We start from the raw sequence: 216180 nt of genomic DNA on the forward strand, positions 1-216180 counted from the left end.
CGGCCGACGAGTCCGATGCGGTCACCCGCCTGCACACGCAGGGCTGGACCGGGCGCGGTGAGGAGGGTCCGCACACCGGCACGAACTTCGAGGTCGGTGGCGGTAATCACGACGGGCCAGTTTACCGGAGTTTCCGGGCGCCGAACGCCACGCAGCGGGTGACTCCGCTAACCTTCGGACGCATGAGCGTAATCAGGGATCTCGAGGGACGTACTGCGCTGGTCACGGGCGCGAGTCGAGGCATCGGCAAGGCCATCGCCGCCGAGTTCCTGGCCCGCGGCGCCAAGGTCGCGATCACCGCCCGCAAGCCGGAGCCGCTCGAGGCCGCCGCCGCCGAACTGCGCGCCGGCGTCGACGGCGCGCGGGTGCTGCCGATCCCGGGCAACGCCGGAGACGACGACTCCCGCGCCGAGACCGTCGCCCGGACCGTGGCCGAGTTCGGTTCGCTCGACATTCTCGTCAACAACACCGGCATCAACCCGGTGTTCGGTTCGCTGATGGAGGCGGACCTCGGCGCGGTCCGCAAGATCTTCGACGTCAATGTCGTGGCCGCGCTTGGCTACATCCAGCAGGCACACAAGGCGTGGATGGGCGAGCACGGCGGCGCCGTCGTCAACCTCGCCAGCGTCGCCGGACTGCGGTCGACCGGCGTCATCGCCGCGTACGGCGCCTCCAAGGCGGCACTGATCAGGCTCACCGAGGAGCTCGCCTGGCAGCTCGGCCCGACGATCCGCGTCAACGCCGTCGCCCCCGGGGTGGTCAAGACCAAGTTCGCCGAGGCGCTCGTCGCCGGCGGCGAGGACCAGGCCTCCGCGATCTACCCGATGAAGCGCCTCGGCAGCCCCGAGGACGTGGCCGGACTGGTCGGCTTCCTGGTATCGGACGCGGCCGCCTGGATCACGGGCGAGACGGTCCGCGTGGACGGCGGACTGCTGTCGACCGGTTCGCTCTGACACAGGGACACCGGTGACCGGTCCCCACCGGATCGCCGACTTGGTCGTGGTCGGCCTTGGCCCCGCCGGCCGGGCGCTGGCCCACCGGGCGGCGGCGGCGGGTCTCGACGTCGTGGGGGTCGACCCCCGTCCCCAACGCCGCTGGTCGCCGACCTACGCCGCGTGGCTCGACGAACTACCGGACTGGCTGGAACCCACGGTGTTCGGTTCGCGCGTACCGCGCCCCTCGGTGTGGGCACTGCACGAGCGGCGCCTGGACCGGGCGTACGGGATCTTCGACAACGCGGCGCTGCGCGACGCGTTGCACCTCGACGAGGTGCGGGTGGTCCCGGTTCGCGCGGAACGGCTCTCGGCGGGATCGGTGCTGCTCACGGACGGTGCCGAGGTGTGCGCGCGGGTTGTGGTCGACGCCCGCGGCGTGCGCCCGAGCCCCGAACTCGCGGAACAGACCGCCTACGGGATCGTCGTGCCCGGGGCAACAGCCGCACCAGCGCTGGGCGACGCCGGAGCCTGGTTCATGGATTGGCGGCGCGACAACGGGACTGCCGTCGACGATCCGCCCTCCTTTCTCTACGCGGTCCCGCTCGGCGGCGACCGCGTCCTGCTCGAGGAGACCTGCCTGGTGGGTCGGCCCGGACTGTCGCAGCGCGTGCTGAAGCAGCGCCTCGCGCACCGACTGCGAGTACGCGGCGTCACGGTCCCCGCCGACGCCGACCGTGAGCGGGTGAGCTTCCCGGTGCAGGCTCCGCGGTCTGGTTCGGGTTCGGTGACACCGCGATTCGGCGCCGCTGCCGGACTCGGCCACCCCGGCACCGGGTACAGCGTCGCCGCGTCGCTGTCGGCCGCGGACTCCGTCGTACGCGCGGTCGTCGACCGCACCGACCCGGGGGCGGCGTTGTGGCCGGCCCGAGCCCGGGTGGTCGGTGCACTACGGGACGTCGGTCTGCGCGCCCTGCTGCGCCTCGAACCGCGGTACGTACCAACATTCTTCGAGTCCTTCTTCGCGCTGCCCGAGCACCGCCAACGCGACTACCTGTCCACCCGCGACGACCCGTTCGCGGTGAGTTCGACCATGTGGACGCTGTTTCGCCGCGCGCCTGCACCCGTCCGGCGCACACTGGCGCTCGCCGCGCTGCCCGCGCGCCGAGAAACGACGAGGGGACGTGCGTGAAGGTCGAGATCCAGTTGGACGCCGCTCCGGTCGACGCCGCCGCGCGGGCCGTCGAGCTCGCCGCCACCGGCGCCGCCGGCCTGTTCACCTTCGAGGGCCCGCACGACGTCTTCTTCCCGCTCGTCGCGGCCGCGCCTGCGGTGGACCTGGACCTGACCACGAACGTCGCGATCGCCCTGCCCCGCAGTCCGATGCACCTCGCCCACGCCGCGCACGACCTGCAGGTCCTCTCCGGGGGCAGGTTCCGCCTCGGCCTCGGTTCGCAGATTCGACCGCACATCGAGAAGCGCTACGGGGCCACCTGGTCACGCCCCGCCGCCCGGATGCGCGAGGTGGTGCAGGCGGTCCGCGCGATCTTCGACACGTGGGAAGGTAAGGGCCGTCTCGACTTTCGCGGCGAGTTCTACACCCACACGCTGATGGCGCCGACCTTCGACCCCGGTCCCAACCCGTTCGGGCCGCCGCCCATCCTGCTCGGCGCGCTCGGTCCGGTGATGACGAGGACCGCCGCGGAGGTGGCGGACGGCCTGCTGGTGATGCCGTTCAACAGCGAACGTCACTTCCACGAGCGCACCCTGCCTGCCGTCGACCGCGGGCTGGCGTCCGCCGGTCGTGACCGGTCCGACTTCGAGATCGTCCCGCAGGTGATCGTCGCGACCGGGCGCAGCGAGGAGCAGTTGGCCGCGGCGACCGAGGGGGTGCGCCGCCTGCTGGCGTTCTACGGGTCCACCCCGGCCTACCGGCCCGTGCTCGAGGTGGAGGGGTGGGCGCACCTGCAGGACCCGCTCAACGCGCTCTCCAAGCGGGGCGCGCTTGCGGAGATGGTCGAGCACGTCGACGACGCGATGGTCGACACCCTCGCCGTGCGCGGCACCCCCGAAGACTGCGCCCGGCAGATCCTGGCGCGGTTCGGCGCGCACGCTGACCGTGTCTGCTGCTACTTCCCCGGCTACCACGTCGACCTCGCGCACGTGCGCGACCTGGTGACCGCGCTCGGCTGACCGAAGAACGGGTAGTGCACTACTCGTGTCCGGACTTCGTGGTGGGAGATACGGTCGAAGGGACCGATAGCGGTAGCCGTTGGAGGCGACACCATGCCGAACTCGCAGCCCACTCCCCCAGCCCCAGCCCCCGCATCGAAGCGCATCGTCATCTGCTTCGACGGCACGGGGAATCAGATTCGTGCGACCCGGAACACCAACGTGATCCGACTGTTCCGTGCCCTCGAGAACACCGCCGGGGAACAGATCCTTTTCTACGACCCCGGAGTCGGCACGCTCTCCGCCGCGGGTGCCCGTACCCGGATCGGTCGCTGGTACTCGCGGATGCTCGGTCTCGCGTTCGGGCTGGGCCTCAAGACCAACCTGGCCGACGCCTACACCTTCCTGATGAACCACTGGGAACCCGGCGATCAGATCTACATCTTCGGGTTCAGCCGTGGCGCCTTCACCGCGCGGGCGCTGGCCGGGCTGCTGCACTTGATCGGCATTCCGCGCCAGGCGTCGGACAACCTCGTCGAGTACGCGATCGCGACCTACGCCCGTCGGCACAAGTGGACCAAGGCGGACCACGCCGAGGCCGACGAGTTCTCCAGCACACTGTGTCGTGCGGTCCACGGCAAGTTCTCGATTCCGGTGCACTACCTGGGCATCTGGGACACCGTCAGCGCCCCCGGCATCTTCCGCCCCGATCTCAGCTTCCCGAACACCCACCACCTGGGCAATGTGCTCGCCGGCCGCCACGCAATCTCGATCGACGAGAAGCGTCGGCCGTATCGTCAAGACCCCGTTCGTAATCCCCGCATCGAGGAGGCGTGGTTCGCCGGCGTCCACTCGGATGTCGGCGGCGGCTTCGCCGAGCACCAACTCTCCGACATCTCGCTGATGTGGGTGCTCGAGGGCGCCCACACCCACGGTGTCCTGTTGCGGCGAACCGAGGAGCTGCGTGAGTTGCCGACCCTCGAGGCCGCGGACGCGACGGCGCCGGTACACCCGACGGGTTGGATCTGGGCGCTACTGATCTGGCGGCATCGCCATCCCGCGCCCCGCGTGAACGTACATGCGAGTGTGCGAATGCGTCGTGAACACGACCCGTCGTACGGCCGCCGCCAGCTCGAGGACCCGCGATGGATCGACGAGGGATGGGACCGGCACCCGACCGAACGCTTCAGCGCGGCCGGCCACTGCGATTGCGAGGTCAGCGCCGGAACGCACCGACCGCTTCAGTCACCGCCTCCGGAACGCCGTCGAGCGCCCAGAGCGCCAGTCCCACAAGGGCAATCGTCAGCAGCGGCCCCAGGACCGCACGCTCGAACGCTCCGCCGGCCCTGATCGAAATCGGATCCGGCAGACGCAGTTCACGCCAGCGGCGCCCCCGCCACGCCGCGAAGGGGGCCAGGAACGGCACGCCCTCCTTCGTGATCGCGTCGCCGAGGCAATGCACCGCGCACCCGAGACCCAGCGCCACCCCGAGCGCCCTCGAACCCACCTCGTCGGGATACCAGGTCCAGGTCAGTGCCGCGAGCACGCCCGCGACCGCCGTCACCACGAGCCAGCCGTTGCGCTTGGCCCAGTCCCCGGCGAGCCCGCGCAACGCCAGGCCGAGCGTGACGAACAAAGTCCCGACGATCGCCGGCCTGCCGAACGCGGTCACCAGCGCCGATACCCCGACGCTCAGCAGGATCGCGAACAACGCTGTGTGCGTGAGGGTTCGATGGCCGCCGTTGCGCCGTGGATCCCTGCGCCCGCGTGTCAGCCGGTAGTACCACAGCGAGAGCTCGTCGACGCCACGCGCCACGAGGGTGCTGACCGGGCCGAACGAGCGGGCCACCGTCGACTGTGTGGTGTCCAGGTCGGGCAGCAGGGCTGCACCGGCACAGACCCCCGCGAAGGTGAACAGCTCGGCGGTCGACGTCGGCCCGCCCCAGTGCTCGGGCAGTGCCTGCGCGACGAGAAGTCCGGCGACGGCACCGGAGACAGCATGGGTGGCACCCATCACCATGGCAGAGAAGGCCTTTCGGAACGTGACTGAGGAGCAGTATCCGAAGAGCCGCCCATGACGGTGCCAACCTACCAATCGGTCACGACAACTCCGCCGCCGTGACCTGATCGGGGCCCTTGTCCCGCCGGAGCCCACGCCACACCGGGTGCCGTAGCCGGCCGTCACCGGTCGTTTCCGAATACCGCACCTCGGCAACGAGTTCCGGCCGCGTCCAGTGCGCTCCGGGCACGTCGACCGGGTCCGCGAACGGCGACTGCTCGGTCGCGAGTTCGCGGGTCAGCGAACCGAGCTCGGCGAGAGTCGCGTCGGTGAACCCGCTCCCCACCTTGCCGATGTAGCGCAGCCCCCCTCGCCCGTCCGGCACCCCGAGCAGCAGCGACCCCACGCCCGGCGCCCGGCCGCCCTCGCCCGGCTGCCAGCCACCGATCACCGCCTCGCACTCACGAAAGTGCTTGAGCTTGACCCACGACGACGAACGGCCCGACCGGTAGGCGGAGTCCCAGCGCTTGGCCACCAGCCCTTCCATCCGGTCGGCCCGGCTGCGGTCGAGCGCCACCGGAAAGTCGGACGGCGCCAACGCAGGCACCCGCCAGGTGTCCGCGGGGTCGAGTGGAATCGCTTCGAGCACCGTGCGTCGGGACCGGTACGGCTTGGCGGTGAGTGTCGTGCCGTCGAGCTCGAGCACGTCGAACAGCAGCAGCACCGCCGTCGGCCCCGGTGCGCCGCGGCGCCCGATTCGCTGCTGCAGCAGCGCGAAACTCGGTGCCCCGGCATCGTCGACGACCACGATCTCGCCGTCCAGGACACCCGCGTGTCCGCGCAGCCCGGCCGGGATCTCGCCCAGCTCCGGAAAGGTCGCGGTCAGGTCCTGCCCGTTGCGACTGAGCAATCGCAGCGTTCCCGCCTCGGTCGCCCGATTCTGGTCGAAGTACACCAGGGCCCGGTACCCGTCGAGCTTGTACTCGAACGCCCACACCGCCGGATCCGCCCGCGGCGCAAACTCTTCCACTGTGGATCGAGACGCCAGCATCGGCCGCAGGTCCGCGGTCGTGCGCACGGGGCCGCTCGCGGGGGCCGGTTTCGCCGCCGGGGCCGGGATCAGGGCGGGCGCGACCCCCGAGTCGAGGCGGTCGAGCACCTCGCCGAAGTCCAACTGCCGCAGTCCCGATTCGGCAAGCTCGGCCCAGGTCCGGGGCGCCGCGACCGTCGGTGTCGCGGTTCCGCGCAGCGAGTACGGCGACACCGTGGTCTTCGACGCCGAGTTCTGACTCCAGTCGACGAACACCTTTCCCGCACGTTGGTCGCGAGCCATCCTGGAGACGACCGTCGTCGGTGTCTCCCGCTCGAGATCGACGGCGATCGCCTTCGCGAACTCGACGCAGCGTTGCGCCGTCCACCCCCCGCCCAGGCCCGCGTAGAGGTGAATTCCCTTGCTGCCGCTGGTCACCGGCAGCGCGTCGAGCCCGTGCCGTTGCAGGCGTTCGCGCACCCGGAGCGCGACCTCCGCGCATTGGTCGAGGCCCACTCCCGGCCCCGGGTCGAGATCCACCACCAGCCGGTCCGGGTGGAGCGGTCGCCCGTCGTCCCCGAATCGCCACTGCGGCACGTGGAACTCCAGCGAACCCGCCTGCGCGAAGTACACCAGCGCGGCCAGGTCGTCCACCAGCGGGTACGCGATGGTCTTGGAACCGTGCGTCATGGTTCGGCGCTCCACCCACGCCGGCGTCGCCGCGTCGACGTTCTTCTGGAAGAAGGGCGTCGCCGCGGTCCCGTCCGGCCACCGTTTCCTGGTGACGGGCCTGCCCGCCAGCAGCGGCACCATCACCGCGCCGACCCGCGTGAAGTACTGCAGCACTTCCGCCTTGGTGGTGCCGGTCTCCGGGTAGAGAACCTTGCCCAGATTGGTCAGCGACAGCCGCTTTCCCCCGACCACCACCACGGCGTCGTCAGTCATCTTCCGCCCGCCCACATGTCGGCTCCGACCTGCACCGCTTGCTCGTCACCTGGCCTGATCCCACAGTATGGACCATCATGGATGCATGCGATCGATATGGAAAGGCTCCATCGCGTTCGGTCTGGTGAACGTCCCGGTGAAGGTGTACACCGCGACCGAGGACCACGACATCAAGTTTCACCAGGTCCACGGCACGGACGGCGGACGGATCAAGTACAACCGTGTCTGCTCCGAGTGCGGCAACGTCGTGCAGTTCGCCGACATCGACAAGGCGTACCTGTCCGAGGACGGCACCCAGGTGATCCTCACCGACGAGGACTTCGACAAGCTGCCAGCCGCCGAGAAGCACGAGATCCCCGTGCTCCAGTTCGTGCCGTCGGACCAGATCGACCCGATCCTGTTCGAGAAGAGCTACTTCCTCGAACCGGACTCGGCCTCCCCCAAGGCCTACCAGCTGCTCGCGTCCACGCTCACCGAGAGCGACCGCACCGCGCTGGTGCACTTCACCCTGCGTCAACGGACCCGGCTGGCGGCACTGCGCGTCCGCGACGGCGTCCTCGTCATCCAGACCCTGCTGTGGCCGGACGAGGTACGAGCCGCGGACTTCGACAAGCTCGTGGACGCGGCGGCGCCGTCGGACAAGGAACTGGCGATGGCGAAGATGCTGGTGGAGTCGATGTCCGAGGACTTCCAGCCGGACACCTACACCGACGACTACCAGATCCAGTTGCAGAAGATGCTCGACGAGGCGATCGCCAACGGCGGGCAGAAGGTGAGCGTGCCCGCCCAGGCCGCGCACGCGGCGGACGCCGAGGTCGTGGACCTGGTCGCGGCCCTGCAGCGCAGCGTGGACGCCGCGAAGTCCGGCAAGGACGGCGACGGCGCCGAAGCCGAGAAGCCGTCGAAGGCCGGCAAGCGCGCCCCCGCCCGCAAGACCGGCTGAGAACCCGCCCCGACGGTGTGGCGAGACAAAGTCTGGACAGATAGTCCTCGCGCAGATAGTCTGCATACAGATCATCTACCGAGGAGGACACCATGTGGGAGTACGAGCACAGCGTCGAGACCGCCGCCACCCCCGAGTCGATCTGGGGCCTGTGGGCGGACGTCGAGAACTGGGGCACGTGGAACGCGGACATCGCGCACATCGAGATCCGGGGTGACTTCACCGACGGCACCGAAATCGTCATGACGCCCGCCGGCGCCGAGCCGGTGCACCTTCACCTGGCCGACGTCGCCAAGAACCGCGCGTTCGTGGACGAGGCCGAGATCGAGGGACTCGTGCTGCGCACGACCCACCGGGTCGAGACCGCCGCTGACGGCGTCACCCGCGTCACCTATCGGATGGAGATCACCGGCGCGGGCGCCGACGAGCTGGGACCCGAGATCGGGCCCGCGGTCACGGGCGACTGGCCCGAGACCATGGCGGCACTTGTGGAGAAGGCACACGATCATGCCGCTTCGCCCCGGTGAGAGCCCGGGGTTCCTGCTCTGGCACGCCACCCTGCGCTGGCAGCGCGGTGTCGCCGAGGCACTCGACCCCCTGGACCTCACGCACGTCCAGTTCGTCCTGCTGGCCTGCATCTGGTGGCTCAACACCCACGACGAGCAGCCGAACCAGCTCGCGGTGGCGCGCCAGGCCGGCACCGACGTGAAGATGACCTCGCAGGTGCTGCGCACCCTGGAGAAGAAGGAACTGATCGAACGGCACGTCGACCCCGCGGACACCCGGGCCAGGCTGCTGCGGGTCACCGCTGCCGGTGCGGCGCTGGCGCCGCGGGCGATCGAGGCCGTCGAGGCGGTCGACGTGCGGTTCTTCGAACCGGTGGGCGTCGGCGAGGCCACCTCGTTCCTGCAGCGCCTCGCCACCCGACCCAACGAGTAGGTGCCGGAACCGATCACACGGTTCCGGCACCTACCGGCTGGACGCTGCAGAAATCAGACGGTGAAGCCGAGGGCGCGCAGCTGCTCGCGGCCGTCCTCGGTGATCTTGTCCGGGCCCCACGGCGGCATCCAGACCCAGTTGATCTTCAGGTCCTCGACCAGCCCGCTCTTGACCAGCGCGCCGCGCGCCTGCTCCTCGATCACGTCGGTCAGCGGGCAGGCCGCCGAGGTCAGCGTCATGTCGACCGTGGCGATGGAGCTCTCGTCGACCGAGATCCCGTAGACCAGGCCGAGGTCGACGACGTTGATGCCGAGCTCGGGGTCGACGACGTCACGCATCGCCTCCTCCAGGTCGTCCACCACGGCCTGCTGCTCGGGGGTCAGCTCAACCAAGGCCTGCTGCTCGGCCGGCTGCTGCTCCGGCGTCTGCTCGCTCGCCTGAGTGTCGGTCATGATGAAACTCCTCCGGTCTGAGCCGGCACGCTGGTGCCGCTGCCGTCTCCGTCAACAATTCGAACAACGGCATCCTTGAATGCCATCCAGCCCAGCAGCGCGCACTTCACGCGGGCCGGGTACTTCGACACCCCCGCGAACGCGATGCCGTCACCGATCAGGTCCTCGTCACCCTCGACGGCGCCGCGGCTGGTGATCATCGCGTCGAACGCGTCCACCGCGACCATCGCGTCCTCGACCGCCAGGCCGACCACCTGGTCGGTGAGCACCGACGTCGCGGCCTGGCTGATCGAACAACCCTGGCCGTCGTAGGAGACGTCCGCGACCCGGCCGTCGTCGGTGAGCGCGACGCGCAGGGTGATCTCGTCCCCGCAGGTCGGGTTCACGTGGTGTACCTCGGCGCCGAACGGCTCCCGCAGGCCCCGACCGTGCGGGTGCTTGTAGTGGTCCAGGATCACTTCCTGGTACATCTGCTCCATGCGCACGTCAGGACGCCCCGTCGATCGGTGCGGTCTCCGGCTCGTCGACGACCGGCTCGCTCGCCGCGGTGACCCCGAAGAACTCCTGGGCGCGGCGGATGCCCGCCGCCAGGGCGTGCACCTCGTCGGCGGTGTTGTACACGGCGAACGACGCCCGCGCGGTCGCGGCGATGCCGAAACGCTTGTGCAGCGGCCACGCGCAGTGGTGGCCGACACGGATGGCGATGCCCTCGTCGTCGAGGATCTGGCCGAGGTCGTGCGCGTGGATGCCCTCCACCACGAACGACACCGCGCCACCCCGGTCCTCGGTGGTCAGCGGTCCGACGATCCGGACCCCGTCGATGCCGCCGAGCAGTTCGAGCGCCAGCGCGGTCAGCTCGTGCTCGTGCGCGGCGACGGCGTCCATGCCGATGCCGTCGAGGTAGCGCACCGCGGCGCCGAGCGCGACCACCTGCGAGGTCATCGGGACGCCGGCCTCGAACCGTTGCGGCGGAGCCGCATAGGTGGTGGCCTCCATCGTGACGGTCTCGATCATCGAGCCGCCGGTGATGAAGGGCGGCATCGCCGTGAGCAGCTCCCGCTTGCCGTAGAGCACGCCGACGCCGGACGGTCCGAGCATCTTGTGCCCGGAGAACGCCGCGAAGTCGACGTCGAGGCCGTGGAAGTCCACCGGCATGTGCGGCACGGACTGGCAGGCGTCCAGCACCACCAGCGCGCCGACCGCCCGCGCCCGCCGCACCAGCTCGGCCACCGGCGCGACCGCGCCGGTGACGTTGGACTGGTGCGTGAACGCGACGACCTTGACGGCGTCGGTCAGCTCCAGCGAGTCCAGGTCGATCCGGCCGTCGTCCGTGACCCCGTACCAGCGCAGCGTCGCGCCCGTTCGGCGGGCCAGCTCCTGCCAGGGCACCAGGTTGGCGTGGTGCTCGAGCTCGGTGACCACGATCTCGTCGCCGGTCCGCAGCGCCCGCTCGAACCGCTCGTCGCCGAGCACGTAGGTCACCAAGTTCAGCGACTCGGTGGCGTTCTTGGTGAACGTCAACTCGTCCGGATCAGCGCCGACGAACTCGGCGATGGCCGCCCGCGCACCCTCGTAGGCGTCGGTCGCCTCCTCGGCCAGCTGGTGCGCACCCCGGTGGACCGCCGCGTTGCAGGTGGTGAGGAACTCACGCTCGGCGTCGAGCACCTGGACCGGTCGCTGCGAGGTGGCGCCGGAGTCCAGGTACACCAGAGGCTTCCCGTCCCGCACCGTGCGGGCCAGGATCGGGAAGTCCGCCCGGATGCTGGTGACGTCGAGCGCGGCCGCCGTGCTGGTCATGGAACTAGGCCCCTGCCGCCGCGGCCTGCGTGAACCGGACATAGCCGTTGGTCTCGAGCTCGTCGGCCAGCTCCGGGCCGCCCGACTCGACGACCTGGCCGCCGACGAACACGTGCACGAACTGCGGCTTGATGTAGCGCAGGATGCGGGTGTAGTGGGTGATGAGCAGGACGCCGCCGTGCTCGCGCTCCTGGTACCGGTTGACGCCCTCGGACACGATCCGCAGCGCGTCGACGTCGAGGCCGGAGTCGGTCTCGTCGAGGATCGCGATCTTCGGCTTGAGCAGACCCAGCTGCAGGATCTCGTGCCGCTTCTTCTCGCCGCCGGAGAAGCCCTCGTTGACGCTGCGCTCGGCGAAGGTCGGGTCGATCTCGAGCTCGGTCATCGCCTCCTTCGCCTCCTTCACCCAGTGCCGCAGCTTGGGGGCCTCGCCGCGGACGGCGGTGGCGGCGGTGCGCAGGAAGTTCGACATCGACACGCCGGGCACCTCGACCGGGTACTGCATGGCCAGGAACAGGCCGGCGCGGGCGCGCTCGTCGACGCTCATCTCGAGCACGTTCTCGCCGTTGAGGGTGATGCTGCCCGAGGTGATCTCGTACTTGGGGTGGCCGGCGATCGCGTAGGACAGCGTCGACTTGCCGGAACCGTTGGGGCCCATGATGGCGTGGGTCTCCCCCGAGCGGACCGTGAGGTTCACGCCCTTGAGGATGTTGATCGGCTCGGCGTTCTCGTCGGTCTGGGCGACGCGAACGTGCAGGTCCTTGATCTCCAGAACGGAGGTTTCAGGGGTAGTCATTCAAGAATTCCTTTGAGAAGTGTTGTGTCGGCGACTAATTCGGCGTGACGATCAGACGCCGACCGCGGCGAGCTCGACCTCGATGGCGGCTTCGAGGCGCTCGCGCACCTCCGGTACGGCGATGCGGTTGATGATCTCGTGGAAGAAGCCGCGGACCACCAGACGGCGGGCCTGGTCCTCCGGGATGCCTCGCGAGCGCAGGTAGAACAGCTGCTCGTCGTCGAAACGCCCGGTGGCACTGGCGTGTCCGGCGCCGACGATCTCGCCGGTCTCGATCTCGAGGTTCGGCACCGAGTCGGCGCGCGCCCCGTCGGTGAGCACCAGGTTGCGGTTGAGCTCGAAGGTGTCGGTGCCCTCGGCCTCGGCCCGGATCAGCACGTCGCCGACCCACACGGTGTGCGCGTCGTGCTTGCCGGAATGCGGGTCGCCCTGCAGCGCGCCCTTGTAGACGACGTTCGACTTGCAGTGCGGCTGCGAGTGATCCACCAGCAGACGCTGCTCGAAGAACTGGCCGGCATCGGCGAAGTACAGCCCGAGCAGTTCGGCGTCGCCGCCCGGTCCGTCGTACTTGACGATCGGCGTGAGCCGGACGAGGTCGCCGCCGAGGGACACCGAGGTGTACCGCAGCACCGCGTCACGGCCGAGTCGGGAGTGGTGGGCGGCGACGTGCACGGCGTCGTCGGCCCAGTCCTGCACCGCGACGACGGTCAGCTTGGCGCTGTCACCGAGGACGAACTCGACGTTCTCCGCGTAGGTTCCGCTGCCACGCTGATCCAGCACGACGGTGGCCTTCGCGAAGGCCTCCAGCCGCACCTGCAGGTGACCGTAGGCGACCTTGTCCGCGCCGGGGCCGGTCACCACGATGTTGACCGCGTCAGCGATCTCCCGCTCGGTGCCGACGGTCACGACGGTCGCGGACTCGAAGCTCGAGTACGCCTGCGCCGCGACACGGTCGGCGGGCACACCGGCCTGGCCGAGGCGCGCGTCGTCACGACCGACGGTCTCGACGGTGACGCCGTCGACGGCCTCGACCTCCACGGTGACCGCTCCGGAGGTGACGGCCGAGCCGTCGTGCAGGCCGCGCAGCCGGCGCAGCGGGGTGAAGCGCCAGGCCTCGTCACGGCCGGCGGGAACCTCGAAGGCGTTGACGTCGAACGAGGTGAACACCTCGCCCTTGTTGGTGGCCGGGCGGGCGGTGTTCTCCCCCGCGACCGCGCCGACGACTCCTGTTGTGGGGTTGCTCACTAGCCAACCGCCCCTTCCATCTGCAGTTCGATCAGGCGGTTGAGCTCGAGGGCGTACTCCATCGGTAGCTCCTTGGCGATGGGCTCGACGAACCCGCGCACCACCATGGCCATCGCCTCGTCCTCGGTGAGGCCGCGGCTCATCAGGTAGAACAACTGGTCCTCGGACACCTTGGACACGGTCGCCTCGTGTCCCATCGACACGTCGTCCTCGCGGATGTCGACGTACGGGTAGGTGTCGGAGCGGGAGATCTGGTCGACCAGCAGCGCGTCACACTTGACGGTCGCCTTCGAGCCGTGCGCGCCCTTGTTGACCTGGACCAGGCCGCGGTAGGAGGCACGGCCGCCGCCACGGGCGACGGACTTGCTGACGATGGTCGACGAGGTGTGCGGCGCCAGGTGCAGCATCTTCGCGCCGGTGTCCTGGTGCTGGCCCTCGCCGGCGAACGCGACGGAGAGCACCTCGCCGCGGGCGTGCTCGCCCATCATCCACACGGCCGGGTACTTCATGGTGACCTTGGAGCCGATGTTGCCGTCGATCCACTCCATCGAGCCGCCTGCGTCGACCTTGGTGCGCTTGGTCACCAGGTTGTAGACGTTGTTCGACCAGTTCTGGATCGTCGTGTAGCGGCAGTGACCGCCCTTCTTGACGATGATCTCGACGACCGCGGAGTGCAGCGAGTCGGACTTGTAGATCGGCGCGGTGCAGCCCTCGACGTAGTGCACGGAGGCGTTCTCGTCGACGATGATCAGGGTCCGCTCGAACTGGCCCATGTTCTCGGTGTTGATCCGGAAGTAGGCCTGCAGCGGGATGTCCACGTGCACGCCCGGCGGCACGTAGATGAACGAGCCGCCCGACCACACCGCGGTGTTCAGCGCGGAGAACTTGTTGTCGCCCGCGGGGATCACGGAGCCGAAGTACTCCTTGAACAGTTCCGGATGCTGCTTGAGCCCGGTGTCCGTGTCGAGGAAGATCACGCCCTGCTTCTCGAGATCCTCACGGATCGAGTGGTAGACGACCTCGGACTCGTACTGCGCGGCGACACCAGCGACCAGGCGCTGCTTCTCCGCCTCCGGGATGCCCAGCTTGTCGTAGGTGTTCTTGATGTCCTCGGGCAGGTCCTCCCAGGACTCGGCCTGCTTCTCGCTCGACCGCACGAAGTACTTGATGTTGTCGAAGTCGATGCCCTCGAGGTTCGAGCCCCAGTGCGGCATCGGCTTCTTGTCGAAGGTCTTGAGCGCCTTGAGCCGGATGTCGAGCATCCACTCGGGCTCGTTCTTCTTGGCCGAGATGTCCCGCACGACGGCCTCGGACAGACCGCGCTGCGCGCTGGCGCCTGCGACGTCGGAGTCGGACCAGCCGTAGCCGTAGTGGCCGAGCGAGGCGATGGCCTCGTCCTGCGTCAGGCCTGCTTGCTGTCCGGCTGCCTGGTCTTGGGTGACGGTCATGCGAGCTCCTTCCGGAGTCTTGTTGCGTACCGATGCGGGCTGGGCACCGGCGAGGGGTGTTGCTTCTTCGTTCTGTGTTGCTGATGTGCTGTGTTGCTGACGTGCTCTGCTGCTGAGTGTTCGACGTCGCTGAGGGGTTCAACGGCGCGGTCACGCCGATTCGGTCAGGTCGCTTCCTGATGCGTCGCGGCCGGTGGGACGAGCGGGACGTGTGTCGTGCAGGCGCAGTCCCCGTTCGCGATGGTCGCGAGTCGCTGCACGTGGGTGCCGAGAAGCTCGGCGAAGGCCTGCGTCTCCGCCTCGCACAGCTCCGGGAACTCCGAGGCCACGTGCGAGACCGGGCAGTGGTGCTGGCAGATCTGCACGCCGTTGCCGACCGGCCGGGTGGTTGCGGCAAAGCCGGCACTGGTGAACGCGTCCGCGATGGCGTCGGCGGTCGCCTCGACCTCGCCCTCGCCGTGCCCCGCGACCGGGTCGATGTCCGCGACGATGGTCTGGACGCGGCGCCGGGCGAACTCGACGATCGCGTCCTCGCCGCCGACCTCGCGGAGCTGGCGCATCGCCGCACCGGCGAGGTCGTCGTAGGAGTGCCCGAGCCGCGAGCGACCGGCGGCGGTCAGCTGGAACTGCTTGGCGGGCCTGCCGCGGCCCTTCTGCTGCCAGCTGGCCGACCTGGTGGAGCGCGCCTCACCCGAGTCGATGAGTGCCTCGAGGTGACGACGGACGCCCGCGGCGCTCAGGCCGAGGTTGGTGCCGATCTCGGTGGCGGTGATGGGGCCCTGCTCGAGCAGAAGTTGCACCACCGCCGCCCGGGTATGCCCCTCGTGGCTCATCGCACTGGGTGTGGGCGCAGCACCGCGCGCGGGAAGAACAGGCGCACTACCTGCGACTTCACTTCGCGACTCGGGGGCCGGTGCCGTTTTCACAACACCAGTGTGACGGAATTGTTCGCGCCGGTCCACCAAGGGTGCCCTGCATTACACCGCTACTCTGCACCCTGTGCCGAAGACCGACGACGCACCGGACGCCGGTGACACCCCAGGCGCCGGTCCCGGCTCCCCTCCCCGACACGAGTTCGGCAGCCGCGCGCTGACCCTCGGCCGACGTGCACTCGGCATCGACGGCCGCCACCACGGCTTCGAGGTGTCCAGCCTGCACGGCGACGAGCCCGAGGCCCCCGGCCTCGACCCACGCGAGACCGCCCAGCTGCGCGGAGTCAGGCGGTTCGGCGCGACCGGCGCCCTGCTCATGGCCCTCGGCGCGCTCGGCGCAGGTGCCCAACCCGTGCTGCAGAACCCGGTCCAGGGCCTGCGCATCCTCGGCCTGCCCGCGCGGATGCCGAGCGTCGCCATGACCATCACGCTGACCGGCAGCGCGATGGTCGTGCTCGCGTGGCTGCTGCTGGGCCGGTTCGCCATCGGCAACTTCCGCGAGGGCACCGCGATCCGACGCCTGACCCGCTCCCAGCTGGATCGCACGCTGCTGATGTGGGTGATCCCCCTCGCCGTGGCGCCGCCGATGTTCAGCAAGGACGTCTACTCGTATCTGGCGCAATCGAAGATCGCCGCCCTCGGACTGGACCCCTACGCGATCGGCCCCAGGCAGGCACTCGGCGTCGACCACGTCCTGACCCGGACGGTGCCGACGATCTGGCGGGACACCCCCGCCCCGTACGGCCCGCTGTTCCTGTGGATCGGCAAGGGGATCTCCGCGCTGACCGGTGAGAACATCGTCGCGGGCATCTTCCTGCACCGACTGCTCGCGCTGGTCGGCGTGGCCCTGATCGTGTGGGCACTACCGCGACTGGCGAAGCGATGCGGAGTGGCCAGCGTGACCGCCCTGTGGCTCGGCGCCGCCAACCCGTTGCTGCTGTTCCACCTGGTCGCGGGAATTCACAACGAGGCGCTCATGCTCGGACTGATGCTCGCCGGCATGGAGATCGCGCTGCGGGCGGTCGAGGGGGCAGGCCCGATACGGGGTAGATCGCTGATCTACCTGCTGTCCGGGGTGGCGCTGATCGCGCTGTCCTCCACCGTGAAGATCCCGTCGCTGCTCGCGCTCGGCTTCCTCGGCATGGCGTTGGCCAGGCGCTGGGGTGGCCGGGTGCGGTCGGTGGTCTCGGCGGCGGCCCTGATGCTCGCCGTGACGGCGGTGGTCGTGCTCGCCGTCAGCCTGGCCAGCGGGCTCGGACTCGGCTGGCTCAGTCCCGACACCCTCGGCACCGCGAACGAGGTGCGCAGCTGGATGTCGCTACCGACACTCCTGGGCCTCGGGACCGGACTCGCCGGGGTGCTGCTCGGCCTCGGCGACCACACCACCGCGGTGCTGAGCCTGACCCGTCCGATCGCGGCGCTCGCCGCGGCGTTCGTCGCGCTCCGGATGCTGATCGCGGTCCTGGTCGGCCGGATCCATCCGGTCGGCGCGCTCGGCGTCTCACTCGGCGTGCTGGTCCTGCTGTTCCCGGTCGTGCAGCCCTGGTACCTGTTGTGGGCCGTGATCCCGCTGGCCGCGTGGGCGACGCGGCCAGCCTTCCGCCTCCCCGCGATCGCGTTCTCCTCGGTGGTCAGCCTCATGGTCATGCCGAACGGCGGCGAATACCAGCCGTTCGTGATCGTGCAGGCCGCGATCGTCACCATCCTCGTCTGCGGATCACTGATCTTCGCCACCCGCAACCGGCTGCCGTGGCGCTCCGACCGTGGGGCGTCGAACGACCGGCAAACCGCCGACGCCTAGGCTGGGACCCCGTGAGCTCTTCGGCGTCGAACGCGACGCACCCCGTTCTCAGCCTCGACGGCGTGGTGAAGACCTATGGCGGCGTCATCGCCGTCGACGGCCTGGACCTGTCCCTCGAACGCGGTCAGGTGCTGGCACTTCTCGGACCCAACGGCGCGGGGAAGACGACCACGGTCGAGATGTGCGAGGGCTTCCTGCGCCCCGACGCCGGCACCGTGCGGGTGTTCGGGCTCGACCCCATCGCGGACTCCGGCGAGGTGCGCGCGCGCATCGGCGTGATGCTGCAGGGTGGCGGGGCCTATCCGGGATCGAAGGCCGGCGAGATGCTGGACCTGGTCGCCGCGTACTCGGCCAACCCGCTCGACCCGCAGTGGCTGCTGCGTGAACTCGGACTCTCCGACGCGGTGCGCACCCCGTACCGGCGGTTGTCCGGCGGCCAGCAGCAACGACTGGCCCTGGCCTGCGCGTTGGTCGGCCGCCCCGAACTGGTCTTCCTCGACGAGCCCACCGCCGGGCTCGACGCCCAGGCACGGCTGATGGTGTGGGAGCTGATCGAGGCGCTGCGCCGCGACGGCGTCGCGGTGCTGCTGACCACGCACCTGATGGACGAGGCCGAGGCGCTCGCCGACCGGCTGGTGATCATCGACCACGGCCGGATCGTCGCGGAGGGCACCCCGAGCGAACTGACCCGGCACGGCGCCGACGGCCAGTTGCGGTTCTCCGCGCCCCACCACCTCGATCTGAGCGGGCTCGAGACGGCGCTGCCCGCGGGCTTCGTCCCGCGCGAGCTGTCCCCCGGGAACTACGTCGTCGAGGGCGAGATCAATCCCGGCGTACTGGTCACCGTGACGAGCTGGTGCGCGGAACTGGACGTACTGGCCACCGAACTGCGCGTGGACCAGCGCCGGCTCGAGGACGTCTTCCTCGACCTCACCGGCAAGGAGTTGAGGGGTTGAGCATGACCGACCAGGGCCGCCTCGCGGACAACCGTTTCGCGCCGGGGACCTTCACCGCCGACCCGAAACCCAATGCACCGCTGCCGATGCTCGCCGCGCAGACCAAGCTCGAGCTCACCTTGCTGCTACGCAACGGCGAACAGTTGCTGCTGGCGCTGTTCATCCCCATCACCCTGCTGATCGGGCTCTCGCTCATGCCGCTCGGCGATCTCGGCGACCCCCGGGTGAACCGGGTGCTGCCGGCGGTGATGATGGTCGCGATCATGTCGATCGCCTTCACCGGGCAGGCCATCGCGGTCGGATTCGACCGCCGATACGGTGCGCTGAAACGTCTCGGCGCCACCCCCCTGCCGCGGTGGGGCATCATCGCGGGCAAGAGCGCGGCCGTGGTGATCGTCGTCGCGTTGCAGTCGATCCTGCTCGGCGCCATCGGGTTCGCGCTCGGCTGGCGACCCGACGTGACGGGACTGCTGCTGGGTGCGGTGGTGATCGCACTCGGCACCGCGTCCTTCGCCGCGCTCGGGCTGCTACTCGGCGGGACGCTGCGCGCGGAGATCGTGCTCGCCCTCGCCAACGTGCTGTGGTTCGTGATGGCCGGCATCGGGAGCGTGGTGTTCGCCTCGGCCGACTCGATTCCCGGTCCGCTGCACACCGCGGCGCGGCTCGTCCCGTCCGGCGCTCTCGCGGAGGCGCTCGACCACGCGCTGTCCGGCTCGATCGACGTCTTCGCCGTCGTGGTGCTGGCGCTGTGGGGTTCGGTCGCCGCGTGGCTCGCGACCCGGCTGTTCAAGTTCACCTGATACCGAATCACCCCGAAACGTATTTGTTTTCACACGCGAAAGGGCATCATGCATCGGTACCGAAGAATTCACTGCGCGTAGCCGCCTCGCTGACCGCAACTCTCGCACTCTCACTGGGCGGCGGCCTCGCCGCCACCCAACCGGCCTGGGGGCCGCTGGCGCCACCGAATCCGTTCCTCGGCCCGGTCGGCACCTCCACGATGCACGGCGACGCGGGCTCGTCGGACGCGACACCGCTCGCCGGGCCCGGCGCCGGAAAGCTCGGCGTGCAGTCCTATTCGCTGCTGTCCGCCTGCCCCACGCTGCTGCAGGGATCCGACCGGATGGTCGTGGCGTTGTGCACCTCGGTGCTCGGCCAGGTGCCCACCGTGCACCTGATCGACAAGGCCGGCGGGTCCAAGGCGAAGCTCGAACTGGCCAAGGGCAGCCTGCTCGGCGGCGTGTACGCCTATCTCGACAACCAGAACCGGCTGGTGGCGGTGGACGGTAACCGCAAGCTGCAGCGGATCGGTCACACCGCCGACAGCCTGTCCGTCGATTCGACGGTCGACCTGTCCGGCGCGGTGCCCGACGGCGACGCGGTCACCGGCCTGGTCCCCGACTGGCAGGGCAACGTCTGGTTCGCCACCGGCGGCGGCGTGATCGGCGCGGTGGACTCGGCGGGCGTCGCCCGTACCGTCCGGGTGCCGCAGGGCGAGCAGGTGCAGAACAGCATCTCCAGCTCCCCCGACGGGGTCTCGGTGGCGACCACGCACGCCCTCTACCAGCTCAGCCTGGCCGCGGACGGCACCCCGCAGATCGACTGGCGCCGCGCCTACGACCGCGGGTCGGCCCGCAAGCCCGGCCAGCTCAGCTGGGGCACCGGCTCGACGCCCACCTTCTTCGGCCCCGCCACCGGCCACGAGTACGTGGCGATCGTGGACAACGCCGACAGCCGGGTCAACCTGCTGGTGCACCGCGCCGACAACGGCGACGAGGTGTGCAAGATCCCGGTGCTGGCCTCCGGCGGGCCCGGCAGCGAGAACTCCCCCATCGGAGTCGGCAACTCGGTGTTCGTGGCCGGCACCTACGGCTACCCGTATCCGAAGGTGCCCGAGGGCGCCGGTCCGGCGGTGCCTGCGTCCGCACCCTTCGCCGGCGGCATGACCCGCGTCGACATGGACGCCGACGGCAGCGGCTGCCACCAGGTGTGGGACACGAACGTGCGCAGCTCTGCGGTGCCGCACCTGTCCACCGCCGACGGCAACCTGTACACGGTGCTGCGCGAGGGCACCGGCGGTGCGCTCGACGGGTTCACCTTCGCCGCCATCGACCCGGCCACGGGCGAGGTCCGCGGGCGCACCTCGCTGCCCGGCACCACCGCGAACGACACCCTGCAGATGTCGGCACTGATCAGCGCCGAGGGCGACTACTGGCAGGGCACCATCACCGGCATCCAGCGAGTCGGCCAGGACGCGGGCTCCGGCAGCCTCGGCGGCGGCAGCCTCGACCTGGGCAGCTCCGGCAGCTGACGGCAGCACCCAACGACAGGCTGTAGTTGACCGGGCTCTACCATCGGACCCGTGCTGTATCGCGGGTTTGTGAGCCTGGTCAACCGTCTGCCGCTGCCCTCGCTGGCCGTGCAGAAGTGGATCGCCGTCGCGGTGATCCTGAGCCAGGGCGGGATCGCGGTGACCGGTGCGGTGGTCCGGGTGACCGCCTCCGGCCTCGGCTGCACCACCTGGCCGCAGTGTTATCCCGGCAGCTTCATCCCGACGTCCTCGTCGACCGCGCCGTGGTTCCACCAGACCATCGAGTTCGGCAACCGGATGCTCACGTTCCTCGTGGTGGCCACCGCGGCCGCGATCGTCCTCGCGGTCACCCGCGCGGGACGCCGACGCGAGGTACTCGTCTACGCCTGGCTGATGCCGCTGTCGACGGTGCTGCAGGCAGTGATCGGTGGCATCACCGTGCTCACCGGCCTGCTCTGGTGGACCGTCGCGATCCACCTGGTGTTCTCGATGGCGATGGTGTGGCTGTCGGTGATGCTGTTCCACAAGATCGCCCAGCCCGACGACGGCGTCGAGGAGACCACGGTCCCCAAGCAGCTGCGATGGCTGACCGCGCTCACCGGTGTGGCGCTCGCGGGCACGATCGTCGCCGGAACGATGGTCACCGGCGCGGGGCCGCATGCGGGCGACAAGAGTCCCGAGCGGACGGTCGCACGCCTCGATCTCGACATCACCAACCTGGTCCACCTGCACGCGGAACTGCTGGTCGGGTACCTGGCCCTGCTGGTCGGGCTCGGGTTCGGCCTGTATGCGGTCGGCGCACGGGCGGCCGTGACACTGCGACTGAAGGTCGTGGTGGCCCTCGTCGTGGCGCAGGCGCTCGTCGGCCTGGTCCAGTTCTGGACCCACGTTCCCGCCGCCCTGGTGACGGTGCACGTCGCCCTCGCGGGGGCATGCACGGCGGCGACCGCCGCGCTGTACGCCGCCGGACGGATCCGCACGGTGGAGCCGGCCGTGCGCGAAACCGCCGCCGCGCACTGAGTCGGACACACGAACGCGGGGCGCCCCGGTCGGATCGACCGGGGCGCCCGCGTTGGTGTGGTTCGGCTCAGCCGAGGCCGTTGCGCGCCTTCGGGAAGCGCGTCTGCTTGGCGACCCAGCCGGCCATCTTGCGCCAGTGGCCGACCCGCGGGGTGACGATGCTGGTGATCGAGCGTTCCCACTCCGAGACCGCGAGGTTGTCCACCGCGGCGACCACGGCGTTGGCGGTGGCCAGGTCGTCGACCACCTCGTCACCGAGGACGCCGTCCGCACCCACGAGGGTGATCCGCACGCCGGCGTAGCCGATCGGCTGGATGACGGCGGTCGCCGACCCGCCGTGCTCGGCAACGAACTTCCGTACCGAGGCGACGATGTGCGACGGCAGCGCGGCGGTCGGGGCGGGCGCGCCGGAATCCTGGGTCTCGACAGTCATGGTGCACAGGATACTGGAGGGTAGAAATAGGTCCATGCGCGCAATCACTGTGACCGAATTCGGCGGCCCCGAGGTACTCCGAATGTCCGAGACCCCCGACCCGGCGCCGGGCGACGCGGACCTGCTGGTCCGTACGGACGCGATCGGCGTGAACTACATCGACACCTACTACCGGACCGGCGCCTATGCCGTCGACCTGCCGTATGTCCCCGGACTCGAGGGCAGCGGCGTCGTGGAGGCGATCGGCTCCGACGTCGTTGGCGTCCGAGTCGGCGACCGGGTGGCGTGGTCCTCCGCACCGGGCAGCTACGCGGAGAAGGTCGTGGTGCCCGCCGCCGTGGCGGTACCGGTGCCGGACGGCGTCGGCGCCCCCGAGGCCGCCTCGGTGCTCCTGCAGGGCATGACGGCGCACTACCTGATGAACTCGGTCTACTACGTCGAGCCCGGCGACACCGTGCTGGTCCATGCGGGCGCGGGTGGGGTCGGCCTGGTGCTGACGCAGCTCGCGGTCGCCCGGGGCGCCCGCGTGATCACCACCGTGTCCTCGGACGAGAAGGAACTGCTGTCCCGGGAGGCAGGCGCCGCGGAGGTGTTGCGCTACACCGACGACCTCGCGGAGCGGGTCAGGGCGCTCACCGACGGCGAGGGCGTGGCCGCGGCGTTCGACGGCGTCGGCGCGGCCACCTTCGAGGCCAGCCTCGCGTCGGTCCGGATCCGGGGCACGCTCGCGCTGTTCGGGGCGGCCAGTGGACCGGTGCCGCCGTTCGATCCGCAGCGGCTCAACCCGGCCGGCTCGCTGTTCCTGACCCGCCCGACCCTCGCGCACTACACCCGCGACCGCGACGAACTGCTGTGGCGCTCGGGCGAGGTGTTCGAGGCGATCCGGGACGGCTCCGTGAAGATCCGGGTCGGCGCGCAGTACCCGCTCGACCAGGCCGAGCAGGCGCACCGCGATCTGCAGGGCCGCCGCACCACCGGCTCGATCGTGCTGGTCCCGTAGCCTCAGGCCAGAAAGGCAACGAGGGCTTCGGTCAGCGTTCGACGGGCAACCTCGAGCTCCGAGGTGAAGCCGAGCTCGCGCTCGTTGCTCAGGCCCCGCACGGCCGCCGGGAGCAGACAACGCACCTGGTAGAGCTTGGTCGGGTCGACGTCGAGGCCGTCCATCAGGTAGTCGAAGCCCTGGATCCAGTCGTGCTCGCGGGCGGCGAACGCTGCTGCCGTCCGCGGGTACTCGGCGGCGATGTCCGAGCGTCGCGGGGGCAGCACCGTGCGCAGCGCGGTGAGCGCCCGCCCCTCGGTCGTGTCGAGGTAGGTCCAGACGGAGTCGACGGCTCCCTCGACCCGCTCGCGCAGCGAACCGCTCCTGGCGGGCCACGGACCCGGGAGCTCCGCCCAGCTGCGGGCGTGGATCTCGGAGACGACGGCTACCCACAGGCCGTCCAGGTCCCCGAACTGGTGCTGGACCGTGCCCCAGGTGACGCCGGCCTCCTTGGCGACACGGTTCGCGGAGACCGGCTCGCTGCCACTGTCGGCCAGGCAGGTGATGGCCACATCGAGCAGCCGTGCACGGGTCTCGAGGCCACGCTTGTTGAGCCGCGTTCCGGCAGCCGACAGCGTGACCTGTGACGGAACCGCCACCCGCCACTGCTCCAGTGCACGGGCCGCCTGGGGAGACTCGCTCGTCATGACCAGGTCCGTCCTACGTGTTGGGTGCGCGCGAGACCGGGAGCGACGCCCCCGGTCTCGCGCGCAGTTTACCGGCGGCCGCTCAGGCGAACCGTCCCGCGTTCGCCGAGACGGCCCTTCGCAGCGTCGGTCGATCGGCGCGGTAGGCCGCCACGACCGGCGCGAGCTCCTGGGGGCTCGCCCCGTGCATGATGACCGAGTGCACGCCCAGGTCGAACTGCCGGGCGATGGTCTTCGCGCAGTCCTCGGGCGATCCCGAGGCCGCCGACGCCAGCCACTCGTCAGGCATCAAGGCGTCGAGCTGCTCCAGTGTCTCGACCGATGCACTGGCGTCGATGGGACCCGCGGCGGCCGCGTTCGCGAAGAGCTCGGTCTGGCGGATCCGCTCCCACACGGCGGGGTCCCAGCCGTTGGCGCGGATCAGGACGTCCGCATAGGCCTGCAGGTAGGTCACGAGCCGGCCCGCCCGGCGACGCAGGCGGTCCTCCTCCGCGAGGGTGTCGCTGACCGTCGCCAGGCAGGCCCAGATGCGGACGCTGTCGGGGTCCTTGCCCGCCCGCTCGGCACCGCGACGCACGGCCTCGACCGACGCGATCGTCGCCTCGTCCGAGAAGAAGGTGTGCAGGATGACGTAGTCGCAGATCTCGCCTGCGAGTTCCATCGTCTTGGGACCGACCGCGACCATGCCGATCGGCGGCGCGTCCGCCAAGCCGTTCACGTGGCGCAGCACCGGCCACTTCCCCGCAGGACCGTCGTGATCGAGGATCGTCTCGCCGTCCCACAGCCGACGCAGGATGCCGATGAAGTCGCGCAGCCGGGCCTCGGTCACCACCGGAAGGCCGACGGCCTGCCAGTAGGCGGCCATCCCCCGGCCGAACGCCATGGAGAAGCTCCCCTCGGTCAGCGCGTGCATCGTCGATCCCACGGTCGCGGTGACGGTGGGGTGCCGGGTGTGGTGGTTGGTCGACGGGGCGATGCCGAGGCTGGTCGTGGCACCGGCAAGCGCGCCGGACAGCACCGCGGCGTCCTTCACGGTGAACCGCTCGCCGACATGGCACGAGCCCAGGCCGAGCTCCTCCGCCGCCCGCGCCTCGGGCAGCAGCACCCGCGCGTCCGCCGGGTGCCGGGTCACGGCGTAGTAGCCGAGTTCGTTCAACTGCTCGCTCACGGGGCCACCACCTCGAGACTGTCGAGGAGGCTCTCGAACAGCGGCCGGTGGTGCATCAATTCCTCGATGTCGTCGGGGCGTTCGGCCTCCCCGAAGTGGATGGCTCGCGCGCCGGTCCGCAGGAAGAGGATTCCCCAGTTGACCGCGCTGTGGACGTGGTACCAGAGCAGGTCGCCGACCTCGAGGCCGGTGAGCTCGGTGTACCGGGCCACGACGTCCTCCTCGCGCATGAAGTCCGGCATGCCGGGCATGCCGAAGCGGGTCGTCATCGACTCGAAGACGCGGTGCGCGAAGATCAGCCAGGACAGGTCCAGCTCGCGGGGGCCGATGCTGGCCATCTCCCAGTCGAGGACCCCGACCGGCTCGAAGTCGACGTACATCACGTTGCCGAGGCGGGCGTCACCCCAGGTCAGCACCGCCTCGGCAGTGTCGGGCAGGGTGGACTCGAGCCAGCTCAGGCCGCGCTCGATCAGCGGCGAGCGATCGAGGTCGCGGACGGCGAACTCGTACCAGGCCCGCGTGCGGGCGAGGTTGCGCTGCAACGCGGTGGCGCCGGGGCGTTTCGGGTCGAGGAAGGCGAAGGTCTCGTGCGCGGCCGGGATCGCATGAAGTCCCGCGAGAGCCTTCACGGTGCTGTCCTGCAGGCGCCGCTGGTCCTCCGGCGACGCGTCGAAGAGCCAATTGCCGCCGAAGTTGTACGGCATCACGTCGGGCGGGACGACCCCGGTGAGGCGGTCCATGAGGAAGAACGGCGACCCCAGTACGTCGCCGGTCGGCTCCATGAAACCCACCCGCGGCACGGGGACGTCGCTGAGCTCGCCGATGATCCGCATCGTGTCGTACTGGTGCTGGAGCGCGTAGTTCTCGAGGACCGGGAAGTCCGCGGCCGACGGCACCACCCGGGCCACGTACTCGGCGGTCCGCTCCTCGCCGTCCGTACGCCAGGTCGCGTCGAAGACGAGGGTCTCGGAGGACATCCCGTTGGCGTCGATCCCCGAGTGCAGCGAGACGGTGGGCTCCGCCCCCGCTGGGAGCTTCGTGGCCAGCCATCCGGCCAAGGCGGCCGGAACGACGGTCATGTCCCGGCTCGTTCTCTGCATCTTCATGTCGTCCGGCGGCCCTGCGTGCGTCACATTTCCTCCCGAGTGTTATCTGCGTTACATCGACGACGCCAACACTCGGCCACGCGGACGCCATTGTCAATGAACCCTCTCAATAACTGAGAGGCATGGCGCCCACGACAAACGCCCGGCATCGATGCGGAACTGCATCGATGCCGGGCGTCGAGTCGAGAGGGGTGAGAGGCGAAGCGAGCGCCCCTGCGATCAGCTGAAGAAGGAGCCGATCGTGCTCATGCCGAGCACGGAGTCCACCGCGAGGCCGCAGAAGACCACGGCCAGGTAGTTGTTGGACTGCAGGAACAGTCGCAGGGGCTTCACCGACTCGCCGCGCCGCACCCCCGCGTACAGCTGGTGCGCCATCAGCAGGAACCAGGCGCCGGCGACGAGCGCGATCGCCGCGTACACCACGCCCGCGGCCGGGACCAGCGCCAGCGTCGCGAGGACGGTCAACCAGGTGTAGACGACGATCTGCTTCGTGACGCGTTCCTCGGTCGCGATCACCGGCAGCATCGGCACGCCCGCGGCCTCGTAGTCCTCCTTGTACCGCATGGCGAGGGCCCAGGTGTGCGGCGGCGTCCAGAAGAAGATGACCAGGAACAGCACGATCGGTTCCCAGCCGATGGTCCCGGTGACCGCCGCCCAGCCGACGAGCACGGGCATGCAGCCGGCCGCGCCGCCCCAGATCACGTTCTGCCAGGTCCGCCGCTTGAGCACCATCGTGTACACGAAGACGTAGAAGGCGATCGTCGCCAGCACCAGCAGTCCGGAGAGCAGGTTCGCGGCCCACCACAGCCACGCGAACGAGCCCGCGCCGAGAACCAGACCGAAGATCAGGGCGTGCCGGGTCGGCACGGCCATCCGCGCCAGCGGCCGCCGGGCAGTGCGCTTCATCACCTTGTCGATGTCCGCGTCGACGACGCAGTTGAGCGTGTTCGCGCTGGCGGCGCCCATCCAGCCACCGAACAGGGTGGCCAGGATCAGCGGGAAGTCGATGGTGCCGCGGTCGGCGAGCAACATCGCCGGGATCGTGGCGACCAGCAGCAGTTCGATCACCCGCGGCTTGGTCAACGCGAGGTAGGCCAGAACCTTGGCGACGGCCCGACCCCAGAGCGTGTCAGACCCGCTCGAGGGGGTGGGGCTGGGGGCTCCAGCGAGACCGTGTCCGCCACGCTCCACTATCCGCACCATTTCTCCTGCCCTCAATCTGCACCGAACCGCGCGAACGACAACCAGCTCCGGCAGCCACACACGACGGTCAGACCCGAGCACTACTACACCCGATGGTAGACGGCGAGTCGTCGAGAACCGAACCGCAGGGGTCGGCCGAGGCCGATCGACCTCGATGCACTCGCGCACTACTGTTGTCACGGAACTACGCTGGGGCTTACCGCGCCGCCTTACCCATGTGTCGCCGTTCACCAATGTCAGGAGACTTCTGCTCGTGTCGATCACAGACGAGATCCGCGTCCTCACCCAGCCGGTGCACCCCGCCGACTGGACGGAGCTAGACACCAAGGCCGTCGACACCGTCCGTGTCCTCGCTGCCGACGCGGTGCAGAAGGTGGGCAACGGCCACCCCGGCACCGCGATGAGTCTCGCCCCCCTCGCCTACACCCTCTTCCAGCGCATCCTGCGGCACGACCCGTCGGACGCGAAGTGGGTCGGCCGCGACCGCTTCGTGCTCTCCTGCGGGCACAGCAGCCTCACCCTGTACCTGCAGCTGTACCTGTCGGGCTACGGTCTCGAGCTCGCCGACATCGAGGCGCTGCGCACCTGGGGCTCGCTGACCCCCGGACATCCCGAGTACGGCCACACGGTCGGCGTGGAGATGACCACCGGTCCGCTCGGTCAGGGCCTGGCCTCCGCGGTCGGCATGGCGATGGCGGCCCGTCGTGAGCGCGGCCTGTTCGACCCGGACGCCGCCGCCGGTGCCAGCCCGTTCGACCACGACATCTACGTCATCGCCTCCGACGGCGACCTCCAGGAGGGCGTCACCTCCGAGGCGTCCTCCATCGCCGGCGTGCAGCAGCTGGGCAACCTGATCGTCTTCTACGACGACAACGAGATCTCCATCGAGCACGACACCGCGATCGCGTTCGGCGAGGACGTCGCCAAGCGCTACGAGTCGTACGGCTGGGACGTGCAGCGCGTCGAGGGCGGCGAGAACGTCTCGGCGATCCTCGACGCCGTCGCGCACGCGAAGTCGGTGACCGACAAGCCGTCGATCATCATCCTGCGCACCATCATCGGCTACCCCGCCCCCACCAAGATGAACACCGGCGACGTGCACGGCGCGGCGCTCGGCGCCGACGAGGTCGCGGGCGTGAAGGAGGCGCTCGGCTTCGACCCCGAGAAGTCCTTCGACGTGGACCCGGCCGTGCTGGCGCACGCCCGTCAGGTGCACGAGCGCGGCACCTACGCGCACGCCCAGTGGCGACTCGACTTCGACGCCTGGGCCGCCCGAGAGCCCGAGCGCAAGGCCCTGTTCGACCGCCTGCACGCCGGCGAGTTCCCGGCGGGTTGGACCGACACGCTGCCGACTTGGGAGCCGGACGCCAAGGGCGCCGCGACCCGCAAGGCGTCGGCGAAGGTGCTCAACGCCCTCGGCCCGATCCTGCCCGAGCTGTGGGGCGGTTCGGCCGACCTCGCGGGCAGCAACAACACCACCATCGACGGCTCCGATTCCTTCGGCCCGCCGTCGATCTCGACGAAGGACTGGACGGCTCAGCCGTACGGCCGGACGCTGCACTTCGGCATCCGCGAGCACGCGATGGGCTCGATCCTCAACGGCATCGCGCTGCACGGACCGACGCGTCCGTACGGCGGCACCTTCATGGTGTTCAGCGACTACATGCGCCCGGCCGTCCGCCTGGCCGCGCTGATGCAGACGCCGGCCATCTACGTCTGGACGCACGACTCCATCGGCCTCGGCGAGGACGGCCCGACGCACCAGCCGATCGAGCACCTGGCCGCGCTCCGCGCGATCCCGAACCTCGCGGTGGTCCGTCCGGGCGACGCCAACGAGACGGCGCACGCGTGGAAGAACGCGCTGGAGAACAAGACCGGACCGACCGCCCTCGCGCTGACCCGCCAGGACATCCCGGTCCTCGAGGGCACCAAGGACAAGGCCGTCGACGGCGTCGCCCGCGGCGCGTACGTGCTGGCCGAGGCGTCCACCGGCACCCCGCAGGTGATCCTGCTGGCCAGCGGCTCGGAGCTGTACCTGGCGGTCGAGGCGCGCGAGGCGCTCGAGGCCGCGGGCGTCGGCACCCGGGTCGTCTCCGTGCCCTGCCTGGACTGGTTCGAGCAGCAGGACCAGGCCTACCGCGACGAGGTGCTGCCGCCCGCGGTCCGCGCCCGCGTCTCGGTGGAGGCCGGCATCGCGATGCCGTGGTACCGGATCATCGGCGACGCCGGTGAGGCCGTGTCGATCGAGCACTTCGGCGCGTCCGCCGACCACAAGACCCTGTTCCGCGAGTTCGGCTTCACCGCCGAGGCCGTCACCGCGGCCGCACATCGCACCCTCGCCCGAGTGAACGGATAACGGAGATGGCACAGAATCAGAACCTCGCCGCCCTGTCGGCGGCCGGGGTCTCGGTGTGGCTCGACGACCTCTCACGTGCTCGCCTCGAGACCGGCAACCTCGCCGAACTCGTCCGCGAGAAGAGCGTCGTCGGGGTCACCACCAACCCGTCGATCTTCCAGGCCGCGCTCAAGGGCGCCGAGTACGCCGGTCAGCTGGCCGAGCTCGCCGGCCGCGGCGCGGACGTCCACGACACCGTCCGCGCACTGACCACCGACGACGTCCGCAACGCGTGCGACCTGCTGGCGCCGCAGTACGAGGCCACCGACGGCGTCGACGGCCGCGTCTCGATCGAGGTCGACCCGCGGCTCGCCCACGACACCGACGACACCGTCGCGCAGGCGATCGAACTGTGGAAGATCGTCGACCGGCCGAACCTGCTGATCAAGATCCCGGGCACCCTCGCGGGTCTGCCCGCGATCACCCGGGTGATCGCGGAGGGCATCAGCGTCAACGTCACGCTGATCTTCTCGGTGGAGCGGCACAAGGCCGTCATCGACGCCTACCTCGCCGGCCTCGAGGCCGCGGCCGCCGCCGGGCACGACCTGGCGAACATCCACTCGGTGGCGTCCTTCTTCGTCTCCCGAGTGGACTCGGAGATCGACGCCCGGCTGGAGAAGATCGGTTCGGACGAGGCGCTGGCCCTGCGGGGCAAGGCCGGCCTGGCCAACGCGCGCCTGGCCTACGCCGCGTACCAGGAGGTGTTCGAGGGCGGTGCCCGCTTCGCCGAGCTGGCGAGGTCCGGCGCCCGGGTGCAGCGCCCGCTGTGGGCGTCGACGGGAGTCAAGAACCCCGACTACCCGGACACCCTGTACGTCACCGAACTGGTCGCGCCGAACACGGTCAACACCATGCCGGAGAAGACGATGGACGCGGTCGCCGACCACGGCACCATCACCGGTGACACGATCACCGGGACCGCGGCCGCCTCGCAGCAGGTCTTCGACGCGCTCACCGCGGCCGGGGTGTCGCTGCCCGAGGTGTTCGACAAGCTCGAGACCGAGGGCGTCGACAAGTTCGAGGCGTCCTGGAACGAGCTGCTGGAGGCGATCTCCGGCCAGCTCACGGCCGCCTCCCACCAGGGCTGATCGGTGGCGAGCACGGGCGCCGCACCGCAGTGGGTCAACCCGCTGCGGGACGAGAGGGACAAGAGACTTCCCCGCATCGCGGGCCCGTGCTCGCTGGTGATCTTCGGGGTCACCGGCGACCTGGCGCGCAAGAAGCTGATGCCGGCGGTGTACGACCTCGCCAACCGTGGTCTGCTGCCGCCGGGCTTCGCGCTGGTCGGTTTCGCGCGCCGGGACTGGGCCGCCGAGGACTTCGGCAAGGTGGTGCACGACGCGGTCAAGAAGCACTCCCGCACGCCGTTCCGTGAGGACGTGTGGGACCGGCTCGCCGAGGGACTGCGGTTCGTGCAGGGCAGCTTCGACGACGACGCCGCGTTCGCGGAGCTGACCTCGACGCTGGCCGCGCTCGACGAGGAGCGCGGCACCGGCGGAAACCACGCCTTCTACCTGGCGATCCCACCGGCCGCGTTCCCGACGGTCTGCGAGCAGCTCTCGAAGTCGGGGCTGTCGAAGCAGACCGCCGACCAGTGGCGCCGGGTGGTGATCGAGAAGCCGTTCGGCCACGACCTCGACAGCGCCAAGGAACTCAACGCGGTGGTCAACACCGTCTTCCCCGAGGACGCGGTGTTCCGCATCGACCACTACCTCGGCAAGGAGACGGTGCAGAACATCCTGGCGCTGCGGTTCGCGAACCAGTTGTTCGACCCGATCTGGAACGCGCACTACGTGGACCACGTCCAGATCACCATGGCCGAGGACATCGGCCTGGGCGGCCGGGCCGGGTACTACGACGGCATCGGCGCGGCCCGGGACGTGATCCAGAACCACCTGCTCCAGTTGCTCGCGTTCACCGCTATGGAGGAGCCGGTCAGCTTCGAGCCGTCGGAACTGCAGGCGGAGAAGATCAAGGTCCTCTCCGCGACCCGGTTGGCCGAACCGCTGGACGAGACCACCGCGCGCGGCCAGTACGCGGGCGGCTGGCAGGGCGGCCAGAAGGTGGTCGGCCTGCTCGACGAGGACGGCTTCTCCAAGGACTCGACGACGGAGACGTTCGCCGCCATCACCCTCGAGGTGGACACCCGCCGCTGGGCCGGCGTGCCCTTCTACCTGCGGACCGGAAAACGGTTGGGCCGCAGGGTCACCGAGATCGCGGTGGTGTTCAAGCGCGCCCCGCACCTGCCCTTCGACGCCACCATGACCGAGGAGCTGGGGCAGAACGCCCTGGTGATCCGGGTGCAGCCGGACGAGGGCGTGACGATGCGGTTCGGCTCGAAGGTGCCGGGCTCGTCGATGGAGGTCCGCGACGTCAACATGGACTTCAGCTACGGGCAGGCGTTCACCGAGTCCTCCCCCGAGGCCTACGAACGGCTGATCCTCGACGTGCTGCTCGGCGAGCCGTCCCTGTTCCCGGTGAACGCGGAGGTCGAGCTGTCCTGGAAGATCCTCGACCCGGTGCTCGAGCACTGGGCCGCGGGCGGGAGTCCCGAACCGTACGAGGCGGGCACCTGGGGCCCGCCGTCCGCGCAGGAGATGCTGCGCCGCACCGGACGCGAATGGAGAAGGCCGTGACCACGTTCGAGACCGGCACGGCGGAGGTGCACCGGTGATCATCGACCTGCCCGAGACCACCACCGAGACCGTGAACAAGAAGCTCGTCGAGCTCCGGGAGACCGGCGGGGCCGTCACCCTCGGCCGCGTGCTGACCCTGGTGGTGAGCGCCGACAGCGCGAACTCGGAGGCGGTCATCGAGGCCGCGAACGAGGCGAGTCGCGAACACCCGTGCCGCGTCATCGTGGTCACCCGCGGCGGACGGGACGGCGAGTCCCGCCTCGACGCGCAGATCCGGGTCGGCGGCGATGCCGGTGCCTCCGAGGTCGTGGTGCTGCGACTGTCGGGCGAACTGGCCGGCCACGAGAGCAGCGTGGTGGTTCCCTTCCTGCTGCCGGACACCCCCGTGGTGGCCTGGTGGCCCGGCGACGCGCCGGCCGTGCCGGCGCGTGACCCGTTGGGGCAGTTGGCGATCCGGCGGATCACCGACGCCACGGGGACGACGGATCCGACGGCGACGATCAAGTCCCGGCTCGACTCGTACACCGCGGGCGACACCGACCTCGCGTGGAGCCGGACCACACCGTGGCGGGCGCTGCTCACCTCGGCGATGGACCAGCCGCCGCACGAGAAACTGGTCTCGGCGACCGTGTCGGGTCTCGCCGAGGAACCCGCGATCGACCTGATCGCCGGGTGGCTGGCGAGCCGGATCGACGGTCCGGTGCGGCGACGGGTCGGGATCCCGACGGTGGACCTCGAACGGGAGACCGGCTCGGTGTCGTTGAGCCGGCCGCAGACGGGCAAGACCGCGACGCTCAGCCGCTCGGGCGCGCCGGACGCTCTGGTGTCGTTGGCACGGAGGGAAACCCGCGACTGCCTGGCCGAGGAACTGCGGCGCCTCGACCCCGACGAGATCTACCGCGCCGCACTTGCTGGACTTTCGCGCGTGATCTACGAATGATGTGTGCCCATGACTGATTCCGTGAGTGTGCAGACCTTCGACGACTCCGATGCCCTCACCACTGCGGCAGCCGCCCAGTTCGTCGACGTGATCGTCGGTGCCCAGGCCGAGCGCGGGTCGGCCTCGATCGTGCTCACCGGCGGCGGCAACGGGATCGGCCTGCTGCGCAAGCTCCGGGAGAACTCGGGCGCGATCGACTGGTCGGCGGTGGACGTGTTCTGGGGCGACGAACGGTTCCTGCCCGCCGGACACGCGGACCGCAACGAGGTCCAGGCGCACGAGGCGCTGCTCGACCATGTGCCCGTCGCGCCGGCGCGACTGCATCCGATGCCGTACGGGGACGGCGCGTACGCGGGCGATCCGGATGCGGCCGCGCACGCCTACGAGCACCTGCTCGCGGCGCACGCGACGGGCGGGCCGATCCCCGACTTCGACCTGCACCTGCTCGGCATGGGCGGTGAGGGACACGTCAATTCGCTGTTCCCGGACACCGAAGCGGTGCAGGAGACGAGGCGCTACGTCGTCGGCGTCACCGACTCCCCCAAGCCGCCTGCCGAGCGAGTCACCCTGACACTGCCCGCGGTGCGTCGGGCGCGCCGGGTGTGGCTGCTCGTCGCGGGCGCGGACAAGTCGCAGGCCGTGGCCGCCGCGGTCGCGGGCGCCGACCCCAACGACATCCCTGCCGCCGGGGCCCTGGGCACCGAGTCGACGGTCTGGTTCCTCGACCGGGCCGCCGCCGCGGACCTGCCGACCGGCTGAGGCCTCAGTCGTCCTCCGGCCCGTCGCAGGCGGCGCGTGGGTTCGCGTCCCGCGGCGCCTGCGGTCGGGGGCCCGGCGCCGGCCGGTCCGCGCGTCGGCCGTGCAGCAACGCGTGGGCGCGGGGCGTCGCCCGTGCGTACGCGTACGACCGCACCCCGCCGCGCCAGTCCTGCGCACCCGTGCAGCTCTTCATCGCGGAACCCCCTGGAGACGGTGAGCGTGTCGGTCTGTTGCTGAGTTGGACGCGCCCACCGCCGATCCGGTTCCGCGACAGGCACCGGACGTAGGCTCGACGGCATGTGTGGCCGCACGCTGACCGTCGTCGTCGGGGCGTCGATCGTGATGGACCGCTCGGTCGCACCGCCCGCGGTCGGCGAGATCCTCAGGATGTGGGCCTGCGGGACGTGACGCTGTCGGATCCGCCGGCCCGGCTGCTGTCGCCGCTCGGCCCTCCGATCGGCGTCGCCCTGCCGCCACTGCCGGTCGACGTGGTGGCCGCCTCCGCCGACGGATTCCGGGTGCAACTGCACGATCCGATCGCGCCGCGGGGCTTCCGGATGGTGGCGGTGGCGCTCGACGGAACGGTCACCGCCGCCGGGGCGCGGTGGGCCGGCGCCGCCGGGACGATTCACCAGGTCGACATGAACGCCCTACTCGGACCGGACTTCTGACGACTGCTACCCGCTGTTGCGCAGCGCCGTCGCGAGCCCGTTCATCGTCAGCTGGATGCCGCGACGGACACGATCGCTGTCGTCGCCGGCGCGATACCGGCGCAACAGCTCGACCTGCAGATGGTTGAGCGGTTCGAGGTACGGGAAGCGGTTGTAGACGGAACGCTCCAGCGCCGGGTTGTCGGCGGTGAGCGAGTCGTTGCCGGTGATCGCGGTGTACATCGCGACCGTCCGGGCGTGCTCGGCGGCGATCATGCCGAACACCCGCTCGCGCAGTTCGGTGTCGGGGACGAGTTCGGCGTACCGCGCGGCGAGACCCATGTCGGACTTGGCCATCACCATCGCCATGTTCGAGAGCACGGTGCGGAAGAACGGCCACCGCCGGTAGAGCTCCGACAGCCGCGCGAGCCGGTCCGGGTCCCCGCCCACCCAGGTCTCGAATGCGGTACCGGTGCCGTACCAGCCGGGGAGCATCACCCGGGACTGGCTCCAGGAGAGCACCCAGGGAATCGCGCGCAGGTCGCCGATCGAGCGGGTCGGCTTGCGGGAGGACGGCCGCGAGCCGATGTTGAGGTCGCCGATCTCCGCGACCGGCGTCGAGGTGGTGAAGTACTCCACGAAACCCGGTGTCTCGTGGACGAGTTCGCCGTACGCGACCCGCGCACGCTCGGCGAGGTCGTCGAGCAGGGCGTACGCGGCGTCGGCGTCGGGGCCCAGTCCCTCGACGTCGAGGAGGGTCGATTCGAGGGTCGCGGCGAGCAGCGTCTCGAGGTTGCGGTGTGCGATCCGCGGCTGCGCGTACTTCGCGGCGATCACCTCCCCCTGCTCGGTGATCCGCAGCGACCCGGTCACCGCGCCGGGCGGCTGCGCGAGGATCGCCTCGTAGCTCGGTCCGCCGCCGCGGCCCACGGTGCCGCCGCGACCGTGGAAGAGCCGCAACCGGATTCCGGTGTCGCGCGCGGCGTCGACGAGGTCGAGTTCGGCGCGGTACAGCGCCCAGTTCGCGGCGAGGTAGCCGCCGTCCTTGTTGGAGTCGGAATAGCCGAGCATCACCTCCTGCAGGCCGCCGCGGGCGTCGACGAGCGCCCGGTACTCCGGCACGTCGAGCGCCGCCCGCAGGGTGGCCGCTCCCCCACGCAGGTCCTCGATCGTCTCGAACAGCGGCACGACGTTCGGGGCCGGGCGCTCCGGGTCCCCGGGGACCAGCAACGCGACCTCCTTGAGCAGCACCGCCGCCTCGAGCATGTCACTGACCGAGGTGCACATGCTGATGACGCAGTTCGGGATCGCATCGGGACCGAGCTGGGCGACCGCGTCGGCCGCGGCCGCGAGGATCGCGAGTTCGGAGGTGGTGCGCTCCCCGAAGGTCGCGCCGGGCCGGGTGAGCGGGCGCCGGGTGCGCAGTTCCGCGGCCAGCAGCGACACCCGCTGCGGCTCGTCGAGCGAGGTGTAGTCGGGGTGCACACCCGCCCACGCGAACAACTCGGCGATCACCTCCTCGTGCACCTCGGAGTTCTGCCGCAGGTCGAGGCCGGCGAGGTGGAACCCGAAGGCCTCCACCGATTCCCGTACCACGGCCAACCGGTCGTCGGCGATCGCGTCGTCGCCGTGCCCGCGCAGGGACGCGTCGACCACCGCGAGGTCGGCGAGCAGTTCGGCCGGCCCGCGGTACGGCGCGAGCCCGGAATCGGCGAGCGCGGCCGAGGAGGTGCGGGCGAGGTCGCCGCCGAGGACCGCGACGGCGGTCTCGGTGAGCCGGGCACGCATGCCGCGCAACGCCCGCCGATACGGCTCGTCGGCCCGGGACGGGGCGTCGTCGCCCGAGGCGGCGGCGAGCGCGTCGAGGTCCGCCGACACCGACACCAGCCGGGCCGACATCGCCAGTTCCTGTCCGAGGGTCTCGAGATCGTGCAGGTGCCGGTCGAGCGCGGTCGCGGCGGCGCGCCGGGTGGCCCGCCGGACCACGTCGGCGGTGACGTACGGGTTGCCGTCGCGGTCACCGCCGATCCACGAACCGGTGCGCAGCATCGGCTCGGGTAACAGGTTCGCGTCGGGCCAGCGTCGCCGCAACTGCAGGCGCAGCGCGGCGTTGATCCGCGGGACCACCTCGAAGAGCGCGGCGTCGTAGTACCGCAGTCCGACCTCGATCTCGTCCTGAATCCGCAAGCGAGCCAACCGGATCAGCGCGGTCTGCCACAGCGTGAGAATCTGCCGTCGCAACGCGGCCAGGGTGTCGGCGTCCTCGACGGCGTCGAGTTCGGTGCGTTCCCGGTACCGCATCAGGTCGGTGATGCGGTTCTGCGTCTCGAAGACGGTGCGCCGGCGCGTCTCGGTGGGATGGGCGGTGATCACCGGGACCACCTGCGCGCCGTCGAGGGCGCGGGCCACACCGGTCGAATCCAGATCCGCCGCATCGAGTTTCGCGTAGGTCGCGGCGAGGCTGCTGTCCTGCGGCGGGTCGCCCGCCCGGACGTGGATCGCCCGGCGCCGCTCCCGGTGCAGGTCCTCGGCGAGATTGGCGAGCAGCGCGAAGTGACTGAACGCCCGGATCACCGGGATCGCCACGTCCACCTCGACGCCTGCGAACAGGGCGGCCAGTTCGGAGCGGTCGATCTCCGAGCGGCGGACCCGGAACGACTCGACCCGGGCCCGCTCGACGAGTTCGAACACCTCGGCGCCGGCCTGCTCACGGACGGTCTGTCCGAGGATCCCGCCGAGCAACCGGATGTCCTCCCGCAGCGGCTCGGTGGCCGCGCGCGACCCGTCGTCTGGGTGCTTCGTCATCGCCCCAGTATCGGGGCCGACCGCGGCGGTCGCAGCGCGAACGCGCCCGGTCAGGCCTTGAAGACGACCGCGTCGGGGGTCAGGCGCCCGATGACGCGGGGCGTACCCGGGGCGTCGAACTCCCAGCGCGCGGCGCCCGTGTACTTGGTCGCGAGGGTGTGGATCAGCGAGCCGTCCGGATCCTCGGTGAAGGCGACCGATCCGCGGACCTCGAGGTAGCTGTACGGCCGCGACGCCGGGTAGACCAACAGGGTTGCCCGGGGGTCCCGTTCGAGGTTGGCGGCCTTGCGGCGACCCCGGACGGTCGAGAACAGCACGTCGCCGCCGTCACGCTGCACCCAGATCACCGACAACTGCGGCTGCCCGGACGGTTCGAGCGTCGCGAGCGTGGCGAACTCGGGGGCGTCGATCAGCGCGGCCCCGGCCTCGGGCAGGACCGCCGAGCGGATCAGGTCTGCCACCGTCAGCTGAACTTGATCTCGAGGCCGATACCCAGGATCGCGATCAACCAGACCGCCGCCGTGAACAGGGTCAGGCGGTCGAGGTTCTTCTCGACCACCGTGGAGCCGGACAGGCTCGACTGGACACCGCCGCCGAACAGGCTCGACAGTCCGCCGCCCTTACCGCGGTGCAACAGCACGAACACGATCAGCAGCACGCTGGTGATCACCAGCAGGATGTCCAGGAACAGTTTCATCTCGGCTCTTCTCTGCCCTTCACGCGCGGGGTACGGACACAAGCCGCCCCAGCCTACAGTCACCTACCCGAGGCACCGGCAATCGGACCGAAGAATGTTCGCGAATACCGAATCCTGACCGCTGAGCGGGAGGAACGGGCGCATCTCGAGACCCACCGGGGAACCGTGGCTACGTTCCTCATCCGGAAGCACCCCCTACCCGATCGGAAGGTTCTTCATGTCTCGACACCGTTCCACAATCGCGTGCGCCCTTGTGGTCAGCGGCGCGGCGCTGTTCACCGGCGTCGGCGGCGCCGTTGCGCAGGCCGAGCCCTCGATTCCGCCGGCCATCGCTTCGCTGTTGGACGCCGGATCGTCCGGACTCGGCAGCTCCGCTCCCGCCGCCGACGCACCCCGGCTCGCGAGCATCGACAACTTCCGGGACGTCGCGGGGACCGGCGCCGGCTATGCCGCAGGATTCGGGCACGTGAACAAGGGCGTGTTCTACCGCGCCAACGCGATCGTGCCGAGCGATGCCGACATGGCGACCCTCACCGGACTGAAGCTGTCGACGGTGTACGACCTGCGCAGCGACGACGAGGTCGGCCAGAAGCCCGACAAGCTGCCGGCAGGCGTGACCTACAAGCGCATTCCGATCCTGTCGGGCAACATCAACGAGATGCTCGGCAAGATCCAGGGCCCTGACGACGCCCGCAAGATGATGCAGGACATGAACAAGTCGTTCGTCACCGGCGACGTCGAGCGGTCGAAGTTCAAGGAACTGCTCACCGACATGGCGAACACCGACGGCGGCCAGGTCTTCCACTGCACCGCGGGCAAGGACCGCACCGGCTGGGCCTCCGCACTGCTGCTCAGCATCGCGGGCGTCGACCAGAAGACCATCATGGACGACTACCTGCTCACGAACGAGTACGCCAAGGACTCCATCGCCAAGAACACCGCCGGCCTCAAGGCCGCGTTCGGCGACAAGTACACCAACTACCTGCCGCTGGTGACGGTCGAGTCGAGCTTCCTGCAGGCCGGCCTGGACCAGGTGACCGCCAGCTACGGCTCGATGGACAAGTACCTCACCCAGGGACTGGGTCTCGACGGCGCCACCCTCGGCAAGCTGAAGGCCAAGCTGCTCGGCTAGAGGCAGCTCCGCTGCCCGTGAGTACTTCCGGCCTCGTACAGGGCCGGAAGTACTCACGGGCCGAAGGCCTATCCCAGGTCCCGCGCCAGCGCCCGGCCCGCAGCCCGGCCGGAGAAGATGCAGCCACCGAGGAAGGTGCCCTCGAGCGCGTTGTAGCCGTGCACACCGCCGCCGCCGAAGCCGGCGACCTCGCCGGCCGCGTACAGGCCGTCGAACGCGCTGCCGTCGGAACGGATCACCTGGGAGTCCAGGTTCGTCTCGAGCCCGCCGAGCGTCTTGCGGGTGAGCAGGTTCAGCCGGACCGCGATCATCGGGCCGTGCGCCGGGTCCTGCAGCTTGTGCGGCTTCGCGACCCGGGTGACCTTGTCCGGCAGGTAGCTGCGCGCATTGCGAATCGCCATCACCTGCATGTCCTTGGAGTACGCGTTGTCCATCTCGCGGTCGCGGGCGACGACCTCACGCTCGACCTGCTCGTAGTCCAGCGGCGGACCGGGGTTGATCGCGTTCATCCCGTCGACGAGGTCGCGCAGGTTGTCGCGAACCACGAAGTCCTCGCCGTGCTGCTTGAACGCCTCGACCGGTCCGGTCGCGCCCTTCTTCACCCGACCGAGCAGCAGCTTGAGGTCCTTGCCGGTCATGTCCGGGTTCTGTTCGGAGCCCGACAGCGCGAACTCCTTCTCGATGATCGACTGGGTCAGGATGTACCAGGTGTGGTCGTGCCCGGTGCCGAGGATGTGCTGGAGCGTGGCGAGGGTGTCGAAGCCGGGGAACAGCGGCACCGGCAGTCGCCGGCCGGTCGCGTCGAGCCACAGCGACGACGGACCGGGGATGATCCGGATGGCGTGGTTCGGCCAGATCGGGTCCCAGTTGACGATGCCCTCGGTGTAGTGCCACATCCGGTCGCGGTTGACGATGTTGCCGCCGGCCGACTCGGTGATGCCGAGCATCCGCCCGTCCACGTGCGCGGGCACCCCGGTGATCATCCGCTCGGGGGCCCGGCCGAGCCGTTCGACCGGCCAGTTCGCCTTGACCAGGTCAGGGTTGCCGCCGATGCCGCCGGAGGTGACGATCACCGCCTGCGCGCGCAGTTCGAACTCCCCAGCCGGGGTGCGGTTGGACTTGACGCCGCGAGACTCGGTGGACGGGGCGAGCACGGTGCCGCGCACACCGACCGCGGCCCCGTTCTCGACGATCAGCTCGTCCACCTGGTGCCGGTACTTGAACGTCACCAGTCCGCGGTCGGCGCCCGCGAGGACCGGCTCGCGGAACACCCGGACCACCTCGGGTCCGGTCCCCCAGGTGATGTGGAAGCGCGGCACCGAGTTGCCGTGACCGGTGGCCGATCCCGAACCGCGTTCGGCCCAACCGACGTTCGGCATCACCTTGAGCCCGAGCTCGTGCAGGTAGGCACGCTTCTCCCCGGCGGCGAACTGCACGTAGGCGCGGGCCCACTGCCGGCCCCAGTGGTCCTCACGCTCACGATCGAAGCCGGCGCTGCCCATCCAGTCCTGCATCGCGAGCTCGTAGGAGTCCTTGATGCCCATCCGCCGCTGCTCCGGGCTGTCCACCAGGAACAGTCCGCCCAGCGACCAGAACGCCTGCCCACCAAGGTTTTCCGCGTTCTCCTGGTCGACGAGGAGAACGGAGCGACCCGCCTTGACCAGTTCGTGGGTCGCAACCAGGCCCGCGAGCCCGGCCCCGACGACGATGACATCGGCATCTCGAGACATGTCCACCTCACACGCTTTCGCTGTAGCTGCGGAGCACGCACACGAACAGGTGTGTGCGCGCGCTGACTATCCGTTCGTCGTCCGGTTCCATCAGGACCTGCACGGAGGTCCCGTCGTGGACGGCGACGAGGGCCCGCCCGAGCTCGCCCGGGTCGGTGATTCGACGTCCGGCCCGCGCCAGCGCCGACTCGACGATCGGCAGGATCGCCGCCAGGATCGCCGCCTCGCGGGCCACCATCACCGACCTCAGGGCGGGGTTCCGTAGCGCGTGCGCGGTGAACTCGGCCGTGATCCGATACCAGCGGTCCTCGACCGGGATCGCGGCGAGGATGCCGGCGGCCGCATGGTCGAGGTCGACCGGCCCCGTGGCCGCGGCCTCCTCCGCGGCGGCGACCGCCTCGCGGATCCCGGCGAGCATCGCGGTCGAGTGCTGCTCCCACATCACGAGGAACAGCTCGTCGAGGGACTCGAAGTTCGAGTAGAACGCGCCGCGGGTGAAGCCCGCCCGCTCGCAGACCTGCTCGACCGTGGAACGCCCGAAGCCCTCCTCGGCGAACACGTCGAGGGCCGCGGCGAGCAGACGGTCGCGGGTGCGGGTCCGCCGTACACTCAGCGGGCGGTCCGGCGCGTCGGTCATGCGGATACGCTAACGCATCGGATACACAAATGTATCGAAACTAGCGCGGGGACAGCACCACGATCGGAATCGGACGCGAGGTGTGCCGCTGGTAGCCGCCGTAGCGCCCGCCGTTGTTGGCATCGGCCGCCGCGAACAGCCTGACGTAGCCGTCTTCCTCCGGCCCGAGCATCCGCGCCGTCACCGCAATCCCCTTGGTCCCCACCCGGATTCGCGCGTCGGGCCGCTTGCGCAGATTGAAGTACCAGCCCGGCGACCGCGGCGCGCCACCGTTGGACGCCACCACGACGTAGTCGTCGCCGTCGCGCACGTACGTCAGGCTGTTGACCCGCGCCTGCCCGGTCTTCGCGCCGACGGTGTCGAGGAGCAGGCACGGCACCCCGAGGATCCGGTGCCCGATCCGGCCGTCCGTGCGTTCGTACACCCACTGGTGCGCCTTCAGCACCTGGATCCCGATCTTCTTCACCGCGGGGATCTCCTCGAACTTCACCGATGTCCTCCTGCTGATCGACGGCCCAGGACATCACGCTACCGCCGTCAGTCACCGAGTTCGGGCTCGGAACGATGGTCGGCACATCGGTCCGGGCCCGTCGGACTAGCATTCGTTGCAGTCTCAACACGATCGGAGGACCGCGTGATGGCCGGTGTGGACGTCGAGACCGACATCGTGATCGAGCGGCCGCGGCGCGAGGTCGCCGCCTTCGCATCTGACCCCGACAACGCCACCACGTGGTACACGAACATCAAGACCGTCCACTGGGAGACGCCGAGACCCGCGGCGGTCGGCACGAGAGTTCGCTTCACCGCGCAGTTTCTCGGTCGGACTCTCGGCTACACCTACGAGGTCACCGAGCTCGTGCCGGGCGAGCTGTTCGTGATGCGCACCGCAGAGGGGCCGTTTCCGATGGAGACGACGTACTCGTGGTCGGACACCGACGACGGCCGCACCACGATGACGCTCCGCAATCGCGGTGAGCCGTCGGGCTTCTCGACGGTGGCGGCACCGTTCATGGCGGCGGCGATGCGACGGGCGAACGGCAAGGACCTGGCCCGCCTCAAACGCATCCTCGAAGCTCCCACCCCCGCGTAGACGCCGCACACACCTCGACGCGAAGACGCCGGTGGGCGCGCAGTCCGAAGACCACGCGCCCACCGGCGTTCGTTCTGCGATCCTCAGATCACGGCAGCGGACCGCCGGCCGCGATCGCGGAGAGCGTCGCGAACTCGTCCGCCTTGAGCGAGGCACCGCCGACCAGTCCGCCGTCGACGTCGGGCTGAGCGACAAGCTCGCCGACGTTCTTGGCGTTCATCGAGCCGCCGTAGAGCACTCGGACACCCGCCGCGACCTCCGCGGAGGCCAGCTCGGCGAGGGTGGCGCGCACTGCGGCGCACACCTCCTGAGCGTCGGCGGCCGAGGCCACCTTGCCGGTGCCGATGGCCCACACCGGCTCGTACGCGACGACGATCTTCGAGATCTCGTCCGCCGACAGGCCGGCCAGCGAACCCCGCAGCTGCGCCACGTTGTACGCGACGTGATCGCCCGCCTCGCGGATGTCGAGACCCTCGCCGATGCAGACGATCGGGGTGATCCCGTTCTTCAGCGCCGCCTTGGTCTTGGCCAGCACGATCTCGTCGGTCTCGCCGTGGTACTGGCGACGCTCCGAGTGCCCGACCACGACGAAGGAGCAGCCCAGCTTGGCCAGCATGGCGCCACTGATCTCACCGGTGTACGCGCCCGAGTCCTGCGCCGAGACGTCCTGCGCACCGTAGGTGAGCAGGAGCTTGTCGCCCTCGACCAGCGTCTGCACGCTGCGGATGTCGGTGAACGGCGGGATCACCGTCACGTCGACCTTGTCGAAGTACTTCGCGGGCAACGAGAAGGCGATCTTCTGCACCAGGGCGATGGCCTCGAGGTGGTTGAGGTTCATCTTCCAGTTGCCGGCGATGAGCGGCTTGCGTGCCACGCCTCAGCCCTCCAGCGCCGTGATGCCGGGCAGCTGCTTGCCCTCGAGGTACTCGAGGGACGCGCCGCCGCCGGTGGAGATGTGCGAGAAGCCGTCCTCCGGGAGGCCCAGCAGCCGCACCGCGGCCGCCGAGTCGCCGCCGCCGACGACGCTGAACGCGCCCTTGGCGGTGGCACCGATGATCGCCTCGGCGACGCCCTTGGTGCCTGCCGAGAACTTCGGGAACTCGAACACGCCCATCGGGCCGTTCCAGAACACCGTCTTGGCGCCCCCGAGGATCGCCGCGAAGCGCTCCACCGACTCCGGTCCGATGTCCAGACCCATCCAGCCGTCCGGGATCTCGAGCACCGAGACCGTCTTCGACTCGGCGTCCGCGGAGAACGAGTCGGCGATCACCACGTCCTGCGGGATGTGGATGACGTCCGCGTACTTCTCCAGCAGCTCCTTGCAGGTGGGGATCATCGACTCCTCGCACAGCGAGTTACCGACGGACACCCCCTGCGCGGCGAGGAAGGTGTAGTACATGCCGCCACCGATGACCAGGGTGTCCGCCTTGGTGGCCAGCGCCTCGATCACGGCGAGCTTGTCGGAGACCTTCGAGCCGCCCAGCACGACCGCGTACGGCCGCTCGGACTCCTGCGTCAGCCTCTGCAGCACCTCGACCTCGGCGGCCACCAGGGTGCCCGCGTAGTGCGGCAGCAGGGTCGCGACGTCGTACACCGACGCCTGCTTGCGGTGCACCACACCGAAACCGTCGGAGACGAACGCCCCGTTGAAATCGGTCAGCTCGACCAGAGCCTTCGCCAGCGCCAGGCGCTCGGCGTCGTCCTTGCTGGTCTCGCGCGGGTCGAACCGGATGTTCTCCAGCAGCAGCACGTCGCCGTCGGTGAGGCCCTCGGCCCGCGCCAGCGCGTCCTGGCCGACGACGTCGCCGGCGAGCTGGACGTTGCGCCCGAGCACCTCACCGAGCTTCGCGGCGACCGGGGCCAGCGAGAGCGCCGGATCCGGCGCGCCCTTCGGACGACCCAGATGGGCCATCACGATGACCTTGGCGCCGGCATCGGCCAGCGCGCCGATGGTCGGCGCGCTCGCGATGATCCTGCCCGGATCGGTGATGGTGCCGTTGTCCAGCGGGACGTTGAGGTCCGAGCGCACCAGCACGGCGCGCCCGGCGACCCCCTCGGCCAGCAGGTCCTTCAGAGTCTTGACTGCCACGACGATCAGAGGGACTTCGAGACGAGACCGATGAGGTCCGCGAGACGGTTCGAGTAGCCCCACTCGTTGTCGTACCAGGAGACGATCTTGACCTGGTCGTCGATCACCTTGGTCAGGCCCGCGTCGAAGATCGACGAGTGCGGGTCGGTGACGATGTCCGAGGACACGATCGGCGCCTCGGTGTACTTCAGGATGCCCTTGAGCGGGCCCTCCGCGGCGGCCTTCATCGCGGCGTTGATGTCGGCGACGGACGCCGACTTCGCCAGGTTCGCGGTGAGGTCGGTGACCGAGCCCGTGGGGATCGGCACGCGCAGGGCGTAGCCGTCCAGCTTGCCCAGCAGCTGCGGGAGCACCAGGCCGATGGCCTTGGCGGCGCCGGTGCCGGTCGGGACGACGTTCAGCGCGGCGGCGCGGGCGCGACGCAGGTCGCTGTGCGGGCCGTCCTGCAGGTTCTGGTCCTGGGTGTACGCGTGGACCGTGGTCATCAGGCCCTTGACGATGCCGAACTCGTCGTCGAGCACCTTGGCGATCGGGCCGAGGCAGTTCGTGGTGCACGAGGCGTTGGAGATGATGTTCTGGCTGCCGTCGTACTTGTCGTCGTTGACGCCCATCACGATGGTGATGTCCTCGCCCTTGGCGGGCGCGGAGATGATGACCTTCTTGGCGCCGGCCTCGAGGTGACCCTTCGCCTTCTCGGCGTCGGTGAAGATGCCGGTGGACTCGACGACGACGTCGACGCCGAGCTCGCCCCAGGGCAGCTCGCTGAGCGGGCCGCGGTGCGCGAGCGCCTTGATCTTCTTGTCGCCGACGACGATGGTGTCGTCGCCCTCGAGCGAGACATCGTGCGGGAGACGGCCGAGGATCGAGTCGTACTTGAGCAGGTGAGCGAGGGTCGCGTTGTCGGTCAGGTCGTTGACCGCCACGATCTCGATGTCGGTGGTGCCGAGCGCCTTCTGCGCATCGACGGCCCTGAAGAAGTTACGTCCGATACGACCGAAGCCGTTCACGCCTACCCGGACAGTCACAATTCGCTCCTTTTTGACCAGTTCTCGTGTGCAAAACTCAGATGTGTGCCACAGCCTAGTGCGCCCACCCCGGCACACCTGCAGCTCCCCCGGTGGGAAGGACGTGACTTACGCCTCAGTACAGATGGTCGGCTGCGCTGCGCTACGCCTCAGCGCTGAAGGGTCGGCTCCGCTGCGCTACGCCTCAGCGCTGAAGGGTCGGCTCCGCTGCGCTACGCCTCGTCGAGCAGATCGGCGGTGACCGCGGACTCGGTGTCCGGGATCCCGGTCTCCTTCGCCTTGCGGTCCGCCATCGACAGCAGACGCCGGATGCGGCCCGCGACCGCGTCCTTGGTCATCGGCGGATCGGCCAGCTGACCGAGTTCCTCGAGCGAGGCCTGGCGGTGCTGCACCCGCAGGCTGCCCGCCGCCGCGAGATGGTCGGGCACGTCCTCGCCGAGGATCTCCAGCGCACGCTCGACCCGTGCCGCCGCCGCGACCGCCGCCCGCGCGGACCGTCGCAGGTTCGCGTCGTCGAAGTTCGCCAACCGGTTCGCCGTCGCCCGGACCTCGCGCCGCATCCGGCGTTCCTCCCACACCAGCCGGGTGTCCTGGGCCCCCATCCGCGTCAGCAGCGCGCCGATCGCCTCGCCGTCGCGCACCACCACCCGGTCGCTGCCGCGCACCTCCCGCGCCTTGGCCGAGACACCGAGCCTGCGTGCCGCGCCGACCAGTGCGAGCGCGGCCTCCGGTCCCGGGCAGCTGACCTCGAGCGCCGACGACCTGCCCGGTTCGGTCAGCGACCCGTGCGCCAGGAACGCCCCGCGCCAGGCCGCCTCCGAGTCCACGACGCTGCCGCCGACCACCTGGGCGGGCAGGCCCCGCACGGGCCGGCCGCGCAGGTCGAGCAGTCCGGTCTGCCGGGCGAGCGCCTCGCCCTCCTTGGACACGCGCACGATGTACCGCGCGGTCTTGCGCAACCCGCCCGCACCGAGCACGTGCACGTCCGAGCCGTAGCCGTAGAGATCGAAGATCTCGCCGCGCAGCCGCCGAGCGGTGGAACCGAGGTCGACCTCCGCCTCCACCACCACTCGGCCACCGACGATGTGCAGTCCCCCGGCGAACCGCAGCAACGCTGAAACCTCGGCTTTGCGGGCCGAGACCTGGGTCACGGCGAGCCTGCTCAGCTCGTCCTTGACCTCCGCTGTCATTGCCACGAAGTGGTCTCCCTTCCCGGTGTCACCTGTCGGTCCCGCGCCGCTGCGAGGGACACGATTCGATCGAGTGCCGCGGCCAACTTGCCCGCGTGATGAATGGCGGTACCGCTCTCCGCGACGTCGGCGTAGCCGACCTCGGCCCCCAGCCGCCGAGCCGCGCGGTGCAGGTGCTCGCGTTCTCGCCCCTCCGGCACCGACCCCGAGTCCACGACGACGTCGTGGACCGTCAGCTCCGGCGCGTGCTGCGACAGCACGTGCAGGTGGCGTTCGGCGGAGAATCCTGCCGTCTCCCCCGGCTCCGGGGCCAGGTTGAGGATCAGCGCCTTGCGCGCCGTGGTCTCGGTGAGGCTGGCCAACAGTTCGGGGACGAGCACGTGCGGGATGACGCTGGTGAACCAGGAACCCGGGCCGAGTAGGACGAGGTCGGCGCGCTCGATGGCCTCGACGGCCTCGGCGCACGCCGGCGGGTTCGACGGCAGCAGCCGCACCCGGCGCACCTTGCCGGGCGTCGTCGCGACCGCGACCTGTCCGCGGATGCACCGGCTCACCCGCGGGTCCGCCTCGAGACCCACCACGTCGGCCTCGATCGCCAGCGCGATCGGCGACATCGGCAGCACCCGACCGTCGATGCGCAGCAGTCGGCCCAGCTCGTCGAGCGCGGCGACGGTGTCGCCGAGGACCTCGCTGAGGCCGGCGAGGATCAGGTTGCCCACCGAGTGCCCGGCGAGCGCCCCGGTTCCGCCGAAGCGGTGCTGGATGGTCCTCGTCCAGGTCTGCACGTCCGGACCGGAGTCGACGCCCGCTCCACCGTCGGAGAGGGCGGCGAGCGCCATCCGCAGGTCGCCGGGCGGGATCACGCCGAGTTCGGACCGCAGCCGGCCGGACGAGCCACCGTCGTCGGCGACCGTCACCACCGCGGTCACGTCGGAACTGAGCCTGCGCGCCGCGCTCAGCGTCGCGTACAGGCCGTGCCCGCCGCCGAGCGCGACGATCGACGGCTGCGTCCGCTCGCTCGACGCCCCCTCCGCGGTGACCGGATCGTGCGCCGTCATTCGCGCCCCAGGTCGCGGTGTACGACCTTGACCGTGATGCCCGTGTCGCCTGTGAGCCGAGACGCGAGTGCCTCCGCCATCGCGACGCTCCGATGCTTTCCGCCGGTGCATCCCACCGCAATCGTCATGTACCGCTTGCCCTCTCGACGGTATCCGTTGGTCGTCAACTCGACGACGTGGTGATAGGTGTCGAGGTAGTCCTCGGCACCGTCCTGACCGAGCACGAAGTCCCGCACCGGCGCCTCCTGGCCGGTGTGCTCGCGCAGCTCCGGAACCCAGTGCGGGTTGGGCAGGAACCGGACGTCACACACCAGGTCGGCGTCCATCGGCAGTCCGTACTTGAATCCGAACGACTGTACGGTGACCGCGACCGACGGCGCAGCGCCACCACCGAACGCGGACTCGATCTTCTGGCGCAACTGGTGCACGGACAGCGACGACGTGTCGATCACCAGGTCCGCGTCGGCCTTGACCGGGGCCAGCCGCGCCCGCTCGGCCGCGATGCCCTCCACGAGGGTGCCGTCCACTCCGTCCGCCTGAAGCGGGTGGCTGCGGCGCACGTGCTCGAAGCGCTGCACCAGGACCTGGTCGGTGGCCTCGAGGAACAGCACCCGGGTGCGCGTGGTCTTTGCCGCCACTTCCTTGATCACCGACACCAGTTCGTTGCTGAACAGCCGACTGCGCACGTCCACGACCACCGCGAGCTTCGGGATCCGGGACGCCGGCTCCAGCCCGAGATCGACCATCCGGGAGATCAGTTCGGGCGGCAGGTTGTCGGCGACGTACCAGCCCATGTCCTCGAGCACCTTTGCCGCGGTCCCGCGGCCGGCCCCCGACAACCCCGTGACCAGGGCGACATCGATGCCGGCCTCTCCCACGTCGATTCGGTCGTTCACTCCGCCCCCGCCCTCCTCAATCCGTCACGCTGATGATCGATGTGTCCGGCTTCGCGCTCAGCTCATCATTCCCTACCGCGCGGTCTGCCACAGCGTCATCGGTTCCGCCGACCGGTTTCGTTTCACCGCCGAGCGCGGCGAGCACCGCCCGGGCGGTGGTGACGCCGACCCCCGGGACCGCCGTGATCTCCTCCACGGTCGCCTCCTTGAGCTTGGCGACGGACCCGAAATGCGTGACCAGCGCGGTGCGCCGGGCCTCGCCGAGCCCCCGCACGGAGTCCAGCGCGGACGCGGTCATGCGGCGCGAACGCTTGCTGCGATGGAAGGTGATGGCGAAGCGGTGGGCTTCGTCACGCACCCGCTGCAGCAGGAACAGCGCCTCGCTGGTGCGGGGCAGGATCACCGGGTCAGGCTCGCCCGGCACCCACACCTCCTCGAGACGCTTCGCGAGTCCGACCACCGCGACGTCGGTGATGCCCAACTCGTCGAGCACGGCCGCGGCCGCGGTCACCTGCGGCTGGCCGCCGTCGACCACGAACAGGTTGGGCGGGTAGGCGAATCGGCGTGGGCGCCCGGTCTGCGGGTCGAGCGCTGCCTCCGGCGCCAGGTCACCGCCGCCCGGATCCTGCGCCGGACCGGTGCCGGCCGGCGCCGCGTCGGACGAGTGCCGCAGGAAGCGACGCCGGGTGACCTCCGCGATGCTCGCGACGTCGTCCGAACGCCCCTCCCCCGCAGCCTCTTTGATCGAGTAGTGCCGGTAGTCGGACTTGCGCGGCAGACCGTCCTCGAACACCACCAGCGAGGCCACCACGTCGGTGCCCTGGACGTGACTGATGTCGATGCACTCGATCCGCAGCGGCGCCTGGTCCAGGTCCAGCGCGTCCTGGATTCCCTGCAACGCCGCCGACCGCGTGGTGAGGTCGCCCGCCCGCCGCAGCTTGTGTTGCGCGAGCGCCTCTTTCGCGTTCCGCTCGACCGTCTCGGCGAGGGTCTTCTTGTCGCCGCGCTGGGGAACCCGTAGTGCCACGGAGGATCCGCGCAGGCCGCTGAGCCACTCCTGCAGCTGCCCGGCACCGGGCGGCAGCACCGGCACCAGCACCTCCCGCGGCACGACGGTCGCCTTGTCCGCCTGCAGGTCCGACTGCTCGGTCAGCGCCGCCTGCTCGCCGTAGAACTGGGTCAGGAACTGCTCGACGAGGTCTTCCGTACCCGCGTCACCGGAGCGCTCGACCACCCAGCCGCGCTGCCCGCGCACGCGTCCGCCGCGGACGTGGAACACCTGGACGGCGGCCTCGAGATCGTCCGCGGCGAACGCGACGACGTCCGCGTCGGTGCCGTCGCCGAACACCACCGCCTGCTTCTCCAGCGCCTTGCGCAGCGCGCCCAGGTCGTCGCGCAGCCGGGCGGCCGTCTCGAAGTCGAGATCGTCGGAGGCGCACTGCATCCGCACCTCCAGCTCGCGCACCAGCTTGTCCGTGCGGCCGGCCAGGAAGTCACAGAAGTCCTCGACGATGCGGCGATGCTCCGCGGCGCTGACCCGTCCCACGCACGGTGCCGAGCACTTGTCGATGTAGCCGAGCAGGCAGGGCCGACCGATCTGGTTGTGCCGCTTGAACACTCCGGTCGAGCAGGTGCGCGCCGGGAACACCCGCAGCAGCAGATCGAGGGTCTCGCGGATGGCCCAGGCGTGCGAGTACGGCCCGAAGTACCGAACACCCTTGCGGCGCGGCCCGCGGTAGACGAAGAGCCTCGGGTACTCCTTGTTCAGCGTCACCGCCAGCACCGGGTAGGTCTTGTCGTCGCGGTAGCGGACGTTGAACCGCGGGTCGAACTCCTTGATCCAGTTATACTCGAGCTGCAGCGCCTCGACCTCGGTCGTGACGACGGTCCACTCGACCGAACCCGCCGTGGTGACCATCTGGCGGGTGCGCGGGTGCAGCGAGGCCACGTCCGCGAAGTACGAGTTCAGCCTGCTGCGCAGGCTCTTCGCCTTGCCGACGTAGATGACCCGGCCGTGCGGATCACGAAACTTGTACACGCCCGGCGCGACCGGGATGGTTCCGGTGGCGGGACGGTAGGTGGCTGGATCGGGCACGGTATCCAGGCTAGTCGCCCCCGCCGACACCGCTACGGCCGGCGACTGCGCTCTAGTCCGCCTCGCCGCGGGGCGCGTACTTGGCCTCGAGCGCGCGGAACGAGCGCACCGCCGAGACGGCGTGCTCCCGGTCGTTCGCCTGGATCGCCATCACCGGGATGTACTCGTCGTCGGGCAGGTCGATGCGCGCCCAGGCGGCACCGTCCGGGAACGACAGTCCGCGCACCAGGTCCCAGTCCACGAACCGTTCGCCGAACGCGTTGCGCACAGCGACGCCCGCCGAGTTCGCCCGCAGCCGCGGCCGGGTCAGCAGCAGGGCGCCGCCGGCGAGGATCAGCCCGATACCGACCATCGCGAACTGGTCGGCGGCCCGGAAGTACACGCCGGTGGCGGAGCTGCGCAGCAGCACCGCGAGCACCACGAACACCAGGGTGAAGAAGGCGGCCACGATCATCGCGACCCGAGCCGACTTCTTGGACCGCACGTCCATGTCCCAGCCGGTCATCGGAACGACCGCTCGGTCCACGGCTGGCGCAGGTGCTTGAGCGTGACGGCTGTGTCGATCGCCGCCGCGCACGCCTGCTCGCCCTTGTCCTCGACGGAGCCCGGCAGGCCCGACCGATCGCGCGCCTGCTGCTCGGTGTCGCAGGTGAGCACGCCGTTCCCGACCGGCGTGCTCTCGTCGAGCGAGACCCGCGTCAGGCCGGCGGTGACCGCGTCGCAGACGTACTCGAAGTGCGGGGTGCCGCCGCGGATCACCACGCCGAGCGCGACGACCGCGTCGTGTGTGCGGGCCAGGGCCTGCGCGACGACGGGAAGCTCGATCGCGCCTGCGACGCGGATCAGCGTCACGTCCTCGATCTGCGCCTGCTTGGCGACCCGCCGCGCGCCCGCGATCAGGGCCTCGGAGATCTCCGTGTGCCAGGACCCGGCGACGATCGCGAGCCGGAGATCCTTCGCGTCGCCCAGCTGCAGGCCGGGCAGTCCCTCCCCGCTCACACGGCACCGCCCTTCTCGAAGTCGTCGAGCCCGGCCAGGTCGTGGCCCATCCGGTCCCGCTTGGTGCGCAGGTAGGTCAGGTTCTCGGCGTTGGCGCGCAACGGCATCGGCACCCGCTCGGTGATCTGCAGGCCGTAGCCGTCGAGGCCGACGCGCTTGGCGGGGTTGTTGGTCAGCAGCCGCATCGAGGTGATGCCGAGGTCGACGAGGATCTGCGCACCGATGCCGTAGTCGCGGGCGTCGGCGGGCAGGCCGAGCTCGAGGTTGGCGTCGACGGTGTCCGACCCGGCGTCCTGCAGCTGGTAGGCCTGCAGCTTGTGCATCAGGCCGATGCCGCGACCCTCGTGCCCACGCATGTAGAGCACCACGCCGCGACCCTCGGCCGCGACCATCTCCAGCGCGGCGTCGAGCTGGGGGCCGCAGTCGCAGCGCAGCGACCCGAAGACGTCGCCGGTCAGGCACTCGGAGTGCACCCGCACCAGCACGTCGCCACCGTCGCCGGCGGGGCCCGCGATGTCGCCCTTGACCAGGGCGACGTGCTCGACCTCGTCGTAGATGCTCTGGTAGCCGACGGCCTTGAACTCGCCGTGGGTGGTCGGGATGCGCGCCTCGGCGACCCGGACCACGTGCTTCTCGTGCTTGCGGCGCCAGGAGATCAGGTCGGCGATGGAGATCATCGCCAGGTTGTGGTCGTCGGCGAACACCCGGAGCTCGTCGGTCTGGGCCATGTGGCCCTCGTCCTTCTGGCTGACGATCTCGCAGATCACGCCCGCCGGCCGCAGGTCGGCCATCCGGGCCAGGTCGACCGCGGCCTCGGTGTGGCCGGGCCGGCGCAGCACGCCGCCCTCCTTGGCGCGCAGCGGCACCACGTGTCCGGGGCGGGTGAAGTCGCTGGCGCCGGTGGTCGGGTCGGCCAGCAGTCGCATGGTGGCGGCGCGGTCCGAGGCGGAGATGCCGGTGCCGATGCCCTCCTTGGCGTCCACCGTCACGGTGTACGCGGTGCCGTGCTTGTCCTGGTTGGACGAGTACATCGGCGGCAGGCCGAGGCGGTCACAGTCCTCGCCGTCGAGCGGCACACACAGGTAGCCGGAGGTGTACCGGACCATGAAGGCCACCAGTTCCGGGGTCGCCTTCTCGGCGGCGAAGATGAGGTCGCCCTCGTTCTCGCGGTCCTCGTCGTCCACCACGACGACGGCCTTGCCTGCGGCGATATCGGCAACTGCGCGCTCGATACTGTCGAACCTGGTCACGTGCTGCGCTCCATCAGTCTTGAATGCTCCGTACACCCTGAAAAGGTGCACCTCAACAGTACGACCCCCGGGCACGGGGGCCGAAACGCGACCTACCGACCCGCGTTCTGCAGCCGTTCGACGTACTTGGCGATGACGTCCACCTCGAGGTTCACCGGCGTGCCCGGTGCGGCCGTGCCCAGCACCGTCAGCTCGAGGGTGGTCGGGATCAGCGAGATCTCGAAGTACTCGCCGGACTCGTCGGATCCGAGCGCGGAGACCGTCAACGAGACGCCGTCGACGGTGATCGAACCCTTCTCCACCACGTAACGGGAGATCGAGGCGGGCAGCGAGATGCGCACCACCTCCCAGTTCTCCGAGGGCGAGCGGCTGACGATCTCGCCGGTGGCGTCGACGTGCCCCTGCACCAGGTGGCCGCCGAGCCTGCTGTTCAGCGCCGCCGCCCGCTCGAGGTTCACCCGGCTGCCGACCTCGAGGGCGCCGAGGCTCGACCGGTCGAGGGTCTCGGCCATCACGTCGGCGGTGAAGCTGTTGCCGTCCACGACGTCGACCACGGTCAGGCAGACGCCGTTCACCGCGATCGAGTCCCCGTGCGACGCGTCGGAGGTCACCAGTGGGCCGCGCACGGTGAAACGCGCCGCGTCGGTCAGGTCCTCCTTGGCGACGATCTCACCCAGTTCTTCGACGATCCCGGTGAACACTTCAGTCCGCTCCTCGTGTGTCGTAGGTCATGCAGTGGTGGTACGGATCACGCCCGGGGCGTGAGCGTCAACAACAGGTCCGGGCCGACGGTCTCGACCGATTCCCGGTCGAACCGCAGCGCCTCCGCGATGGTGCCGACCCCAGCATCCTCCACCGCGGCCGCGCCCGCACCGAGTAGTACCGGTGAGAGGAACGCCTGGACGCGGTCGACCAGTCCCGCGGCCAGGAACGCCCCGGCCAGGTGCGGGCCACCCTCGAGCAGGACGTCGGGATGCTCGGACAGCGCGGCCAGCACCTCGTGCGGGTCGCGCGTCCGCAGCACCAGCGTCGGCGCGGCATCGTCGAGGATCCGGGCGGTGGGCGGAATCTCCCTCTCCCCCACCACGACTCGGAGCGGCTGGTGCGCGGCGAGGCCGCCGTCCGGTCGTCGGGCGGTCAGCCACGGGTCGTCGGCGAGGACCGTCCCGGTGCCCACCACGATCGCGTCGAGCCGCGCGCGCTGCTCGTGCACCCGCGCCCGGGCCTCGGGGCCGGTGATCCACTGGCTGGTGCCGTCCGCGGCGGCGCTGCGCCCGTCCAGACCGGCGGCGAACTTCCAGGTGACGTGCGCCCGGCCGGTGCGCTGGCGGTGCAGCCAGGCCCGCAGCGGGCCGCGTTCCACCTCGACCGCCCCCACCCCGGACACCACCTCGACGCCGGACGCGCGCAGGGTCTGCGCCCCGCCGGCTGCCTGCTGGTTGGGGTCCGCGACGGCGAAGACCACCCGCGCGATCCCGGCCTCGATCAGCGCGAGCGCGCAGGGACCGGTCCGGCCCTGGTGATTGCACGGTTCGAGGGTGACCACCGCGGTGCCGCCACGGGCGCGGGCACCCGCGGCGCGCAGCGCCATGACCTCGGCGTGCGGGCCACCCACCGGCGCGGTGGCGCCGACCCCGGCGACCACTCCGTCGGCGTCGAGGATCACCGCGCCGACGGGCGGGTTCGGGCTGGTGGTGCCGCGCACCTGTTCGGATGCGTCGACGGCCACCCGCAGCGCGGTGAGCACCGCGTCCTCGACGGGGCCGGGCACGCTACTGGACGATCGTCAGGTGCGGGGACGCGGCGGCCGCCTGGGCGCGCAGACCGCGGACCGCGGCGGCCGGATCGGCCGCGCCGTACACCGCGGAGCCGGCCACGAAGCAGTCGACGCCTGCCTCGGCGGCGGCCTCGATGGTGTCGACGTTGATGCCGCCGTCGATCTCGACCAGCAGGGTGAGCTCACCGGAGTCCACGAGCTTGCGGACCGCGCGGGCCTTGCTCAGCACCTCGGGCATGAACGACTGCCCGCCGAAGCCGGGCTCGACGCTCATCACGAGGAGCGTGTCGAACTCCTTGAGGATCTCCAGGTAGGGCTCGATCGGGGTGCCCGGCTTGACGGACAGGCCCGCCTTGGCCCCGGCCGCCCGGATGTCGCGGGCGACGGCGATCGGATCGTCGGTGGCCTCGGCGTGGAAGGTGACGTTGTGCGCGCCGGCCTCGGCGTAGGGCGGCGCCCAGCGGCCGGGGTTGTCGATCATCAGGTGGCAGTCCAGGGGGATGTCGGTGGCCTTGAGCAGCGACTGCACCACCGGCAGTCCGAGGGTGAGATTCGGCACGAAATGCGCGTCCATCACGTCGACGTGCAGCCAGTCGGAGCCGGCCACGGCGGCCGCCTCGTCGGCGAGTCGGGCGAAATCGGCGGACAGAATGGACGGTGCGATCATCGGGTGGGCCACGGGCGCCAAGTTTAGTGGGTGCCCTCGGCGTCCTCGCCACGACGGGCAGGAGGCGCGGCCGACCACGCCCGCCGGGTCGACAGGGTGCCGGGTTCGGACGATCATCAGCACACCCGGCGCAGACAGGAGTACCCATGCGAGTCACCCGCATCACCACCAACCTTCCGGTTACCGACATCGACTCCGCGAAGGGCTTCTACACCGACTTCCTCGGTCTGAGCACAGAGGAGTTCAACCTGGGCTGGGTGGCCCGCTACACCTCACCGGAGACCGGCGCGCACGTCCAGCTCGTTTCCGGCGACGCCACCGCGCCCGAGGACTCGGTCATGTCGGTGCACACGGTCGACGTCGACGCCGCCTACGAGGAAGCCCGACGGCTCGGCTACGACATCGTGTACCCGCTCACCACCGAGGCGTGGGGTGTGCGCCGGTTCTTCGTGCGTGCCCCGGACGGCGCCGTCGTCAACGTCGTCCAGCACCACGACTGACGGACCCGGTCGCGGCGCCGCGTGAATCAGGGCGCCGGGTGAAGCGTGCCAACGGCGAGGTCGGGCGGCAGTGCCGCAGAGAACTTCAGTCCGGCAACCGTATTCGCTGACACCGCGGGTGACTGCCAGTCGACCGAGCCGAGCGCCGCCGAGACATCGCGCGGCCCGACTTCGGGAGCGGCCGCCCTGACACCCACCTGCTGAGCGAACTCGGCGACGTTGGCGCCGGTCGGGTAGGTGCGCGGCATGGTGTAGCCGACCAGGAAGGCGACCGGCACGGCGACGAAGGGTGTCGAAGGCGGCACCGGCTCGTGGCGCCTTGTCGTCTCCGGAATCGGTGCCGTCGCCGCGCCTGCGGCTGCGGCTGCCCTGGTCGTGGTGCTCCTGCCATCGGCGCAGTTCGACGGCCTGGCGGGCCCGGTAGCGGGCGAGCGCTCCGGCGATGTACTCGTCGAGGTGATGCCGGTGATTGACGCGAGGCTTCTGCTCCGGGTCGATGTGCGGCGGCGCCGTCCACTGGGTGCGGCCAGCCTGCTCCGACTCGGGCGGCGCGACCTCGGTCTTCCAGCCGCCCGGTCCGTCGTGGACGAGCGCGTGACAGGCGTCGCAGGCGAGGTCCTCGTTGGTGATGTCGGTGCGGCCGCCGTCCTTCCATTCACGGATGTGGTGCACGGCGGTCAGCGTCGCGGGGGCATCGCAGCCCGGGCAGGTGCAGCCGCGGGACGCCGCGATGAGCGCGAGCCGCTGATCCGCCGACGCGAGGCGCCTGCTGCGGCCGAGGTGCAACGGCCGGCCGTCGTGGTCGAAGACCACGAGGACCGGGTGGGCATGTCCGGCCATCCGCAGGGCGTCCTTGACCGGGACGAAACCACCGGACGCGGTGGTTTCGTCCCCGGACGCCTCCTCGAGTTGGCGCAGCGTCATCGTGATGGGGGCACCTCCCTGCACGAAGTGCTTGGGGGAATCGCAGTGACCGGCAACCCCCGATGACTGCCCAGCGCACCGGACGAGAGCAGCTGCCGCAGGGCCACTTTCATCGCGTCGTGGTTGCGCTGGGCGGCGGTGCGGGATTCAGGTGCGCGAGCAGGCCCCAGCGAGTACTTCTCGCCCATATATCAACATTCGTTAGGATGTTGATATGGACGACGACAAGGTGGACACCTGCGACCTGCTGTGCCTCGATCTCCCGCACGCGGAACGGATCCGGGCCGGACTCCCGACCCGGGCACGGGTGGAGCCGGCCGCCGCGGCGGCTCGGGCGCTCGGCGATCCCACCCGCCTGACGATCGCAACGGCACTGCACGCCGGCGACGAGCTGTGCGTGTGCGACATCGCCTGGGTGGTCGGACTGGCCCAGAACCTCGTGTCCCATCACCTGCGGCAACTGAAGATCGCCGGACTCGTCGGCTCGCGACGCCAGGGCCGGCTGGTGATGTACGCGCTCACCCCGCGCGGCCACGGTCTCGTCGGCGCCGTGCTCGGCGACAGCGAACTCGACGCCGTGGAGGGTGAGCATGTCTGACGCCTGCTGCGCACCGACGCCCGCCGACAGCCCAGCCGTCGGTGCACACTCCGACCAGGGGCCGCGGCGGTGGTGGCAGGTTCGCGAACTCCAGTGCGCGGGCGTGGCCGCGGTCCTGCTCGCGGTCGGCTGGGCTCTCGGTCGGGCCGGATCCGATCCGGCGGCGGCGGTGGTGGAACTGGCCGCCGTCGTGGTCGGCGCGTCCACCTTCGCTCCCGGCGCGGCGGCGAACCTGCGGCACCGCCGAATCGGTGTCGGCACGCTGATGACGATCGCCGCGATCGGCGCCGTCGCGCTGGGAAAGATCCCCGAGGCGGCCATGCTCGGCATTCTGTTCTCGACCGCCGAGGGGCTCGAGCACCACGCCGTCACCCGGACCCGCCGAGGACTGCGGGCGCTGCTGTCGCTGGTGCCACCGACCGCGACGGTGCTCCGCGACGGCCACGAATCATCCGTCGCCCCGGACGAACTCGCGCTCGGCGACCGGATGCTGCTGCGCCCGGGTGAGCGGGCCGCCACCGACGGCGTGATCCGCTCCGGCCGCACCAGCCTCGACCTGTCCGCCATCACCGGCGAATCGGTTCCGGTGGAGGCGGGCCCGGGCGACGACGTGTACGCCGGGGCGATCAACGGCGGCGGCGCCGTCGAGGTCGAGGTCACCGCCCTCGCCTCCGACAGCTCCCTCGCCCGCATCGTGCACATCGTCGAGGAAGCCCAGGGACGCAAGGGATCCGGGCAACGTCTCGCCGACAGGGTGGCCCGGCCGCTGGTCCCGGCGATCATGATCCTCGCCGCCCTCGTCGCCGTGGTCGGCGCCCTGCTCGGCGACCCGATGCTGTGGATCGAACGCGCCCTCGTGGTGCTCGTCGCCGCGTCCCCGTGCGCGCTGGCGATCGCGGTCCCGCTCACCGTGGTCGCCGCGATCGGCGCCGCGAGCAGGCACGGCGCCCTGGTCAAGGGCGGCGCCGCGCTCGAGGAGCTCGGCCGCATCCGCGTCGTCGCACTCGACAAGACCGGCACCCTGACGCGCAACACCCCCGAGGTCGTCGCCACCGTCACCGCGCCCGGGGTGAGCGAGGCCGATGCGCTGGCCACCGCTGCGGCCCTCGAGGCCCGCAGCGAGCACCCGCTCGCGCACGCGATCCTCACCGCCGCAGCCGATCCGGTCGTTGCGGCCGACGACGTCACCGCCGTCCCGGGTCACGGCCTGCACGGCAGCCTGGCCGGCGCCCGCCTGCGGCTGGGCAAGCCGGGCTGGATCGCGCCAGGATCCCTTGGCCCCGAGGTCACCCGACTGCAGGACGGAGGCGCCACGGTGGTGCTCGTCGAGCGCGACGCGGCGGTGATCGCGGCGATCGCCGTCCGCGACGAACTGCGCCCCGAGGCGCCCGACGCCGTCCACCGACTACGGCGACTCGGCATCGACGTCGCCATGCTCACCGGCGACAACGAACGCACCGCACACACCCTCGCCGCCGAGGCCGGCATCGTCGCGGTGCACGCCGGACTACTCCCCGAGGGCAAGGCGCAACTGCTGCCCGCCCTCGCCCGCGGCCGCCGGATCGCCATGGTCGGCGACGGCATCAACGACGCCCCGGCACTGGCCACCGCCGACGTCGGCATCGCGATGGGAGCGATGGGCACCGACGTCGCGATCGAGACCGCCGACGTCGCCCTGATGGGCGAGGACCTGCGGCACCTGCCCCAGGTACTCGCCCACGCCCGGCGCGCCCGGCGAATCATGGTGCAGAACATCGGGTTCTCGCTCGCCATCATCGCCGTGTTGATCCCCCTCGCCGCGACCGGCGTGCTCGGTCTCGCCGCGGTCGTGTTCGTCCACGAGTTCGCCGAAGTCCTGGTCATCGCCAACGCCATTCGCGCCGCCCGGGCCACCGCCCTGCCCGGGCTGACCGCGGCCCCCACCGTCGCGGGCCCGGTCCACGTGCGCCTCGCGCCCGCGGGCAACGTCCCCGGCGACACCTGCTGTCCGGGCGACGGCCCGTCCCCGGCACGCTGACCGTGCCATGCTGGAGCCGACGGCCAAGGGGGCCGCGAACGGTCGGGAGGCGCCATGGGGTTCTACTCGGATCGAATCGTGCCACGCCTGGTGGACATCTCCTGCGGGATGTCCCTGACCGAGCCGCTGCGCGAGCGGGTGTGCAGCGGCCTGCACGGGCGCGTGGTGGAGATCGGCTTCGGGTCGGGCCTCAACGTCCCGTTCTACCCGCCCGCCGTCGAGTCCGTCAGCGCCGTCGAACCCGCCGACCTCGGCTGGAAACTGGCGGGCGCACGTCTCGCGGCGTCCACCGTGCCGGTCGAGCGCTCCGGGCTCGACGGGCAGTCACTGCCCTTCCCGGACAACACCTTCGACACCGCACTGTCCACCTGGACGATGTGCACGATCCCCGACGTCGACGCAGCGCTGCACGAGGTGCGCCGGGTCCTCAAGCCCGGCGGCACCCTGCACTTCGTCGAACACGGGCTCGCCCCGGACGCGAAGGTCCAGCGCTGGCAACGCCGCATCGAACCCGTCCAGAAGGCCCTCGCGGGCGGTTGCCATCTCACCCGCGAGATCCCGGCCCTCGTGCGGTCCGCGGGTTTCGAGATCCGCGACCTCGACACGTTCTACGAGCAGGGCGCCCCGAAGTTCATGGGCGCGCTCTCGCTCGGTGTCGCCGCACCCGTCGGTCGGTGACGCCCGCCGCTACTCCGGCTTGCGCAGCGCCGCCATGAACATCGCGTCGGTGCCGTGCCGGTGCGGCCACAGCTGCACGCCCGGGCCGGCGCCGAGGTCGGGCACGCCGGGCACCGACTCGCGGGTGTCCAGCGGGACCACGCCGTGCCTGCGGACGGCGTCCGCGACCACGGCCACCGTCTCCGACAGGTGCGGCGAGCAGGTGGAGTAGAGCACCACGCCGCCCGGACGGACCAGCGAGATCGCCGAGGCGAGGAGCTCACGCTGGAGCTTGACCAGCGCGGCCACGTCGGAGGGCTGTCGACGCCAGCGCGCCTCGGGACGTCGGCGCAGCGCGCCGAGCCCGGTGCACGGCGCGTCCACGAGCACCCGGTCGTAGCCGGGTTCGAGTCCGGGTTCGCGGCCGTCCGCGACGTGGACGTCCACGGGCAGTCCGCGAGTGGTCTTGCGCACCAGGTCGGCCCGGTGCTGCGCGGGCTCGACGGCGTCGACCCGCGCGCCCTCGATGTCGGCCAGCGCGCCGAGCAGGGCCGCCTTGCCGCCCGGGCCCGCGCACAGGTCCAGCCAGCGGCCACCGTCCGCGCCGACGACCGGCGCCAGCGTCAACGCCCGCGCAACGAGCTGACTGCCCTCGTCCTGGACGCCGGCCAGGCCCTCGCGCACCGCGTCGAGTTGTCCCGGATCGCCGCCGTCGAGATGCACCGCGTACGGCGAGTACGGGCCGACCTCCCCACCGGTGACCAGCGCCAGTTCCTCCGCCGAGATCTCCCCGGGCCGCGCCACCAGGTGCACCACCGGGCGGGCGTCGTCCGCGGCGAGCACCGCCTCGAGCTCGGCCGCGTCCGCACCGAGAGCGTCGGCGAAGGCCTGCGCGATCCACACCGGGTGCGCGTACTCGAACGCCAGGTGCCCCACCGGGTCCGCCGTGGCGTCCGGACCGAGCTCGGCCACCCACTGGTCCTCGGACTTCTCCGCCACCCGCCGCAGCACCGCGTTCACGAATCCGGCCTTGCCGCCGCCGAACTCGGCGCGCACCAGGTCCACCGAGGTGGCGACCGCGGCGTGCGGGGCGATCCGGGTGCGCAGCAACTGGTAGGCGCCCAGGCGCAGCACGTCGAGCAGCGGACCGTCGATCTCGTCGACGGGCCGGCCGGCGCCGGCGGCGATGACCGCGTCGAGCAGTCCGCGGGCGCGGCTGGCACCGTAGGCCAGTTCGGTGGCGAGGGCGGCGTCCCGGCCGTCCATCTTGCGGTCCCGGAGTAGTCCGGGCAGCACCAGGTTGGCGTAGGCGTCGCGTTCGCGGACCGCGCGCAGCACGTCGCGCGCGGCGACCCGCGGCTGGTCGACGCCGGAGTCGTCGGGCCTACGCGGCTGACGTGGTCGGGTGTTCGAGGCGCCCTTGCCTGCCTTCGACGAGTTCGCCCGGTTGCCGCGGGAGGGTCTGCGGGATTCGGTCACTGTGCACGCACCTCGGGGTCGAGGCGCGCACCGCGCGCCCAGTCGGCGGCCGCCATGGCCTTCTTGCCTTGTGGCTGAACCTGACTCAGCCGGACCGCGGTCGTCGCGGTGCCGACGTAGCAGCCGTCCTTGCGGACCAGGAACTGGCCGGGTTCGAGCGGTACGTCGACCGCCGTCTCCGCGACCGGGGTGACCGGTGCGACCTTGAGGCGCAGCTCCCCCACCTGCGTCCACGCGCCCGGTGCCGGGGTGACGGCACGGATCTGCCGGTCCACCGCGAGCGCGGGCAGGTTCCACCGCACCCGCGCGGAGTCCACGGTCACCTTCGGCGCGTGCGAGACGCCCTCGTCGGGCTGTGGAACCGGCCGCAGTGCCCCGTCCTCGATGCCGTCGAGCACCGAATCCAGAAGCACCGCACCGCCTTCCGCGAGCCGGCCCAGCAGCTCGCCCGCCGTGTCCTCGGCCCGGATCCGCTCGGTGACCACACCGAACACCGGACCCGTGTCGAGTCCCTCCTCGAGCAGGAACGCGCTGGCGCCGGTCATCTCGTCGCCGGCGGCGATCGCGGCCTGCACGGGGGCCGCGCCGCGCCAGGCGGGCAGCAGGGAGAAGTGCAGGTTCACCCAGCCGTGGCGCGGGACGTCGAGCACCGGGCGCGGCAGCAGGGCGCCGTACGCGACCACCGGGCAGCAGTCGGGCGCGAGTTCCTCGAGCCTGGCGAGGAACTCGGGATCCGAGGCGCGCGCGGGGGTCAGCACCTCGATGCCGTGTTCGTCGGCCAGCAGGCCGACCGGTGACCGGGTCACCTTGCGGCCGCGACCGGCGACCGCGTCGGGCCGGGTCACCACGGCGACGACCTCGTGCCGCTGCGAGGCGAGCAACCGGGCCAGCGAGGGGACGGCGGGGTCCGGTGTACCGGCGAAGACGATCCGCATGTCAGCGACCCCCCGCCGGCGCCGCGGACCCGGTGGAGACGGTGATGCCGGCCCGGAACCAGTCCGACTGGCGGATCACCCGCATCGCGTCCTTACGGTCGGCGGGTTCGAGACGCGCGAGGAACAGGACGCCGTCGAGGTGGTCCGTCTCGTGCTGGACGCAGCGCGCCATGAGGCCGTCGCACTCGAAACTCACCGGCTCGCCATCCATCGTGAAGCCGTGCGCCCGCACGGTCAGCGCGCGCCGGCAGTCCGCCCGCACCCCGGGGATCGATAGGCAGCCCTCCGGGCCGACCTGCTCCCCCGACCCGAGCACCTCGTAGGTCGGGTTCACCAGGTGTCCGGACATTCCGCCGCAGTTGTAGGCGAACACGCGCAGGCCGACGCCGATCTGCGGGGCCGCGATGCCGGCACCGCCCCGGTCCTGCATGGTGTCGACGAGATCCTCGACCAGCTGCGCCAGCTCGCGGTCGAAGTCGACCACCTCGTCCGCGCGGGTCCGCAGGACGGGGTCGCCGAAGAGGCGAACGGGCTGAATACTCACGAGGCTGCTCCCACGGTGTGCGCCCGCCGTCTCCGCGGGTCCGATGTCAAGCAACAGTCTAGGGAAGCCCACGGCCGTCCCCGACCACACCGTACGGGGAGTCCGTCCTGGCTCCGAGCCGTGCCGACGACCGTTACGCCGGATTCCGCATTCTCCGGCCGTCGAATACGCGAATTGTTTGCGAACACGGCGCGTGTAATCCCACCCAATCGGCTCTGCGGGGTATTGACTGTCCCTGTTGTTCGGTCCGGCGGTGCGCGGGAAGTCGAATTGCGGCCGCCGGCCCTGGGAAATGTCGCGCACTCATCTGGAGGTTGTTATGGCCGCTACCGACAACAAGTTGACCAAGGCCTGGGAAGGCAAGACCCTCGAGGAGATTGCCAAGGCACCAGTTTCGGCACTCCAGGGCGTCAGCGAGGGAGATGCCGAGCATCTCCAGGCAGCGTTCAACATCAAGACGGTGGCCGACCTCGGCACCAACAAGTTCTTCCTGTGGGCCCAGGCGTTCGCGAAGCTGGCGGAATAGCTTCCGCATACCGCTCGACACCGAATTCGGCGGCGCGATATCGCGCCGCCGAATTCGGTGTCCGGTGGTTTCGGGTCAGCGACGCCCGACCATTCCTGCCATTCCGGTGCCCAACGGCACCGACTGGCAAGGCGCGACCGGCGCCGAGGGGTCGACCGCCCCGACCACGAGCGACACCGTGAACGGGTCGTACACCATGTTCATGTGACCGGTCATGTCCTGCGGGCAGCGGTCCTGAATCAGGATGTTCTCGGCCCCCGAGCCCTGGAGTGCCACGTTCGAGAACGGCTGGATCATTTCGTCGAATCGGGTGCCGATGGTGACGTACTGCACGCCGGGCACGGTGTCGGAGCCCGCATTCAGTTCGTCGAGGAAGTCGGAGCCCTGCATCTGCTGGGCGACGGCGGTGGTGGTGAACAACCCCGCCGCGTCGGCCCCGCCCGGCACCGACTGGACGAGGGGCACCAACCCGTAGAACACCCCGCCGTAGCTGGGTGAGGCGACCCCGACCCATCGGTCGACGACCTCGGACCCGCCGAGGCGATTGACGAAGTAGCGGGTCACGGTGGCGCCCTGCGAGTAGCCGACCAGATCGACCTTCGCGGCGCCCGTCGCCGCCAGCACCCGGTGGGTGAAGTCCGCCACCTGGCCCGCGGACTGGTACATGTCCTCGGTGCCGAACGACGTCGCCCCGGCCTTGCCGCCGTAGTTGAGCGCGAAGACGCAGTAGCCGCGATCCTTCAACCGGGGCGCGATCTCGGACCAGTCGGAGTAGGCGTTGGCGTCGCTGCCGTGCGCGAGGATCACCGGATTCGGGTGCGCCGCCGACGGCCGGCAGGAGAAGTCGTTGGTGCCGGGTGGCGCGCTGCCGGGATGAGCGTCGGCGTAGTTCGCGGCGTCGAGGTGCGTGTTCTGCGGCGGACCGACCGACGTCGGCACCTCCGACAGCGAGGCGACACCGACTGCCTGCGCCGCTGCGGGAATCGCGAGCAGCGCGGCGATCAGCACGCCGCTACAGGCAACGACAGAGCGCCTCATACGATCCCTTCCCCCTGCGGGCCGGACACCTCACCCTGCAGCCCATCATGTCGTCCGACGGACCGGACGGCTACGCCGGAAAGGTCACGATTTCGGCACGGCCGGAACAAACTTCGGTCTAGATCGAGGTCTCGTCGTTCGACGGGTCCGCCGCATCGTCGGCGTCGCCGGGCCGTGGCTCGTCCGCGAGGATCCGGTAGATCGCGCGCCGGGCCTCGACCAGCACCTCACCTGCCGCCTTCGCCTGCGCGACGGTCCCCACCGCGGCGACCTGGCCGACGGCACCCATCAGCTGCCGGACCAGATCGCGCAGGTCCCGCGCCTCGGGGCCCACCTCGGCGGACACGTCGGCCCAGGGGTCGCCGAGTTCGCCCCGATGCTCCTCGATGTAGGTGGTCCCGGCCTCGGTCAGGCGCGCGGTCTTGCGCCCGGCCACCCGCTCGATGAGCACGAGGCCCTCGTCCTCGAGCTGGGCGAGCGCCGGGTAGACGGACCCGGGGCTCGGCTTCCACAGCCCGTTGCTGCGTTCGGCGATCCGCTGGATCAGCTCGTATCCGTGCTTCGGCCCCTCGGCCAGCAGCAGCAGGACCGCCGCGCGAACGTCGCCGCGCCGACCGCGCCCGCCGCGACCGCGGCCACGTCCGAATCGTTCGCGGCCGAACCCGTCGTCACCGTGCGGCCCACGACGCCCGGGCCCGAAGCCCGCCCCGGCGCCGAACGCGCCTGCCCCGAACGCGTCGGGCCCGAAGCCGTCTCGCCTGCGGTCGCGGCCGGCATGTCCGGGGTGGCGCCGGCCTCGTCCCATGTCTCGTTGAATGTGCTCCATGTCAGTCTCCTCGACTGTCGTCGGCCTGATCGGCCGTCTATCGATTACGTTCTCAACGATATATCGACAATAGCTCGACGGCAAGGGTCGCCTGGATCACCCCGCGCCACCCACAAACACCGGGAGCCGCCCGTGCCGATGGCACGGACGGCTCCCCACGTCGATCAGCGCGAGCGACTCACTCGCCGGTCATCGCCGCGCGCACCCGGTCGGTGTCCGCCTGCGACCAACCCGGATCGGGCAGGATCCGAGCCCAGATGTCCGCAGCTTCCGCACCGTAGGCGTGACCGTGCCCGGCCGGGACGTCGGCCGAGAACACCATGTCCAGGGTCACCTGCCAGAACGTCACCAGCGGCAGCCATCGCATCTTCGGGTCCACGTCGGACCCGCGCGACTCCCTGAGCCAGTCCGGCTCGTTCAGCAGCAGCGACGGCGACCACCACACGATCGGATCGCTGGCGTGCTGCCAGTACACGATTCGGCGCGCTCCCCACTCGGCGCCCAGGTCGAGGTCCGCCGGAGCGGAGGCGAACCGGACAGACCTGCCGCCGTCGATCACCGGGAGGATCTCGCTGGAACCGGCGTCCCGGTCGGCCGTCACCTCCTGCCACTGCGGGGTGAAGTTCGGCGTCCCCACCCAGAGCCCCCCGTCCACCCGGGTGGCCATGTCCTGGTACCCGGCGAACGCGTTCTGGCCGCCGTAGGAGCCGAGGCTCTCGCCGAACACGACCAGCTTCGGCCGGGACTCGACGGGGAGGTCGATCCAGCGCGCGAAGACCGCGTTGAACAGGGCGCGGCCCGCGACCTGCGGGGTCTGCCGGTCCGCGATGAAGGCCAACGGACTGGGCAGGAAGGAGTACTGCATGGAGGCGATCGCGGTGTTTCCGCCCTCGAGGTACTCCAGCGAGGAGGCGACGTTCTGGTTCACCCATCCGCGCCCCGTGGTGGTGTTGACCGCCAACACCTTTCGCTCCCACGCCTTGGTGCGGTCGAGTTCGGCGACCACGAGATCGGCAACGGCCGCCACCGAGTCGGCGGACCCGCGGCCGGCGTAGACGCGGACGGGCTCGAGCGCCGGACGCCCCGTCACCGCCTCGATCTGCGCGGCGTCGGGCCCGCGCCCGACGAAGGTGCGCCCCTCCTGCCCCAGGGTGTCCCAGGCCTGCGCGGACGCGGGCGACCCGCTCCGCTCCGGCGCCGTCGGCTCCTCCACGCCCGGGGCGGTGTCGTAGTCCGCGCCGGAGAAGCTCCAGTTGGCGAACGCGATCAGTCCGTTGTACAGCGCGCCGTTGACGACCAGCACGCCGAGCGTCACGGCCACCACCAGGCCCGCGACGTTCGCGGCCGGGCGGGGCACGAAGCGACGCGCGACCGCGCTCAGCTTCCTGGTTCCCGATCGCAGCCCCCGCGAAGCCCCGAGCAGCACGAACCAGACCAGCGCCGCGATCAGGAACACCAGCAGTACGTTGGCCTCGTTGGTCGGTTCGACCGAGACGAGGCCACGGACGTAGTTCTGCGAGCGGGCGCCGAGCACCAGGAACACCGGGACCAGGACCACCGTCGCCGACCCGAGCACCCACCAGCCGATCCGTCGGGTGCGCGCCGACCACGCCGGTGTGACGCCGCAGGACCGCACCAGCCAGGCCCCCGCGCAACCGAGACCGTAGCCGAGCGCAACCGAGATTCCGGTCGCGACGCCCTGCAGGTACCACGCCCGCGGCAACAGGGACGGGCTCAGCGACCAGGTGAAGAACACCAGCGCGGTGGCCAGCCCGACCGGATGCAGTCGGCTGCCGTAGCGACGCAACCCGTTTCGAAGTCGCCGGACTCTGGGTGCGGGGTCCGGCGCGGGCGCGGAACTCGCGTCCGCGCCGACCGTGTCGAGGGCTGCAGTCATGGTGGCCAACACTAGAGCCCGGGCGCGCACCGAGTGCTCGGCATCAGCCGATTGTGACGGGGTCCATCTGCACCCGCACCGACCCCGACTCCCGACGGGCGCCGCGGACCGCCTGCGCCTGGGCCAGTGCCGCGGCCAGCGCACCACCCTTCCCGCGCGGCACCCGCAACAGCATCCGTTCGACCTCCGCCGGCTCCGGGCCGTCGCCGGCGAACGGCAGCCGCGCTCCGGGCGGCAACGGCACCGGCCCGAGCAGCTCCACCGAGTCGGGCAGGTGCGCACCGGACAGCAGGTCCTCGATCGCGGCGCGGGTGCCGTCGACGGCGGCCAGGTGCACCGCGGGCGGGAACCGGACCTCCGCCCGCTCGGCCAGCTGGGCCTGCGCAGCACCGACCGGATCCCATCGGACCAGCGCCTGCACCGTCGGCAGGCCCGAGTCCGCGACCACCACCACGCGACCACCCTCGCTCGCCGGGCGCACCAGCGATCCCGCCGTCATCCAGCGCCTCAGCGTCTCCTCCTCGGCGCGCAGGTCGGCCCGTCCGAGCAGCGCCCAGCCGTCGAGCAGCAGCGCCGCCCCGTAGCCGCCGGGCATCGTCGGCTCGGCGCCGACCGTCGAGACGACCAGGGACGCACCGGCTTTCACCGTCGTCACGACCTCGCCGCCGCCGGAGGTGAGCACGGGAACGCCGGGGAAGGCGCGACCGAGTTCCTCCGCGGTGCGGCCGGCCCCGACCACCACGGCGCGCAACGAACGGGCGCCGCACGCGTGGCAGCGGTGGTTGGCGTCGGCGACCCCGCACCAGCGACAGGTCGGGGTGCCCGCCCCGTCCGGCCCGGCCGCCGTGGGCAGCGAGAGCGGGCCGTTGCAGCGCCGGCACCGCGCCGGGGCACGGCACTTCCCGCAGGCCAGCGACGGCACGTAGCCGCGCCGCGGCACCTGCACCAGCACCCCGGCGCCCGCGGCGAGCGCCTCCCGGGCGGCCGCGAAGGCCACCGCGGGCAGCCGCGCCGCCCGCGCCCCGGGGTCGCGGGCCAACGCCTGGTCGCTGTCGGCCAACGCCGTGACCTGCGGAGCGCGCGCCCGCACCTGCGGCCGGGCGGCGACGAGGTCGTGCGCCCAGCCGGAGTCCACCAGCGCCTGCGCCTCCGCGGTCCGGGCGTGCCCGCCGAGGACCACCGCGCAGCCGGTGCCGTGCCCGCGCAGCAACGCGACCTCCCGGGCGTGGGGGTACGGGGCCCGCGGTTCCGAGTGGCTGTCGTCGCCGTCGTCCCACACCGCGACCAGTCCGAGGTCGGGCACCGGCGCGAAGACCGCGCTGCGGGTGCCGACCACGATCCGGGCGCTGCCGCGCAGCGCGGCGAGCCAGCGTCGGTAGCGCATCGCCGGGCCGAGGCCGGCGGCCAGCGGGACGACCAGATCGTCCCCCGCGACGTCGACGCAGGCGGCCGCGACCCGGTCCAGGTCCTTCTGATCCGGCACCACCAGCACCGCGGACTGGCCACGCCGGGCGACGACCACGGCGAGTTCCGCCAGCCGCCTCGGCCAGTCGTCGCCGGGCAAGGCCTGCCACACCGCTCGCGGGCCGCGGCCGGCCGCGACCGCGGCGACGAACCCCGCGCCGTGCTGGTACTCGGCCCACGGCTCGGGTGCCGGGCTCGGCAGGTCGGCGACGGTGACCGAGTGCGCCTGCGGGGTATCCCTCTCGGGCGAAGCCTCGGGCGTCCTTTCAGCCTCGACCCGCGCGTGCCGGGGCGGGACGGCGAGACGCAGCACGTCCGCCCTGGTCCCGGCGTAGCGCGCCGCGACGGCGTCGACCAGCGCCGCGATCTCCGGGGTGAGCACCCGTTCGGGTGACACCACACGGTCCAGCCAGCCGAGCTTGCCGGGGTGCTCGCTGGCGGCGATCCGCTCCACCAGGAAACCGTCGACGAGCCGGCCCGCGAACCGGACCCGGACCCGGACACCGGGCTGGGCCTGCTCGTCGAGCTCACGCGGGATCAGGTAGTCGAACTCGCGGTCGAGGTGCGCGAGCGGCAGCATCGGCAGCACCCGGGCCACGGGCAGTTCGGCGGCCGGTTCGCGGGCCGCCGTCACCGCGCCGCCCGTCGACGGTCACCAGACCCGAGGCTCCGCCCGAGAGCGCACGAGCCGCCCACCGTGATCGGTGAGCGGCTCGCGGCAGCGTGCATCTAGAGCCCGGCGGCCGCGCGAAGCTTCTCGGCGCGGTCCGTGTGCTCCCACGGCAGATCGATGTCGGTGCGACCGAAGTGACCGTACGCCGCGGTCGGCGCGTAGATCGGACGCAGCAGGTCCAGGTCACGGATGATCGCGCCGGGACGCAGGTCGAAGATCTCGGTGATCGCCGACTGGATGCGCGCGGGGTCGACCTTCTCGGTGCCGAACGTCTCCACGAACAGCCCGACCGGTGCGGCCTTGCCGATCGCGTACGCGACCTGCACCTCGATGCGCTCGGCCAGGCCCGCGGCGATCGCGTTCTTGGCCACCCAGCGCATCGCGTACGCCGCGGACCGGTCCACCTTCGACGGGTCCTTGCCGGAGAACGCACCGCCGCCGTGGCGGGCCATGCCGCCGTAGGTGTCGACGATGATCTTGCGGCCGGTCAGGCCGGCGTCGCCCATCGGGCCGCCGAGCACGAACTTTCCGGTCGGGTTGACCAGCAGCCGCACGTCGGAGGTGTCGAGACTCGGCACGTCGATCTCGGCGAGCACCGAGCCGAGCACCTTCTCGCGGATGTCCGGGGTGAGCAGGTTGTCGAGGTCGATGTCCGCCGCGTGCTGGGTGGACACGACCACGGTGTCGAGGCGGACGGCCTTGTCGCCGTCGTACTCGATGGTGACCTGGGTCTTGCCGTCCGGACGCAGGTACGGCAGGACGCCGGTCTTGCGGACCTCGGTGAGCCGACGCGAGAGCCGGTGCGCGAGCGCGATCGGCAGCGGCATGAGCTCGGGGGTGTCGGTGCAGGCGTAGCCGAACATCAGGCCCTGGTCGCCCGCGCCCTGGCGGTCGATCTCGTCGTCGGTGACGCCGTCGACGCGCGCCTCGTGCGAGTGGTCGACGCCCTGCGCGATCTCCGGCGACTGCGCGCCGATCGCGATGTTCACGCCGCACGAGTTGCCGTCGAAGCCCTTGGCCGAGGAGTCGTACCCGATCTCGAGGACCTTGTCGCGGACGATCTTCGGGATGTCGGCGTACGCGGTGGTGGTGACCTCGCCGGCCACGTGGACCTGGCCGGTGGTCACCAGCGTCTCGACGGCGACGCGGCTGCGCGGATCCTGCTCGAGCAGGGCGTCGAGGACGGAGTCGCTGATCGCATCACAGATCTTGTCCGGGTGTCCCTCGGTCACGGACTCGCTGGTGAATAGCCGACTACCGGACTTGCTCACAGATCTCCCTCTCGCCAACGGCTGTTGTGTGCCGCGCACGAGAATAGTGCGCGGTGGGGCTGAAACGAACAATTCAAATCACGAAACTGGTCTATCAATATTCACCCTACGAGCACAGGGCTCAACTCGCGTCCGCGCCCCCGCCGTCGGAGCCCGCGTCGAGGAGTGCTGCCACCGCGTCGAGGACCCGGCTCGCCATCAGCGCCTTCGAACCGTGAGCCAGGGCACGCTCCGAACCGTCCGCGCCGAGCAGCCAGCCGTCGTTGTTGTCGACCTCGAAGGCCTTGCCCTCGCCGACCGCGTTGACCACGAGCAGGTCGCAGCCCTTACGAGCGAGCTTGGACCGGGCGTGGGTGAGCACGTCGCCGTGCGCGTCCCCGGTCTCCGCGGCGAACCCGACGATCGCCGCCGTGTTCGGCAGGCCGCCGTCACGGCGGGACTGCACGAGGCCGGCCAGGATGTCGTCGTTGCGGGTCAACGGGATCGTGTCGGGCTCGTCGGCGCCCTTCTTGATCTTGCTGGTCGCGACGGTCGCGGGCCGGAAGTCCGCGACTGCGGCGGCCATCACCACCGCTTCGGCGCCGATCGCGGCCTTGTCGACAGCCTCGCGCATCTCCTGCGCGGTCCGCACCCGGACCACCGTCACGGAGGCCGGATCCACCAAGTCCGCGGTGTAGCCGGCGACCAGCGTGACCTGCGCGCCGCGCTGGGCGGCGAGCCGCGCGATCGCGTAGCCCTGCTTGCCCGAGCTGCGGTTGCCGAGGAAACGCACCGGGTCGAGGGGTTCGCGGGTGCCGCCCGCCGAGACCAGGATCCGCCGGCCGGCGAGGTCCCGGGGCAGCGCGTCGGCGCGCTCGAGCAGCAGGTTGGCGAGGCCGACGATCTCGTCGGGCTCCGGGAGGCGACCCGCGCCGGTGTCCTTGCCGGTCAACCGGCCGGACGCGGGCTCGATCACCGTGATCCCCCGTGCGCGCAGCGTGGCCACGTTCGCGACGGTGGCGGGGTGCTCCCACATCTCGGTGTGCATCGCGGGCGCGAACACGACCGGACAGCGCGCGGTCAGCAGCGTCGCGGTCAGCAGGTCGTCGGCGCGGCCGTGGGCCGCGCGCGCCATCAGGTCCGCGGTGGCGGGTGCGACGACCACGAGGTCGGCCTCCTGGCCGAGCCGCACGTGCGGCACCTGGGGGACGTCGGCGAACACGCCGGTCTGCACCGGGTTGCCGGACAGCGCCTCGAACGTGGCGCGGCCGACGAACTCGAGCGCGGACTCGGTCGGGACGACGCGGACGTGGTGCCCGGCCTCGGTGAAGCTGCGGATGATCGAACAGGCCTTGTAGGCCGCGATTCCGCCGCCCACGCCGACGACGATGCGTCGGGGTGAACCGGCGGAATCCGAATCGATGTCGGTCACAGCGAGGAGCCTGCCGAGCGACCCGTCACTGGCGTCACTCGCCTTCGGTGTGCTCGAGCAGGTCGGAGTGGATCTCGCGCAGGGCGATGGAGAGCGGCTTCTCCTGCAGGCCCGGCTCGACCAGCGGTCCGACGTACTCGAGGATGCCGTCGCCGAGCTGGTTGTAGTAGTCGTTGATCTGCCGAGCGCGCTTGGCGGAGTAGATCACCAGGGCGTACTTCGAGGACGTGCGCGCGAGCAGCTCGTCGATCGGGGGGTTGGTGATGCCGAGCGGGGTGTCGTAGGCCGGCACGCCGTGGCGGTCGGCGTCGGACGTGACTGTCTGAGTGGCGCTCACTGGCGAATCTCCTGAAGTTCGGGGTATTGCGATGGCACTGTGCCGCTACTGCGGACTACCGACTAGCAAGGATACCAACTGTTCGCACGCACGGTCGACGTCGACGTTCACCACGACCGTGTCGAACTCGTCCTTGGCGGCCAGTTCGACCCTGGCCGTCTCCAGTCGGCGCGCGACGACCTCGTCGGACTCGGTCCCGCGGCCGGTGAGCCGGGCGACCAGTTCCTCCCAGCTCGGCGGGGCCAGGAACACCAGGATCGCCTCGGGCATCGCCGCGCGGACTGCGCGGGCTCCGGCGAGGTCGACCTCCACGAGCACCGGGTGTCCGGCGTCGAGCGCCGCGCGCACCGGTGCGGCCGGGGTGCCCGACCGCTGCAGCCCGCCGTGGATCTCCGCCCATTCGAGCAGTTCACCGGCGTCGATCATGCGCTGGAACTCGGCCTTCGACACGAACCGGTAGTCCTTGCCGTCGACCTCGCCCGGGCGGGGTTCTCTCGTCGTCGCAGACACGCTGAAGACCAGGTCCGGGAGCCGCTCGTGGAGCTTGCGCACCACGGTCGACTTGCCCACGGCGGAGGGGCCGGCCAAAACTACGAGCCGGCCCCTCCGCGCTGTGCTGTCCCCGGCCACGTGCGCCGGGGTGGTCTTGCTGCCTGACACGTTGTTTGCGTCAGCCACCACGTTCTTTGCTCAGGCCTCGAAATCGAACCTGGTGAGCAGGGCCTTGCGCTGGCGGTCGCCGAGGCCGCGCAGGCGGCGGGTCGGAGCGATCTCCAGTTCGGTCATGATCTCCTGCGCCTTAACCTTGCCCACCTTGGGCAGGGCTTCGAGCAGGGCGGACACCTTCATCTTGCCAAGGATCTCGTCCTCTTCGGCGTCCTTGAGGACCTGCTTCAGGTCGGTGCCGCCGCGCTTGAGGCGCTCCTTGAGCTCAGCCCGGGCCTTACGGGCGGCAGCCGCCTTCTCCAAAGCAGCAGCGCGCTGCTCATCGGTCAACTGGGGAAGGGCCACGGTTCCTCCGTCTCGTCGTGTGCAAAATAGGTCTTCATCCACTGGATAACCAGCAGCGATAGCGACCGTACTCACGCTGACCGCCGATTGCTAACCCACCCCCTGGCGCGTCGCCGGAAATCCCGTCGGCTATGCGAGCCCGGCCTCGACCTCGTCGCGAACCCGTTCGGCGGCCTCACGGAGCGCCGAAACCGACGGCCCGTGACGAAGAACGTCGCGAGAAGTGTTGGGTAGCAACAACTCTCGCGAGTCCGCGAAGATCTCTGCCAAATCGGCCACGGTGGCGCCCTGCGCGCCGAGACCCGGCGCCAGGATCGGGCCGGAAAACTCCGACAAATCCAATCCGTGCCCGCGTGTCGCACCGATCACCAGGCCCACCGTGTCTCGTCCGTCACGGTTCTGCGCGGCCGCCGCGTCGACGATCGACTGCGCCACCGATACCGTCTGGTCTGCGGAAACAGACTCTTCGGGTATCCGGGCACCCTGGAGCACCCCGCCCTCCGGGTTGGAGGTGCGGGCGAGCACGAACAGGCCGCGGCCGCCCTCGGTGGCCAGCGTGACGGCCGGTTCGAGCGCGCCGAATCCCAGGTACGGCGAGACCGTCACCGCGTCCGAGGACAACGGTGAGTCGGCCCCGAGCCAGGCCTGCGAGTACGCGGCCATCGTCGAGCCGATGTCGCCGCGCTTGGCGTCGGCGACCACCAGCGTCCCCGCCGCCCTGACCACCGAGATGGTGCGTTCGAGCACCGCGTACCCGGCGGCGCCGTAGGCCTCGAAGAACGCCACCTGAGGCTTCACGAGGGCCACGTCCCCGACGAAGGCCTCCACGCAGATCTCGGCGAACGTCTCGACGCCCCCGGCGGTCTCCGGAAGTCCCCAGGCCCGCAGCAGCGAGGGGTGCGGGTCGATCCCCACGCACAGCCGACCCCGGGCCGCGACCGCGGCCCGGAGCCGATCGCCCCAGCTGTGCTGGCTCACGACTGCGCCGATGTGGGCTGCGCAGGCTCGCCCGGTGCCGGCTCGCGCAGCGTCACGTGCAGGTCCTGCAGGGAGCGCACCCCGATGTCACCCCGGATGCCCGCCTCGATGCCCTGCACCGCCGCGGAGGCGCCCTGGACGGTGGTGATGCACGGGATGTTCACCGACACCGCCGCGCTCCGGATCTCGTAGCCGTCCACGCGGGGACCCGAGTTGCCGTAGGGGGTGTTGATCACCATGTCCACCTCCCCCGCCTTGATCTGCTCGACGATCGTGCGCGCGCCCTCCGGCAGGTCCTCGCCGGACTGCTTGTGCACCTGCTCGCAGGTGATGCCGTTGCGCCGCAACACGTCCGCGGTGCCCTCGGTGGCCAGGATCCGGAAGCCGAGGTCGGCGAGGCGCTTGACCGGGAAGATCAGCGACCGCTTGTCCTTGTTCGCGACCGAGACGAACACCGCGCCGCTGGTGGGCAGCGAGCCGTACGCCGCGGTCTGGCTCTTGGCGAAGGCGGTGCCGAAGTCCGCGTCGATGCCCATCACCTCGCCGGTGGACTTCATCTCCGGGCTGAGCAGGGTGTCGACGCCGGTGCCGTCCGCACGGCGGAACCGGTTGAACGGGAGCACCGCCTCCTTCACCGCGATCGGCGCGCCGGCCGGGGTGTTGCCGCCGTCGCCCTCGGCGGGCAGCACGCCGTTCGCCCGCAGGTCCGCGATGGACTCGCCGAGCATCACGCGGGCGCAGGCCTTGGCCAGCTGCACGGCGGTCGCCTTCGACACGAACGGCACGGTGCGGCTGGCGCGCGGGTTCGCCTCGAGGACGTAGAGGATGTCGTCCTTGAGCGCGTACTGCACGTTCAGCAGGCCCTTGACCCCGATGCCCTTGGCGAGGGCCTCGGTGGAGCGTCGGACGTTCTCGAGATCCGCCTTGCCGAGCGTGATCGGCGGCAGCGCGCAGGCCGAGTCGCCGGAGTGGATGCCGGCCTCCTCGATGTGCTCCATCACGCCGCCGAGGTACACCTCGGTGCCGTCGCACAGCGCGTCGACGTCGATCTCGACCGCGTCCTCCAGGAACCGGTCCACCAGCACCGGGCGGTCGTCGGAGATCTCGGTGGCGCGGGAGATGTAGTCCTGCAGCGACTTCTCGTCGTAGACGATCTCCATGCCGCGGCCGCCGAGCACGTAGGACGGGCGCACCAGCACCGGGTAGCCGATGCCGCCTGCGATCTCGCGGGCACCGTCGAAGGTGGTGGCGGTGCCGAACTTCGGCGCGGGCAGGCCCGCCTCGGTGAGGACGCGACCGAACTCGCCGCGGTCCTCCGCCAGGTCGATGGCCTCGGGGCTGGTGCCGACGATCGGCACCCCGGCCTCCTTGAGGCGCTTCGCCAGACCCAGCGGCGTCTGGCCGCCGAGCTGGACGATGACGCCCGCGACGGTGCCCGACGCCGACTCGGCGCGGTAGACCTCGAGCACGTCCTCGAAGGTCAGCGGCTCGAAGTACAGCCGGTCGGCGGTGTCGTAGTCGGTGGAGACCGTCTCCGGGTTGCAGTTGACCATGACGGTCTCGTAGCCGGCCTCGGACAGCGTCAGCGCGGCGTGCACGCAGGAGTAGTCGAACTCGATGCCCTGACCGATGCGGTTCGGCCCGGAGCCGAGGATGAGCACCTTCGGCCGCTCGGTCTGCGGGGCGACCTCCGACTCGGCGTTCGGATCCAGCTCGTAGGTCGAGTAGTGGTACGGCGTCTTGGCCTCGAACTCCGCGGCACAGGTGTCGACGGTCTTGTAGACCGGGTGCACCTTCAGCACGTTGCGCAGGGTGCGGACCGCGTCCTCGCCCTCCTGGCTGTCCCCGCCGAGTCCCGGCCGCAGCGCGGCGATCTGCCGGTCGGACAGGCCGTGGTACTTGGCCTGACGCAGGGTCGCCTCGTCGAGGACCTCGACCGCCCGGACCTGCTCCCCCAGCTCGTGGATCTGCTGGAACTGGTCGAGGAACCACGGGTCGATCTTGGTGGACTCGAAGAGTTGCTCGACCGTGGCGCCGAGCGCGAACGCCTTCTCGATGCCGTACATCCGGCCGTCCTGCGGCACGCTGAGGTCCGCGAGCAGCGACTCGAGGTCCTGCGCCTCCACCTCGGGCCCGGTCCAGTAGCCGGCGCGCTTGGTCTCGAGCGAGCGCATCACCTTGCCGAAGGCCTCGGTGAAGTTGCGGCCGATCGACATCGCCTCGCCGACCGACTTCATCGTGGTGGTCAGGGTGCCGTCGGCGCCGGGGAACTTCTCGAACGCGAACCGCGGCGCCTTGACCACGACGTAGTCGAGGGTCGGCTCGAAGCAGGCGGGGGTCTCGCCGGTGATGTCGTTGACGATCTCGTCGAGCGTGTAGCCGATGGCCAGCTTCGCGGCCATCTTCGCGATCGGGTAGCCGGTCGCCTTCGACGCGAGCGCGGACGAGCGCGAGACGCGCGGGTTCATCTCGATGACGACCAGGCGGCCGTCGGTCGGGTCCATCGCGAACTGGATGTTGCAGCCGCCGGTGTCGACGCCGACCTCGCGCAGGATGTCGATGGAGAGGTCGCGCATCTTCTGGTACTCGCGGTCGGTGAGGGTCATGGCCGGGGCCACGGTCACCGAGTCGCCGGTGTGCACGCCGACCGGGTCGACGTTCTCGATCGAGCAGATGATGACCACGTTGTCGCGGCCGTCGCGCATCAGCTCGAGCTCGTACTCCTTCCAGCCGAGGATGGACTCCTCGATGAGCACGTTCGCGGTCGGCGAGGCGGCGAGGCCGCCGCCGGCGATACGGTTGAGGTCGTCCACGTCGTACGCCATGCCGGAGCCGAGGCCGCCCATGGTGAACGAGGGCCGCACGACGACCGGGTAGCCGAGCTCGGCGACGGTGTCGTGCACCTCCTCCATCGAGAAGCAGACCCGCGAGCGTGCGGACTCGCCGCCGACCTTGGCGACGATGTCCTTGAACTTCTGCCGGTCCTCGCCGCGCTGGATGGCGTCGAAGTCGGCGCCGATCAGCTCGACGTCGTACTTCTCGAGGATGCCCTGCTCGTGCAGCGCGACCGCGGTGTTCAGCGCGGTCTGGCCGCCGAGGGTGGCGAGCACGGCGTCGATCTTGTGGCCCTGCTCCGCTTCGCGGGCGATGACCTTCTCGACGAACTCGGCGGTGATCGGCTCGACGTAGGTGGCGTCGGCGAACTCGGGGTCGGTCATGATCGTGGCCGGGTTGGAGTTGACCAGGCTCACGCGCAGGCCCTCCTCGCGCAGCACGCGACACGCCTGGGTGCCCGAGTAGTCGAACTCGCAGGCCTGGCCGATGACGATCGGTCCGGAACCGATCACCAGGATGTGCTTGAGATCTGTGCGACGTGGCATTACTTCTTGACTCCCTCGAGCAGGCTGGTGAAGCGGTCGAACAGGTACGCGGCGTCGTGCGGGCCGGCGGCGGCCTCGGGGTGGTACTGCACCGAGAAGGCCGAGTCGTCTAGCAGGCGGACACCCTCGACGGCGCCGTCGTTGGCGCAGGTGTGGCTGATCACGGCCCGGCCGAACGGGGTGTCGAACTCCTGGCCGGCCTCGCCCTCGAGCGCGAACCCGTGGTTCTGGGCGGTGATGGCGATCCGGCCCGTGCCGTGCTCGATCACCGGGATGTTGATGCCGCGGTGACCGAACTTCATCTTGTAGGTGTCCAGGCCGAGCGCGCGGCCGAGGATCTGGTTGCCGAAGCAGATGCCGAACAGCGGCAGACCCTGGCCGAGCACCTCCTTGGTCAGGTGCACCGCACCGTCCGCGGTCGCCGGGTCGCCGGGTCCGTTGGACAGGAACACCCCGTCCGCGCCGAGGTCGAGGATCTGCTCGAGGCTGGCGTTCGAGGGCAGAACGTGCACCCGGATGCCGCGCTGGGCGAACATCCGCGGGGTGTTGGTCTTGATGCCGAGGTCGATGGCCGCGACCGTGAACCGGGCCTCGCCGCCGACCGGCTCGATGACGTAGCCGCTGTCGGTGCTCACCTCGCTCGCGAGGTCGGCGCCGAGCATGGACGGCTGCTCCTTGACCGCCTGCAGCATCGTCGCGTCGTCGGTGAGCGCGGGACCGGAGAAGACCCCGGCGCGCATCGAGCCGCGGGTGCGCAGGTGCCGGACCAGCGCGCGGGTGTCGATTCCGGCGATGCCGACGACGCCCTGGGCGACCAACTCGTCCTGCAGCGATCCGGTGGCGCGCCAGCTGGAGGTGCGGCGCGCGGGGTCGCGGACCACGTAGCCGGCCACCCAGATCTTGTTCGAGTCGCCGGAGGCCTGGCGGCCCGCGCTCAGCGCCTCGCCGTCCTCGCTGTTCCAGCCGGTGTTGCCGATCTGCGGCGCGGTCGCGACCACGATCTGGCGGTGGTAGCTGGGGTCGGTGAGCGTCTCCTGGTAGCCGGTCATGCCGGTGGAGAACACCGCCTCGCCGAGGGTCTGCCCCACGGCCCCGAAGCTGGCGCCGCGGAAGATCCGCCCGTCCTCGAGGACGAGGGCCGCCGGTCCCGTGCCGCTCGCTGATTCAAAGCTGTCACTCACGCGTTCTCTCCGTTCACCCATGCCGGGTACACACTCTTGTCGTCTCCACGGAATCCGGTGTCGATCTCCGTTCCGGTGGGCAGCTCCCACCGGATCACCAGGACCCCGTCCTTGCTCATGACCTTGCCCGCGAGCCCGCGCTCGGTGCGGATCGCGCGGATCGACTCCTGCGGGATCCAGATCGCCGAGGCGCCGTCCCGCTCGAGCAGCACCCCGCGCTCGTACCGGCTGAGGTCGCCGGTGGCACGAAAACCGATGTCGCCGACCGCGATCCGGTCCTGCCAGCTCGGCGCCACCGTGCTGCCGACGTACAGCCCGGAGCTGGGCTCGATCAGCTGTTCACCGAGTTCCGCGGGAACCTGCGGCAGTTCGCCGATCGCGTCTCGCTGCCGGCGGGCCCGGCCCTTCCAGCCCCAGTACATCAGCGCGACCATCGCCACCCAGAAGGCGACGAAGCCGAGCGTCAACAGGATCCGGTCCGTGCTCATGCCTGCACCTTCCCGTCGCGGACGGTGACGCGGCCACGCAGCAGGGTGGTGGACACCCGCGCGCCGAACGTCATCGACTCGTACGGGGTGTTGTTCGCGACGGACGCCAGGTCCGGTCCGTGCACCGTCCACTCGTGGTCGGGGTCGACCAGGGTCAGGTTGGCCGGCTCGCCGACGGCGATCGGCCGGCCCTGGTCGGGCAGGCCGACGATCTCGGCGGGACGCTCGCTCATCACCCTCGCGACGCCGCGCCAGTCCAGCAGGCCGGACTCGACCATCGTCCGCGCGATGACCGCCAGCGAGGTCTCGAGCCCGAGCATGCCCGGCCGCGCGGCCGAGAACTCGCAGCACTTGTCCTGCTCGGCGTGCGGGGCGTGGTCGGTGGCCACGCAGTCGACGATGCCGTCGGCGAGGGCCTGCCGCAGCGCGGCGACGTCGGAGGCCTCGCGCAGCGGCGGGTTGACCCGGTTCACGCCGTCGTAGGTCTCGAGCCGGGAGTCGTCGAGCAGCAGGTGGTGCGGGGTGACCTCGGCGGTGATCGGAATGCCCTGCCCCTTGGCCCACTTCAGCAGCTCGACGGTGCCCGCGGTGGACGCGTGGCAGATGTGCACGCGCGCACCGGCGTCGCGGGCCAGCAGCGCGTCGCGGGCGACGATCGACTCCTCGGCCGCGCGCGGCCAGCCGCCGAGCCCGAGCCGGGCGGCGGTCGGGCCCTCGTGCGCGACGGCGCCGACGGTCAGTCGCGGCTCCTCCGCGTGCTGGGCGATCAGGACCCCGAGGGCGCTCGAGTACTCGAGCGCGCGCCGCATGATCAGCGGGTCGTACACGCAGTGCCCGTCGTCGGAGAACATCTTCACGGCGCCGACACCGGCGGCCATGGTCGCCATCTCGGCGAGCTGCTTGCCCTCGAGCCCGACGGTGACCGCACCGACCGGGTGCACGTCCACCAGCCCGACCTCCTGCCCGCGCCGCCACACGTGGTCGGTGACGACCACCGAGTCGGCGACCGGGCTGGTGTTGGCCATCGCGAAGACGGCGGTGAAACCGCCGAGCGCGGCCGCGGCCGAACCGGTCTCGATGGTCTCGGTGTCCTCGCGGCCGGGTTCGCGCAGGTGGGTGTGCATGTCGACGAAACCGGGCAGCAGCACCTGGCCGCCGGCGTCGATGACGTCGGCGCCCTCGGGTGCGGTCAGGCCGACGCCGATCTCGGCGATCTCGCCGCCACGGATCAGCACGTCGGTTGGCTCACCCTCGCCGTAGAGGCGCGCTCCCGTGATGAGAACCTCGGTCACAGCACGGCCCCTTCCTCGGTTCCGACCAACAATCCGAACAACACCGCCATGCGGACGTGAACTCCATTCGTAACCTGTTGCAACACTGCAGTTTTCGGTGAATCAGCGACCGCGGACGCGATCTCCATGCCGCGCAGCATCGGGCCGGGATGCAGGACCACCGCGTGCTCGGGCAGCAGCGCGAGCCGACGCTCGGACAGTCCGTAGGTGATCGAGTACTCGCGCGGCGACGGGAAGAACCCGCCGTTCATCCGCTCGGCCTGCACCCGCAGCATGAGCACCGCGTCGGCGCCGGGCAGTTCCGCGTCCAGCGAGTGCGAGACGGTCACCGGCCAGGTGGACACCCCGACCGGCAGCAGGGTCGGCGGCGCGACCAGCACCACCTCCGCGCCCAGCATCGAGAGCAGGAAGGCGTTCGAGCGGGCCACCCGGCTGTGCAGGATGTCGCCGACGACGAGGATCCGCTTGCCCTCGACGGTGCCGAGGCGTTGACGCAGGGTCAGCGCGTCGAGCAGGGCCTGGGTCGGATGCTCGTGCGTGCCGTCGCCTGCGTTGATCACGGCCGGTCCCCCGCCGTTGCCGTCGCCGGTCCACTCCGCGATCCGGTGCGCGGCCCCCGACGCGGGGTGCCGCACGATGAGCGCGTCCGCACCCGCGGCGTGCAGGGTCAGCGCGGTGTCGCGCAGCGACTCGCCCTTGGACACCGAGGAACTCGACGCGCTGACGTTGATGACGTCCGCGCTCATCCACTTGCCCGCCACCTCGAACGAGACGCGGGTGCGGGTGGAGTTCTCGAAGAAGACGGTCATCACCGTGCGCCCGCGCAGGGTGGGCAGCTTCCGGACCTCGCGGCCGAGCAGGGCCTGCTGGAACCGCTCAGCCTCGTCGAGCAGCCCGGTGGCGGACTCCTTGGTCAGGTCCGTAACCGAGAGCAGATGCTTCACAGATTCACTCCAGAGCTGAGGGTCACACTGTCCACGCCGTCGTGCTCGACGAGCAGGACCTTGACGTCCTCGGTGCGTGCGGTCGGGACGTTCTTGCCGACGTAGTCGGCCCGCAGCGGCAACTCGCGGTGACCGCGGTCCACCAGCACGGCGAGCTGCACGGCTTTCGGCCTGCCGAGGTCGCGCAGGGCGTCGAGGGCGCTGCGCACGGTCCGTCCGGAGAACAGCACGTCGTCGACGAGGACCACCAGCGCGTTGTCGACGCCGCCGTCGGGCACCGAGGTGCGCTCGAGCGGGCGGTGCGGCTTCGTCCGCAGGTCGTCGCGGTAGAGGGTGATGTCGAGCGAGCCGGTCGGCGGGCGGACCCCCGAGAACTCCTCGATCTTGCTCGCCAGCCGGGTGGCGAGGGTGGTGCCGCGGGTCGGGATCCCGATCAACACCACGCGGGGCGGATCGGTGTCGGCGTCGAGCGCGGTCTTCTCGATGACCTGGTGCGCGATGCGCGCGATCGTCCGACCTACGTCGGCGGCAGAGAGCAGCTCCCTGGTGACAGGGTGGTCCTGAGCCGACGACTCGGCGGAGGATGGCTCGGGCGTGAGCAAGCTGGACCTCCTTCTCCGCCTCTCGGGACGGGTCGTTAAAGGATGTCTGACGTCGTCGAGCCTATCAGCGCGACCGCCCCCGATCGGCAACGGTTCGGGGTGTGCTCAGCCACACTCGCGCCCCCAATGACGACGAACGCCACGGACCGGTAGTCGGTCCGTGGCGCCTCGGCCAAGCCGGGTGAGTGAACGGAAGCGTTCACTCGATCAGATCGAACGAACGATCCGTTCACTCAGTGAATCGGCCCATTCGATGGATCGGCTCACTCGGTGGATCGGTTCACTCGGTGCTGTCGGGGTCGGCCTGCTCCGCGCGCTGCGACGTGGCGGCCGCGGCCGCGCGCACCTGCGGCGCGACGAGCACGACCTGGCCGAGCACCCCGTTGACGAAGGCCGGCGAATCGTCGGTGGACAGCTCCTTGGCGAGTTCGACGGCCTCGTCCACCGCGACCACCGGCGGCACGTCGGTGGCGTGGAACAGTTCCCACACCGCGATGCGCAGAATGGCCCGGTCCACGGCGGGCAGCCGGTCCAGGGTCCAGTCCTGCAGGTGGTCGGCGATGACGCGGTCGAGCCGGTCCAGGTTCTCCGCGACCCCGGTCACCACGGTGACGGTGTACGCGCTGACCGGCGCGACGGACTCGTCCTTGGTCGCGAGCTCGGATCGCTCGCTCGCCAGGTTCACCGGGTCGAGGTCACGGGCCTCCGCCTCGAAGAGGAAGTCGACCGCGCGCTTACGGGCCTTGTGCCGGGCCCCGAGCTTCTTGTGACTACCGGACACGCTACGAGTTCACGCGGCCCAGGTAGTTGCCGTCACGGGAGTCGATCTTGAGCTTGTCGCCGGTGTTGATGAACAGCGGGACCTGCACCTCGGCGCCGGTCTCCAGGGTGGCGGGCTTGGTGCCGCCGGTCGAACGGTCGCCCTGCAGGCCCGGATCGGTGTGCTGGACGACCAGCTCGACGGTGACCGGGAGCTCGACGAACAGCGGTGCGTCCTCGTGAGTTGCGACCTGGACCTGCATGTTCTCGAGCAGGAAGCGCGCGCCGTCGCCGACCGTCGCCTCGTTGATGGCGATCTGGTCGTAGGTGTCGCCGTCCATGAAGACGTAGTCGCTGCCGTCGTGGTACAGGTAGGTCATGTCGCGGCGGTCGACGGTGGCGGTCTCGACCTTGACGCCGGCGTTGAAGGTCTTGTCCACGTTCTTGCCGGAGAGCACGTTCTTGAGCTTGGTCCGCACGAAGGCGGGGCCCTTGCCCGGCTTCACGTGCTGGAACTCGATGATCTGCCAGAGCTGGCCCTCGATCTTCAGTACGAGCCCGTTCTTGAAATCACTGGTGTCAGCCACTTACTTCGCGTCTCCTTCAGACGATTGCGAGATCCTTGCTGGTGAGGGTGAGGAGCTCCGGCTCCTGCTCGCGAACAACGAGAGTGTCCTCGATCCTGACGCCTCCGCGCCCGGAGAAATACACACCCGGCTCGACGGTTACAGCCGCACCGGCTAGCAGTGTACCGGTGCCCAGCGCGCCTATCCCCGGTGCTTCGTGGATTTCCAGCCCGACGCCGTGCCCCAGACCGTGCACGAACAGCTCGCCGTAGCCCGCGTCCGCGATCACCGAACGGGCCGCCGCGTCCACCGCGGCGACCTCGACGCCCGGAGCCAGCGCCGCCCGTCCCGCGGCCTGAGCCCGCGCCACGAGGTCGTATACGTCGCGTTGCCAGTCCGCCGCCGACCCGAGCACGTAGGTGCGGGTCATGTCCGAGTGGTAGCCGCCCACCTCGGCGCCGAAGTCGAGCTTGACGAAGTCGCCGGTCGCCAGGACGGCATCGGTGGGGCGGTGATGCGGGATCGCCGAGTTCGCGCCCGCCGCGACGATCGTCTCGAACGAGATGCCGTCGGCGCCGTGTTCGAGCATCAGGAACTCGAGCTCCCGCCCGACCTCGCGTTCGGTGCGCCCGGGCCGCAGCCCGCCGCGCTCGACGAGCACCGCCAACGCCAGGTCCGCGGACGCGCAGGCCCGGCGCAGCAGGCCCACCTCGTGCTCGTCCTTGACCATCCGCAGTCGCTCGACGAGGCCGGGGCTGCGGACAAACTCGAGGTCCGGCGCGACCGACTCCCAGCCTGCCAACGCGTCGACCGTCACCACGTGACTCTCGAACCCGACGCGGCCGCGTGGGCCCTCGGCGAGCGTCCGGACCAACGCCGGCGCGCTCGACCGGTCGATCAGCGCACGCAGGTCCGGAACCTGCTCCCCGACCTGGATCACGTACCGCCCGTCGGTGCAGATCACCGTCCGGTCCTCGGCGTCGGGTTGGTCGCGGGTGTCGACCACGAGGGCGGCGTTGGATCCGGTGAAACCGGTGAGATACCGGATGTTGAGCAGGTCGGTCACCAGCAGCGCGTCGACACCGCGCTCGGCCAGCACTGCGCGCAGCGCGGCACGTCGGGACCCGTGATCGGCGGTGGGCATCGTCCCAACTTACTGCTCCCGCGACCGTGACGGTGCCCACCATGTGGGTTAGGACACAGCCGTGTCCGCGCGGTCGTTACGCTGTCCGCATGAACTCGTGGCTTCTTCGTGGTCTCGGTATGGCATTGGTGCACGTGGTGACGCGGGTACTGCTCGGCGTAGCCGTCACCGAATGGCCCCTGCACGGCTCGACCCTGCGGTGGTTGGGCGTGGCGGTGGTGATCCTCGCGGCACTGATCTGGGCGGGACTCGACGGCATCCGGGACGCGCGGGCGCATCCGGGTGAGGAGGAGCAGGGCGAGGACCTGACCATGCGGTGGCTCAAGGCCGCCGTGGTCGCCGGTCCGCTGGCGGGCGCCGTGTCCTGGCTCGTCGGCTCGGTCTCCGACATCGCCCTCGGCGAGAACTCCCTCTTCTTCGAACTGACCTCCGGTGCCGCCTTCACCATCCTGCTGGTCTTCGTCCCCGCGATGGCCGCGGTCACGACGGGGCGGTTCATCGTCCGCCGCGACGCGAAGAAGGCCGCGAAGTCGGCCGCCCCGGTCGCCGTCGGCGCCGGCGTGGGTGCCGCGGGTGCGGCGGGCGTCGAGGACACCTCGGCCTGGTCGCACGAGAGCGACGACGACGGCCAGTACGGCTTCGCCGAGGGCCCGTACAGCGAGGACGGCGCCGGGTACGAGGCGGGCGACTACGCCGAGTCCCCGCAGCACGAGGCCCGCTACGACGAGAACGCACCGACCGAGGTGTTCGAGGCGATCCGCCCGCAGACCGAGGGCCACACCGGAACCCAGGGCTCGCACCGAGCCGAGTGACACCGGCGCCGACCGCGGGGCGCGGTCGGCACACGCGAAGAGTCCCCCTACCCGAATCGGGAGGGGGACTCTTCTTGCTCTGGGCGGTCAGCGCTCGGCGAAGTACCGCAGCGCGAGCGGGTACCCGGCCACGCCGAGGCCCGCGACGACGGCGGTCGCAATGCCGCTCAGGTACGAGTGGTGCCGAAACTCTTCGCGCGCATGCACATTCGAGATGTGCAGCTCGATCAACCCGGCGTCGAGCTCCTTGCAGGCGTCGCGCAGCGCGATCGAGGTGTGCGTGAGCGCACCGGCGTTGAGGATCACCGGCTCGTTCGCGTCGGCCGCGGCGTGGATCCAGCCGATCAGCTCGCCCTCGAAGTCGCTCTGCCGCACCTGCACCTCGACACCGAGATCGGCCGCGGCGCGCTCGCACAGCGCGACCAGGTCGGCATACGTGGTCGTGCCGTACACCTCGGGCTGGCGCTTGCCCAGACGGCCGAGATTAGGGCCGTTGATCACCTGGACCCTCACAGCAGCACCGTCCCCCGGTTGTCGTCGTTCTCCCGGGCCACCGCCGAGTAGGCCGCCGCCAGCAGGGTCGGGTCCGGTCCCTCCAGCCGGCCCGGCTTGGCGAGCCCGTCGAGCACCACGAACCGGAGCATGCCCGCCCGGTTCTTCTTGTCGGTCTGCATGCCCTTGACCAGGTCGGCGAACGCGTCGGCGTCGTAGCTCGTCGGCAGTCCGACGCTGGCCAGGATGGCGCGGTGCCGGTCGGCGGTCGCGTCGTCGAGTCGTCCGGCGAGCCGGCCCAGCTCGGCGGCGAACACCAGGCCGACGGACACCGCCGCGCCGTGCCGCCAGCGGTACTTCTCCCGCCGCTCGATCGCGTGACCGAGGGTGTGGCCGTAGTTGAGGATCTCGCGCAGGTTCGACTCCTTGAGGTCCGCGGCGACCACCTTCGCCTTGACCTCGACCGAGCGGCGGATCAGTTCCGGCAGCACCTCACCGGTCGGATCGAGCGCGGCCTCGGGGTCCCGCTCGATCAACTCGAGGATCTCCGGGTCGGCGATGAAGCCGGTCTTGATCACCTCGGCCATGCCCGCGACGATCTCGTTGCGCGGCACCGTCTCCAGGGTCGCGAGGTCGATGAGCACCGCGGACGGCTCGTGGAACGAGCCGACCAGGTTCTTGCCGGCGTCGGTGTTGATCCCGGTCTTGCCGCCGACCGCGGCGTCGACCATCGCCAGCAGCGTCGTGGGCACGTGCACGATCCGCACGCCGCGCATCCAGGTCGCGGCCACGAAACCGGCGAGGTCGGTGGCGGCGCCGCCGCCGAGGCTGACCACGGCGTCGCTGCGGGTCAGACCGATCCGGCCGAGCACCTCCCAGCAGAAGCCCGCGACGGCCAGGTCCTTGCCGTCCTCCGCGTCGGGGATCTCGACGCGGTGCGCGTCGATGCCCTTGGCGGCGAGCGCGGCGCGCACGGCCTCCGCGGTCTGCGCGAGCGGCGGCTGGTGGAAGATCGCCACCGTGCGGGTGCCGATCAGCTCGTCGACGAGCTCGCCGAGCAGCCCGCGCCCGATGATCACCGGGTAGGGGCTGGCGGTCTGCACCTCGACGCGTACGGGTTCGGTCACAGTCTGCTTCTTTCCCTCGGACATGGTCGGCCTCGATGTGTTCGAGCTTGCTTCATTCCAGTTTGGCGACGAGCTGTTGCACGACGCGCGCCGGGCTGCGGCCGTCGGTACGCACCCGGATGGTGGCGACCTTCCGGTACAGCGGCCGCCTGCGCCGCATCAGCTCGCGGTACTTCTGTCGGGCGTCGCCGCCGGCGAGCAGTGGCCGCGAGACGTTCGCCCCGGTCCGCTTGAGGCCCTCCGCGACGCTGATCTCCAGGTACACCACGGTATGCCCGACCAGCCGCTCCCGCGTCGCCTCGGACAGGATCGACCCGCCTCCGAGCGAGACGATGCCGTCCTGCTCGAGCAGGGCGCGGCGCACCACGTCCTCCTCTATCGCGCGGAACGCCGGTTCGCCGTCGACGGCGAAGATGTCCGGGATGGTCCGGCCGGTCTCGCGCTCGATCGCGACGTCGGTGTCGAAGACCTCCACGTCCAGCGCCCTGGCGAGCCTGCGCCCGATGGTGGACTTACCCGCGCCGGGCGGCCCGACGAGCACCGCACGGGGCGTCATCGGGACTCACGACCTGTGGTCACCTCGCCAGACGCTCCCGCACTGCCGCCAGGTATCCCTCGACGTTGCGAGCGGTCTCGTCGGCCGAGTCGCCGCCGAACTTCTCCAGCGCCGCCTGCGCGACCACGAGCGCGACCATGGACTCGGCGACCACGCCCGCCGCGGGGACCGCACACACGTCGCTGCGCTGGTGGATGGCCACGGCCTCCTCGCCGGTCGCCATGTCGACCGTCGCCAGCGCCCGCGGGACGGTGGAGATGGGCTTCATCGCCGCGCGCACCCGCAACGCCTCGCCGTTGGTCATGCCGCCTTCGAGCCCGCCGGCCCGGTTGGTCGAGCGCAGCACCCCGTCCGGCCCGGGCTTGATCTCGTCGTGCGCGGCGCTGCCGCGGCGGCGGGAGGTCTCGAAGCCGTCGCCGACCTCGACGCCCTTGATCGCCTGAATTCCCATGAGCGCGGCGGCGAGTCGCGAGTCGAGCCGGTTGTCGCCGCTGATGAAGGAGCCGAGGCCGACGGGCAGGCCCTCGACGATGACCTCGACGACACCGCCGAGGGTGTCGCCGTCCCGCTTGGCCGCCTCGATCTCGGCGATCATCGCGGCCTCCGCCTCGGCACCGAACGCGCGCACCGGGCTGGCGTCGATCGCCGCGAGGTCGCCGGAGGTGGGCAGCGGGCTGCCGGGGGCGGACGCCGCGGTGCCGATGGAGACGACGTGCGAGATCACCTCGACGCCGAACACCTGACGCAGGAAGTTGCGGGCCACGGTGCCCGCGGCCACGCGGGCGGCGGTTTCGCGGGCGCTGGCGCGCTCGAGCACCGGGCGGGCGTCGTCGAAGCCGTACTTGAGCATGCCCGAGTAGTCGGCGTGACCGGGCCGCGGACGGGTCAGCGGCGCGTTGCGGGCGAGGTCCTTGAGCAACGCCTCGTCGACCGGGTCGGCAGACATGACGGTCTCCCACTTGGGCCACTCCGTGTTGCCGACCTCGATGGCGACGGGGCCGCCCATGGTCCGGCCGTGGCGGACGCCACCGAGCACCGTGACCTTGTCGGCCTCGAAGGCCATGCGCGCACCACGGCCGTAACCGAGGCGGCGGCGGGCCAGTTGGGCAGCAATCTCGTCCGAGGTGACCTCGACCCCAGCGACCATTCCGTCGAGGAGGGCGACCAGGGCGGGACCGTGGGATTCTCCGGCAGTTATCCAGCGCAGCACGCCGACCATCCTTTCACGAAAGCCCGACCCGAATGCACACCGGCCGGTCCCCCGCTAGGCTCCCCCGGCCGCGACCAACGCCAGCAGCGTCGCCGCGCACATCGACGGGCCGTGCGGCAGGCCGACGCCGCGCCTGCCGCAGGCGAGCGCGGCCACCCCGACGGCGGCCGTGATCACGACCGCCCCGACCGCCGCGAGCAGCCAGGTGCTGCCGCCCGCGGCGCCGGACGCCGCACCCAGACCGAGCGCCAGCTTGACGTCGCCCGCGCCCATCGCGGCAGGTGCGGCCAGGTGCACGAGCAGATAGAGACCCGCCAGCATCGCGGCCCCGGCGAGTGCCGCGACCCCGCGCCCGGACAGCGCCGCGGCCAGGACGACGGCGGCGGCACCGGGCAGGGTCAGGACGTTCGGCAGGCGGCGCACACCGAGGTCGACGGCGGACAACGTCACGCACCACCACACCAGCCCGCAGGCCGCCACGGCGAGGAGCGGACCGTCGGCCACGGCTACCGCGACCGCGAACCCGACGGCCGTCGCGGCGACCGACCACTGCGTCGGATCGGCGAGGAACCGGCCCAGCAACGGCCGCGACGCCAGTCCGACGAGCCCACCCACGACAGCAGCGAGGACCGTGACCATGCCTCGACACTCTCACTCGTCGGGTACCCGGCGACAGCCCGAGACCGGTCGCCTGTGGATGAATCGTCGGGGCATGGACACAGTCGGTGCAGGCCGATACCGATCAGCACGGCGGTCAGGTGGCCGTAGTCGGTGAACGTCTGCCCGCGCCAGGCCACCGCGGCGAACACTGCGACGAGCACGGCCGCCGCGCACCAGCGCGAGGCGGGGCGCGCGAACCGGAAGGCGAGCAGTGCCGCGACCGCCCAGAATCCGTAGCTGGCGCCGACGTCCACCGTGCCGGCGAGTTTGGCTGGGAGCAGATCGTGATCGAGCGCCCAGGCGATGCCGACCACGGTGACCACGGTCGCGCCGACGTGCCCGGCAACGAACACCAGGATCCACCGGCCGCTGCCGAGCCATCGTTCCGCGGCCACCATGACCACCAGGAACTCGACGACCGTCAGCCAGGGGAAACTCGCGCCGTCCACCCAGAACGCCGACACCACGAGCACCTGGACGGGGTCGTGGGTCATGTTGTGCAGGTTCGTCGACGCGCTCACGACCAGTCGGTGCAGTGTGCGGTGATCCGTGCCCTGCAGCGACCACCAGGTGACGACGAGGGTGAACACGAACACCAGGGACGCCGGCGCCCGCCCGAAGTGGTCGCGGGTCCGCGACCACGGGGACCGGACCCGGACGGTCCGCGCCTCCCGCGCGACCATCGCGGGCGACCCCGGGGCCTGCTGAAGAACGACCATCGGATCGACTCGGCTCTCGACGTCCTGCGCGCTACCGCATCCGGTGGTGCATCGATCCGTGGCCGCCGCCCCCGTGCGCAATCACGACGACGGCGACGACCGCGTACACGACGGCCAACAGGAGCAGCAGAACCCCTGCGATCCACAGGGAGATCTGTCCGAGCCGACGCACCCGATCCGACGCATCCCGCGCCGCTTGGGCTTCGCCGCTCGCCCACAACGGGAAGACGTTGAACGCATGCGTGAACGCCGCGAATGCGAGCGGCCAGAAGAACAGCAGGGACGCCACTGCCCAACCAGCGTTGCTCGGTGGCCGAGGCCCGTTCGCGGCGGCAGACCGTGGCGTGGTCGCCGACGCGACGACGTCGCCCGATTCCGGCGGAGGAGGACTTTCGACGGGATCGGACATCGCGGGCCTCCTGACGGGTTGACTACCCGACCGACGCTACGGCGTTGTACTGCGGAAACGCTGGGCCCGTGCTGTCAGTGTGCTGTGTACCCGGTCGGGCGGCACCGTCCTCGATCCGGATCAGCGGTCGGCGTCGGTGTAGCGGATGATTCCGCGGATGTTGCGTCCCTCCAGCATGTCTCGGTACCCGTCGTTGATCTGTTCGAGGCGGTACTGCCGGGTGACCATGTCGTCGAGGTTGAGTTTGCCCACCTTGTACATCGACAGCAGCTGGGGGATGTCGTAGTGCGGGTTGGAGCCGCCGAAGATGGTGCCCTGCAGGTTCTTCTGCAGCAGGGTCAACAGCGACAGGTTCAGCGTCACCTTGGTGTCGAGCAGGCTGCCCATCGCGGTCAGCACCACGGTCCCCGCTTTCGCGGTGATCCCCATCCACAGTTCGACGTCCTCGCCGTGCACTTCACCGACCGTGACGATGGTCTTCTTGGCCATGCCGCCGGCGGTGATCTCCGCGATCGCGCCTGCCGCCTCCTCGACACTCGCGAAGACGTGGGTGGCCCCGAACTTCAACGCCTGCTCGCGCTTCCACTCGACCGGGTCGACGGCGAATATGTATCGGGCACCGGAGTTGGCCGCGCCCTGCAGGGCCGAGATGCCGACCCCGCCGATACCGACGATCGCCACGTCGTCACCCGGTCGGATCTGCGCGGTGTGCGTCGCCGATCCGTAGCCGGTGGTCACACCGCAGCCGACGAGGCACGCCACCTCGAACGGAATGGACGGGTCGATCTTGACGACCGAGGCCTGGTGCACCACCAGGTACGGCGAGAAGGTTCCGAGCAGGGTCATCGGATAGACGTTCTGGCCGCGTGCCTGCACGCGGAACGTGCCGTCGCTGACCGCGGCGCCGCCCAGGAGGTGCATCCCGAGGTCGCAGAGGTTGCGCAGGCCGGCCTGACACGACGGGCACTTGCCGCACGACGGGATGAACGACATCACGACGTGGTCTCCGACGGCGAGGTCCTCGACACCCTCACCGACCTCGGTGACGATGCCGGCGCCCTCGTGGCCGCCGAGAACGGGGAAGCCTGCCATCGGAATGCCGCCGGTGACCAGGTGATGGTCGGAGTGGCACATGCCCGATGCTTCCATCTGGACCTTGACCTCGCCCTTGCGGGGGTCACCGATCTCGATCTCTTCGATCGTCCACGGTTGGTTGAAATCCCAGATCAACGCGCCCTTGGTCTTCATGACACCCCTGCTCTCGTCGTCGGCAGTGAGGCGACCGCACCGCTACCCGCGACCGCCACGGTCTCCTGGTTGCGATGCAAGACTAGACAGCCGGGTGGACGCGTGTTCGCCATTGGGCGAATCCACCGGATCGGCGCGGGCGCGGGCCGTCAGCGCACGTTCAGCGCCGCGGCCATCGCCTCGCGCGGGGCCGGGCGGCCGGTGAACTGCTCGACCTGGCCGAACGCCTGGTTGAGCAGCATTCGCAGTCCGTCGACGACGGTCCCGCCCGCGGCCTGGACCGCCGAGGCCAGCGGCGTCGGCCAGGGATCGTAGATCGCGTCGAACACCACCGGCGCCTGCGCGACCGCGGCCGCGTACGGCGCCACCGCGTCCGCGGGCACCGTGCTCAACGCGACCGCGGCGTCCGCGCACGCGGACCGGAGCGCGTCCGCGTCGAATCCCAGATGCCGGGCGGTCAGTCCCATGGCCCGGGCGCAGGCGAGGGTGTCGGCGGCGCGGTCGGCGGATCGGGCGACCACCGTCACCTCGACCACGCCGAGGTCGGCCAGTGCTCGCAGCGCGGGCCGCGAGGTACCGCCGGCCCCGATCAGCACCGCGCTCGAATCGGCCAGGTCCACCACCCCGACCTCGGCCAGCGCCCCGGACACCCCGTCCACGTCGGTGCAGTCGGCCCGCCAGCCGCCCCCCGGACCACTGTCACCTATCCGGACCAGGGTGTTGGCCGACCCGATCTGGACCGCCCGTTCGGTGCGCTCGGTGGCGAACTCGAGCGCAGCCACCTTGCCCGGCATGGTGACCGACAGCCCCACCCACTCCGGCCCGAGGCCGGCGACCAGCCCGGGCAGCTGCTCGCCGGTGCACTCGATGCGGTCGTAGGTCCAGTCGGTCAGGCCCAGCGCCCGGTAGGCGGCCAGGTGCAGCTGCGGCGAGCGGGAATGCTCGATCGGCTTGCCGAGTACCGCCGCCCTGCGCGGCACGTCGCCGCCCGGTGTGTCAGCGCCCACTGTCGAGGATCCCGCTTCCCTGTGCCTTCTTGATGTTCTGGAGGTGCTCGTCGTAGCTCTTGGTGAACAGGGTGGTGCCCTGCTTGTCGATGGTCACGAAGTACAGCCAGTCGCCGGGCGGCGCGGTCTCGACGGCCTGGACGGCACCGATGCTCGGTGACGAGATCGGGGTGGCCGGCAACCCTTCCTTCGCGTAGGTGTTCCAGGGGGTGACACGGGCACGGTCGGCGTCGGTCGTCGCGACTTCCGTGGTGGAGAGGGCGTAGTTGACGGTCGAGTCGAACTCGAGCTTCTGCGGCACCGCGAGCCGGTTGATGATGACCCGGGCCACCTTGCCGAAGTCGCTCGGCAGGGACTCGCGTTCGACCAGCGACGACGCGATCAGCACCTGGTACGGGTTCAGCGCCACCGCGGTGCCCGCGGTCCGGATGCCGGTGGCCTCGTACTTTGCGGCGCTGCCGCTGACCAGGGTCCGCAGGATCTCGGTCGGCGTCGAGGCCGGGTCGAAGTCCCAGCTGCCCGCGGCGATCAGCCCCTCGAGCTGCCGGTTGCGGTCGGGCACGCCGCGCACCTGCGCGGCAGCCCAGTCCGGCACACCGAGGCCGGCGAGATCGGGGCTCGCGCCCGCGGTCTCGAGGTCGGCGACGCTGATGCACTTCGGCAGGCCGCCGGCGCTCGGCAGGCAGCTGGCCTGCGAGATGAGCGTGTAGATGCCGCGCTTCGTCGCGCCGGTGGTCACGTCGCGGGTGTCGTGGAGCTGACGTCCCTCCGAGATCACCACGGAACCGACGCGAGAGTTCGGATCGACGATCGCGCTCACGGCCTCGGCCGCGGGCAGCTTCGACTGGACGTGGTAGTACCCGGGCTGAACCGAGTTCATCGCGCTGTTGCCGACCGCGGCGTTGTAGAACGCGGCGCTGCTCGCGACCACGCCCTTCTCGGCCATCTGCTCGCCGATCTGGGTGGCGGTGTCGCCGCTCTGCACGACGACCACCACCTCGGGACCGGCCTCGCCCTCGGCGAAGTCGGCGGGCGCGTCGTTACCGAGGAACTTCTTCGCGCCGACGTAGCCGAAGCCGACGAGCAACACCAGCACGATCAGTCCGGCGAGCGCGACGACGAACCGGCCCTTGCCCTTGCCCTTACGCTCGGCGGCCTCGCGCAGGCGCCGTTCCTCGGCGCGGCTGAGATAGCGCTGGGGCTCGCGATGCGGTTCGCGCGACCATCCGTCGGTCACAGACCGTCCTCCGTGTGTGAGTGCGGGTCCTGCTGGGTGCGCAGGTACCTGCTCCGCTGGTCCAACCACCCCTGCAGGATCGCGACGGCGGCGGCCTGGTCGATCACCGATCGTTGACCTTTGGCCTTGACCCCGCTCTCCCGCAACGCCCGTGACGCGGTGACCGTCGTGAAGCGCTCGTCGGTCATGCGAACGGGCACCGGCGCGAGCCGGTCCCGGAGCTGGGCGGCGAATCTCGTCGCCAGCCCCGCGGCGGTTCCCCGCTCCCCGCGCAGGGTCTGCGGCAGACCGACAATAACCTCCACCGCTTCGTACTCCTCGACTATCGAGGCGAGTCGCGCGAGGTCGGAGGTGTCGGCCTTGGACTTCGACCGCGGCACCGTCTCCACGGGGGTTGCGAGGATGCCGTCGGGGTCGCTGGCCGCGACGCCGATGCGCACGCTGCCGACGTCGACGGCGATCCGGCGGCCACGTCCGGGATCGTCGGCACCGGGGCGGTCGGCCGCCACGTGTTCGGACACAGCCTTGTCCGGCTCGCTCACCCGGCGATCTCGGCGACGCGGGCGCGCACCGCCGACAATGCGGCCGGGATGCCGGCGGCATCGGAGCCCGAACCCTGAGCCATCTCGGGCTTGCCGCCGCCGCGACCGCCGATGCTCGGGCCGAACGAGGCGACCAGGTCGCCGGCCTTCACGCCGAGCTCCTGGGCGGCCTTGTTCGCGCTGACCACGAACGGCACCTTGCCGTCGGCGTTGCCGAGCAGCACGACGACCGCCGGCTCGGTGCCGAAGCGGCCCCGGATGTCGGTGGCGAGGGTGCGCAGGTCACCGCCGCCGACGCCGTCGGGCGCGGCCTCGGCGACGAGCAGCAGCCCGCCGATGCGCTCGGCCTTGTCCACGAAGGAACCGGCGGCGGCGAGAACGGCCGCGGCCTTGGTCTGCTCGAGTTCCTTCTCCGCGACCTTGAGCCGCTCGACGAGCTGCTCGACGCGGCCGGGCACCTCCTCGGACGGCACCTTGAGGGCCGTCGCGACGCCGGCGAGCAGCGCGCGCTCCTTCGCGAGGTAGCGGTAGGAGTCGAGCCCGACGAACGCCTCGACGCGTCGCGCCCCGGAGCCGACCGACGACTCGCCGAGAATGGTGATCTGACCGATCTGCGCCGACGACTGCACGTGGGTGCCGCCGCAGAGTTCCATCGAGAACGGGCCGCCGATCTCGACGACCCGGACCTCGTCGCCGTAGTTCTCGCCGAACAGCGCCATCGCGCCCATCTGCTTGGCCTTCGTCAGGTCGGTGACGAACGTGTTGACGGTGTGGTTGGCGGCGACGGCCTCGTTGGCGACGGCCTCGATGTCGGCGAGCTGATGCGCCGACAGCTGGTTCTGCCACGCGAAGTCGAACCGAAGGTAACCGGGCTTGTTCAACGAACCCTTCTGAGTGGTGTTCGGGCCGAGCACCTGCCGCAGCGCCGCGTGCACCATGTGCGTGCCCGAGTGGCCCTGGGTGGCCCCGGACCGCCAGTCGGGGTCGACCTGCGCGAGGATCGCGTCGCCCTCGGTGAGCTGCCCCTCCTCGACGGTGACCTTGTGCACCCACAGCTTCTTGGCGATCTTCTGCACGTCCCGCACCCGCACCTTCAGGCCCGGTCCGGTGATGACGCCGATGTCGGCGATCTGGCCACCGGACTCCGCGTACAGCGGGGTGCGGTCGAGGATCACCTCGACCTCCTGCCCGGCGGTCGCCGTCGGAACCCGGACGCCACCGGAGATCAGCGCGAGAACGGTTGCCTCGGTGGTCAGTTCGGCGAATCCGGTGAACTCGGTCTCGCCGCGGTCGACGAACTCCTTGTAGATGCTCAGGTCGGCGTGCGCGTGCTTGCGGGACTGCGCGTCCTCCTTGGCGCGCTTGCGCTGCTCGGCCATCAGCGACCGGAAGCCGTCCTCGTCGACGGACAGGCCCGCCTCGGCCGCCATCTCCAGGGTCAGGTCGATCGGGAAGCCGTAGGTGTCGTGCAGGACGAACGCCTCGCTGCCACCGAAGACCTTCTTGCCCGCGGCCTTGACGTCGTCGGCTTCTGCCTCGAACATCTTCGATCCGGACGCGAGGGTCCGCAGGAACGCGGTCTCCTCACCGACCGCGACGCCGAGGATCCGGTCGAAGTCGGTGGCGAGGACCGGGTACGACGGCGACATGGTGTCGCGGACGACTGTGACGAACTCGCTCATGCTGGGCTTGTCGGCGCCGAGCAGCTTCGCGGAGCGGACGATCCGGCGCAGCAGCCGGCGCAACACGTAGCCGCGGCCCTCGTTGCCGGGGTTCACTCCATCCGCGATGAGCATCACTGCGGTGCGCGCGTGGTCGGCGATGACCCGGAACCGGACGTCGGACTCGTGGTCGGTGCCGTACGCGCGGCCCGTCAGCTCCTCCGCCTTGGTGATCACCGGGCGCACCAGGTCGGTCTCGTAAACGTTGTCGACGTCCTGGAGGAGGAACGCGACGCGCTCGACGCCCATGCCGGTGTCGATGTTCTGCTTCGGCAGCGGGCCGAGGATCTCGAAGCCGTCCTTGCCGGTACCCTCGCCGCGCTCGTTCTGCATGAACACGAGGTTCCAGATCTCGAGGTAGCGGTCCTCGTCGGCCTCGGGGCCGCCCTCCACGCCGTACTCGGGTCCGCGGTCGTAGTAGATCTCCGAGCAGGGACCGCACGGGCCGGGGATGCCCATGGACCAGTAGTTGTCGGCCATGCCGCGGCGCTGGATGCGCTCGTCCGGGATACCGGCCTCTTCCTTCCACAGGTCGCGGGCCTCGTCGTCGTCGAGGTAGACGGTGACCCACAGCCGCTCGGGGTCGAAGCCGTAGCCGCCGTCGTCGACGCTGTTCGTCAGCAGCGCCCAGGCGTGCCTGATCGCCTCGCGCTTGAAGTAGTCGCCGAAGGAGAAGTTGCCGGCCATCTGGAAGAAGGTGTTGTGCCGGGTGGTGACGCCCACGTTCTCGATGTCGCCGGTACGCACGCACTTCTGCACGCTGGTCGCGGTGGCGTACGGCGGGGTCTGCTGGCCGAGGAAGAACGGCTTGAACTGCACCATGCCCGCGTTGACGAAGAGCAGGTTCGGGTCGTCGAAGATCAGCGAGGCGCTGGGTACCTCGGTGTGACCCGCCTTGACGAAGTGGTCGAGGAATCGCCTGCGGATCTCGTGGGTCTGCACCTGGTTGCCCTTCACGTGTCTACTGAATCTGTCGTCGAGTTCGCCGGGTACGGCAAATCGGCCCTTCACAAGCTTAACGTCAGCGTCATTCGAGTTCTCCCGCGCTGCCGCGCGCGGTGCGCGATCGGCACCCCGGGTGGGGTGAAGATCACGCGCCGGCGGCGTCAGCCGCGCACGATTCGGCGCAACTTGCCGACCCGTGCGGCGATCTCGCGTTCGGCCCCGTGACTGGTCGGCTCGTAGTAGTCCACGCCGACCAGCTCGTCCGGCGGGTACTGCTGTGCCAGCACGCCGTCCGCGGTGTCGTGCGGGTAGCGGTAACCGACGGCGTTGCCGAGCTTCTCCGCGCCCGCGTAGTGGCCGTCGCGCAGATGCGGCGGCACGAGCCCCGACCTGCCCGCGCTCACGTCGGCCATCGCCGCGCCGAGAGCGGCGATGACGGCTCCCGACTTCGGCGCGGTGGCGAGGTGAATGGTGGCCTGCGCCAACGCAAGTCGCGCCTCGGGCATGCCGATCAGCTGCACCGCCTGGGCCGCCGCGGTCGCGGTCTGCAGCGCGGTCGGGTCCGCCATCCCGATGTCCTCGCTGGCGTGCACCACGAGCCGGCGGGCGATGAAGCGGGGGTCCTCCCCCGCGACGATCATCCGGGCCAGGTAGTGCAGCGCCGCGTCGACGTCCGATCCCCGGATCGACTTGATGAAGGCGCTGATCACGTCGTAGTGCTGGTCGCCGTCGCGGTCGTAGCGCACGGCGGCCTTGTCGACGCTCGACTCGACGGTCTCGAGGTCGACGACGGCCTGCTCGCCCGCGGCGGCGTCGAGCGCGGTGCCCGCGGCGGCCTCGAGCGCGGTCAGCGCCCGGCGCGCGTCACCGCCCGCCAGCCGCACCAGGTGGGCGGTCGCCTCCTCGGTCAGCCGTACGCCGCCGCGGAGCCCGCGCGGGTCGGCGACCGCCCGGTCCAGCAACTCCCGGATGTCGGCCTCCGTGAGCGGTTGCAGCTGCAGCACCAGCGAGCGCGACAGCAACGGCGAGACCACGGAGAACGACGGGTTCTCGGTGGTCGCGGCGACCAGCAGCACGATCCGGTTCTCCACGGCGGCGAGCAGGGCGTCCTGCTGCGTCTTGGAGAACCGGTGCACCTCGTCGATGAACAGCACCGTCTGTTCGCCCGCGGTCAGGCGCCTGCGGGCCAGGTCGATGACCGCGCGCACGTCCTTCACCCCGGCCGACAGCGCCGACAGCGCCTCGAACCGACGCCCGGTGGCGCGGGAGATCAGCGACGCGAGGGTCGTCTTGCCGGTGCCGGGCGGCCCGTAGAGCATCACCGAGGCGGCACCCGAGCCCTCGACCAGCCGCCGCAGCGGGGCGCCGGGACCGAGCAGGTGGCCTTGGCCGACCACCTCGCCGAGGCTGGCCGGTCGCATCCGGACCGCGAGCGGCGCGTCCGGACGCACCGGCGGCAGTGCCGCGTTCGCCTGGCCCGGCTCGGAATCGGGCTCGGGCTCGGGCGAGGCGAACAGTCCCGTGTCCGGTTCGTCGGACGCTCCCAGCCAGTCACTCACGGCCTCGACGCTACTCAAACCCCCCGACGCCGCGACAATCCCGGCTGCGAGAGCGGCACCACCACCCCCGGCGACCAGCATCCGAACTTACGGTGAACTTCCGACGATCCGCCCCGTTGCGGATTGAACATGCGTCCAGCTTCCGATCAGATCTACGGGTGTCTGAAACCAGGGTGCCGACCGACGCGGCGAAGAAGACCACCGGATCCAGTGGCGTGAGCCGCCGCGGACTGCTCACGGGAACGGCGGCCTTGGCGGGCGCGGGCCTCGCGGCGGCCACGTTCGGCCGCGCCTCGGCCGCGCCGGCCGGTGCGGCCCCCGGCTTCGTGCACGGGATCGCCTCGGGCGACCCGTTGCCCGACCGCGTCGTGATCTGGACCAGGATCACCCCCACCGCCGCGGCAACGCCGGGTTCCGGTGTGGGCGAGCAGGTCCCGATCCGCTGGGAGATGGCCACGGACCCGGCGTTCGCGTCCGTGGTGCGCAGCGGCACGGTCACCGCGACCGCCGACTCCGACCACACCGTCAAGGTCGACGTCACCGGCCTGCAACCCGCGACGACGTACTACTACCGCTTCACCGCGGCCTCCCTCGGCGATGTCTCGCCGACCGGCCGCACCCTCACCGCACCGGCCGCGACCGCCGACCTCGACCGTCTGCGGTTCGGCGTGGTGTCCTGCTCGAACTGGGAGGCCGGCTACTTCGGTGCGTACCGGCACCTGGCTCTGCGCGACGACCTGGACGCCGTCGTCCACCTCGGCGACTACATCTACGAGTACGGCCAGGGCGAGTACGGCGCCCGCAACGGCTCGGTGCGGCTGCACGAGCCCGCCCACGAGATCGTCTCCCTCGCCGACTACCGAATTCGCCACGCGCAGTACAAGACCGACCCGGACCTGGCCGCGCTGCACGCGCGGGTGCCGTTCATCGCGACGTGGGACGACCACGAGTCCGCGGACAACTCGTACCGCTCGGGCGCGGAGAACCACAACCCCGCCACCGAGGGCGACTGGGCCACCCGCAAGGCGAACTCGGCGCGCGCCTACTTCGAGTGGATGCCGGTGCGGGTCAACGGTTCCGGCACCGATGTCGCGCTGTACCGGCGTTTCCGGTTCGGCTCGCTCGCCGAGATCTCGATGCTCGACCTGCGGACCTACCGCGACGAGCAGGCCACCGCGGGGCCGGGTTGGCGTCAGGTCGACTCGCCGGACCGGACCATCACCGGCAAGGCCCAGATGGACTGGCTGGAGAAGGGCATCGTGTCCTCGCCCGCCCGCTGGAAGGTGGTCGGGAACCCGGTGATGATCGCCCCCTGCGTGTTCCCGCCGCTCGACCCGCGCAGCACCGCCGCGCTGACCGCGACGGTCGGGCTGCCGCAGGCGGGCATCCCGTACAACACCGACCAGTGGGACGGCTACACCGCCGACCGCAGGCGCCTGTTCGATGCGATCGCCGGGCACGGCGTGGACAACACGGTGTTCATCACCGGCGACATCCACTCGTCGTGGGCATGCGACCTGCCGGTGGACGCGGCGAACTACCCGGCCGGACCGACCGTCGGCACCGAGTTCGTCGTGCCGTCGGTGACCTCACCCAACATGGACGAGCAGCTGAAGGTGCCGCCGCGCACCGCGACCGTCCCGATCGAGGAGGCGTTCAAGACGGTCAATCGGCACGTGCGCTACGTCGAACTCGACTCGCACGGCTACGGCGTCTTCGAGCTCGCACCCGCGGGCGCGCAGATGGACTGGTACTTCCTGACCGATCCGACCGATCCGCGCAGCGGTGTGCATCGCGCGGCGAGCTTCCGGGTCGCGGATCGGGCGCAGCGCATCGAGCCCGCCGCCCCGCTGGGAGCGTAGGCGGGCGCTACACCCCGTTCCAGCTGCCGAGCAGGCCCGGCGCCGCGTCCTCCCCCTGCCGGTCGCCGGCACGGTAGGCGGGCACCCAGGCTGAACGGTCGCCCAGGTCGGCCCCGAACGCCGCCGTCGATGCGGCGTCCGGGCCGATCGCGACGACGGTGTCCGCACCCGTCTCGGCGATCTCACGCCGAACCCGGTCGCGCGGCAGCATCTGCGCCATCGGCTCGATCACCACGATCAGCCGCGTTCCGGCGGCGAGGTCTGCGTTGGCCGCGGAGTACATGCCGCCGTCCATGCAGCGCCCGCCGCCGACGGTGACCGGAGGGAAGACCCCCGGCATGGCGCGGCTCGCCACCACCGCGGGCAGCATCGCGGCGCCGGTGTCGCGGTCGAAGACTCGCCGCTCACCGGTGTCGATGTCGACCGCGACGACCTTCAGCGCCGTCGCCGGCCAGTCCCGCCCGCCGACGAGGGCTGCCATCCGGTCGAGGTGGATTCGGTCGTGGGACGCGTCCATCCCCGCGGCGAGCGCGCCGACACGCAGTCGTGCCTCGGCGGGGTCCAGGCTGCCGTCGCGCAGCACGTCGAACACCGCGGACTGCAATGCGGGGTCGACCGGTGGCAGTTCCGGCTCACCCGGGGTCGGCCGGACCGGCTCGGCGAGCCGCTCGGTCCCGCGTCCCGCCGCCAGCACCGCCCCGACCATCGCGCCCGCCGAGGTTCCCACCACGACGTCGGCCGCGGCGAGATCGACTCCGCCTCGCTTCAACCCTGCGATCAGGCCCGCCATCCACGCGACGCCCACCAGTCCACCGGCACCGAGCACCACGGCGCGACCGTACGCTCCCGGCGATGCGCCGGCCGACGGGCCGGCGATCGTGACCACCGCCTACTGCCAGAGCTTCTCGAGTGCCGCGGCAGTCGCCCTCGCGTGCGTCGCGACAGCGTCCGAGTTCGCTCGCTCGGCGGCCCGGGCCAGTGCGTTCCACCGCCCGATCAGCGCCTTCGAGCGCGGCACGGACAGCTGGTGCTCGCGAACCGCGGCGATCCGTGCGTGATCCTCGGGCAGGAACCAGTAGGTCGAGAGCCACACCCAGGCCAGCTGTGCCTCGACGAGCCGCGTGGCCAGCATGTCGTCGTCCGCGAGCTGCGGCCACATGCCGACCACCTCGGCCTGCCAGGCCTCCACCATCGCGGCGGACCGCTCGTCGGTGAGTTCGAACTTGCACAGGCAGCCGGGGAAGGAGATCAGCGCGTAGGCGATGTCGAGCGTCGCGTCGCGGAACCCGCCCCACTCGTAGTCGAGGAAGCGGACGCCCTCGTCGTTGACGATGATGTTGTCCGGGCACAGGTCGGACGGACTGAACGCGCGGTAGCGACCGCCGTCGAACAGTCGCACCGTGCGCTCGGCGACCTCGACCACCGCCGGGTCGACGACGATGCCGAGTTCACGCTCGAGCATCTCCGGCACCTGCGGGATCCGAGACGCGACCTGCTCGGCCACCAGGTTGCCGCGGGTCGCGACCCCGGTTCGCCGGAGCAGCGCGGTGAAGTCCTCCTCGCGACCCACCGTCGCGGCGTGCATGCGGCCGATCGCCTGGGCCAGTGCCATCAGCGAGTTCGTCACTGCGGACTCGTCGGGGCGCACCAGCAGGTCCGCGATCGGCATGGCGTCACCGAGATCGGTGAGGACCAGCAGCCGCGCGGAGAGGTCGTACGCGATCAGCGCCGGACCCGGCCGGTGCTCGGTCGCCAGTGCGGTTGCGAACTGGTACGACACCGCCTCCCGGAGGAAGGCGGCGTCCGCGATCTCGCCGGAGACGAGCCTGCCGTCGCCGCCGGAGAAGGTGTCCTCGTGGTAGACGGCCACGCTGCGGGCCTCGGCTGCCTCGGACAGCTCGCGGACCTGTTTGATCACCAGCGTCCGGGGCAGCGAGAAGGGATTCTCCGCGCAACGGACCCGGAGGACGATGGTGCGACCACTCCCCCCGAGGTCGACGGGATCGACGAGGGTGACCGGAGCTCCGGTCCGTCGCTCGAGCAGCTGTTCGGCTGCGGCGACCACCTCTGAAACTGGATCGGCCAATAGTGCGGTCATCGCTCCCCAACCTACCCGCTCACGGACAGTTTCACGCCACCTCCCGGCAAGCCAGTCGGCCCTCCGGAGCGGCCTGTCTCGAACCGACCTGGCAAAACAGACCGATCCGTACGCATTGTCTCGAATGGGTCACGATCGGACCCCGGTGCCGGCCCCGCGGCAGCCCCCGAGAGGAGTCTCGGGGGCTGCCGCCGTCAGGACGCGGAGGCCGCGGCGTCGGCCGCGGTCGTGGCCGAGCCGGCGCCGTCGCCCTTGGGCTCGGGCTTCGCGTCGATGCCGGACTCCTTGCGCTGGAGCTCGGTGATCGGTGCCGGGGCGTCGGTCAGCGGGTCGACGCCGCCGCCGGACTTCGGGAAGGCAATGACCTCGCGGATGGAGTCCATGCCCGCCAGCAGCGCCGTGATGCGGTCCCAGCCGAAGGCGATGCCGCCGTGCGGGGGCGCGCCGAACGCGAAGGCGTCGAGCAGGAAGCCGAACTTCTCCTCTGCCTCCTCGTGCGAGATGCCCATCACCTTGAAGACGCGCTCCTGGACGTCCTTGCGGTGGATACGGATCGACCCGCCGCCGATCTCGTTGCCGTTGCAGACGATGTCGTAGGCGTAGGCGAGCGCCGACCCCGGGTCGGTGTCGAAGGTGTCGATCGACTCCGGCTTCGGCGAGGTGAAGGCGTGGTGCACCGCGGTCCAGGCGCTGTAGCCGAGGGCGACGTCGCCGCTGGCGGTGGCGTCGGAGGTCGGCTCGAACAGCGGCGCGTCGACCACCCACACGAACGCCCACTCGTTCGGGTCGATGAGGTCCTGCTTGCGGGCGATCTCGCCGCGAGCTGCGCCGAGCAGCGCGCGCGAGGACTTGGTCGTGCCCGCGCCGAAGAAGATGCAGTCGCCGGGCTTCGCGCCGACGTGGTCGGCCAGGCCCGCCCGCTCGGTGTCGGTGAGGTTCTTCGCGACCGGACCGGTCAACGCGCCGTCCTCGCCGACCAGCACGTAGGCCAGACCCGGCGCGCCGCGCTGCTTGGCCCACTCCTGCCAGCGGTCGAGCTCACGCCGGGGCTGGCTCGCCCCACCGGGCATCACGACGGCGCCGACGTACTCGGCCTGGAAGACGCGGAAGGTGGTGTCCTTGAAGAAGTCCTTGCACTCCACCAGTTCGACGCCGAACCGCAGGTCGGGCTTGTCCGAGCCGTACCGGCGCATCGCCTCGGCGTAGGTCATCCGCTTGATCGGGGTGGTGATCTCGTGCCCGATCAGCTTCCAGACGTTGGTCAGGATCTCCTCGGCCAACAGGATGACGTCGTCCTGGTTGACGAAGCTCATCTCGATGTCGAGCTGGGTGAACTCCGGCTGCCGGTCCGCGCGGAAGTCCTCGTCCCGGTAGCAGCGCGCGATCTGGTAGTACCGCTCGATGCCGCCGACCATCAGCAGCTGCTTGAACAGCTGCGGGCTCTGCGGCAGCGCGTAGAAGCTGCCGGGCTGCAGGCGCGCGGGGACCAGGAAGTCGCGGGCACCCTCGGGGGTGGACCGGGTCAGGGTCGGGGTCTCGACCTCGACGAACTCGTGGTGCGCGAGCACCTCGCGCGCGGCGGCGTTGACCTTCGAGCGCAGCCGGATCGCGTGGCCGGGGCCCTCGCGGCGCAGGTCGAGGTAGCGGTACTTCAGGCGAGCTTCCTCGCCGGCGTTGTCGTCGAGCTGGAACGGCAGCGGGGCGCTCTCGTTGAGCACCTCGAGCGACGTGACGTTGACCTCGATCGCGCCGGTGGGGATCTCGAAGTTCTGGTTGCCCTCGGGCCGGACCTCGACGGTTCCGGTGACCTTGACGCAGTACTCGGCGCGCAGGCGGTGGGCCTGCTCGGCGGCCGCACCCTCACGGAAGACGACCTGGGCGACACCCGAGGCGTCGCGCAGGTCGATGAAGATCACCCCACCGTGATCGCGCCGCCGGGCCACCCATCCGGTGAGGGTGACGGTCTGGTCGGCGTGCTCGGCTCGCAGCGAGCCGGCGAGATGGGTGCGCAGCACGGGTTTCCTTTCAGAAATGTCCAGGACTTGTTGTGGCAGTGATCCTACGGAGGTCGGACACGACACGACACATCGCCTTGGAGGAATCGCCAGAGCCGTTGTCGTGCAAAGGTGGACAACTACGGCAAGCGCGACTACCGACGAAACGCCTCGACTACCGACGAAAGTGGTGACGATGACCTTCAACGAGGGCGCTCGGATCGATGCGGGACGAGTCTCGGTCGGCGGCGGCGGAGGTGGCGGCGGCCGGGGCGGCAAGTTCGCCCTCGGCGGCGGCATGGGCGGACTGATCGTGCTCGTGCTCGCACTGCTGATGGGCGGCAACCCGGGCTCGGTGCTCGGCAGCCTGTCCGGCGCGGTCGACGGCCCGGCGCGGGTCGGCACCGGCGCGGCCAACACCCTGGAGGGCTGCGAGACCGGGGCCGATGCGAACCGGGACGTCAACTGCCGGGTCGCGTTCACCGCCGCGAGCCTGGACTCGGTGTGGGGCCAGCAGCTGAAGCCCCAGACCGGCACCAAGTACGTCGAGCCCGGGGTCATGCTGTTCTCCGGTGCGGTGAACACCGGCTGCGGCAACGCCACCAGCGACGTGGGCCCCTTCTACTGCCCCGCCGACTCCACCGCCTACTTCGACACCAGCTTCTTCCAGCTGCTGGTCGACCGGTTCGGTTCCAGCGGCGGCCCGCTGGCGCAGGAGTACGTGGTGGCGCACGAGGTGGGTCACCACATCCAGAACCAACTCGGCGACATCGGCCGCGCCCAGGCGGATCCGAAGGGCGCCCAGTCCGCGGCGGTGCGCACCGAACTGCAGGCCGACTGCTACGCGGGCATCTGGGCGCACTATGCGGACAAGCAGCCCGGCCCGGACGGCGGCGCACCCTTCCTGAAGCCGTTGACCGAGACGGACATCAAGGACGCGATGTCGGCGGCCTCCTCGGTGGGTGACGACCGGATCCAGCGGGCGTCGAGCGGCCGGGTCAACCCGGAGGGCTGGACGCACGGTTCCTCGGAGCAGCGCGTGAAGTGGTTCCTCACCGGCTACCGCACCGGCCGGGTCGCCGACTGCAACACCTACGCGGCCCGCGACCTGAACAACCCGCCCGCGCTGAAGCCGTAGCCACACGATCCCGCCGCCCACGCCCGAGGCGCGGCCGGCGGGACTCGTCGGACCGCCCGACTACCCGGCCGCGCCCTTCGTGCGATCGAGGCCCAGCGCGTCGGTCATGGTGAAGAACAGGTCGGTCTGGTCGGTCAGCCCGCTGACGTTCGCGGCGCGCGGACCGAAGGCCGCGATCTTCAGCTGCGCACCGGTGTGGCCCTCGGACTCGACCGACGGGTCCTCGGAGGTGCCGTAGCTCAGCGTCATCTCGGCGCCGTCCTTGGTGGCGAGCCGCCGGGTCAGGCCGGGGTAGACGATGTCGCGTGCCCGCTCGATCGGCAGGTTCTTGTCGGCGGCGATGGCCGCGATGTCGGCCTCGGTCATGTTGCCGACGATCTGGCTGGAGTGCGCGTGATCGGCGGTGACGATCACCAGGGTCTGCCCGTCCGCCTTCGCGAACGCCAGCGCCTTCTGCACCGCCTCGTCGAGATCGACCGTCTCACCGATCTGACCGCACGGGTTGGCGGCGTGATCCTGCTTGTCGATGGACGCGCCCTCGACCTGGAGGAAGAAGCCCTTCTCGTTGGGCGAGAGCAGGTCGATGGCCTTCTGGGTCATCGCGGCCAGGGTGGGCACCTCGGCCGTCCGCTTGGCGTTGTCGACGCAGGTCTCGGCGGGCTGCAGGTACCCGCCGCGGGTGGCGACCGAACCCTGCCAGCGGACCGGCATGTTGCCGTCGGCGAACAGTCCGAGCACCGGAGAGTCCTGGTCTGCCTTCTCGATCTTCGCGAGTTCCGTTGCGGTGGAGACCGTCTGGTAGCCCCGCACCTTCGCCTGCTCGGCCAGCGTCCGACCCTGCCACTCGCCTGCCTTCGCGGTCTCGCCGAAGGACTTCGCCCCGCCGCCGAGGGTGACGTCGGCGCGAGTGCCGAGGATCTGCTCGCTGATCGAGCCCCTGCCGCCGTTCTCGAGCGCGTTCTCCGGGCAGGACTTGCTGGTGACCTCGGGTCCGTAACACTTGCGGCTGCTCACGTGGGAAGCGAGCACCGCCGGTGTCGCGTCCTGGATCTCGGCGGTCGAGACGTTGCCGGTGGCCTTGCCCGCGGCCTTCGCGAGCTCGAGGACGGTGTCCTGGGCGGCGCCGGTGATGTCGACCGAGACCGCGCCGTTGTAGGTCTTCGTGCCCGAGGCCCACGCGGTTCCGCTGGACGCGGAGTCCGCGACGTAGTCCGGCTTGCCGTCCCTGGTCAACGCGTAGTGCGTGTACTGACCGGTGATCGGCAGCGCGTCCAGGCCGGCGAAGCTGCCCCCCGCGCCCTCGGCGTAGTCGCGGGCGGCGGTGATCTCGGAGTCCCCCATGCCGTCACCGATGAGCAGGATGACGTTCTTGGCGCCGGACGAGTTGATCGCGTCCTTCAACGCCTGCGACTGCTCCGAGTCGAGGCGGCGGGCGCCGCCGTTGCTCGTCACGTTGCCCGCGGCAGCGCGAGTGACCGTGTCGCCGTTGGACTTCGACGAGTCATCGGATCCACTGCTGCAACCGGCGGCCGCCAGCGCGGTCACCGCGAGCGCTGCCGCCAGGAACCGGCGGGAATTTGTCGACGAGGCCATCGGATTACGACTCCTTTGATTGAACGAGAGGTTCGGATGCGCCGAATGGTCTGCCATCCCCGTGAACGACAGGCAACCGGCCGGCTTCCGACGGGCGTCTGCTGGGCGAGCACCTGGGTCGGACCGAATGCAGGGAGGTGACCATCGGCCCTACCGCAGCCGCTGACGTCGCGCGAGACTGGATGAGCAGCCCGACGAGGCAGGGCTGACCAGCCGCGAGGAGGCAGACATGGACACCACCGCTCCCGATGCCGGCGTGGTTCGGATCGCGGTCGATCTGGCGTGCCGTGCACCCTCCGTACACAACAGTCAACCGTGGCGCTGGCTGTACACCGACGGCCGGCTCGACCTGCACGGAGACCGGACGCGGTTGCTCGCCTCGACCGATCCATCCGGACGACAACTCATGATCAGCTGCGGGGCAGCCCTCGGCCACCTTCGAGTCGCACTCACATCGTTGCGCTGGCGCACGAGCATCGAGCTGCTGCCCGAGGCGGCCCTGCCGAACCTGGTGGCAGCCATCCGGTTCCACCGGGACGCCGAGCCCCGCTCGCACGACTTCGACCTCGTCACGGCAATCAAGCACCGACGGACCGACCGCCGGCCCTTCGCGCCGCCGGCGCGAGCACCGGGCCTGTTCGACGCCCTACGGGAAGCCGCCGACAGGCACGGCGCAACGCTGACGGTGCTGCCGCCCGACGCAGAACCCGAACTGGCGGCGGCCTCGAACGCCAGCGCGGCGAGCCGCAAGTACGACTCGTCGTACCAGGCCGAACTCCACTGGTGGGCGGGCCATTCGTTCCCGTTCGAGGGGATACCGGCGAATGCCCTCGCCACCGAGCTCGACAGTTCCCGGGTCGGCGTCGGACGAGAGTTCCCGACCCCGGCCCGGAACGGTCCGGAACCGACCCTCCCCCTGGACGCGGCCACCGTGCTGGTGATCAGCACCACGACCGACCTCCCCACCGACTGGGCGCGCTGCGGTGAGGCGTTGTCGGCCGTCCTGCTGGAGGCAACCGCCCTCGGCAACGCCACCTGTCCCCTGACCCATCTCACCGAGGTCGAGCGGAGCCGCGAGATGATCCGCGAGCTCGCGCCGGACGCCGGCTATCCGCAGATCCTCGTCCGGGTCGGGACCGCGCTCGATCCGGTCCCGCTGCGCGCGACGCCGCGCCGTCCGACTACCGAGGTCCTCAGGCTGGGGTGAGGGCCCCGCGCCGACCCGACCTCAGAACAGCGTGAGTGCGGGCGCGGCACCGGCCCCGACCAGCTCGCGTCCGGAGGCGCGGACCGGCTCCTGCCGGTGCGCAGCACTGCCACCGAGGCCGTACTTCTCGACCAGCGGCGTCACCCGGCCGCGCAGCCACAGCTTGTACTCGGGTGTCACGTAGGCGCCGCGACCGTAGAGCTGCCGGTACCGGCGGATCAGTGCGGGGTGCTCCTCGGCGAGCCAGTTGAGGAACCAGCCGCGGGTACTGCCGCGCAGGTGCATCGGGAACACCGTCACCGCCGTCGCGCCCGCCTCGGCGATCGCACCCAGGAGTTCGTCGAGGTGTCGCGTCGAGTCGGTCAGGTACGGAATCACCGGCGCGACCATCACATTGCAGTCGAAGCCTGCGTCGGTGACCGCGCGGATCAGTTCGAGCCGAGCCCGTGGCGACGGCGTGCCCGGTTCGATCGCCTTCTGCAGGTCGGCGTCGTGAATCGCCAGCGACACCCCGATCCCGACGTCGACCTGACGGGCGGCCAGGGTCAGCAGCGGCAGGTCGCGGCGGAGCAGCGTGCCCTTGGTGAGGATGGAGAACGGCGTGCCGGACTCCGCGAGGGCGCCGATGATCCCGGGCATCAGGCGGTACCGCCCCTCGGCCCGCTGGTACGGGTCGGTGTTGGTGCCGAGTGCGACCGTGTCGCGTTTCCACGACCGCCTCGCCAGTTCCCGGCGCAGCACCGCCGCGACATTGGTCTTCACCACGACCTGACTGTCGAAGTCGCGACCCGCGTCCAGCTCGAGGTACTCGTGCGTCGGACGTGCGAAGCAGTAGCGGCAGGCGTGCGAGCAGCCGCGAAAAGCGTTGACGGTGAACCGGAACGGCAGCGCCGACTCCTCCGGGACCTTGTTCAGCGCCGACTTGCACAGCACCTCGTGGAAGGTGATCCCCTCGAACTCGGGGGTCTGTACGCTGCGTACGAGGCCGGCGCGCGCCAGACCGGGGAGAGCGCCGTCGTCGAGCTGGGACTGCACGGCGTCGAGAGTCTGCCCCTGCCATCGCATGCAGAGAGTCGAACACTTGTTCTACGTTTAGTCAAGCCTGCGAGCCGCCGACGTCCCCGACACCGACCCCGCGCCTCGCTACACTCCGCCGATGCGCCAACGCCGCTCCACCTGTCGAACGGTCGCCACTCGCCTCGCCACCCTCACTGCTCTCACCACCGCGTCGTTGCTCGCGGCGAGTGCGCTCACGCCGACCGTCGCGGCCGCCGCAGTCCCGACGTCGGCCTGCGGCACCGCCCTGACGAGCACCGACATCGCCACCGTCGCGCACCTGTCGGACACCGGCACGATCACCGCCGCCGACCCGATGGCCCGACTCGAGGACGAGGTCGGCCGCCAGCAGCAGATCGCGCAGATCCTCGTCGCACACCGGGACCGGCGCGGACTGTTCGGTATCGGCCTGGACGCCGTCGTGCAGGCCGCCGTGATGCCGCTGCAACGCTCCCCCGCCTCGTTCGGCACGCCCGCGTGGGCGCACGCGATCAGCACCGACCTGCTGCGCCGCTACCTGGCCAACCTGCACGCCGAATTCACCGGCGCGCCAGTCGAACCCGCCTGGCAGCGCTACTTCGGGCTCGCCTACGACTGCGCCCAGTCGCCGGCGCGGGTGGCGATGACCGGGTACAACGCGCATCTCACCGTCGACCTGGCGCGATCCGTCGCCGCCACCGGGACCGCCACCGAGAACGTGCCCGACTTCTACAAGATCGTCGACTCCATCGCCACCGACGGCGACGCCATCGTCACCCGGACCAAGGCGGTCTACGGCGCCGACCTCGGACCGTTGTGGCGCTTCTACTTCCTGGGCGAAGGACTCGACCGGCTCGCGGGCGCGGGCGTGGCCTCCGAACTGCTGTTGCGGGCCGCCGACAGCGGATACAACACCCTGACGCTGGCCAACGGCTTCGCGCTGCAGAATCCGCAGACCGCACCCGGGGCGGCGGCGGAGATGGACGCCCTGTGGTCCACCGCGGACGGTGCCGTCGAAGTTCTGGCGAGGCTGGGCGGGCTCTGAGACAATTCGAGTCATGACCTCGGCGGTTGATCCGAAGGTTCCGCACACGAGCACCGACGTCCTGATCGTCGGCGCCGGTCCGGTCGGACTGACGCTCGCCCTCGAACTCCGCCGCCGCGACATCGACGTCATCGTCGTCGACCGACTCGCCGAACGGGCGCCCTACGCGAAGGCGGTCGGGATCCAGCCCCGCACGCTCGAGCTGTGGGATGCCATGGGCGTGGTCCGGCCCGCCCTCGACGCGGCCACCGTCATGCGCGGACAACTCGTGTACGTCAACGGTGTCCGGACCGCGAGGGTGGAGCTGTCACTGCCGAGCCAGGTGCCGTACCGCTTCGCGGCCCTGCCCCAGTACGAGACCGAACGGGTCCTCGCGGAGGCCCTCGCACGGCGCGGCATCTGCCCGCGCCGCGGCATCGAGTTCGCGGAGTTCGACCAGCACGACGACCACGTGGTCTCCGCCGTCCGCGGGCCGCAGGGTCGCGCGACGATCGCCTCGCGCTACCTGGTCGGCTGCGACGGCGCGCACAGCGCGGTCCGCAAGGGTCTCGGTGTCGGGTTCGAGGGCGACGCCTTCCCGGAGGAGTACATGCTCGCCGACGTCGAGCTGGACTGGAGCATGCCGACCGGGTTCGGGGTGCGCTCGATGCACCAGAGCGACGGCGTCACCGACGACCTACTGGTCTGCATCCCGCTGCCGGGCGATCGCCGCTACCGGATCTCGATGCTCGTGCCCGACGAACTCGCCAGCGCACCAGCCGGTTCCGGCGAGGTCGCGCACGGACTCGAGGGCGGGCGAGCGCCGGAACTGCGACATGTGCAGGCCGTCCTGGACCGGCTCTCGCCGCAGCCGACCACCGCGCACACGATGCGCTGGTCGTCGGTGTTCCGGATCAGCCACCGGCTGGCGCCGCGCTACGGCGTGCGGCGGGTGTTCCTCGCCGGCGACGCCGCGCACATCCATCCCCCGACGGGTGCGCAGGGCATGAACACCGGCATCCAGGACGCCGTCAACCTGGGCTGGAAGCTGGCGCTGGCCGTGCGCGGACGCGCCGCGGACGGACTGCTCGACAGCTATCACCTCGAGCGCCATCCGGTGGGCGAGGAGGTGGTCGGGCGCACCGTGCGGCACGCCCGCGCCGGCGGAGTCGGCGTCGACGAGGCCGATCCCCAAGGCGCAATGGCCCGCGAGGCCCAGCTGCTGGTGGCGTACCCGGACAGCCCGCTCGTCGGGGAGACAGTCTCCTTCGGCCACTCCGACGGCGGGCCCCGGCCCGGCGAAAGGGCCCCGGACGCAACCGGACTCGCCCAGGACACCGCCGCCTTCGGAACGCGGCTGCACGAGCTGTTGCGCCACCCCGGGCACACGCTGCTGCTGTGGGCTCAGGACGAGGCGGCGTGGGCGCGGCAACGCGACCTCGCCGCGGCGGTCGAGGCGCGGTTCGGCCCGCAGGTGCGCAGCTACGTCCTGGTGGCGGCCGGTGTGCCGGACGCATCGGGAATCACCCTGCGCGACAACGCCGGGCACTTCGCCGCCGAGTACCTGCCGCACGACCTCGCCGGGTACCTGATCCGGCCCGACGGCTACCTCGGCTACCGCAGCGACACGATCACCGTCGACGGTCTCGCCGAACACCTGGCGGGAATCGTGCGTCCGCGGCCCTGAGCGATCCCCGCGGACAGGCCATGGCGTGCACTAGTTTCGAGCCATGGACACCGCCTCGCTCGTACTCGACTGTCCGCGCGGCAGGTTCTTCTGCGCGATCGTCGGCTATCGCTGCAGCGACGACGAGCGAGCCGCCGGTCATTACCGCCCGCGCTCGACCGGCGAGGTCCTCGATGTCCTCGGGGCCGTCGACGTCCACGCGATTGCCCGGTTGCCGGAGCGCGATCTGCTCGACGCGCTGGCCCTGGCCGTGGACTTCGCACGCTACTGGCAGCCACCGGACGAGGAAGACATCGTGTTCGCCCGCCCCGAAATCGTCGCGGTCCTGCGGCCGATCGCCGAGGCAGCCTCGGCCGCGCCACACACCAGGTGGTGGACCGAGCCGATCGATCTCGGCCACCAGCGACTGGTGGAAAAGTTCAACTCCCTGTGGGGCTGGTCTGAATTGCCACTGCGGATCGGCCGAGTTGACGACGGACTGGAACGGTGGCGAGAGCACGTCATGGTCGACGAGGCGCGGTTCCGGAAGGATCTGATCGCCGATCCGGGCACAGAGTGCGGCGGCAAATGGTGGTCTACCCCGGTGGCTGACGGGACGGTGATGACGACCCGGGCGCGGGACGGCCTCGGCGCCCTCGAGCTGTGGCTCGAAGAGGATTCGATGGGCGGGGACCACGCCCGCGTCTGGCCGGTGCGGGTGCAGGGCTCTCCCCGCGTCTACGAGATCACCTCGCCCGCGGACTGGGCGCACCTGGTCGACAACTATCCGCTTCCGGTCCCGGCGTCACGTCGATCCGTCTGGTACGACACCACCGGTGAGCACCACGACTGGTTCATCCCGGACTGGCTCGCCGTGTCCGCCGACTACGACGCCGTCCACCTGACGATGCGCGGCTACCTCACGACACCCGGCATCGCGATCCCGCTCACCGCCAACCCCGGTGCCACCGTGCTCGCCGGCTGGAACCCGGACGCCACCTTCTGGCTCCGTGGCGACCACATCACCGTCGACGGTGACCCGGTCGAGTGGCGTCGCACGCAGGACGATCCCTGGGCGGTCACGGTCTAGCCGTCGACGATGCCCTGCACCAGCGCGCCGTACCGCTCGATCAACTCCTCGCTGGCGATCAGGTTCGACCCGAGCAGACCCATCGTGCGGGTGCCGCCCGCGAGCCCGAACAGTGCGGCGAGGACGAGGTGCGACTTGAGCTTGTCTGCCGAGGTGTCGCCGATCCGTTCCGCGATGGCGGCCACGTAGCGGCTCTCGTAGTCCGCCCGCGCCGCCTCCCGATCCTCGGACTCGTGGATGAGCAGCAGCGCCGTGACGAACGGGTCGGGCGCGTCGGCGTCGCGCCGTTCGACGAGGCGGCGCACCAGGCCGTACCCTGCCGACTCCTGCACCTCGGCGGCCTCGGCCAGATGGGGTTCGGACGGATCCGCGGCGGCGAGGAGGCCGGCCTTGCTGCCCATCAGCTTCATCACCATCGCGGGCGAGCACCCGGCCCGGACGGCGACGTCCTTGATGGTCGTGGCGGTGTAGCCGCGACGGGCGAACAGTTCGCGCGCCGCCTCGATCACCGCGTCGCGCGTGGTCGTGCCGCTCACGGCGTTCGCACCGACTCTCGGTCGTCGGTCAGGTCGAGGTCGATGACCGCGGACTGCGCCAGCACCACGATCTGTCGGGTGACGGTGCGCCGCTGCCACCGGTCGAGCACGGTGAGCAGGTAGCGGCCGGTGGCCGGGAGCGCGAACTGGTAGCGACCGTCGTCGTCGCAGCGCGCGGACGCGACGAACTCGCCGGTGGCCCGCACCAGGGTCACCAGCGCCGCCTCCGCCGGCAGCCCCGCCTCGGTCACGCGTCCGCCGAGGCGGAGCCGCTCGGCGAGCACCACGCACTGCCGGGTGTGCGAATCGTCGAAGTGCAGCACCTGCGACTGCGGCGCCCACCCGTCCGCACTGGTGACCACCAGGTACGGCCCCGGCCCCGGCAGCACCACGGAGAACTCGCCGGTGTTGTCGGCCCGGCTCCAGTCGACCGACTCGCCGGTCGTGCGCAGCACGGTGACGACCGCCTGCCGGATCGGCCGCAGATCGGCGTGCAGCACCGTCCCCGTGACGACGAGTTCCTCCGGCACGTGCGCCTTCTCGACCTCGGCCACGTCCGGGGCCGGCACCGCTGTCGGCACCAACGGCCGGCGCGGGATGAACGCCGCGACGAGCGCGGACGCGGCCCCCGCGACGGCGGCCATCGCGAAGATGATCTTGAAGGCGCCGAGCGAGGGGAAGACGTGGCCGGCCACCTCGACGGTGACCGCGGTGAGGACCGCGGAGATGACGGCACTGGACACCGAGGTGCCCACCGACCGCAGCAGTGCGTTGAGACCGTTCGCGGAGGCGGTCTCGGTGATCGGCACCGACCCCATGATCAGCATCGGCATCGACGCGTAGGCGATGGCGGTGCCGGTGGTCACCAGCATCGCGCCCGCCACGATCATCGGGACCGAGCCGGTGAGGAAGATGCGCAGCGTGTACGCGGCGGCGAGGACCAGCGCGCCGAGGATCAGGGTGCGTTTCGCACCGACGCGTCCCATCAGTCGTCCCGCGATCGGCGCGACGACGACCATCATCAGCCCGGCGGGCATCATGCACAGGCCGGCGGCCAGCACCGTCAGGCCGTGCCCGTAACCGGTGGCCGTGCTCATCTCGAGCTGCTGGGTGGTGGAGAGCATGTTGGCGTACATGGAGATTCCGACCAGCAGGGCGCTGATGTTGGTCAGCAGCACCGGCCGTCGAGCGGAGGTCCTCAGGTCGACCATCGGCTGGTTTACCCGCAGTTCGTACGGGAACCAGACGGCGAAGGCGACCAGCGAGACCACCAGCGCGAGGATGGTCGGCTCGCTCCCCCACCCCCAGGTGCCGCCCTTGGAGATGCCCAGCAGCAGCGCGGTCAGCGCCACCGACAGCAACACCGCACCGCCGACGTCGAAGCGGCCGGGGGTACGCACCGGCGACTCCGGCACCACCGCGAGCACCGCGATCAGCAGCAGCAGTCCGGCGAGCCCGGACAGCCAGAAGATGGCCTCCCAGCCGAAGTGCTGGTACACCAGGCCGGACAGCGGCAGACCGAGCGCGGAGCCGATGCCGAGCGTCGCGCTCATCATCGCGGTCGCGCCCGCGACCTTCCCCTTGGGCAGTTCGTCGCGCAGGATGCCGATGCCGACGGGCACCAGCGAGGACGCCAACCCCTGCAGGCCGCGGCCGACGAGCATCGCCGGGAAGGTGGCCCCCACCGCCGCGATCACCGAGCCGAGCACCATCGTCAGCAGGGCCACGACCATCATCCGGCGCTTGCCGAACATGTCCGCCAGCCGGGACACGATCGGCGTCGCCACCGCCGCGGTCAGCAGCGTGACGGTGACCAGCCAGGACGCGCTGGCGTAGTCGATGTCGAGGATGGCGGGAAAGTCCGACAGCAGCGGAATGATCAGCGTCTGCTGCAGCGCGACGACCGTGCCGGACATGCACAGCACGGCGACGAGCACCGAGCTCGGTACCCGACGGGTCGCGGTCGACGGCTTCGAATGAGTCGACAAGGGCACTCCAGAGGACAGGTGGTGAATGGGCGTTCACCGTCGAGTGAACACGCGTTCACCCCTCGCGCGCAAGCCGGACAATTCGACGCGCCCCCTCGCCGGCGTCACCTCGGGCCGGCCCGTCCGCCCTCACGCGGCCGCCTCCCCTCCCGCCGGCGAGGTCGCCGTCCGCGCGAACTCGCCCGCCGCGGACCAGGCCTCACGCTCGGCCCCGAACGCCGCGACCTGGGTCGCGCGGAACGCGGCGATCGAGGCGCTGTTGTCGGTCAGGAACGCCTCGTGCTCGGCGAGCGAGAAGCTGCCGTCGGTGATCTGGACGCCGCCGGACCCACCGGCCGCGGTCTCGGCCCGCAGCTCGAGCAGCTCGTCGGGTTCGACGGGATACCAGGAGATCCGGTCGAAGAACCGCAGCAGCCACGGGGTGCCGTCCTCGAACGGCCCGGACCGCTGCGGGTGCCGGTGATTCCACACCTGCGTGGTCCGCCCGACGAACTGGTAGCCACCGGGGCCCTCCATGCCGTAGATGCACAGGTACGCCCCGCCGATCCCGACCGCGTTCTCCGGCGTCCAGGTGCGGGCCGGGTTGTACTTGGTGGTCACCAGGCGGTGGCGCGGGTCGAGCGGGGTGGCGACCGGCGCACCGAGGTACACGTCCCCGAGCCCGAGCACCAGGTACTCGGCGTCGAAGACGGTGTCGAACACGTCCGCGACCGAGTCCAGGCCGTTCATCCGCCGGATGAACTCGATGTTCCACGGGCACCACGGCGCGTCCGCGCGCACGCCGTGCATGTACCGCTTGATCGCCTCCCGCGTGGACGGGTCGTCCCAGGACAGCGGCATGCGCACGGTCCGGCTCGGCACCACCAGCTGGGACGAGTCCGGGATCTGCGACTCGGCCTCGGCCAGCAACCCCATCAGCGTCGGCACCGGGAGCACGTCCGGATCGACCCGCACTTGCAGGGACCGGATGCCCGGGGTCAGGTCCAGCAGCCCGGCCGGCTTCTCGGCCTCGAGCCGCTGGTGCAGCGCGTGCGCGCGGGCCCTGAGCCCGAGGTCGAGGGTCATGTCCCCGTACTCGACGAGCACGTTGTCGTCGCCCGAGCGGCGGTAGGTCACCGCGGTGACGCCGTCGCGCCGGGCGATCACCCCGTCGTCGGCGTCGCCGCCCGCGCCGTACACGGCGGGCAGGCTGGCGCGACGGCCCAGTCCCAGTTGTCTTCTCGACGCCGCCCGCTCCGCCCGGATCGGCACGAACCGGACCGTGTCCCCGGGGCTGAGCTGGCCGAGCTTCCAGCGGTCGGCGGAGACGACGGTGACCGGGCAGACGAAACCACCGAGGCTGGGGCCGTCGGGACCGAGCAGAATCGGGGTGTCCCCGGTGAAGTCCAGCGCGCCGACCGAGTAGGCGTTGTCGTGGATGTTGGACGGGTGCAGGCCGGCCTCGCCGCCGTCGCCGCGCGCCCAGTCGGGCTGCGGTCCCACCAACCGCACGCCCGTGCGGTCGGAGTTGAAGTGCACCTCGTAGTCGGTGGCGTACAGGGTCTCGATGTCCTCGCGGGTGAAGAACTCCGGCGCCCCGTGCGGCCCCTCGGTGACCGCGATCTCCCAGTGCCGCCCGATCACGGGTACGTGCTCCATCGGGACGGGCTGGGCCGCAGCGGGATTCGACGGCCCGCCGCCGCAGGTGAGCACGTCCCCCTCCCGTAGGGTGCGGCCCTCGTGACCACCGAAGCGCCCGAGCGTGAAGGTCGCGCCGCTGCCGAGGTAGTCGGGCACGGTCAGGCCGCCGCGGACCAGCACGTAGATCCGCAGGCCCGGGCCGGACGCCGCGCCGACGTCGAGCACGCCGCCCGCGGGCACGTCGACCGGCGCCCAGGTGCGCACCGTGCGCCCGTTCACCCGGACCGTCGCGGGCGCACCGGTCACGCAGATCGTGGTCGCGTCCTCGAACCGCAGCGCGGGTCCCGCCATGGTGCACTCGAGTCCGGCCGCGCCCTCCTCGTTGCCGAGCGCCACGTTGCCGAGGCGGAAGGACAGGTCGTCCATCGGGCCCGAGGGTGGTACGCCGATCTGCCAGTAGCCGACCCGACCGGGCCAGTCCTGCACGGTGGTCAGCATGCCGGGACGCTGGACAGTCACGGTGTTGCAACGGCCGTCTTCCACGGTGGGGGTCATCACGCCTCCTCGGGCCGGGTGACGATCATCCGCACCTCGGTGGGGTCGAAACCGTTGCAGGGGTTGTTGATCTGGGGGCAGTTCGACACCAGCACCAGGGTGTCGATCTCGGCCCGCAGCGCGAGCCGCTTCCCCGGCGCGGACAGTCCGTCGACGATGCCCAGGGTGCCGTCCGCGTCGACCGGCACATTCATGAAGAAGTTGACGTTCGAGACCAGGTCCCGCTTGCCGAGGCCCCACCTGGCCCCCTCGACGAGGAAGTTCTCCACGCAGGCGTGCTGGTGCTTGGTGTGGTGCCCGTAGCGCAGCGTGTTGGACTCCTGCGAGCAGGCTCCGCCGACGGTGTCGTGGCCGCCGACCTCGTCGGCGACCAGGGTGACGAGGGCGGCGCCGTCGTCCGCGCGCAACACACTTCCGGCGGTGAGGAACAGATTGCCTTGCGCGGCAACGGTTGCCGCCGCCGAGTACCGCACGGCGTGGTCGTCGGCGGCGTAGAACAGCGTGTCCACGGCCTGGTTTCCGTGCAGGTCGACGACGGTGAGCACGTCGCCCGCGCGCAGGATCGTGGACCACGGTCCGCGGGCGCCGACCGTCTCGTCGAGGACGAGGGCGCCGGGGACGAGCGCGAGGCTCTCTACTGCAGTGGTCATCGGGCGCCCCTTCCGAAGTGTGCGGCGTTCCAAGCGTCCTCGGTGTTGAGAACGGCCCGCTGGTACTCGGGGTCGTCGTTGGGTAGGGCGCCGAGGTCCGCGGGGGCTTCCCACGCGAGGATCTCGAGCGAGGTGGTCGGGTAGCTCGGCGCCGGATCGAGGGGGTGCGCGGTGTTGGCGACGAGCGCGATCACCGGCAGGTGGATCAGCATTTCGAGTTCCGTTCCAGCACCGGCGTTCCCGATGCTGGTGAGGGTGCCGTCGGGCTCCACGCGCACGCCGTGGAAGAACGTGAGCACCGGGGCCAGGTCGCGCGCGGTCAGGCCGTGCTTGGCGGCGGCGAGGGTGAGCAACTCACGTCCGGCCGGAGCGCCCGAGTGGGCGAGGCCCGCACCGTACTTCGCCGTGTTGGTCGCCAGGCTGGTGGTCCCGCAGAACGCATCGTGCCTGCCCGAGGTGTCCGCGACGATGGTGGCCAGCACCCGCCCCTGGTCCGAGAGCAGGGGGTGCCCGACCCCCAGGTAGGCCTGCCAGGGCACCTTGACGGTGTCGGCGACGTTGAGTCGCTCGTGCGGTGCGTCGGCCCGGTACAGCAGCAGGTTGGCGCAGGCGGCCCCGTCGAGGTCGCGCAGCCGGACGCGGGTCCCGCGGGCCAGTACCTTCGAGGTGTAGCGTCCGCCGGGCACCGTCTCGGCCCAGGTCAACGCCTCGGCCGCGATCCCCGTGGGCGGATTGAGCCAACGCGAGGCGGGCAGCACGGGCATCGAGTCGGTGATCGCGCCGGCCTGGGCGCGGGCGTGCTCGCGGGCGGCGGCCGTGGTGGCGGTGGTGCTGTCGGTGGCTGTCGAGGTCACTGTCAGGCTCCAATCGTGACGGGGTTGGGGACGGTCTTGCCGCGCGGGTAGCACAGCGCTCCGGCGAGCACCACCACGGCGACCGTGACCGGGGCGGCCCATTGCAGGATCGGGAACTCCCCAGTCGGGTTGAAGATCTCGGCGCGCGGCCAGGCGAGGTTGACCACCATCGCGGCCCCGTAGAGCACGGCGGCGACGTTGACCGGCACCCCGAGTCGGCCGAGCGAGAACAGCGGCCTGCCCTCGGCGTCGACCTGGACTCCGCCGCGCGGCCAGCCCTGCAGCCGGCGCAACAGCAGCGGGACCGTCACCATCAGGTAGGCCAGGTAGATGAGCACGATGCACACGCTGGAGAGGGTGGTGAAGATCGCCGAGTTGCCGACGTTGACCGCGAGCACTGCGATGCAGGCGACTCCGATGAGCACGGACGGTGCGATCGGGGTTCCGGTGCGGCCGTTGACCTTCGACAGCACTCCCGATGCGGGCAGCCGGCCGTCACGGGCCATCGAGAACATCAGCCGGGACGCGGCGGTCTGGATCGCGAGGGTGCAGACGAACACCGCGATCGCGACGTCGACCAGCAGCAGGGTTCCCCACGGCGAGCCGAGGATCGCGGTCAGCACGTAGGGCAGGCCCTCGGTGGCGAGGCGGCCGTCGGTCAGGCTCGGCGCCGCCATCAGCGCGCCGACGATCATCAGGCCGCCGCCGAGCGCGGAGACCGACAGCGCCAACCGGATGGTGCGCGGCGCGACGCGGCGCGGGTTGCGGGTCTCCTCGGCGAGTTCGCCCGCCGAGCCGAACCCGACCATCACGTAGGCGGCCATCAGGCCGGAGACGATCCAGGCCCAGATGTAGCCGGGTTCGCTGCCCGCGGCCCCGGTGTCGAAGACCACCTGCGGTCCCCGCTGGGCGTGCGTGAAGAACATCCCCACCACCGCGATCACACCGACGATCTCGCAGGTCACCCCGATGTTGTTGATCCGCGACATCCAGTTCACGCCGACGCAGTTGATGGCGGTGGTCGCGACCAGCAGCACCGAACCGAGCAACACCGCATTGGCGGCCCCACTGGACGAGGTCAACGAGCTGTCCTCGCCGACGATCTGGAATCCGCTCCACACACTCGGCAGGACCACCTGGAGGGCGATGGCCGCCGCCGAGGCGGTGACGATCTGGGCGATGATCATGAACCACCCGGCGAACCAGCCGACGATCTCGCCGCCCATCCGCCGCGACCACTGGTAGATCGCACCCGAGATCGGGTACCGCGCGGCGAGTTCGGCGAAGCTGAGCGCGACCATGAACTGGCCGAGGAACACGCACGGCCACGTCCAGAAGAACGCCGGGCCGGCGAAGCTGAAGCCGAGGCCGAACAGCTGAAAGATCGTGGTGAGGATGGAGACGAAGGAGAAGCCCGCCGCGAACGAGGCGAACTTCCCGAGCGAGCGATGCAGTTGCTGCTCGTAGCCGAAATCTGCGAGATCGTTGTCGTCGCTGGGCTTCGATGCCACGGTCGTCATGGGCTCTCCTGCGAGGGGGCTGTCAGCGAGGTTTCCTGTCAGTTGACAGTTTTCTGGTCCGCCGTTCCCGGTGGGTGTCCCGCACGTTTCGACTGGGAGCCGTTCCGTTGCGACTCAATGTCATTCGTTACGGCAGCATTGCAGCCTCCTCACAGTGCGGGTCGGCGTCACCGAACCCCACACCCCTGCCAGGATGGGGCCATGACCGAACCGCTCGTCGTGCGCGATCCGTCGATGCGGCCCGCCGGCGAGCTGCTGCGCGGGCCCGCGGTCCACTGCTCCCCCGAGGCCTCCGTCCGGGACGCGGCGCAGGCGATGACGGCCGCGGGTCGCCGTCACGTCCTGGTTCGGCTCGGTGACGGCGAGTGGGGCATCTTCACCGACGGCGACCTGCGCCGACGGGTGGTCGCTGCGGGGCTGGACACGACCGTTCCCGTCCGCACGGTGTCGACCGCACCGGCCCGGACCGTCCCGGCCGACCGTCTCGGCGCCGACGTGCTGATGGACATGCTCGCGCACGGGGTGCGCCACATGCCGGTGCTCTCCGCCGCCGGCGAACCCCTCGGCGTCCTCGAGGACACCGACCTCCTCGCCACCGCCACGCGCGGCGGATTCGTGCTGCGCCGGGCGATCGCGCAGGCATCCGATCCGGACGCTCTGGTGGCCGCCGCGGCCAGGGTGCCCGAACTGGTGGTCGGACTGTGGCGCGCGCGAGTGGCCGCACTCGACGTGAGCGCGATCCTGTCGGTGTTGGTGGACGCCGCCGTCGCCGGCGCAGCCCGGATGGTCCGCGACGACCGCCCCGGGGGCGCGGCCTGGTTGACGCTGGGCAGCGTGGCGCGGCGCGAGGCGATGCCCGGCTCCGACGTCGACAGTGCGATGGTGTGGCCGGACACCGCCGACGGGCCCGAGGCCCGGCAGGCCGCGCTCGGCTACGCCAGACGCGTCCACGAGCTGCTGGCCAGGTGCGGCTTCCGGGCGGACGAGAAGGGGGCGCTCGCCTCGCGGCCGAGATTCGCTCGACCCGAATCCGGTTGGCGGACCGCGCTGGACGGCTGGCTGGCCGACCCGTACGCCGATCAGGGGGTGGTGATGATCTCGCTGCTCGCGGACAGCCGGATCGCGACTGGTCCCGGCGATCTCGACCTCGCCGCGGCCGCGCGGCGGCGTCTGCGCGCCACGCCCGACGCGCGCCGACTGCTGCTGCGGGAGGCGGTGGAGGACAAGGCCCGCATGCACTCGCTGCGCCAGATCCTCACCCGCCGCACCGATGCCGTCGACCTCAAGGCCCAGGGCGTGATGCCGGTCGTGAACATCGCGCGCTGGGCGGGGCTGGCGGCCGAATCCGCGGTCACCGCCACCCCGGCGCGACTGCGGGCGGCGGCCGCGGCCGGATTGCTGTCCGAGGACGACGCCACGTCCCTGGCCGAGTCGTTCGACGTGCTCGCGCAGATCCGGCTGCGGCACCAGTGCGAACAGATCGAGCGCGGCGAACGGCCCACCGACGTGGTGGCGATCAGTGCTCTGACTCCGCTGTATCGGAGCCTCCTCGCGAATGCGATTCGTGAGATCGCGGGCGTGCAGCGCACCCTCGCGTACGCGGGTCCGCCGTCGTGACCGGGCGACCGGCGCTGCGGTGGCCCGACCTGTTCACCGGTCTGTCCGCCCACCGCACGCACGCGGTGGAGCAGACCGTCGCCGCCGAATGGCTCGAGGGCTGGCGGCCGCTGCGTGCGGATGTCGCGGATCTCGTCGCACTCGCCCGCGACGACCTGGGTCACGGGACCTACCTCACCCGCCACCTCACGATCGCCGCCGCGCTGCCCGTCGCCCGCCGCCTGCGACTGTCGCTGCCGGCGCCCTACCTGGTGCGTGGAACGACGGTTCTGCGCAACAACTTCGGCTTCCGGGACGCCGCCCAGCTCCGGCCGGTGGAGTTCGCGGCGACCGCGTCCCGCCTGCTCCAGGTGCACCTCGGGACGTCCCCGCCGGCCCGGTCCGTCGACGCCGTGCATGTCCTCACCCTGCACCGGCACGTCTTCCAGGACGTGTTCGGCTGGGCCGGACAGACCCGGGTCGTGGACCTGTCGAAGAACGGTGACGCCTTTGCGCCGGTCGGCGCGATCCCGCGCTATCTGCGCGAGGTCGAGATCGCGATCGCCGCGACCGACTGGCATCGAGCGGACCGCGGCGCGGTGGCGTACGCGCTGGCCGCGGTCTACGTCCTCTACAACCACGCTCACCCGTTCCGCGAGGGCAACGGCCGCACCGGAACCCTGCTGCTGCACCAGCTAGCCGGCTCGACCCGCTACCGGCTCGACCTGTCGAGCGTCACGCCCACGGAATGGATTGCCGCGTCGCGGGACTCCGCGCCGTTCCGCCGTACCGGCGCCCCGTCGCCGCGCCCGCTGATCCCGCTGTTGGTCCGCTCGCTGGTCGCGTCATGACCCAGAAGCCGATCTCGCGCACATCGGTCGCGAAGGGCAACTCCCCCGCGACGGTGAATCCGTGCCGCTCGTACACGCGCCGGCCGCCCTCGTTCTCCTTGAGCACGTCCAGCCACACGAGCGCCTGGCCGTGCTCGTCGGCGAAGTCGAGCACCGCACCGATCAAGGCAGACCCGTGCCCCGCGCCGGTGAATTCCGGTAGCAGGTAGACCTTCTCGAGCTCGAGGCCCGAACGGTCGCTCAGGGGAACCTCGCGATCGACCGTCACCTTCGCGAAGCCCGCGAGCTCGCCGTCGACCCGGGCCAGGAGATAGCCGGTCGATTCGCCGGCGATCTCCCGCAGGATTCGATCGCCGCCGTACTCGACCGCAACGTAGGCGTCGAGCCCCGCCGGCGTCCACAGCGCGCCGAAGTGAGAGCGATACGACTGCTCACCGAGAACGGCCAGCGCAGCCGCGTCGCCGGGACCCGCCATCGCGATCGTCACCGTCATGAAATGAAGTATCCCGGACCGGGTATCCGGTCCGCGCACATGTCCGGGCCCACACTTCACCTGTCGTTCACCTGGGTTACATGTTTCCAACCGGCGGGTAACAAGAGTCTGTAGGGTCATCGCCACCCACATCCCTACACACCCGAGGTTGCCCCATGCCCTTCCCGCCGCGGAACGTGTCCCGCCGTGCCTTCCTCACCGGTCTGTCCGTCCTCGGCGGCGCCGCGGTGATGCCCGCCGCCGCCCACGCGACACCGACCCTCCGTCAGGCGGCGGACGCCGGGCCGGGCCTGGTCCGGAACCCCGAATTCGGCAACGGGGTGATGGCGGGCGTACCACGGACCGACGGCGCGACCTTGTGGACGAGAGTGGGTGCCGGGAGCGGGTCGGGAAGCGCCAGCGGCAGCCTCGGAACCGGCAGCCTCGGCACGGGCAGCCTCGGCACGGGCAGCCTGGGCGGCGGCAGTGCCGCGGGGGCGGGCGGCGAACTGGCGCTGATCGTGTCCACCCGCGAGGACCTGTCGGCGCCGGTCCTCGCGGAGCGGGTCCAGGTCCGCGACGACGCCGACGGCACGGTGCATTTCGACGCCACCGGCCTCGCACCCGGCGAGACCTACTACTACCAGTTCCGCGGCGACGGGGGCGAGTCGCCGGTCGGCCGATTCCGGACCCTGCGGCCCGCCGACTCCAACGAGCCGGTCCGCATCGGCTGGTTCACCTGCCAGGGTTTCGAGGAGGGCTACTACGCGGCGCACCGGCACCTCGCCGAGGAGGACCTCGACTTCGTCGTGTGCCTCGGCGACTACGTGTACGACTTCACCAAGCCGGGTGTGCGCGGGGTCGAGACCAACGCGTTCCCGCAGGGCCTCGACGGCATGCGGGACAAGTACCGCCGGTACCGCACGGACGACAACCTGACGCTGATGCACAGCCGGCACGCCTTCCTGCCCATCTGGGACGACCACGAGTTCCGCAACAACTACACCAAGGACGGGTGGACCTTCCCGGTGATCTCGCCGGTCGACGGCGCGATCGGGTTCCAGCAGAAGAAGCAGTGGGCGTGGCAGGCGTGGTTCGAGCACATGCCGGTGCCGCGCTTCTCGGGCGACCCGACCCGCACGTACCGGTCGCTGCGGGTGGGCCGGACCGTGGAGCTGTTCGCGCCCGACGCCCGGCAGTACCGGGACAAGCAGGCCTGCGGCGACTCCCTCGACCACATCCTCTGCGCGGAGGCCGACGCCCCGGGTCGCACCATGCTCGGCGCGACCCAGAAGCGGTGGCTGCTCGACGGCATGACCGGCTCGGACGCGCGCTGGAAGGTCGTCGCCAACGCCAACATGATGATGGGCATGGTGATCGCGGACAACGGCACCCGCGCCTACATGGACACCTGGGACGGCTACGGTGCGGAGCGGGCCGAGATCCTGTCCACCGCGGCCGCATCCGTCGACAACATGGTCCTGGTCACCGGCGACGACCACGACGGTTGGGCGGGCGAGCTGTGGGACACCGGTTTCGCGCCGGGCACCTCGAGCGGCGAGCAGGTCAACGCGCCCGGAACCAAGCGCGCGGGAGTCGAGTTCGTCGTCCCGTCCGTCACGTCGTCGAACACCGCCGACGGCGGCTACACCAGCAGCAGCGATGCGACCGGTGCGGCGAGGGCCGAGGAGGTCAACCGACGCGCGCACAACCCGCACGTCAAGCACGCCGACATGGTCAGCCACGGCTACGGGCTGCTCGACGTCACTGCGGGCGAGGCCCGTTTCCAGTTCCGTGCGGTCGACAAGCTGAACCCGAATTCCGGTGTGACGACGTCGAAGTCGCTGCGCACACCGTCCGGGCAGGCGGTGATCGAACCGGCGTGAGTCGGTTCGCGCCGTCCGCACTGCGGCGAGCCGGCGGGGAGTGGCGGCGACGGTCCGGTCAGTAGCTGAAGCTCACCGTCGGATCGTCGCCGATCCACTCCCACATCGGAACCGTGCCGCCGATCTCGGCGTTGCCCACCACCTCCGCGCGGTCGAGGTGCTTGGCCGCGAAGCACAGCGGGCAGATCAGGTACCGCCCTCCGGCGGCCAGGTAGCGCGCCGCGAGGTCCGCCAGCGGCGGGCAGCCCTCGCAGCCGACCACGCCCTCCATCCCGCCGCGCTGCGTCAGGCACACCGCCTCCTGGGTGAGGAACATCAGGGTCGGCCTGCCGCTCTCGGCCGCGGCGACCGCGACCAGGAAGGCGACGGTGACCCGCTCCGCGTCCTCGAGCCCGGTCGTCAGCGCCACGACCGCCTTGTTCCGTGTCTGTTCTGTCCGAGTGGTGTCGATGCCGTTCATGCCTCGAGTGTTCGCGGATTCGCGGGCGCGGTCATGAGGCATTCGCCTCATTCCGCGGCGCTGACACCCGCCAGACCGTGGTCGATCGCGGCGAGGCTGGCCTGCGTGCGGTTGTTGACGCCCAGCTTGAGATAGATGTGTTCGACATGGTTGCGCACGGTCTTGGTGGCGATCGACAGGTCCTGCGCGACGTCCCGGTTCGACCGGCCGCGCGCGAGCAGGCGCAGCACCTCGACCTCGCGGTCGGTCAGGCCCGCGGGCCACCTCGTCCGTCGCGGGACGCGCCCTCCCGACGCAGCGAGTACGGCGTCGACCGCGGCGGGGTCCAGCCTGCCCTCGCGCGCCTGCCGACGGATGCGCTCCGCCGCCCCGTCCGCGCCGAGCCCGGCCCGGTGCGGACGCGGCTCGACGCCCCGCCGATAGGCCTCCGCCGCGGCGAGCAGCCGGTCCGACTGGGTCAGTTCGGCGCCGCTCACCCCACGCGGAAAGCCGGAGCCGTCCAGCCGTTCCCGATGCGCCGTCGCCAGTGCGACCACCGGTCCGAGGCCGTCGACACGGCGCAGGATCCGCCCGGTCAGGTAGGGGTACAGGCGCACACGTTCCCACTCGGCGGCCGTCAGGGGACCCGACTTCTCCCAGATACTGTTGGGCACACCCATTCTCCCGAGCCCGTGGACCAGGCCCGCGCGGTAGAGCAGGGTCGCGTCGGCCTCCGACATCCCCCGCACCCTCGCCGCGGCGGCGGCCAGGTCCCCCACCGCCCGCGAATGACCCAGCAGCGTGGGACATTTCAGGTCCACGAAGTCGGCCATCGACCGCAGCAGCGAGTCCAGTTCCGGCTCGGTCAGGATCACACCCCGGTCCGGCGCCTGCTCCAGAGCCGCCGCCCAGACGTCGGTGTCCAGCAGTCCCGCCACGATCTCCTCGGCCCGAGCGACGAACGTCTCGGCCACCACGGGGCCGAACTGCCCGCCGGAACGGGCACGCACCACGTCGACGGCCTGCGCGAGACCGCCCGCGCGCAGGTGCACCTCCACGACGTCGGCGATCTGCGCGACCTGCGCCTCGACCGGGAGGTCGTCGCCGCGCAGGCCCGCGGGCAGTCCCGACCCGTCCCAACGCTCGAAGGTCGCGGCGATGGCCTCGCCGACCCGGCGGTCGCAGCCCACCCGGTCGGCGAACACCCGCGCCGAGGTGCAGTGCGACCGGATCAGATCCGTGACCCGCGCGCGGGCGGTGACCAGGAACGCGGCCTGCCGCAGTCCTCGATCCCAGACGGGCAGTCCGTCGCCGGTGTGCCGCAGCATGAGTCGTAGGAAGGGTAGACCGGCACGGTCCACCCGATAGGTGTCGGCCCGGAAGGCGATGTCGTCGCCGAAGAGGGCGGCCAACTCGTGCGAGTCCGCGTGGCAGCCGATCCAGGCGATCAGCGTCGCGTAGTACACCGTCCCGCGTTGCGCGGCGTCGAGACCGCACCGGTCCGACAGTCGAGTCGCGACGACGGCCGACCGCAGCATGTGTTCCATCGGCTGACCCAGACCGAGGTCGATGGCGAGCGAGAGCGCCGCCAGCAGTTCGGCACGCCGGGGTCCGCGACGTGCCCCGCCGACCGACCTGCTCGGGTGCACGACACCGATTCTCCCCGCTCACGGGTGCGTCGGGGGCCGAACAGGCCGAAAGCTGGCAGGATCGGCGGGTGACCACCGCCGGACCGGGTCGACCCCGGCTGACCAAACCGCGCCGGCCCGGGCCGACCGCACAGGCCGAGATCCTGGACGCCGCCGCGGAACTGTTCACCACCAAGGGGTTCGCGTCGACGTCGACCCGCCACATCGCCGAGGTCGTCGGGATGCGCCAGGCCTCGCTCTACCACCACTTCGCCACGAAGGACGACATCCTCGCGGCGCTGCTGCAGAAGACCGTCTCCGCGCCACTGGAGTTTGCGACGCGACTGACCGAGCTCACCGAGCCGGCCGCGGTGCGGCTGTACGCGCTGATCCTGTTCGACAGCGGCCAGCTGGTGTCGGGACGGTGGAATCTCGGGGCCCTCTATCTGCTGCCCGAACTGCGCACCGATCGGTTCGCCCACTTCCGCCGGGAGCGACAACTGTTGCGGGAGCGGTACTCCACCCTCGCCGGGGCGGTGCTCACCGAACTCGGCAGCTCGGAGACCGCGTGTGCCGGCCTGCCGTTCCGGATCGTCGAGACGGTGATCAACGAGCGCAGCGATACGGAGACCGAAGGCTCCGCACCGGGCGGGCTCGACTCGCCGGCACTGCTCGCCGACGCCGGCCTGCGGGTGCTGGGCTGGACCGACGTCCAGTCCCTGCGGGCTCCGGCCGGGCACCTGCTGGCCGACGCGGCAACATGAGCACCGACTGCGCTTTCTGCGACGTGGTCGCGGATCCGACGGCTACCGACGTCGTGTTCGAGGACGCCGACACGCTCGCCTTCCTCGATCGACGACCGGTGTTCAAGGGCCACACCTTGCTGGTGCCCCGCAGGCACATTCCGACCCTCGCCGACCTCCCACCCGACCTGATAGCCCCGGTCTTCGCTGCCGCACAACAACTGTCCGCCGCGGTGGTCACGGCCCTCCGCGCCGAGGGGTCCTTCGTGGCCATGAACAACGTTGTCTCCCAGAGCGTCCCACACCTGCACGTGCACATCGTCCCGCGCACCGAGGGCGACGGGCTCCGCGGCTTCTTCTGGCCGCGGACCAGGTACGCCGACTCGGCAGAGTCCGCCGACTGCGCGGCCAGGATCCGGTCGGCTCTGGGCTGAGAACCGCCTGAGGTGGGTGCAGCTGGGCGCGCGACACTTCGCTGAGTCTCTATCCGCTGTGGCATGGTCTGGGCATGGACGAGACGCCCACCGTTGCCAGCGACGAGTCACCCGTACGGCCTCCCCGTCACCGCAGCAGCGACGACTCGGAAGCGCCGCCGGGCGCCCCACTCTGGCGTCTCGACGACATCGAAACCGCGGACTCGGCGGATCAGTGGATCGTCGACGCCGTCCGGGACATCAACGACACGGTCAACGCGCTCTCGCGGCCCGAACTACAGCTCGATGGCGAACGAACACCCACCGGGGAAACCGCGGACGCAGCCACGAGCACCGAGGAAGCCTCGGACGTCGCCGCAAGCACCGACGGCGCGGACCTGCGTGAGGTCGCCGGCGGTGAGGCATCACCGTTCTGGGATCGGCTGGACGACGTCGCCCCCAGCCGGAACATCGCAGATCCACGATTCCCGTGGCTGCGCATCTACCAGGGCGGACTGACTCTTCACTCCGCGGTCTCGACGATTGTCGAGGACCCGACCCAACCGCCGACTCATGCCGTGACCGTCCAGGGCAGCAGGTGCCGGACGCTGCCCGAGTTCTGCGGCACCTGGGGTGACGCGCTCGAGTTCCCTCGCTACTACGGCCGCACCATCGATGCGTTCAGCGAGTGCTTCCGTGACCTGCTCGACATCTCCGACGGTGGGGTCGGAAGCCGGTTCGGTGACCGGCCCGGCCGCCCTGTCGAGCGATTGGTGATCTGCGTCGCCGATGCCGAACTGATGCTGCAACACGAAGACCTGACCGGTCCGGAGGAGCTGATCGAACTCCTCGATCAGCTCTGGTCGGACGTCGCCCGGCCACGGTGCGAACTGCGAGTTGTCTACAGTCCCGGAATCGACTTCAGCCGCGAAGCGCTACAACGACGACTCGGAATGACGGGCTCGGCGGCTGAGCGCGCGAAGAGCCTCGAGCGCAGAATCGACATCCTCGCCTCACTCGTCACGGCACTGGACCGGCGCGACGAACTCTTCGACGCGGTGGCGGGCACCGTCACGAATGCCGAGACACTGGCCGCGACCCAGGAACTCCTGCGCATCTCGTCGACCGGTGCGGAAGCGGTGGCATCGATGCCCGTCACCTCGTTCAACGCCTCCCACCAGCGCGGGTACCGACGCCGACTCGACACGCTGCGCGCCGAGCACGGGAAGCTGACATCCGGCGACGACCAGGTCGAATAGTCGCCCCGCGCACAAACCGACGCGGCCGCCTACTCGACGAGCCGGACGACCTCGTCGTCGGTGAGCACCGTCTCCGGCACCCGGCTGGCCGCCCGCGCCAACTGCACCGCCCGGTACAGGGGCCGCTCCTCGAGTCCCGCGCCGCGCGCCTCCGCCCGCAGCTGTCCGATCAGCGCGTCAGACATCGCCACGGCGGGGACCAGGTCCCCGGACACCAGCGCGTCCGCCAGCGAGCGCAGCGCGAGCACCTCGAGCTCGCGGCCGCCGTCGGCGGTGTAGAGCGCGAGCGGCACCGCCACCCGGCGCGCGTCGTCGCCGACCCGCAACACCACCTGGCTGACGCGTGCGACGCGCACCACCAGCTCGGCGCTCACCGCGACGCCGAGGTCGACGGACTTGGTCCGGAGGCCGGTGCGGGCGTGCACGGTGGTGCCGGACAACCAGATTCGGCGCCGCATCGCCAGGAGTGCCGACAGCGCGGTGGGCACGGCGATGATCGCACCGACCAGCGCTGCGACCGCGGCGGACGCGAAGATCGCGACCACGAGCGCGACCAGCACGCCGATCACGACCGCCACCACCGCGAGTCCACGCAGCCGCGGCCGGATCATCTCGACCGGAATCAGGTCCAGTGCAACAGATCCTGCGGCGTCACCCTTGGCCAAGGACCGAACCCACCTCGGCCACCACCGATTCCAACGGAACCTGACGCTGATCGCCGGCCGACAGGTCCTTGATGCCGATCACACCGTCGGCGATGTCGCGTTCGCCCAGCACCAGCGCCAGCCGCGCACCGGAACGGTCGGCCGCCTTCATCGCACCCTTGACGCCGCGGCCGCCGTACGCCATGTCCACCCGGATGCCCGCGGCCCGCAGCTGCGCCGCGATCACCACGAGCTTCGCCTTGGCCTCGTCGCCGAGCGGCACCCCGAACACCTCGCAGCGCGCGGGGCTGCCCGCGGTCTTGCCCTCCGCCTCGAGCGCGAGCACCGTGCGGTCCACGCCGAGGCCGAATCCGATGCCCGACAAGGCCTGTCCGCCGAGCTGTTCCATCAGTCCGTCGTAGCGTCCGCCGCCGCCGATGCCCGACTGGGCGCCGAGACCGTCGTGCACGAACTCGAAGGTGGTCTTGGTGTAGTAGTCGAGGCCGCGCACCATCCGCGGGTTCACCGTGTACGGGACGCCGAGCGCGTCAAGGTGCGCGAGCACCTCGTCGAAGTGGGCCTTGGCCTCCTCCGACAGGTGGTCGAGCATGAGCGGCGCGTCCGCGGTCATCTCCTTGATGTGCGGGCGCTTGTCGTCGAGCACGCGCAGCGGATTGATCTCCGCGCGGCGCCGGGTGTCCTCGTCCAGGTCGAGGCCGAACAGGAACTCCTGCAACAGCTCCCGGTACTGCGGGCGGCAGGTGTCGTCACCGAGCGAGGTGATCTCGAGCCGGAACCCCTCGAGGCCGAGGCTGCGGAAGCCCGCGTCGGCGATCGCGATCACCTCGGCGTCGAGCGCCGGGTCGTCGACACCGATCGCCTCGACGCCGACCTGCTGCAGCTGCCGGTACCGGCCTGCCTGCGGGCGCTCGTACCGGAAGAACGGGCCCGAGTAGCTGAGCTTGACCGGGAGCTGGCCGCGGTCGAGGCCGTGCTCGATGACCGCACGCATCACGCCCGCGGTGCCCTCGGGACGCAGCGTGACCGAGCGGTCGCCACGGTCGGCGAAGGTGTACATCTCCTTGCTCACCACGTCGGTGGACTCGCCGACGCCGCGCGCGAACAGCCCGGTGTCCTCGAAGATCGGCAGCTCGATGTGGCCGTAGCCGGCCAGGCGCGCCGCGCGGGTCAGCCCGTCACGGACGGCGACGAACTCCGCGGACGCGGGCGGCACGTAGTCGGGGACGCCCTTGGGGGCCGAGAATGCGGTGTTGCTGGGCTTGCTCACTGGTCTAGTTTCTCCTATCCGACAACACGAGCCCTACCTGGATCCGGCCAGTCCGACGAGGAACGGGTTCGACGCCCGCTCCTGCCCGATCGAGCTCGCGCCGCCGTGGCCCGGCAGCACCGCCGTCCCGTCGTCGAGGACGAGGAGCTTGGCGGCGATCGACGCGAGCAGCTGATCGTGGTTGCCGCCCGGCAGGTCGCTGCGCCCGATCGAGCCGGCGAACAGCGTGTCGCCGGTCAGTGCGATGGGCACCGGGCCCTGGTCGGTGTCGGCGGTGGTCCGCAGCACCACCGATCCCTGCGTGTGCCCGGGAGTGTGGTCGATCGTGACCGAGATGCCGGCCAGGTCCAGGACGTCGCCGTCGGCGAGCTCGATCACCTCGGACGGCTCGTGGAACTCGGCATCGCCGATCATCGCGGACAGCGCCGGACCGGTGCCGCGCAGCGGATCCGACAGCATGTAGCGGTCCTCGGGGTGGATGTAGGCGGGGATGCCGTACTTCTCGCACACCGGGGCGACCGACCAGGTGTGATCGAGATGCCCGTGCGTGAGCAGCACCGCGACCGGGGTCAGCGAGGACTTGCTCAGGAACTCCACGAGCGGCTCGGTGGCATCCTGACCGGGGTCGACGACGAGGCACTCGCTCGCCCCGTCCTGCGCGAGGATGTAGCAGTTCGTCTGAAACGCTCCGGCGGGGAATCCGGTGACGAGCACGGCAATCGCTCCTAAGTGACGGGAAACTTTCTCGACCGACAGCCTATGCGCCCGACACTCCAGCCTTTTCACAGGTTCTAATGGCACACTCTGTCAGCGACTAATTCGACGGTTTCCCCGGAGGTATGCAGCAGTGCCAAGCAATGAGCAGCGTCGCCAGGCCGCGAAACGCAAGCTGGAGCGACAGCTCGAACGCCGGGCGGAGAAGTCCCGCAAGCGTAAGCAGATGACGATCGGCGCCTCGATCCTCGGTGTGGTGCTCGTCATCGCCGCCGGTGCCGTCGTCTACTCCCTCACCAAGTCCGACGGCAACTCGGAGAACACCGCGGACGGCGCCGGCACCACGCAGGAGTCCCCGTCGGCCGCGCCGATGCCCGCGGCCCGCGCTCAGGCGCTGCCCGCGACGGTCGACTGCAGCTACCCGGCGGACGGCCAGCCACCCGCCAAGCCCGCCAGCGCCCCGAGCGCGACCGGCGTCTCCGCCGTGGGCACCGTCACGGTGAACCTGGACACCAACCAGGGACCGATCGGCCTGAAGCTCGACCGCGCCGAGTCCCCGTGCACGGTCAACAGCATGGTCAGCCTCGCCTCGCAGGGCTATCTCAACGACACCCCGTGCCACCGGTTGAGCACGACCGGACTGAAGATCCTGCAGTGCGGTGACCCGACCGGTCAGGGCACCGGCGGTCCCGGCTACGGCTTCAACAACGAGTTCCCGACCGACCAGTACGACCCGAACGACCCGGCGTTGAGCAATCCGGTGACCTACGCCCGCGGCACCATCGCCATGGCCAACACGGGACAGCCCGGCAGCAACGGCAGCCAGTTCTTCCTGGTGTACGACGATTCGCCGCTGCCTCCGAACTACACGGTGTTCGGCACGATCGACGACGCCGGGCTCGCCACCATCGAGAAGATCGCAGCCGCGGGCGACGACGGATCGATGTCCGCGGGCGGCGGCAAGCCGAACACCCCCGTCCAGATCACCACCGCGACCGTCGCGGCATGAGCCGCCCCCGCGCCGTCAGGAGCATCGTGACCGTCAAGAAGACCCTCATCGCGGCGGCGGGCATCGGCCTGCTGCTCGCCGCGACCGCCTGCTCGAGCAACGACAACTCCACGACGTCGGCGTCGTCGACCTCGCTCACCCCGGCGCGCCAGACTGCCGCCGCGCCGGACCTGTCCTCGTACCCGAAGCTGCCGGCCGTGCCGGTCCAGGAGTCGGCGACCGCGGCGTGCTCGTACCCGGCGACCGGCCAGCCGATCAAGCCGGTCAACCCGCCGAACCCGGCCGGGGTCCCCACGTCGGGGACCGCGCAGATCGCGATGGCCACGTCGCAGGGGCCGATCGGGCTGACCCTGAACCGCGCCGAGGCGCCGTGCACGGTGAACAGCTTCGTCAGCCTGAGTGAGCAGGGCTACTACAACGACACCCCCTGCCACCGGCTGAGCACCAGCGGGCTGTACATCCTGCAGTGCGGCGACCCGTCGGGCAGCGGCCGCGGCGGGCCGGGCTACGGCTACCTCAACGAGTACCCGTCCAACCAGTACGCGCCGTCGGATCCGGCCGGACAGCAGCCGGTCGTGTACCCGCGCGGCACCATCGCGATGGCCAACACCGGTCAGCCCGGCAGCAACGGCAGCCAGTTCTTCCTCGTCTACCAGGACTCGCCGCTGCCGCCGCAGTACACCGTGTTCGGCACGATCGACGACGCCGGCCTCGCCACCATCGAGAAGGTCGCCGCCGCGGGCGACGACGGATCGATGTCCGCGGGCGGCGGCAAGCCGAACACCCCGATCCAGATCGAGAAGGTCACCGTCAGCTAGTCACTCGCTCGACTCCGATCGTCGAGCGACCGTCACATCGGGACCGAGAGTGCGCACATCGCCGCACTCTCGGTCCCGACTCGTTCGCGTCGCAGCTCACCGCCGCCGAGTCCGATCGAGCATGCCGAGGTAGGCGTCGAGCTGAGCCGCGCCGGCGAGGAGGTTGCGGCTGCGCATGGTCAGCCGGTCCTGCCACGCATCCAGGAAGGCGCTCAACGCGTCCGCGCCGCCCGCCTCGCGCAACGACACGAGGAACCGCGCGACCTGCGACAGCGGGTACCCACCGCGGCGCAGCTGCCGCGCGATCTCGGCGTCGCGCACGCAGTCCGGTCCGTACTGGCGGTAGCCCGTCGCCCGGTCGCGTTCGGGGCGCAGGATGCCGTCGGCCTCCCAGGTGCGCAGCGTCGCCGGGTGCACGCCGAGCCTGCGGGCGAGTTCCCCCACGGTCAGGGGTGGACCGTGAACCCGGGCTGGGATGGCGGTGGACAGGGCACCGAGCGCGGCCGCGACCTCGGTGCGGGTGTCGCGTTCGGCGAGCAGCGCGACGTGCGCGGCGTCGATCAGCCGGTAGGCGCTCTCGGCGTCGCCCTGGTTGGTCGCGCGCATGATCTGCGTTGCCTGCCGGTGCCCGTGGCCGCCGCGCAACGCGAGGAAGGCACGCAGTGCCTGCGCGTGCAGGGGCGTGTAGCGCCGATAGCCGCTTGCGCTGCGCTCGGTCGGCGGAAGCACGCCTGCGTCGTCGTAGTTGCGGATCGCCTGGGCGGACAGACCGTGCTCGCGGGCGAGGTCGACGGGTCGCAGCACGCACCTCCGGTTGAGGCTTTTCATGTGTCAGTTCCTGATCGAGATCGCTCGAGTCCCAACCGAATGTTCAACGATAGCGTCGAGGGCAGATCCTCGACGAAAGGGATGTTCGTGTCTACTGCCACAGCACTGCGTGGGATCGGCCGCCAACTCGACGACACGGCAAGCCAGGGCCACGCCGTCGACGAACTGCTCGCCGCGCGGACCGAGCCACCGGCCCTGGTCGCCCTCGGCGAGCCCACACACGGGATCGAGGCGTTCCCGTTGCTGCGCAACGAACTTCTCGGCCACCTCGTCGAGCGGGGCTTCCGGTCGATCGTGTTGGAAACCGACTTCTTTGCCGCGTCCGCAGTCGACGACTACGTGTGCGGGGCAACCGCGAACGTCGACGAGGTGCTCGCGACGGGGTTCAGCCACGGTTTCGGCGCCGTGCCGGGCAATCGCGAACTCGTCGAGTGGCTCCGCGAGCACAACGCCGGCCGGGCGCCGCAGGATCGGGTTCGCTTCCACGGCTTCGACGCGCCGTTGGAGTTCGCGGGTGCGCCGAGCCCGCGACGCGCGCTGTTCTCGGTCGTCGACCACCTGCCCGGGGCGCTACTGCCCGAGTCGGTCGCCGACCTGGACGCGCTGCTCGGCGAGGACGCGGACTGGACGAACGAGGCCGCCATGTACGACCCGGCAGCGTCCGTCGGTGACTCAGCTCGCGCTCGCACGCTGCGCATCGTCGCGGACGACCTCGCCAGCGTCGTGCACCGCGCCGCGCCGGGCCTGCACTCCGCCGACCCGACCGACTACCACCACGCCGTCGCACACGCACGCACCGCACAGGGGCTGCTGCGCTATCACGCGGCCATGGCCGGCTCAGCGCCCGATCGCATCGCGACCCTGCTCAGCCTGCGTGCGGAGATGATGGCCGAGAACCTGCTCGCGATCATCGCCCGCGAGCAGCACCGCGGGCCGAGCCTGGTGTTCGCACACAACGTGCACCTGCAGCGTGCGGGGTCCCGGACAACGGTCGAAGACGGCGACGTGAACTGGTGCAGCGCAGGGGCGCTCGTCGAGCTCACCCTCGGCGAGCGGTACGTGTTCCTGGCCACCGACGCGAACCCCGACAGCGCTCCGGGCACCCTCCAGGGCGCGCTGGCCGAGGCGACCACCCGCCGGGCCCTGTTCCCCGCGCCGGCGTTGCGCGCCGCCCTCGACCCGTCGATCCGTGCGGGCGAACCGATCCTGCCCGGCCACATCCCGCTCGACCCGGCAGAGTTGGACGGCACCGACGCGGTCATCTTCGTCGGCGACACCGACGGAAGGCGGCATCGATACTGGTAGCCGAGCGCGCTGCAACAGCGACGGCACGAGGTGGGGGCGAGACCTGTTGTCTCGCCGCCCACCTCGTAACTCACCTTTCGCACCACACCCGTCTGGGCGGCGCGTCCAGGCGCTTCGGTTACCCCTGCGGTCCGGGTGCGTCCACCGGGGGCAGGTTGTGCGGGCAGGTCGGCGCGCCGGCGGCGCGTGCGGCTCGCTCCTGCGGGTAGGAGCCGGCCAATTGCTCGTGGGGCAGGTTCTGGAGTGCGAGCAAGGTGTCGCCGACGACGAGGGTCTGCTGGTGCAACCGGTTGAAGTCGATCGCGTTGGCCCCGAACGAGGGCGCCCACAGTGACCAAGGGCCCGAGATACCCGCGAGTGCCGGAACGAGGCGACTGTGGAAGTCGCCGCCGATGCCGCCGAAGCTGCAGTTCGCCGGGACCCGGCCGGGCACCGGCTGATCGAATCCGCGAACGACGCCGGTCCGGTCGACCGGGTGCGCCTTGACCGCGGAGACCAGGGCGTTGGAGAGGGCGGGGCTTTCACTTCCTGCGAACCAGAAGTACGGCTCGCCCGCTCCGGTGAATTCCAGTTGCTGGCCGGGCCCGTTCGCGCGCTTCACGGGCAGGATTTCGCGGGTTCCCATGTGCTCGACGGAGAAGTCGAAGGCGACGTCGCCGGAGTCGTATTCCTTGTCGATCTGAGTGGCGTACCGCTCGGTCCCGTCCGTGGACATGGCGAGGTGGGAGCTGGTGAAAGCGAACTCGTAGGTCAGGGGCCGACACTCGACGGGCAGCCGGGAGAGGTATCGCGCCAGTGTCAGCAGCGCCACGCTGCCGTTCTCCTGCACCCAAGTGGCGCCGTCGGTGTGGGTGTTGACGACGATGCGTTCCTTGCTCTTGCCGGGAAGGGTGGCAATCACATTGCGCGTGGTGGCGTCGTCCGCCTCGGCGAGCACGCTGATTTTCGCCTCGGCCCCGTGGCTGGCGAGCTCCTTGAGCCGCACCGCCTCGTCCACGCCCACGAACACCGCGGGCACCCTGAAGTGCGTGCCGGTGTGCGGGTCCCAGTAGCCCCGGACCTGCTCGGCGGGCACGTTCCACGCCATGATCACCCCGGCCGCCCCGGCGATCCCGGCTGCGGTCGGGTCCGGCGCGAACGCCCCGTTGAATGGGCGCGCGTAGGTGCCGTCGCGCGGGAAGTCCGGGGACAGGTAGGAGGACTGCGCGTCGGCGACCGCGTAGGGAATCGGCGGGACCTGCACATCACGGATCACGATCTTGCCGCGGGCGTTCTCCGGCGTGATCGCGGTTCCGGCGGGCAGGTAGACCATCGGAGCGGTCCGCCCGGCTTCCCCGGTGGGCAGCGAGTACGGGAGCGCCCCGGCCGTCGGCACCTGCTCCGCCACACCGCCCGACCCCGGAAGCGAGAGCTGCCCCGCCGCAGCCAGGTCACGCCCGGGCCCCGTCTTCGAGCGCGGCGACGGCATCCACCGCTTGAGGGGGTACTCGTCCGAACGGATGGTCACACCCGGCATCGCATCGAGTTGTTGCTCGACCCAGTCGATCATGCGCGCGTGTTCCGGGCTGCCCGGCGTACGCAGCCCGAAGCCGGCGATCTTCGCGTTCATTCGTTTGAGCTCGTCCGGGCCAGGGAACGAGGCCGGGTCGACGGATTCGGGGCAGCTTCCGGCCGGACCGGTCGAACCGGTCGACCCGGTCTCGATCGAGCCGGTCGAGCCGAACGCCGGCGCGGCGCCCGCCTGGGCGAAGCTCGTTGCGGCAAGTAGGACGGCGGTGGCGAGTGTGGGTATCGCGCGGCGAAGTTTCACGGACGGGTCTCCAATAATCGAGCTATAGAAGTGACATCAGTTACTTTTATACAGGTCGACTATGACCCATGTCACGCAGGGGCGGCCCGACCAGGTCCGGGACGTCGCTCGTCAGTCCGGCGACGCCGAGAACATCGCCTCGATCCAGAGGCCTGCCTCGGCCGCGAGGTCGGATGTGCTCCCGCCCTCGGGATCGTCGAGAACATCCGAGGCGAGCTGTCGGACTGCGTACACCGCGCCGACGTACGCGCTGAGCGGCGGCCTCGGAATCTCGGGCCAGAGCCGCTCGCGCTCGGACTTGAGCACCTGCGCCATCCCCACCAATGCGGTACGACGACGCGCGCGGGCGGGCCGTCCCAGTGCATCCATCTCCACCTGAAACGCCTGGGCCACAACAGGATCCGCATCCAGAGCTCCCAGGTACCCCGCCACCACGGACGTGATCACCTGCCGGTCCCAGTCCGTCGGGGTGGTCGGCAGGATCTCCCGAATGCGCACGATAAGGACCTCGATGAACCGGTCGTACGCGGCGAAGACACACGAGTCCTTGTCCGGAAAGCACTGGTAGAAGGCAACCTGAGAAACCTTTGCCCGCGCAGCGATCTGGCGCACACCCACGCCGCGATACCCCGACTCGGCCATCAGCTCCGTAGCCGCGATCATCAGCCGCTCTCGCTGCGCGGCAAGAACATTCTCTCGGCTCAGCTCGTGGCGGCCCCGCGGTAGTTCCGGTGGAGTCGTGAAGAACACCCCGTCACGAATCCGACGAGTCACGGCCGGACCTCTCGTCCGCCGCCGTCGAGCATCCAACTCGCAGTGAGGTCTCTACTGCCCTGGACGATATTCATCCGTCAATTCTGCACAGCGCACACAGGGCCCCGTACCGCAGGTACCTCCCGAGCGAATCCGTGTCCGCGAAGAAGCCCGGGCGTGTCGGTCGGTACCTATGCGGCGCTGGTGACGCGGTACACGTCGTAGACGCCCTCGACGTTGCGGACCACGTTGAGCACGTGACCGAGGTGCTTCGGGTCGCCCATCTCGAAGGTGAACCGGCTGATCGCGACCCGGTCCCCGGACGTGGTGACCGACGCCGAGAGGATGTTCACCTTCTCGTCCGCGAGCGCCTTCGTGACGTCGGAGAGCAGGCGGTGCCGGTCGAGCGCCTCGATCTGGATGGCGACGAGGAACACCGAGGACGCGGACGGCGCCCACTGCACCTCGATGATCCGCTCCTCCTGCTCGCGCAGCGAGCCGGCGTTCGTACAGTCGGTGCGGTGCACGCTCACCGCGCCGCCGCGGGTCACGAAGCCCATGATCTCGTCGCCCGGCACCGGCGTGCAGCACTTGGCCAGCTTGGCGACCGTGCCCTCCGCCCCGGGCACCAGCACGCCGGAGTCCGTGGTCCGGCGCGGCCTGGTCGGAATGTTCGACGGCGTCGACCGCTCGGCCAGCTCCTCCTCGACGTCGCCGACGCCGCCGAGGTGCGCGACCAGTCGCTGGACCACGTGCTGCGCGGAGACGTTGTGCTCGCCCACCGCCGTGTACAGCGCCGAGACGTCCACGTACCGCAGTTCGTGCGCGATCGCGGACATCGACTCCGCGTTCATCAGGCGCTGGAGCGGCAGCCCGCCGCGGCGGACCTCCTTGGCGATCGCGTCCTTCCCGGACTCGAGGGCCTCCTCGCGGCGCTCCTTCGCGAACCACTGCCGGATCTTCGCCTTCGCCCGCGGCGACACCACGAAGCCCTGCCAGTCCCGGCTCGGCCCGGCGGTCTGCGCCTTGGAGGTGAACACCTCCACCACCTCGCCGTTCTCGAGCGTCCGCTCGAGCGCGACCAGCCTGCCGTTGACGCGGGCACCGATACACCGGTGCCCCACCTCGGTGTGCACGGCGTACGCGAAGTCCACCGGCGTCGACCCGGCGGGCAGCGTCACCACGTCGCCCTTCGGGGTGAAGACGAAGATCTCCTTGACCGCCAGGTCGTAGCGCAGCGACTCGAGGAACTCCCCCGGATCCGCCGCCTCCCGCTGCCAGTCGAGCAGCTGGCGCATCCACGCCATGTCGTCGACCTCGGCGGCGTCCCCGGAGTGCTTGCCCTTGGTCTCCTTGTACCGCCAGTGCGCCGCGATGCCGAACTCGGCGGTGCGGTGCATGTCGCGGGTGCGGATCTGCACCTCGAGCGGCTTGCCCTCGGGGCCCACGACGGTGGTGTGCAGCGACTGGTACACCCCGTAGCGCGGCTGGGCGATGTAGTCCTTGAACCGGCCCGCCATCGGCTGCCACAGCGAGTGCACGACGCCGACCGCGGCGTAGCAGTCGCGGATCTCGTCGCACAGGATCCGCACGCCCACCAGGTCGTGGATGTCGTCGAAGTCGCGACCCTTGACGATCATCTTCTGGTAGATCGACCAGTAGTGCTTGGGCCTGCCCTCGACGGCCGCGCTGATCCGGGACGCGGCGAGGGTCGCGTTGATCTCGGCCCGCACCTTCGCCAGGTACGTGTCGCGTGACGGCGCGCGGTCCGCGACCAGCCGCACGATCTCCTCGTACTTCTTCGGGTGCAGAATCGCGAACGACAGGTCCTCGAGTTCCCACTTGACCGTGGCCATACCGAGGCGATGCGCCAGCGGCGCAATCACTTCCAGCGTCTCCTTGGCCTTGCGGGCCTGCTTCTCCGGAGGCAGGAAGCGCATGGTGCGCATGTTGTGCAACCGGTCGGCGACCTTGATCACCAGCACGCGGGGGTCACGCGCCATGGCGATGATCATCTTGCGGATCGTCTCGCCCTCGGCGGCGGTGCCGAGCACCACCTTGTCCAGCTTCGTCACGCCGTCGACGAGGTGCGCCACCTCCTCGCCGAACTCCTCGGTGAGCTGTTCGAGGCTGTAGCCGGTGTCCTCGACGGTGTCGTGCAACAGCGCCGCGACCAGCGTCGTGGTGTCCATGCCGAGCTCGGCGAGGATGTTCGCCACAGCCAGCGGGTGGGTGATGTACGGGTCACCGGACTTGCGCTTCTGGCTGGCGTGGCGCTCCTCGGCGACGTCGTAGGCCCGCTGCAACACCGCCAGATTGGCCTTCGGGTACAGCTCCCGGTGCAGGCTGACCAGCGGCTCGAGCACCGGCTTGATGGTCGCGTTGCGCTGCGCGGTGATCCGGCGCGCCAGGCGCGCGCGAACCCGTCGTGACGCGGAGGTGGGCACGGGAGGCGCCGTGGGCACCGGAGGCGCCGCACTCTCCGCCGGTGGCTTCGTCTCACCGCTCCCGGACCGCGACCTGTCGAGGTTCTGGGTCATCTGACGTCACCTCCCGCCGAATCGAAATGGGTACCGTCGCTCGCGCGTGACCGCCCGCCGCGACCTCGTGCACAACCAGCGCAAACACCGCCGGACACAACTTTAGTCCTCAGACCCGCAGCAGGGACGTCACCGGGTACCTCGTCAGCCGGTCCCGGCCGCCGAGCGCCTCGATCTCGAGCACCACCGCCACCCCGAGCACCTCCGCCCCCGCATCGGCGAGCAGTTCCGCGGCGGCACCGAGGGTTCCACCGGTGGCGAGCACGTCGTCGATCACGAACACCTTGCGCCCGCGCAGGTCGAGGCCGTCCGCCGGGATCTCCAGCCGCGCGGTGCCGTACTCCAGCGCGTACTCGCGTCCGAGCACCGGCGGCGGCAGCTTGCCGGCCTTGCGCACCGCGAGGACGCCCGCACCGAGTTCGAGCGCGACTCCGGCACCGAGCAGGAACCCGCGGGCGTCGATGCCCGCGACCAGATCGGCACCCGCTCCCACCGACGCGAGCGCGTCGACGATGTCACGAAATGCGTTCGCGTCCGCGAACACCGGCGTCACGTCCGCGAACTGCACTCCGGGTTCTGGGAAGTCGTCGACCCACCGGGTCAGGCGGGTGAGGTCGGCGGCGGCGCGGCTGAGACTGTCGGTGTTCACCGAAGCAGTATCCACCTGTCCATGTTCCAGCCCGCGCCCGAGACCGACGGGTTCGGCACCGCCGCGTGCATGCCCTTCGCGATGGCGGTCGTGCGCGGCTCGTTGAACAGGGGAATCGACGGCATCTCCGCCCACAGGATGTTCTCGGCCTCGGTCGAGAGGTTCAGCCGGCTACCCTGCGCGGTGTCGACCGCCAACTGGTCGGCGATCTCGGTGACCCGATTGTTGTGGTACTGGCCGTAATTCGTCCCGTTGCCCGCAGCCAGCGAGTAGGCGGGCGGCATCTGGGAATCGGCGCCCGCAGGCCCCTGCGCGGATGCCGTTCCGCCGAGTATCGCGTCCACCTGGCCGGTGGCCAGCCCACTCGGCACGAATCCCGGTGTGCCCGCGTCCTGCACGGTGATCCCGGCGGGCGCACAGGCGGCCGCGATCGCGGCGACCGTGTCGGCACGCCGCTTGTCCGGCGCGAGGTAGCCGATCCGAACCGTGATCTTCTGCCCGCCCAGGCCGGAGGTCGCCGCTGCCACGTCCGGATGCAGGTAGCGGTCCCCCGCCACCCCGGACACCGTCGGGTAGATCAGCATGTCCGGCGCCACGATTCGCGAGTTCAGCACTCCCGAGCCGAGCCCCGCGGCCTTCTTGAAGTCGGGGTGACCCAGGTCGTCGAACAACTGCTGCCGCGGCACGCACGACGCGAACGCCTTTCGCACGTCGGCAGAACCGAACACCCCGCCGGTACCGAACACCAGTTGCTCGCTGCTGCGGGACGGTTCGGTGACGGTGGTGAATCCGCCGCCGGGATCGAGTCCCTCCACCGCGTTCGCGCCGACGTCGATCACGTCGAGACTGCCCGACGCGAGCTTCGCCTTCAAGTCGGAACTCTTCGGCCACACCACGATTCGATTCGTGGCGGGTTTGTTTCCCCACCACCGGTCGTTGGCGACCAGCACCAGCCCGCCGTCGTCGGTGTACGAGTCGGCCCGGTAGGGACCCGACGACGGGAACAGCGCCGGATCCAGCTGGCCGGGCGTCAGGTTCCAGCCGTTGTTCCAGAACGCCGCGATCCGCCCCAGCGCGTCCACGTCACCCGAGCGCACCGCCCCGACCACGTCCGGCACGTTCGCGACCCGACCCGCCACGTGCGCGGGCATCACCTCGGTCGCGCCGAACAGGCCGAGCCACTCCGCGAACGCCCGACCGGGCTTGAAGACCACGGTCGCGTCCTTCGACCCGGACTGGCAGTCGACGCGGTCGATGTCGGCGTAGCCGGCCCTGGTCGCGGACGCGAACTGCGGGAACTTCCCGCTGCCCGCCGCCCACGCCAGGACCAGGTCGTCACAGGTCACCGGGACGCCGTCGGAGTACACCGCGTTGGGGTTGATCTTGTACGCGATGGTCAACGAATCGCCCGGTTGCGGGACCGCCGAACCGAAGTCGCCGTCGGACAGGGCGGCGCCCTCGGGACCGATGTAGCTCATCCCGGTCAGCACCCGCGAGAACGCCTGCCGGGCGCCGCTCGCGGTCCCGTCGACGGTGTTCGCGTTGTACGTGGCCAGTACGTTGTCGACGGCGTAGCCGATGGACGGGACCTGGTCCTCGGTCGAGGAGCATCCGGCCGCCGCCGCGACCACCGCGATCGCGGCGGCGCCTGCCGCTACTGCCCGCCGGTATCCGTCTCCTCGACTCGCACCCCTGTGCATGTCACCGCCTCTTCTTGTCACGCTTTCCGGTCGGCCGGGCACCCGGCTGCGGAGCGCCGCCCGAGCGTCGCGGCGTGCTCGCGGCGCGCCCGCTCGGCCGGTCCTCCGCCACCGAGCCTGCCAGGGCCGCCGCGTCCGCAGCGGTTGCCCCGCCGGACAGCGCTGCCCGCCGGGACAGAACCCGCTTGGTGTGTGCGGCGACCGGGCCCCAGCGCTCCTTGATCGTGACCAGCAGCGAGGTGGCGAAGAAGATCGACGAGAACGCGCCGACGATGATGCCGACCAGCTGGACCACCGCGAGGTCCTTGAGGGTGCCGACACCGAGCAGACCCACCGCGACGACCAGCAGGCCGATCACCGGCAGGACCGAGATCACCGTGGTGTTGATCGACCGCATCAGGGTCTGGTTCACCGCGAGGTTCGCCTGCTCGGCGTAGGTGCGCCGGGTCAGGTGCAGGACGCCGCGGGTGTTCTCCTCCACCTTGTCGAACACGACGACGGTGTCGTACAGCGAGAAGCCGAGAATCGTCAGGAAGCCGATCACCGTCGCGGGCGTGACCTCCAGCCCGACCAGCGAGTACACACCTGCGGTGACCACCATGTCGAAGAACAGCGCGATCAGGGCGGCGATGGCCATGTCCCGTTCGAACCGGATCGCGATGTAGACGCCGACGATCACCAGGAACACCACCAGCGCGATCAGCGCCTTCTTGGTGATCTGGCTGCCCCAGGTCTCACTCACGTCGGCCACGCTGATCGCGTTCTTGCTCGGCACCCCGTTCTTGTCCTCCGGGTGGAAGGCGTCGAACAGCGCGGTCTGCAGCGAGTTGACCTGGCTCGCGTCCAGGGACTCCGATCGGATCTGGATGGTCGAACTGTCGCCGGAGCCGACGGTCTGCACGGAGACCGGCGCCGAGCCCAGGGTGTCGGTGTAGACCTTCTCGACCTGTTCGGTGGTCGCGCCCGTGGCGGCCGGGAACTGGATCCGCGACCCGCCCTCGAAGTCGATGCCCAGCGAGAACCCGCGAAACACGATGCTGCCGATCGAGATCAGCACGATCGCGGCGATGATCATGTACCAGCGCTTGCGGTTGCTGACGATCTCGAAGGCGCCGGTTCCGGTGTACAGGCGCGAGAGCAGGCCGTGCTGCGGCAGGTTGGCCTGGTCGACGCCGGCGTCCGAGAGCGTCTGCTCCGCGATGGTCTCGCCGGCTGCGTTGGTGTCAGTGGGGTTCGTCATGTCAGGACTCCTTCGCCTGCGCGGCCGCGGCGGTGCGCGACGTGGCGGCAGCGGTCTTGCGTTCGCGGGCGACCTGCTGCACGGCGCCCAGGCCGTTCACGCTCGGCCGCGACCAGAACTCGGACTTCGAGGCCAGGTGCACCAGCGGATGCGTCACCAGGAACACGACGATCACGTCGAGGATGGTGGTCAGCCCGAGGGTGAACGCGAAACCGCGCACCTGTCCGACCGCGAGGATGTAGAGCACGGCGGCGGCGATGAAGCTCACCGCGTTGCCGGACAGGATCGTCCGGCGCGCCCGTGCCCAGCCGCGCGGGACGGCCGAGCGGAAGCTGCGACCCTCACGCATCTCGTCCTTGATGCGCTCGAAGTACACGACGAACGAGTCGGCCGTCATGCCGATACCGATGATCAGACCGGCGATACCGGCGAGGTCGAGGGTGAAGCCGATGTACCGGCCGAGCAGCACCATGATCGCGTACACCAGCACGCCCGAGAGGATGAGCGAGAGCGCGGTGAGCACGCCGAGCATCCGGTAGTAGATCAGGCAGTACAACAGCACCAGCACCAGACCGATCGCACCGGCGATCAGGCCCGCCTGGAGTGAGGCCAGACCCAGTGTGGCCGAGACGGTTTCGGCCTCGGAGGACTGGAACGAGAGCGGCAGCGAGCCGTACTTGAGGGTGTTGGCGAGCTCCTTGGCCGAGGCAGCGGTGAAGTCGCCGGTGATCGAGGTGGCACTGCCTGCCGGGGTCGCGCCCTGGATGACGGGTGCGCTGACGACCTTCGAGTCGAGCGTGAAGGCGGCCTGCTTGCCGATGTTCGCGGAGGTGAACTGTGCCCAGGTGTTGCTGCCGCCGGACTTGAACGACAGGCTCACCTCGTGGCGCGCCTGCTGCGAGTTGAAGGCCGAGGACGCGTCCGCGATCTCCTGGCCGTCGATGATGCTCGGGCCGAGCAGGTAGACGGCCTTGCCGTCGACCGAGCACGCGACCAGCGGCAGCGCCGGGTCGTCGTTGCCCTGCAGCGGGTCGCTGGCGTCACAGTTCAGCGTGGCCATCGCCTGCTGCTGCACCGCGGGATCGGTGCTCTGCCGGGTCTTCTTCGCCTCCGCGATCTCGGCGGCCGCCTGGTCGGCGGGCGTCGCCTCGGTCGGGGCGGGGGCCGGCGTCGGTGCCGGCGCGGGCTCCTGCGCGGGGAACGGACGGTTCTGCGGCGCCGGGGTGGGCGCAGGCGCCGTGGCGGCCGGCGCCTGCGCGGCCTGAGCGTTCGACGACGCGGCCGAGGAGGTGACCGGCCGGATGTACAGGCGCGCGGTCTGGCCCAGCGTGCGGGCCTGGGCACTGTCGTCACCGGGCACGGTGATCACCAGGTTGTCACCGTCGATCACGACCTCGGAACCGGACACACCGAGCCCGTTGACGCGGGTCTCGATGATCCCCTGGGCACGCCGCAGCGCGTCCTGGCTCGGCTTGCTGCCGTCCGGGGTCCGCGCGGTCAGGGTCACACGGGTGCCACCCTGCAGGTCGATGCCGAGCTTCGGGGTCGGGGACTTGTCCCCCGTGAAGAAGACGAGCGCGTACAGCGCAGCGACGATCAGCCCGAAAATCACGAGCGAGCGCGCTGGACGTACGGCTCCAGACGAAGGTGCCACGATCCGTAGTTCTCCTAGAGGTGGGTACGAGGTCCGCCGATCAACGCCGACGTAGCCGCTGCCGGGCTGGGGCGCCCGGCAGCGGAGGTGATGACTAGCTCACTCCTTGCCGAGGCGCCGCTCGGTCTGCTCGGCGGTCTCCTCGACCACCGGCTCGTCGACCACGTCGAGCTCGTCGTCCAGGTCGGTGTCGTCCTCGTCGTCCTCGGTGATCAGCTCGCGCACGACCAGCCGCGACCAGGTGGTCACCACGCCGGGCGCGATCTCGAGTTCGACGGTGCCGTCACCGAGCTCGACGACGGTGGCGTGCAGGCCGGACGTGGTGAGCACGCGGTCGCCGACGGAGAGGGAGTCCTGCAGTTCGGCGGTCTTCGCCATTTCCTTCTTCTGGCGGCGAATGCCGAGGAACATCGGCACGAGCAGGGCGAGAATCAGGAGCGGAAACAGCAGTTCCATCGTGGAAGTCAGTCCTAAAGGTTTGTCGATGCCGTCGGTCCAGGTCGAACCGGCGCAGTACCCAAGTGTGCCACTAGTCGAACAAACCCTGCGGAGGTTCGTTCACACGGACCTCGATTCCGCCCGCGGCAGCCTCCGGCGGGGCGGTCAATCCGAGTTGTTCCCAGGCCGCCGCGGTGGCGACGCGGCCCCGCGGCGTGCGCGCGATCATGCCGGCGCGCACCAGGAACGGCTCGCACACCTCCTCGACGGTGCTCGGCTCCTCCCCCACGGCGACGGCGAGGGTGGACACCCCCACCGGGCCGCCGCCGAAACTGCGGACCAGCGCACTGAGCACCGCCCGGTCGAGGCGGTCGAGGCCGAGCTGGTCGACGTCGTACACCGCCAGCGCGGCGCGCGCGATGTCCCGGGTGATGACCCCGTCCGCGCGCACGTCGGCGAAGTCGCGGACCCGTCGCAGCAGCCGGTTCGCGATCCGGGGCGTGCCGCGGGAGCGGCCCGCGATCTCCGCGCTCGCCTCGGTGCCGAGCTGCACGCCGAGGATGCCCGCCGAGCGCAGCAGGATGCGCTGCAGTTCCGGCGGATCGTAGAAGTCCATGTGGGCGGTGAAACCGAACCGGTCCCGCAGCGGTCCGGTGAGCGCGCCCGAGCGGGTGGTCGCGCCGACCAGCGTGAACGGGGCGACTTCGAGCGGAATCGACGTCGCGCCCGGCCCCTTCCCGACCACCACGTCCACCCGGAAGTCCTCCATCGCGAGGTAGAGCATCTCCTCGGCGGGGCGGGCTATCCGGTGGATCTCGTCGATGAACAGCACGTCACCCTCGACGAGGTTGCTCAGCATCGCGGCCAGGTCCCCGGCCCGTTCGAGCGCAGGCCCCGAGGTCAGCCGCAAGGCGGTGCCCAGTTCGGCGGCGATGATCATCGCCATGCTGGTCTTGCCGAGACCCGGGGGGCCGGACAGCAGCACGTGGTCGGGGGTGCCCCCGCGCAGTTTCGCCCCGGCCAGCACCAGTTGCAGCTGCTCGCGGACCCGCGGTTGCCCGATGAAGTCGTCCAGCGAGGTGGGGCGCAGGCTCGCCTCGATGTCACCGTCGCCGGCGACGAACTCGGCGGTGACGGCGGACTCGTCGCCGAAGGCCTCGTCCTCCGCGCCGGTGGTCACCGAGTCTTACCCAGCAGCGCGAGGGCCGACCGCAACGCACGCGAGGTGTCCGCGTCCGGGTCCGCGACGAGCACCGAGTCGGTGGCCTGTTCGGCCTGCTTCAGCGCGAACCCGAGGCCGACCAGCGCCTCGACGATCTGGTCGCGGACCATGCCCGCGACCGCCGCGACCGAACCGTCCCCCGGCGTCCCGGACCCGGTCGGCACCGCCTCGACCTTGTCGCGCAGTTCGACGATCATCCGTTCGGCCCCGCGCTTGCCGATGCCGGGGACCCGGGTCAGCGCGGTGACGTTGCCCTCGGCCAGCGCCTTGCGCAGCGACTCCGGTTCGAGCACCGCCAGGGTGGCCATCGCAAGGCGCGGACCGACCCCGGAGACCGTCTGCAGCAGGCCGAACAGGTCGCGGGACTCCGTGTCGTGGAAGCCGTACAGCGTCATCGAGTCCTCGCGGACGATCATCGCCGTCACCAGGCGCACCTCGACACCACGCTGGAGTGTGCCGAGGGTCGCCGGGGTGGCGTTGAGCCGGTAGCCGACCCCCGCGGCCTCGAGCACGACGTGGTCGAGGGCGATCTCGAGCACCTCACCGCGGACGGACGCGATCATCTACGAACCTGCCTTCTGGAGCCGGGACTTGGACACTTCCGCCAGCCGCGCCTCGTAGCGCCGCCGCTGCTCGGCCGCGGCGCGCTCCGCCTGAGCCATTCTCGACAGCATCGGTGCCCGCCAGCAGTGGCAGATCGCGAGGGCGAGGGCGTCGGCCGCGTCGGCGGGCTTGGGTGCGGTGTCCAACCCGAGGATCTTGGTCACCATCGCGGTGACCTGCTTCTTGTCCGCCGATCCGTTGCCGGTGACCGCGGACTTGACCTGACTCGGCGTGTGGAAACAGACGTCGATCCCGCGACGGGCCGCGGCGAGCGCGACCACACCGCCCGCCTGCGCGGTGCCCATCGCGGTCCGGACGTTGTGCTGCGAGAAGACCCGCTCCACCGCGACCACCGTCGGCCGGTACAGGTCGAGCCACTCCTCGGCGGCGTCGGCGATGCCGAGCAGGCGTTGCGCCAGGTCCATGTCCGGCGGGGTGCGGATCACGTCGACCGCGACCGGCCTGACCTCACGACCACGGCCGGCGTCGACAACCCCGAACCCGCACCGGGTGAGGCCGGGATCGACTCCGAAGACGCGCACTGACCCACCTCTCGACGTTACGAACAGCTGTTCGAGAGTATAGGTCGAGGCGCCGACAACGACTCGCACCAACACGCCTTGTCGACGGGTCGGATCGGCCGCCGGCGGCGCCCCGAAGGTCAGGCGTCGAGTTCGGCGAGAACCTCGTCGGAGAGGTCGACGTTGGTGTAGACGTTCTGCACGTCGTCGGAGTCCTCGAGGGCATCGACGAGCTTGAACACCTTGCGGGCCCCGTCCACGTCGACCGGCACCTCGACGGAGGCACGGAAGTCGGGATCGGCGGACTCGTAGTCGATGCCCGCGTCCACGAGCGCAGTACGCACGGGAACGAGATCCGTTGCCTCCGAGACGATCTCGAAGGTGTCGCCGAGATCGTTGATCTCCTCGGCGCCCGCCTCGAGCACGACCTCGAGGATCTCGTCCTCGCTGCGGCCCGCCTTCTCGAGGATGACGACGCCCTTGCGGCTGAACAGGTACGACACCGAACCCGGATCGGCGAGGTTGCCGCCGTTGCGGGTCATCGCGGTGCGGACCTCGCCCGCCGCGCGGTTGCGGTTGTCGGTGAGGCACTCGACCAGCAGCGCGACGCCGTTGGGGCCGTAGCCCTCGTACATGATGGTCTGCCAGTCGGCGCCGCCGGCCTCTTCACCCGCACCGCGCTTGCGGGCGCGCTCGATGTTGTCGTTGGGGACCGACGACTTCTTCGCCTTCTGGATCGCGTCGTACAGGGTGGGGTTACCCGCGGGGTCGCCGCCACCGGTTCGTGCCGCCACCTCGATGTTCTTGACAAGTTTGGCGAACGATTTGCCACGCTTGGCGTCGATCGCAGCCTTCTTGTGCTTGGTGGTGGCCCATTTGGAGTGGCCGCTCATGCGTAGTTCCCTCTTCCCGTCGATGCCGGACCCGGATGTGGATCCACACGCGACAGCGGTGAAGCTGCAGCGGGGAGCTCACAGTAGCGCCAGTTTACCCGCGCGCGAGCGCCGCCTCGCGCACCATGTCGACAAAGAGCTGGTGGACCCGCCTGTCGCCGGTCACCTCCGGGTGGAACGAGGTCGCGAGAACCCCGCCCTGCCGGACCGCGACCACCCGGCCCGCGGCGGGCCCCTCCGGCACCGTGGCGAGCACCTCGACGCCGTCACCGACCCGTTCGACCCACGGCGCCCGGATGAACACCGCACGCATCGGGTCGCCCTCGATCCCGACGAAGTCCAGGTTCTCCTCGAACGAGTCGACCTGCCTGCCGAAGGCGTTGCGGCGCACCGTGATGTCGAGACCGGACAGGCACTGCGCGTCCGGTCGGGTGTCGAGAATCTCGCTCGCGAGCAGGATCATTCCCGCGCAGGACCCGTAGGCCGGCATGCCGTCGCGCAGGCGGGCGCGAAGCGGTTCGAGCAGTTCGAACACGGTGAGCAACCGGCTCATCGTGGTCGACTCGCCGCCCGGGATGACCAGACCGTCTACTGCCTCGAGTTCCGCCAGTCGGCGAACGGTCACCCCGTTCGCTCCGGAGGCCTCGAGCGCGGCGAGGTGTTCGCGGACGTCACCCTGCAGGGCGAGCACTCCGACGGTGGGACGTGTTGTCGCAGAATCGTTCACGGGTTCGGTACACCCACCACGCGGAGGCGCGCCTCGCCGACGCCCGGCACCTGTTCGAGTATTCGTCTCGTTCGCACGGGTAGAGAATACGGTTGCCTGCCGCCGACCCCGCCGTCGGAACGGGATCAAAGGCGCACCGAACCCCACCCGGGAACCGTCAGCCCCCGGATCAGGTTGCGGGTCGGCGAATCTCCCGCGCAGGCCCGCCGATCAGGACGGCCGTGAGCCGCGGCGGGCCACCCACCCGGTCCGCCTGCGCCGGACGGTCAGGTCGCGCCGGCGCGACAGGGAGTCGGGGCCCTCGTCCGTCAGCAGCCGATCGAGGGTGTCGAGGTCGTCGTCGGCCAGCTGACCACCGAGGAAGTCACGGACCCGGCCGAGGAAGACCCGCGCGTAGCGGGCGATGCCGCCCTGTGACTGGTCCGCGTCGGCGGGGAAGCTGCGTTGCTCGACGACCTCGAAGCCGGCCCGCTCCAGGTGCGGCCGCCAGTCCGGGTGCGAGTTCCAGTTCACCCGCGCCAATGCCTCGTGGCACCGGGACTCGAGGCCGGGCCGCCCCAGCCCGATGTCGTCCGGAAGAAACCGCGGCAGCGCGTCCATCTCCACGACCGCCAACACACCTCCGGGGTTCAGTGCGCCGTGGATGTCCCGCAGCAGCCGGTCCGGGTCGGCGACCTCGTGCAGCGAGGAGGAGGCCCAGGCGAGGTCGACGGCGCCGAGCGGCGGCCAGCCGACGTCCAGATCGGACTGCACCCCGCGCAGCCGGTCCGCCACACCCGCCTCACGGGCGGAGGCCTCGATACGTTCGAGCATCGCGGCGGACCTGTCGATCGCGATCACCTCGGCCGAGGGGAACTCCCGCGCGAGGGCCAGGCTGCCGCTACCGGTCCCGGCACCGAGGTCGACGACCGTCCGCGGGAGATCCCGCAGGTGCCGTCCGATCCATCCCGAGAGATCGTGGAGGTAGGAGCCGTGCACCTCCGCGTCGAGGTCGAGCAGTTCCGCGAGCCCCGCCTCGTCGTGGATGCGTTCGCCGTGGTGGTGCCCGGCGTGACGGTGGGTGTGACGGTGGGTGTGCTCGGTCATGGCTTCACAGTAGATCGATGATGCGCTCACGGCATACTATCTTGCGCATGACGCAAGATGTCTCCGTGGACACCCTGATCCGCCAGCGCATCCGCGGCCTACGGCTGTCCCGCGGCTGGTCGTTGGACGCCCTCGCCGCGCGCTGCTTCCTGAGTCCGTCCACCCTCAGCCGAATCGAGACCGGGCACCGCAGGATCGCGCTCGATCAACTCGTGCCGATCGCCCGGGCTCTCGGGACCACGCTCGATCAGCTCGTCGAGTCGCCGGACCACGAGGACGTGGTGATCCGACCGGAGCCCGAGCACACACCCGGCGTGACGACCTGGCTCCTCTCCCGAGAGGGCGCCACGAACGGTGCGACGGTGGCGAAGATGCGCATCACCCCCGAGCGGCCCACCGGCAGCGAACAACTGGGTGTGCACCCCGGCCGGGACTGGTTCACCGTGCTGTCGGGGACCGCCACCCTGCAGCTCGGTGAGCGAACACTCCTGGTCCGGGCGGGCGAGGCGGCCGAGTTCTCGACGATGGTCCCGCACGCGATCGGGGCCCACGACGGTCCGGTGGAGATCCTCACCATCTTCGATCGCGACGGAGAACGCGCCCACCTGCATTCCCTCCACGACACCCGGTGACGCGGACGGCGAGGTCACCGTGGCGGTCGACGCGGCTCGAGATTGGGGCAGGTGTGGATCGTCATTCCGTGCGCAGAAGCCGGGTCAGACCCTCCTGCACGACCGCCGCGACCAGGTTCCCGTCCCGGTCGAAGATCCGGCCCTGGGTCAGTGCGCGACCGAAACCCGCGGACGGGGACGACTGGTCGTAGAGCAACCATTCGTCGGCACGGAAGGGGCGCAGGAACCACAGCGCGTGGTCGAGCGAGGCCTGCTGGATCTTCTCATCCGGATGCGGTACCTGCGCCGAGCCGAGCAACGTCATGTCGCTCATGTACGCGAGGGTGCAGATGTGGAACACCGGGGCGTCGGGCAGGATTCCGCGGTACCGGAACCACACCTGCTGCTGCGCGGGCACGCCGCGCCTGCGCGCGATGTCCTCCTGCGGGACGAAGCGCAGGTCCCAGTCCGCCCACTCCCGGAATTCCCACGACAGTTCCTCCTCGCGCGAATCCGAGGTGTCGGGAAGGGTTTCCGGGTCCGGCACCGGCGGAATCTGGTCCTGGTGTTCGATCCCGACGTCACCGACGTGGAACGAGGCGGACATCGTGAAGATGGCCTGCCCGTCCTGCACCCCGGTCACGCGGCGGGTGCAGAAGGAACGACCGTCCCGGATCCGGTCGACGAGGAACACCGTGGGAATCGTCGGGTTTCCCGGGCGCAGGAAGTAGCCGTGCAGCGAGTGCACCCGAAACTGCTCGTCGACGGTTCGCACGGCCGAGACCAGCGCCTGGCCCGCGACCTGGCCGCCGAAGGTTCTGGTCAGCATCGTGTCCGCGACGATGCCCCGAAAGATGTCCTTCTCCAGGCGTTCGAGCTCCAGGATTTCTTCGATGGACGACATGGCGCTCCCTCTTCCGGCTACCCGACCCGGTCAGGCTAGCAACAGCGCGGGCCGGGTCCGGAACTCAGCCGGGCGAGGGGTGCGCCGGGTAGGCGTGCACGAGCGCCGAATCCAACTTGGGCAGCGCCGCAACGAGTGTCGACCTCGCCTCGTGGGCGATCCGGTGCGCCTGGGCAAGGCTCATGTCGTCGGGCACGTCGACCTCCGCGTCGGCGTACAACCGGTGCCCGATCCAGCGCATCCGCAGGCTCCGGACCCGCAGGACTCCCGGTTCGGCAGCCAGGGCTCCCTCCGCACGGGCGACGACCTCGGGGTCGACGCCGTCCATCAACCGGCACAGCACCTCCCGCGCCGCGGCCGCGAGCACCGCCAGGATGGCGACCGTGATGACCAGTCCCACAATGGGATCGGCGAGGGGGAACCCGGCCGCAACCCCGGCCGCCCCGAGCACCACCGCGAGCGAGGTGAGCCCGTCGGTGCGCGCGTGCAGGCCGTCGGCGACCAGCGCGGCCGAGCCGATTCGGCGGCCGATCCTGATCCGGTATGCCGCGACCGACTCGTTGCCCGCGAACCCGACCACCCCGGCGGCGGCTACCCAGCCCAGGTGCGAGACCGGCGCGGGTTCGATCAGCCGGCGCACCGACTCCACGGCCGCCACCGCCGCGGAGACGGCAATCATCGCGAGCACGAACAGGCCGGCGAGATCCTCCGACCGGCCGAAACCGTAGGTGTAGCGACGCGAGGCGGGACGCCTGCCGAGCGCGAAGGCGATCCACAACGGCACGGCCGTCAACGCGTCCGAGAAGTTGTGCACGGTGTCGGCGAACAACGCGACCGACCCCGACAGTGCGACGATCGCAAGCTGGACGGCGGCGGTCACCGCGAGAACGACGAGGCTGACCTTGACGGCCCGGATGCCGATCGCACTGGACTCGAGGGCGTCGTCGACGCTGTCGGCGGTGTCGTGGCTGTGCGGCACGAACAGCTCCCGCACGAACCCTCGACCGTGGCCGTGGCCGTGACCGTGACCGGCGCTCATCCGCGCTCCCCGACCGGCGCACCGTCGTGCAGCACGCGGAGATCGCCCTGCTCGCGGTGATGACCGGGCACGCCGGGGCCCGCGTGCTCGGCGTTGAACACCGCGTCGGTGACCAGCTGCCGGACGTGGTCGTTCTCCAGTCGGTAGAACACCTGGGTGCCCTCGCGCCTCGTCCGGACCAGGCGCGCCATCCGCAGCTTCGCCAGGTGCTGGGACACCGACGGCGCCGGCTTCCCGACGTGCTCGGCGAGATCGTTGACCGGCAGTTCGCGATCGACGAGGGCCCACAGGATCTGCACCCGGGTCGCGTCGGCCAGCATCCGGAAGACCTCGACGACGAGGTCCACCTCGTCGTCGTGCAGCCGTCGTCGACACGCACCACTATCTGCATTCATACGTAGATAATAGAGCTAGCCCCTCCCGGAACGAAACAGGCGCCACCGCCGAAGCGGTGGCGCCTGTGCGCTCAGTACGTCCGAGTCACCAGCCGCGCTCGGCGAGCCGGTGCGGCTGCGGGATCTCGTCGACGTTGATGCCGACCATGGCCTCACCGAGGCCGCGGGAGACCTTCGCCAGCACGTCCGGGTCGTCGAAGAAGGTGGTCGCCTTCACGATCGCCGCGGCCCGCTCCGCCGGGTTGCCCGACTTGAAGATGCCCGAGCCCACGAACACGCCCTCGGCGCCGAGCTGCATCATCATCGCGGCGTCGGCCGGGGTGGCGATGCCGCCCGCGGTGAACAGGGTGACCGGCAGCTTGCCCTCCTTCGCGATCTCGACGACCAGCTCGTAGGGCGCCTGCAACTCCTTGGCCGCGACGTACAGCTCGTCCTCGCTCATCGACCCCAGGCGGCGGATCTCCGCGCCGAGGGTGCGCATGTGCGTGGTCGCGTTCGACACGTCGCCGGTGCCTGCCTCGCCCTTGGACCGAATCATGGCCGCGCCCTCGGTGATTCGACGCAGCGCCTCGCCGAGGTTGGTGGCACCGCACACGAACGGGACGGTGAACTTCCACTTGTCGATGTGGTTGGCGTAGTCCGCGGGGGTGAGCACCTCGGACTCGTCGATGTAGTCGACGCCGAGGGACTGCAGGATCTGCGCCTCCACGAAGTGGCCGATGCGGGCCTTGGCCATCACCGGGATCGACACCGCGGAGATGATGCCGTCGATCATGTCCGGATCGCTCATCCGCGACACGCCGCCCTGGGCGCGGATGTCGGCGGGCACGCGCTCGAGGGCCATCACGGCGACGGCGCCGGCGTCCTCGGCGATCTTCGCCTGGTCGGGGGTGACGACGTCCATGATGACGCCGCCCTTGAGCATCTCGGCCATCCCCCTCTTGACGCGGGCCGTGCCGGTGGTGGGGGCGGTATCAGGGGTGCTCACGGCAAACTCCATCAGTAGAGACCTGTACGGGGAACTCTCTCAATTCTAGGACGAGGCGGCGCACCGCCGATCGACCGGTCAGCGAATGGAGCGAACCTCGGGCTCGACGCGTCGCGCCACGACGACCTTCGCCTCGTCGACCAGGTCCGGCAGGTCCTCGGGATACACCGTCTCGCCGGACGCGGCGATCGCCCGCATGTCGGCGGCCGTGCACCACCGGTGCCCGGTGATCGCTCGGCGCTCGAGTTCGGTGAAACCGTTACGCTGCGGTTCGAACCCGGCGGTCTGCAACGCGAAGAAGAGTTCCTCGGAGCGGATCAGGTCGCCGTCGTACGGGAACACCGCCACCCGACGCCACATCGGGCCACGCAGGTCCGCCGACTCGACGGAAAGTCCGGTCTCCTCACGGATCTCGCGCACCGCCGTGTCGCGCAGGCTCTCCCCCCGCTCGACGCCGCCCCCGATGGTGAACCAGAAGTGGACGTCCGGGATCTGCGGATCGTGGCCGCGCAGCAGCAGTACCCGTCCGCGTTCGTCGATCAGGACCACGCGTGAGGAGGTGCGCATCTCGTCGACGTCGAGCCCGGCCCCCGCAGACGGGGTGGTCCGCTCGGCGATCTCGAAGTACGTCGGGAGCGGCGCGGTTCCGCCCAGGTGCAGCCAGCGCACCGGCCGGCGGGTCCGCAGCGCCAGGGTGTCCCGGACCGCGTCGTTGTGGAACCGGCGGGCGATCAGCACGCGGGCCTCGGAGTCGGCGAGTTCGGCGACCAGCTGCGGCGCGAGCGCCTCCGGCGGCACCGCGGACAGGGCCGCGGACAGTGCGTTCTCCGCGGTCTCGCGGTGCGCACGGTCCGCCCGCTCGGCCTGATCGGCCAACGCGGCCAGGCGCTTTCCGTCCGCCTGCACCGAAGGAGCGGCACCGAACGCGTACCCGGTCGGCACCAGCGCCGCCGCGACCGCCCGCGCGACCACCGCCCGCCGCGCCAGTGACGCGTCCAACGACTGCCAGGACAGGTCCGAGCGCACGTGCAGCCGATCGAGCCGGTTGGCGGTCCCGTAGGCCCAGACGCCGATCGCCACGACCAGCGCTGCGATCAGGGCGAGGACGAGAATCGTGGTGGCAGAGAAGGTCACGACCGCGCCTCCACCCGCACGCCCTGCGCGCCGACCGTCACGGTCTCGTACACGCGCAGAATCTGTTCCGCCACGACCGGCCAGTCGTACTCGGCGACCACCTCGGTCGCGGTGTCGATCAGAGCGCGTCGGCGATCGGGGTCGCTCAGCAGAGCGTCGAGCGCGTCGGCGAGGGCGACCGAGTCGCCGACCGGGACGAGCATGCCCGCGGTCCCGTCGCGCAGCACCCGGCGGAAGGCGTCGAGTTCGCTCGCGACCACCGGGGTACGGGCGGCCATCGCCTCGACGAGCACGATGCCGAAGCTCTCGCCGCCCAGGTTCGGCGCGCAGTACACGTCCGCGCTGCGCAGCGCGGACGCCTTCTCCTCGTCGGTGACCTGGCCGAGCAGTCGCAGGTGTTTCGCGTAGGGACCGGCGTCCTTGCGCAGCTTGTCCTCGTCCCCGCGGCCGACCACCAGCACCTCGAGGTCGGGGTGCCGTGCGACCAGCGCGGGCAGCGCGTCGAGCAGCACGGCCATCCCCTTGCGGGGCTCGTCGTACCGACCGAGGAACAGCACGGTGCCGCCGGCGCGCGGATACCCCTCCAGCGCAGCGGCGTTCGCGAACGCCGGTACGTCGACCCCGTTCGGGATCTCGACGGCGTCGGAGCCGAGCGACTCCACCTGCCAGCGCCTGGCCAGTTCCGACACCGCGATACGGCCGCTGATCTTCTCCAGGTAGGGCTGCAGCACGCCCTGAAAGGTGCTCAGCACCAACGACTTCGTGGTCGAGGTGTGGAAGGTCGCGACGATCGGCCCCTCGGCGATCTTCATCGCCAGCATGGACAGGCTCGGCGCGTTCGGCTCGTGGATGTGCAGTACGTCGAAGTCGTTCTCGGCGATCCACCGGCGCACGCGCGCGTAGGACACCGGCCCGAAGGTCAGCCGGGCGACCGACCCGTTGTACGGGATCGCCACCGCGCGACCAGCGGACACGACGAAGTCCGGCAGCTCGGTGCCCTCCGAGGCGGGCGCCAGCACGCTCACCCGGTGACCGCGTTCGATGAGCACCTCCGCGAGCTCGACGACGTGGGCCTGGACCCCGCCCGGTACGTCGAACGAGTACGGGCAGACCATGCCGATCTTCATCTACGACTCCATTCGCGCGAGTCGCGCCTCGGACAGGTCGGCGAGCCACAGCGGCTGCAGCATGTGCCAGTCCGCCGGGTGCGCCGCGATGTTCACCGCGAACCGGTCCGCCAGCGCCTGGGTGGCGGGGCCGATACCGCCGGAGGTGTCGACCGGCGGATCGACCTGGAAGCCCCAGTCCGCACCGTCGAAGTAGCAGTGCACCGGCAGCAGTGCGGCGCCGGTGTCGATGGCGAGCTTCGCGGGCCCGGCCGGCATCCGGGTCGGTTCACCGAAGAACGTCACCGGCACACCGCGTTTGGCGAGATCACGCTCGCCGAGCAGGCACACCACCTGGTTGTCGCGCAGCCGGGCGGCCAACTGCTCGAACGGCGGAGTCGCTCCCCCGCTCAGCGGGAAGATCTCGAAGCCGAGGCTCTCCCGGTAGGCGACGAATCGCTGATACAGCGATTCGGGCTTCAGACGCTCGGCGACGGTGGCGAACCTCCCGTGACGCTGCGCCAACCACACACCCGCCATGTCCCAGTTGCCGCTGTGCGGCAGCGCGAGGACCACCCCGCGCCCGGCGGCGATGCCCGCCTCCAGGTTCTCCTGGCCGTGCACGCGCGAATCAAGGCGTCGGCCGAGTTCGGCCTGGTCCATCGACGGCAGCCGGAACGCCTCCCGCCAGTACCTCGCGTAGGAACGCACCGATGCCCGCACGAGATCGTCGGGCACCTGCGCGGCCGGTACGCCGAGCACTCGGGCCAGGTTGCGGCGCAGCTGATCCGGGCCGCCACCGCGTCGGGCGGCGAGATCGGCGCCGGCGTCGAAGAGTCCGGTGGCGACCCGCTCGGGCAACGCCCGGACCAGCCGCCAGCCGGCGGCGTATCCGAGGTCGGTGATGCGTTCGGCCCATGTCGTGTGTGCTGCCCGGCTCACGGGGTCGGGTCCTCTCTCGCGGGCGAGGCCGTCGGCAGCAACTCCCGCGCACCGGCCGAGTTGCGCACCGCCAGCACCCGTTGGAAGACCGTGATCACGCTCGCCACGGCGAGAACCCACATCGCCACGTAGACGGCCCATTCGAGCCACCCGATACCGAAATACCCGGCGATTCCGGTGAGTCCGGCGCCGACCAGGACGATGACCAGCCGGTCCGGCCGCTCGATCAGTCCCCCGTCGGCCGAGAGCCCACTCGCCTCGGCCCGCGCCTTCGCGTACGAGATCACCTGCGAGGTGACGAGGCAGATCAACGTCGCGACGAGCAGCGACTTGCTGTTCTCGTGGTAGATCGCCCACCAGGCGAGCCCGGCGAAGATTGCGCCGTCGGCGATTCGGTCGCAGGTCGCGTCGAGCACCGCGCCGTAGCGCGTTCCGCCACCCCGCGCCCGCGCCATCGCCCCGTCCAGCATGTCGAACATGACGAAGAACCAGATGAGAATCGTGCCCCAGAACAGATGCCCGGACGGGAACAGCGTCACCGCGCCCGCGACGCTGGCGACGGTGCCGAACACCGTCACCGCGTCGGGGGTCAGGCCGGTCTTCACGAGCGCCCGGCCCAGCGGCGCGGTCGCCTTCGAGACCGAGGCACGCCCGAGGATGCTCAGCACCTACCGGCTCCCGTCTTCCCAGGCGGCCGACAGCAGGGCCCGAGTCTCGCGCAGCAACTGCGGCATCACCTTCGCGCCACCGACCACGGTGATGAAATTCGCGTCGCCACCCCAGCGCGGGACGATGTGCTGGTGCAGGTGCTCGGCAAGCGAACCACCAGCCGCCGCACCGAGATTGAGTCCGACGTTGAACCCGTCCGGCCGCGACACCCGCTTGATCACGCGGATCGCCTGCTGGGTGAAAGCCATCAGCTCACCGGACTCCTCCGGTGTGAGGTCCTCGAGCGCCGCGACCCGCCGGTACGGCACCACCATCATGTGCCCCGGGTTGTACGGGTACAGGTTGAGCACCGCGTAGACGTGGTCGCCGCGCGCGACGATCAGTCCTTCCTCGTCGCTCATCTTCGGGATCGCGGTGAACGGCCCCTCGCCCGCCTCGGCCGCCTTCGGCGACTCCGCGATGTACGACATCCGGTGCGGCGACCACAGCCGCTGCAGCCGGTCCGGGTCACCGGGGCCGGTGTCCACCAACGACTCCGGGGGTGTGACGTCCTCGGTCATTGCAGACCGCCGAGCAGTTCTGCCGTGGGCGAGGCGTTCTCACGCCGCGCGATCCAGCCGGTGATCGCCTCGACCGCCGCTTCGACCGGAATGCCGTTCACCTGGGTACCGTCGCGGAAGCGGAAGCTCACCGCGCCGGCCTCGACGTCACGCTCGCCCGCGAGCAGCATGAACGGCACCTTCTGGGTGGTGTGGGTGCGGATCTTCTTCTGCATCCGGTCGTCGCTGACGTCCACCTCGGCGCGCACGCCCGCCGACTTCAGCTTGCCGACCACGTCGAACAGGTGCGCCTCGAACGCCTCCGCGACCGGGATGCCGACCACCTGCACCGGCGCCAGCCAGGCCGGGAAGGCGCCCGCGTAGTGCTCGGTGAGCACGCCGAAGAACCGCTCGATCGACCCGAACAGGGCCCGGTGGATCATCACCGGCTGATGCTTGGCGCCGTCGGAACCGGTGTACTCGAGCTCGAACCGCTCGGGCTGGTTGAAGTCGAGCTGAATGGTCGACATCTGCCAGCTGCGGCCGAGCGCGTCCTGCACCTGTACGGAGATCTTCGGGCCGTAGAACGCGGCCCCGCCCGGGTCCGGCACCAGCGTCAGCCCGGACGCCTCGCCGACCTCGGCGAGGGTGTTGGTGGCTTCCTCCCAGGTCGCGTCGTCGCCGACGTACTTGTCCGGGTTCTTCGTCGACAGCTCGAGGTAGTAGTCGTCGAGTCCGTAGTCCTTGAGCAGGCCCAGCACGAAGTTCAGCGTGCGGGTCAGCTCGTCGCGCATCTCCTCGCGGGTGCAGTAGATGTGCGCGTCGTCCTGCGTCATGCCGCGCACCCGGGTCAGACCGTGCACGACGCCGGACTTCTCGTACCGGTAGACCGAGCCGAACTCGAACAGTCGCAGCGGCAGTTCCCGGTACGAGCGCCCGCGGGTGCGGAAGATCAGGTTGTGCATCGGGCAGTTCATCGGCTTGAGGAAGTACTCCTGGCCGGGCTTGCGCACCGTGCCGTCCTCGTTCAGCTCCTCGTCGATGTGCATCGCCGGGAACATGCCGTCGCGGTACCAGTCGAGGTGGCCGGACACCTCGTACAGGTGACCCTTGGTGATGTGCGGGGTGTTGACGAACTCGTACCCCTCCTCCACGTGCCGCTGCCGGGAGTAGTTCTCCATCTCCTGGCGGATGATGCCGCCCTTGGGATGGAAGACGGGCAGGCCGGAGCCGAGCTCGTCGGGGAAGCTGAACAGGTCCAGCTCGGCGCCGAGCTTGCGGTGGTCGCGGCGCTCGGCCTCGGCGAGCAGCTCCATGTGCTTGTCGAGCGCCTCCGACGACTCCCACGCGGTGCCGTAGATGCGCTGCAGGTCCTCACGATTCTGGTCGCCGCGCCAGTAGGCGGCCGAGCTGCGGGTCAGCTTGAACGCGGGAATGTGCTTGGTCGTGGGGATGTGCGGGCCACGGCAGAGGTCGCCCCAGATCCGCTCTCCCGTGCGCGGGTCGAGGTTGTCGTAGATCGTCAGCTCGTTGCCGCCGACCTCCATGACCTCCGGGTCGTCGATGCCCGACTTGTCGTCGATGAGCTCGAGCTTGAACGGCTCGTTCGCCAGTTCCGCCCGCGCGTCCTCGATGTTCTCCACCACGCGACGCGAAAAGCGTTGCGAGCCCTTGACGATCTGCTTCATCCGCTTCTCGAGGCGGGTCAGGTCCTCCGGGGTGAACGGCTCGGCGACCCGGAAGTCGTAGTAGAAGCCGTCCTTGATCGGCGGGCCGATGCCCAGCTTGGCGGCCGGGAACTCGGCCTGCACGGCCTGCGCCAGCACGTGCGCGCAGGAGTGCCGGATCACCATGCGGCCGTCCGCGGTGTCGGCCGCGACGGCCTCCACCTCGACGTCGTCCTCGGGAATCCACGACAGGTCCTTGAGGTTTCCCTCGGCGTCGCGGACGACGACGATCGCGTCGGCGCCCTTGCCGGACAGCCCGGCCTCGCGAACCGCCGTGCCGGCGGTAGTCCCCGCAGGCACCCGGACGCGGGCGGCTGGGGCTACTGATGCAGGCGTGGTCACGGCGATGTGCTCCTCGATGTGTGTGCCGACCGGGATCGGCGCGGCGATGAGCCCTCATGCTATCGGCACCCCGATCGAATCACCCCGCTCACCCGAGCAGCGCGGCCAACCTCGCCGACCGGACCTCCGGCCGCTGGCGGGGACAGCTCGCGCACTTGGCCCGTTCGCCCGCCTCGACGTCGCCGGGCGCGGCGACCGCGGGCGCGAGGTAGATCAGGCAACACGACGACCGGCGCAGGAATCGTCTGCGGCCCGGCCCGGGCACCGCGTCCGCGGCGGCCGCGGCCGATCCGTGGGTGCCGACGTCGACGAAACGCGGCCGCGGCATCGGCGGCCCGACGAGTTCTGCCAGCGCCGCGGCGAGGGCGCTGCCCGCCGCGGGACTGCCCAGCGCGGTGCCGGCGTCGAGGCTGCGGTTGGCGAGCGAGTCCGCGGCGACGGCCCACAGTGAACGCACCGAGGGGCCGCCGAGGTCCGCCAGCGCCACGATGATCGCGCCGAGCGACTCGCGGAGCCCGTCGGCCACCGGCACGGGTCCGCGGACCGTGCCGCCGGAGCGGACCGAGTCGAGCGACCCGTCGCGGCGCACGGTGCAGGTGAGTCCCGCCAGTCGCGGGTCGGGCGCGGTCCCGCTCGACAGCAGAGCCGCGACCGTCGGGGCGAGCAGCGTCGAGCTCGTCGAGTACCACCAGAGCGTTCCGGCGACGCGGTCGTCCGTGCAGTCCCAGGCACGTCGGGTGTCAGCGATGCGGTCGATCAGCCACCGCCGATCCACCAGGGCGGCGCCGTCCACCTCGGCGGCAGCGGGATCGGTCATCCGTTGACGAGGGCCCGCCACGCCTCGACCTTCTTCAGCACCGGCGTTGCCGCGTTCGCGGGACTGGTCGACGGCAGCCTGGTCAGCGCGACGTCGGCCGGGTGCAGTCCGGCGGACACGACGGTCCGCCGGTAGACCTCTTCCGCCTTGGCTCCGTTGAAGAAAACGCGGCTGATGCCGCGGTGGCCGGCGAACAGGCCGGCGAAGTCGTTCGCGACCTCGCTGGCCGGATCGATGCTCGAGTCCAGGCTGCCGGGTCGCCTGCACGCCTTGAGCACATCCCAGAGTGCGACGCCGCGCGACTGCAGCCGCTGCACACGCACCCGGTACGGGTGTGGCGGTCCAGCATCGAACAGGGCACCCATGATCGGCCAGAAGCTGTTGCGCGGGTTGGCGTAGTACTTGCCCGCGACCAGCGAGGGAACGCCTGGCATGGAACCGAGGATGAGTGTCTGCGCGTTCTCGTCGATCACGGCGGGAAATCCCTGAACCACGGTCATGGGGCTTCATTAGACAACAAAAAGGCCGCCCCGAGAACCCTCGGTGACGGCCTTTTCGATCTGTGGTCCCGGCTGGGATCGAACCAGCGACCTTCCCGGTGTGAACGGGACGCTCTTCCACTGAGCCACGGGACCGAGCCGCGCATCAAACCCTCGCGGCCGAACGAGGAGGAACATTAACATGCTCCGCGACCGGAGGAAAACCTGCAGGTCATCGCTCCTGTCGAGATCATACGGGCGCCGGATCGCCCGATTCTGCCAACGGCTCCCTGCCGACCTCACGGCAGACGCGGCCGGCGCCGCGATTGACGACCCCACGGGCCGGACCGAATCCCGCACGGACCGGCGATTCACCTCGAACATGGGCACTGAGCTGCGGATTTGTTACTGCACACGGCGTCGGCTAGTGTTTCATCTCGCACCACGGAGGCAGCAACGCCTTCGGATGTGCGATGCGGACGTGGCGCAGCTGGTAGCGCACAACCTTGCCAAGGTTGGGGTCGCGGGTTCGAATCCCGTCGTCCGCTCGAGAGGTTGGACTCAACCTTGCGGTGGAGTGGCCGAGTGGTGAGGCAACGGCCTGCAAAGCCGTGCACACGGGTTCGATTCCCGTCTCCACCTCTCACGCAGTGAACTTGCGCGATTAGCTCAGCGGGAGAGCGCTTCCCTGACACGGAAGAGGTCACTGGTTCAATCCCAGTATCGCGCACCACGTTTCGAAAGCCGGTACACCCACAGGGTGTGCCGGCTTTCGTCGTTTCGCGACCGGCTACGAATCCGATTCGATCAGCCGGCGGACCGCGTCGACCGCAGCACGCCGTCGGTCCGCGACCTCACGAGCACCCCTGCCGCGCTGGGGCGGCAGGGCCAGGGACCGCGCGATGCCGGTGACGACGATCAGCAGCTCCGCCGGATTCCACGTCGGGTCGATGTACCCGTCGCGTTGGCCACGCCTGATTTCGGCGAGTTTCGAGCGCACCGCCTCGGTCCGTACGTCGTCGGCCCCGACGAGTTCCGGGGCTTCCAGGTCGGCCCACTCCTGCAACCGCGCGTTCTCGGGGTGCGCACGGTAGTTGTCGAACAGCCGGCCGGCGTAGCCGGCGAGGTCGTCTCCGCGCAGTGCGGTCTCCTCGGTGGTCTCGACCACCCAGCGCCGGGTCACCTCGGCGAAGAGTTCCTCCTTGCTCGCGAAGTAGGCGTACAGGCGATCCTTGCTGGCCCTCGCCTCCGTGGCGATGCGGTTGATACGCGCGCCCGCCACCCCGTAGCGGGCGAACTCCTCCTTCGCCGCCACGAGAATTCGATCCCGGGTGGCCTCACCAGCAGAACGCATGAGCACATCCTAGGACCGTTGCCGAACCAATCGGTTCGGCGTAGCGTCCGCAGTTCACGAACAATCTGGTTCGCCAACCGACGAGGAGCCCGCAGTGGACATCGATCAGGCCCGGGTCCGGTTCGCCGAGTTGCGCACCAGGGAGGCCGACGTCTCCCCCGCCGAACTGGACGAGATCTGGGCCGCGCTCGACCCGGTCCGGGCAGAGGAGATCCTCGGCCTGTGGCGGGGCGACGACTTCGCGACCGGCCACCGACTGCACGACAAGCTGGTCGCAGGCCGGTGGTACGGCAAGCGGTTCGACTCCGTGCTCGACGCCAAACCGCTGATCTGTCGCGCCGAGGACGGAAGCCTGTTCTCCGACACCAAGTCCGGCAACGGGGAGGCCAGTCTGTGGAACGTCGAGTTCCGCGGCGAGGTGACCGCGACCATGGTCTACGACGGCTCACCGATCTTCGACCATTTCAAGCGGGTGGACGCCGACACCCTCATGGGCGTCATGAACGGCAAGCCCGCACCGGTACTCGACAACGGGCAGCACTTCTACTTCCTGCTCGAGCGGGCCTGACGTGCGCGTCACGGCCGCGCTCTCGCACGGCCCGACAACGCCGTTCACGCTGGAGACCGTCGACCTCGACGACCTCCGGCCGGACGAGATCCTGGTGCGGATCGTCGCCGCCGGACCGTGCCACACCGATCTCGTCACCCAGGCGACCACGCCCGCCGAGGCCGGCCCGTCGATCCTCGGACACGAGGGCGCCGGCGTGGTGACGGAGGTCGGCGCGGCGGTTCGCGGTGTCACACCCGGCGACCACGTCGTGCTGACCTACCGGCACTGCGCCGAGTGCGAACACTGCCTGTCCGGCCACCCCGCCTACTGCGAGCTGTCGCTGCGACTGAACAACTCCGGCCGGCGGGCCGACGGCTCGGCGACCGTGCACCGGAACGAGAATCCGGTCCGCGCCGCGTTCTTCGGCCAGTCGAGCTTCGCGCAGTACGCGATCGCGACCGCCGACAACGTGGTGGTCGTGGACAAGGAGGTGGACCTGTCCGTCGCCGCACCACTGGGTTGCGGCTTCCAGACCGGCGCCGGCGCGGTGCTCAACGTGCTGCGACCCGGGCCGGGTGCACGTCTGGTCGTGTTCGGCGCCGGGAGTGTCGGCCTCGCAGCACTTCTCGCTGCGCGGGCGGCGGGCGTGAGCACACTCGTCGTGGTCGACCCGGTGGCGGACCGTCGCGCCCTGGCCGAGACGTTCGGCGCGACCGCGGTCGACCCCGACGAGCACGTCGTCGACAGGGTCGTCGCGGCCACCCGTGGCGGCGCCACGCACGCGCTGGACACCACCGGCAGCCCAACCGTGCTGCGACAGGCACTCACGGCCCTGCGCGCCCGCGGCGAACTCGTCGCGGTCGGCCTCGGCCGGCCCGAACTCACCCTGGACGTCCAGGATCTGATGCGGAGCGGGAAGTCGCTCCGCGGCTGCATCGAAGGCGATTCCGTCGCAGCACAATTCATCCCCGAACTCCTGGAAATGCATGCCGCGCGGCGATTCCCGATCGAGCAACTCGTGACCACCTACCCGTTCGAGGACATCAACCGCGCGGTGGCCGACCAGGTCGCCGGAAAGGTCGTCAAACCGGTACTGGTGTGGTGACCACGACCCCGCGCGGGACCGAACGGGCCCCTTCCGCCGCAGGTAGACGGGCGAATTGTGAACCACGCGCATCGTGGGCTATCGTTTCATCCGCACCACCGAAGAGGCGAAGCCGATTCGAGCGGTGCATGCGGACGTGGCGCAGCTGGTAGCGCACAACCTTGCCAAGGTTGGGGTCGCGGGTTCGAATCCCGTCGTCCGCTCGAGAGGTTGGGAAAACCTTGCGGTGGAGTGGCCGAGTGGTGAGGCAACGGCCTGCAAAGCCGTGCACACGGGTTCGATTCCCGTCTCCACCTCTCATGCAGTGAACCTGCGCGATTAGCTCAGCGGGAGAGCGCTTCCCTGACACGGAAGAGGTCACTGGTTCAATCCCAGTATCGCGCACCAGAATTCGACAAGTACGGCCCCCTTTCGAGGGGGCCGTACTTGTCTGTTGGGCCGGTCCGCCCACATCCCGGTTCCCCAACGAACCGCCGGAACGCGACACCCGTGCGGTCGATGCGGTATCTACTGGTAAACACAGTGGTTCTACGGGAGAGGTGGCCGCCATGACGTCCGCATCCGGAGAGGGTGCCGAGGCCCTGTACCTGATGGTCGGCGCCGCCGCGCGCACCCTGGACCTGGTCCGATGGTCCGGGCGCACCGCGATCGGCATGGTCCGGACGGTTCCCGGTGTCGCCGACCGCCTCGACGCCGCCGCCTCGACCGCGGTGGCGCGCGGCGAGGAGAGCGTGCGGGCTGCGACCCGGTTCGCACGCACCGCCCTGCGTGTCGTGATCCGCGAGGTGGTCGCGGCCGCGCTACTGGAAGTGGACCTGACCGCGATCGTGCGCGATCACGTCGATCTCGATCTGATCGCCCAGGGAATCGACGTGGACGCGGTCGCCGAACGAATCGACCTGGCGGCGATCGTGCGCCGACTCGACCTCGACGCCGTCGTCGACACCGTCGACCTCGGCCGGCAGATCGATCGGGTGGACATCGACGCGATCGCGGCCCGGATCGACATCGACGCCGTCATCGCCCGGATCGATCTCCTCGGCCTCGCCGACCAGATCATCGAAGGCGTCGACCTCCCGCAGATCATCCGCGACTCCACCGGTTCACTGTCCTCCGAGGCCGTCCTCGGGGTGCGCACTCAGGGCATGCACGCCGACGACGCGGTCGCCGGGTTCGTCGGCCGACTGTTCGGCCGGGACCGGCCCGCGGACCGCCCCGAGGTCGAGGCCGTCGATTCGGGCGCCGATGTCGACGCCGACGGACCGCCGACGCGATGACGCACCCGCACCTCGAACCCGAGCGGCGCCCGGCCGGCATCGTGACCCGCGGCATCGGCGCCGCCATCGACCTGGGCGTGGTCCTGGCGCTGCTCGGCGGCAGCTACCTGGGCCTGACCTTCGTCCGGTTGCTGTTCTCGCCACAGAACTTCGGCTTCCCCGAACCCGGGGCCCTGTGGTCGGTCACCGCCTGGATCGTCACGTCGGTGGTCTACCTCACGGTCTGCTGGGCGACCACCGGTCGGACGATCGGGTCCCAGGCAATGGGCCTGCGCGTCACAACCACCCGCGGGCGACGGGTCCGCTGGTCCGTCGCGGCGTTGCGGGCACTGTTCTGCGTGTTCTTCGCGATCGGACTCGCCTGGGCCGCCGTCGACCGGCGCAGACGTTCGGTACAGGACATCCTGTTGCGCACCGAGGTGGTCTACGACTGGCGGCCCGACCCGGACGCGATCACCTGACCGAGGAGCACACCCACCGAACGACGGAGGCCGCGCGGCGGCCGATGCGAACTCGGCCGCGCCGCGCGGCTCGCGACGCTCTCCGTCAGCCTCCCGCCCGCTGGGAGGCGATGAGGTCCCGGTACCAGAAGTACGAGTCCTTGGGTGTGCGGGTGAGCGTCTCGTAGTCCACGTGCACCAGACCGAAGCGTTCGCGGTATCCCGCCGCCCACTCGAAGTTGTCCATGATCGACCACACGAAGTAGCCGCGTACGTCGACGCCGTCCGCCATCGCCTCGCCGAGTGCGGCGAGATGATCGCGGTGGTAGTCGATGCGCTTGTCGTCCCGCACCCGGCCGTCGTCGTCCGGGTCGGGATCGTGGAACGAGGCTCCCGACTCCGTGACGTAGATCGGCGGCAGAGCGTCGCCGTACCGCTCGGCGAAGATCGACACGATCTCGCGCAGCCCGGCGGGCACGATCGGCCAGCCGAAGTCGGTCCGGTCGTACCCCTCGAGCGCGACCGGCTGGAACGGCATTCCGGGCGGCAGATCCACCTCGAGCACGCCGGTGCTGCCTGCGTCGGAGGTCGGGGCCGCGATCACGGTCGGCTCGTAGTAGTTGATCCCGAACCAGTCGAGCGGCTGCGAGATCACCTGGAGGTCCTCCTCGACCGGACCCTGCAGGATCGCGGCCAACTCCTCGGCCGGATAGCTGCCGCGCAGCACCGGATCGGCGAAGGTCCAGTTCACGATGTGATCGTAGATGTCGGCGGCCTCGACATCGGCTTCCGAGTCGCTGGCCGCGCGCACCGGCGCGTGGTTCGAGGCGATACCGATGTTGCCGCACCCGGCGGCCCGCAGCGCCTGCACCGACAGGCCGTGACCGAGCAGTTGGTGGTGGGCGGCCTGCAGGGCCCCGAAGCCCAGTTCCAGGCCCGGCGCGTGGACACCGAGCGCGTGCCCGTAGAGGGTGTGCACCACCGGTTCGTTGAGCGGCATCCACATATGGACCCGATCGCCGAGTCGCCGCCCTACGATGTTCGCGTACTCGGCGAGGCGCTGGGCGGTGTCTCGCTCGAGCCATCCTCCCGCGTCCTGCAAGACCTGTGGGAGGTCCCAGTGGAACAACGTGACGGCCGGCTTGATGCCTGCCGCGCACAGTTCGTCGACGAGCCGGTCGTAGAAGTCCAGTCCCGCCTCGTTGACAGCGCCGCTGCCGGTCGGCTGCACGCGCGGCCAGGCCACCGACAGCCGGTAGGAGTCCACGCCCAGCTCACGCATCAGCGCGACGTCCTCGCGGTACCGGTGGTAGTGGTCGGTCGCGACCGCGCCGGTCTCGCCGCCGATCACCGCGGCGGGACGGTCGCAGAACTCGTCCCAGATCGACCGGCCGCGGCCGTCGAGGTCGACGGCGCCCTCGATCTGATAGGCGGCCGCCGCGACGCCCCAGAGGAAGTCGGCGGGAAAACGCGGGTCCTGCTTACCTGTGGTCATGGCAGCGAGTCTGACCAATTTCTGGACGTACGTCCAGTTCCGAGTGTGCCGTCGGCCACACGTGGTTGAATGCGCGAATGAGCTCACCCACTCCCGCGGACCGGACCGCCCGGATCGCCGCGGCCACCGCATTCGGCCTGCAGGGATTCTTCCTCGCCGCGGTGCTGACCCAGCTTCCGGCGATCAAGGACCGGTTCGGGTTTGACGACACCGTCATCACGATCGCCGTCGTCACGGTCTCCCTCGTCGCCGGAGCCGGCAGCATACTGGCAGAGAAGCTGGCCACCCGCACCGACAGCCGCACAACGCTGCGTGCCGGGCTCGGCGTCGTCGCGGTCGCCGGCGTTGCGCTGGCGTTCTCACACTCGACGGTGCCCTTCTTCGCCGCATTCGGCGTCTACGGCATCGGCCTGGGCATGGTCGACGCTGCGGCCAACATGCAGGCGGTAGCGATCCAGCACCGCTACCGACGGTCGATCCTCTCGTCCTTCCATGCCATCTGGAGCGTCGGCGCGATCATCGGCGCCCTGGCCGTCTCGGTCCTGTCCGGTCTCGACATCGGGTTCACCACGACCGTTCTGCTGGCGGCCGCGGTGGTGGCGGGCGGGTCTCTGTTGCTCGGACCGCGACTGCACAGTGCCGCCGGCGAAGACCCGCTCGCGACATTCAACCCGGTGGGTGGGGTGCAGATCCCGTGGCGTCCCTTCCTGATGCTGGGCGCGGCGATGGCGCTGTTCTACGCGATCGACTTCGGCATCGGCAACTGGTCGGCGCTGTACCTGACCGACATTCTGCTGGCGACCACCAGCACTGCCGCCCTCGCGATGGCCGCCTACCAGGCCGCAGGCCTCGTCTCGCGCCTGACCGGCGACCTGTGGGTGCGTCGCTTCGGCGAGACCGTCGTCGTCCGGGTCGGCGCGACGGTCGGAGTGCTGGGCCTGCTCGTCGCGGTCGCGGCACCGAACGCGGCCGTCGCCATCATCGGATTCGGCATCGCCGGACTCGGCCTGCCAGTGGTGGCGCCGCTCTGCTTCAGCGCCGCCGGGCAACTCGCGCCGCCCGAGCAGACGGACGCGGTGGTGGCCCGCCTGAACCTGTTCAACTACGCGGGAACCGTCATCGGCGGAGGCGTCGTCGGAGTGGTCGCGATGGTGTCGGACCTGCGCGCCGGCTTCGGCGTACTGCTGGCGTTCGCGGTCGTCCTGGTCGTTCTCGCACCCGCGTTCCACCCGGCTCGGTTCAGGTCCGCACCGGTTGCGGTCGACCACACCGGGTAGTGGTTGACTGGCACCATGCCGAACTGGGGCTGGCTCATCGTGGTGCTGATACTCGTCGACGTCGCGGTGCTCACCGCCTGGTTGCTCAATCGTCGCGCCGGGCCGAAGAGCACGGAGATCTACGGAACGTTCGTCGACACTCTCGACCTCGAGTCCCGGGACCGGATCGAACGCCTCGTCGCCGACCACAAGAACATTCACGCGATCAAGGTGCTGCGGGATCGCACCGGGGTCGGACTGGCCGACGCCAAGGCCGCCATCGACGCCGTCGCCCGCGGTGAGTGGGTGCCGACCGCCGGCCTGGACAGCGTGCCGCCGCCCGCGGGCTGGGCGGAACTCGAACCGGCCCTGCGTGCCCTCAAGAACGACGGCCGGCCGGTGGAAGCGATCAAGCTGCTGCGCGACCGGACCGGCATGAACCTGCGCGAGGCGAAGCAGGCGGTGGACCGGCTGTGACCGGAACCCTGACCGTCGTCGAGGCGACTGCGGCCGACGCCACCGAGCTCGCCGCGGTCGCGGCGGTGACCTTCCCGCTCGCCTGCCCGCCCTCGGTCACCGACGCCGACGTCGCGGACTTCCTCGCCACCGTGCTGTCCGCCGACCGGTTCGCCGACTACCTGGCCGCCGCGGACCGGGTCGTGCTCGCGGCCGTCGGCGCCGACGGCGTCGTCGGGTACGCGATGCTCGTCGACGGGGTCGTCGACGATCCGGACGTCCGGTCCGCGGTGACCGCGACGCCGACCGTCGAACTGAGCAAGCTGTACGTCCTGCCCGACCATCACGGCGAGGGCGTCTCGCACCTGCTGATGTCCGCGGCGTTGGAGCGGGCGCGGGCCCGCGGCGCGGCCAGTGTGTGGCTGGGCGTCAACCAGGAGAACGTACGCGCGCAACGCTTCTACGCGAAGCAGGGATTCGCGAAGGTCGGCACCAAGCGGTTCCGCGTCGGGGACCAACTGCACCACGACTTCGTGATGCAGCGCGCGATCTAGGCGCCTACGGCAGGCGGCGCAGCCGCGTTACGCCGGGACCTCGAAGCGCGAGAGCGCCAGCAGTCGCGAGGTCGCGCGGAGGTACTTCTTGCGGTAGCCGCCGGCGAGCATCTCCGGGGTGAAGATCTCGTCGAGCTTCGCGCCCGACACGGTGACCGGGATGCTGGCGTCGTAGAGGCGGTCGGCCAGGACCACCAGACGCAGCGCGACCGACTGGTCCTGCGCCGGGTGCACGCCCCGCAGGTACACCGCGGACACGCCCTCGATCAGCTTGTTGTAGCGCGACGGGTGCAGGGTGCTCAGGTGCTTGCACAGCGCGTCGAAATCGTCCAGGGTCGCGCCGGGAGTGGCGTCGGCCAGTTCGGCGAGCTCGACGTCGGTGATCGGCTCCGGCGCGGGCGGCAGGTCGCGGTGCCGGTAGTCGGGTCCGTCCACGCGGATGGTCTCGAAGATCGAGCCGAGCTTCTTGATCTCCCGGAGGAAGTCCTGCGCGGCGAAGCGGCCCTCACCGAGCTGGCCGGGCAGCGTGTTCGAGGTCGCCACGATGGAGACCCCGCGAGCGGACAGCTCGGTCAGCAGCCGCGAGACGAGCATGGTGTCGCCCGGATCGTCGAGTTCGAACTCGTCGATGCACAGCACGCTGTGGCCCGAGAGCTGCTCGACGGCGTTGTTGAAGCCCAGCGCGCCGACGACGTGGGTCAGCTCGACGAACGTGCCGAACGCCTTGGGGCTGGGCACGCTGTGGAAGATCGACGCGAGCAGGTGCGTCTTGCCGACGCCGAAGCCGCCGTCGAGGTACAGACCGGCGCCGCTGGCCTGGGTCTTCTTGCCGAACAGTCCACGCCGGCCGCCGGAGCGGATCTTGCCGACCTTGCCGGCGAACTCCTCGGCCTTGCGGACCGCGGCGGCCTGGCTGGGCTCGTTCGGATCGGGGATGTACGACGCGAAACTCACCTCGTCGAACATTGCCGGCGGAACCATCTGCGCAACCAACTGGTCTGCTTGGAGAACCGGACTACGGTCGACGAGGCGTGCATGCATGTAAACAGCGTATCTACGTGCTGTTATAACTCCTGTGCGCCAACTCGATAATGCGACCTACCTCACAGCGCTCGACGACGACGCGCTGCGCGACCTGCACCGATACCCCGACGACCTCTCCGCGCCGTGGATCCGGGTGAACTTCGTCGCCAGCATCGACGGCGCCGTCACTGCGGACGGCACCTCCGGCGGCCTCGGCACCCCCGCCGACCACCACCTGTTCACCATCCTGCGTGAACTGGCCGACGTCGTACTCGTCGGCGCCGGGACGGTCCGGGCCGAGAACTACGGCGGCGCCCGCACCGATCCCGCCCAGCGTGACCGTCGACGCGCGCGCGGGCAGTCGGACACCCCGCCGATCGCGGTCGTCACCGCGGGCGCCCACGTCGACCCGACATCACGGCTGATCACCGACGCCGACGTCGCGCCGCTGATCCTCACCTGCGCCGACGCCCCGGCCGACCGCACCCGCGCGCTCGCCGACGCCGGCGCCCGGGTGCTCGAGCTCGGGCGTTCGCAGGTAGACACCGCGGCGATCAGGACCGCCCTCGGGGACCTCGGCCTGCACCGGGTGCTCTGCGAGGGCGGGCCGTCGCTGTTCGGCCGGTTGCTGGCCGACGACGCGGTCGACGAGTTGTGCCTGACCACGTCCCCGCTGCTCGTCGGCGGCACCGCGGGCCGGATCTCCTCGTTCCCGCACGCCGTGGCCAGGCCCATGCGCCGAGCCCACGTGCTCGGCGACGACGACGGCACGGTGTTGACGCGATGGGTGCGCGAGCCGGGTGCGTGAGCGACCTGGCAGGCTGTCACGCATGCGCAGAATGTGGTTGCCGACAGCGGTTCTCGTGCTCTGCGCGACCGCCTGCGGGGCCGGGCCGAGCGTGCGTCCGGACGTGGCGGTGGTCGAGCGCGGCGACGGCTCGACCACCGGGCCCACCGGGCCCACCGCGGTGCAGGGACCGCCGCCGCTGGCCGCCCCGGTGCACGACCTGGACTGGCGGGACTGCACCCGGACCACACTCGACGTCCTCGGTCTCGCGCCCGGTCCGACCGGACTGGTGCTCGAGTGCGCGGAACTCGCCGCGCCGATCGACGCCGGCGGCCGGATCCGCGGTTCCTTCTCGCTCGGTGCACTGCGCGCCCGGCTGCCCCAGACCCCGGCCGACGCCGCGCCCCTGGTCCTCACGTCCGGGGCGGACCGGTCCTCGACGAGCACGCTGGCCGCGCTCGCCGCGGGGCCGTTGCCGGCGCTGCTGTCCGCACGTCCGCTCGTGGCGCTCGACCGTCGCGGCATCGGCACCTCCACCCCGATCGAGTGCACCGCACCCAAGGAGAACCCGACCCTCGGCAGACAGATGCTCGACCTCGGCCAGTTCACCCCGCCGCCGGTCGCCGGGGGCGACGCCGTCGACACGGTGATGGCGCTCGGCCGGGACGCGACCACCGCGTGCACCGACTTCCTCGAACCGCAGGAGCTCGCCTTCGACGCCTCCCACGCGGCCGACGACCTCGAGCAGCTACGCCGCACCTGGAGCGTCGACCGGCTCGGGCTGCTCGCCACCGGCAGCGGCGGCGACGTCGCCCTCGCCTACGCCGCCAAGCATCCCGGAGCGGTGGGACGGCTCGTGCTCGACTCCCCCGCCACCGTGCGCTCGGACGCCGTGACCGCCGCCGAGACTCGCGTACGCGGTCAGGAGGCCGCGCTCGGATCCTTCGCCAGGCAGTGCGCGGCGCTCGCGTGCGCACTGGGCCCGGATCCCCATGCCGCGGTGCTCGACCTCATCCACCGGGCGGGTGCGGGTCAGCTCGGACCGATCTCGTCGAACGCGCTCGCGGCCGTCCTGACCGACTTCCTCGGCACGCCGCGCGGCGACCAGCAGGCGCGAGTCCGAGAGTTCGCCGACGTCCTCGCCGCGGCCGGGCGCGGGGACACGGCCGGCCTGTCCGGACTCGTCGACCGGGCGGCCGCCGACACCGACTCGGACGGGCAGTTCGTGGCCCGGTGCTCCGACGGTCAGCGGTGGCCGACGCCCGGGCGCGTCCGCGAGCTGCAGCAGGACTGGGGTCAGCGGTACCCGGCGTTCGGCCCCGACGCAGCGCTGTCCTTGCTGCTGTGCGCGTCCTGGCCGACCACCGAGGCCCAGCCGACCCCGTCCGCGTTGTCGGCGCCGGTGCTGACGATCTCCGGCGCGGCCGACCCGGTCGCCGGGAACGGCGCGTCCTCCGCGTCCGGTGTGGTCGCCGCGGCCGGCGCACCCAATTCGACTCTCGCCTGGCTCGGCAGCGGGCACCCCGCGAGCTCCCACTCGGAATGTGCCCAGCAGTCCGTCCTGACCTACGCGGCGGACGGCACCCTCCCGCCGGACGGCGGCGCCTGCCCGGGCTGACCGGGGTGTCTCTCGGCCAGAAAGCCGCGTCGCCGGTGTACCGTGCCACGGTGTTCCTTCGACAGCTCGAACCGCGCACCGCACGGACAACCGCCGAGGTGGTGAAGTTCGCGCTGTGGCCGCTCGCCATCATGACCGTGCTGCACCGAGTGCTGGTCAAGGCGGTCAACGGGGCCCGCACCGACGACTTCACCCCGGTGTACCGGGCGGCACTGGCGTTCCTGAACCGGCAGCCGGTCTACACGGCGAACTTCAACTGGGTGGACCCGCACTACCTCTACCCGCCGAGCGGCACGCTGCTGTTGGCGCCGATCGCCGTCATCGACCCGGAGCGGTCGCGCTGGCTGTTCATCGGCGTCAACGCGATCGCCGTCATCGCCGCCGGATACCTGCTGCTGCGGATGTTCGACCTGACGCTCTCCTCGGTCGCGGCGCCGATCCTGCTTCTCGGCATGTTCGCGAGCGAAACGGTCACCAACACGCTGGTGTTCACGAACATCAACGGCCTGGTCCTGCTCGGTGAGGTCGCGTTCCTGCTCCTGCTGCTGCGCCGCCGGGACGCCTGGTCGGGAGTGGCGATCGGCCTCACGTTCGCGGTGAAACCGGTCCTGGCGCCGCTGCTGTTGCTGCCCCTGGTGACCAAGCAGTGGCGGGTGTTCGTCACCGCGATCGGCGTTCCGCTGATCCTCACCGCGATCGCCTGGCCGCTGTCGAACGATCCCATGGACTTCGTGCACCGCACCCTGCCGTACCTGATGGAGTCCCGCGACTACTTCAACAGCGCGATCGTCGGCAACGGCGCCTACTACGGCCTGCCCGACGTGCTGATCCTGGCGCTGCGGGTCGCCTTCGGCGTGGTGGTGCTGGTGACCCTGTGGCTGCTGTACCGCTACTACCGCGAGGACCGGCTGTTCTTCCTGACCACCGCGTCGGGTGTGTTGATGTGCGCGTCGTTCCTGCTCGGTTCGCTCGGCCAGATGTACTACTCGATGATGCTGTTGCCGCTGCTGATGAGCGTGGCGCTGCGCAACTCGGTGATGCGTAACTGGCCCGCCTGGCTGGCGGTGTACGGGTTCATGACCTTGGACAGCTGGCTGTCGGGACGATTCCCCGCCTCGGGTCGCGCCGCCGAATACATGAAGACCACCTTCGGTTGGAGCCTGCTGCTGCTGGTGATCTGCGGGGTGCTGGTCGCTCGCTACCTCACCGCCAAGCGCGAGGGCAGACTCGATCGCGGCATCGACCCCGTCTTCGAGGAGCTCGAGCCCGAGAAGGTTCCGGTCGCGTGAGGCTGGTCTAGCGTGGAGCCATGACCTCCGACGCGCAGCGCACTCCCGGGTTCGAGCTCACCGACGCGCAGTGGCGTGAGCGGCTGACGCCCGAGGAGTACGCGGTACTCCGCCAGGCCGGAACCGAACGGCCCTTCGTCGGTGAGTACACCGACACCAAGACGGTCGGCGAGTACCACTGCCGGGCCTGCAACGCCCTGTTGTTCACCAGTTCGGAGAAGTTCGAGTCGCATTGCGGCTGGCCGTCGTTCTTCGACCCGGCCGACTCCGACGCGGTGATCCTGCGCGAGGACACCACCCTCGGCATGCGCCGGGTGGAGGTGCTCTGCGCGAACTGCCACAGCCACCTCGGTCACGTCTTCGAGGGCGAGGGCTACCCCACCCCCACCGACCAGCGTTACTGCATCAACAGCATCTCGCTGACGCTGGTGCCGTAGCTGCGGCTGCGCCGCAGTGGTGCGGACGTGGAGTCCCTGGGCTCCGAAGGCGCACCACTGCGGCGGAGCCGCGTCACGGGAACATCTTGTCGATGATCGACTTCGCAATGCTGCTCGCCGGGTCCTGACCGTTTGCCGCGGGCGCGAGGTTCGCCCACACGACCAGTGTCACCCCGCTGTTCGGATCGCTGCCCATGAACGAGTTGTACCCGGGCAGCTCGCCGGTGTGACCGTAGAGCGAACCGAACTTCGCCTCGCCGAGGCCGTACTCGGGGCCGCCCGGCTTGCTCGGGTCGGTCGGCTGGAAGCTCGCCAGCCGCTTGGCCTGCATGTCGGGGTCGAGCACCTTGCCGTCGGCCAGCGCCTCCACCCACGTCACCAGGTCGCGGGTGGTCGAGATGCCGGACCCGGCCGCCCAGGCCCAGGACGGGTTGACATTCGTGACGTCGTTGGGCGCGAGGGTGCCCGCCTTTGCGGCGGCCTGCATGTCCGGCGGGATCGCGGGGTCGGTCATGGTGAGCACGTTGGTGCCGTAGGCGTAGCCGTGGGAGAACGGCGCAGGCAGGGTGTTCGTCGCCGGCTCCGGGAAGAGCGTGTTCGTGAGGCCGAGCGGGCCGAAGATGCGGCTCTGGAAGATCTGCCCGAGGGGCTTGCCGTCGAGCTGCTCCGCGATCAACCCGAGCAGGACGTAGTTCGTGTTCGAGTAGTGGTAGCCCTGGCCGGGCGGGAAGTAGGGAGGGTGCGGGTACGCGAGGGCGAGCAACTGGTCCGGCGTCCACACCCGCTGCGGATCCTGATCCATCGTCTGGTTCAGTTCGAGGGTCTCGGTGTAGTTGAACAGGCCGCTGCGCATGTTCAGCAACTGTTCGATCGTGATGCCGTCGCCGCCCGGGACGTCCGGCCGGTACTTCGACACCGGGTCGGAGAGCGCGATCTTGCCCTCCTGGACCTGCTGCAGGATCACGGTGCTGGTCCACGTCTTGGTGTTCGACCCGACCCGGACGTGGTCGTCGAGGCTGACCGGTGCGCCGCCACCGCGCTCGGTGGTGCCGTAGGTGACGGTCTGCTCGCCCTTCGAAGTGCGCAGCAACACCACCACGCCGGGGAGCATGAGGTCCTTGGCCGCGGCCTCGACGGTCGACTTCAGTGCCGCGTCGTCGATCGGGACGACCGTCGGGGTCGTGGTCGTCGAGCCTGCACCTGACCCGGAGTCGGATCCGGAGGAGCAGGCCCCGACCAGCAGTGTCACGGCGAATGCCGCACCCGCCGCGCGAACGAATCGACCCCGACACGCACCCGCAATACGGTCCATGACAGCTGACCGTACGCCGTGCGGATGGCCCGTGCTCGACAAGACGGGCGGACACACGCGCGGCGCGGAGACCGAGCACCGAACCGTTAGCAACAGTAAAGGTAGCGTAATGCGCGGGCCGGCCGTCCCGTCCGTCCTCCCCCGATCCCAGGAGACAGCAGTGAGCAGTCACACCACGGCGACGGCAGCCTCGCCGCCCCGGCATGCGCCCACGCATCGCGTTCCGGTGAAACACCGCGTCTTCGGTCTCGACACACGCGCACTGTGGCCGGCGGCGACGGTCCTGGCCGTCGGCCTGCTCTGGAGCCTCGCGCTCCCCGCACTCGACGATGCCGTGGACTGGGAGGACCCCATCGCGGCGGGCGACTCGATCGACCTGGGCAACGGGGCACGATTCGTCCCCCCGGTCGGATGGCAACTCGAGGACGGAACCCGGGTCGGCGACTCCCCCGTCTCCGGCGTCTCGGCGAAGAACGCCTCGGCTCGTGTCGCGACGGGCGGCGCCCAGATCTCCGCGACCGGAGGCACTTTCGACGGTGACGCCGACGCGCTGCTCGACCAGGTCAACGCGAACCTGTCGGCTGAGTCCACGAGGCAGTTCACGATCACCGACGCACGCAACACCCTGGTCACCACGAGCGGACTGGTCGGGGTGGTCGAGCCGTTCACCTCGGCGACCGGTGATGGCCTGGTCGCGACGTTCGTGCTGCCCACGACCGATGTCGCCGCGGACGCCCAGGAACAGCCCGGCGACCGGGCCCGGCCGCAGGCGCTGACGTTCGTCGTCGACGCCACGCGCGAGCAGTTCGCGGCCCATTCGGCCGAAATCGATGCCACCCTCCGGAGCGTGGCGATGGGAGCCAACCGATGAGCCTGCGTCAGGACCACGACACCGACCACGCCGAGGCGGCTGAGCTCGAGGCCGCCCAGTTGGCCGCGCTCGACGAATCCGGCTGGGGCGTGCGGTTCCGGCTGTTCCAGCCTCGCAATCCGACCTTCTGGGTACTGGTGATCGGACTGCTGGCCGGGGTGGCCACCCTGGTGCCGGTCGTCACGTTCAGCGCGTCGGTCTACGGCACGGCTCTCGCCGCGGGAGTGATCGGCTTCGCCGTCTACACGGTGCCCTGGTGGATCTTCCTGCACCACTACGACCGGTACACCCCCCTCCCCGTGCGGTTCGTGGCCGTCGGCTTCGTCTGGGGCGCGATCGCGTCGACCTTCTGGATGGCCTACAACGCGAACAATGCACTGCTGTCGCTGTACGCGAAGTGGTTCGGCCAGGCCTGGGCGATGGACTGGGGTCCGGGGCTGGTCGCGCCGTTCACCGAGGAGCTGGCGAAGGCGACCGGTCTCGTCCTGCTGATCGGCCTCGGCTCCAAGCTCGTCCGCAGCCCGTACGACGGATTCGTCATCGGCGCGTTCGTCGGACTGGGATTCCAGGTCGCCGAGGACGTGCTCTACGCGGCCCAGAGCGCCGTCCACAGTTTCGGTGCCAACCAGATCTCCGACGCGGTCAGCATCATCGGCATGCGGGGCGCGCTCGGCATCGTCTCGCACACGCTCTACTCCGCGATCTTCTGCGCGGGCCTGGTCTGGTTCCTCGGCAGGCCCCGCAACGAGCGCAATCGGCCCCTCGGCATCGCCCTGATGGCCTTCGCCATGTTCTCGCACTTCGTCTGGGACTCGATGTCGGCACTCGCCGGCGCCCTGTTCGGCAAACCGGAACTGGGACTGGCCCTCGGTGTCACCCTGATGATCGTCGACATCGTCGCCGTGGTGTGGGTGGCCCGCCGCGCCTCGAACATCGAGCGCCACTGGATGCGTGATCTTCTCGCGCCCGAGGTCGCGCGCGGCACCATCACCGACGCCGAGGTCGCCGCGCTGGCCGGCACCCGGCAGGACCGGCACCGCTACGCCCGGTCCGCTCCGCACGGGCGGCGACGCGCGCACCACGTGCTCGAGGCGGTGGCCGAACTCGCCGCCGCGATCGCCCACGGACACGGCGCGCAGACCGCCGAGGTCGCGCAGATCCGTGACGAGGTCACGGAGCTGCGCACTTCCCCGCACTGACCACCCTCGATCCGGCCGCGGGGCGACCGCTACCGCGGCCGGATCACCGGCGGATCGTAGGCCCGGATCGGCGGCAGCTCACCGTCGAACCGTTCCACCTGCACCAGCACGTGCTGACCCGTGCAGCCGCGGGCCAGGCGTGAGGTGCCGACGTCGGCGGTGAGCACGTTCGGGTTGCCGTGCACGCACAGGGAATTCGGGTCGGCCGGGTCGAGTGGGTCGTACCAGGCCCCGGTGGAGAGTTGAACGACGCCCGGCATCAGGCCGTCGTCGAGGACCACCCCGGCCAGGCACGCACCGCGATCGTTGAACACCCGAACCACCTGGCCGGCCGCCAGCCCCCGCTCGGCGGCGTCGTCCGGATGGAGCCGGATCGGTTCGCGGCCCTGCACTTTCGAGGACTGGCTGGTCGCGCCGTGATCGAGTTGGCTGTGCAGCCGGGTCTTCGGCTGATTCGCGATCAGGTGCAGCGGGAACTCGCGTGCGCGTTCGCCCCCGAGCCACTCCTCCGGCTCGTACCAGGTGGGGTGGCCGGCGCAGTCGTCGTAGCCGAAACCGTCGATGTCCGAGGAGAAGATCTCGATCCGCCCGCTCGGCGTGCGCAGTGCGTTGGCGTCCGGGTCCGCACGGAAGTCCTCGAACAGCGTCAGCCCGTCCTCGGTGCGCATCCGCACGTGCCCGACCCGCCAGAATTCGTCGAACTCCGGGACGTCGACGCCGTCCGCCGCGACGAAGTCGCGCCACTGCCCGTACATGTGCTCGAGCCACTGCCGCGCGGTGCGCCCCTCGGTGAAGCGCTGCCCGAACCCGAGCCGGTGGGCCAGCGCGGAGAAGGTGTCGTAGTCGTCGCGGGAGTCGGCGAAGCGGGGTGCGGCGGCGTGCATCGCCACCAGCAGTGGGTCGTTGCGGGTGCACGAGAGGTCCTCGCGCTCGAGCGACGTGGTGGACGGCACCACGATGTCCGCGTGCTTGGCCATCGGCGTCCAGTAGGGGTCGTGCACGACGACGGTGTCCGGCCGGGCCAACGCACGGCGCAGCCTGCCGATGTCCTGGTGGTGGTGGAAGGGGTTCCCTCCGGCCCAGTACACGAGCCGGATGTCCGGGAAGGTGCGGCGCTCGCCGTCGAAGTCGTACTGCTGCCCCGGGTGGAGCAGCAGGTCCGAGATCGCGGCCACCGGAATGGAATCCGACACCGGGTTCTGTCCCTGGAACAGGGTCGGCAGCGGGTACGGCACCGGCGCGAGGCCGGGCTCGTTCATCGAGCCGTACCCGTGGCCGAAACCGCCTCCGGGCAGGCCGATCTGGCCGAGCATCGCCGCGAGGGTGACGCCGGCCCACGGGGCCTGCTCGCCGTGCCGCACCCGCTGCAGCGACCACGTGACGGTGATCAGGGTGCGCCCCTCGGCCATCCGCCGGGCCAGGTCCGCGATCGCGTCCGCGGGCAGCCCGGACAGCCGAGCCGCCCAGTGCGGGGTCTTCGCGATGCCGTCGACGCGACCGAGCAGGTAGTCCTCGAACTTGTCGTAGCCGGTGGTGTAGCGATCCAGGAAGGCTCGGTCCGCGAGCTCCTCGGTGGCCAGCACGTATCCGCAGGCGAGCATGATCGCGACGTCGGTGCCCGGGCGCGGTGCGAGCCGCTCGGCGTCGCCGTGCACGTCGTCCGCGAGCGGACTGATCGACACGATTCGGCCGCCGCGGTCCCGCAACGCATCCAGCGCCGCGCGGGTCGGATGATGGCTGGTGCCACCGTCGTTGACGGCGGTGTTCTTCAGCGGGACCCCACCGAAGCACACCATCAGGTCGGTCTCGCGCGCGATGACCTCCCAGTTCGTGGACCGCGCGAACATCTTCCAGTGCGTGCCGACGACCCGCGGCATGATCACCCCGGTCGCGCCGAGCGAGTAGCTGTGTTCGGAGCGGGTGTAGCCGCCGAGCATCTTGAGGAACCGGTGCACCTGGCTCTGCGCGTGGTGGAAGCGCCCCGGCGAGGACCATCCGTAGGAGCCGCCGTAGATCGCCCGGTTGCCGTGCCGGTCGACGACCCGTCGCAGTTCGCTGGCCAGTAGCTCGGTCAGTTCGTCCCAGCCGACCGCAACGAACTCGTCGGCGCCGCGGGCCCCGGACGGCCCGGGTCCGCGCTCGAGCCACCCGCGCCGCACCGCGGGACCGGTGACACGCGAGCGGTGCCGGACCGATCCGACGACATTGGCCAGGATCGGCGAGGGGTCACCGTCGCCGGAGTACGGGTGCACCGCGGTGACCTCACCGGCGACGGTCTCGGCCTCGAACATCCCCCAGTGCGCCATCTGCTGGTGCCGTGTGGCTCCCGAACTCATGACGGCCAGTCTGCCACCGGGGCATCACCGGCCGGGTGTCGGCGCTGCTCGGCGGCACGAATCGCGGACTGGGTTCAGGCCGTGGGCGAGTGCTCGAAACGTGGTTCCGTGCCCGCCGTGCCCGATCACGGCGGCGCACGTCGGGCACCAGGGAGGTGTGCGGAATGTACCGGTGGACAGTGGAATTGGCGGATGCGCGTAGTGCCGCCGGATCCAAGTGCCCTGCGTCGCGTGCTCGTCACGGCACAGGGAACACGCCGGTTCCGGCGATGGTCTCGTAGCCGGTCGTCAGCGATGCGGTCACGAGGCCCGCACCGGTGAACACGCTCACCCTATCGCCGTACGGGATGGTCAGCTCCCCCGAGGCGCCGGTCCCCAGATTTCTCCGGTGCATCCAGTAGGTCCAGTTGGTGTTGGCACCGGGCGACAAGGCGGGGAAGGTGACGGTTCCGGGTGCACTCAGTGACCGTCGTGGACTCCGCATCGGGATCCCCTTCGTCGCCGGCGACTGCGGCCACCCCCGCACCACCAGGATCACGCTACGCTGCGGACCGCCGGATGCGGGGGTGAACGCCTGCTCAGGGCAGGGCGGCGATCAACTGTTCGACCGACACCCGCGGCCCGGAGAAGAACGGCGTCTCCTCGCGCACGTGCATCCGGGCCTCGGTCGCGCGCAGGTCGCGCATCAGGTCGACGATGCGGTCCATCGCGGGCGCCTCGAAGGCCAGCAGCCATTCGTAGTCGCCGAGCGCGAACGCGGGGACGGTGTTGGCCCGCACGTCCGGGTAGTCCCGGGCCTCCTTGCCGTGGTCGGCGAGCATCTTGCGCCGGTCCGCGTCCGGCAGCAGGTACCACTCGTAGGACCGCACGAACGGGTACACGCAGATGTAGTCGCCCGGCTCCTCACCCGCGATGAACGCCGGCAGGTGGCTCTTGTTGAACTCGGCGGGACGGTGCAGGCAGGCGTTCGACCACACCGGGTCGCTGGCCTGCCCGAGGTCGGTGGTGCGCCGGAAGTCGGCGTACAGCTTCTGCAGGTCCTCCAGCTTCTCCGCGTGGTACCAGATCATGAAGTCGGCGTCCGCGCGCAGGCCCGAGACGTCGTAGATGCCGCGGACGATCACGTCGGTCTCGTCGAAGGAGGCGAAGAAGGCCTTCGCGTCCTCGATCGCCTTGGTGCGGTCCTCGTCGAGGACACCCGGCTGAACCTGGAACACCGAGAACATCGCGTAGCGGAGGGTGGAATTGAGCTTGTCGTAGTCGAGGCGTGCCATGGCCCTATCCTGCCACTGCCGCCACGAGCCGTTCCGCGGCCACCGTCGCCGACGCCACGCACGCCGGGACACCGACGCCCCGGAGCATCGATCCGGCCACCTCCAGTCCGTCGACCTGCGCGATCTCGGCGTCCAGCGCGGCGACCACGTCGAGGTGCCCGGCGCGGTACTGCGGCAACCCGCCCTGCCAGCGTGCCACCGACGCCTGAACCGGTTCGTCGGTGACGCCCGTGACGGTCGCCAGGTCGGCGCGGGCGAGGGTAATCAGCTGATCGTCGTCGGCGTCCACCAGGGCGGCGTCGCCGAACCGGCCGAAGGAGGCGCGGGCAAGCAGCACCTCACGACGCGCCAGGTGCGGCCACTTGCGACTGGACAGGGTGAACGCCTTGGCGGCCAGGTTCTCGCCGGTCGCGACCAGGATCCCGGAGTTCTCCGGCAGCGCGGCCTCGCGGGGCAAGGCGAGCGCGACCACCACCGAGGACGCCAGCGGGATGCGCGCGGCCTGCGCCGCCGCGGCGGGGGCGGGTCCGGCGAGGAGTTCGGCCGCGCGGTCCGCGGGGACCGCGAGGATCACCCCGTCGACCTCCCCCACCGGCTCGACAGTCCAGCGCCCGCCGGACCGCCGAATCTTCGAAACTCTTGCATCAGAGACAATTTCGGCCCCGGATGCCGACCTCAACGCGTCGAGCAGCACGCCGTACCCCGCGCGCAGTGTGCCGAACACCGGCGCGGTCGACGGCGCCGGCAGCGCCCGCGCGACGGCCTCGGTGAGGCTCGACGCGCCGGCGTCCAGCGCGGCCGCGAGCGCCGGCACCGTGGCGCGGACACCGGCGGTGTCCGACAGTCCCGAGTAGACGCCGCCGAGCAGCGGGTCCACCGACCGCCGGACCACCTGCTCGCCGAACCGCGACCCGACCAGTTCGGCGACCGAGACGTCGGCGCCGCGGTCCCAGTGCAGCGGCACCGTCGGCTCCGCCGCCACCCGCGCGAGGGTGGCGGCGTCCACCAGTCCGTCCAGCGACTCCGCCCGCGCGGGAATTCCCATCAGGGTCCCGGTCGGCAGCGGGTGCAGTCGGCCCTCCGACCAGATCAGCGGACGTGCCGACGACGGGTGCTCCACCTGATCGGACAGACCGAGTTCGGCCAGCAACGCGGGAATCTCGGGCCTGCGTTCGATGTAGGCCTCGGCGCCGACGTCGACCGGCCCGCCGGCCATCTCGGTGGTGCGCAGCTTGCCGCCGAGCCGGTCGGTCGCCTCGAGTACGACGATCCGCGCGTCCGGGCCGAGCGCGCCGCGTAGCCGGTAGGCGGCGGTCAGTCCGGTGACACCTCCGCCGACGACGGCGATCGTGGTCACAGCGAGTGCACCAGCTCCACCACCGCGGTCAGCACGGCCGGGTCGGTGTCCGGCAGCACGCCGTGGCCGAGGTTGAAGATGTGGCCGGCCGCGCCCGCGGCAACCGCGCGGTCGCCCTCCTCGGCGATCCGCCGGACCTCCCGCTCGACGGCGTCCCAGCCGGCGAAGAGCACGGCCGGGTCTAGGTTGCCCTGCAGCGCCTTGCCCGCGCCGACCCGGGTCGCCGCCTCGTGCAGCGGAATCCGCCAGTCCACGCCGACGACGTCGGCGCCCGCCTCGCCCATCGCGCCGAGCAGCTCACCGGTGCCGACGCCGAAGTGAATGCGAGGCACGTCGGCCTCCGCGACCTCCGCGAACACCCGCTCGGAGTGCGGGAGCACGAACTGCCGGTACTCGGCGAGCGAGAGCGCACCCGCCCAGGAGTCGAACAGCTGCACCGCGTCGACGCCGGCGTGCAGCTGCGCCTTGAGGAAGGTGATGGTGGTGTCGGCGAGCGCGCCGAGCAGCGCGTGCCAGGTGTGCGGGTCGGAGTGCATGAGCGCCTTGGTGAGCTCGTGGTTGCGGCTCGGGCCGCCCTCGACCAGGTAGGAGGCGAGGGTGAACGGTGCGCCCGCGAAGCCGATGAGCGGGGTGTCGCCGAGCTCGCGGGTGAGCAGAGCGATCGCATCGGTGACCGCACCGACCTCCTCGGTCCGCAGCCGGGGCAGGCCGGCGACGTCGGACGCCGAGCGCACCGGGTTCGCGACCACCGGGCCGGTGCCCGCGACGATGTCGAGGTCGATGCCCGCGGCCTTGAGCGGAACGACGATGTCGGAGAACAGGATCGCCGCGTCCACCTTGTGCCTGCGCACGGGCTGCACGGTGATCTCGCAGACCAGTTCGGGGTTGAAGCAGGATTCGAGCATGCCGATACCGGCGCGGATCTCGCGGTACTCGGGTAGCGAGCGCCCCGCCTGACGCATGAACCACACCGGCCGGTGGCTGGGCCGGCGTCCGGTCGCCGCCGCGAGCAGCGGTGCGTCCGAGAGCACCCGCCGGAACGGGTACCGCGCACCGGTGGTCATGGCCGAATTCGTGTCTTCCAGGTCGCTCATATGTCCCAACGCTCTCGCCCGCCAGATGTCTTCTCCGGCCATGCTGCCAGATCCGCGACCGGGAACCCGACTCCCGGTGTCACCGCCGGAAGTCGCCGCTCGCGGGACTCATGCGCCGATCTGGCCGGCGATCCGACGCTCGAGCTGTGCTCGTGGACCGGATGGAAGCACGATCAGCCCGTCGAGATCCTTGCGCGCCTTCACGTACGCGCTCTGCCGCTCTTCGTGCGTGGCCGCGTCGTCCATGGCCAGCTGCAGCAATCTCTGGGCGCGCGCGAGCCGCTCCTGCTCACGCGGGGTGAACCCGCTGCGACGCCGACGCTTGGCCTCCGCTTCGCCGACATCGAAGGCAACGGCGTAGTCGTGCACGGCCTCGCGGTACTCGACCTGCGCCTCGTGGTTGCCCACCAGCGATTCCGGGTCCGCCGGACGCAGCAGGTCCGCGCGCCGTTTGGCCTTGTGGAACGCAACCGTCAAGGGTTCGCGCAGGTCGGTCATCATCGGGAAGTCGAGCAGCGTCACCAGACTCATCTCGTAGTCGAACCAGCGAGCGTCGGTCTGGTCGTGCTCGTCGACGATCTTGGCGATGTCGCGGCGCTGGGTCTGCTCGTCGACGTGCGCCTGCGCCTTGGCGCGGGCGATCTCGACCTTGGTCTGCTGCTTCAGCCGGTAGCGCTCCTGCCGCCGATCGGCGCGTCGCTGGTTGGCCGCGCCGATCGCCTTCAGCGCCCCGCCGATACTGCCGCCGAAGACAAAGACCAGCCACCAGGAGTGCGAGAGAAACTCGAGGAACTGATCCACACTGTTCATCATGCCTGCGGCGAGACCGATGCACGACGAGGAACGTCCGGCGCACGATGCTCCTGGAACCGGCGCGCCTCCACCGACGACCATCGGGGCCGGATTACCGTCCGCGGTGTGACCATGTCGGGATCCTCCGCCGAGCCTGCGCCGTTCCGCAGCGCCATCGACTCGATGCACACGGCGTCGGTTCACCCGCTGATCGAGATCGGCCCGATCCGCCCTCCGCAGCGCCTCGCGCCGTACAGCTACGCGATCGGCGCCGAGGTGCGGCACGCCGACGCCGACACCGTCGCCGAGGAGTCCGAGGGCGACGCGTTCGGGCGGCTGATCCTGCTCTACGACCCGGCCGGGGACGAGGCCTGGAACGGCACCATGCGACTGGTCGCCTACATCCAGGCCGACCTGGACGAGGACCTCGCCGCGGACCCGCTGCTGCCCGAGGTCGCATGGAGTTGGCTGGTCGACGCGCTCGAGGCGCACCACGAACCACTGACCGCGCTCGGCGGGACCGTCACGGCGACCAGTTCGGTGCGGTACGGGGACATCGCCGGTCCGCCGCGCGCCCATCAGCTCGAACTGCGCGCCTCTTGGACCGCCAAGACCACCACCCTCGCCGGGCACGTGGAGGCGTTCTGCGAGGTACTCGCCTACGCCGCCGGGTTGCCGCCCGCCGGGATCACCTCGCTGGGTCGCTGACCGGCTCGTCCCGGCCTGCCTCGGTCGATTTCGCCGTCCGCCCGACCGTCCCGGCACGCACCGCGTCGAGGAACGCGGCGACACCGAGGGTCACCTGGTCGCTGCGGATCGAGTGGAAGATGTCGAAGGCGTGCTGGGCCCCGCGCAACTCCGCGTAGGCGACCGGGTTGGCCGACACCGCCCGCAGTCGCTCGACGAACGCGCGCGCCTCGGCGACGGGGATCAGCGAGTCGTTGGTGCCGTGGATCACCAGGAACGGGGGCGCGTCGGCGTGCAGTCGCGCGAGCGGGGACGCGGCCAGGTAGTCGTCGGGGATCTTGGCGTCGGGACCGAAGATCATCTCGCTCAGTCCGGACTCGACGCGCTGACGGACCGCCTTGATCTCGGTCTCGGCGGCGAAGTCGTAGGCGCCGTAGAACGGAACGCAGGCCGCCACGGAGGTGTCGACCTCCTCGAATCCCGGCTGCAGTGTCGGGTCGTCGGCGGTCAACGCGACCATCGCGGCGAGATGGCCGCCGGCGGAGCCGCCGGTCACCGCGAGGAAGTCGGGATCGCCGCCGAACCGCGTCGCGTTCTCCCGCATCCAGCCGACCGCCCGCTTGATCGCGATCAGGTGCGCCGGCCACTTCGCGCGGGGCGAGAGCGGGTAGTTCACCGCCGCGCACACCCAGCCGCGGGACGCCATCTCCACCATCAGCGGCAGCCCCTGGTGGTCCTTGCTGCCGACGACCCAGCCGCCGCCGTGGATCTGCAGCAGCATCGGCGCGTTCGCCGGGGTGTCGCGGTGGTGGTAGACGTCCACCCAGAACCGCTTGCCGCCGGGCGCGTACTCGAGATTGCGGACCCGCCGCACCCCGGACCGCCGCATCTGGAACGGCCGCGCGGCCGAGCGCCAGTTCAGCGGCCGGCCGGCGCCGGGATCGTCCACGCCGATCTCGGCCAACGCCGTGGCCATCTCGGTACCCGCCCGCCTCGACGCCACGATGTTCGCCGTCAGACCCGCGGCGGAGGCCGCGGCCAGCGCCAGACCCACCCGGTCGGCCGGTGTCCGGGCGCCGTGACGGGCGAGGTGCACGGCGGAGTCGACGAGCGTCGCCCCGAGTTGCTGGGGTGCCAGCTCGGAGGTGAGCCAGCCGGCGAAGAAGGTCGCGACCGAAGCGGGCATACCCGGCACGGGGCGAAGTGCGTTGGCGGTCAGGGCGGCGTTCACGGCCTGCCGGACCAGGAATCCATGCGACATGTGGTGCCTCTCACTACCGGAAACGGGATTTGACGGCCCAAATCCCCCGCCTCCAATTTAGAACACGTTCTACCATTGTGCCCATGGAGAGACTAAGCGGTCTGGATTCCACGTTCCTCTATCTCGAGACACCGACGCAGTTGCTGCACGTGTGCGGGCTGATCGTTCTGGACGTCTCCACAATCCCCGGGGGGTACAGCTTCGCCGACTTCGAGTCGGAACTGGCCGCCCGCGTGCGCGGCATGCCGGGGTTTCGCCGCAAACTCTTCGACTCCAAGCTCAACCTGGACCATCCGGCCTGGGTCGAGGACACCGACTTCGACATCAGCCGGCACCTGCACCGGATCGCCGTGCCCGCCCCCGGCGGCCGCGCGGAGCTCGCCGAACTGTGCGGCCACATCGCGAGCCAGCGAATGGACCGCACGATCCCGCTGTGGGAGATGTGGGTGATCGAGGGCCTCGAGGACGGTTCGGTCGCGATCATGTCCAAGATGCACCACGCCAACGTCGACGGCGTGACCGGCGCGAGCATGATGGCGCAGCTGTGCAGCCTGACCCCGGACGCGCCCCGGCCGGAGCCGGACCCCGACCAGCGCGAGGTCGGCCGCGGCAACACCCTCGACCTCGCCCTGGGCGGGCTGATCGGGTTCGCGACACGGCCGCTCAAGATCGCCCAGGCGCTTCCCGGCGGTATCACCTTGCTGCCCAAGTGGATTCGTCGTGCACGCCGCGGCGAGGCCATGCCGGCCCCGTTCACCGCACCGCGCACCTCGCTCAACGGCGCGATCACCGGCCACCGCAACATCGCCTACTCGCAGCTCGATCTCGACAAGGTCAAGCTCGTCAAGAACGCCTTCGACGTCAAGGTCAACGACGTGGTGCTCGCCACGGTGGCGGGTGCGCTGCGTACCTACCTGGCCGACCGCGACGAGCTCCCGGAGTCGTCGTTGGTGGCGATGGTTCCGGTGTCGGTGCACGAGACCTCCGACCGCCCCGGCACCAATCAGATATCGGGGATGTTCACCCAGCTGGGCACACAGATCGCCGATCCGGTCGAGCGACTCAAGGAGGCCAACGTGCACAACACGATGGTCAAGTCGCACAACGCCGACCTCGGCGCGTCCCTGCTGCAGGACTGGTCGCAGTTCGCCGCGCCGACGCTGTTCGGCGGCGCGATGCGGGTCTACGGTTCGCTCAGCCTGGCGGAGCGGCACCCGGTGGTGAGCAACCTGGTCGTCTCCAACGTGCCCGGCCCGCCGGTTCCGCTGTACTTCCTCGGCGCGCACATCAAGGCGATGTACCCGCTGGGGCCGATCTTCCACGGCGCCGGGCTGAACGTGACGGTGATGTCCCTCGACGGCAAGCTCAACGTCGGCCTGGTCTCGTGCCGCGAACTCGCGCCCGAACTCCGGGATCTCGCGGACGCGTTCGGCCCCGCGCTCGACGAACTGGTCAAGGCCGCGCGCGCGAAGACACGGAAGCGCACGCGGGCAGCAGTCCAGAAGTGAAGGTCTCCGCCTCGAGCACGCAGGAGGCGTGCCCGGCGGCCACCTCGTAGGTCGAGGCCCCGACGATCTGCCGGGCCATCCAGCGCTGCCGCCGCGGCGGAATGATCAGGTCCTTCGCGGTGACCACGACCGACGCGGGCACGTCGAGATCGGCAAGCCACGACGAGGAGTCGAACTTGCCGATCTCGGCGACCGCCCGGCCGACCGCGCCGGGGGCGGTCGAACGGAACTGCCCGAGGGCCCACGCGCGACTGCGGGCATCGGAGCCGGCTCCGTGGCCACCCGTCGGCGCGTCGGAGTCGGCGGGCACCGGGCCCGCGCCGGGTTTGAGGGTGCCCATCGACGCGTTCAGCGCCTCGAGCGCCAAGCGCTCCCGGACCCCGCGGCGGAAGCTGGTGGTTCCGGCGCACAGCACCATGCCCGCAACCCGGTCCGGGTGGGCGCGCGCCGCGAGCTGGGCGACCAACGAGCCCATCGAGTAGCCGACCACCACGAAGCGCTCGATACCGAGCACGTCCGCGAGGGCCGCCGCATCGTCGGCGCAGTCCTCGAGGTGGAACCGGTCCGAGCGGATGCCGCGGCCGTGCCAGCGCTGGTCGAACACCACCACGCGGGCCCTGGCGGCGAGCCGCTCGATCACCGGGTACCAGGTGAGGGCGCCGGTGCAGGCCAGTGCGTGCAGCAGGAACAGCGTCGGACGCTCACCCCGCGTTCCCGCCGGGACGGGCCCGGTGTCGATGACGTAGGTGCTGCCCCGGCCGGGCAGTTCCACCATCGAACCAGGCGGCACGTGCCCCACCGGGGCGACGGTCGCGAGCTTCACGGGAATCGTCCCCCTCTGTGCGATGTCCCTGCGCGGATGTCTCTGCGCCGATGTCGTCAAAACTGGAACCTGTTCCACCGTAGCCGGGGCTGTCGCGTGCACGAACACTGCCCCGCACCGGCACCTGCGGCGCGCCGCCGCCCGCGAGGTGCGGCACCGCCTCGGCCCGCGTCGTAAAGTCACTGTTCATGTCTGACGTCAGCGACCCGGTGCCCGCCCGCGCGGCCGAACCTCTCCTCACCCCCGCCGACGGACTGCCCGACGTCGTGGACAACACCCGCCTGCTCGCCGCGGCGGTCGAGCGGCTCGCGAACGGCACCGGCCCTCTTGCCGTCGACGCGGAGCGCGCATCGGGCTTTCGATACTCGAACCGCGCGTACCTGCTGCAGTTCCGCCGCGCCGGGGCGGGCACCATCCTGATCGATCCGATCCCCGTGGCCACCGACCTCGCCCCGCTCGCCGAGGTGATCAACCCGCTCGAGTGGGTACTGCACTCCGCCGACCAGGACCTGCCCGGCCTCGACGAACTCGGCCTGCGCCCGGCCGCCCTGTACGACACCGAACTGGCCGGCCGGTTGGCCGGCTTCGACCGGGTCGGCCTCGCCGCGATCGTCGAGCGGATGCTCGGCCTCGAATTGAAGAAGGGACACGGCGCCGCCGACTGGTCGAGCCGTCCGCTGCCCGAGTCGTGGCTCAACTACGCGGCACTCGACGTCGAAGTGCTGATCGAGTTGCGCGACGCGATGGCCGAGGTGCTCGAGGCACAGGGCAAGACCGAATGGGCCGCAGAGGAATTCGAGCACGTCCGGCTCGCCGGTCCACCCAAGCCGAAGGCCGACCGCTGGCGGCGCACGTCCCAGATCCACTCGCTCAAGTCGACGCGTGCCCTCGCCGCGGTGCGCGAGCTGTGGCAGACCCGCGACGCGATGGCGAGCAAGCGCGACATCGCCCCCGGCCGGGTGCTGCCCGACTCCGCCATCGTCGCGGCGGCGAGTGCCGACCCGAAGACCGTCGACACCCTGCGCGCGCTCCCCGTCTTCGGCGGCCCCCGGCAGCGACGCAGTTCCCGGCTGTGGCTCGACGCCCTCGAACGCGCCCGAGCCCTGCCCGAGTCGGACCTGCCGCCGTTGACGCAGCCGTTCACCGGCCCGCCGCCGATCAACCGGTGGTCGCGCAGACACCCGGAGGCAGCGGACCGCCTCACCGCCGCGCGGGCCGAGATGACGGCGCTCAGCGAGGAGGTGCACGTGCCGGTGGAGAATCTGCTCACCCCCGATCTGGTGCGCCGGCTGTGCTGGGACTACGTGCCCGCCGACCACGTCGGCGCTAGCCAGGCCGAGCTGACCGCGTTGGTGGACCACACCCTCGGCGACGGTGGCGCCCGGCCCTGGCAGCGCCGGCTCACCGGACCGGTGCTGGCCAGAGCCCTGGCCGCGAAGTGACGGTCGGCCGCGGGGGCCTACCTGACCCCCGCGGCCGCGATCATCAACTCGGTACACCGCTGCACGAGGTCGGCCTCGTCGGCATCGACGGTCCCGTCGAGCCAGGCGGTCATCACCTGCGCGAGGCCGCCGACGACGAAGTGCGCCACCACGTCGAGCCGCGGGCCGGCCGGCAGCGAGTAGAAGTCGACCGCCTGCGCCGTGGTCAGCCCGGCGAACATCCGAGCGGATTCCAATCGGCGCTGCGCCAGAACCGAACTCACCGGGGCCGAGAAGATGATCCGGCCGAGACGCGGATCCTCGGCGACGGCTCGAACGATGTGGGCGACACCGGCACCGACCATTGCGCGCTCGCTCTGCGGAGCCTCGGCAACGGCGCGCAGCGTGCCCTCGGCGATCCGCTCGACGGCGTGGTCGTAGACGGCGACCAACAGCGCGTCCCGGTCGTCGAAGTTCTCGTAGAAGTAGCGCGTCGCGAGGCCGGCCCGCTTGCACACCCCGCGCACCGAGACCGCCGCCTCCCCGTCGTGTGCGCCGAGCAGGTCGAGGCCCGCCTCCATCAACTGCTTGCGCCGCTCGGCCCGCCGCTGATCGCCCTCCACACCCGCGTAGACCCGTGCCGACGACGTCATGCAGCCATCTTTCCACCGAAGCCTGGACGCCACACATATATGTGAGTACGGTCGTATTCAGATAGGCGAGGGAGTGCCGAACGAGGAGTCTGGAGGGGCAGATGTCGGTGGTACGTACAGACGGCGACGTGGCGGGCGACAACGAGCCGGCGCGGGATGCGTCGAGCGTGGCCGCCCCGCGGCCGCACGCGGCGTCCGGCGCCGATGGGTCCGTACGGGCGATCGACGGCGGGCCGGTGCTCCCCCAGATCGATGGCGTGTCCCTGATGGCCGGCGCGGCGAACGTCATCATGCAGCTCTCGTGGCCCGGCGTCGGCTACGGAGTGATGGAGAGCAAGGTCGAGTCGGGCCGACTGTTCGACCATCCGATCAAACGAAGCCGCACCACCCTCACCTACCTCGCGGTGGCGGCGATGGGTACCGACGAGGAGAAGAAGCTGTTCCGCCGGGGCGTCAACCGCGCGCACGCGCAGGTTCGTTCGACCGCCGAAAGCCCCGTGCAGTACAACGCCTTCGATCCGGAACTGCAGTTGTGGGTCGCGGCCTGCATCTACCGCGGCTTCGAGGACACGCACCGGGTCCTACGCGGCGAGTACGGCCGCGCCGAGCGCGAGTACTACTACCAGCGAGGCGCCGTGTTCGGCACCACGCTGCAGGTCAAGCAGGAGATGTGGCCCGAGCACCGGGACGCTTTCGAGCGGTACTGGACCGAGGCGATGAAGAAGGTGTCCATCGACGACGCCGTTCGCGCCCACCTCGACATCATCGCGCGCGCCGGTTTCGCCCACCCGATCCTCGCGAAGCTCCTCGGACCGCTGAATCTGTTCGTCACGAAGGGCTTTCTCCCGCAGGAGTTTCGGGACCAGATGCACTACTCGTGGACGAGCCGGGACCAGCGCCGCTTCGACCGGACGATGAAGGCGATCGCCACCGTCAACCGGTTCCTCCCGACGATCCTGCGCGAGTTCCCCTACAACTACCTGATGGCCGACCTGCGCTGGCGTATCCGCACCGGTCGCGCGCTGGTCTGATTCGGCGCAGCCAGGTGGCAGGACCGCGACGCGGTCCTGCCACCTGCTTGAATCGCCAACACAGTTGGCGATTGCCGCCGCTTTGACCTGCGGTGTGACAACCATCCTGACCACGACTGATCGCAATCGTTGTCATCAAAGTAGGCAATTGTTCGCTGTTGTTCGTCGGCGGTACGAAATCTGGTGGCGAGGGCGATCAGCGGACTGAAATTCCCCTCTGCGGTCTGCCTCAGCAGGTGCTGATGTCCTTCCTGTACCCCTACGCGCACCTCAGTTGAGGATCTCGCCACGCTCGCTCGAGAGAAGCTCCGACAGCCGCTCCCGCCAGGTCTGAAGCTGTTCGGGTGTCAGTCGCGTCCACTCGGTGATCTCTCCGACGACGCGCAGTGGGGCGCTACTGCGATACGACCGAGTGGGGTTACCGGGGAACTTCTTGTCAGTGACGTTCGGGTCATTGTCGAACTCCCCGGTTGGCTCTACTACATAAACTCGCGGAATTGCGTCACTCTCCGAGAGTTCTGCGGCGATCTGCGCAGCGAGGCCGGCTCCATCGACGAGGGCGGTGAAGTAGATGTGGTTCATCACGTTCTCAGGGCGGTAGTTCGACGGGCGGCCTGCGGTGAGGAACTCACCCACGCGCAGGTCCGCGATCGTGCCGTGGAAGAACGGTCCCTCGTCGAGCGGTCCGGACATCTGTAACCCTCTCGTCTACCTGGTGGGACGAGCGAGTCTTCCGCATCACCGGGGCCTTGCCGCAAGCCCCCACCCACGCCGTATCCTGAAGGTGGACGAGACGCCACCACTGTGCGCGCCCAACTCCCACACAGCACGGCGGCAGCCTGCACACTCAGCCGGACCAGCTGCGGTTCTACCGCCGCACCTCGCACTGGCGTCGATCCGTCTCGGAACATGTTCGGCGCTGAGCGCGAGCGGCCGCAACGCCGCGACGACGAACACCGCGATCGCCGCGACGAGAACGTGCGCGGAAGTCCACCCGGACGACCGCGTGACGTCTCCTTCGACAATGTTGGTGAGGCGCCGGCCCGATCAACCGGGTCGCCGCGACTTTCATGGCCGGTCAAACTACGCGACCCTGGATACCGTCGAGCGGGCGTGTGAAGGGCGCCACCGACCCGCCGCCGGATGCCAACTCGACCACATCGTCGAATACCGTCACCGGGACCCGCGCCGTCACACTCCCCACCGCCGTACACGGCCACCCCGACCCCGGGACGCCCACACCGAAGGTCACGACCCGACGAGCCGCCCCACCGATACCCGAGCAGGCAGAGACCACGGACGACCCGCCACCGTTCTGAGGAGGCCCGCGCCGTCGCAGACACGAATCGCGTGTGCGCGGTTTCCCCGACTCCTAGACTGATTCCGGTCGGTCTGGAGGCGCACCATGACAGCCACGAGCCCCGTCCTCGCACAGCGAGTTGCCCGGACACAGCGAGTTTCCCGGACACACCGAATCGTCCGGTGGGCGGTCGCCGCGACCGTCGCACTGGTCGTGGCGACCGCGCCACCGGTCACATCGCCGAGCGCCGCGGCATCCGCGGCGGACCCGCCACCGACCTGCCACGACTACGCCAGCTGCTATGCGATCGGCATGCTGGCCTACACATACGCGTATCCGCTGGTCATGACAGGGGTGACCGAGGGTGTCGGCACCAATGTGCCGAACGCGACGACGACACCGGGCCGCGCACCGGTCAACCAGTTCTCCAACAACGCGCTGCCGACCCCCGGCCCCACCGACATCGTCCTGCCGAACGTCAACACGCCGTACTCGGTCGCCTGGCTCGACCTACGCGAGGAACCCGTCGTCATGCACCTCCCGGACCTCGGGGGCCGCTTCTTCCTCATGGAGTCGATGGACGCTTGGACGAACGTCATTCCCAACTCGCCCGGCACCAGGACCGCCGCGACGGCCGGCGACTACGCCTACGTCGGGCCGGACTGGACCGGACCGCTGCCCGCGGGGCTCACCCAGGTGTTCCGGTTCCCGACCAACACGGTGTTCATCGCCGGCCGGACCTACTCGACCGGATCCGCGGCCGATCTCGCCGCGGTCACCGCCCTCCAGTCGCAGTACACCCTGACCCCACTGCACGCGTACGGGACGCCGTACAGTCCACCCGCTCGGTCCGGGTACGACCCGCACCTGGACACGACTGCGCCCTACACCCAGATAGACACCATGGACGCCGTGTCCTACTTCGCGAGGTTCGCGCAGTTGTGGCAGTCCAACCCGCCCCTCCCCGGTGACGCCGCGGCGGTCGACGCGCTCGCACGTGTCGGGCTGGTCCCCGGCAAGCCGTTCGACATCGACCAGCTCGACCCCGTGGCTCGCCAGGCCCTCACGGACGCGGCGCGCGAGGGCAACAAGATCGTGGACGCGGCCGCGAAGCGCACCTCACCGACGGTCACCAACTGGAACATGACCCTCGACCTCGGCGCATACGGGAGCAGATATCTCCTCCGCGCGGCGACGGCCCGCGGCGGCTACGGAGCCAACTACTTCCGGGACGCCGTCTATGCCGGCGCCCTCGAGGACGGCACCGGCCAGGCCCTCGGCGGGGCACATCGCTACACCCTGCACTTCGCCAAGGACGAGCTTCCGCCCGCCGATCCGCGGGCGTTCTGGTCGGTGACCCTGTACAACGTGCCCGGCGAAACACTGTTCCCCAATTCGACGAACCGGAACGCCCTCGGCATTCCGGCCGTCCAGGACCACCTGCCCTGCTTCGACGCCGACGGCTCGTTGACCTTCTACATCCAAGCCGCCCAACCGGATCCGACGACCGAGGCAACCAAGTACTGCAATTGGCTTCCCGCGCCCGAGGGGACCTTCGTACTCCTGCTGCGGATGTACTGGCCGACTCAGAAACTGTTCGACGGCAAGTGGATTCCCCCCGCCGTCCAGCAGGCCCCGTAGCCCACGACCTGCGACAGGTCGGCAAACCGGCCCCTTCGACGGGCCGGGATATGCTGGCGCGTATTTCCCGAACAGGATCAGGGGTGGAGCATCAGCGCGCGAGAACTGCAGCCCGGCAGCGTGTTCGCAGGTCACCGGATCGAGCGCCTTCTCGGGTCCGGCGGAATGGGAACCGTCTACCTCGCCAGGCACCCGAGCCTGCCGCGCCTCGTCGCACTGAAACTGCTCGATCCGGCCCTCACCAGCGATCCGCAGGGTCGTGACCGGTTCCTGCGCGAGGCCGACCACGCGGCGCGCCTCGACCACCCCAATATCGTCACCGTCTTCGACCGCGGAGCCGCAGGCGACCCGAACCACCGCACCGCCGGACACCAGCTGTGGCTCTCCATGCAGTACGTGGCCGGGACCGACGCGGCCGCCCCGCTTCGCCAGGGCCCGATGCCGGCCGCGCGGGCGGTCCGGATCGTGGCCGAGACGGCCCGCGCACTCGACTACGCGCATGCACACGGGGTGTTGCATCGCGACGTCAAGCCGGCGAACATCCTGCTGTCCGCACCGGTCGGCAGCGAGGGCGAGCGAGTCCTGTTGGCCGACTTCGGAATTGCCAAAGGTGTCGACGCTGCGGCGCTCACCCGCACCGGCACCGTGCTCGGCAGCCTGCAGTTCGCCTCACCCGAACAGATCCAGGGCCTGCCGCTCGACCCGCGCAGCGATCAGTACTCGTTGGGCTGCACGTTCTTTCAGCTGTTGACCGGCCAGCTTCCCTACCCGGGCTTCGATCCGGTTCACCTCTTGCACGCACATCTGTCACTTCCCGTTCCGCGGGTCTCCGAACGTCGACCCGACCTGCCGACCGCCTTGGACGGCGTGATCGCCCGGTCCATGGCCAAGGACCCCGGTCATCGGTACCCGTCGTGTGTCGCGTTCGCAGACGCGGCCTCGGCGGCACTCCATGCGGGATCCGCGCCGACCGCGGTCGCGCCGGCCCTGACCACCGTGCTCGCACCCCCAACGGTCGCGCACACAGCATTCGTGCCGGCGATGCCGACCACCGCGATACCCGCCACCCCGACGCCGACGCCGGCCCCGGTGCAGCCCGTGCGACGCCGGAGCCCAAGGCCCCTGGTGGTGGGCGGCACGCTGGTCGCCGTCGTTGCGGCCGCGGCGACGGCGTGGCTGATCGGCTCGTCGGGCCCCGACTCCCCCGGCGCCCCGGCCGCGGTCGGCATCTCGGCAACTGCGCCGGCGCCGACGCCCGCTCCCGTCGTCGCCGCGGCGCCCAGTGCGGCGGCGAACACCCCGGAATCGGCTCCGCCGCGCACGCACCCCCCGACCACGGTTCCCAGCGCCGCGGCCGCCGCCCCACCGGCCAAGGCCGCGGGCAAGGTGAAGGGCACCGACGCGCAGGGCTTCGTCGACGAGGAGGACGGACCGCGCTGCGACGACACCGACCCGGCGGTCGCAGTCGCGCGGACACCGAAGTCCGCGGTGGTGGTGTGCGAGACAGACAAGGGCCGCTACTACTACCGGGGCGTTCGCCGCAGCGACGGCGCCGACATCGAGCTCGACGACCCGCGTCCCACGTCGACCGGCTTCATCGCGTCGGACGACACTGCGACCTACACCCTCGACTCGAAGTCGCTCACCATCGCGCAGGACGGCGGGGTCGTGGCCCGCGAACCCGTGCTCGAGTACCGGTTCGGGGGTCACTGAACCGCGCCCCCACGGCCGCTCGCACTCCGCGTGCCGGTACCCCCGGTATTGACGTAGACTAAGTTACCGACCGGTAGCGTGCGTGGGACTGCGCGCTACGAGGGCAACCCGAGCCTCACCCCGGACGTTGGCGGTGAGCATCTCCACCAGGAGGAAACAGCGTGTCTCCATCCACTCAGCAGGGCCGCGGAGTCGTCTTCGTCGACGGCATCCGCACCCCGTTCGGCAAGGCCGGGGCCAAGGGCATCTACGCCGACACCCGCGCCGACGACCTCGTCGTCAAGGCCATCCGCGAGCTGCTGCGCCGCAACCCGCAGCTGCCGCCCGAGCGCATCGACGAGGTGGCCGTCGCCGCCACCACCCAGACTGGTGACCAGGGCCTGACCATCGGCCGCACCTCCGCGATCCTCGCGGGCCTGCCCGAGACCGTGCCCGGCTTCGCCATCGACCGCATGTGCGCAGGCGCGATGACCGCGGTCACCACCACCGCGTCCGGGATCGGCTTCGGCCAGTACGACGTCGTCGTCGCCGGCGGTGTCGAGCACATGGGCCGGCACCCGATGGGCGAGGGCGCCGACCCGAACCCGCGCTTCCTGGCCGACAAGCTCGTCGACCCCAGCGCCCTGGTGATGGGCAACACCGCCGAGAACCTGCACGACCGGTTCCCGGCCATCACCAAGGAGCGCACCGACGCCTACGCCGTCGCGTCGCAGAACAAGTACGACGCCGCCAAGAAGGCCGGCTTCATCGCCGACACCCTCGTGCCGGTCGCGACCCGGTCCGCGGCAGGCTGGGGACTGGCCACCGAGGACGAGCCGCCGCGCCCCGGCACCACCGTCGAGGACCTCGCCGCGCTCAAGACCCCGTTCCGCCCGGCCGGCCGCATCACCGCCGGTAACGCCGCGGGTCTCAACGACGGCGCCACCGCCGCGATCCTCGCCGGCGAGGACACCGCCGCCGAGCTCGGCCTGCCGGTCGCCATGCGGATGGTCGGCTTCGCGTACCAGGGCGTCGATCCCGCCGTCATGGGCATCGGACCGGTCCCCGCGACCGAGAAGCTGCTCGCACGCACCGGCCTGAAGATCGAGGACATCGGACTGTTCGAGATCAACGAGGCGTTCGCCGTGCAGGTGCTCGCCTTCCTCGAGCACTTCGGCATCGCCGACGACGACCCGCGGGTCAACCAGTGGGGCGGCGCCATCGCGTGCGGCCACCCGCTCGCGTCCTCGGGCGTGCGCCTGATGACCCAGCTCGCCCGCCAGTTCGCCCAGCGTCCCGACGTCCGCTACGGCCTGACCACCATGTGCATCGGTCTCGGCATGGGCGGAACCGTCATCTGGGAGAACCCCAACCACGCCGATTACGAAGCCGGAGTCGCGTAATGACTGACATCAAGACCGCATTCGCCGACGAGGTCGTGACGAACGCATACACCAAGATCATCTCGGTCCCCGGCATCGAGGGCCCGGTCGCGCTGATCACCCTCGACAACGGCTTCGACCACACCAAGCCGAACTCCTTCGGGCCCGCCGGCCTGCTGGCGTTCGACAAGGCCATCGACGAGGCCTTCGCCGCGAACCCGTCCGCCATCGCGGTGACCGGCAAGCCGTTCATCTTCGCCGCGGGCGCCGACCTCAAGGGCGTCCCGTCCATCACCACCCGCGAGCAGGGCGTCGAGCTGGGTCGCCTGGGCCACAAGGTGTTCCGTCGCCTGCGCGAGTCCTCCGTCCCGACCTTCGCGTTCGTCAACGGCGTCGCGCTCGGCGGCGGCCTCGAGGTCGGGCTGCACTGCCACTACCGCACGTTCGCGGACAACGTCGGCGCGCTCGGCCTGCCCGAGGCGATGCTCGGCCTGGTTCCCGGCTGGGGCGGAACGCAGTTGCTGCCCAACCTGATCGGACCGTCGAACGCCGTCACCGTCGCGGTCGAGAACCCGCTCAACAACGGCAAGGTCATCAACTCGAAGAAGGCCCTCGAGCTCGGTATCGCCGACGTGGTGCTCGGCTCCGCCGACTTCCTCGAGCAGTCCCTCGCCTGGGCCGCACAGGTTGTCGCCGGCACCGTCACCCCCGCCCGCCCGGAGATCGACCGCGGCGCCGGCTGGGACGAGGCCATCACCCGCGCCAAGGCGATCGTCGCCGGCAAGACCAAGAACAACGCCCCCGGCGCGGTTCGCACGGTCGAACTGCTCGAGCTCGCGCGCACCACCGACCTGTCCGACCCCGCCTCGCTCGACGCCGGTTTCGCGGCCGAGGACGAGGCCCTCGCGGACCTGCTCATGACCGACGAGCTGCGCGCCGGCCTCTACGCCTTCGACCTGGTCAACAGGCGGGCCAAGCGTCCCGCCGGCGCCCCGGACAAGTCGCTGGCCCGCAAGGTGTCCGGTGTCGGCATCGTCGGCGCCGGCCTGATGGCCAGCCAGCTCGCGATGCTGTTCGTCAAGCAGCTCAAGGTGCCGGTGATCCTCACCGACATCGACCAGGACCGCATCGACAAGGGCGTGGGCTACGTGCACGCCGAGATCGACAAGCTGCAGGGCAAGGGCCGGCTGTCCCCGGACGCCGCGAACCGCCTCAAGGCCCTGGTGTCCGGCTCGCTGGACAAGGCCGCATTCGCCAAGACCGACTTCGTCATCGAGGCCGTCTTCGAGAACATGGACGTCAAGAAGAAGGTGTTCGCGGAGCTCGAGGAGCACATCGCCCCCGAGACCATCCTGGCGACCAACACCTCCTCGCTGTCGATCACCGAGATGGCGTCCGAGCTGAAGCACCCGGAGCGCGTGGTCGGGTTCCACTTCTTCAACCCGGTCGCGGTGCTGCCGCTGCTCGAGATCATCCGGGGCGAGCAGACCGACGACGCCACCCTGGCAACGGCGTTCGCCACCGCGAAGTCGCTGCGCAAGTCCGCGGTGCTCTGCGGCGACAAGGCGGGCTTCGTGTTCAACCGTCTCGTCACCCGCACCCTCGGCGAGGTCATGACCGCCGTCGACGAGGGCACGCCGTTCGACGTGGCCGACAACGCCGTGGGCGCACTCGGCATGCCGATGACCCCGTTCACCCTGCTCGCGCTCGTCGGTCCCGCAGTCGCACTGCACACCGGCGAGACGCTGCAGGCGTCCTACCCCGACCGGTTCACGTCCTCCCCCGGCCTCGAGGCACTGGTGGAGGCCCGCAAGCCGGGCGTGTGGACCTACGGGCCCGAGGGCCAGGTCGTCGACCCCGAGGTCGCCGCGCTGTGGCCGCAGGGCGACAAGGTCTCCACCGCGGAGGAGGTGCTTGAGCGGACCCGCCGGGCGATGGCCGAGGAGATCCGGATCATGCTCGAGGAAGGCGTGGTCGCGGCGGCCGAGGACATCGACCTGTGCCTGATCCTCGGCGGCGGCTTCGGCTTCTGGAACGGTGGCATCACCCCGTACCTGGACCGCACCGGGACCTCCGAGGCCGTCAACGGCAAGCGATTCCTGGCCGAGGGCGTCGCCAGCGTCTAGCCGGGACGGCCATGTCACGAAACGGGCGCGATACGGGAACTTCCCGTGTCGCGCCCGTTTCGCATGTCGGGCCGTTGGCGGCGCTCCTGCGCCTGCGACCTGCGGAGACAACCTGATCGCGGCGCATCCGCGCACAGGTGAAGATCCGGACACATCTCGCCTCGACGACGTTTGGTGGGCTCGCGCCCGCGGATGAGGCGTTAGGGTGCATGGGCCCGTGAACAGCGGCTGTGCATGGCCGCGCCGACGAAAGGCCGAAACAGAATGCAGTCAAGACGTCTGACAGGCGGGAGAGCCACACGGCTCAAGCGCTCGATGCTGGTGTCGCTGGCGATGCTGCTACCGCTCGGGGTGTCGGTAGCAGGTCCCGTCGGCACCGCATCGGCCGCCTTCGACAGGAACTTCGGGTCCGACTTCTGGGTCGACTCCGACATGGGACCGATCAAGTCCCGCGTCTTCCGTGCGGCCAACGGAAACACCGACCGCGTGGTGTACGCGCTGGACGGGATGCGCGCCCGCAACGACCTCAACGGCTGGGAGATCGAGACCAACGTCGCCCGGGCGCTGACGGCCGCGAACATCAACGTCGTCATGCCGGTCGGTGGCGAGTCCAGCTTCTACGCGGACTGGAACGCGCCGAGTACCTGGGGACCGGGAGAACTCGGGTCCTCCTCGGGCAGCTCCGGCGGCTCGTCGGGGATCGGGAGCTCCGACGCCGCAGCCGACGCGGACGGCAAGGCCAACACCTACCGGTGGGAAACCTTCCTCACCCGGCAGCTGCCGGCCGCACTGAACAATCGGCTCGGGTTCAGCTCGACCCGCAACGGCGTGTTCGGCCTGTCGATGGGCGGCAGCGCCGCGCTGACCCTGGCCGCCTACTTCCCGCAGCAGTTCAGCTTCGCGGGCTCGTACTCCGGCTTCCTCAACAACTCGGCGCCCGGCATGCGTGAGGCCCTACGCGTCGCCATGATCTCCGCCGGCGGCTTCAACATCGACGCGATGGCGCCGCCGTGGGGTCCGCAGTGGCTGCGGATGGACCCGTTCGTGTTCGCCCCGCGCCTCAAGGACAACAACACGCGACTGTGGATCTCGTCCGGCAGTGCCGTGCCCGGCCAGGGCGATGTCACCGATGCGCTCGGCATCGTGCAGGCCGTGCCGCTGGAAGCACTGGCGCTGATCAACACTCGCGCCTTCGAGGTCCGGATGGCCACCCTCGGCGCCCGCAACGTCCACTACGACTACCCCGCCACGGGCGTACACAACTGGAAGAACTGGGAGGACCAGGTCAACCGGATGATCCCCGACCTGTCGGCCAGTATCGGTAGACGCTGACGTCCAGGTAGCTCCGCGCCCCGGGCAGCCCGCCCGGGGCGCGGAATGCGTGGAGGGCGTCCGGCACGGCCCTCCCGGCGATCGCCCGCGACTGCGGACCGGCCGTGGAAGGCGCGCGCGGGCAACCGATTCGCAGTAGCGTCAGAGTGCTCCGGGTGTTGCACGACGCAATGGGGCGTCGACCGCGGGGCGCTGGGGGTCGGCCATGGCAAGCAGCGACACCGTCTACGGCGGCCCCGGCAACGGCGCGGCGCGAGCTGACATCGGACACGCCGTCATGTTCGCCGCCGCCGCGGCACTCGGCGGCTTCCTGTTCGGCTACGACACCGCGGTCATCAACGGCGCGGTCGGCGCCATCCGCGACAAGTACGACATCGGTGCCGGCGGAACGGGTCTGACCGTCTCGCTGACCCTGCTCGGTGCCGCACTCGGCGCCTGGATCGCGGGCGAACTCGCCGACCGGCTCGGCCGGATCCGCGTGATGCGCATCGCCGCCGTGCTGTTCGTCGTCGGCGCCCTCGGCTCGGCGTTCCCGTTCAGCGTGTACGACCTCACCGCCTGGCGGGTGCTCGGCGGCGTCGCGGTCGGCGTCGCGTCGGTGATCGCGCCCGCCTACATCGCCGAGATCTCCCCCGCCGCCATCCGCGGCCGCCTCGGGTCGATGTACCAGCTCGCGATCGTGCTCGGCATCGCGGTCTCGCAGCTGGTCAACTACGCGCTGAACGCGGCCGCCGGCGGCGCGCGGGGCGAACTCGCCGGGGTCGAGGCCTGGCAGTGGATGCTCGCACTCGAGGCCGTACCGGCGCTGCTCTACCTGGTGATGACGTACACCATCCCCGAGTCACCGCGCTTCCTCGTGGCCCGCAGCCGCGACGAGGAGGCCCGGGTGATCATCTCCGGCCTCGAGGGCGGCGACCGCGAGGCGGTGACCGTCCGAATGGACGAGATCCGCGCCTCGCTCAGCGAGCACCGGACGAAAACCTCGGTGCGCGAACTGTTCTCCAAGCGTTTGGGCGTGGCGCCACTGGTGTGGGTGGGCATCGCGCTGGCCGCGCTGCAGCAGTTCGTCGGGATCAACGTGATCTTCTACTACTCGAGCACCCTGTGGCAGGCCGTCGGATTCGGCGAGGATCGGTCGCTGTTCATCAGCGTCGTCAGCGCACTGGTCAACATCGTCGGTACCTTCGTCGCGATCGCGGTGATCGATCGGATCGGCCGCCGGCCGCTGCTGCTGATCGGTTCGATCGGCATGGCCGTCTCCCTCGGCACCGCGGCCGTCTGCTTCCACTCGGCGGTCGTGACCACCAACGACATCGGCGAGTCCGTCGCCACCCTGGAGGGCGTCAACGGCACGATCGCGCTGATCGCCGCCAACGCGTTCGTGTTCTTCTTCGCCTTCTCCTGGGGCCCGGTGGTGTGGGTACTCATCAGCGAGATGTTCCCGAACCGGGTGCGGGCGGCCGCGGTGGGCATCGCAACCGCCGCCAACTGGGTGGCGAACTTCCTCGTGTCCGCGACGTTCCCAGCCCTCGCGGACTGGAATCTCTCGCTCACCTACGGCGGCTACGCGGTGATGGCCGCGGTGTCCTTCGTGGTCGTGTGGAAGCTGGTCGCCGAGACCCGGGGCCGAACGCTCGAGGCGGCGGGCTGAGCCGGAGACGTGGCGGCCCCTGGATCACACCGAGACGTCGACGGTAGTGGGAGCGAAGCGGAAGGCCGGCGGGGCGGCGTCGGTGTTCGTCGGGTCCGGGCCGGGGCCCGGCTTCGTGCGGGTGGCCTCGGGGATGGTCCGCGGGGACGCCGGGAGTTCCGGTGCGTCACGCCAGTGCGGGCGTGCCGCCTGCAGCTCGAGTGCCAGCGAGATCAGTCCCGCCTCGTCCCACGGCTTTCCGCCGATCTGGACCCCGAACGGGATGCCGGTGGCCGCGGACCGGCCGGCCGGCGTGCAGACGACGGGTGCGCCACTGAGATTCGCCCACTGCGCGGCGCCGTTGACATAGTGGTTCGGGCCTGCACCCCGGCGCATCCCGTCGTGAATGGAGCCGGGAACCAGTACGGCATCCAGCCGAGACTCGGTGAACAGACGATTGTAGGCCCGCTGATACGTGGTGCGCTCGCGTCCGAGCTTCCACTGGTCGGCGACCGGCCCGGCGAGGGCCGCGACGGCGGCGGTCACCTGAGCCGCGTTGACCGGGTCGTACGACCCGACCCGATCCGAGAACTGCTGGTGGAAGGCACCGGCCTCGAACTGGTCGCCGAGCAGCAGGCCCTTCGGCAGCGGCGGCATGGTGACGTCGACGATCTCACCGCCGAGTTCGCGCACCAGACCGAGGAAGTCGTCGAACAGCGCGGCGGTCGCCTGCGGCAGGTCGTCCGTCACGGTCGCGGGCAGACCGAACACCTTGCCCGACAATGGCTTCCGGCCGCCACGCGCGACGAGGGGGTAGCCGTCGGCACCGACGTCCGGCCCGAGCAGGGTGACGGGGTCGTGGGGGTCCGCACCCGCCATGTGGGCGAGCAGCAATGCGGCGTCGGCGACGCTGCGTCCCATCACACCGACGTGGTCGCGGTTCCACGCCACCGGGATCACCCCGTAGGTGCTGCACCGACCGAACGTCGGCTTGATCGAGGTGACTCCGCACACGGACGCCGGGAACCGGAGGGAGCCACCGGTGTCCGTTCCGGTGGCCAGCGGCGCGAACCTCGCCGCGAGCACCGCGGCGCTGCCTCCCGACGAGCCGCCGACCGACGCCGCCGTGTCCCAGGGGTTGCCGGTCTGCGGAGTGCCGGAGCCGAGGGCGAACTCGTGCGTGTGCGCGTGACCGATCAGGACCATGCCCGACTCGCGCAGCCGACGCCACACCGTCGCGTCACCCGCGGCGATGTTGCCCTCGAGGACGCGGCTGGATGCGGTCAGCGGCAGTCCTTCGACGGCGAACAGGTCCTTCAGCGCGATCGGCAGCCCACACACCAGCGGTGCGGCACCGTCCCGACGCACCCCTGCCTCGGCAAGCCTGTCGCCCGCGCGCTGGGCCTGCTCGCGCGCGACGTCGGGGTAGATGCGCACCCAGGAGCCGATGTCGCCGTCGTGCCCGGCGCTGCGCGCGAGGCACGCGTCCAGCAACTCCCGCGGATGCAACTTGCGTTCCTGCAGCAGGCTGGCCGCCTCGACGGCGCTGAGCAGCGCCGGGTCGGTGACGGTGATGGAAGCGGAGTCGGGCAGTGTCCGCTCGCGTCGGTGGATCCGCGCGCCGGCGTTCGCCTGGCCCCCCATTCCGAGAGCGGCGGCGCCGGCTCCGGCAGCGGTGATGAACGTCCTGCGTGAAAAGCCTGCGTGCATCTGCCTCTCCCAGTCGAACTCCTGACAAACTCCTGACGAACTCCTGACGAACTCCTGACGAACGCAAGAGACTACATGAACGGGCGTTCAGCAGGCGGGTGGTGATCCCGCGATGTAGGACGACAACCGGGTTCGACGACTGCGATGCGCCGACTACCCCTGGCCGACGCCGGCAGAGCCGGATCCCAGTCCCGTCGCGGTCCGTTCGTCGGATCCGATGGCCGAGACCCAGCCGGTGATCTGACGCGCCAGATCCTGTGCCGTGAGGCCGATCTCGGCGAGGATCTCGCCGCGGGAGGCGTGGTCGAGGAACTGCTGCGGCACCCCCACGTCCCGCGCCGGGGTGTCCACCCCGGCCGCGCGCAGGGCGGCGGACACGCTGGACCCGATGCCGCCGTGCACGCCGCTGTCCTCGAGGGTCACGACCATGCCGAAGTCGGCGCCGAGGTCGACCACCGACTGCGGCACCGGCAGCACCCAGCGCGGGTCCACGACCGCGGCCGTGATGCCCTGCTGAGCCAGCCGCTCGGCGGTCTCGAGCGCCACCGCCGCGAACGGGCCGACGGCCACGATCAGCACATCGCCTCGTCGTCCGTCCGGCATGGCGAGGACGTCGAGCACACCGTCGATCCGCTCCACCGCCGGGATGTCGTCACCGACGGATCCCTTCGGGAAGCGCAGGGCGGTCGGGCCGTCGCCGACCGCGAGGGCCTCGTCGAGCTCCTCACGCAGGGTCGCCGCGTCGCGCGGGGCCGCGACCCGCATGCCGGGCACGATGCCGAGCAGCGAGAAGTCCCACATGCCGTTGTGGCTGGCACCGTCCGCCCCGGTCACGCCCGCTCGGTCGAGGACCAGCGTCACCGGCTGACCGAGCAGCGCGACGTCCATCAGCAACTGGTCGAACGCGCGGTTGAGGAATGTGGAGTAGACCGCGACCACCGGGTGCAGGCCGCCGAGCGCGAGGCCCGCCGCCGAGGTCACCGCGTGCTGCTCTGCGATCCCGACGTCGAACATCCGGTCCGGGAACCGGTCGCCGAAGGCGGCGAGGCCGGTCGGTCCGGGCATCGCCGCGGTGATCGCGACGACGTCCTCGCGTTGCTCGGCCTGCGCGATGAGTTCGTCGGAGAACACCGACGTCCACCCCGGCGCCGGCGCGGCGGTCGCGGCGCCCGCCTTCGGGTTGATCGCGTGCATCTGGTCGGCCTCGTGGTTCTCCGCAGGCGCGTAGCCCATGCCCTTGCGGGTGACGGCGTGCACGATCACCGGTCCGCCGAAGTCCTTCGCCCGGCGCAGCGCCGACTCGAGCGCGACCTGGTCGTGCCCGTCGACCGGGCCGAGGTACTTGATGCCCAGGTCGGTGAACATCACCTGCGGGCTGACCATGTCCTTGATGCCGGCCTTCATGCCGTGCAGCAACTGGTAGGCGGCGCGACCGACCCACGGCATCTTCTTGACCAGCCGGCGGCTGTTGTCGAGGACCTTCTCGTAGCCCGGCTGCAACCGCAGCGCCGCCAGGTGGTCGGCGAGACCCCCGATGGTCGGGGCGTAGGAGCGGCCGTTGTCGTTGACGACGATGACCACCGACCGGTCGCTGCCCGCGGCGATGTTGTTGAGCGCCTCCCAGCACATGCCGCCGGTCAGCGCGCCGTCACCGACGACCGCCACCACGTGCCGATTCTGACCGGTCAGCTCGAACGCCTTCGCCAGCCCGTCCGCGTACGAGAGCGCGGCGGACGCGTGCGAGGACTCGACCCAGTCGTGTTCGCTCTCCGCGCGGCACGGGTAGCCGGACAGGCCGCCCTTCGTGCGCAGCGTGTCGAACTGGTCCTTGCGGCCGGTGACGATCTTGTGCACGTAGGCCTGGTGGCCGGTGTCGAAGATGATCGCGTCGTTGGGTGAGTCGAAGGTTCGGTGCAGGGCGAGCGTGAGCTCGACGACGCCGAGATTCGGGCCGAGGTGCCCGCCCATCGCGGAAACCTTGTGCACGAGGAACTCGCGCACCTCGGCGGCCAACTCACGCATCTGCGGAATGGTCAGGCCGCGAAGGTCACCGGGCGTCTGAACTCGAGAAAGAACACCCAACGAGATCGCTCCCTCCGAGGAAACACCGCAACCGCCAGCCGGTCGACCGACCCAGTCTACGGAGGCCGGAACTCACCGGGCACCAGGCGTACCCGCGCGCGGCGCGGCGCAGTCGCGCTGCCAGCTTCATTATGCCGAACGAGGTGAGTCAGTTCACAGCTCGCGGGCCGCCGCGAACGATGCCAGTCTTGTCGCCATGCGCAACGTGGTGGACGCGATCATCGGTGAAGTGTTCGCACTGTGCCGGGACAATCGGACGGGCGAACTCGCCGACTACATTCCCGAACTGGCCGCGGTCCCCGCCGACGAGTTCTCACTGTGCCTGGCCACCAGCGACGGGTTCGTCTACGAGGCGGGCGGGTCCGGCACCGAGTTCACCATCCAGTCGATCTCCAAACCCCTCACCTACGGCCTCGCCCTCGCGGACCGCGGACTCGCCGCCGTCGCGGAGAAGATCGACGTCGAACCCTCGGGGGAACCGTTCAACGAGATCAGCCTCGACCCGCTGACCGAGCGGCCGCGGAACCCGATGATCAACGCGGGCGCGATCACCTCGGCGTCACTGATCGCGGGCGCGGACCCGGCGGAGCGCTTCGAGCGACTGCGACGCTGCTACTCGACCTACGCCGGACGCGAGCTGACCATGAACGCAGACGTGTACGCCTCCGAGGCCCGCACCGGGCACCGGAACCGGGCCATCGGACACATGCTGCGCTCGTTCGACATCATCACCGGCGATCCCGACGAGGCCGTCGACCTGTACTTCCGGCAGTGCTCGATCAACGTGACGTCCCGGGACCTCGCGGTGATGGCCGCGACGCTGGCCAACAACGGGACCAACCCGCTCACCGGCGAACAGGCGCTGGCGCCCACCCTGGTCGAACGCGTGCTGAGCGTGATGACCTCGTGTGGCATGTACGACGGGGCCGGCGACTGGATCGCGCGGGTCGGGCTACCCGCCAAGAGCGGGGTCGGCGGCGGCATCCTCGCCGTCCTCCCCGGGCAGATCGGCATCGCCGTGCACTCGCCGCGGCTCGACTCGCACGGCAACAGCGTGCGCGGTGTGCAGGCCTGCCAGGAACTCTCCCGACGGCTGGAACTGCACTTCCTGCACGTCACCCGCGCCGCGCGTTCGGCGATCCGGTCCAGCTACACGGTCGGCGAGGCGCCCTCGCGGCAGCGGCGCAGCGGTCCCGAGCTGGACACCCTCGAGCGGCTCGGGGACCGCGCCCGCATCTACGAACTGCACGGCGACCTGCTGTTCGCCGGCGCCGAGACCGCGGTCCGGGAGATCGGCGACCGTGGCGACGGCCTGGAGGCACTGGTCGTGGACATGCGGCGGGTCGACGAGGTGAGCGAGGTGGCGCGGCGGATGCTCGCCGACCTGCACGACGCGCTCGACGCGCAGGGCTGCCGGGCCGCCTTCGTCGACCCCGAGGGACTGCTCGGCTACACCCGTTCGACCATCGCACCGACCGGCGCCGGCGGTCGGGTGTTCGTCGACCTCGACAGCGCGCTCGAGTGGTGCGAGGAGGTGCTCCTGGACCTGCACTGTGGCGCCGACCGGACCCCGGCGGAACTTCCACTCGCCGAGCACCCCCTGCTCGCCGAGCTGACCGGGCCGCAGCGCGAACGGTTCGCGGCCGACCTCGAGATCCGCGAGATCGCGGGCGGCGAGACGGTGGTGCGGCGCGGCGACGCCGCGGCAGGCATCTTCCTCATCCTGTCCGGCCGCGTCAGCACGGTGGTCACCGGCGCTGACGGGACACCACATCGGATCACCACGCTCGGGGCGGGCATGACGTTCGGGGAGATGCCGACGCTCATCGGCGGCACGTTCCTCAACGACGTGCGCACCGACAGCCCGGTGCGTCTCGCGGTGCTGCCACCGCAGCGGTTCGCGGCCCTGACCGCCGAGGCACCCGAACTCAAGCTGGCCCTCCTGGACCGGCTGGCCAAGGGCGCGTACGCGCAGCTCGACACCGCGATTCGCACGATCACCACAACCGCGCGTCCGTTGATCCGCGCGCGGTGACACCGGACCCGTTCGGGTAAATCCGTTGCCCGAACCACCGAAATCGGACAGGGTGGACCCCATGCGCGCCGACACCGATCTCGCGATCGAAACCCGTGGCCTCGTCAAACGATTCGGATCCAACGTCGCGGTGGACGGCGTGGACCTCGCCGTCCCGGCCGGCGGCGTGTACGGCGTCCTCGGCCCCAACGGAGCAGGCAAGACCACCACGATCAGGATGCTCGCCACCCTGCTCGAGATCGACGACGGCACCGCCCGCGTGCTCGGCCACGACGTCCGGCGCGAGGCGGACACCGTCCGCGGCAAGGTCTCGCTGACCGGTCAGTTCGCCTCCCTCGACGAGGACCTGACCGGCACCGAGAACCTGCTCCTGCTGGCGCGGCTCTACGGCTTCTCCCGTGCCGCTGCCCGCGACCGTGCCGCTCGGTTGCTGGCCGCGTTCGACCTCGGCGAGGCCGGATCGCGACAGGTGAAGAACTTCTCCGGCGGCATGCGGCGGCGACTCGACATCGCGGCGAGCATCATCGTCACCCCCGAGCTGATCTTCCTCGACGAACCGACCACCGGCCTCGACCCGCGCAGCCGCAACCAGGTCTGGGAGATCGTTCGCGCGCTCGTCGACGGCGGCACCACCGTGCTGCTGACCACCCAGTACCTCGACGAGGCCGACCAACTCGCGGACCGGGTCGCGGTCATCGACCACGGGCGGGTGATCGCCGAGGGCACCACCGGCGAGCTCAAGGCCTCGGTCGGGTCGGGCGCACTGCACGTGCGGGTCGCCGATCCGTCCCGGCGGCCGGCCGCCGCGCTGCTGCTCACCGACATCCTCGGGGTCGAGGTCGCCGAGGAGAGCGATCCCGCGGCACTGACCGCCCGCACCGACGATCCCGGGCGGGTGGCCCGGGCGCTGCCCGCGCTGCACGAGGCGGGGATCGAGGTCACCACGTTCGCGCTCGGCCAGCCGAGCCTCGACGAGGTGTTCCTGGCCCTGACCGGCCACTCCGCCGAATCCGACGCACCGCAGACCTCGAGGGAGACCGCCTCATGACCTCCACCGCCGAACGTACCGACCCCACCGCCACCGCCGTCGGCGAGGCGCTCGCGCTCGACGGCCCCCGGCCCGCCCGGCCCAGCGGGCTGACCGCGGCGTTGTCCTTCGGCTGGCGCGCGCTGCTGAAGATCAAGCACGTCCCCGAGCAGCTCTTCGACGTGACCATGTTCCCGATCATGTTCACGTTGATGTTCACCTACCTGTTCGGCGGTGCCCTCGCGGGATCGACCGAGGCCTACGTGCAGTTCCTGATTCCCGGGATCCTGGTCCAGACGGTCGTCATGATCACCATGTACACCGGGCTGACCCTCAACAAGGACATCGAGAAGGGCGTCTTCGACAGGTTCCGGTCGCTGCCGATCTGGCGGCCCGCTCCCCTGGTCGGCGCGTTGTTCGGCGACGTCGTCCGCTACACCATCGCGTCGGTGATCGTGATGATCCTCGGCCTGATCCTGGGTTTCCGGCCCGGGGGCGGGGTACTGGGGGTGGTCGCCTCCGTCGCGCTGCTGCTGCTGTTCTCGTTCAGCATGTCGTGGATCTGGACGATGTTCGCGATGCTGATGCGCACCGAGCAGGCGGTGATGGGCGTGTCGATGTTCATCCTGTTCCCGCTCACCTTCGCGAGCAACATCTTCGTGGACCCGTCCACGATGCCCGGGTGGCTCCGGTCGTTCGTCGACGTCAACCCGATCAGCAAGCTGGTGACCGCGATCCGAGGTCTGATGGCAGGCAGCCTCGAGTTCGCCCAGTTGGGCATCGTGCTCGCCTGGTGCGCCGGATTCGTCCTGGTCTTCGGCCCGATCACCATGCGCCTGTACAACCGGAAGTCGTGAGGAGCGCGATGAAGTCGTCCGTCACCGTCACCGGCCACGGGGTGTCCGCCGCCGTTCCCGACGTCATGCGGGTCACGGTGTCGGTGGAGGTCCGCCGCCCGGACGTGGCCGCCGCGTTCGACCGGGCAGCCGAGGCGGCCCGGGCCGTGTCCGCGGCCCTGCACGCGGCGGGGGTCGCACCGGCCGACGTCGCGACCACCGGACTGTCGGTGCACGCGGACACCGTGTGGCAGGAGGGCGCCGGCCAGCAGGTGGTGGGCTACGTCGCGAGCACCTCCCTCTCGGTGACCCTGCGGGAGCTGTCCGAGCCCGGTCGGGTGATCGGCGAGTGCGTGGCCGCGGGCGGCGACGACGTCCGGCTCGGTGGGCTGGAACTGGCCGTCGCGGAGCAGGCGGCGCTGCTGAGCGCGGCACGCGACGCCGCGTTCGCGGACGCCCTGACCAAGGCGACGCAGTTCGCTCGCCTGTCCGGCCGCGAACTGGGCAAGGTGCTCGAGGTGTGCGAGGGCGCCGAGCCGACGGCCACCCCGCGGCCGATGCTGCGTGCCGCGAGCGTCGCGCACGACGCGATGCCGATCGAGCGCGGCGAGACCGAACTGTCCGCGTCGGTGCGGGTGCGCTGGCGTCTGGTCTGACCCGCGACACGGAGCCGGGGGGGCCCCGCGCGGGGGGGGGGGCGGCGCGGTGGGGGGGCTGGGGCGGAACGTAGCCGTCAGCACGACCGCCAGCGGGTGGGTG

General features: G+C 70.5%; 200 protein-coding genes, 7 tRNA genes and 2 pseudogenes. 76 read left to right on the top strand and 133 right to left on the bottom strand.

Annotated features, from left to right (window positions below):
• Window positions 1–182: 182 nt before the first annotated feature.
• The 4 genes and pseudogenes from ACFVH2_RS14795 to ACFVH2_RS14810 form a co-directional block, all read left to right on the top strand.
• Entirely contained in the window at window positions 183–953 is a 771-nt protein-coding gene (locus ACFVH2_RS14795) for an SDR family oxidoreductase (protein ID WP_378423625.1), read from the top strand.
• Window positions 954–966: 13 nt separating this feature from the next.
• Complete coding sequence (locus ACFVH2_RS14800; RefSeq protein WP_378423627.1) at window positions 967–2124, top strand: lycopene cyclase family protein; 1158 nt, start codon at window positions 967–969, stop codon at window positions 2122–2124.
• Window positions 2121–3125, top strand: a complete 1005-nt coding sequence (locus ACFVH2_RS14805) for a TIGR03617 family F420-dependent LLM class oxidoreductase (protein WP_378423628.1) — start codon at window positions 2121–2123, stop codon at window positions 3123–3125. Before ACFVH2_RS14800 ends, ACFVH2_RS14805 begins: the two co-directional genes overlap by 4 nt.
• 93 nt (window positions 3126–3218) lie before the next feature.
• Window positions 3219–4010 (top strand): annotated as a pseudogene (locus tag ACFVH2_RS14810) (DUF2235 domain-containing protein); the annotation flags it as partial.
• A gap of 310 nt (window positions 4011–4320) precedes the next feature.
• Here the strand turns inward: ACFVH2_RS14810 and ACFVH2_RS14815 are convergent.
• Both ACFVH2_RS14815 and ligD read right to left on the bottom strand, forming a co-directional pair.
• Window positions 4321–5124, bottom strand: coding sequence for a metal-dependent hydrolase (locus tag ACFVH2_RS14815; RefSeq protein ID WP_378423630.1), 804 nt, complete (start codon window positions 5122–5124; stop codon window positions 4321–4323).
• A 79-nt stretch (window positions 5125–5203) separates the two neighbouring features.
• Window positions 5204–7078: a non-homologous end-joining DNA ligase gene (ligD, locus tag ACFVH2_RS14820; RefSeq protein ID WP_378423632.1), complete on the bottom strand. Its 1875-nt coding sequence runs from the start codon at window positions 7076–7078 to the stop codon at window positions 5204–5206.
• Window positions 7079–7163: 85 nt separating this feature from the next.
• Between ligD and ACFVH2_RS14825 the strand changes: the two genes are divergently transcribed.
• The 3 genes from ACFVH2_RS14825 to ACFVH2_RS14835 all read left to right on the top strand — a co-directional run bounded on the left by ACFVH2_RS14825 (window position 7164) and on the right by ACFVH2_RS14835 (window position 8960).
• Window positions 7164–8021: a Ku protein gene (locus tag ACFVH2_RS14825; RefSeq protein ID WP_378423634.1), complete on the top strand. Its 858-nt coding sequence runs from the start codon at window positions 7164–7166 to the stop codon at window positions 8019–8021.
• A 92-nt stretch (window positions 8022–8113) separates the two neighbouring features.
• Complete coding sequence (locus ACFVH2_RS14830; RefSeq protein WP_378423636.1) at window positions 8114–8548, top strand: SRPBCC family protein; 435 nt, start codon at window positions 8114–8116, stop codon at window positions 8546–8548.
• Window positions 8529–8960: a MarR family winged helix-turn-helix transcriptional regulator gene (locus ACFVH2_RS14835; RefSeq protein WP_378423638.1), complete on the top strand. Its 432-nt coding sequence runs from the start codon at window positions 8529–8531 to the stop codon at window positions 8958–8960. The genes ACFVH2_RS14830 and ACFVH2_RS14835 overlap by 20 nt, the downstream gene beginning before the upstream one ends.
• A gap of 53 nt (window positions 8961–9013) precedes the next feature.
• On the opposite strand, the gene ACFVH2_RS14840 is transcribed toward ACFVH2_RS14835, so the two are convergent.
• The 7 genes from ACFVH2_RS14840 to ACFVH2_RS14870 all read right to left on the bottom strand — a co-directional run bounded on the left by ACFVH2_RS14840 (window position 9014) and on the right by ACFVH2_RS14870 (window position 15660).
• Window positions 9014–9412 carry a metal-sulfur cluster assembly factor gene (locus ACFVH2_RS14840; protein ID WP_378423640.1) on the bottom strand — a complete coding sequence of 133 codons (399 nt, stop codon included), beginning with the start codon at window positions 9410–9412 and terminating at the stop codon, window positions 9014–9016.
• The gene (gene sufU, locus ACFVH2_RS14845; protein ID WP_378423641.1) at window positions 9409–9897 is read right to left on the bottom strand and encodes a Fe-S cluster assembly sulfur transfer protein SufU; all 489 of its coding nucleotides are present in this window, start codon (window positions 9895–9897) and stop codon (window positions 9409–9411) included. The genes ACFVH2_RS14840 and sufU overlap by 4 nt, the downstream gene beginning before the upstream one ends.
• A 1-nt stretch (window position 9898) precedes the next feature.
• The gene (locus ACFVH2_RS14850; protein WP_378423642.1) at window positions 9899–11209 is read right to left on the bottom strand and encodes a cysteine desulfurase; all 1311 of its coding nucleotides are present in this window, start codon (window positions 11207–11209) and stop codon (window positions 9899–9901) included.
• 4 nt (window positions 11210–11213) lie between these two features.
• Window positions 11214–12005 (bottom strand): Fe-S cluster assembly ATPase SufC, encoded by a 792-nt coding sequence (gene sufC, locus ACFVH2_RS14855; RefSeq protein ID WP_378423644.1) that lies wholly within the window; start codon window positions 12003–12005, stop codon window positions 11214–11216.
• Window positions 12006–12056: 51 nt separating this feature from the next.
• Window positions 12057–13250 carry a Fe-S cluster assembly protein SufD gene (gene sufD, locus ACFVH2_RS14860; RefSeq protein WP_378423646.1) on the bottom strand — a complete coding sequence of 398 codons (1194 nt, stop codon included), beginning with the start codon at window positions 13248–13250 and terminating at the stop codon, window positions 12057–12059.
• Entirely contained in the window at window positions 13250–14698 is a 1449-nt protein-coding gene (gene sufB, locus ACFVH2_RS14865) for a Fe-S cluster assembly protein SufB (RefSeq protein ID WP_378423647.1), read from the bottom strand. Before sufB ends, sufD begins: the two co-directional genes overlap by 1 nt.
• A gap of 164 nt (window positions 14699–14862) precedes the next feature.
• Window positions 14863–15660, bottom strand: coding sequence for a helix-turn-helix transcriptional regulator (locus ACFVH2_RS14870; RefSeq protein WP_378423650.1), 798 nt, complete (start codon window positions 15658–15660; stop codon window positions 14863–14865).
• Between the two features lie 127 nt (window positions 15661–15787).
• Between ACFVH2_RS14870 and mptB the strand changes: the two genes are divergently transcribed.
• The 5 genes from mptB (at window position 15788) to ACFVH2_RS14895 (ending at window position 21718) form a co-directional block, all read left to right on the top strand.
• Window positions 15788–17431: a polyprenol phosphomannose-dependent alpha 1,6 mannosyltransferase MptB gene (mptB, locus tag ACFVH2_RS14875; protein WP_378423990.1), complete on the top strand. Its 1644-nt coding sequence runs from the start codon at window positions 15788–15790 to the stop codon at window positions 17429–17431.
• 11 nt (window positions 17432–17442) lie between these two features.
• Window positions 17443–18387 (top strand): ABC transporter ATP-binding protein, encoded by a 945-nt coding sequence (locus ACFVH2_RS14880; protein WP_378423652.1) that lies wholly within the window; start codon window positions 17443–17445, stop codon window positions 18385–18387.
• Between the two features lie 2 nt (window positions 18388–18389).
• Window positions 18390–19187, top strand: coding sequence for an ABC transporter permease (locus tag ACFVH2_RS14885; protein WP_378423654.1), 798 nt, complete (start codon window positions 18390–18392; stop codon window positions 19185–19187).
• A 200-nt stretch (window positions 19188–19387) separates the two neighbouring features.
• Entirely contained in the window at window positions 19388–20698 is a 1311-nt protein-coding gene (locus ACFVH2_RS14890) for a hypothetical protein (protein WP_378423656.1), read from the top strand.
• 51 nt (window positions 20699–20749) lie between these two features.
• Complete coding sequence (locus ACFVH2_RS14895) at window positions 20750–21718, top strand: heme A synthase (protein WP_378423658.1); 969 nt, start codon at window positions 20750–20752, stop codon at window positions 21716–21718.
• A 67-nt stretch (window positions 21719–21785) separates the two neighbouring features.
• On the opposite strand, the gene ACFVH2_RS14900 is transcribed toward ACFVH2_RS14895, so the two are convergent.
• Window positions 21786–22151, bottom strand: a complete 366-nt coding sequence (locus ACFVH2_RS14900) for a hypothetical protein (RefSeq protein WP_378423660.1) — start codon at window positions 22149–22151, stop codon at window positions 21786–21788.
• Between the two features lie 34 nt (window positions 22152–22185).
• Here ACFVH2_RS14900 and ACFVH2_RS14905 point away from each other — a divergent pair, with 34 nt between their 5' ends.
• On the top strand, window positions 22186–23151 hold the full coding sequence (locus tag ACFVH2_RS14905) for a quinone oxidoreductase family protein (RefSeq protein WP_378423662.1): 966 nt from the start codon (window positions 22186–22188) through the stop codon (window positions 23149–23151).
• A 2-nt stretch (window positions 23152–23153) separates the two neighbouring features.
• On the opposite strand, the gene ACFVH2_RS14910 is transcribed toward ACFVH2_RS14905, so the two are convergent.
• The 4 genes from ACFVH2_RS14910 to ACFVH2_RS14925 form a co-directional block, all read right to left on the bottom strand.
• Window positions 23154–23837 (bottom strand): TetR/AcrR family transcriptional regulator, encoded by a 684-nt coding sequence (locus ACFVH2_RS14910; protein ID WP_378423664.1) that lies wholly within the window; start codon window positions 23835–23837, stop codon window positions 23154–23156.
• Between the two features lie 82 nt (window positions 23838–23919).
• Window positions 23920–25005, bottom strand: coding sequence for a TIGR03857 family LLM class F420-dependent oxidoreductase (locus ACFVH2_RS14915; RefSeq protein WP_378423665.1), 1086 nt, complete (start codon window positions 25003–25005; stop codon window positions 23920–23922).
• Window positions 25002–26084 (bottom strand): phosphotransferase family protein, encoded by a 1083-nt coding sequence (locus ACFVH2_RS14920; protein WP_378423666.1) that lies wholly within the window; start codon window positions 26082–26084, stop codon window positions 25002–25004. The genes ACFVH2_RS14915 and ACFVH2_RS14920 overlap by 4 nt, the downstream gene beginning before the upstream one ends.
• 246 nt (window positions 26085–26330) lie before the next feature.
• Window positions 26331–27314: a heme o synthase gene (locus ACFVH2_RS14925; RefSeq protein ID WP_378423668.1), complete on the bottom strand. Its 984-nt coding sequence runs from the start codon at window positions 27312–27314 to the stop codon at window positions 26331–26333.
• Between the two features lie 253 nt (window positions 27315–27567).
• Here ACFVH2_RS14925 and tkt point away from each other — a divergent pair, with 253 nt between their 5' ends.
• The 5 genes from tkt to pgl are packed head-to-tail and all read left to right on the top strand — an operon-like array spanning window position 27568 to window position 34044.
• On the top strand, window positions 27568–29670 hold the full coding sequence (gene tkt, locus ACFVH2_RS14930) for a transketolase (RefSeq protein ID WP_378423671.1): 2103 nt from the start codon (window positions 27568–27570) through the stop codon (window positions 29668–29670).
• A 5-nt stretch (window positions 29671–29675) separates the two neighbouring features.
• Complete coding sequence (tal, locus tag ACFVH2_RS14935; protein WP_378423673.1) at window positions 29676–30797, top strand: transaldolase; 1122 nt, start codon at window positions 29676–29678, stop codon at window positions 30795–30797.
• Window positions 30798–30800: 3 nt separating this feature from the next.
• Window positions 30801–32345 carry a glucose-6-phosphate dehydrogenase gene (gene zwf, locus ACFVH2_RS14940; RefSeq protein WP_378423676.1) on the top strand — a complete coding sequence of 515 codons (1545 nt, stop codon included), beginning with the start codon at window positions 30801–30803 and terminating at the stop codon, window positions 32343–32345.
• Window positions 32346–32379: 34 nt separating this feature from the next.
• Window positions 32380–33285: a glucose-6-phosphate dehydrogenase assembly protein OpcA gene (gene opcA / locus ACFVH2_RS14945; RefSeq protein WP_378423678.1), complete on the top strand. Its 906-nt coding sequence runs from the start codon at window positions 32380–32382 to the stop codon at window positions 33283–33285.
• A gap of 9 nt (window positions 33286–33294) precedes the next feature.
• Window positions 33295–34044 (top strand): 6-phosphogluconolactonase, encoded by a 750-nt coding sequence (gene pgl, locus ACFVH2_RS14950; RefSeq protein ID WP_378423680.1) that lies wholly within the window; start codon window positions 33295–33297, stop codon window positions 34042–34044.
• 4 nt (window positions 34045–34048) lie between these two features.
• Here pgl and ACFVH2_RS14955 read toward each other — a convergent pair whose 3' ends face one another.
• The gene (locus ACFVH2_RS14955) at window positions 34049–34237 is read right to left on the bottom strand and encodes a hypothetical protein (RefSeq protein WP_378423682.1); all 189 of its coding nucleotides are present in this window, start codon (window positions 34235–34237) and stop codon (window positions 34049–34051) included.
• A 196-nt stretch (window positions 34238–34433) separates the two neighbouring features.
• Between ACFVH2_RS14955 and ACFVH2_RS14960 the strand changes: the two genes are divergently transcribed.
• A complete protein-coding gene (locus ACFVH2_RS14960; protein ID WP_378423684.1) occupies window positions 34434–34715 on the top strand; it encodes a hypothetical protein in 282 nt (93 codons plus the stop codon).
• 6 nt (window positions 34716–34721) lie between these two features.
• Here ACFVH2_RS14960 and ppc read toward each other — a convergent pair whose 3' ends face one another.
• The 3 genes from ppc to secG are packed head-to-tail and all read right to left on the bottom strand — an operon-like array spanning window position 34722 to window position 38196.
• Window positions 34722–37499 carry a phosphoenolpyruvate carboxylase gene (ppc, locus tag ACFVH2_RS14965; RefSeq protein WP_378423685.1) on the bottom strand — a complete coding sequence of 926 codons (2778 nt, stop codon included), beginning with the start codon at window positions 37497–37499 and terminating at the stop codon, window positions 34722–34724.
• Window positions 37500–37549: 50 nt separating this feature from the next.
• Window positions 37550–37960 carry a PPOX class F420-dependent oxidoreductase gene (locus ACFVH2_RS14970; RefSeq protein ID WP_378423687.1) on the bottom strand — a complete coding sequence of 137 codons (411 nt, stop codon included), beginning with the start codon at window positions 37958–37960 and terminating at the stop codon, window positions 37550–37552.
• A 2-nt stretch (window positions 37961–37962) separates the two neighbouring features.
• Window positions 37963–38196, bottom strand: a complete 234-nt coding sequence (gene secG / locus ACFVH2_RS14975) for a preprotein translocase subunit SecG (RefSeq protein WP_142101844.1) — start codon at window positions 38194–38196, stop codon at window positions 37963–37965.
• Between the two features lie 217 nt (window positions 38197–38413).
• On the opposite strand from secG, the gene ACFVH2_RS14980 reads away from it, so the two are divergent.
• Window positions 38414–39328, top strand: a complete 915-nt coding sequence (locus ACFVH2_RS14980; RefSeq protein ID WP_378423689.1) for a tyrosine-protein phosphatase — start codon at window positions 38414–38416, stop codon at window positions 39326–39328.
• A gap of 68 nt (window positions 39329–39396) precedes the next feature.
• Here the strand turns inward: ACFVH2_RS14980 and ACFVH2_RS14985 are convergent, their stop codons facing one another.
• Genes ACFVH2_RS14985 through ACFVH2_RS14995 form a run of 3 tightly spaced genes read right to left on the bottom strand, consistent with a single transcriptional unit; the run spans window position 39397 to window position 42185 of the window.
• Window positions 39397–41058: an FAD-binding dehydrogenase gene (locus tag ACFVH2_RS14985; protein WP_378423691.1), complete on the bottom strand. Its 1662-nt coding sequence runs from the start codon at window positions 41056–41058 to the stop codon at window positions 39397–39399.
• Window positions 41059–41065: 7 nt separating this feature from the next.
• Window positions 41066–41695 carry a TetR/AcrR family transcriptional regulator gene (locus ACFVH2_RS14990; protein WP_378423693.1) on the bottom strand — a complete coding sequence of 210 codons (630 nt, stop codon included), beginning with the start codon at window positions 41693–41695 and terminating at the stop codon, window positions 41066–41068.
• Between the two features lie 40 nt (window positions 41696–41735).
• A complete protein-coding gene (locus ACFVH2_RS14995; RefSeq protein ID WP_378423695.1) occupies window positions 41736–42185 on the bottom strand; it encodes a nitroreductase family deazaflavin-dependent oxidoreductase in 450 nt (149 codons plus the stop codon).
• A gap of 147 nt (window positions 42186–42332) precedes the next feature.
• On the opposite strand from ACFVH2_RS14995, the gene ACFVH2_RS15000 reads away from it, so the two are divergent.
• Window positions 42333–42785: an SRPBCC family protein gene (locus ACFVH2_RS15000; protein ID WP_378423697.1), complete on the top strand. Its 453-nt coding sequence runs from the start codon at window positions 42333–42335 to the stop codon at window positions 42783–42785.
• An 88-nt stretch (window positions 42786–42873) separates the two neighbouring features.
• Here the strand turns inward: ACFVH2_RS15000 and tpiA are convergent, their stop codons facing one another.
• From tpiA to rpe, 13 genes are all read right to left on the bottom strand, one after another.
• A complete protein-coding gene (gene tpiA / locus ACFVH2_RS15005) occupies window positions 42874–43659 on the bottom strand; it encodes a triose-phosphate isomerase (RefSeq protein ID WP_378423699.1) in 786 nt (261 codons plus the stop codon).
• Window positions 43660–43662: 3 nt separating this feature from the next.
• Entirely contained in the window at window positions 43663–44874 is a 1212-nt protein-coding gene (locus tag ACFVH2_RS15010; protein ID WP_378423701.1) for a phosphoglycerate kinase, read from the bottom strand.
• 5 nt (window positions 44875–44879) lie between these two features.
• Window positions 44880–45899, bottom strand: coding sequence for a type I glyceraldehyde-3-phosphate dehydrogenase (gap, locus tag ACFVH2_RS15015; RefSeq protein ID WP_378423703.1), 1020 nt, complete (start codon window positions 45897–45899; stop codon window positions 44880–44882).
• A gap of 212 nt (window positions 45900–46111) precedes the next feature.
• Window positions 46112–47095 (bottom strand): DNA-binding protein WhiA, encoded by a 984-nt coding sequence (whiA, locus tag ACFVH2_RS15020; protein ID WP_378423705.1) that lies wholly within the window; start codon window positions 47093–47095, stop codon window positions 46112–46114.
• Window positions 47086–48147, bottom strand: coding sequence for a uridine diphosphate-N-acetylglucosamine-binding protein YvcK (yvcK, locus tag ACFVH2_RS15025; RefSeq protein WP_378423706.1), 1062 nt, complete (start codon window positions 48145–48147; stop codon window positions 47086–47088). The genes whiA and yvcK overlap by 10 nt, the downstream gene beginning before the upstream one ends.
• Window positions 48144–49043, bottom strand: a complete 900-nt coding sequence (rapZ, locus tag ACFVH2_RS15030; RefSeq protein ID WP_378423708.1) for an RNase adapter RapZ — start codon at window positions 49041–49043, stop codon at window positions 48144–48146. The genes yvcK and rapZ overlap by 4 nt, the downstream gene beginning before the upstream one ends.
• A gap of 16 nt (window positions 49044–49059) precedes the next feature.
• On the bottom strand, window positions 49060–51138 hold the full coding sequence (uvrC, locus tag ACFVH2_RS15035) for an excinuclease ABC subunit UvrC (RefSeq protein WP_378423710.1): 2079 nt from the start codon (window positions 51136–51138) through the stop codon (window positions 49060–49062).
• 52 nt (window positions 51139–51190) lie between these two features.
• Complete coding sequence (locus tag ACFVH2_RS15040; RefSeq protein ID WP_378423712.1) at window positions 51191–51643, bottom strand: PH domain-containing protein; 453 nt, start codon at window positions 51641–51643, stop codon at window positions 51191–51193.
• The gene (gene ribH / locus ACFVH2_RS15045; protein WP_378423713.1) at window positions 51640–52137 is read right to left on the bottom strand and encodes a 6,7-dimethyl-8-ribityllumazine synthase; all 498 of its coding nucleotides are present in this window, start codon (window positions 52135–52137) and stop codon (window positions 51640–51642) included. The genes ACFVH2_RS15040 and ribH overlap by 4 nt, the downstream gene beginning before the upstream one ends.
• The gene (locus tag ACFVH2_RS15050) at window positions 52134–53387 is read right to left on the bottom strand and encodes a bifunctional 3,4-dihydroxy-2-butanone-4-phosphate synthase/GTP cyclohydrolase II (RefSeq protein WP_378423714.1); all 1254 of its coding nucleotides are present in this window, start codon (window positions 53385–53387) and stop codon (window positions 52134–52136) included. Before ACFVH2_RS15050 ends, ribH begins: the two co-directional genes overlap by 4 nt.
• Before the next feature lie 92 nt (window positions 53388–53479).
• Window positions 53480–54088, bottom strand: coding sequence for a riboflavin synthase (locus ACFVH2_RS15055; protein ID WP_378423716.1), 609 nt, complete (start codon window positions 54086–54088; stop codon window positions 53480–53482).
• A 47-nt stretch (window positions 54089–54135) separates the two neighbouring features.
• Complete coding sequence (gene ribD / locus ACFVH2_RS15060) at window positions 54136–55158, bottom strand: bifunctional diaminohydroxyphosphoribosylaminopyrimidine deaminase/5-amino-6-(5-phosphoribosylamino)uracil reductase RibD (protein WP_378423718.1); 1023 nt, start codon at window positions 55156–55158, stop codon at window positions 54136–54138.
• A 1-nt stretch (window position 55159) separates the two neighbouring features.
• Window positions 55160–55843, bottom strand: a complete 684-nt coding sequence (rpe, locus tag ACFVH2_RS15065) for a ribulose-phosphate 3-epimerase (protein ID WP_378423720.1) — start codon at window positions 55841–55843, stop codon at window positions 55160–55162.
• A gap of 134 nt (window positions 55844–55977) precedes the next feature.
• Here rpe and ACFVH2_RS15070 point away from each other — a divergent pair, with 134 nt between their 5' ends.
• A complete protein-coding gene (locus tag ACFVH2_RS15070) occupies window positions 55978–56331 on the top strand; it encodes a VOC family protein (RefSeq protein ID WP_378423722.1) in 354 nt (117 codons plus the stop codon).
• Window positions 56332–56357: 26 nt separating this feature from the next.
• Here ACFVH2_RS15070 and ACFVH2_RS15075 read toward each other — a convergent pair whose 3' ends face one another.
• The 3 genes and pseudogenes from ACFVH2_RS15075 to ACFVH2_RS15085 all read right to left on the bottom strand — a co-directional run bounded on the left by ACFVH2_RS15075 (window position 56358) and on the right by ACFVH2_RS15085 (window position 57443).
• The gene (locus ACFVH2_RS15075; protein WP_378424007.1) at window positions 56358–56609 is read right to left on the bottom strand and encodes a hypothetical protein; all 252 of its coding nucleotides are present in this window, start codon (window positions 56607–56609) and stop codon (window positions 56358–56360) included.
• A gap of 361 nt (window positions 56610–56970) precedes the next feature.
• Window positions 56971–57255 (bottom strand): annotated as a pseudogene (locus tag ACFVH2_RS15080) (DUF222 domain-containing protein); the annotation flags it as partial.
• Complete coding sequence (locus ACFVH2_RS15085; RefSeq protein WP_378423724.1) at window positions 57252–57443, bottom strand: DUF222 domain-containing protein; 192 nt, start codon at window positions 57441–57443, stop codon at window positions 57252–57254. The pseudogene ACFVH2_RS15080 and the gene ACFVH2_RS15085, both read right to left, overlap by 4 nt.
• A 26-nt stretch (window positions 57444–57469) precedes the next feature.
• Between ACFVH2_RS15085 and ACFVH2_RS15090 the strand changes: the two genes are divergently transcribed.
• Genes ACFVH2_RS15090 through ACFVH2_RS15100 form a run of 3 tightly spaced genes read left to right on the top strand, consistent with a single transcriptional unit; the run spans window position 57470 to window position 60548 of the window.
• Window positions 57470–57853: an ArsR/SmtB family transcription factor gene (locus tag ACFVH2_RS15090; RefSeq protein ID WP_378423726.1), complete on the top strand. Its 384-nt coding sequence runs from the start codon at window positions 57470–57472 to the stop codon at window positions 57851–57853.
• Entirely contained in the window at window positions 57846–59870 is a 2025-nt protein-coding gene (locus tag ACFVH2_RS15095; protein ID WP_378423728.1) for a heavy metal translocating P-type ATPase, read from the top strand. Before ACFVH2_RS15090 ends, ACFVH2_RS15095 begins: the two co-directional genes overlap by 8 nt.
• Window positions 59871–59924: 54 nt before the next feature.
• Entirely contained in the window at window positions 59925–60548 is a 624-nt protein-coding gene (locus ACFVH2_RS15100; RefSeq protein WP_378423730.1) for a class I SAM-dependent methyltransferase, read from the top strand.
• Window positions 60549–60557: 9 nt separating this feature from the next.
• Here the strand turns inward: ACFVH2_RS15100 and ACFVH2_RS15105 are convergent, their stop codons facing one another.
• From ACFVH2_RS15105 to def, 3 genes are read right to left on the bottom strand one after another with little or no spacing between them, the layout of a single operon-like run.
• Window positions 60558–62006, bottom strand: a complete 1449-nt coding sequence (locus ACFVH2_RS15105; RefSeq protein WP_378423732.1) for an RsmB/NOP family class I SAM-dependent RNA methyltransferase — start codon at window positions 62004–62006, stop codon at window positions 60558–60560.
• Window positions 62003–62941, bottom strand: a complete 939-nt coding sequence (gene fmt, locus ACFVH2_RS15110) for a methionyl-tRNA formyltransferase (protein WP_378423734.1) — start codon at window positions 62939–62941, stop codon at window positions 62003–62005. Before fmt ends, ACFVH2_RS15105 begins: the two co-directional genes overlap by 4 nt.
• 1 nt (window position 62942) lies before the next feature.
• Entirely contained in the window at window positions 62943–63485 is a 543-nt protein-coding gene (def, locus tag ACFVH2_RS15115) for a peptide deformylase (RefSeq protein ID WP_378423736.1), read from the bottom strand.
• A gap of 319 nt (window positions 63486–63804) precedes the next feature.
• Here def and ACFVH2_RS15120 point away from each other — a divergent pair, with 319 nt between their 5' ends.
• A complete protein-coding gene (locus ACFVH2_RS15120; protein WP_378423738.1) occupies window positions 63805–64011 on the top strand; it encodes a hypothetical protein in 207 nt (68 codons plus the stop codon).
• Between the two features lie 75 nt (window positions 64012–64086).
• On the opposite strand, the gene ACFVH2_RS15125 is transcribed toward ACFVH2_RS15120, so the two are convergent.
• The 19 genes from ACFVH2_RS15125 to ACFVH2_RS15215 all read right to left on the bottom strand — a co-directional run bounded on the left by ACFVH2_RS15125 (window position 64087) and on the right by ACFVH2_RS15215 (window position 85273).
• A complete protein-coding gene (locus ACFVH2_RS15125; protein WP_378423740.1) occupies window positions 64087–65049 on the bottom strand; it encodes an esterase/lipase family protein in 963 nt (320 codons plus the stop codon).
• 118 nt (window positions 65050–65167) lie between these two features.
• A complete protein-coding gene (locus ACFVH2_RS15130; protein ID WP_378423742.1) occupies window positions 65168–65875 on the bottom strand; it encodes a PadR family transcriptional regulator in 708 nt (235 codons plus the stop codon).
• A gap of 178 nt (window positions 65876–66053) precedes the next feature.
• Complete coding sequence (locus ACFVH2_RS15135) at window positions 66054–67772, bottom strand: alpha/beta hydrolase (RefSeq protein ID WP_378423744.1); 1719 nt, start codon at window positions 67770–67772, stop codon at window positions 66054–66056.
• A 43-nt stretch (window positions 67773–67815) separates the two neighbouring features.
• Entirely contained in the window at window positions 67816–69816 is a 2001-nt protein-coding gene (locus ACFVH2_RS15140) for a primosomal protein N' (RefSeq protein WP_378423991.1), read from the bottom strand.
• 149 nt (window positions 69817–69965) lie between these two features.
• The gene (gene metK, locus ACFVH2_RS15145; protein WP_378423746.1) at window positions 69966–71180 is read right to left on the bottom strand and encodes a methionine adenosyltransferase; all 1215 of its coding nucleotides are present in this window, start codon (window positions 71178–71180) and stop codon (window positions 69966–69968) included.
• A 121-nt stretch (window positions 71181–71301) separates the two neighbouring features.
• On the bottom strand, window positions 71302–72591 hold the full coding sequence (gene coaBC, locus ACFVH2_RS15150) for a bifunctional phosphopantothenoylcysteine decarboxylase/phosphopantothenate--cysteine ligase CoaBC (RefSeq protein WP_378423748.1): 1290 nt from the start codon (window positions 72589–72591) through the stop codon (window positions 71302–71304).
• A 34-nt stretch (window positions 72592–72625) separates the two neighbouring features.
• A complete protein-coding gene (gene rpoZ / locus ACFVH2_RS15155; RefSeq protein ID WP_378423750.1) occupies window positions 72626–72928 on the bottom strand; it encodes a DNA-directed RNA polymerase subunit omega in 303 nt (100 codons plus the stop codon).
• A 45-nt stretch (window positions 72929–72973) separates the two neighbouring features.
• Window positions 72974–73558, bottom strand: a complete 585-nt coding sequence (gene gmk / locus ACFVH2_RS15160; protein ID WP_378423993.1) for a guanylate kinase — start codon at window positions 73556–73558, stop codon at window positions 72974–72976.
• 60 nt (window positions 73559–73618) lie between these two features.
• On the bottom strand, window positions 73619–73939 hold the full coding sequence (gene mihF, locus ACFVH2_RS15165; RefSeq protein ID WP_142101778.1) for an integration host factor, actinobacterial type: 321 nt from the start codon (window positions 73937–73939) through the stop codon (window positions 73619–73621).
• A gap of 129 nt (window positions 73940–74068) precedes the next feature.
• A complete protein-coding gene (gene pyrF, locus ACFVH2_RS15170; protein WP_378423752.1) occupies window positions 74069–74917 on the bottom strand; it encodes an orotidine-5'-phosphate decarboxylase in 849 nt (282 codons plus the stop codon).
• The gene (carB, locus tag ACFVH2_RS15175) at window positions 74914–78297 is read right to left on the bottom strand and encodes a carbamoyl-phosphate synthase large subunit (RefSeq protein ID WP_378423754.1); all 3384 of its coding nucleotides are present in this window, start codon (window positions 78295–78297) and stop codon (window positions 74914–74916) included. Before carB ends, pyrF begins: the two co-directional genes overlap by 4 nt.
• Window positions 78297–79478, bottom strand: coding sequence for a glutamine-hydrolyzing carbamoyl-phosphate synthase small subunit (gene carA / locus ACFVH2_RS15180; RefSeq protein ID WP_378423756.1), 1182 nt, complete (start codon window positions 79476–79478; stop codon window positions 78297–78299). Before carA ends, carB begins: the two co-directional genes overlap by 1 nt.
• Complete coding sequence (locus ACFVH2_RS15185) at window positions 79475–79966, bottom strand: transporter (protein ID WP_378423758.1); 492 nt, start codon at window positions 79964–79966, stop codon at window positions 79475–79477. The genes carA and ACFVH2_RS15185 overlap by 4 nt, the downstream gene beginning before the upstream one ends.
• The gene (locus ACFVH2_RS15190; protein ID WP_378423760.1) at window positions 79963–81258 is read right to left on the bottom strand and encodes a dihydroorotase; all 1296 of its coding nucleotides are present in this window, start codon (window positions 81256–81258) and stop codon (window positions 79963–79965) included. The genes ACFVH2_RS15185 and ACFVH2_RS15190 overlap by 4 nt, the downstream gene beginning before the upstream one ends.
• Window positions 81255–82202 carry an aspartate carbamoyltransferase catalytic subunit gene (locus tag ACFVH2_RS15195; RefSeq protein WP_378423762.1) on the bottom strand — a complete coding sequence of 316 codons (948 nt, stop codon included), beginning with the start codon at window positions 82200–82202 and terminating at the stop codon, window positions 81255–81257. The genes ACFVH2_RS15190 and ACFVH2_RS15195 overlap by 4 nt, the downstream gene beginning before the upstream one ends.
• A complete protein-coding gene (pyrR, locus tag ACFVH2_RS15200) occupies window positions 82199–82804 on the bottom strand; it encodes a bifunctional pyr operon transcriptional regulator/uracil phosphoribosyltransferase PyrR (RefSeq protein WP_378423764.1) in 606 nt (201 codons plus the stop codon). Before pyrR ends, ACFVH2_RS15195 begins: the two co-directional genes overlap by 4 nt.
• 280 nt (window positions 82805–83084) lie before the next feature.
• Window positions 83085–83585, bottom strand: coding sequence for a transcription antitermination factor NusB (gene nusB, locus ACFVH2_RS15205; RefSeq protein ID WP_378423765.1), 501 nt, complete (start codon window positions 83583–83585; stop codon window positions 83085–83087).
• A gap of 1 nt (window position 83586) precedes the next feature.
• Complete coding sequence (efp, locus tag ACFVH2_RS15210) at window positions 83587–84150, bottom strand: elongation factor P (protein WP_378423767.1); 564 nt, start codon at window positions 84148–84150, stop codon at window positions 83587–83589.
• A gap of 16 nt (window positions 84151–84166) precedes the next feature.
• A complete protein-coding gene (locus ACFVH2_RS15215) occupies window positions 84167–85273 on the bottom strand; it encodes a M24 family metallopeptidase (protein WP_378423768.1) in 1107 nt (368 codons plus the stop codon).
• Between the two features lie 89 nt (window positions 85274–85362).
• Here ACFVH2_RS15215 and ACFVH2_RS15220 point away from each other — a divergent pair, with 89 nt between their 5' ends.
• Complete coding sequence (locus ACFVH2_RS15220) at window positions 85363–86085, top strand: B-4DMT family transporter (protein ID WP_378423770.1); 723 nt, start codon at window positions 85363–85365, stop codon at window positions 86083–86085.
• Between the two features lie 87 nt (window positions 86086–86172).
• Here ACFVH2_RS15220 and aroQ read toward each other — a convergent pair whose 3' ends face one another.
• The 13 genes from aroQ to ACFVH2_RS15285 form a co-directional block, all read right to left on the bottom strand.
• Entirely contained in the window at window positions 86173–86598 is a 426-nt protein-coding gene (gene aroQ, locus ACFVH2_RS15225) for a type II 3-dehydroquinate dehydratase (protein ID WP_378423772.1), read from the bottom strand.
• Complete coding sequence (aroB, locus tag ACFVH2_RS15230; protein ID WP_378423774.1) at window positions 86595–87704, bottom strand: 3-dehydroquinate synthase; 1110 nt, start codon at window positions 87702–87704, stop codon at window positions 86595–86597. The genes aroQ and aroB overlap by 4 nt, the downstream gene beginning before the upstream one ends.
• Before the next feature lie 52 nt (window positions 87705–87756).
• Window positions 87757–88260, bottom strand: a complete 504-nt coding sequence (locus ACFVH2_RS15235) for a shikimate kinase (protein WP_378423776.1) — start codon at window positions 88258–88260, stop codon at window positions 87757–87759.
• A 19-nt stretch (window positions 88261–88279) separates the two neighbouring features.
• The gene (gene aroC / locus ACFVH2_RS15240; protein ID WP_378423778.1) at window positions 88280–89470 is read right to left on the bottom strand and encodes a chorismate synthase; all 1191 of its coding nucleotides are present in this window, start codon (window positions 89468–89470) and stop codon (window positions 88280–88282) included.
• A 54-nt stretch (window positions 89471–89524) separates the two neighbouring features.
• On the bottom strand, window positions 89525–90085 hold the full coding sequence (locus tag ACFVH2_RS15245) for a prepilin peptidase (RefSeq protein ID WP_378423780.1): 561 nt from the start codon (window positions 90083–90085) through the stop codon (window positions 89525–89527).
• Window positions 89977–90849 carry a rhomboid-like protein gene (locus tag ACFVH2_RS15250; RefSeq protein WP_378423783.1) on the bottom strand — a complete coding sequence of 291 codons (873 nt, stop codon included), beginning with the start codon at window positions 90847–90849 and terminating at the stop codon, window positions 89977–89979. Before ACFVH2_RS15250 ends, ACFVH2_RS15245 begins: the two co-directional genes overlap by 109 nt.
• Before the next feature lie 31 nt (window positions 90850–90880).
• Complete coding sequence (locus tag ACFVH2_RS15255) at window positions 90881–91258, bottom strand: CD225/dispanin family protein (protein WP_378423785.1); 378 nt, start codon at window positions 91256–91258, stop codon at window positions 90881–90883.
• A 120-nt stretch (window positions 91259–91378) separates the two neighbouring features.
• Window positions 91379–92506: an NDMA-dependent alcohol dehydrogenase gene (locus ACFVH2_RS15260; protein ID WP_378423787.1), complete on the bottom strand. Its 1128-nt coding sequence runs from the start codon at window positions 92504–92506 to the stop codon at window positions 91379–91381.
• 149 nt (window positions 92507–92655) lie between these two features.
• Entirely contained in the window at window positions 92656–93513 is an 858-nt protein-coding gene (locus tag ACFVH2_RS15265) for a shikimate dehydrogenase (protein ID WP_378423789.1), read from the bottom strand.
• Window positions 93503–94750 (bottom strand): endolytic transglycosylase MltG, encoded by a 1248-nt coding sequence (gene mltG / locus ACFVH2_RS15270; RefSeq protein ID WP_378423791.1) that lies wholly within the window; start codon window positions 94748–94750, stop codon window positions 93503–93505. Before mltG ends, ACFVH2_RS15265 begins: the two co-directional genes overlap by 11 nt.
• Window positions 94747–95271 carry a Holliday junction resolvase RuvX gene (ruvX, locus tag ACFVH2_RS15275; protein ID WP_378423995.1) on the bottom strand — a complete coding sequence of 175 codons (525 nt, stop codon included), beginning with the start codon at window positions 95269–95271 and terminating at the stop codon, window positions 94747–94749. Before ruvX ends, mltG begins: the two co-directional genes overlap by 4 nt.
• A 17-nt stretch (window positions 95272–95288) precedes the next feature.
• Window positions 95289–97955: an alanine--tRNA ligase gene (gene alaS / locus ACFVH2_RS15280; RefSeq protein ID WP_378423997.1), complete on the bottom strand. Its 2667-nt coding sequence runs from the start codon at window positions 97953–97955 to the stop codon at window positions 95289–95291.
• Window positions 97956–98119: 164 nt separating this feature from the next.
• On the bottom strand, window positions 98120–99517 hold the full coding sequence (locus ACFVH2_RS15285; protein ID WP_378423792.1) for a replication-associated recombination protein A: 1398 nt from the start codon (window positions 99515–99517) through the stop codon (window positions 98120–98122).
• 158 nt (window positions 99518–99675) lie between these two features.
• On the opposite strand from ACFVH2_RS15285, the gene ACFVH2_RS15290 reads away from it, so the two are divergent.
• The gene (locus ACFVH2_RS15290; protein WP_378423794.1) at window positions 99676–101379 is read left to right on the top strand and encodes an alkaline phosphatase D family protein; all 1704 of its coding nucleotides are present in this window, start codon (window positions 99676–99678) and stop codon (window positions 101377–101379) included.
• A gap of 7 nt (window positions 101380–101386) precedes the next feature.
• On the opposite strand, the gene ACFVH2_RS15295 is transcribed toward ACFVH2_RS15290, so the two are convergent.
• From ACFVH2_RS15295 to aspS, 3 genes are all read right to left on the bottom strand, one after another.
• Window positions 101387–102208 carry a patatin-like phospholipase family protein gene (locus ACFVH2_RS15295; RefSeq protein WP_378423796.1) on the bottom strand — a complete coding sequence of 274 codons (822 nt, stop codon included), beginning with the start codon at window positions 102206–102208 and terminating at the stop codon, window positions 101387–101389.
• Window positions 102209–102268: 60 nt separating this feature from the next.
• Window positions 102269–103477, bottom strand: a complete 1209-nt coding sequence (locus tag ACFVH2_RS15300; RefSeq protein WP_378423798.1) for a phosphotransferase family protein — start codon at window positions 103475–103477, stop codon at window positions 102269–102271.
• A gap of 194 nt (window positions 103478–103671) precedes the next feature.
• Window positions 103672–105492 (bottom strand): aspartate--tRNA ligase, encoded by a 1821-nt coding sequence (aspS, locus tag ACFVH2_RS15305; RefSeq protein WP_378423800.1) that lies wholly within the window; start codon window positions 105490–105492, stop codon window positions 103672–103674.
• A 175-nt stretch (window positions 105493–105667) separates the two neighbouring features.
• Between aspS and ACFVH2_RS15310 the strand changes: the two genes are divergently transcribed.
• A complete protein-coding gene (locus ACFVH2_RS15310; RefSeq protein ID WP_378423802.1) occupies window positions 105668–106609 on the top strand; it encodes a neutral zinc metallopeptidase in 942 nt (313 codons plus the stop codon).
• A 60-nt stretch (window positions 106610–106669) separates the two neighbouring features.
• On the opposite strand, the gene phoA is transcribed toward ACFVH2_RS15310, so the two are convergent.
• The gene (gene phoA / locus ACFVH2_RS15315; RefSeq protein ID WP_378423804.1) at window positions 106670–108202 is read right to left on the bottom strand and encodes an alkaline phosphatase; all 1533 of its coding nucleotides are present in this window, start codon (window positions 108200–108202) and stop codon (window positions 106670–106672) included.
• Window positions 108203–108431: 229 nt separating this feature from the next.
• Here phoA and ACFVH2_RS15320 point away from each other — a divergent pair, with 229 nt between their 5' ends.
• Complete coding sequence (locus tag ACFVH2_RS15320) at window positions 108432–109409, top strand: Acg family FMN-binding oxidoreductase (protein ID WP_378423806.1); 978 nt, start codon at window positions 108432–108434, stop codon at window positions 109407–109409.
• Between the two features lie 21 nt (window positions 109410–109430).
• On the opposite strand, the gene ACFVH2_RS15325 is transcribed toward ACFVH2_RS15320, so the two are convergent.
• Entirely contained in the window at window positions 109431–110474 is a 1044-nt protein-coding gene (locus ACFVH2_RS15325; RefSeq protein WP_378423808.1) for an Rv2578c family radical SAM protein, read from the bottom strand.
• A 91-nt stretch (window positions 110475–110565) separates the two neighbouring features.
• Between ACFVH2_RS15325 and ACFVH2_RS15330 the strand changes: the two genes are divergently transcribed.
• The 3 genes from ACFVH2_RS15330 to ACFVH2_RS15340 are packed head-to-tail and all read left to right on the top strand — an operon-like array spanning window position 110566 to window position 114224.
• A complete protein-coding gene (locus ACFVH2_RS15330; RefSeq protein ID WP_378423810.1) occupies window positions 110566–111489 on the top strand; it encodes a DUF5995 family protein in 924 nt (307 codons plus the stop codon).
• A gap of 13 nt (window positions 111490–111502) precedes the next feature.
• Window positions 111503–113155 (top strand): FAD-dependent monooxygenase, encoded by a 1653-nt coding sequence (locus ACFVH2_RS15335; RefSeq protein WP_378423812.1) that lies wholly within the window; start codon window positions 111503–111505, stop codon window positions 113153–113155.
• Window positions 113156–113198: 43 nt separating this feature from the next.
• Entirely contained in the window at window positions 113199–114224 is a 1026-nt protein-coding gene (locus ACFVH2_RS15340; protein WP_378423814.1) for a hypothetical protein, read from the top strand.
• Here ACFVH2_RS15340 and ACFVH2_RS15345 read toward each other — a convergent pair.
• The 6 genes from ACFVH2_RS15345 to ACFVH2_RS15370 all read right to left on the bottom strand — a co-directional run bounded on the left by ACFVH2_RS15345 (window position 114221) and on the right by ACFVH2_RS15370 (window position 121947).
• Window positions 114221–114760, bottom strand: a complete 540-nt coding sequence (locus ACFVH2_RS15345; RefSeq protein WP_378423816.1) for a TetR family transcriptional regulator — start codon at window positions 114758–114760, stop codon at window positions 114221–114223. The two genes, ACFVH2_RS15340 and ACFVH2_RS15345, sit on opposite strands and share 4 nt — an antisense overlap.
• Complete coding sequence (locus ACFVH2_RS15350; protein ID WP_378423820.1) at window positions 114757–116748, bottom strand: MFS transporter; 1992 nt, start codon at window positions 116746–116748, stop codon at window positions 114757–114759. Before ACFVH2_RS15350 ends, ACFVH2_RS15345 begins: the two co-directional genes overlap by 4 nt.
• A 129-nt stretch (window positions 116749–116877) precedes the next feature.
• Window positions 116878–118923, bottom strand: coding sequence for a 5-oxoprolinase/urea amidolyase family protein (locus ACFVH2_RS15355; protein ID WP_378423821.1), 2046 nt, complete (start codon window positions 118921–118923; stop codon window positions 116878–116880).
• The gene (locus tag ACFVH2_RS15360; RefSeq protein WP_378423823.1) at window positions 118923–119573 is read right to left on the bottom strand and encodes an urea amidolyase associated protein UAAP2; all 651 of its coding nucleotides are present in this window, start codon (window positions 119571–119573) and stop codon (window positions 118923–118925) included. The genes ACFVH2_RS15355 and ACFVH2_RS15360 overlap by 1 nt, the downstream gene beginning before the upstream one ends.
• Window positions 119570–120427 carry an urea amidolyase associated protein UAAP1 gene (locus tag ACFVH2_RS15365; RefSeq protein ID WP_378423825.1) on the bottom strand — a complete coding sequence of 286 codons (858 nt, stop codon included), beginning with the start codon at window positions 120425–120427 and terminating at the stop codon, window positions 119570–119572. Before ACFVH2_RS15365 ends, ACFVH2_RS15360 begins: the two co-directional genes overlap by 4 nt.
• Window positions 120428–120429: 2 nt before the next feature.
• Window positions 120430–121947, bottom strand: coding sequence for an amino acid permease (locus ACFVH2_RS15370; protein ID WP_378423827.1), 1518 nt, complete (start codon window positions 121945–121947; stop codon window positions 120430–120432).
• A gap of 201 nt (window positions 121948–122148) precedes the next feature.
• Between ACFVH2_RS15370 and ACFVH2_RS15375 the strand changes: the two genes are divergently transcribed.
• Both ACFVH2_RS15375 and ACFVH2_RS15380 read left to right on the top strand, forming a co-directional pair.
• Complete coding sequence (locus ACFVH2_RS15375; protein WP_378423829.1) at window positions 122149–123564, top strand: putative nucleotidyltransferase substrate binding domain-containing protein; 1416 nt, start codon at window positions 122149–122151, stop codon at window positions 123562–123564.
• The gene (locus ACFVH2_RS15380; protein ID WP_378423831.1) at window positions 123561–124394 is read left to right on the top strand and encodes a Fic family protein; all 834 of its coding nucleotides are present in this window, start codon (window positions 123561–123563) and stop codon (window positions 124392–124394) included. The genes ACFVH2_RS15375 and ACFVH2_RS15380 overlap by 4 nt, the downstream gene beginning before the upstream one ends.
• Here ACFVH2_RS15380 and ACFVH2_RS15385 read toward each other — a convergent pair.
• Window positions 124279–124887 (bottom strand): GNAT family N-acetyltransferase, encoded by a 609-nt coding sequence (locus ACFVH2_RS15385; RefSeq protein WP_378423832.1) that lies wholly within the window; start codon window positions 124885–124887, stop codon window positions 124279–124281. The two genes, ACFVH2_RS15380 and ACFVH2_RS15385, sit on opposite strands and share 116 nt — an antisense overlap.
• A gap of 155 nt (window positions 124888–125042) precedes the next feature.
• Between ACFVH2_RS15385 and ACFVH2_RS15390 the strand changes: the two genes are divergently transcribed.
• Complete coding sequence (locus tag ACFVH2_RS15390) at window positions 125043–126752, top strand: alkaline phosphatase D family protein (protein WP_378423834.1); 1710 nt, start codon at window positions 125043–125045, stop codon at window positions 126750–126752.
• A 58-nt stretch (window positions 126753–126810) separates the two neighbouring features.
• On the opposite strand, the gene ACFVH2_RS15395 is transcribed toward ACFVH2_RS15390, so the two are convergent.
• Both ACFVH2_RS15395 and ACFVH2_RS15400 read right to left on the bottom strand, forming a co-directional pair.
• Window positions 126811–127212, bottom strand: coding sequence for a peroxiredoxin (locus ACFVH2_RS15395; protein ID WP_378423836.1), 402 nt, complete (start codon window positions 127210–127212; stop codon window positions 126811–126813).
• Window positions 127213–127259: 47 nt separating this feature from the next.
• On the bottom strand, window positions 127260–128840 hold the full coding sequence (locus ACFVH2_RS15400) for an HD domain-containing phosphohydrolase (RefSeq protein ID WP_378423838.1): 1581 nt from the start codon (window positions 128838–128840) through the stop codon (window positions 127260–127262).
• Window positions 128841–128908: 68 nt separating this feature from the next.
• Here ACFVH2_RS15400 and ACFVH2_RS15405 point away from each other — a divergent pair, with 68 nt between their 5' ends.
• The 3 genes from ACFVH2_RS15405 to ACFVH2_RS15415 all read left to right on the top strand — a co-directional run bounded on the left by ACFVH2_RS15405 (window position 128909) and on the right by ACFVH2_RS15415 (window position 131234).
• Entirely contained in the window at window positions 128909–129583 is a 675-nt protein-coding gene (locus ACFVH2_RS15405) for a TetR/AcrR family transcriptional regulator (protein ID WP_378423840.1), read from the top strand.
• Window positions 129580–129996, top strand: a complete 417-nt coding sequence (locus ACFVH2_RS15410) for an HIT family protein (protein ID WP_378423842.1) — start codon at window positions 129580–129582, stop codon at window positions 129994–129996. The genes ACFVH2_RS15405 and ACFVH2_RS15410 overlap by 4 nt, the downstream gene beginning before the upstream one ends.
• A gap of 74 nt (window positions 129997–130070) precedes the next feature.
• Window positions 130071–131234 (top strand): barstar family protein, encoded by a 1164-nt coding sequence (locus ACFVH2_RS15415; RefSeq protein ID WP_378423844.1) that lies wholly within the window; start codon window positions 130071–130073, stop codon window positions 131232–131234.
• Between the two features lie 29 nt (window positions 131235–131263).
• Here ACFVH2_RS15415 and ACFVH2_RS15420 read toward each other — a convergent pair whose 3' ends face one another.
• From ACFVH2_RS15420 to ACFVH2_RS15430, 3 genes are read right to left on the bottom strand one after another with little or no spacing between them, the layout of a single operon-like run.
• On the bottom strand, window positions 131264–131899 hold the full coding sequence (locus ACFVH2_RS15420) for a hypothetical protein (RefSeq protein WP_378423846.1): 636 nt from the start codon (window positions 131897–131899) through the stop codon (window positions 131264–131266).
• Window positions 131886–133166: a histidine--tRNA ligase gene (gene hisS / locus ACFVH2_RS15425; protein ID WP_378423848.1), complete on the bottom strand. Its 1281-nt coding sequence runs from the start codon at window positions 133164–133166 to the stop codon at window positions 131886–131888. Before hisS ends, ACFVH2_RS15420 begins: the two co-directional genes overlap by 14 nt.
• 33 nt (window positions 133167–133199) lie before the next feature.
• The gene (locus ACFVH2_RS15430) at window positions 133200–133880 is read right to left on the bottom strand and encodes an MBL fold metallo-hydrolase (protein ID WP_378423850.1); all 681 of its coding nucleotides are present in this window, start codon (window positions 133878–133880) and stop codon (window positions 133200–133202) included.
• Between the two features lie 133 nt (window positions 133881–134013).
• Between ACFVH2_RS15430 and ACFVH2_RS15435 the strand changes: the two genes are divergently transcribed.
• Both ACFVH2_RS15435 and ACFVH2_RS15440 read left to right on the top strand, forming a co-directional pair.
• On the top strand, window positions 134014–134889 hold the full coding sequence (locus ACFVH2_RS15435) for a peptidylprolyl isomerase (RefSeq protein WP_378423852.1): 876 nt from the start codon (window positions 134014–134016) through the stop codon (window positions 134887–134889).
• Complete coding sequence (locus ACFVH2_RS15440) at window positions 134886–135707, top strand: peptidylprolyl isomerase (RefSeq protein WP_378423854.1); 822 nt, start codon at window positions 134886–134888, stop codon at window positions 135705–135707. Before ACFVH2_RS15435 ends, ACFVH2_RS15440 begins: the two co-directional genes overlap by 4 nt.
• Window positions 135708–135803: 96 nt before the next feature.
• Here ACFVH2_RS15440 and ACFVH2_RS15445 read toward each other — a convergent pair whose 3' ends face one another.
• The gene (locus ACFVH2_RS15445; protein WP_378423999.1) at window positions 135804–136508 is read right to left on the bottom strand and encodes a MerR family transcriptional regulator; all 705 of its coding nucleotides are present in this window, start codon (window positions 136506–136508) and stop codon (window positions 135804–135806) included.
• 108 nt (window positions 136509–136616) lie between these two features.
• Between ACFVH2_RS15445 and ACFVH2_RS15450 the strand changes: the two genes are divergently transcribed.
• On the top strand, window positions 136617–137840 hold the full coding sequence (locus ACFVH2_RS15450; RefSeq protein ID WP_378423856.1) for an erythromycin esterase family protein: 1224 nt from the start codon (window positions 136617–136619) through the stop codon (window positions 137838–137840).
• Window positions 137841–137958: 118 nt separating this feature from the next.
• On the opposite strand, the gene ACFVH2_RS15455 is transcribed toward ACFVH2_RS15450, so the two are convergent.
• The 14 genes from ACFVH2_RS15455 to ACFVH2_RS15520 all read right to left on the bottom strand — a co-directional run bounded on the left by ACFVH2_RS15455 (window position 137959) and on the right by ACFVH2_RS15520 (window position 153676).
• On the bottom strand, window positions 137959–139650 hold the full coding sequence (locus ACFVH2_RS15455; RefSeq protein WP_378423858.1) for a hypothetical protein: 1692 nt from the start codon (window positions 139648–139650) through the stop codon (window positions 137959–137961).
• A gap of 111 nt (window positions 139651–139761) precedes the next feature.
• Window positions 139762–140313, bottom strand: coding sequence for a TetR/AcrR family transcriptional regulator (locus ACFVH2_RS15460; protein ID WP_378424001.1), 552 nt, complete (start codon window positions 140311–140313; stop codon window positions 139762–139764).
• Window positions 140314–140594: 281 nt separating this feature from the next.
• A complete protein-coding gene (locus tag ACFVH2_RS15465) occupies window positions 140595–142943 on the bottom strand; it encodes a RelA/SpoT family protein (protein ID WP_378423860.1) in 2349 nt (782 codons plus the stop codon).
• 109 nt (window positions 142944–143052) lie between these two features.
• Window positions 143053–143592: an adenine phosphoribosyltransferase gene (locus ACFVH2_RS15470; protein ID WP_378423862.1), complete on the bottom strand. Its 540-nt coding sequence runs from the start codon at window positions 143590–143592 to the stop codon at window positions 143053–143055.
• The gene (locus ACFVH2_RS15475) at window positions 143589–145292 is read right to left on the bottom strand and encodes an ABC transporter substrate-binding protein (protein WP_378423864.1); all 1704 of its coding nucleotides are present in this window, start codon (window positions 145290–145292) and stop codon (window positions 143589–143591) included. Before ACFVH2_RS15475 ends, ACFVH2_RS15470 begins: the two co-directional genes overlap by 4 nt.
• 1 nt (window position 145293) lies before the next feature.
• Window positions 145294–146532, bottom strand: a complete 1239-nt coding sequence (gene secF, locus ACFVH2_RS15480) for a protein translocase subunit SecF (RefSeq protein ID WP_378423866.1) — start codon at window positions 146530–146532, stop codon at window positions 145294–145296.
• Between the two features lies 1 nt (window position 146533).
• Complete coding sequence (gene secD / locus ACFVH2_RS15485) at window positions 146534–148186, bottom strand: protein translocase subunit SecD (protein ID WP_378423868.1); 1653 nt, start codon at window positions 148184–148186, stop codon at window positions 146534–146536.
• A gap of 99 nt (window positions 148187–148285) precedes the next feature.
• Window positions 148286–148642 carry a preprotein translocase subunit YajC gene (yajC, locus tag ACFVH2_RS15490; RefSeq protein ID WP_378423870.1) on the bottom strand — a complete coding sequence of 119 codons (357 nt, stop codon included), beginning with the start codon at window positions 148640–148642 and terminating at the stop codon, window positions 148286–148288.
• A 73-nt stretch (window positions 148643–148715) separates the two neighbouring features.
• Complete coding sequence (gene ruvB / locus ACFVH2_RS15495) at window positions 148716–149804, bottom strand: Holliday junction branch migration DNA helicase RuvB (protein ID WP_378423872.1); 1089 nt, start codon at window positions 149802–149804, stop codon at window positions 148716–148718.
• Window positions 149801–150409: a Holliday junction branch migration protein RuvA gene (gene ruvA, locus ACFVH2_RS15500; protein ID WP_378423874.1), complete on the bottom strand. Its 609-nt coding sequence runs from the start codon at window positions 150407–150409 to the stop codon at window positions 149801–149803. Before ruvA ends, ruvB begins: the two co-directional genes overlap by 4 nt.
• On the bottom strand, window positions 150410–150991 hold the full coding sequence (ruvC, locus tag ACFVH2_RS15505) for a crossover junction endodeoxyribonuclease RuvC (protein ID WP_378423876.1): 582 nt from the start codon (window positions 150989–150991) through the stop codon (window positions 150410–150412).
• A 119-nt stretch (window positions 150992–151110) separates the two neighbouring features.
• Window positions 151111–151863, bottom strand: coding sequence for a YebC/PmpR family DNA-binding transcriptional regulator (locus ACFVH2_RS15510; RefSeq protein ID WP_378423878.1), 753 nt, complete (start codon window positions 151861–151863; stop codon window positions 151111–151113).
• 94 nt (window positions 151864–151957) lie between these two features.
• Window positions 151958–152590: a pyridoxal 5'-phosphate synthase glutaminase subunit PdxT gene (gene pdxT, locus ACFVH2_RS15515; protein WP_378423880.1), complete on the bottom strand. Its 633-nt coding sequence runs from the start codon at window positions 152588–152590 to the stop codon at window positions 151958–151960.
• Between the two features lie 210 nt (window positions 152591–152800).
• A complete protein-coding gene (locus tag ACFVH2_RS15520; RefSeq protein ID WP_378423882.1) occupies window positions 152801–153676 on the bottom strand; it encodes a class I SAM-dependent methyltransferase in 876 nt (291 codons plus the stop codon).
• A gap of 47 nt (window positions 153677–153723) precedes the next feature.
• On the opposite strand from ACFVH2_RS15520, the gene ACFVH2_RS15525 reads away from it, so the two are divergent.
• Window positions 153724–154308, top strand: a complete 585-nt coding sequence (locus ACFVH2_RS15525) for a helix-turn-helix domain-containing protein (protein WP_378423884.1) — start codon at window positions 153724–153726, stop codon at window positions 154306–154308.
• Window positions 154309–154369: 61 nt separating this feature from the next.
• Here ACFVH2_RS15525 and ACFVH2_RS15530 read toward each other — a convergent pair whose 3' ends face one another.
• From ACFVH2_RS15530 to ACFVH2_RS15590, 13 genes are all read right to left on the bottom strand, one after another.
• A complete protein-coding gene (locus tag ACFVH2_RS15530) occupies window positions 154370–155191 on the bottom strand; it encodes an acyl-CoA thioesterase (RefSeq protein ID WP_378423886.1) in 822 nt (273 codons plus the stop codon).
• A 64-nt stretch (window positions 155192–155255) separates the two neighbouring features.
• Complete coding sequence (locus ACFVH2_RS15535) at window positions 155256–156230, bottom strand: cation diffusion facilitator family transporter (RefSeq protein ID WP_378423888.1); 975 nt, start codon at window positions 156228–156230, stop codon at window positions 155256–155258.
• The gene (locus ACFVH2_RS15540) at window positions 156227–156625 is read right to left on the bottom strand and encodes an ArsR/SmtB family transcription factor (RefSeq protein ID WP_378423890.1); all 399 of its coding nucleotides are present in this window, start codon (window positions 156623–156625) and stop codon (window positions 156227–156229) included. The genes ACFVH2_RS15535 and ACFVH2_RS15540 overlap by 4 nt, the downstream gene beginning before the upstream one ends.
• An 85-nt stretch (window positions 156626–156710) precedes the next feature.
• The gene (pdxS, locus tag ACFVH2_RS15545) at window positions 156711–157625 is read right to left on the bottom strand and encodes a pyridoxal 5'-phosphate synthase lyase subunit PdxS (RefSeq protein ID WP_378423892.1); all 915 of its coding nucleotides are present in this window, start codon (window positions 157623–157625) and stop codon (window positions 156711–156713) included.
• A gap of 66 nt (window positions 157626–157691) precedes the next feature.
• Window positions 157692–158747 (bottom strand): NUDIX domain-containing protein, encoded by a 1056-nt coding sequence (locus tag ACFVH2_RS15550; protein WP_378423894.1) that lies wholly within the window; start codon window positions 158745–158747, stop codon window positions 157692–157694.
• Window positions 158744–159874 carry a glycosyltransferase family 4 protein gene (locus ACFVH2_RS15555; protein WP_378423896.1) on the bottom strand — a complete coding sequence of 377 codons (1131 nt, stop codon included), beginning with the start codon at window positions 159872–159874 and terminating at the stop codon, window positions 158744–158746. Before ACFVH2_RS15555 ends, ACFVH2_RS15550 begins: the two co-directional genes overlap by 4 nt.
• Window positions 159875–160795 (bottom strand): phosphatidylinositol mannoside acyltransferase, encoded by a 921-nt coding sequence (locus tag ACFVH2_RS15560; RefSeq protein ID WP_378423898.1) that lies wholly within the window; start codon window positions 160793–160795, stop codon window positions 159875–159877.
• On the bottom strand, window positions 160792–161463 hold the full coding sequence (gene pgsA / locus ACFVH2_RS15565) for a phosphatidylinositol phosphate synthase (RefSeq protein WP_378423900.1): 672 nt from the start codon (window positions 161461–161463) through the stop codon (window positions 160792–160794). Before pgsA ends, ACFVH2_RS15560 begins: the two co-directional genes overlap by 4 nt.
• Window positions 161464–162024: an HIT family protein gene (locus tag ACFVH2_RS15570; RefSeq protein WP_378423902.1), complete on the bottom strand. Its 561-nt coding sequence runs from the start codon at window positions 162022–162024 to the stop codon at window positions 161464–161466.
• A complete protein-coding gene (gene thrS, locus ACFVH2_RS15575; RefSeq protein ID WP_378423904.1) occupies window positions 162021–164072 on the bottom strand; it encodes a threonine--tRNA ligase in 2052 nt (683 codons plus the stop codon). Before thrS ends, ACFVH2_RS15570 begins: the two co-directional genes overlap by 4 nt.
• An 88-nt stretch (window positions 164073–164160) precedes the next feature.
• A complete protein-coding gene (locus ACFVH2_RS15580) occupies window positions 164161–164889 on the bottom strand; it encodes a hypothetical protein (protein ID WP_378423905.1) in 729 nt (242 codons plus the stop codon).
• Entirely contained in the window at window positions 164886–165389 is a 504-nt protein-coding gene (locus ACFVH2_RS15585; RefSeq protein ID WP_378423907.1) for a DNA-deoxyinosine glycosylase, read from the bottom strand. The genes ACFVH2_RS15580 and ACFVH2_RS15585 overlap by 4 nt, the downstream gene beginning before the upstream one ends.
• A 63-nt stretch (window positions 165390–165452) precedes the next feature.
• Window positions 165453–165524: transfer RNA gene (locus ACFVH2_RS15590), tRNA-Val, on the bottom strand.
• A gap of 319 nt (window positions 165525–165843) precedes the next feature.
• On the opposite strand from ACFVH2_RS15590, the gene ACFVH2_RS15595 reads away from it, so the two are divergent.
• From ACFVH2_RS15595 to ACFVH2_RS15605, 3 genes are all read left to right on the top strand, one after another.
• Window positions 165844–165916, top strand: a tRNA-Gly gene (locus ACFVH2_RS15595).
• A 23-nt stretch (window positions 165917–165939) separates the two neighbouring features.
• Window positions 165940–166010, top strand: a tRNA-Cys gene (locus ACFVH2_RS15600).
• 16 nt (window positions 166011–166026) lie between these two features.
• A tRNA-Val gene (locus ACFVH2_RS15605) sits at window positions 166027–166101 on the top strand.
• A gap of 57 nt (window positions 166102–166158) precedes the next feature.
• On the opposite strand, the gene ACFVH2_RS15610 is transcribed toward ACFVH2_RS15605, so the two are convergent.
• A complete protein-coding gene (locus ACFVH2_RS15610; RefSeq protein ID WP_378423909.1) occupies window positions 166159–166722 on the bottom strand; it encodes a TetR family transcriptional regulator in 564 nt (187 codons plus the stop codon).
• Between the two features lie 94 nt (window positions 166723–166816).
• Here ACFVH2_RS15610 and ACFVH2_RS15615 point away from each other — a divergent pair, with 94 nt between their 5' ends.
• The 7 genes from ACFVH2_RS15615 to ACFVH2_RS15645 all read left to right on the top strand — a co-directional run bounded on the left by ACFVH2_RS15615 (window position 166817) and on the right by ACFVH2_RS15645 (window position 170115).
• Entirely contained in the window at window positions 166817–167290 is a 474-nt protein-coding gene (locus ACFVH2_RS15615) for a DUF4334 domain-containing protein (protein WP_378423911.1), read from the top strand.
• Window position 167291: 1 nt separating this feature from the next.
• Entirely contained in the window at window positions 167292–168377 is a 1086-nt protein-coding gene (locus tag ACFVH2_RS15620) for an NAD(P)-dependent alcohol dehydrogenase (protein ID WP_378423913.1), read from the top strand.
• A 130-nt stretch (window positions 168378–168507) separates the two neighbouring features.
• Window positions 168508–168580 (top strand) — tRNA-Gly (locus ACFVH2_RS15625).
• 22 nt (window positions 168581–168602) lie between these two features.
• Window positions 168603–168673, top strand: a tRNA-Cys gene (locus tag ACFVH2_RS15630).
• A gap of 16 nt (window positions 168674–168689) precedes the next feature.
• Window positions 168690–168764, top strand: a tRNA-Val gene (locus ACFVH2_RS15635).
• A 161-nt stretch (window positions 168765–168925) separates the two neighbouring features.
• The gene (locus tag ACFVH2_RS15640; protein ID WP_378423915.1) at window positions 168926–169654 is read left to right on the top strand and encodes a hypothetical protein; all 729 of its coding nucleotides are present in this window, start codon (window positions 168926–168928) and stop codon (window positions 169652–169654) included.
• Window positions 169651–170115: an RDD family protein gene (locus tag ACFVH2_RS15645; protein ID WP_378423917.1), complete on the top strand. Its 465-nt coding sequence runs from the start codon at window positions 169651–169653 to the stop codon at window positions 170113–170115. The genes ACFVH2_RS15640 and ACFVH2_RS15645 overlap by 4 nt, the downstream gene beginning before the upstream one ends.
• Before the next feature lie 85 nt (window positions 170116–170200).
• Here the strand turns inward: ACFVH2_RS15645 and ACFVH2_RS15650 are convergent, their stop codons facing one another.
• Complete coding sequence (locus ACFVH2_RS15650; protein ID WP_378423919.1) at window positions 170201–171589, bottom strand: GH1 family beta-glucosidase; 1389 nt, start codon at window positions 171587–171589, stop codon at window positions 170201–170203.
• Window positions 171590–171666: 77 nt separating this feature from the next.
• Here ACFVH2_RS15650 and ACFVH2_RS15655 point away from each other — a divergent pair, with 77 nt between their 5' ends.
• From ACFVH2_RS15655 to ACFVH2_RS15665, 3 genes are read left to right on the top strand one after another with little or no spacing between them, the layout of a single operon-like run.
• A complete protein-coding gene (locus ACFVH2_RS15655; protein ID WP_378423921.1) occupies window positions 171667–172866 on the top strand; it encodes an MFS transporter in 1200 nt (399 codons plus the stop codon).
• Between the two features lie 15 nt (window positions 172867–172881).
• Complete coding sequence (locus ACFVH2_RS15660) at window positions 172882–173322, top strand: hypothetical protein (protein ID WP_378423923.1); 441 nt, start codon at window positions 172882–172884, stop codon at window positions 173320–173322.
• A complete protein-coding gene (locus ACFVH2_RS15665; protein ID WP_378423924.1) occupies window positions 173319–173855 on the top strand; it encodes a GNAT family N-acetyltransferase in 537 nt (178 codons plus the stop codon). The genes ACFVH2_RS15660 and ACFVH2_RS15665 overlap by 4 nt, the downstream gene beginning before the upstream one ends.
• 27 nt (window positions 173856–173882) lie before the next feature.
• On the opposite strand, the gene zapE is transcribed toward ACFVH2_RS15665, so the two are convergent.
• The gene (gene zapE, locus ACFVH2_RS15670) at window positions 173883–174896 is read right to left on the bottom strand and encodes a cell division protein ZapE (RefSeq protein WP_378423926.1); all 1014 of its coding nucleotides are present in this window, start codon (window positions 174894–174896) and stop codon (window positions 173883–173885) included.
• 34 nt (window positions 174897–174930) lie between these two features.
• On the opposite strand from zapE, the gene ACFVH2_RS15675 reads away from it, so the two are divergent.
• From ACFVH2_RS15675 to msrB, 4 genes are read left to right on the top strand one after another with little or no spacing between them, the layout of a single operon-like run.
• On the top strand, window positions 174931–175686 hold the full coding sequence (locus tag ACFVH2_RS15675; RefSeq protein ID WP_378423928.1) for a pyrimidine reductase family protein: 756 nt from the start codon (window positions 174931–174933) through the stop codon (window positions 175684–175686).
• Window positions 175687–175708: 22 nt separating this feature from the next.
• Window positions 175709–177283, top strand: coding sequence for an alpha/beta hydrolase (locus ACFVH2_RS15680; protein ID WP_378423930.1), 1575 nt, complete (start codon window positions 175709–175711; stop codon window positions 177281–177283).
• A gap of 35 nt (window positions 177284–177318) precedes the next feature.
• Entirely contained in the window at window positions 177319–178572 is a 1254-nt protein-coding gene (locus ACFVH2_RS15685) for a glycosyltransferase family 87 protein (RefSeq protein ID WP_378423932.1), read from the top strand.
• Window positions 178573–178592: 20 nt separating this feature from the next.
• Window positions 178593–179009, top strand: a complete 417-nt coding sequence (gene msrB, locus ACFVH2_RS15690) for a peptide-methionine (R)-S-oxide reductase MsrB (RefSeq protein ID WP_378423934.1) — start codon at window positions 178593–178595, stop codon at window positions 179007–179009.
• 73 nt (window positions 179010–179082) lie between these two features.
• Here msrB and ACFVH2_RS15695 read toward each other — a convergent pair whose 3' ends face one another.
• Window positions 179083–180321, bottom strand: a complete 1239-nt coding sequence (locus tag ACFVH2_RS15695) for a serine hydrolase domain-containing protein (protein WP_378423936.1) — start codon at window positions 180319–180321, stop codon at window positions 179083–179085.
• A gap of 160 nt (window positions 180322–180481) precedes the next feature.
• On the opposite strand from ACFVH2_RS15695, the gene ACFVH2_RS15700 reads away from it, so the two are divergent.
• Window positions 180482–181192 (top strand): hypothetical protein, encoded by a 711-nt coding sequence (locus tag ACFVH2_RS15700; protein WP_378423938.1) that lies wholly within the window; start codon window positions 180482–180484, stop codon window positions 181190–181192.
• Entirely contained in the window at window positions 181189–182391 is a 1203-nt protein-coding gene (locus ACFVH2_RS15705; RefSeq protein WP_378423940.1) for a PrsW family intramembrane metalloprotease, read from the top strand. The genes ACFVH2_RS15700 and ACFVH2_RS15705 overlap by 4 nt, the downstream gene beginning before the upstream one ends.
• A gap of 29 nt (window positions 182392–182420) precedes the next feature.
• Here the strand turns inward: ACFVH2_RS15705 and ACFVH2_RS15710 are convergent, their stop codons facing one another.
• The 6 genes from ACFVH2_RS15710 to ACFVH2_RS15735 form a co-directional block, all read right to left on the bottom strand.
• Entirely contained in the window at window positions 182421–184697 is a 2277-nt protein-coding gene (locus tag ACFVH2_RS15710) for a molybdopterin-dependent oxidoreductase (RefSeq protein WP_378424003.1), read from the bottom strand.
• A gap of 268 nt (window positions 184698–184965) precedes the next feature.
• Window positions 184966–185211: a hypothetical protein gene (locus ACFVH2_RS15715; RefSeq protein ID WP_378423942.1), complete on the bottom strand. Its 246-nt coding sequence runs from the start codon at window positions 185209–185211 to the stop codon at window positions 184966–184968.
• A gap of 94 nt (window positions 185212–185305) precedes the next feature.
• Window positions 185306–186001, bottom strand: a complete 696-nt coding sequence (hemQ, locus tag ACFVH2_RS15720) for a hydrogen peroxide-dependent heme synthase (RefSeq protein ID WP_378423944.1) — start codon at window positions 185999–186001, stop codon at window positions 185306–185308.
• Window positions 186002–186005: 4 nt separating this feature from the next.
• Window positions 186006–187358, bottom strand: coding sequence for a protoporphyrinogen oxidase (locus ACFVH2_RS15725; RefSeq protein WP_378423946.1), 1353 nt, complete (start codon window positions 187356–187358; stop codon window positions 186006–186008).
• The gene (gene hemE, locus ACFVH2_RS15730) at window positions 187355–188452 is read right to left on the bottom strand and encodes a uroporphyrinogen decarboxylase (protein WP_378423948.1); all 1098 of its coding nucleotides are present in this window, start codon (window positions 188450–188452) and stop codon (window positions 187355–187357) included. Before hemE ends, ACFVH2_RS15725 begins: the two co-directional genes overlap by 4 nt.
• A 108-nt stretch (window positions 188453–188560) precedes the next feature.
• Window positions 188561–189253, bottom strand: a complete 693-nt coding sequence (locus ACFVH2_RS15735) for a hypothetical protein (RefSeq protein WP_378423950.1) — start codon at window positions 189251–189253, stop codon at window positions 188561–188563.
• Window positions 189254–189370: 117 nt separating this feature from the next.
• Here ACFVH2_RS15735 and ACFVH2_RS15740 point away from each other — a divergent pair, with 117 nt between their 5' ends.
• On the top strand, window positions 189371–189952 hold the full coding sequence (locus ACFVH2_RS15740; protein WP_378423952.1) for a DUF3000 domain-containing protein: 582 nt from the start codon (window positions 189371–189373) through the stop codon (window positions 189950–189952).
• Here ACFVH2_RS15740 and ACFVH2_RS15745 read toward each other — a convergent pair.
• Entirely contained in the window at window positions 189933–191192 is a 1260-nt protein-coding gene (locus ACFVH2_RS15745) for an alpha/beta hydrolase fold domain-containing protein (RefSeq protein WP_378423954.1), read from the bottom strand. The genes ACFVH2_RS15740 and ACFVH2_RS15745 overlap by 20 nt on opposite strands.
• Window positions 191193–191275: 83 nt before the next feature.
• Between ACFVH2_RS15745 and ACFVH2_RS15750 the strand changes: the two genes are divergently transcribed.
• Window positions 191276–192700: a wax ester/triacylglycerol synthase family O-acyltransferase gene (locus ACFVH2_RS15750; protein ID WP_378423956.1), complete on the top strand. Its 1425-nt coding sequence runs from the start codon at window positions 191276–191278 to the stop codon at window positions 192698–192700.
• On the opposite strand, the gene ACFVH2_RS15755 is transcribed toward ACFVH2_RS15750, so the two are convergent.
• Window positions 192645–193523 (bottom strand): alpha/beta fold hydrolase, encoded by an 879-nt coding sequence (locus ACFVH2_RS15755; protein WP_378423958.1) that lies wholly within the window; start codon window positions 193521–193523, stop codon window positions 192645–192647. The genes ACFVH2_RS15750 and ACFVH2_RS15755 overlap by 56 nt on opposite strands.
• A gap of 188 nt (window positions 193524–193711) precedes the next feature.
• Between ACFVH2_RS15755 and ACFVH2_RS15760 the strand changes: the two genes are divergently transcribed.
• Complete coding sequence (locus ACFVH2_RS15760) at window positions 193712–194965, top strand: HRDC domain-containing protein (RefSeq protein ID WP_378423960.1); 1254 nt, start codon at window positions 193712–193714, stop codon at window positions 194963–194965.
• Between the two features lie 17 nt (window positions 194966–194982).
• Here ACFVH2_RS15760 and ACFVH2_RS15765 read toward each other — a convergent pair whose 3' ends face one another.
• A complete protein-coding gene (locus ACFVH2_RS15765; protein WP_378423962.1) occupies window positions 194983–195597 on the bottom strand; it encodes a TetR/AcrR family transcriptional regulator in 615 nt (204 codons plus the stop codon).
• Window positions 195598–195863: 266 nt separating this feature from the next.
• Between ACFVH2_RS15765 and ACFVH2_RS15770 the strand changes: the two genes are divergently transcribed.
• On the top strand, window positions 195864–196628 hold the full coding sequence (locus tag ACFVH2_RS15770) for an oxygenase MpaB family protein (RefSeq protein WP_378424005.1): 765 nt from the start codon (window positions 195864–195866) through the stop codon (window positions 196626–196628).
• Window positions 196629–196898: 270 nt separating this feature from the next.
• On the opposite strand, the gene arr is transcribed toward ACFVH2_RS15770, so the two are convergent.
• A complete protein-coding gene (gene arr / locus ACFVH2_RS15775) occupies window positions 196899–197321 on the bottom strand; it encodes an NAD(+)--rifampin ADP-ribosyltransferase (RefSeq protein ID WP_378423964.1) in 423 nt (140 codons plus the stop codon).
• A 712-nt stretch (window positions 197322–198033) separates the two neighbouring features.
• Between arr and ACFVH2_RS15780 the strand changes: the two genes are divergently transcribed.
• The 6 genes from ACFVH2_RS15780 to ACFVH2_RS15805 all read left to right on the top strand — a co-directional run bounded on the left by ACFVH2_RS15780 (window position 198034) and on the right by ACFVH2_RS15805 (window position 207752).
• A complete protein-coding gene (locus tag ACFVH2_RS15780; protein ID WP_378423966.1) occupies window positions 198034–199569 on the top strand; it encodes a DUF1254 domain-containing protein in 1536 nt (511 codons plus the stop codon).
• A gap of 120 nt (window positions 199570–199689) precedes the next feature.
• Window positions 199690–201282, top strand: a complete 1593-nt coding sequence (locus ACFVH2_RS15785) for a serine/threonine-protein kinase (RefSeq protein ID WP_378423968.1) — start codon at window positions 199690–199692, stop codon at window positions 201280–201282.
• A gap of 161 nt (window positions 201283–201443) precedes the next feature.
• Window positions 201444–202664: a thiolase family protein gene (locus ACFVH2_RS15790; RefSeq protein WP_378423970.1), complete on the top strand. Its 1221-nt coding sequence runs from the start codon at window positions 201444–201446 to the stop codon at window positions 202662–202664.
• The gene (locus ACFVH2_RS15795; protein WP_378423972.1) at window positions 202664–204769 is read left to right on the top strand and encodes a 3-hydroxyacyl-CoA dehydrogenase NAD-binding domain-containing protein; all 2106 of its coding nucleotides are present in this window, start codon (window positions 202664–202666) and stop codon (window positions 204767–204769) included. Before ACFVH2_RS15790 ends, ACFVH2_RS15795 begins: the two co-directional genes overlap by 1 nt.
• 315 nt (window positions 204770–205084) lie before the next feature.
• Window positions 205085–206101 (top strand): alpha/beta hydrolase, encoded by a 1017-nt coding sequence (locus ACFVH2_RS15800; RefSeq protein ID WP_378423974.1) that lies wholly within the window; start codon window positions 205085–205087, stop codon window positions 206099–206101.
• 205 nt (window positions 206102–206306) lie between these two features.
• The gene (locus ACFVH2_RS15805) at window positions 206307–207752 is read left to right on the top strand and encodes a sugar porter family MFS transporter (protein WP_378423976.1); all 1446 of its coding nucleotides are present in this window, start codon (window positions 206307–206309) and stop codon (window positions 207750–207752) included.
• Window positions 207753–207776: 24 nt separating this feature from the next.
• Here ACFVH2_RS15805 and ACFVH2_RS15810 read toward each other — a convergent pair whose 3' ends face one another.
• Window positions 207777–209441 carry an amidase gene (locus ACFVH2_RS15810; RefSeq protein ID WP_378423978.1) on the bottom strand — a complete coding sequence of 555 codons (1665 nt, stop codon included), beginning with the start codon at window positions 209439–209441 and terminating at the stop codon, window positions 207777–207779.
• Between the two features lie 153 nt (window positions 209442–209594).
• Complete coding sequence (gene dxs, locus ACFVH2_RS15815) at window positions 209595–211523, bottom strand: 1-deoxy-D-xylulose-5-phosphate synthase (protein ID WP_378423980.1); 1929 nt, start codon at window positions 211521–211523, stop codon at window positions 209595–209597.
• 196 nt (window positions 211524–211719) lie between these two features.
• Between dxs and glsA the strand changes: the two genes are divergently transcribed.
• The 4 genes from glsA (at window position 211720) to ACFVH2_RS15835 (ending at window position 216077) form a co-directional block, all read left to right on the top strand.
• Window positions 211720–213558 carry a glutaminase A gene (gene glsA / locus ACFVH2_RS15820; protein WP_378423983.1) on the top strand — a complete coding sequence of 613 codons (1839 nt, stop codon included), beginning with the start codon at window positions 211720–211722 and terminating at the stop codon, window positions 213556–213558.
• Window positions 213559–213619: 61 nt separating this feature from the next.
• Window positions 213620–214606 carry an ATP-binding cassette domain-containing protein gene (locus tag ACFVH2_RS15825; protein ID WP_378423985.1) on the top strand — a complete coding sequence of 329 codons (987 nt, stop codon included), beginning with the start codon at window positions 213620–213622 and terminating at the stop codon, window positions 214604–214606.
• Entirely contained in the window at window positions 214603–215442 is an 840-nt protein-coding gene (locus tag ACFVH2_RS15830; protein ID WP_378423987.1) for an ABC transporter permease, read from the top strand. The genes ACFVH2_RS15825 and ACFVH2_RS15830 overlap by 4 nt, the downstream gene beginning before the upstream one ends.
• 8 nt (window positions 215443–215450) lie before the next feature.
• Window positions 215451–216077: an SIMPL domain-containing protein gene (locus ACFVH2_RS15835; RefSeq protein ID WP_378423988.1), complete on the top strand. Its 627-nt coding sequence runs from the start codon at window positions 215451–215453 to the stop codon at window positions 216075–216077.
• Window positions 216078–216180 lie beyond the last annotated feature (103 nt).

Source organism: Rhodococcus sp. NPDC127527 (genome assembly GCF_042672245.1).
In the GTDB taxonomy this organism is placed as follows: Bacteria; Actinomycetota; Actinomycetes; order Mycobacteriales; family Mycobacteriaceae; genus Rhodococcus_G.

Excerpts from the sequence above, each read along its gene's own strand:
- ACFVH2_RS15140 (WP_378423991.1), bottom strand. The coding sequence starts at position 69,816 with ATGCTGCCGCTCGCGCACCTCGACCGCGAGTTCGACTACCTGATCCCG.
- ACFVH2_RS14980 (WP_378423689.1), top strand. The coding sequence starts at position 38,414 with ATGTCTCGACACCGTTCCACAATCGCGTGCGCCCTTGTGGTCAGCGGC.
- ACFVH2_RS15250 (WP_378423783.1), bottom strand. The coding sequence starts at position 90,849 with ATGGTCGTTCTTCAGCAGGCCCCGGGGTCGCCCGCGATGGTCGCGCGG.
- fmt (WP_378423734.1), bottom strand. The coding sequence starts at position 62,941 with ATGCGGATCGTCTTCGCCGGTACACCGGACCCCGCCGTCCCCTCGCTG.
- ACFVH2_RS15835 (WP_378423988.1), top strand. The coding sequence starts at position 215,451 with ATGAAGTCGTCCGTCACCGTCACCGGCCACGGGGTGTCCGCCGCCGTT.
- ACFVH2_RS15370 (WP_378423827.1), bottom strand. The coding sequence starts at position 121,947 with ATGACGACCGTGGCATCGAAGCCCAGCGACGACAACGATCTCGCAGAT.
- ACFVH2_RS15320 (WP_378423806.1), top strand. The coding sequence starts at position 108,432 with ATGGACACCACCGCTCCCGATGCCGGCGTGGTTCGGATCGCGGTCGAT.
- ACFVH2_RS15475 (WP_378423864.1), bottom strand. The coding sequence starts at position 145,292 with ATGCACAGGGGTGCGAGTCGAGGAGACGGATACCGGCGGGCAGTAGCG.
- ACFVH2_RS14835 (WP_378423638.1), top strand. The coding sequence starts at position 8,529 with ATGCCGCTTCGCCCCGGTGAGAGCCCGGGGTTCCTGCTCTGGCACGCC.
- carB (WP_378423754.1), bottom strand. The coding sequence starts at position 78,297 with ATGCCACGTCGCACAGATCTCAAGCACATCCTGGTGATCGGTTCCGGA.
- ACFVH2_RS14815 (WP_378423630.1), bottom strand. The coding sequence starts at position 5,124 with ATGGTGATGGGTGCCACCCATGCTGTCTCCGGTGCCGTCGCCGGACTT.
- ACFVH2_RS15535 (WP_378423888.1), bottom strand. The coding sequence starts at position 156,230 with ATGAGCGCCGGTCACGGTCACGGCCACGGCCACGGTCGAGGGTTCGTG.
- ACFVH2_RS15325 (WP_378423808.1), bottom strand. The coding sequence starts at position 110,474 with ATGCGATGGCAGGGGCAGACTCTCGACGCCGTGCAGTCCCAGCTCGAC.
- ACFVH2_RS15260 (WP_378423787.1), bottom strand. The coding sequence starts at position 92,506 with ATGAAGACCAAGGGCGCGTTGATCTGGGATTTCAACCAACCGTGGACG.
- pgl (WP_378423680.1), top strand. The coding sequence starts at position 33,295 with ATGACTGATTCCGTGAGTGTGCAGACCTTCGACGACTCCGATGCCCTC.
- zapE (WP_378423926.1), bottom strand. The coding sequence starts at position 174,896 with ATGCATGCACGCCTCGTCGACCGTAGTCCGGTTCTCCAAGCAGACCAG.
- ACFVH2_RS15235 (WP_378423776.1), bottom strand. The coding sequence starts at position 88,260 with ATGACGCCCCGTGCGGTGCTCGTCGGGCCGCCCGGCGCGGGTAAGTCC.
- ACFVH2_RS14905 (WP_378423662.1), top strand. The coding sequence starts at position 22,186 with ATGCGCGCAATCACTGTGACCGAATTCGGCGGCCCCGAGGTACTCCGA.
- ACFVH2_RS15120 (WP_378423738.1), top strand. The coding sequence starts at position 63,805 with ATGGCCGCTACCGACAACAAGTTGACCAAGGCCTGGGAAGGCAAGACC.
- secF (WP_378423866.1), bottom strand. The coding sequence starts at position 146,532 with ATGACGAACCCCACTGACACCAACGCAGCCGGCGAGACCATCGCGGAG.
- ACFVH2_RS15360 (WP_378423823.1), bottom strand. The coding sequence starts at position 119,573 with ATGACCACTGCAGTAGAGAGCCTCGCGCTCGTCCCCGGCGCCCTCGTC.
- ACFVH2_RS15760 (WP_378423960.1), top strand. The coding sequence starts at position 193,712 with ATGTCTGACGTCAGCGACCCGGTGCCCGCCCGCGCGGCCGAACCTCTC.
- ACFVH2_RS15810 (WP_378423978.1), bottom strand. The coding sequence starts at position 209,441 with ATGCACGCAGGCTTTTCACGCAGGACGTTCATCACCGCTGCCGGAGCC.
- ACFVH2_RS15130 (WP_378423742.1), bottom strand. The coding sequence starts at position 65,875 with ATGGAGCACATTCAACGAGACATGGGACGAGGCCGGCGCCACCCCGGA.
- ACFVH2_RS15525 (WP_378423884.1), top strand. The coding sequence starts at position 153,724 with ATGACGCAAGATGTCTCCGTGGACACCCTGATCCGCCAGCGCATCCGC.
- ACFVH2_RS14885 (WP_378423654.1), top strand. The coding sequence starts at position 18,390 with ATGACCGACCAGGGCCGCCTCGCGGACAACCGTTTCGCGCCGGGGACC.
- ACFVH2_RS15640 (WP_378423915.1), top strand. The coding sequence starts at position 168,926 with ATGACGTCCGCATCCGGAGAGGGTGCCGAGGCCCTGTACCTGATGGTC.
- tal (WP_378423673.1), top strand. The coding sequence starts at position 29,676 with ATGGCACAGAATCAGAACCTCGCCGCCCTGTCGGCGGCCGGGGTCTCG.
- ACFVH2_RS15070 (WP_378423722.1), top strand. The coding sequence starts at position 55,978 with ATGCGAGTCACCCGCATCACCACCAACCTTCCGGTTACCGACATCGAC.
- ACFVH2_RS15395 (WP_378423836.1), bottom strand. The coding sequence starts at position 127,212 with ATGAACGGCATCGACACCACTCGGACAGAACAGACACGGAACAAGGCG.
- ACFVH2_RS15750 (WP_378423956.1), top strand. The coding sequence starts at position 191,276 with ATGGAGAGACTAAGCGGTCTGGATTCCACGTTCCTCTATCTCGAGACA.
- ACFVH2_RS15310 (WP_378423802.1), top strand. The coding sequence starts at position 105,668 with ATGACCTTCAACGAGGGCGCTCGGATCGATGCGGGACGAGTCTCGGTC.
- ACFVH2_RS15440 (WP_378423854.1), top strand. The coding sequence starts at position 134,886 with ATGAGCCGCCCCCGCGCCGTCAGGAGCATCGTGACCGTCAAGAAGACC.
- ACFVH2_RS15585 (WP_378423907.1), bottom strand. The coding sequence starts at position 165,389 with ATGACCGTGGTTCAGGGATTTCCCGCCGTGATCGACGAGAACGCGCAG.
- ACFVH2_RS15540 (WP_378423890.1), bottom strand. The coding sequence starts at position 156,625 with ATGAATGCAGATAGTGGTGCGTGTCGACGACGGCTGCACGACGACGAG.
- sufC (WP_378423644.1), bottom strand. The coding sequence starts at position 12,005 with ATGACTACCCCTGAAACCTCCGTTCTGGAGATCAAGGACCTGCACGTT.
- arr (WP_378423964.1), bottom strand. The coding sequence starts at position 197,321 with ATGTCCGGACCGCTCGACGAGGGACCGTTCTTCCACGGCACGATCGCG.
- ACFVH2_RS15335 (WP_378423812.1), top strand. The coding sequence starts at position 111,503 with ATGACCTCGGCGGTTGATCCGAAGGTTCCGCACACGAGCACCGACGTC.
- ACFVH2_RS15220 (WP_378423770.1), top strand. The coding sequence starts at position 85,363 with ATGAACTCGTGGCTTCTTCGTGGTCTCGGTATGGCATTGGTGCACGTG.
- ACFVH2_RS14890 (WP_378423656.1), top strand. The coding sequence starts at position 19,388 with ATGCACGGCGACGCGGGCTCGTCGGACGCGACACCGCTCGCCGGGCCC.
- ACFVH2_RS15555 (WP_378423896.1), bottom strand. The coding sequence starts at position 159,874 with ATGAAGATCGGCATGGTCTGCCCGTACTCGTTCGACGTACCGGGCGGG.
- ACFVH2_RS15530 (WP_378423886.1), bottom strand. The coding sequence starts at position 155,191 with ATGTCGTCCATCGAAGAAATCCTGGAGCTCGAACGCCTGGAGAAGGAC.
- ACFVH2_RS15465 (WP_378423860.1), bottom strand. The coding sequence starts at position 142,943 with ATGACCCAGAACCTCGACAGGTCGCGGTCCGGGAGCGGTGAGACGAAG.
- ACFVH2_RS15795 (WP_378423972.1), top strand. The coding sequence starts at position 202,664 with ATGACTGACATCAAGACCGCATTCGCCGACGAGGTCGTGACGAACGCA.
- ACFVH2_RS15695 (WP_378423936.1), bottom strand. The coding sequence starts at position 180,321 with ATGGACCGTATTGCGGGTGCGTGTCGGGGTCGATTCGTTCGCGCGGCG.
- secG (WP_142101844.1), bottom strand. The coding sequence starts at position 38,196 with ATGAAACTGTTCCTGGACATCCTGCTGGTGATCACCAGCGTGCTGCTG.
- ACFVH2_RS14910 (WP_378423664.1), bottom strand. The coding sequence starts at position 23,837 with ATGACGAGCGAGTCTCCCCAGGCGGCCCGTGCACTGGAGCAGTGGCGG.
- ACFVH2_RS14795 (WP_378423625.1), top strand. The coding sequence starts at position 183 with ATGAGCGTAATCAGGGATCTCGAGGGACGTACTGCGCTGGTCACGGGC.
- ACFVH2_RS15450 (WP_378423856.1), top strand. The coding sequence starts at position 136,617 with ATGTTCGTGTCTACTGCCACAGCACTGCGTGGGATCGGCCGCCAACTC.
- ACFVH2_RS15135 (WP_378423744.1), bottom strand. The coding sequence starts at position 67,772 with ATGACTGCAGCCCTCGACACGGTCGGCGCGGACGCGAGTTCCGCGCCC.
- ACFVH2_RS15000 (WP_378423697.1), top strand. The coding sequence starts at position 42,333 with ATGGCCGGTGTGGACGTCGAGACCGACATCGTGATCGAGCGGCCGCGG.
- ACFVH2_RS15770 (WP_378424005.1), top strand. The coding sequence starts at position 195,864 with ATGGCCGGCGCGGCGAACGTCATCATGCAGCTCTCGTGGCCCGGCGTC.
- ACFVH2_RS15805 (WP_378423976.1), top strand. The coding sequence starts at position 206,307 with ATGGCAAGCAGCGACACCGTCTACGGCGGCCCCGGCAACGGCGCGGCG.
- ACFVH2_RS14900 (WP_378423660.1), bottom strand. The coding sequence starts at position 22,151 with ATGACTGTCGAGACCCAGGATTCCGGCGCGCCCGCCCCGACCGCCGCG.
- glsA (WP_378423983.1), top strand. The coding sequence starts at position 211,720 with ATGCGCAACGTGGTGGACGCGATCATCGGTGAAGTGTTCGCACTGTGC.
- ACFVH2_RS15040 (WP_378423712.1), bottom strand. The coding sequence starts at position 51,643 with ATGACCGGCTGGGACATGGACGTGCGGTCCAAGAAGTCGGCTCGGGTC.
- ACFVH2_RS15390 (WP_378423834.1), top strand. The coding sequence starts at position 125,043 with ATGCCCTTCCCGCCGCGGAACGTGTCCCGCCGTGCCTTCCTCACCGGT.
- msrB (WP_378423934.1), top strand. The coding sequence starts at position 178,593 with ATGACCTCCGACGCGCAGCGCACTCCCGGGTTCGAGCTCACCGACGCG.
- ruvA (WP_378423874.1), bottom strand. The coding sequence starts at position 150,409 with ATGATCGCGTCCGTCCGCGGTGAGGTGCTCGAGATCGCCCTCGACCAC.
- ACFVH2_RS14955 (WP_378423682.1), bottom strand. The coding sequence starts at position 34,237 with ATGAAGAGCTGCACGGGTGCGCAGGACTGGCGCGGCGGGGTGCGGTCG.
- ACFVH2_RS15825 (WP_378423985.1), top strand. The coding sequence starts at position 213,620 with ATGCGCGCCGACACCGATCTCGCGATCGAAACCCGTGGCCTCGTCAAA.
- ACFVH2_RS15415 (WP_378423844.1), top strand. The coding sequence starts at position 130,071 with ATGGACGAGACGCCCACCGTTGCCAGCGACGAGTCACCCGTACGGCCT.
- ACFVH2_RS15645 (WP_378423917.1), top strand. The coding sequence starts at position 169,651 with ATGACGCACCCGCACCTCGAACCCGAGCGGCGCCCGGCCGGCATCGTG.
- ACFVH2_RS14850 (WP_378423642.1), bottom strand. The coding sequence starts at position 11,209 with ATGACCAGCACGGCGGCCGCGCTCGACGTCACCAGCATCCGGGCGGAC.
- ACFVH2_RS15705 (WP_378423940.1), top strand. The coding sequence starts at position 181,189 with ATGAGCCTGCGTCAGGACCACGACACCGACCACGCCGAGGCGGCTGAG.
- ACFVH2_RS15385 (WP_378423832.1), bottom strand. The coding sequence starts at position 124,887 with ATGACGGTGACGATCGCGATGGCGGGTCCCGGCGACGCGGCTGCGCTG.
- ACFVH2_RS15460 (WP_378424001.1), bottom strand. The coding sequence starts at position 140,313 with ATGATCGCGGCTACGGAGCTGATGGCCGAGTCGGGGTATCGCGGCGTG.
- ACFVH2_RS14925 (WP_378423668.1), bottom strand. The coding sequence starts at position 27,314 with ATGGTGCGGATAGTGGAGCGTGGCGGACACGGTCTCGCTGGAGCCCCC.
- ACFVH2_RS15660 (WP_378423923.1), top strand. The coding sequence starts at position 172,882 with ATGCCGAACTGGGGCTGGCTCATCGTGGTGCTGATACTCGTCGACGTC.
- ACFVH2_RS15570 (WP_378423902.1), bottom strand. The coding sequence starts at position 162,024 with ATGACCGAGGACGTCACACCCCCGGAGTCGTTGGTGGACACCGGCCCC.
- ACFVH2_RS15520 (WP_378423882.1), bottom strand. The coding sequence starts at position 153,676 with ATGACCGAGCACACCCACCGTCACACCCACCGTCACGCCGGGCACCAC.
- ACFVH2_RS14920 (WP_378423666.1), bottom strand. The coding sequence starts at position 26,084 with ATGACCGTCGTTCCGGCCGCCTTGGCCGGATGGCTGGCCACGAAGCTC.
- pdxS (WP_378423892.1), bottom strand. The coding sequence starts at position 157,625 with ATGGAGTTTGCCGTGAGCACCCCTGATACCGCCCCCACCACCGGCACG.
- ACFVH2_RS15745 (WP_378423954.1), bottom strand. The coding sequence starts at position 191,192 with ATGTCGCATGGATTCCTGGTCCGGCAGGCCGTGAACGCCGCCCTGACC.
- ACFVH2_RS15100 (WP_378423730.1), top strand. The coding sequence starts at position 59,925 with ATGGGGTTCTACTCGGATCGAATCGTGCCACGCCTGGTGGACATCTCC.
- ACFVH2_RS15090 (WP_378423726.1), top strand. The coding sequence starts at position 57,470 with ATGGACGACGACAAGGTGGACACCTGCGACCTGCTGTGCCTCGATCTC.
- ACFVH2_RS14985 (WP_378423691.1), bottom strand. The coding sequence starts at position 41,058 with ATGTCTCGAGATGCCGATGTCATCGTCGTCGGGGCCGGGCTCGCGGGC.
- phoA (WP_378423804.1), bottom strand. The coding sequence starts at position 108,202 with ATGGCCTCGTCGACAAATTCCCGCCGGTTCCTGGCGGCAGCGCTCGCG.
- ligD (WP_378423632.1), bottom strand. The coding sequence starts at position 7,078 with ATGACTGACGACGCCGTGGTGGTGGTCGGGGGAAAGCGGCTGTCGCTG.
- ACFVH2_RS14840 (WP_378423640.1), bottom strand. The coding sequence starts at position 9,412 with ATGACCGACACTCAGGCGAGCGAGCAGACGCCGGAGCAGCAGCCGGCC.
- ACFVH2_RS15410 (WP_378423842.1), top strand. The coding sequence starts at position 129,580 with ATGAGCACCGACTGCGCTTTCTGCGACGTGGTCGCGGATCCGACGGCT.
- ACFVH2_RS15085 (WP_378423724.1), bottom strand. The coding sequence starts at position 57,443 with ATGGGCGAGAAGTACTCGCTGGGGCCTGCTCGCGCACCTGAATCCCGC.
- ACFVH2_RS15095 (WP_378423728.1), top strand. The coding sequence starts at position 57,846 with ATGTCTGACGCCTGCTGCGCACCGACGCCCGCCGACAGCCCAGCCGTC.
- ACFVH2_RS15340 (WP_378423814.1), top strand. The coding sequence starts at position 113,199 with ATGGACACCGCCTCGCTCGTACTCGACTGTCCGCGCGGCAGGTTCTTC.
- ACFVH2_RS15715 (WP_378423942.1), bottom strand. The coding sequence starts at position 185,211 with ATGCGGAGTCCACGACGGTCACTGAGTGCACCCGGAACCGTCACCTTC.
- ACFVH2_RS15255 (WP_378423785.1), bottom strand. The coding sequence starts at position 91,258 with ATGTCCGATCCCGTCGAAAGTCCTCCTCCGCCGGAATCGGGCGACGTC.
- ACFVH2_RS15215 (WP_378423768.1), bottom strand. The coding sequence starts at position 85,273 with ATGCCCACCGCCGATCACGGGTCCCGACGTGCCGCGCTGCGCGCAGTG.
- ACFVH2_RS15610 (WP_378423909.1), bottom strand. The coding sequence starts at position 166,722 with ATGCGTTCTGCTGGTGAGGCCACCCGGGATCGAATTCTCGTGGCGGCG.
- ACFVH2_RS14825 (WP_378423634.1), top strand. The coding sequence starts at position 7,164 with ATGCGATCGATATGGAAAGGCTCCATCGCGTTCGGTCTGGTGAACGTC.
- ACFVH2_RS15125 (WP_378423740.1), bottom strand. The coding sequence starts at position 65,049 with ATGAGGCGCTCTGTCGTTGCCTGTAGCGGCGTGCTGATCGCCGCGCTG.
- ACFVH2_RS15580 (WP_378423905.1), bottom strand. The coding sequence starts at position 164,889 with ATGACCGATCCCGCTGCCGCCGAGGTGGACGGCGCCGCCCTGGTGGAT.
- yajC (WP_378423870.1), bottom strand. The coding sequence starts at position 148,642 with ATGGAACTGCTGTTTCCGCTCCTGATTCTCGCCCTGCTCGTGCCGATG.
- ACFVH2_RS15355 (WP_378423821.1), bottom strand. The coding sequence starts at position 118,923 with ATGACCCCCACCGTGGAAGACGGCCGTTGCAACACCGTGACTGTCCAG.
- ACFVH2_RS15655 (WP_378423921.1), top strand. The coding sequence starts at position 171,667 with ATGAGCTCACCCACTCCCGCGGACCGGACCGCCCGGATCGCCGCGGCC.
- ACFVH2_RS15780 (WP_378423966.1), top strand. The coding sequence starts at position 198,034 with ATGACAGCCACGAGCCCCGTCCTCGCACAGCGAGTTGCCCGGACACAG.
- yvcK (WP_378423706.1), bottom strand. The coding sequence starts at position 48,147 with ATGACGGCGCACGATCCGGTCACCGCGGAGGGGGCGTCGAGCGAGCGG.
- sufB (WP_378423647.1), bottom strand. The coding sequence starts at position 14,698 with ATGACCGTCACCCAAGACCAGGCAGCCGGACAGCAAGCAGGCCTGACG.
- hemQ (WP_378423944.1), bottom strand. The coding sequence starts at position 186,001 with ATGGCACGCCTCGACTACGACAAGCTCAATTCCACCCTCCGCTACGCG.
- ACFVH2_RS14990 (WP_378423693.1), bottom strand. The coding sequence starts at position 41,695 with ATGACCGACGCGCCGGACCGCCCGCTGAGTGTACGGCGGACCCGCACC.
- ACFVH2_RS15710 (WP_378424003.1), bottom strand. The coding sequence starts at position 184,697 with ATGGCGCACTGGGGGATGTTCGAGGCCGAGACCGTCGCCGGTGAGGTC.
- ACFVH2_RS15300 (WP_378423798.1), bottom strand. The coding sequence starts at position 103,477 with ATGACCGCACTATTGGCCGATCCAGTTTCAGAGGTGGTCGCCGCAGCC.
- ACFVH2_RS15680 (WP_378423930.1), top strand. The coding sequence starts at position 175,709 with ATGCGCAGAATGTGGTTGCCGACAGCGGTTCTCGTGCTCTGCGCGACC.
- ACFVH2_RS14830 (WP_378423636.1), top strand. The coding sequence starts at position 8,114 with ATGTGGGAGTACGAGCACAGCGTCGAGACCGCCGCCACCCCCGAGTCG.
- ACFVH2_RS15650 (WP_378423919.1), bottom strand. The coding sequence starts at position 171,589 with ATGACCACAGGTAAGCAGGACCCGCGTTTTCCCGCCGACTTCCTCTGG.
- hemE (WP_378423948.1), bottom strand. The coding sequence starts at position 188,452 with ATGAGCGACCTGGAAGACACGAATTCGGCCATGACCACCGGTGCGCGG.
- ACFVH2_RS15185 (WP_378423758.1), bottom strand. The coding sequence starts at position 79,966 with ATGAGCACGGACCGGATCCTGTTGACGCTCGGCTTCGTCGCCTTCTGG.
- ACFVH2_RS15830 (WP_378423987.1), top strand. The coding sequence starts at position 214,603 with ATGACCTCCACCGCCGAACGTACCGACCCCACCGCCACCGCCGTCGGC.
- ACFVH2_RS15800 (WP_378423974.1), top strand. The coding sequence starts at position 205,085 with ATGCTGGTGTCGCTGGCGATGCTGCTACCGCTCGGGGTGTCGGTAGCA.
- ACFVH2_RS15765 (WP_378423962.1), bottom strand. The coding sequence starts at position 195,597 with ATGACGTCGTCGGCACGGGTCTACGCGGGTGTGGAGGGCGATCAGCGG.
- ppc (WP_378423685.1), bottom strand. The coding sequence starts at position 37,499 with ATGACGAAGCACCCAGACGACGGGTCGCGCGCGGCCACCGAGCCGCTG.
- ACFVH2_RS15375 (WP_378423829.1), top strand. The coding sequence starts at position 122,149 with ATGACCGAACCGCTCGTCGTGCGCGATCCGTCGATGCGGCCCGCCGGC.
- ACFVH2_RS15330 (WP_378423810.1), top strand. The coding sequence starts at position 110,566 with ATGCGCCAACGCCGCTCCACCTGTCGAACGGTCGCCACTCGCCTCGCC.
- ACFVH2_RS15510 (WP_378423878.1), bottom strand. The coding sequence starts at position 151,863 with ATGAGCGGCCACTCCAAATGGGCCACCACCAAGCACAAGAAGGCTGCG.